Raw genomic sequence first — 230,686 nt, forward strand, 5'->3', positions numbered from 1 at the left:
GATCATCGCAATTTCATTCCGTGAGGGTAACTTTGCAACGGGTAATTTGATCCCTGACAATCCAACACTTGACCACTGGAAACTGGCGTTAGGTTTCTCGGTCACCAACCCTGATGGCACGGTGACACCACCGCCATTCCCAGTTATGACGTGGTTGTGGAACTCAGTAAAAGTGGGGGGTATTTCTGCAATCCTAATCGTGGCGCTATCAACCACATCGGCTTACGCGTTTGCTCGTATGAAGTTCAAAGGTAAGAACACCATTCTGAAAGCGATGATGATCTTCCAAATGTTCCCAGCGGTACTGGCACTGGTTGCACTTTACGCGTTGTTCGACAAGCTTGGTCAGTACATCCCATTCCTTGGTTTAAACACGCATGGTGGTTTGATCTTCGCTTACTTAGGTGGTATCGCACTGCACGTATGGACGATTAAAGGCTACTTCGAAAGTATTGACTCTTCGCTAGAAGAAGCGGCTGCACTGGATGGCGCGACACCTTGGCAAGCGTTCCGCTTGGTATTGCTTCCACTGTCTGTACCTATCTTAGCGGTGGTATTCATCTTGTCGTTTATCATGGTAATTGGTGAAGTTCCTGTAGCATCCTTACTACTTTCTGATGTAGACTCGTACACACTTGCAGTGGGGATGCAGCAATACCTGTATCCACAAAATTACTTGTGGGGTGACTTTGCCGCCGCTGCAGTACTTTCAGCAGTGCCAATCACTGCAGTATTCTTACTTGCGCAACGCTGGCTGGTTGGTGGTCTAACCGCTGGGGGTGTGAAAGGATAATCTCAAGTGGTCTTTGAGATTGACAAGAATAACTAGAAAAGGGCGACCATAGGGTCGCCCTTGTACTTAGCACTGATATTACACTTTTGGTTTGGCCGCCGATCAGTAATATCTTGCTTTTATTTGGCGTTACGCATAGCTGGCTGTTAGCTTAGTTCCTTACGATTTAACCACTAACAGTTTTTGTAACCATAACCTGAGTTTCGACTCAGGTTTTTTTATGCTTGCTAAAGAATAATGATTCAAAAGCAGGTTCAGACTAGCGGCTTTGCAATGGATTACACAAGGGCTGAATAATGCGCTGCGTAGCACTTCACATAAATAGGTCAAATGATATCAAAGAGAGATTGCTGCATCAGCGCGTCACTCTCGCGAAGCCGAGTATCTTTAAGTTATTAGGAGATAATCATAGTTAGGGGAGGAAGCAAAGAGGTTCACAGCTCTCGGTTGGAAGGGGCACATCCGACATATTGTAGTAAGGTATATAAACTCTCTTGCTGCAGGGCGACACGACGAAATAAATTGGCGAATGTTTCATCACCGCCGAAGCAAGCTTGAATATAATGGTTAATTTCTGTTTCGTTGTAACCTGCGACGTACATGGTTCTTACCCATTGGTACTCGACCGTTTTTAGATTGATCAACGTCTCTTCACTTAAGGTGGTTTCTTTTATTCTCAAGATCCTAACTCTTCTATTCAGTACCTAAGTAATAGGTGGATTTAAGCAAAGCAAGGTGAAGGATGCATGACAATAGAATTGAATTTGAAATAAATGTCATAATCACGACATTGCTTCATAGTTAAGGTTGAGAGCTGTGGCCGCTGAGTGTGCTGGTGCGGCCACTCCACAAGTTACTTAAGATACTTTACGTGAGCTTCCATTTCCTCGCCGATTTCTTTACGCATGTTCATTAGGCGAATGGCGGATTGCTCTAATGCTTTATCTTCTTCAGATTCAGGCGCCCATTTCGGGACATCGGTTGGTTTCCCGTTTTCGTCCACTGCCACCATAATCACAATGCAGTGCGTAGTTAGGCGGTTTTTCATTTCTTTGGGGTCACTGGCCTGAACATCAATCGCGATGTGCATTGAGCTGCGACCCGTGTAAATCACTTTTGCGCTGACTTCGACAAGGTTACCAACATGGATAGGGGCGACAAAGCGAATGCCACCCGCGTAGGCAGTAATACAGTATTTGCCACTCCAAGCTGCAGAACAGGCGTAAGCTGCTAAATCAATCCATTTCATTACGGCGCCGCCGTGAACTTTTCCGCCAAAATTGACGTCACTAGGTTCTGCTAAAAAGCGAAGAGTCATCTCTCTTTGCCCACTGCTCATCTGTCATTCCTTTCTGAGTTACTTTGAGCTCAATGTAGCAGTAAGAGCGAGTCACGGAAATAGCAAACGTAACAAAACGTTAACTTTTTAAAAAGTGACAATAAAAACAGCCACGATCATTTCCATGGCTTTCTATGTGGTGTGGGATTAACCTGCGCTAGAGGGGAGCTCGGGAGCGGCAATCAGTTTTTTGCGTCGCAATTTTATTTGCGATAGCGCCACACCTAAAATAACCAACAAGCCGCCGATGATGTGGTAGATATAGACTTGTTCGCCAATCAGAGTCGCCGCGAGCGCAACTGAAACGACGGGCATTAAGTTCATAAACATGGCGCTTGAGTCTGCGCCAATTAAATCGATGGCCTTAAGCCACATAAGCGGTGCAAAAATAGAAGCCGCAATGCCCGCATAAGCGATGAGTGGTAATGCCTCTGGATTAGGCAGCAGTTGCTGGCTCGACAACCACAAAGGGGTCAGCATAATGACAGAAAAGAACCCCTGCATATAAACCAGTGTTAGGCTACTAAAAGGCATTTTCCAGCGTTTTAACAGCACACAATACGCAGCATAAACGACGGCTGCAATCAGCATTAGCTTATCGCCTTGAGTGATATCTTGATGCAAAAAGTAGGTGATATCGCCATGTCCAAGCATAAAGGCTAAGCCACCGAGAGAAATTACCCCACCAGCAACACTTAACATAGAGATTGATTTACCGAGTAACGGCACACTTAAAAATACGCTGATGAGGGGAACTAAAGAGATGATCAGCGCCATATTTGATGCGGTTGTCGTTAAACCGGCGTAATAACCGAGCGATTGGTTAAGCACCATACCAAGCAAAGCCAGAAATGCAAGCTTAGTTAAATATGGACGAATAGCATGTCGTTGCTTTATGACGGCTGGTAAACAAAATGGGGTCAAGATTAATATCGCGACAAACCAGCGGTAAAAACTCATTGCACTTGGCTCAATTGCGCTCGCCGCCATTTTGTTCACGATAGAGTTACCACCCCAAATCATGACTGTAAAAAACGGAAGTAAATAAACCATAAAAACCCTAAAGCACAATAATGAATGGCGCTAGTCTGACAGGTCTTTATAATGAGAAGTATCTCTTAAACGACATCGTAAGCGATAGGAAGACAATTTTGAAAAAGAGTGCGAGAAATCTACATCCTTCGTTATCCATTGATCGGGCGCCATCAGATGTATTTATGAACTTCGAAGCGTTTCTTTCTAACACAGAAACGCGAATTCACAGCCATCCATGGGGGCAAGTGCAGTTGATCAGTGGTGGTATTCTGGAAATGGATGCAGAAGATACGCGCTTTCTGGCTCCGCCACATTTGGCGATTTGGGTGCCCGCAGAGATCCGCCATACCAGCTACAACCGCAAGCCGATCGAGTATTGCTCTTTGAATATTGCGCCTGAACTGACGGCTCACTTTCCCACTAAAACCAGCTTAATCAAAGTGACGCCAATTGTTTCAGCTATTATCGAGGATTTTCGTCAGCGTGATATTAACGTCGCGCAAAGCGTTGAAGATATGCGGTTGGTACAGGTTTTATTGGATCAATTGGCAAAACAAGAAGTAGAACACCACTTTCTTCCAACAACCAACAACAAGTATCTTGCACCGATCTTAAAAGCGGTAGAAGAGTCACCAACTGACGAAATTAGTTTAGCGGAGTGGGCTGCAAAAGTGCACACCACCGAACGTACGTTAGCGCGGTATTGTCAGAGTGAGTTGGGGATGAGTTTTACTGAGTGGCGTTTGCGAGTGCGTTATTTACATTCAATGAAGTTGCTGCGTAAAGGGCAAACGGTCAAGGAGGTGGCGTTGACCTTGGGTTATAACCAAGCCAGCCCTTTTATCGCTATGTTTAAAAAATACTCCGGAATGACACCGGAACAATATAAAAACCGCTTGTTATAGTGATATAACTGTCGCTGGTAGCATAAAGCGTCCAACAAAAACCAACAGAAATCTAACTACCTTATTGATTTTGGTAACCGATAGTCAGGTTCGTAATGGATACTTTCTCAAAAGTGTGAGTTGGTTCATCGCTACAGTGGTGGTATTGAGGATAACAACGTTATAGCCGTTGTTTATCAGCATTTATGTACTGAAAAAATGATAAAAAGGATTGCAAGCATGCAAGCATTGATAGAGGTAACAGAACTCTGCGCTTTATTAGACCAACCAAATATAAAACTTCTAGACGCGAGTATTGATTTTAACATTCCTTCTGAAAGGAAAAAGATCACTAATAAATGGATTCCAGGTTCGCTCCGGTTTGACTATGACAATGACTTTTGTCTACCTAATACCATCCTTCCCCATATGATGCCAACGGAAGAAGGATTCAATACCAGTGCCCAAAACCTTGGCCTTAATAACGAAGATCTGATCATTGTATATGACAACTCAGGAACATTAGCGTCTCCTCGAGCTTGGTGGATGTTTAAAGCCATGGGTCACGACAATGTCAAAGTGCTCAACGGCGGACTTCCCGCGTGGATAGACGCAGGCTTACCTATTGAAGAGACGCTATCAACCGCTAAACAACTTGGTAATTTCTCTGGCAAGTTTAACCAACACGCCTTTTTGGACGCCCAAACTGTATATAAACACTCTAAGAATCAAAGCGCGATTATTGTTGATGCTCGCTCAAAGGCGCGTTTCTATGGTGAAATACCTGAACCAAGAAAAGGGTTACGCAGTGGCCATATTCCACATTCCGCTTGTCTGCCGTTCCAAGCATTATTGGACAATGGTTTTATAAAACCAGACTCACAATTGAAACAGACATTTAGTGAAGTAACCCTGTATAATGATGAATTAATCATTTTTAGCTGTGGTTCAGGTATAACGGCCTGCATTTTATTGTTAGTTGCATACCAATTAGGTTTGCACAACCTATCAGTCTACGATGGCTCATGGACTGAGTGGGGCGCAGATCACGCATTACCAATCACATGCTAATCTAGGAGTTACCGAAGCATCATGGTCGGGGTAAAGAAGAATATTTGGACATTATATATAGCGCTGGTTACGGTCAGTGTCGTACTGTTCGTGTTATTCAGCCGCTATCATTATGAATCGACCATAGATAAATATAAAGATAAGCAGACTTTACAAGTGGAGTTGTTTGCTGCAACGGTAAAGTCACTTTTGAGTGGGCAGGAGTCATTGCTTGAGGTTGTAGGGCATCATTTAATTGAGCGAAATAGTCTGACGGCACAAATGCCTCCTATGTTGGATAAAATGCTTAGTGCTCATCCTGAAATCATAGGCTTGAGCTTAACTAATCCCGCTGGAGATTACATTGCAGTAAGCTCAAATTTGATCTTGGAAAAACTGCACAATTTGAAACAATATCCACTGACTCGTGATACATTTCTTGCCGCACTGAATTCCAATCGCATGGTTATTGGTCGAACATACTTCATGCCAGCACAAGAGGCTTTGGTGATTCCAATCCGAAAAGCGATTGTAAATAAAGATGGGCTCGTTCAAGCAGTGATAAATGCTAACTTCAATATGAACTCATCGTCTGTTTTTACTAACGATATCCACTTAAATGAAAACAATCGGGTTGTGCTCACTCGCAATGATGGCTACCTGACTTTTAGTTCGTCTGAAGATGTGACTTTAAACGACTATCTAAAACCTGTAGATGACTTAGATAGACAAGCTGTTATCGATCAAATTAATAAAGATTCAGGCTGGGATATAGCGCAACTGAAGAAGCTGACACGAGCGCTAAATGTTGTAGTAGACAATTCACGCATCAGTAAATTAATCACATTAAGATACCTTCCTGACTATCAACTTTGGGCATCGTCTTCGACAGACTTAAGTTATATTAAGCGCGGATTTTACGAGCAGCTTGCACTTTATTCTATCGCTTTTCTTATCCTTCAAGCCGCTTTTTACGTGTTAGTTCGTTCCATTGCGCATAATGAAGATAAAACAAAACAACGTTTACTGTATCAAGCGCATCATGATCATCTTACCGGTCTGCCAAACCGAGACTATCTGCGCGCAAATATTCAGCACTGGTTGCCCGGTATCGGTGGGCCCTTCTCTTTGATGTATATTGATGTCGACAATTTTAAGTCTGTCAATGATACGTATGGGCATGAATTTGGTGACGAAGTACTTAAACAAGTATCAGCGCGCTTAAGTGACTTTGCTTGCGAAGGAAGGTTAATCATCCGTAAGGCCAGTGATGAATTCATTTTTCTGACGGATCGAATTGACAAAGAGAGTGTTAAAACGCAGGCAAAACAACTGATAAAAGCATTATCAGAGCCGTATGAAGTGGGTGACGATCAGTTCCTACTCAGTTGTAGTATCGGTATCGCCTGTTATCCACAACATGGTGAAAGTTTAGATGAATTGCTTCTATCCGCAGATATTGCTATGCATCAAGCGAAACAGCAGCGTAATGTATACAGTCTATTCGATCGAGAAATGCAAGCGACACATGTGCGTAAAATGAGAGTGGAGCAGCGCTTAAGGCTAGCGCTAGAAGAGCAAACACTGTATATGGTTTACCAACCACAATTATGTGTTAATGGTGAGGTTTATGGTGTCGAAGCTCTGATTCGTTGGCAAGATGATGAGCTTGGTTTCGTTCCACCTAATGAGTTTATCCCCGTTGCCGAAAGCTCTGGTTTAATGGTGCGCATGGGGGAGAAGATCATTGATAATTGCCTAAGTGATGTGGCTAAATTAACCGCAAATATTGATAAACCGATCCAGTTGTCTATCAATATCTCAGTTAAACAGTTTATTCATGTTGAATTTATCACTAACTTTATGGCAGCGATTGAACAACATGGAATAGACAGTTCAAGAGTCACTCTGGAGATCACTGAAAATCTATTTATTGAAGACCTTGAAAAGTTCGCGCCGATCTGCGAACGCTTACACACTCTAGGCTTCAAAATCGCATTAGACGATTTCGGGACGGGTTACTCTTCACTCAGCATATTGAGGACTCTACCCATTGATGAAGTGAAAATCGATAAAAGCTTTGTCGATCATATTGAGCATGATAAAAAAGCACTGAATATGATCAAAAATATCATTTCTATTGGCAAAAACTTTGAAATGAAAGTGCTGGCAGAAGGGGTTGAAACGCATCAACAGCTCAAGGAACTAAAAGCCTGCGGCTGTGATTTAATTCAAGGTTATTTCTACTCACAGCCGTTATCGCTTGAGGATCTGATTGCCTTTACGAAGCAGAATCAAAGCAAAGAGACCACAGTAGAATAATGATGATTTCTTTGCTTGAGGTGTGTGATTCACAGAGAAGAGTTCAATTTTCTTAGTAAAAGTTCGGGCTTATCATTTTGTTTTGGCAACAACATAGTCTAGGCCACCCACAACCGCCGCAACTTGAGCGTTGTTGCATTCTTCGTCGGTCACTTTTGAGCTGTCTGGGTACACTTCTGTTGTGGTGCCGTAAGTGCAATGGGTTACGCCGCCACACAGACCTAGCTTCACCATCGGATAGTTAATCACGCCAAACTGTACAACAGGTGAGCCAATGATTTCGCCTTTTTCATCTGCTGGTGCAATGTGCGTCACTTTCGCTACTGACTCAATCACCGCTTTTTGAAAATCTGGTTGAGGGTTTTCACTATCTCCAACCGTGTAAAAGCCGTCTGGGATCAAGCCTTCGATGTACTCAATGCCATCACGAGCGGCTAACGCTGGACGGAATTCGGTTTCATCAGAATCGGTCGTCTCGTGCAAATCAAAGTGCATTAATACGTCGCCCAAATTCGCGACGAGTTTCATCAAATTGGACGATTCTTCCGCTGGACTGTCTGCGTAAAATGAGCGGTTTGGATCAATGGCGTTTGGGTTCCAGCGGTTGATGACTTCGTAGCCCCAAGGGCTAACACAAGGCGCCACCACAATATTAAAATGCTGTGCGTAACGCTCAGCTTCTGTTTCTACAAACTTGAGCGCGCCATGCACTCCACTGGTTTCGTAACCATGAACGCCGCCAGTCACTAAAACAATCGGTTTGGCTTCATCCCAGTTACGTGTCTTAATGCAAAATAGTGGGAAGCGAGCTTCGTCGTACGAGAGTGCGCCATATTGCTCAACATCAAAACGGTGGCGAAGTGTATCGATTTTGCTCACAACGTCTTCTTGATAGCTGCGCTTGACTTCGCGCTGTGCTAACCATGTTTTACGTTCTGCGTCACCCCAAGGTTGGTTAGGGGTACCGACGGGGTAGGTGTATCCGCTTTTCATCTATACTGTTCTTTTGTGTGCTGAAAGGTACGACAAGACTAGACTGGTCTTATTGTCAGGGCAATAGTAAACGCGACCAGTACCGGTATTCTTTGTAAAATCAGAACTTTGCCAAGTGCTTTGATGGTGTTACATTTTGTTACTTACCCAGCTTCATATAAGGGATAGAAAATGGCAGGAGCAAGCTTACTCACATTGTTGGATGACATTGCCACAGTGCTAGATGATGTTGCCTTAATGTCAAAGATGGCGGCGAAAAAAACCGCGGGTGTATTGGGTGATGACTTAGCGTTAAACGCTCAACAGGTATCTGGTATTGCATCAGAACGTGAAATTCCAGTGGTTTGGGCTGTGGCCAAAGGTTCGTTTAAAAATAAATTAATTTTGGTACCGTCGGCTCTCTTAATCAGTGCCATTGTGCCTTGGCTGATCATGCCGTTACTGTTAATTGGAGGCTTATTTCTTTGCTTTGAAGGTGCAGAGAAAGTACTTGAGAAACTCTTCCCGCATTCACACTCTCACGAAGAAGAGAAAGAAGAGGTTGTGCTCACAGGTGAACCGATAGAGGAGTATGAAAAACGTAAAATAACGGGGGCTATACGTACTGATTTCATTCTCTCTGCTGAAATCATCGTGATTGCGTTAGGCACAGTGGCGGGGACAAGCTTTGTCACTCAGGTCTTAGTGGTGAGTTTAATCGCTGTGGTTATGACGATCGGTGTTTATGGTTTAGTTGCTGGTATCGTTAAGTTAGATGATTTAGGCCTTTACCTTGAGATTCGCTCGAAAGGAAAAGGCTTAATGGCAAAAGTGGGGGGCGCGTTAGTCGCCTTTGCACCAAAGTTAATGAAAATGCTCACTGTGATAGGGACGGCAGCCATGTTCTTGGTTGGTGGCGGTATCGTTGTTCATAACGTGCCGACCATTCACCATTTCGTCGAACCTATTATCATGGATTTTAGCCATTATTCCGTTGCCACCGCCGTTCTCCCGATTTTTTTGAATGGCGTTATTGGGCTTATTGCAGGTTTGTTAGTCGTGGCTGTATGGGCAGGGGTAGAAAAGATTCGTGGGAACTGATCAAAGCCTATTTGCCTAGAGGGAGAAAGGGTCATGAGTAATATCATGACCCTTATTAATATTCAGAGAACCTGCAAAGCATCGACTATTTTATTTTCCACTCAATCTGTTGATTTGCACGGATAGGCATAACGATGTCATTCCCAAAAGGCATACTTTCAGGGACATCCCAAGCCGATTTTTCTAATGTTACCGTATCCGTATTACGTGCAATACCGTAAAAATCAGGGCCGTTGAAGCTTGCAAACGCTTCTAGGTTGTCAAGTTTGTCTGCTTTATCGAATACTTCCGCATACAGTTCCAGCGCGGCGTGTGCAGTGTAGGAGCCAGCACAGCCGCAAGCAGACTCTTTAGCGCCTTTAGCATGAGGGGCGGAGTCTGTGCCTAAGAAGAACTGCTTGCTACCGCTGGTTGCCGCTTCGATCAGCGCTTGCTGATGGGTGTTGCGCTTAAGAATAGGTAAGCAGTAGAAGTGAGGCTTAATACCGCCTACAAGCATGTGGTTACGATTAAAAAGAAGGTGGTGCGCGGTAATGGTCGCCGCAACGTTGTCTGAAGCGTTTTTCACGAAATTTACTGCGTCGGCGGTGGTGATGTGTTCTAGAACGATTTTTAAATTAGGGAAGTCATTAACGATAGGAGCAAGCACGGTATCAAGGAACGCTTTTTCTCGGTCGAAGATATCAACATCGTGATGCGTTACTTCGCCGTGAACTAAAAGCAACATACCTTCTTTTTCCATCGTTTCAAGAACGTGATAAATGTTCTTTGCATTCGTGACGCCAGAATCAGAGTTGGTCGTTGCACCAGCAGGGTAAAGCTTCGCTGCGACAATTTTTCCTGTGGCTTTGGCTTTACGGATTTCGTCGGCTGTGGTGTTGTCCGTTAGGTAAAGCGCCATTAAAGGTTCGAACTGCTCGCCGTGTCGTTCTTTTAAAATTCTATCGCGGTAAGCTAAGGCGAGTTCGGTATTGGTAACAGGTGGGACGGTGTTGGGCATGATCAGGGCGCGGCCATTGTAGCGGCTGATATCGCGGACGGTGTCTTTTAGAACTTCCCCGTCGCGTAAATGAACGTGCCAGTCGTCAGGACGAGTGATAGTCAGTGTTGTCATTAATTGCTCCCACCATTTAAAAAGTTGTCTGATTGGAGCCTAAGCACTGGGTTGGCTTTTGAGCAAACGCTTGCGCTTAGGCGACAGGATGATAGAGGAATTGCCCTCATATTTCATCCTATTTTTTATTTGTCTATATTGATGGCAGGGTTGTTGTCTATTTCATCGTTAACCAGAGTGCGTGAATCGTACCTGGAAGGAAGAAGAAAAACGTTAGAATTAAGTTGATCAAGAAGTCTTTATTCAGGCCTTTTTCCATGTACACCGCTACAGGTGGAAGAAAGATACATAGCAGAATTAGAATCAGTTTTCTTGTATCCATGGTTAAACTCCAAGTTAATGAGTGGGGGTCGTCAAACAATCGGGTTTATTATGCGTGTTGCTTCATTTTGTGATCAAATAATATTTGGTCATATCGGTGTTAAAAGCGTGAATGTTTAGAGTGAGTAAGACTTATAGTTATAGCTAAATAATCTCAACATACCAAGCTAAGCGAAAATGATTCGCTCTACTGACGAACGGCAATTTATGTGCCTGATGTTTTCAACTCCCCAACTCGTTCAGAGTACAGTAAGCCAATGACAAGGTTCTGGGTTCTCCATCTCGACGTCATTTGGGTATACAATAATGCAACAAATAAAAACACGTGTAGGAAGAAGGCCATGTCGCAACCCGTTTTATCCCAAATTAATGTTTTTCCGGTGAAATCTGTCGGAGGGGTATCACTCTCGTCTGCATGGGTAGAAAAGCAAGGATTGAGCTTTGACCGCCGCTTTATGATCGCCAAGGCTGATGGTTCCATGATTACGGCGAGGAAATATCCTCAAATGGTGACGATAAAGTCAGCATTGCTGGCGGATGGTGTGGTGTTTAGTAGCTTGGGCACTGAACCGCTTAAGATTCGCTACCAAGATTTAAAAATGCAGGAAACACCAGCCACGGTATGGAAAGATACCTTTGTCGCTTACACCACTACGGATGAAGCGGATGATTGGTTTAGCAAAGTATTAGGACAACGAGTCGAGTTACTATTTAGTGGCGAACAATCTAATCGTGTGCGTGAAAAGCTCGGCCATAATGTTAGCTTTGCCGATGGGTATCCGATTTTAGTGATCAGCCAAGCCTCTTTAGAGGAGTTGAATCAAAGAAGCTCTGAGCAGCACTCAATGGATCAGTTCCGCACCAATCTTGTGGTGTCAGACACCAGACCGTTTGAAGAGGACACGTGGAAACGCATTCGAATCGGTGAGGTAGAGTTTGAGTCTGTTAAGCCTTGTGAGCGTTGTATTCTCACGACCGTGAACACTCAAAGGGGCACGTTCCGTGAGAGCAAAGAGCCGCTAAGAACATTGCAGCAGTTCCGTGCTAATGAACGTGGTGGTGTGTTCTTCGGGCAAAACTTAGTGGCAAGAAATGAAGGTATTATCCGTCAAAGTGACCCAATAGAGGTTTTAGAGTACAAAGTCCCGGAGCTTTATCCAGATAACTCTCCGGTACGGATGATATTGACATGTGTTGAACGCGAAGAAATCGCTCGTGATTTTGTAACATTGTGGCTCGAGCCAAGTAAGGGGTCACTACCTAACTATTTGCCGGGGCAGCATTTACCAATTGAAGTGAATATCAATGGCAAGAAAGTAGGTCGACACTACACTTTGTCGTCCAGTCCCTCACGTCCGGGTCGTTATGCTATTTCCGTTAAGCGCATTGCGGGTGGTCGTGTATCCAATTCGTTACTTGATAACTTGCAAGTAGGGGATGTTTTAGAAGCGGAAAACCCAAACGGTGAATTCCATCTAAAAGCCCATCAAACCCAACCTTTGTTGTTGCTTTCGGCTGGCAGCGGCGTGACACCAATGTTGTCGATGGTACGCTATTTGGCGGATCATGATCAGTTGGAAAATGTGGTCTTCTATCATCAGTGTCGTACTGAGCACGATATTCCATGTCGTTCTGAACTAGAGCAACTTAAGCGAGACCATCCTGGTCTAGAGGTGAAAATTTGTCTGACTCAGCCCGCTGCGGATTGGTTCGGCCTAAAGGGGCGATTAAGTCTTGCTCATATTAAGCAAATCAAAGAGGCCGAATTGCGCCAAGTATTCGTGTGTGGGCCTGATGGGTTCATGCAGAAAGCGAAGAACTTACTGCTTAAAAAAGGCCTGCCTGAAGAGCATTATCATCAAGAAGCGTTTGGTGTCTCGCCTATCACCACCAAGCCAGAGAAAAGCATTGAAATCGAATTTAACGGTTTAAAAATTAAGGGCAACAATCAGAAAACGCTATTAGAGCAACTTGAGGACGCAGGAAAGCTAGTTGGCAATAGCTGTCGAGCTGGGTTATGCGGAGCATGTAAAGTGCAACTAAAATCTGGGCAAGTGCACCACCCAGACGTCCCTGCATTGACGGATGAAGAGCGTTCAATGGGAGCTGTCTTAGCTTGCTGCGCGGTTCCGGAGACGGACGTCACAGTAACGGACTAGCTCACGCATATTCAGGAAAAATAAAAAACGCTGCTTACTCAAGCAGCGTTTTTTTATTCAAAAGCGTATTGTAAATATCGCTTAGTCGTAAATCGTTGGGATTGGTTGGCGCTTGTGTTGCGTCGCTTTAAAAATGGTAACTAGACGATCGTGCACTTGTTGTGGAACAGGCTTACCTTCCAAAAAGTCGTCAATCTGATCATAAGTTAAGTTTAGCGCCTCTTCGTCTGCTTTTTGTGGCGCAAGCTCTTCCAGATCAGCGGTTGGCACTTTTTTCACTAATAGCTCTGGGGCCCCCAGTGTCGCAGCTAACTCACGAACTTGGCGTTTGTTTAAGCCAAATAGAGGAGCAAGGTCACATGCACCATCGCCAAACTTAGTGTAAAAGCCTGTGATGTTTTCTGCTGAGTGGTCAGTACCTAATACCAATCCGCCAATGTACCCAGCGATTTCGTATTGCGCAATCATACGAGCACGTGCTTTTACATTACCTTTCACAAAGTCGATTTTGTCTGCATCAGAAGGAAGCAGGCCTGTACCTTGTAAAGCTTCGTCAGTCGCTGCATGCATACCGTCCACACCTTTTTTAATGTTCACGGAGACAGAATGTGTCGGTTTGATAAAAGATAAAGCAAGCTGCGCTTCATCTTCATCTTTTTGCTCGCCATATGGTAGACGCACTGCGACAAACTGGTATTTATCGGTACGATATTCTTCATTCAGTTGTTCTACCGCAATCTGGGCCAGGCGACCTAACGTGGTTGAGTCAACACCGCCACTAATGCCCAGTATCAGTGACTTACAACCTGCTTCCTGTAGCTTACGCTTCATAAAAGCAATACGGCGTTCAATTTCAAAATGCGGTTCAATAGAAGGGAGTACACGCATTTCATCACGGATGGATTGTTCCATTTAGGGGTCCTTTTCCTGTAAATATATCAGTCACCAAAGAGCGCCTTTTTGGGTGAACATTACAAAATGGTGAGAAACCATGCGATTGAGGCTCACGGAAGCGACTTTAGTGTCAAAAGCTGTAAAGATTAGTAGTATCATACCGAAATCATCAGATTAGAAAACTCTCTTCAACGAGGTAATCACCGGATATGAAAAAAATTGCCATTTTTGGTAGCGCATTTAATCCACCCAGTTTAGGCCACAAAAGCGTAATTGAATCACTGAGCCACTTTGATCTTGTGCTACTAGAACCCAGCATTGCACACGCTTGGGGTAAGCAGATGTTGGATTACTTCATTCGGTGCAAACTGGTTGATGCATTTATCAAAGACTTGGAGAGTTCTAATGTTCAACGCTCTGATGTAGAGCAAGCTTTGTACCAACCCGGACAAAGTGTGACAACGTATGCGTTGTTAGAAAAAATTCAAGAAATCTATCCAACCGCCGATGTAACTTTTGTCATTGGTCCTGATAATTTTTTCAAATTTGCTAAATTTAGTAGAGCAAAAGAAATTACAGAACGCTGGGCTGTTATGGCGTGTCCTGAAAAAGTAAAAATCCGAAGCACGGATATACGCAACGCATTGGCTGCAGGTGAAGATATTTGTGCCTATACAACACCATCCGTCCGGGCATTATTGCTTAACGAAGGCTTATATAAAGAAACATTTTCTGGTAACTGAGAGGTCAGGTTTTCATGGTCAGAGTAGCCGTATTGAGTGCATGTGCACTGTTTGTGGTCACGCAAGCAAATTCTGCGTGTAACTACTTTTCTGATCGTTCCGTTGTGTTTAAGGATAATACCCTGCCTATCTGTGAAGAGGCTTTGGACTCCATCAGTGTGTTGAGTGCGAACACTTTGAATTGGTATAACGCGGAAGTGAAATCCGATGATCCGACAGAAAACTATTGGGAAGAGTGGGCTATTAAGCCAAAAGACACACCATTTCTGACCCAGAAACTAGAGAAAAATCACTTTGGTCTGGGAATATGGATGCCAGAAGAGTTCCAAGACGAAGAAAGTAAAATGGACACGGATGAGTGGTTGCGCAGCCATGGCCTGATGTTCAGTATTGGTTTTGGCGATAAATCCGATGGTCAGCCAAGAATGCGATTTGATTATCGTTGGCATGAATATTATGACGCTGACTGGATGATGCAGATTGAATTGCCATTCTAGTTTCTGCCATCAATGAATAAGAAAAGGGATGGACATTAATAATGCCCATCCCTTTTCTTCATTTTAAGTGTAAAAAGCAGTTGTGTGAGAATCAAGTCTTACAGCGCTTCGCCAAACACTAAGAAGCAAAGTTGCTCATATTCTTCAGTATTACCCGCAAATAGCGCATCAACAATCTGAGCGTCTTTTTTACCCGACAGCTTCATTTTTCGTGCTTCGCGCAGCGTTAATACCAAATAAAGCTCTTTAGAAAGGTTCATGTCACCCCCAGGTTTCCATTGATTGATCGCTTTCGTTAAAGGTGATTGAGTCAAGTTTGGGGAGATTGTAAGGACTTCATGCTTTACCACCGTGAGCAAATCTAACTGAAGCTCGGAACGGTCTTCTGTTGTGGCTAGTCGTTCAACCAAAGATTTCAGTAGTGCTGAAGGTTTAACGAACCCTGCTTGTTGAGAGAAATCATCATTCAAACGCACAGAAAAATCACAACGATGCACATGAGTATTAGGTAAAAAGGTGAGGGAGCTCAAACATCCTTGAGGAATCCAAAAATATTGGCCTGGTTCAATGGCACACTCCTGCTTACCCAATTTAATGACGGCTAACCCTTCTACAACGAATAGTAGACTGTGTTTCAGCGCTTTTTTACGCGAAGCGACATCAAGAAAGGGGTAAGTAGCGTCGTGAAATTCAATTGCGTAGTTCATTATGAGTACCAGTGTTTTTTGGCGCTAAGGTTAACGTTAAACCTATATGATTCCAACCGTGTGAAAGATTTTTAACACTATAAAGTGTAGCCTAAGTGGTATGACCATGATAAAAGTATGGGCTGAAATGCTGCGGGGCAGCAAAAGTGTGCGTAAAATGTGCCAGCTTTTTTTGATATGTAATGAATAATGACTGCTAATACTGATCCTTATATTGAAATTCGTCCTTACAATGACGAAGAAATTCCAGCAGCGCTGGATCGTCTAATCCAAGATGATGAATTTATCACTGCGATTCTCGACCATCGCTTTGCCAATAAAGCCGCGTGGTTCAAGGCTCTCATGAGCCCGATCCTTCGCATTTACCTGAAAGCGAAGTGGAGCAAGCTAGATTCGGTAGAAGCAATTCAGATTGAAGTGAAAAAGTATCTTAAAGATACGCTGAATAAGACAACGGATGGCGTCACTTTTTCCGGTTTAGATAAGCTGGATAAAAATACGTCCTACTTATTCGTGTCTAACCATCGTGACATTGCCATGGACCCTGCGCTGGTGAACTATGGTTTGTATCAAAGCGGTCATCGTACCGTTCGGATTGCGATTGGCGATAACTTGCTGAAGAAACCATGTGCAACCGAGTTGATGCGTTTGAACAAAAGTTTCATCGTTAAGCGTTCAGCAAAGGCGCCTAGAGAAATGATGAAAACATTGGCACAGTTGTCTAGCTATATTAAACACTCGCTAGATACAGGGAACTCTATCTGGATTGCACAAAAAGAGGGGCGTGCGAAAGACGGCAACGATTTTACTGATCCAGCGATTTTAAAGATGTTTTATGTTGAAGGTCGCAAGCAAAAAATCAGCTTTGGAGAATACACCCGTTCTTTGAAGATCGTTCCCGTATCAATTGCTTATGAAAACGATCCATGTGATATCGCGAAAGCAAGAGAGTTGTTTGAGAAAGCTGAAAACGGTCGTTATGAGAAAGGTGAATTTGAAGACATTGAGAGCATCATTCAAGGCATTATCGGCTATAAAGGTCGCGTGCACGTTGCGTTTGGGGACGTTATTGACCAAGAGTTCAAAACACCGGACGCTTTAGCGGAGGAAATTGACCGCCAAATTCACAATAACTATAAGTTGTATCCGATCAATTTGTTGGCCGCAGGCCGTGAAAACTCAAGTATCATTACAGAGGCGGTCAAACGTCAGCTTGTCGATAAATTAGAGAAACTGCCAGAAGGTGCAAGACCATATCTCGTGGCAAGCTATGCGAACCCTGTAAACAACCAAGAAAAAGAGTAACAACGTTAGCCATCATTCAAGAGAGTTGTAAAGCCTCGGTTGCCACCGAGGCTTTTACTTTCTCGCGCTCTAAGGTGCGACAGCGCCGCCGAGAGTCAAGTTATTTGGCCACTTGGTGATCGTATTGCCACCTAAGAAAATATTCCCTTTGACGGTCATGGTGTCAGGGAACGCTTTAAGAGCAGAGTCCCCGATATAGAGATTTCCCTCGACGACTAAGCCATTAGGCATCGCGGTGAGGGGAGTACGTATGACACTTAAATCCCCTTTAACGCGCAATTTCACTGGCAGTCTTTTTAGAGGCGTATCCGTGAGGTTCAAATAGCCGCCAAGCTTGATACCTCTCGGCCAGTTCTCGATTTGACTGCCAAGTAAATTCGCATAGCCTTTTATTTTTGTACCAGAACGAATCGTTTTTAGTGCGCTATTTTTCGCCTCTAAGCTGCCCCCGACCTCAAGGCCTTTAGGCAGCATTTTCATCGGCGTCTGTGAGATGTTTAAATTCCCTTTAACTACCAACCCAGATGGCAATTGAGTGTAAGGCTTGTCTCTGAGGTCAAGGTTGCCGTAATTATCGATATGGCCAAATTTAGAATAGTAATCCAGCTCATATGCGAAGGAAGGTGTGTTGAGCACCATCAAGCTGAGAACAAGAGAAACAAAACGCATAGCCAGTTACTTTATTGAATAAAAAACACGACGGGTATCTTATACCTAAATAACCTCGAGATGCTAGGTTCAGTAAGTATGACTTGGCTTGTAGATGGGACAGAGTTTGAAAGAAAGATCAGCAAAGGTGTCAGTATATGAGCCTCTGCCAAGAACTTAAAAAGTGTCCTTGCTAGTATTACAGAAGTACTAGGGAGAGCTTCATGAAGTTAAGAAACGTTTTTATTTTTACTGTTGGCGTCACTGTGGCGTTGTTATCTGGTTCCGCTTTTGCGAAATCGTACAGCACATCCGAAACCAAAGCACTGATCGTGGCGGATGGAAAGTTAGGACAGCGTATTTGTTACTATGACGATAAGGCTTATACCGTCGGCGCGGTCATTAAAGTTGATGACGTATTAATTATGTGTACGGATGAAAACGATTTTGAAACGAACGGCTCATTGAAGTGGTTTATGTTGCCTAAAAGCAAGTAACAAATTACAGAGCTTCAGAGTTGGAGCAATTTGGAGATGAGACGTAAAAAGCGAGCTTTAAGCTCGCTTTTTACATTAACGTGCCAGTGAACGAGTTTTTAATTCAAAAATCAGTTTTTCAGCACTGACTTCAAACTTGAATCGAACATTGATTTGTTTTGATTCTTCTGTGATTTCAGAGAAGTTGTATTCAACGTTAGCACACACTGATTTAGCGAGTTCAATATATTTGGTGACCGCCGACTCTAGCTCGGGTTTGGTCTCAGCGAAAATCGTTACGTCGGCAACCTCGTCACCTTCTTTTATGATGAAGCCAATTTCACCAGCGCAGCCGCAAGCTTCACAAACTTGGTTTTCTTCTAATTTGACACTCATAACGAATCCTCTTGTAAAAACTAGGGGTATTCTATCAGGTATTTGATCTGTATCCACAAAAATGAAGAGTTTTGAATGAAAAAAGAACAAAATAGTATCTTGTTAAGTAAGGTATAAAAATTGGGTTACTCAGTTATCAAGAAGATTAATGTGATATATATCAATATTTAAAATCAATTAACCTACAGTCTGCTTGTATTTTGTTCAGGTCAGTTGAACTTATGGTCAATTTATAAGATTATTTTTAATAATTATCATTCTTAGCGTTTACATTATTTAGATGGATTAACTCAATAATTTTTTGATAGTACTGATTTTTTTGCTTTATTTTAAATCGAATACATTGAAAAAAATCGCTGTAAGTTGCATGTTACACAGTGCCATTTCGATATGATTTAAGACCTAATTTTATGTTAGGAAATCACGCGAATAATGATTTTATTCTGGCCTCATATAATGGTGAGTTAGTTGGATTTACAAAGAGAAGAACTTAAATATGCCCAAGCGTAGTAAAGAAGATACCGAAGTCACTATCCAAAAGATTATGGATGCCGTTGTTGATCAGCTACTAAGACTTGGTTACGACAAAATGTCGTATACGACATTGAGTCAGCAGACAGGTATCTCGCGTACTGGTATTAGCCATCACTTCCCGAAGAAAACGGATTTCACTGCCGCCTTAGATGCCCGTATTTTTAAAATGTTTATTGAACACCTAGAGTTTGAGAAAGGGCTAAATGCTTTTTCACAAAGCTGGATTAAAGCGTTTGAAAACTCAGAGTTTTTAGCGATTTTACGACTTTTGTTCCATCATATTGTGATGGCTAAACATGCACAGGAATTCGCTACGAATTGTATTGACCGTTTGTACAAGGTAGTCGAAAATCAGTTTGGCTCTGGGGGCGACAGAGAGTTAGAATGGCTGTTGGGCCGCTCGTTGATTCATATGAGTAAGTAACCTGAACTTGAGATCATCAAAGCCAATATGAGCCTTGTTGTTTTGTTCTAAAGTCACGCTGCGCTTGATGTGAGCGTCGATATTCAAACCGTGAATTATAACTTATCTGACTTATCGCTAACATTTATCTCAAATAAGTATGAGAGGGTAGTGCCACTTTAATTAGCGGAGGCAGATATGGAATTTACAGAGCTGGATCGAAGCGCGCTCTACGACATTTGGATGTCACAAAAGGCCAAAATGCACATTACTCAAATGGAGATGGCGAAACGTCTTGGTTTGAAGGTGCACGAATTTTCTGGTTTATTACGTGGTAATTCGCCATTGACGCTGAGTTTTGTAAAACAACTCTGCGAACAGTTACATGTACGTCCTAGTCTGGTGATCCCGTCTTTGACAGAGCGTGATATCTCTGCATCTGGGTCGGTTTATTTACAAAACCGTGTGACCGTGGATGGCGACATCAGTAATGTCTTTATTGATGGCAACCAAGTGGTGATTGAGTACGTGCACCAAGTTAGCTAGGTTACCCGAATGGTAAGTTGAGCAGCACAAAAAACGAGCCACCGTTGGCTCGTTTTTTTGATTGTAGAACAGTGCGTTTGGCCAGCAATCTATGGCATTTTCACTAACGAATCACGTGAAAGCTCAGCGATAGATTTCGCTCCTGTTAGCGTCATTGCTACACGCATTTCTTTGTCGTACAGATCCAGTAGATTTTCAACGCCTGCGCCGCCTTGTGCTGCCAACGCGTACACAAATGAACGACCGAGCAGCGTACAGTCCGCACCTAGTGCCAGCATACGAACGACGTCAAGACCGGTACGAATACCCGAATCGACAAAGATCTTAAGATCGCCTTTCACCGCATCTGCAATACTTGGTAACGCTTTAGCACTTGAAAGCACGCCGTCTAACTGACGACCACCGTGATTCGAGACCACTATCCCATCCGCACCGAATCGTACCGCATCTTTCGCGTCTTCTTCGTCGAGGATACCTTTGATGACCATAGGACCATCCCAAAAATCACGAATCCATTCTAAATCTTTCCAAGAGATCGATGGGTCAAAGTTTGTACCTAACCAGCCGATGTAATCTTCCAGTTTAGTTGGTTCACCGCGATACGTTGAGATGTTACCCAGATCGTGTGGTTTACCTAGCAGACCCACATCTAATGCCCAACTCGGATGACGCATCGCTTGGAATACACGACGCATTGCAGCGTTAGGACCGCTCATACCAGAGTGCATGTCACGGTAACGCGCACCCGGAACAGGCATATCAACCGTAAATACCAGCGTTGTTACGCCCGCTGCTTTTGCACGCTCAAGCACGTTCTTCATAAAGCCACGGTCTTTCAGCACGTAGAGCTGGAACCACATTGGACGTTCAATCGCTGGGGCGACTTCTTCAATCGGACAAACCGAAACGGTCGACATAGTAAATGGAATGCCTTTCTTCTCGGCTGCTTTCGCCGCTTGTACTTCACCGCGACGAGCGTACATGCCGGTTAGCCCAACCGGAGCCAGTGCGATTGGCATCGCAAGTTTCTCACCAAAAATCTCGGTTTCTAGGCTAAGGTCGCTCATATCGCGCAGGATGCGTTGGCGCAGTGCCACATCGCCTAAATCGTCAGTATTACGCTTCAGCGTGCGTTCGTCGTAAGAGCCGCCATCAATATAATGAAATAGAAACGGAGGAAGCTTGGCTTTCGCGGCAGCGCGGTAGTCAGTAGAAGCTGAGATAATCATAATGGTGTCCTAGCGGTTATTCTAAGCAAAGTTGTGGAGCAATTTGCTCTTTTGTTGAGCTTTCATCGCAGCACGGTGAGAGCATCAAAATGAGTATAGTTACCTATAGTTCACTTACGTTCGAATTGGTGATGTGGTAACCCATTTACATAATTGATTGAACAATCTTGTTAAATTACTCATTCAGTTATGTAAACTGGAAAGGGTGACACAGCGGCCCGGGGGGATTGATGTAGCAAGCTCAATCAACATGTCGGGGTAGTCGTGCTGACAGCTGTGTCAAATTAGGCAGGGCCACAAACCCTGCGTTTCGCGTTACTTCATCAAGACATCCGTCATTTGGAGGCCGTAAATCAACACCAAACCAATAATGCCTGTCATGACAATGTAGTAGAACGTAGGGATAATCGTCTTACGCAATGTTGCGCCTTCACGACCAAGTAAACCTACGGTGGCTGATGCGGCAACAACGTTGTGAATCGCAATCATGTTACCTGCGGCAGCGCCAACGGCTTGAAGCGATACAACAATCACACTCGAAATAGACAGTGTTTGTGCCACTTCGAATTGGAACTGGCTGAACATCATGTTTGAAACCGTATTTGAGCCAGCGATGAACGCACCCAGCGCACCAACGGTGGCACTTAGTGCTGGGAACGCAGAACCGACAAGGTCAGAGGCAAAGTTCGCTGTCGTGACTGGCATACTTGCTAGGTCAGCGCCGTTAATCCCAGAGTTGATGAAGATACGCACCATTGGGATGGTAAATACCAATACAAAACCAGCACCAATCAATGTTTTGCTTGATTCACCAAATGCTTCACGCAATGGTTTTGCACTGCCGCTTTGCAACATGGCTGCAAGCAGAGCAACAAACACGAGGATGCCACCTGGCAGGTACAATGGCTGAATTGCGGCGCTAACGCCTGTCTCACCAAGAATATTGCTGAATGACAAGCTTACGCTTTGTACAAAGCCTTTAAGCTCAGGGCTTACACGGCTTGCGACGAGAATAACCGCTAACATTACATACGGTACCCAAGCTTTCACAATGCTCATTGGTTTGCCTGGGTTGTCGTTAAGATCGATTTTTAGAGAGCCCAGCCACTCAGTTGGCCATTTGTCTTCGCTTTCGAAATCCCATTGGGTCTTTGGCACTAAGAAGCCTTTTTTCGCCGCTGTGACAACAATAGAAAGACCAACCAGACCACCAATGAGTGATGGGAACTCTGCGCCCAAGAAAACGCCTGTTAACGCGTATGGTACCGTGAAAGAGACGCCTGCGAATAAAGCAAATGGCAGGATATCTAGGCCTTCAGTCCAGCTTCTGTTCTTGCCAAAGAAACGTGTTAGCATTACCGCCATCAACACAGGGATCATGGTGCCTACTACAGCATGAATCACGGCAACGTGCGCGGTGATGTCTTGCAGGTACATTTCCCATGTTGCGCCTTGTGCTGTCAAAGACTCACTGATGTTATGTGTGTCTAACCCTTTGTTGACGCCGACGATGATTGGCGTACCCACCGCACCAAATGATACAGGCGTTGATTGGATCATCATGCCCATTAGGACGGCCGCAAGCGCAGGGAAGCCGATAGCAACCAGCAGTGGCGCCGCAATTGCTGCTGGCGTACCAAAGCCGGATGCGCCTTCAATGAACGAACCAAAACACCAAGCAATGATGATGGCCTGCACGCGACGGTCAGCTGAAATATCGGTAAATCCATTACGGATCGTAGTGATCGCGCCAGTGTGCTTTAAAGTGTTGAGCAAGAAAATGGCGCCAAACACGATCCAAAGAACAGAGGCAGTAATTCCTAACCCTTGGAATACGGAAGCCAGTACGCGAGTAGCTGACATATCCCAGAACATTAGGGCGATAGCGACGGTCAGACCGAACGCAATAGGCATGGCTTTTTTAGCCGGCCAGTTGAGACCAACCAATAAAATGGCGGCAACAACAATTGGCGAAAATGCCACGAGGGCAAGTAGGGTTTCACTCATTTGTACATCCTTCGTACGCTGACTTCTCGAACGGCGTCAATCCGCTGTAGAGGTGACTTTTGTTGTAATGGGTTTGTTAATTTGGCGTGAATTTACTCCTTTATTTTTTGTTAATATAGGGAAATAATGAAAATAATTAATTCCAAAAGTGACATAATCGTATGCGAGCAGATGATTTAATCTTGTTTTCTCAGGTAATCGAGCTAGGCAGTTTTAGTAAGGTTGCGGAGTCAAATAACCTTACAAATTCAGTAGTTAGCAAAAGAATAGCGAGATTAGAAGAGGAGATAGGGGCACAACTATTATATAGAACAACGCGCAAACTGACGTTGAGTGAAGCGGGCAAAGTGTTGCTACACAGTGCTAAAAATGTGAAGCAGGCCACTCAGGAGGCTATGGATGCTGTTTCAGGCTTTGGAGAGAATGTCAGTGGTCATATCAAAATGTCTGTCCCTTGTATCTCAGGAGACCTCATTCTCGCAGATGCGGTTGCCGAGTTTTGTAACCTTCATCCGGGGTTGACTGTTGATATGTCGCTGGACAACCGCTTCGTCGATTTAGTCGCCGATAGCTACGATCTGGTCATCCGAACCGGATACCTTGCGGACTCCAGTTTAATTGCGCGACATATTCTCGACTCTCAATGGGTGGTATGCGCATCGCCTTCTTATATCGTAAAAAACGGCAAACCGATTGAGCCTATTGATCTCACCACTCATAACTGCCTGCAATACGCTTATCAAACGACGGGAGCTACGGATTGGGAGTTTAAAAGTGATGAGGGTAACTATATCGTCAAAGTGTCCGGTAGTTTTTCTACTGATAATGCCACCGCGTTACGTAAAGCAGCCTTAGGTGGCCATGGTATCGCTTATGTTCCACGTTGTTTGGTATATCACGATATTCGTAACGGTCAGCTGGTTGATGTTTTCCCGGATCTTGTCGGCAAAAAATTGGGCATCTACGCTGTATACCCCTTTACTCGTCAGCCTCCTAACAAAGTAAAATTACTTATCGAGCACATCCGCGAACGCTATTTAACTATCTCACACTATTTCTAGGTAGTTGATGGATTGAGAGTCTTTTGTGTTCATAAAACGCCCAATTAACCCGCAGTGGAAGGTAAATCACTTAAAATTAAACAAATAATCTCTACACTCAAATGACGAAAATAAGAAAAAGGAAGTGGATATGGCAATACTGAGGTTGGAAGCTAAGCAGCTATATTCTGTCGCGGATCTAGAGAATATGCCATATAAGTCGACCAAGGAGTTACCTCCAATTGATGAAATTGTGGGGCAAGAACGTGCTCAAAAAGCGGTCGAGTTTGCGATGTCCATCAAAGAGAAAGGATACAATATTTACGCTATTGGTCAGAATGGGTTAGGCAAAAGAACCATGATCCTGCGTTATCTTAATCGTCATAAACATGATGCTACCGCATTGTTTGACTGGTGTTATGTGGCGAACTTTGAAGATACCCGAACCCCGAAAGTATTAAAGCTTCCTTGCGGTATCGGTCATAAACTTCGAGTCGATATTGAGACATTAATGGCTAAGCTACTCAATGCGCTGCCACTGGCGTTTGATAATGAAATGTACTTTAGCCGCGCAGACCGATTAAAAAACCAACTGACGAGTAAACAACAAAATGAGTTGGATCGTATCAGTCGAGAAGCGAAAGAGCGCGGTATCAGCCTGACAATAACCACACAAGGTGATTATCAATTTGTTGCGATGAATGGCGATGAGTTGCACACCGAAGAGTCATTTGATGCGCTGAACAAAAAAGAGCAAGAGCAATTCAGTGATAGCATTGATGAGCTCGAAGTGAGATTGCGCTCAATGGTACGAGAGCTAACCGAGTGGGAAGAAACTTACAGTGATAAAATCAAAAAATTAAATGATGAAGTCACTTTGGATGTCATTACTCATTTTATAAAAAAGTTAAAAGTCGATTACGCTGATTATTCCGAAATCAAAGCGTACTTAACCGAGTTACAGAAAGACATTGTTGAGAATGCCGATATTTTCCTTGATCAAAGTGGGGAGCAAGGAGAAATCGCGACCGCATCCTTGGATAAGAAATTACCACGTCGCTATAAGGTGAATGTGTTGGTAAGTCGCAATAATAGTGATTTCCCAATCGTGGTTGAAGAGAACCCGAACTATCACTCGCTGTTTGGCGCGATTGAAACCGCAACGTTCAAAGGAACGGTATTTACCGACTTCTCGTTGATCCGAGCAGGCAGTTTGCACAAAGCCAATGGTGGCGTGTTGCTTATTGATGCACAGAAAGTTCTAGAGCAGCCGTACGTATGGGATGGTTTAAAGCGTGCCCTTCGTGCGCGTCAATTGAGCTTTACGTCTCTAGAAAAAGAAGTCACGTTAACCGGAGCTGTGTCGCTGGATCCTGAGCCGATCCCGCTTGATATTAAGATTATCTTGTTTGGTGATTACCGAACATACCAATTGCTACAACACTATGATCCAGAATTTAGCGAGTTATTCCGAGTTACTGCAGATTTTGAAGATGAGATGAAGCGTACGTCGGAATCAGAGCTGCATTACGCACGTTTTATTTCGAGCGTGGTGAACGATAACAACATGCTGCATTGTGACAGAAAATCCATGGCTCGAATTATCGAGTACAGTTCACGTTTATCCGGAGATCAAACCAAGTTATCGTTGCATTCTGCCAATATTGCCAACCTGCTCCGTGAGTCAAACTACGTCGCTCGTCAGGCCAACTCCAACATGATTCGTATCGGTCATGTTGAAGAGGCGATGAAGAACCAAGAAATGCGAGTAAGCCGATTGCGTGATAACGTGATGGAAACGTTCGTCAACGGCACAACATTAATCCGTACCCAAGGTTCTGCAATTGGGCAGGTCAATGCTCTATCCGTGCTCAGTACCAGTGATTATATGTTTGGTGCACCGAACCGTATTACCGCAACCACATGTTATGGCAATGGTGGTGTGATTGATATTGAACGCAGTGTTGATTTAGGCGGCAGCATTCACTCGAAAGGGGTGATGATTTTGTCGGCTTATTTATCTTCTGTATTTGGTAAAACCGCTAAAGTACCACTCACTACCACCATTACGTTTGAGCAATCCTATGGTGGGGTAGATGGCGACAGTGCCAGCATGGCGGAACTATGTGCGGTAGTATCGGCTTTTTCTAAACAACCAAATCGGCAGGACATCGCGATTACAGGATCAATGAATCAGTTCGGTGAAGCTCAGCCAATTGGTGGCGTAAATGAAAAAGTTGAAGGTTTTTATGACGTCTGTGTGATCAAAGGTCGGCATGAAGACCAAGGTGTTATTATTCCACGCTCTAATGTTCACAATCTGATGCTTCGCGCAGATATTGTTAAAGCCGTTGAAAAAGGTGAGTTTAATATTTGGGCTATTGACCATGTCACTGAAGCGATTGAACTGTTCACCGGGAAAGTCGCGGGTGAGCCAACAGATGAGGGGTCTTATCCTATTGATACGATTTTTGGCCTTGCTCAAGCTAAGCTCAATTCGTTGAGAAAGTAAGCAAAAATCAATGTAAATGTGAATGTTTCTCATCATAAACAATCATAATTAGTCATAACGCCAAAATCCCGACACTGTGGCGGGGTATTGGCGGTAACAGGCTGAAAATGTAGGCTTTTTGTACTGGACAAAAGTGTGATCCATCTCTAATATTCGCTGCTTGTTTATTCGTCTGGGAAATTTCCCGTCGCAAGGAAGCACATAGGCATCACGCATATAACTGAGGTCCAGCCATGCAGCTATCACTAAAAAATTTGTCGGTAAGAACGCAAATTTTGGTTCCGGTATTATTTACCGCTATTGTTTTGTTTATTTCTTTGTGGGTTACTAAAAACAATCTTCAGGCTGAGCAAGATGTTATTGCTTCAAACCAAGAGTCTTTGGTTTTTCATAAAGACACCTTGGCGCGTATTGATGACCAAATTTATCCACTACGTATTACGGCGGTATACGCCATTTACGATCCTTCTCGTCGAGAACGTTTCCTCCAAGAACTGAAAGCGGGCTTAAAACAAGTTGACGCTGATTTAAATGCAATTAAAGCGCGTAATTTATTTCGCGAGGACGCGATTAAAGTGCGCGAAATGATTGAAGCTTATGTCCGCTATTCAGAGAGATCTGTGGCTTTCTTTAACCAATATGATCAAGGTTTAAAGTCTAACAGTGAATATCGCGCATTTATTAAAGAGTATCGTGAGGTTGGCCGAGAAATGGTCGAGCAAATCAATACCTTGTCTAAGCATGTTAATGATCAAGCTGAACAATCCACAATAAAAAGTCAGCAAAACAATGATCGCGTGCAAACCAACGCAATGTTAACGGTTCTTACGGTATTCGCACTCTCATTAGTGGGCGCATGGTTCTTATCTGGCATGATCGTCTCACCGATTCAAAAACTTCAAGAAGTGATGCGTCAATTGGCGGCAGGGAATTTGTCTGTGCGCGCAGATGTAGAAGGTGATAACGAAATTGCGAAACTAAGCAAAGACGTAAACCAAACTGCAGAGCAACTGTATACCACGGTCGACCAGCTTACACGCATCAGTGAAGAAGTGGCGTCGGCATCGACTGAACTGGCGGCAGTAATGACGCAGGCAGAAGCGAACGCACAGCTAGAGCTAGCAGAAATCGAACAAGTAGCCTCTGCAGTTAATGAGCTTGCAAGCACCGCAAACAATGTGAGTGATAATGCAACGTTTGCGGATTCGACAGCACGTGAAGCTGGCGGCCTTGCACAATCTGGTTTGACTATCTTCCAAGAGAGTGCAGAAGCAAGTACACAGATGTCTCAAGCACTGAATGATGCGGCCCAAGTAGTGTTGCGCTTAAAAGAACAATCTGAGCAGATCAATAATGTGATTGAAGTGATTCGTGGTGTCTCAGAGCAAACTAATTTGCTTGCGTTGAACGCGGCGATTGAAGCGGCGCGCGCGGGTGAGTCTGGCCGTGGCTTTGCGGTGGTGGCGGATGAAGTTCGTATGCTGGCTGCTCGTACACAAGATTCAACACAAGAGATCCAAACGATTATCGAAGAGCTACAAGCACAGTCAGGGCTTGCGAATGACAGCATGCAAGTCAGTCTTGAGATGCTTAATCGTAATAACGAGTTGACTCAACAAGCGAATGAAGCACTGGTGGGTATTACAGAATCGGTCGCCAACATTAACGATTCAAACACGCAAGTGGCAACAGCGGCAGAAGAGCAGTCTCAAGTAACACAAGACATCAATCGTAACGTAGTTAATATGTCTGAGCTGGTGAACCAAAACGTAGCGGGTATCAGTCAAAGTGCAAGCGCAAGCACTGAGCTATCACTTCTTGCAGAGAAACAGAAAGAGCAATTGAGTTTCTTTAAGTTATAATCCGTTGTTAACAAAGTAAGATTTTCTAAATCCCTGAGTAACCGCTCAGGGATTTTTTATTTTTTGACGCGCGTACTTTTTCAGCTCAATGGATAACTGGGTATTGTGGCGATATGCATGTGACCTAACCTAGAATTGATACTATGCAGTGATATAGTTTGATTAAACAAATCAGTAGCAAAGTCAGAGAGAAAAATATGAATAAAGTGACTCATAAGACAGAAACGGGCACCTTTTGGGTTGATTTAGAGCAGGGCTATAAAGCAAAAGTGGTTTATCAAGTTGAGAATGATGTGATGAAGATAACGTCAACCGTTGTGCCTGAAGCGTTACGAGGTAAAGGGTACGGAGAAGTCGTGATGGGAGCGGTATTACCCGAGATCGAATCACTTGGTTATAAAATTAAACCAGTTTGCCCGTATGTCGTTTACTATATGGAGAAAAATCAAGCGTGGTCACACCTTCTCGCATAACAATGAACGATAATCATCCTCTTTATCAAAGTATTGGAGAGGCACTCAAGCTTGGCAAACTCGAGTCGATCGAGAATATACAATCGTTATGGGGCGGTTATGGCGAGCTGGTTCGAATCGTTTTCTCAACATGCTCGATCATCGTAAAACACGTTAAACTGCCCAAACCTTCAGAACATCCAAGAGGCTGGAACACTGACCGATCTCATCAAAGAAAGCTGCACTCTTATCAGGTTGAAGTGAGTTGGTATGAGCATTATACCCGTTCGGTTGATGTACGTTGCCGTGTCCCGCAAGGGTTAAAAACGTGTCAAGCAGACAATGAGTGGCTGATTGTAATGGAAGATCTTGCTCAAGCAGGTTTCCCCAACATCATCGCTGATGCAACTCAAAACCATTTGCGAGCTTGTTTAGCTTGGTTGGCGAATTTTCATGCTCGTTACATTGGCACTCAAACAGATCAACTTTGGCAAACCGGAACTTACTGGCATTTAGCGACGCGTCCCGATGAGCTGAAAGCATTAACCGACCACCGACTAAAACAGGCTGCTATTCGTATTGATGAGATCCTAAAGCAGGCTAACTATCCAACGTTAGTGCACGGTGATGCTAAACTCGCGAACTTCTGTTTTGACGCTAAGGGAACAAAAGCCGCCGCGGTTGACTTTCAATACGTTGGGCAGGGTTGTGCCATGAAAGATGTGGTGTTGTTTATGAGTAGTGCCGTGAAGCCTGAAGCATGTGCAGAGATGGAAAGTTGGGTTTTAGACACGTATTTTTCAGAGTTGCAGCGAGCGTTGCATTTTTACCAGCCACATCTAAACCCAAATGACGTCGAACAAGAGTGGCGCCCTCTGTTCGCGGTTGCTTGGGCGGATTTTCAACGTTTTGTGAAAGGCTGGAGCCCTGATCACTGGAAGGTTAACCCTTACACTGAAGGGCTGACTGCACGGGTGTTGGCACATTGGTAAAACTGAGTAAGTTTTTATGCTTTCCTCCTACGATTTTTACTATTAACGTTAATCTAACCACCTTTGTTCTTTTTTGGTTTTTCCCAGTGTTTATTAGTTAAATCTATTTAAATTAGCTAGTTACGAGGGACGTCTTTGAGAGTGATTCAAGTTAACTGCCAGCGGTACTTGCTGTCAGTTAACTTGAATCAAGAGAAGGTTGTGTTACTTCTTATGAGGTATAGGAAATCGCGCGGCTAGGCGAGCTCATTAAACCGTCGCCGAGATTGCTAACCAAGCCTTCTTGCTGAACTCAAATATTTTAGGTTCATTGGGTATATAAGTTAATGATCTAGATAGAGATAGTTTTGCCAACTCTTCATGCGAATAAGTACTTTACGCATAACCGATACGTGCGAGAAACTTTCCGAGTAAACCGCTACTTCTACTGCGGTGCCCATTGGTAGATGATATTCACTTAAATCGTCGGTAATTTTTAACGTTACGAATACCCGGCCGCTTGTGCGTAAAGCCTCGGTTCCCAGCAGTGAGCCACGAGCTTGGAATTGACTTTCGCCAATCGCTGGTAGTACTTCAATGACTTCCCCTTTAAATACTTTGCCTGGTAAAGCGCGAAACATGAACTCTGCTTCAAATCCCGGCTCCAAACGCTGCAGCGAGTTCTGACGGAATGCCGCTGTATAGAGTTTGTCTTCGGTATGAACGAAGGTCATCACCGGAGCAAGTGGTAGTGGTACTGACATGACACCTGGGCGCAGCGCAAGTTGGGTGACGTAACCGTCAGTAGGCGCAGTAATCACGGTTTGCTCTAGGTTGAACTCGGCTTTTCTTAATTCAGCTAATAGCGAGGCAACTTGAGTATTTTCACCGCCTACTTCAGACTCAAGTGCGATTTGCGCTTGCTCTTGTTTGGACTGGGCGACGTTTAGCGCCGCTTGGGCTGCTTTGAATGCTTGACGACGAGTGTCCAGTTGTTGCTCAGTGAAGGCACCGCGGTCGAAGCCTCTTTGATAACGATCGAATTCGCGTTGTGCTTTGTCTCGCTCTGCAAGTGCTTTAAGCACAGCAGCTTGTGATTCTTGAACGCTCGATTCTAGTCCAAGAGCACCTTGGCTTGCTTCTTTTACTTTTGCTCGTAGTCTGTCAACTTCGGCCTGAAACGGAAGCGGGTCAATACGGAAAAGCACATCCCCTTGAGATAATGGTTGGTTTGGCTTTACAGGCACGTCAATAACACGACCGCGAACGCCAGATACGACAGGTGTCGTCGAGAATACTTGGTTACCAAGTTGTGTAAACGGGTGGTTATAATTCATCAACAAGATCAATGTTCCCACCAATACAACACCGCCAAGAACGGCAGTTGGTACCGTCCATTTGTTCAAAGGGATATTAAAAATTTTAAAAATGGCGATACAAAGGGCTGCATAAGTCAGAATCAGTAATAAATCCATTATTCTTCCTCTTTACTCTGTTTAGCAGTTGTACTTTGTTGAACCTGCTGCTTTTTCAGTGTGGATATTTCTTCTTTTAACTCGGTCATTTCGTCAATCAGCGCTTCAAGGCGTTGATGAATGTCGTATGTTTCTTGTTCGAGTTTCTTGAAGCCCCAGCCGCGTTCTTTCCGCCATAACGTTGCCCATATCCATAAAAACGGCCACAGGGCGTGTAAAGTGAAAAGGCTGACCCAGCCAGCATAATGGATCGCGTCTTGATGTGGGTGTTCACGTTCTTTCGCGATTTCATATGGAATATCGTGGATGACGATAATTCCGTAAAAAATCACCAAAGCGACGAAAATGAGTAACCCAAGAGCAAAATAGTCTAGAAACATCTTACTTCCCTGTGTTTTTTGCAAATAGAAAAAAGGTACACAAATTAATCATTTGAGTATTTGCCTTAACTATCGTTGGATCAAGAAAATTTTATGTATCAATGGCGTTTATGCGATGTCGAACTCGTCGATATTTGACGAATATGTAATGGAGAGGGGGCCAACAAAAAGTGGTTATTGATAGAAGTGAGAGCGCCCCTGTTGGATTGTGAGGTGTTTAAAGCTCAGTACAGACTTGGTTTCGTCCATTGGCTTTGGCACGATACAGAGCTTTATCAGCGCGGTAGAAGGTTCGCTGAGTATTTTCTCCTTCGCGATGCAGCGTAATGCCAATCGATACGGTTAATCCGCGTTCGCCAAGGATGTTATCCCAACGATGTTGATAAATGTGTTCGCGATAATTTTCGGCGTGCATTTGTGCGCGTTCTAGGTTGCTGTTTTCCAGAATCACAAGAAATTCTTCACCACCAAAGCGAACACAAGATGCCCCTTCAAACTTGAAGTATCCGGCTAATTTTTGAGACACGCATTTGATGGCTTTATCTCCAACAAGGTGGCTGAGTTCATCGTTGATGGACTTAAAGTGGTCGATATCAATGACCATTAGCGCAAATGTAGTATCGTACAAAAGCAGATCTTTGAGCTTCACCTCAAGCCAGCGACGGTTATGTAAGGATGTCAGTGGGTCGGAAAAAACGTCCTGCTGTAGCTGAGCCACCGTATTCTTGTGTTGCTTGGTGGTTTCCTTCAGCTCTTTGTTTTCAATTTCTGACAAAATTAGCTTAAGTTGCAGTTCAAAACGAGAAATTCGACGCAATTGCGCAGAGCCTAATTCTCCGATTGGAATGTCTTTAACGAGATCGGACTCGATACGAAAAGCCCGTTTTTCACAACGCAATGCTTTCTGAAACAAATTTTGAGAGGCGTACACCTTACTCATTGTGTTATAAAAATGTCGAGCGATAACCGGAGAAGCGTGTTTTTGAATTCGTTTATCGATGAAGCCTAACAGTAAGTTGCACAACGAGGTATGACCCAAGCCATTAAGGCAATACGCCGTTTCTATTTTCACCATGGTAGATAACCAATAAGTGGTTGCGCTACCTGTTGTGTATTGAATGTTCGAGATAGAGAGCAAGGCGAGGGTATAGTCTTTTTGTAATCGGTGCAATTGGGCGCGGTAGAGGTGAATTTGCGCAGCAAGATTCTTATCGCTGACGAGAATGCTCAATTCTTCACACTCAGTTAGTAGCTCTTTGGCATTTTCCGTGTGATACAAATAAATATAGCAAGCAAGCTTATAGAGCTTATAGCGCAGGCGTAGTGAGCGACTGCTTATGGCGTGATCGATAGCATCAACCTTTCGGTAGTAGCGTAAAGCGCGATGGTGATCACCGTAGGCGTCACATAAGTTGCCCATTCCAATAATGGCTAAAACATACTCGTCAATATAGCCGTATTCCACGGCAATATTGGTAGAGGCCACATACTCTGTTAATGCGGCGTTGTAATCACCCACTTCAACCAAGCGGTCACTTAAACTTGCCTTAACCGATAAAATATCTTCGACGTCTTCAGGTAATGCAAGTAACTCAAGGGCTTTCCTGAGCTCGTCGATGCTGTCATTCAGTTGTTTTATTTCACATCGGTATTCCGCACTGATGATATAGCAATGCGCTTTTTCTTGATTGGTCGAGGCGATATGTAATCCAACATGCTCCCAAAGCGTGATCGCTTCTTCACCGGAGACCGCACAAGGATCGATGCCTGCCTCGGTCACTTTATTAAGCAGTTTGTCCATTGTTCATCACCTCAATATGACTTTCTTTTAATTGTTCTAAAGTGAATGGGAAGGTCAGGATATCTTGTAAATACAATGTCGGTTTGGGCCCGTTTAACCCACGTCGCTGCCATGGATAAATGCCCAACATGGTTTGAACGGTGCGATATAACTCTTCGGCTGCTCGGCCTTTTTCAGCAATCAACATGGCCAGTCTGTCACTAGAAATTCGTGAGATGAGATCACTGGAGGTCGTCAATGCATGAACTAGCTCAGTACAAACATCGAGAAATTCGGGGTTTGCATGTTGAATCATAATGATGGCGTGGTTGGAGCGTTTGAGTTCTGTTTTGAACAAAACTAATTGTTCCCACCAATAAGTCTCGGAGACAACATTGGAGAATTGTTTTTCCGGGTCGTATTCATGCTGGGAGCGGATACGGTTGATGAGCTTGCGCGCCCGTTGTTCTAGTTGACGTTTAGAGCCCCGAGCTTTATCCATGCTGACTCTATGCGTTTGTTCTTTCTGCATCTTCAATGCATGTTTACGGTACTTCTTAAACGCATTGAATGCCGACTCAAAATTGCCTTGCTCTTCGGCCACTCGTGATTGTTGGAAGCAAATTTGGCTAAGTAGTTCCCCATTGTCGAAATTAAGGGCAGACTCTTCAGCGGCGAGCAATAGCTCAGCGGCATTTTCCGTATTCTTTCGCAACAGTTCGAGCCGTGCACGGCTGATGAAAGAGTGGGCCTTCATCCAAGTAAGATCGTGTTCGACAGCCAAAAGGTGAGCTTTTTGAGTGGCTTTTTCTGCTGCATCGAGACGCTCTAAGCCGAGAAGAGCGAGTCCTCTAAAGTCCCAAATTTCTGCTTGCCAAGTACTGTCTTCGTGAGCAGCGAGCACTTCCGTTGCGCCATCCAGCACGGTAAGCATTTCAACAAACTTATTCAGTAAATAATAATCCCAAGCTAATAGAATTCGAGCTTTACCCTCTAGCGACACGATACGGACGTTATTTGCCACTTTGACTGCTAACTCATGCGTCGAAGCGGCAAGCTTATGCTCATTGGTGATGCGCCAAACATTACCAAGCCCAATTAAGGACTCAATTTGAATTTCAATATCATCAACAAGGGCGGATTGTTCGAGTGCGTTAATCCAGTATTGTTGGGCTGAGTAGTATTTTGCTTGTCCCCAGTACTGGAGAGCAAAGAGGTGAAGAATTTCAGGGAGGTGATCGTCGGTTTCGAGTTGGATCTGTTTGTTATAGGCTTCTTTGACTAACTTTAACCCTTGTCGGTAATCCATTAAGCACCAACAACAGTGGGCCATGATGAGTAATGCTCTGATCTCACCATCCACATAGAGAATCTGCTCCGCTCGGATACGGCATTGCTGAGAAATGCTGAAGGTGTATTCAGGGGCTGTTTTAATTTGCCTTGTGAGCTGCTTTAGCTCATCTTCTAGCTGAATTTGGTTTTTATCCAACGTGCACATCCATGACTATCGAACTGGAACTTACACCTAAATATGAAGTAATTAGATGTGTACTTCATTACGAGTGCTGCAGCATGAAAGCGACATCGTAAATGATCAGGTGCCGTAATGTATACCGTCACTGCCCCTAATTGCCACATCTAAATGATTTAAATAGTTACGATAGGAGCTGCTTAATCGTCAGAGGTGTATCAGTGACTTCTAGCCTTTGCGCGGCAGTAAGACCTTGTTTGTCCTGATAACATAAATTATGCCAAGCTCTGAATATATCTAAAAGCGGTAAAATGCCAGCAGGTCGCAATTTGCGACGAGGCTCGTTAATGAAACTCTCAAAAAGAATCTGAAAACGGTTCTGATAAAACTGTACGTGTTGAGTGGTTGCGGTATTAAACCATTTTTCAGGCTCGTTTTGGTCGCCAGCGAGATAACAAATGCCTTTATTGATGCGGCGTTGTTCTGAGCCATCACTTTGGCTTGAAATTGCCCAACGGTCTCGCCACCAACTCATGTAGGCAATATCCACCTTGCCAAAAGGAATGGTCATGTCCCAATGTGCATCTTCTTCAACATACATAAGATCGACGTTTCTCTCTTGAATGCGAGATAAACAAACACTTAACGCTGCAGAACGAAGTAATGGATCTTGTGGCATATAGATAGATACGCGCTTATTTGGGCTACACATATCAAGTACATGTAAGTAGTGTGCGTACGATGTGTAAGGTGGACGAATCAGTGCTCCTTTCGAGGGGTAGTGGAATACAGAAAGGTTACCTAGTGGGTCTTCAACATTGCCACGCGCTAATATTGTTTGATATTTCTGATCGATACGTTCACGAAGTTTCTTTGAAGATTCGACGGGAGGCTCACTTGCTTCTGCTGTGTAACCTTGAGACACAAAACGAGATACCTCGTCATATGGATTATGATCGAGCGTCGCAATTGGCTCTTCATGGGCAGAGTAATTCACATGTTGGCAGAGTATGTAGCCAGAATGGGCTTCACCAGAGGCTATCCAGTATACGCCGTTGTTGCTGTTCGGCTGCAGAGCGACATAGTTAGAAGCCAGTTCATAGTGCCCAGCGTGGTTTACCCATCGTGCATCAATCGTCGCGAGCTTACGACGGCAGCGACTCGCAATATGGTCAACATGATCGTAAAACGTTTTGGGGTTGATGCTGAGCTTACGGCAGATCTCGCGTACCGAGTAACCAGTGAACAACAAGCCCATTAAATTTTCTTGGAATTGCAGCTTTTTGTTTGCGCCGGACCATTTATCGACAAAAGTACTTTGGCAAGCTTTGCAGCGGTAACGTTGACGGTCGCCACTGTAACCAAAAGCGTGGTAGAGGTGTTTGTGTGTATGGACAGACAATCCGAAATTGTCGCAATCATCATTACGACAGGCAGGTAATCCATCACTATGGAAGAGTCTGAGACGATGCAGTTCGTTTACAACATCGCGATTATTAAGTAAGGGGGGGAAAGATCCGCATTCACGACAGACCATCGCCGGACGTTTAGGGTTAGCATGTTGCAGAACGTAACGCTTTGCATCACTCAATCCAAAGTTGTCACACGCCAATGTTTTACAAAAGTTGAGTTGTAACCCATCTGCGTCTTTTGGCAGTTTGCCGTTAGACACAATCGCCCCCTCGGGATAATTAGGCAGCCAGTCTAGAGCCAGCTGCAAATTATTACTTATTATTAGATGTTGATTGCCGTTTCTAGCGCAACTTTCATCATGTCGTTGAACGATTTTTGACGCTCTTCTGAGCTTAGTTTTTCGCCACGGATGATATGGTCAGAAACTGTTAGGATCGTCAGTGCTTTCGCGCCTAGATCTGCAGCAACGCCGTAGATACCCGCCGCTTCCATGTCTACACCTAAGATGCCTAATTTTTCCATTTTCTCGAAGAGGTCGGCTTCAGGTGTGTAGAATAGATCTGCAGAGAATACGTTACCTACTTTTACGGGTACTTGTTGAGCACGAGCTTGGTTTACGGCTTCTTCTAGAAGACCGTAGTCAGCGATTGCTGCGAAATCATGGTTGTTAAAACGGATACGGTTAACTTTAGAGTCTGTAGAAGCCCCCATACCGATAACCACGTCCATTAAGTTTACGTCGTCACGTACTGCGCCACAGCTACCTACGCGGATTACGTTCTTCACGCCGAATTCTGCGATCAGCTCGTGAACGTAGATACAGCAAGAAGGGATGCCCATGCCGTGACCCATAACAGACACTTTCTTACCCTTGTAAGTGCCAGTAAAGCCAAACATGTTACGAACGTCACAAACTTGCTTCACGTCTTCAAGAAACGTTTCTGCAATGTATTTAGCACGTAAAGGGTCGCCCGGCATAAGAACCGTTTCAGCGAAATCACCAGGTTGTGCGTTGATGTGTGGGGTTGCCATAAGTGCTCTCCAAAGTTTTTTTGATAAAACGCCTCTATTATAGAACGCTATTACCAATTCTGTTGAACTTGTCAGTTTTCATTGAGGCAATCATATCGGGACGTATAGAGAGTCCTTGAGAGATTAGTCACAAAAACCACGCTTTTAGAAATTATAACACCCATTGATAACCAAATCTGTTGAAAGCAAAAAGGCAATCGATTTGCTTTTGGGCGATTTGTTGACTATGCACACAAAAACGATATTAAAAAAATCAAAAAGTTTTAAGAAACCGGGGAGAAAAAGCGATTCTAAGAAAATAAAACGATTAAATTGTACAATTAATTTTCTTGTACAATCTCAATTGACTTGCTATAAGTTATACAACAAAACATTTTGTATAGGGGTGTCATCATGGAATCTTCAATCAAGGTAGGTATCAGTTCTTGCGTATTGGGAGAGCGTGTTCGTTTTGATTCGGGCCACAAAGTCAGCAACTTTGTGACCAAAGAGCTTAGTCCGTATTTTGACTTTGTTTCGGTATGCCCAGAAGTTGGCGTTGGAATGCCTGTACCGCGTCCAACGATTCGTTTGATTTCCAATGAAGAACGCGTGGCGTTAGTCGAGACTAAAAACCCCGATAATGACCATACTGACAATATGCTTGCCTACTCTGACAATAAAGTAGATGAGCTGCAAAGCGAGCAATTGTGCGGTTATATTGTTTGTGCCAAATCGCCAACCTGCGGCATGGAACGAGTCAAGGTTTACAGCAAGAATAGTGCAGCGAAAGAAGGTGTAGGACTGTACACCCAAACCCTAATGCAGAAAATGCCTTGGCTGCCCGTCGAAGAAGATGGCCGTCTTAACGACCCTGTATTGAAAGAGAATTTTATTAGTCGAGTATTTTGTCTTAATGATTTTTATAATTCGATGTCTGCAGAACCGACTCGAGGTAAGCTTATCGACTTCCATTCACGGTATAAATTGACGCTGATGGCTCATCACCCTGAGTCTTACCGCTCGCTTGGTAAATTGGTGGCAAATGTCGCCAATTATGAAATCGACGAATTTTATAGAGAATATCGCTTAGGGTTGATGAAAGCGTTAGCTAATCGCGCTAGCCGAAAAAACAACACGAATGTACTGATGCACCTGCAAGGGTACTTTAAACGTTCTTTAACCAAAGAAGAAAAAGAAGAGCTAGCCACGGTCATTCATGATTACCGTACTGGTACCTTACCGCTGTTAGCCCCTCTGACATTAATTAAACACTATTTAAATACTTACCCTGATGAGTATTTAGCAAAACAGAAATTTTTAGAACCGTATCCGCAGGAGATGAGATTACGTTATGGTTTGTAGTTCAGAAGAAAAACTATACGCGATCCGAGATGTCGCAGAAATCACGGGTGTTAAGCCCGTAACGTTGAGAGCATGGCAGAGAAGGTACAATCTGATTCAACCTCAGCGAACTGAAAAAGGACATCGACTCTACCGACAGCAAGATCTCGACACCATTTGTGAAGTCCAGAGTTGGCTCGCGAAAGGGATCGCGATTGGGAAAGTGAAAGGGTTGTTGGGTAAAAGCGCTGATGTTGAAATGAGTACAGAAACACGCACTCTTGAAGAAGTTGGAACAATGCTTTTCGCACTGTCGAAGTTGAATCGAGGAAAGACAGAGAGCTTACTCGCATCGGTGTTAAAAGAGTACCCACTAAAACTCGTGATTGAGCAGTTTATTAATCCTATCTTTGATGCTCTAGAGATGGTGAAAGGCTCATTGCGTTCTTTGGAGATGGGGTTATTTCAAACTTGTCTTATTACTCGACTCGCGCTGGTGGTGGAGTCGGAAAACAAAGCGGCGTCAAAGGGGAAGTGTTTACTGATCAGTTTTGAACAAAATAGAGAGGCGGAGAGCTGGATTCAAGCTGCCCAGTTATGCGAGCAGGGATATCACACAACATTGATAGATAAAGTCGACGATGTATCCGGATTGGTAGAGCATGAGGCTGTGAATGACTATCAATTGGTTTATTTACTTTCTAATAAAGCACTTCCTGCAAAACAAGTCGAATCAATAAAAGCGCTTCTCGCACGGTTAGCAGAGCGAGTTCAGTACTCTGAGGTGATTGAGAAACTTCACCTGACAGAATAAAGCAAAAGGAAGGAGACACCATGATTTTAGTCTGGTTTAGACGTGATTTACGAACGTTGGACCACACCGCACTGAAGGCTGCCCTAGATTCAGGACAGCCTGTTGTCGCTTGTTTTATCGCTACGCCAGAGCAATGGCGAGAGCATCATATGGCGCCGATGCAGGCCGACCTGATCGCTCGTCGACTCGCGTGCCTTAACCAAGAGTTGGCTAGTCTCAATATTCCTTTGTTGTACAAAGAAGTGCCTACATTCTCTGACTGCACAAAAGTGATTTGTGAATGGACAAAATCATTCGGCATCACGTCGGTCATGGCGAATATTCACTATGAAGTCAATGAACGAGCGCTCGATACGCAGGTGACGGAAGCGTTAAACAATCACAATGTTGGCTTTGAGCTGTTTCACGACAAATGTGTGCATGCACCCACGACGGTTCTTAATAAACAAGGTGAGTACTTCAAGGTGTTCACGCCTTTTAAGCGTGCATGGTTAAAGCAGTTTCAACGGCTTGCTGTTGCAAAACCTTACGCGCAAAAGGAATTAAATTCAAAAACCTTGGAGCAGTTAGAGCTGTATCGATTTAATTCAGAGTTCACATTCAGCTATCCCAGAGAATCCAGTGATCATTGGTTGGCTTCCACCAATGATATTTTAACGCAGTTAAGAACATTCGTTCGTGAGCGAAGTGATTCGTACCAAAGTGAGCGTGATTTTCCTGCTATCGAAGGAACCAGTCAGCTTTCTCCTTACCTTGCGATAGGGGCATTGTCTCCGAGGCAGTGTATAGCTAGGCTGTACGCCGAAAACCCACAGAATGACCTCACGGAAGGTAAATCAACGTGGTTGAGTGAAATCATTTGGCGTGAGTTCTATCAACATTTACTGGTGTTTGAGCCAAAGCTAGTAAAAGGAAAAGGCTTTATTGGTTGGGAAGAGCACATTCAATGGTCTTACGATGAAAAAGCTTTCGAACGGTGGAAAACAGGAAAAACAGGGTACCCTATAGTCGATGCAGCGATGCGTCAGTTAAACCAGACTGGTTGGATGCATAATCGCTTACGTATGGTGGTAGCGAGTTTTTTAACGAAAGATCTGCACATTGATTGGCGTTGGGGAGAAGCTTACTTCATGAGTAAGTTGGTCGATGGCGACTTTGCTGCAAACAATGGTGGCTGGCAGTGGTCGGCATCAACGGGTTGTGATGGGCAGCCTTATTTCCGTATTTTTAACCCGATAAGCCAAGGTGAGAAGTTTGATTCTGATGGTCGATTCGTACGTTATTGGGTCCCGGAAATCACAAGTGTTCCGAACAAATACATTCATAAGCCTTGGACTTGGGAAGGATTTTCTTTACTGGAATATCACAAGCCGATGGTTGATCACAAGACAGCAAGAGAGATAACCTTACGGCTGTTTAAAAGCGCCAAGGAATAGAGTGAAATGCTTAGCAAAAAGCGATCAATGAGCTTCGCGAAACGAAGCCTGTTATTTGTGTCGTTGTCTCTCGTGAGTGGGTCGTCATTTGCTAAAATGTACGAACTACCAGAGGACGGCAGTCGTTTAATTGGTCGTATTGAAAATCATGTAGTGCAAGAGGGCGAAACCATGGCCAATATCGCCAAGCGCTATGATGTGGGCATGCTAGGCTTAATGGCCGCTAATAAAGGTGTGGACCCATTCCTACCTCAAGAAGGGCATGTGCTTACTATCCCAACTCAACTCATTCTTCCTAATGTTCCTCACCAAGGCATTATCATTAATTTAGCCGAGTTACGATTGTATTACTTCCCGCCAGAAGAAAATATCGTACACGTATTTCCCGTCGGGATTGGGCGGATTGGGCGTGATACACCAGTCATGATGACGCGTGTAAGTCAAAAGCGGCCGAACCCGACATGGACGCCGCCATCCTCTATTCGTGCTGAATACAAAGCTAAAGGCATCGACCTTCCAACGGTGGTACCTGCTGGACCTGACAACCCTCTCGGTATGTTTGCTCTGCGTTTAGCTTACGGTCATGGTGAGTACCTTATTCACGGCACTAACAAAGACTTTGGTATCGGCATGCGAGTCAGCGCTGGCTGTATCCGTATGGAGCCTGGAGATATCGAATGGCTGTTCGAAAAAGTGCGTCACGGGGAAGAGGTAAATATCATCAACCAACCAGTGAAAGTGACACTGGAACCAGACAGAAGTGTATTTGTTGAAGCGCATGAGCCATTAACTCGCAGCAATGGTGAGAAAGATCACCTACAGGTACCTAAAGAGTTAAGGTGGTGGCTAGACGAGTTTGGAAGGAATAATGTGAAAGCGAAGGCGGCAATTGCTGCTCAGAATGGAGTACCAATCGAAATAACCGCGCCTTAACAAGTGTTAAGACGCGGTATTCAGTCTTACTTAGTATAAGACTGGGCGATATTGTCAATACGCTCGTTCGCACGCTCTGCTTCTTCTTGAGCTGCCATTGCTGCTGCACCTGATTTTTGAACGTCAGATTGAAGAGATTGTACATCTTGGCTTAGTTGGCTAACTTGGTTGCTTAGTTCGTCTAGTTTTGCTGCATTTGCTGTTACTGCTTCATCAGAAGAAGCACAACCTGCGAGTAGAAATACTGAAGTTGCTGCAGCTGCGATCAACGTTTTGTTCATATAAGAACTCCTTGCTTATAGTGAAAGTCCCACTACTAACGATTATTTATACAGTAGCGAGGTTGAATTATGGGTACATTTTATCAGTATATGGTGTAGCAAAAGTCAAAAAAATCCAAGAATTTCATGGAGTACCTGACGTTAACTTTTACCTGAGCATAACAAACGAAAGTGATTTGTCTTCCCTTTTGCCAACACAACAGCTTATAACAGGTGTTTTGCCACGTTCCTGATATCAATAATTTAGACGATATTGGCCCAAATGAAAGTTTCTAGCCTCAAATAGCTGTAAATCGCACAATTTTTAAGGTTTGATCGGCGTTTTGACGAGCATTACTTTATTGGTTGATGACTAAGCTAACAGTACTGAAGGGATTTGTTGTTTGTTACTGAGACGCAGGTTTTCTCTTATTTTCACTACGATGAATTAGTTTGTGTGATCTCTATCTATACTCCTACGATTTGCGGTATTATATCGCGCTTTTATTTTTTGCTGCGTTAGAGCGGAAACGACACTACAGAGCGCTCAGACGCTGACTGATTTATTGGAGAACACTTTGCAATTTAAAGATCTCGGCCTAGACAACCGATTGTTGAAGAACCTAAAACACTACGATTTTAAAAAAGCGACTGAAATTCAACAGCAGGCGATCCCTGTTTCGATCGCAGGCAAGGATCTATTGGCATCGTCGAAAACGGGTTCGGGCAAGACTTTGGCTTTTGTATTGCCAATGCTTCACAAGTCTCTAAAGAATAAATCGTTTTCTGCCAAAGACCCACGCGCAGTGATCCTTGCTCCAACTCGTGAACTTGCGAAGCAGGTGTATGGCGAGCTTCGTTCAATGCTGGCTGGACTGTCTTACGAGGCTGCGTTAATCGTGGGTGGTGAGAACTTTAACGACCAAGTGAAAGCGTTGCGTCGTTACCCTAAATTTATCGTGGCGACCCCTGGGCGTTTGGCGGATCATTTGGAGCATCGCTCGTTGTTTCTAGACGGTTTGGAAACGCTGATTCTTGATGAAGCCGATCGCATGTTGGATTTAGGGTTTGCGCCGGAGCTTCGTCGTATCCATAAAGCGGCTAAGCATCGTCGTCGTCAGACATTAATGTTCTCAGCAACGCTTGATCATGGGGACGTTAATGATATTGCATCTGAAATGCTGAATAACCCGAAACGCATTGCCATCGGGGTTTCTCACGAAGTACCAACAGATATCACGCAAAAGTTCTATCTTTGCGATCATTTGGATCACAAAGAAGCGATCTTAGAACGTGTTATTGAAGAAGCTGAATATCGTCAGATCATCATTTTTACGGCAACTCGTGACGATACCGAGCGTCTCACCACGAAGCTGAACGAGAAAAAACTCAAGGCGGTGGCGTTGAGTGGTAGTCTAAACCAGACGCAACGTAATACCATCATGAGCCAATTTGAGCGTGCGGTATTTAAAATTCTTGTCACTACGGACGTTGCGTCTCGTGGTTTGGATATCTCAAAAGTAACGCATGTTATCAACTTCGATATGCCTAAGCATACAGAAGAATATGTGCACCGTATTGGTCGTACGGGTCGTGCTGGCAATAAAGGTGATGCGGTTTCTCTTGTTGGTCCAAAAGACTGGGAGAGTTTTAAACGTGTGGAAGCATACTTACAACAAGATCTGACTTTCTCTGAATTTGAAGATCTGAAAGGTAAGTTTAAAGGCCTGAGACCACGTAAGCCTGATTTACGTAGCAAAAAGAACCCGACGAAAAAAGCACGTCCTCAAGAGAAAAAGGCAGCGAAGAAACCGGTTAAGCGCGATAAGAGCTTCTATAAAAACGTATCTGTGGGTGATGATGTTTTCATCCCAAAGAAGAAGCCGGCGGCACCAAACTCAGAAGATTAACCTCTCCTCTGTTTTAATAACCTGACGCTATTTGTTAAAAATCCGAGTATTCGTACTCGGGTTTATTTTATTGTTGGCATCACTCTGAAACGGTTGCTTAATTAGGTTCTAAAAATGAAGTCAATCACATGTCTATGACTTGCATTCGCTGCATTGGCTTTGGTGAGACTGTTTCCGTGGAATAACACATGACTTTTTCGTTGTGCAGCATACTTATTAGGAATATTATTAATGCGTTGAGTGAGTGATCTCAACTCGTTCAGGGTTAGTGAGTTCTTATGTCTCAGATTTGCTTGAAAAAATTGCTTTTTATGCTGCTTACGATGGTGTTGCTACCAGCGCATGTTTTTGCTGCGAAAATAGATCAGAAAGCGCATTTACCTTACTTTTCTAAGCTGCAACCATTTGTTACGAGTATTGCTTTTGCAAATACCTCAATCGATTTTTCTGAGGTCTCAGAAGAAACGACGCAGTCTCCGGTTTCTGAAAGTCATGCAAGACTCGATACGCTAGCCCTATTTAACACTCAACGTTGGGTTTCTCACTTACGTGAAGGCCTCGATGATGAGCATGTTGACGTTGTTGGCGATCTAAACACGCCTTTCTATGCTGACGCAGGTTATGCCTACAGCCTGATGGATATCAATAGGCGTCAAAACCAGTCCACTTTTTATCATTTCACAAGCGGTCATCGCATTTCTGGTTGGAAAGAGACCAACGCAATGTACGTTGCACTCAATAGTCAGTTTTCTGCCTAAACACCATCTATTTGCACCATTGTGCACTCTTAACACGACGATTGTATTCGACAGGGCGTATCCGTCCTGAGTATTTCATACCCTGAATTTATTCTGGGGGCATCTGTCGTGTGTTAAGCCTTGTTATTAAAAGCTTCACTTAGTAGTGAAGGGATGATGTTTACATGAAAAAAACACCAAAACAGCAAAAGAACAGAAAGCTGATGAATCACTACTCAGCTTGGAAATATGTCGTATTAATCACGACGGTCATTATCTTAACGTTAAGCGCGATTCCGACTTGGTTCGGTGAGCAACCATCAGTCCAGTTGACGTTTTCAAACCAAAACAGCAGTGAAATGTCGGTTGTTCAGTTAAACCAACTATTGAAAACCAATCACATCTCAGCAGACAAAATCATCGAAAAAGATGGCCAAACGACCATTGTATTCGATGATGAAAATGCGCAAAGCAAAGCTCGTGCGTTACTAAACAAAGAGCTAAATAAAGAAGACAGCATTACCTTCTCATATGTGTCTGTTGCTCCAGAATGGCTGAATGAGATGGGTTTTAGCCCAATCAAACTCGGCCTTGACCTTCGCGGTGGGGTACAGTTCCTCTTGAATGTCGACGTAAATAAAGCATTTGAGGAGCAACGTAATGCTTTGATCGATGAGATCAAAGCAAGCCTACGAGATCAGCGCGTGCGTGGTGTACAAATTCGCGCAGAAAGTGGTAACCGCATTGCGGTAAACAGTGAGAGTGATACCGCCCTAGCTGAAGTCAATCAATTCTTGCGTCAAAACTATCCAGGTTGGGTGGTGAAAAGCTCATCTCGCGGCTTTGTTCTTGAGCCAAGTGAGCAGAATATTCAAGAGTTCCAATCAACGACATTGCAACAAAACTTAAAAATTATGCGTGGTCGTATTGAAGAGCTAGGCATTACGGAAGCATTAGTTCAGCGTCAGGGTAAAGACAGCATTCGTATTGAGCTCCCAGGTGTACAAGACCCAGCACAAGCGAAAAACGTTATTGGTGCCACTGCGAGTTTGGCATTCTACGAAGTGAAAGAGGCAGGCCAAGCGCGAAGCGGCCAAGATCTTGTGCTGAAAGATAACGATGGCCGAACTGTTATTCTGGAGAAACGACCAGTCCTAACGGGTGAGCACATTGTTAACGCTCGTGCAGGCGTCGACAATATGGGGATGTCAGAAGTTAACATCTCGCTTGACCACGCGGGCGGTAAAAAGATGAGTGATTTCTCTGCCACGCATATTGGCAAGCCAATGGCGACGGTTTATCGCGAATACAAGACAAACGACCGTGGCGTAACAGAGCGCAGCGAGCGCGTTATTAGCGTTGCGACTATTCAATCTCAACTTGGTAGCCAATTCCGTATTACCGGCGCTGGCAGCATGGACGAAGCGCAGCAGTTAGCGCTATTACTTCGTGCGGGTTCGCTAACCGCGCCGGTTACCATCGTAGAAGAGCGCACTATTGGTGCTTCTTTGGGGGCTGAAAACATTGAAAATGGCTTTGCGGCACTTGCTTTAGGTATGGGGTTAACACTGACCTTTATGGCGCTTTGGTACCGCCGCTTAGGTTGGGTGGCGAACGTGGCGCTTTGTGCCAACATGCTTTGTTTGCTGGGCTTAATTGCCTTGTTACCAGGTGCGGTGCTAACGCTGCCAGGTATTGCCGGGTTGGTGTTAACCGTCGGTATGGCAGTGGACACCAACGTGATTATCTTCGAGCGTATTAAGGACAAAATGCGTGAAGGCCGCAGTTTCGCTCAAGCGATTGATCTGGGCTTTGATAGCGCGTTCTCGACCATCCTTGATGCCAACATTACTACCATGATCACCGCCGTGATTTTATACGCCATCGGTAACGGTCCCATCCAAGGCTTTGCCTTAACACTCGGATTAGGTTTGTTAACCAGTATGTTTACAGGCGTATTTGCCTCTCGAGCAATGATCAATTTAATTTGGGGCCGAGATGCCCGTCGTGATGTGAGGGTTTAATCATGGTCGAAATGCTAAAACAAAATATTCGTAAAATTCGCTATTTCACTACGCTAGTTTCCATCGTTTTGACGGTGATCGCACTGGTTGCTCTAGGCTTTAAAGGGTTGAACCTAGGCTTGGATTTCACTGGTGGTATGGTGACAGAAGTGAAAGTCGATAAGCCGTTAACCAACCACGATCTGCTTGATGCACTGCAACCAAAACTTGGTGAATCAACCTCTGTCACCCGCACAGGTGAAGATGGTCGTTGGCTTATTCGTTACTCCGCCCCAGAAGAAGGACAAACTCTGCCAAGTGTGGAAGAGGTATTAAAGCCAGTTTCACATCAAGTTGATGTCGTCAGCAGCAGTATTGTTGGTGCTCAAGTTGGTCAGGATTTGTTTGAGCAAGGCGGTTTAGCACTATTGATTTGTGTGCTGAGCATTCTTGGTTACTTGTGTTTCCGTTTTGAGTGGCGATTAGCGAGCGGTTCTATATTTGCTCTGGCTCATGACGTAATTGTCGTTCTTGGCTTCTTTGCTGTTACCCAGATGGAGTTCAACTTAACGGTTTTTGCTGCCGTGTTGGCAATTTTAGGCTACTCATTGAATGATTCGATCATCATTGCAGACCGAATCCGTGAGCTACTGATCGCGAAACAAAGTTGGGAAATGGAAGACATCAATGACCAAGCTGTCATCGCGACATTCTCTAGAACGATGGTGACTTCAGGCACAACACTGATTACTGTTGGTGCATTATGGATGATGGGCGGAGCACCGCTAGCGGGTTTCTCAACCGCGATGTTTATTGGTGTGCTATCCGGTACATGGTCGTCCATTTCCATTGGTACCGTATTGCCAGAGCGGTTCAAACTCGAACCGAAGCATTACTTGCCTGTTGAGATTGATACCGCGCCGTAATGCGAGGTGCTGAAGGTAAAAAAGTAAAACGCCACTCAGTTTGAGTGGCGTTTTACTTTGTGCTATTTCACACGCATCAAGCGGTGTTTGACGTGACCTAAATCGAACTCAATGATTTGAGAGCGCTTCATGGATTCAACCAGGCGCAGCATAGATGCGTGATAACCTTTCTTTTTCATCCATTGCAATGGCTCAGAAAAGCTGTCCTCGTTTACGATGTAAGATTCACCTTTGTGTTCTCCGGCATAAACGTTTACGACCCAAACCCGGGTCTGAAAGTCTAATGCTTCACTTATGTTTTGCGTGATTTTTCTTAGGATATTTTTCATCATTTTCATCATTTTCATCATTTTCATCATTTTCATCATTTTCATCATTTTCATCATTTTCAGCGTTGCTTTAGCTCAGTAATAGCCAAACACCAACTCCCATCATTAAAGTGCCCGCGATACGGTTCATCAGGCGTACATTCTTTGATTGACCCAACACGCGTTTCAACCCTTTACCACCCGTGGCGTAAAGAGACATACAAATGAACTCAAAAAGAAGAATGATGGAGACAAGCACGATCAGCTGTGGAGCAAGAGCCGCATTTTGGTCGATAAAAGGCGGCAGCAGAGAAATCATAAATGCCCAGCCTTTTGGGTTTGCGATAGCGGTAACGAAGCCTTGCATGATGAGCGCGACATTGCCACTTTTGGGTGTCTCCAAAGTATCGACATTTATTGCCAACTTACCTCGAGATCGCCACATTTCTACACCAAGGTAGAGTAAGTAGCCGCCACCAATAAACTTTAGTGCGATAAACATCCAAGGATAGTTGAGCATGATCGCTGCGATCCCTAGTACAGCCGAGACTGAAACCAGCGCGACACCGACCAGTTCACCAATCATCATCCATAATGTGCGGCGATAGCCGATACTCATGCCTAGCGTTAAAGCGAGCGTCATGCACATCCCAGGGGTGATGGAAACGAAAAAGAAAGTAGGGATGAACATACTAAGTAATGCAAAATTCATAGGTATTTTGGAATTAGTAATTAAAGATAGCTCACAAAGATAGTGCAAAGCGAAGAAGGATGCTACTACAAAGAGAGAGGATATTTCAGTTGAGTGCGGTATAAGTTTTGACGGCAGTTTTATGGATTGAAGAGCATCATCGTCAACCTTTTTCTTTACTGGCCCTTAATTGAAACACAACAAAAAGAACGCATGGTTTTATTTTCTTAATTGCTCTTTCTGCCAATGACCGTTCATTTGTCTACACTTATAGTTCGGCTTTTCGTAAACATATTGTGAAAACGCAGGTAAACGACCAGCATTTGGGTTGAAGCGATGATGGTACAATCAAACCATTTGATTGCTTATTAATCACAAAAGAGTGGAAATTAATAAAAGAGAAAAGATAGTGCTGGGTTAAGAATACAATTCAAACCACAAAAGGTGACGGTATGAACATGGAATCAACCATTATTGAATATACTGTGGCAATTATAGGCTTACTTATGACAGGCGTGACCCTCTGAGCAAAACAGCCCAGAGGGTAGAAAGCGTTATCGATTAATGTTGTAGCGAGCCGCTGCGGCTTCTTCTGACGAGATAACCGTTTTACCAATCGGCGCGAGAGAAATTACCGCAAGTTTCAAGTGTTGGAGCGCAAATGGAATACCGATTATCGTGACAAAACACGCTGCGGCGGAGAGCACATGACCGACAGCCAGCCAAATGCCTGCAAACACAAACCAAATTACGTTACCTATCACACCAAGAGGGCTAGTGCCAATGTCCATCTCGTTGGACAATTCATCACGCGAAATGGCTTCTTTGCCGAATGGGAAAAAAGAAAAGTTACCCATAACGATACAAGCGCGTCCCCATGGTATTCCGATGATGCTGATGAACGCTAGGATACCGAAAAACCACCATAGCAATCCCATAAACACGCCACCAAATACAAACCAGATGATGTTGCCGAGTGTTCTCATTCTATTTCCTACTTCTAATATGTGATGATGTATCATGCGAATGCCACTCCTAAATAGGAGCGAGCAGCAATTCTAACCTCAAATTTTGAGCAGCTTAATCGCTTTAAGCTTAACAGAATATGAATGTTTTCAATCAAAGTTTACAGTGAGATTGAGGTATCTAAAACCTTGCACTCCAAACTTGATACCTTCAGGTTCTTCATTTTTAACTCGTGGTTAGTATAGGAAAGGAACCCGTGTTTAGCGCCAATAAAATAAGCCGAATCCAGTCAAACTTTGATCGCTTTCTCGACATAGTGATAAATCCGCTGAGCAAGTTGGTGGCTGGCAATATTGCGGTGTACGACTTCACTGGCGAGTGTCCCGGATTGAATGATGTCAAACCAATCGAGCAACATCGAGTGGAAACCTTTGCCTGTGAGCATTGGCGTCCAGTCTTTCAAGTTAACTTTTTGCTCTTGGTTGTTTTGCCATCGCTTACCTTCAACAAAAGAATCAAACTCGACTGCTGTGTTGGAGTAACAAGCTTGAACGCGCTCTGTTGTCATACCGAAGTGGCGGTTCATTGAAGCATGTAGCAGGGTCTCGCCTTGTTGCCACTGAATATCCAAACGCGCTAATTGGTTGCCATCAAACTGATGCGTAATATATGCATCTTGCAAATCGGCTTTGGCGGTTACGTTCACGCTATCGAGCGGATGGATAAAGTCATCAAAAATAAAGGTACGAATATCCCCCGGCAGTTGGTGTCGATTTTTTTCCCAACGTAATGATTTCAAGCCAGAGATATTACCTTGCTGTACCCCCTGCATATGTTGGTTATACAGCGGGATATGACGGCGATTGAACCCGACGTACAGCGGTTGATTTACTCGCGCCGCGATATCGTAAAGCTTTTCTACGGCTTCTGCACTGTCAGCCAATGGCTTATCAACAAAGGTGGGAATGCCTTGGAGTAAAAAATATTCCGCGATTTGAAAGTGGACGCTTGTCGCAGCATGGATCATCACCGCATCCACACCGAAGCCAACGAGCTGTGGGTACTCTTGGCAGGTTTCAGTGATACGATATTGCTGCGCGAGTGTCTTAAGCGTGTCTGAATTGCGAGTGCATAATACCAGTTCAATATTGGGAAGTTGCGTGATAACAGGAAGGTACGCTTTCTGAGCAATGTCTCCCAAGCCAATGATGCCTATTTTCATCTTGGTCCTTATGTTTCGATGTGTGGATAGCAGATTGGTATTATAACGCTCCATGAAGTGATTAGTTTAAATGTCTGTGTATAAAAAAGCCTGACTCACATTTTGGTTCAGGCTTTTTGTTTTCGTTCAGAAAAAAGTTTAGGCAGATCGGCAGGTCTTAAATAGGTCAAGGTGCGCGTCATAGGCATTGGTGACGATATCCATAACCCCGAGTAAAGAGTGGAATACATTGTCGTGGGAATAGTTACCGCGATTCTTCGCTTCTTGACGTAAACAGTTGGTATCGAGATGTTTCGCGTGTTTAAAACCCGGCGACATCCACATTATCAGTGGGATACGCTTCTGAACATCCGGTGCAAGGGCATAAGGCATACCATGTAAGAACATGCCATTTTCGCCTAAGGATTCACCGTGATCTGAAACGTAAATCAAGGCGGTGTTGTATTTTTCTTCTAACGCTTTGAGCTTGTTGATGGTTTGTTCCAACACAAAATCGGTGTAACGAATCGTATTGTCGTAAGAATTTTCTATTTGCTCCCGACTGCAGTTTTCAATGTCAGCCCGAGGACAGTCGGGCTGGAAGAATGCTTTGTCTTTAGGGTAACGCTGAAAGTAAGTTGGACCGTGGCTACCAATTAGGTGCAGGGCAATGACGCGGTTGCCTTTCATATTCGCAAGTTCTTGGTCAAAGCCATCCAATAATGCCATGTCGTAACAGGTTTGCCCGTTACACAACCGATTCTGTTGTTTTCTGTCTATTTCAATTTTTTTGATCTGATGAGCGACAGCTTTGTCACCACCGTCATTTTCTTTCCAAATGAGATCAACCCCAGCTCGCTGCATGATATCGAGAGCATTGTCTTGGTTATCGGCTGTGGTTCGATCAAATTCGCTACGGGTGAGCTGAGAAAACATACAAGGAACCGATACCGAGGTTGCTGTGCCGCAAGATGCGACATCTTGAAAAGAAATGACATCCAGCTGGGTTGTGTAGGGATTGGTTTCACGCGGATAGCCATTTAATTGGTAGTTCTGCGTTCTAGCCGTTTCTCCCACCATAAAGACAAGTAAAGTCGGTTTATTTTGCGCTTGCTGTAACGCCGTGTCTGATTGCTTTGCGTTTAGTCCTATCTCACGGTAGGGCTCTGGTGTGGTGAAATATTTTTCCTTTATGTATCCAGTGGCGCTGTAAACGTACTGTGTAGGGATTATGAGCTTTTTGAGATAGCTGTTGTTGCGGCCAACGGACGCGTAATCCTGATAATACAAGCTGGCGATGACCGTAATTACCGCAAGAGAAGCCAACATAGAAACGAACTTAGTCAAAGAGAAGCGCAACAACTGTGTACGTTGTGATGTCAGTTTAACGTTGAAAGTGAGAAAGGCTGGGAGCACGCCCATCACCATTATCCATATTAGGGAGTCGGCACTGAGATAGGAACTGGCCTCGCTAGAGTCGGTTTCAGCAATGTTGGCAATCATTCCTGAGTCGAAAAGCGTGCCATAGTGGTAACTCGCATAACTGACGATACTTGAAGTGATGAGTAAGACAATAAAAAATGGCTTTCCGACCCATGGCCAGCTAAATAAACTAAAAATAAAGTTGAGCGCGGCGATAAAAAAAATTGGTATCGTCATGATAAATCCCACCTTGACGTTATCTAAGCGAGAGAAAATATCGACAAGATCTTTGTAAATAGGGATATTAACGACGAGTGCAAAATACAACGCCAATAGGAAAGTAAAGGTAACGTAAGAGAGACCTTTCTGCTGCAAATCATGTGTCTTCATAATTAGTATCTTGAATCAAAACGAGAGTAAAAACGAAGCCCAAATAAAAAGGGCGAGAAATAACGCAACAAAGACTGCTGAAGAGCCGATATCTTTGGCTCTTCCACTGAGCTCGTGCCAGTCATCACCGACACGGTCGACAACCGCTTCTATGGCTGAATTAATGAGCTCGACAATTAAGATTAGTAATAAACTGCTGATCATCAGCACTCTTTCTAACGCGGTAACAGGGAAGAAGAATGCGCAAACAGAAAGCACAAAGGTCAGTATCAACTCTTGTCTGAAAGCCGCTTCATGTCTCCACGCTGCTTTCAACCCCTGAAGAGAGTATCCGGTCGCAGCCATGACTCGGCGTATACCTGTTTTATCTGGCTTCAAAATAGAACCTTAATAATCAATATGAGAGTATTTCGTGGGTGAACCAAACGGCTATTGGAGATTAATTGGTACTGCGTGAAACATTTGTGAATAACAGATATGACGGTGAAACATGAAATAAGGGTTTCAAAATGAACGGGCAATCGACGTCATTCATATTGATAAGAGAGTGCACAGAGGGGAAAAGATAAACAATGTTATTTTTGCATGGTCGTTTGAGTTTATTTGGGTATCGTTATCCGGATAAGGCTCATCAGAAAAAAAAGGCGCATTATGTGCGCCTCAAGAAGGTATGAATGAGTACAAATAAGTAGCTACGGGTTTTATTCAGCCGTGGAAACGACACTGTTGTCGCTACCAAAAGTGTTAGGTACGTAAGCGTCAGCTTGTGGATCGTTGTCCCATTTTGCTTCGTTGAATAAGTAGCGGAACTCAATATGTTGTTCCTTGGGTAAACGTGTTTTAAATTTAAACTGACCACTTTTCTTTACGAGTTTCATTGGTTCCGGTTGCCAGTTATTAAAATCCCCCGCAATTTGAACTGATTCCCACTGTTTTTTGTCTAGCTCGAAAGTAACTTCAACTTCATCTTTCGTTTTAAAGAATCTCTTTTTCAGCATTGATCTTTCCTTGTTCGTGCAAAAATTGTTCTAACCATTGTTCGGGATTTATAATTACTCGGGTTTTAGAATGATTTCAAGTTTTATCGCATTAACGCTGGTATAGAATAAAGAAAACATTTTAATAATTAATGGCTTACTTATCTTTACGCTTGTATGGAAAAGGGTTGAGTATTATCGATCGTCGACGATTGCGACAATAATAGCCACAGGCATGGACAGATGAGGTCATACAAAAAGCGCCAAGCCATGCATTAGGAGCACACCCAAGGTCAACTTGCTTCTCATTCCCTGATAGCCTTTTGGCTCGGACTCATGCTCTACTTTTCTGGTCAGTTTTTCTGCGTACCAAACCGCAACGTACCCAGAGACTAGGAGTAGGATTGCCACTGCATCATGATTGTGTGCTTGTAATAATGATCCCCACGCGAGTAAAACAAATAAGTTACTCAGCACTAACACATTGCGACTGAGACGATGGTAATAATGATCGATGCCGTTGCCCCAAAGAATACCGGACAAAAAGCTCAAGATGACCGCACTGTAAGTGATAAAAAGCTGTTGACCACTTAAGTTGAACAATGTCTTGTCTGTAGCGATCAGCAACAAACTAAACACGAATGGTACTAAACCTAAATAGCCGAGTTGTAGCATGGTTGAGCGTGTTGTCATGGTCGATACTCTACATTTGTTGCTCTATCATATTGGTAAGCGTAGTACTAGTTGGTGATGTTGAGCTCGGAAAAGTCGCGATTACTTTGCCCTCAGGGTTGATAAGAAACTTGTAAAAATTCCACCTGGGAGTAATGCCCGCTTGAGTAGTGATCTCGGTAAACACAGGGTTTGCATCCGAACCTAAAACAGAAGAGCGAGCCATCATAGGGAAGGTGACGCCATAATCGAGGTAACAAACTTTTGCTGTATTGCCTTCACTCCCTTTATCTTGTTTAAAGTCATTACTCGGGAAACCAACGACGACAAAGTTTTGATGCTTGTATGTCTGATACAGCACTTCTAATTGCTCGAATTGTGGAGTAAAGCCACATTGACTGGCGGTGTTGACAACTAATAGTGTTTTGCCTTTGAAGCTTTCGCATAAGTCAATTTCTTCTATGGAATTAAGTAGCCTTTGCTTACCTTGAAGAATATCTGGACAAGTTGAAGCAAAGGTGAGGGGACCCACCCCGATTAATCCTACAGCAATGAAATGGGTGAATATTCCTTTCATGTTAGCGCTCCTTCGTTTTTACTCAGTATAACTACTCATCAATAGAATAATTCGATCAAAAAAGCCGCACAATATAGGTGCGGCTTCATTCAGTATGAATATTTGGTACTACGCGAGCTTTAATTCAACTTGGTTACGGTAAGTCACCATGTCTTCAATGGTTAAAACGGGCATGTTGTGACGTCGGCCAAACGCGATAATTTCAGGGGTTTTCGCCATCGTACCATCAGGGTTGGTGACCTCACACAGTACGCCAGCAGGTTGTAACCCTGCCATTTGCATCAAATCAATCGTGCCTTCTGTATGGCCGCGGCGAGTCATGACGCCACCAAGGCGAGCGCGGAGAGGAAATACGTGACCCGGACGAGCAAGGTCTTCTGGCTTTGCATTCGGGTTTGCTGCCGTTTTTATCGTGGTAACGCGATCAGCCGCAGAAACGCCTGTTGTCACACCAACTTTCGCTTCAATTGACACGGTAAATGCGGTTTGGTTTGCGCTGTTATTGTTTATCACCATCGGCGGTAGTTCCAGTTTATCTGCCTGAGCATCCGTAAGGCACAAACAAACGATACCACTGCATTCGCGGATCATCAGCGCCATTTGTTGGTCAGTAAGATGCTCGACGGAATAAATAATGTCGCCTTCATTCTCGCGATCTTCATCATCAAGAAGAAGTACACCGCGACCTTGTTGTAATGCAATGAGTGCGTTTTCAACGCGAGTGATAGGCTCGCCAAATTCGGCAAGTAGTGATGACTGATTCATGGTTAACTCCTAACTAATACCAGAATCAGGGCGGTATGAGAGATCGGCATAAATGCGATCCAAAAAGAAGCGCACCAGAGCGGCTCAACAATGTGAGTCAGTATTGGCGTATTCTTATTCTCTTTCATCCGGACTATAACCGTCGGCTCTGGCCTCTCACCAGATCTGCTGACCTCGACGAATCGAGCGCTCGCGGGCTGACTCAAAAAGAGTATACCGCCGGTGGGGAATTTCGCCCCGCCCTGAGAACAATTAATAAAATGCGCCACTTCACCTTTAGTCGGAGGGGAAGTGGCGTTGGGATAATACTGCTAACTGAATAACTTGGAAAGCGGATTTAAATAGTACAACGGAAAAGTGTGCTATCGACGGAAATAACCAGTGCGGATGAAGTGGTCTATCTGCTCAGGAACAAATGTATTGTAGATGAGGCTGGTATGGGTTTGTTTGACTTCAATATGGTCTTGCATACCCTCTAATCGAGTTTCTTCAACCGTGACGGTACCATCAGACATTGTATTATCATCACGAATTAACAACGGACGAGCGCCGATTGGAACCGTGCCAGCAATGCTACCAAGCTTTTGAGGGAACGCCCATTTGTCTTGATGTTTGTTTAAGCCGTGATTGGGAGAATTACCCAAAATAGCCCCTAGTCCAAGGTTTTGAATTCGATCAACAATTGATGCACCTTTTAGGGGAGAGCCAATCGCAATAACGTGAGAAATGAGCTTGGTGGTTGGCTTTCTACTGGCAAGATATCGTTTGATCATCAAGCCGCCCAAACTGTGCCCAACCAGAACATTGGTTGTCAGCGGGTTGAGTGCTTGATCAATAGAGTTGAACAATGCCGCTTCGTTAATTGATACCGTGTTGTAACTCAACACGTGAGTTTCATAGCCGAGTTTACGTAGCTTCTGACTAAGAGGCTGCATGACCAACCCATGCATATAAAGACCATGTAATATGATGACTTTCATAATGACCCTAGATGTATGATGTTCTCATAATCCTACTCCATATTGAACGTAACTACTTGTCTTTTATCCGTAACTGACGCATATCAATAACTGGAGCACCACTTTCTATTGAAACGAACAATAGGGGATCTGGTTGCCTGTTTACTACACGTTAATTGACCATCTTAAATTAAAAATTTGTGGGCGATATTTCGTGGCGTTGACGTATCGCGCGTTGTGCGTGACGCGGTCACATAAATTCCTGTGTAGCCTGTGTCTTTCTATTAAGCAGAGGATTAAGAATCAGGAAGCTGATAGTTGCGGCAAGGACCGAGTTGATAGGAACAATGCCCGGTAGGGAGAGTCCACTCCCTACCCCCACTACCACGGAGGTAATGCCAGCCCAGTTTACGGTTGGAAATTGAGTGGATTCAAAATTGGCGTAACGTTTACGGTTCATTAAGAAATCCGCAATGATCACGCCTCCAATCGGCGGAATAGCAAGCGAGAGAAACGTTAACCATTCTACAAAGTTGTTGTATAACCACAGCGCGCATAATGTGCTGACCAAGCCGCTGGCCATTGATATGTATTTGCTTGGAAACCTCGTGATGTTGGAGAAACCAAGACTCGATGCGTATAGCGCGTTATCGTTTGTTGTCCAGATATTTAATCCCAAGACAATGACCGCTGGAATGAATAAGCCCTGTGCTAGCATGACTTCCGATATGTCTGACTGACCAGTTACTGACGCACCAACAGCACCGAAGAGAAACATTAACGTGTTGCCAATAAAGAAGGCGATCATAGTGATCATTACTGCCCCCTTTGGTTTTTTAGCGAAACGAACAAAATCAGCGGTCAAAGTCCCTGCGCTAATGAATGACCCGACGACCATCGCAAGCGCAACAGAAAAGTCTAACGGTTCGGTTGGCTGAGCTTTTTGTAGTTCGGCAATGCCGCCAATGCTATTGACTGCCTCAACCATAGAGTAACCACCGAGTAGGGCAATAGTGGGAACGGCAATCGCAGACAAGATCATAAGAGCGGAGATCCCAAAGTAAACCGTTGAAGTCATCAGCATGCCAGAAACGATGATCAGCGTATCGGTGTTAATTCCGGTCGCTTTATGCACTGAAACTGAAAATATGGCAACGCCAACACCAAACCAACCCACTAGAGTCGCGCCAAGCAATGCGGAAGGAAGCCAAGAACCTTTAGAACCAAAAGAGAAACGAGCAAGAAGATGAGTGGAAAGACCAGTGGATGCGCCAATGTAACCGAGGAAAGAAGTGTAAATACCGAGGATTAGATTACCAATGAGAACCGCGAGGAAAAAGTCATTAAAAGAGAGTCCAGTGCCGAGTGAACCGCCCGTCCACATACTTGCAGAGAAAAAGGTGAGTCCTAACATCACCATAGTGAGTGAAGCCATGCCCTTTCTCGCTGAATTGGGAACTGGTTTAAGACTGTAGTTATTGTCTCCAGCCATTACTACCTCCGCAAAGCCAATAAAATATTCAATTATTGCGCCTGATTTCAAGTAAACGGCGCGTATTATGGTTATATAAATCAGTTAGTCAATAATAACTTTTATTTAAACGTTTGCTTGTTAGGTTTTTACTTTTTTATTTCTATAACAGATATTTACAATAATAAATTTTAATATTTAAAAAATTTTTACACGTGTTTTTGGGTCTTGTTTAGTATGGTTTTTATATAAAATAAGAGTTTCATGTCTTTTATGCGTTTTGTTGATTAAATTTATCTATAAACGAAATTTAGTCTGCCGAATCGGCGGAAGGTAGAAAATAAGAGCAGAAAGGTAAGAGTGCTAAGCAAAAAAAAGCCAACCGCAAAGAGTGCGATTGGCTTATATATATGTGAACAAATCGAGTTCACTAACAACGTCAGTTGGCTAGGTGACCCTCGGCTTAAGAAGGGTCATCATCATTTAAGCATTTACTGTGCCAACATTTTTAACGTCCGAAAAGCGTGGTTTCTCTGACATACGTTGCTTAAGTTTGATTGGCTTTTGCAATTTGCAATTGCGTTATGCAATTTATCTTTATTGTGCTAATGATTGATTGGTTAACAATATTAATATTTACATCATGACTAGGCTTGCCGTGCCCAAGAAGGCAAAAAATCCGACTACGTCAGTAACCGTTGTTAAAATGACGGAGCCAGCAAGTGCCGGATCCAATTTAAACTTATCCAAAATGATGGGGATTAACACCCCAAACAGTGCGGCTGTAATAATATTGACACTAATGGCTAATGCTATCGTTCCACCTAATAAGGACGATTGGAACCATAACCCAGCCAAGCCACCAATGATCAAAGCCCAAGCAATACCATTAAGAGACCCTATTCCTAATTCATTTTTTAACAGTTTGAAGCGGTTACCCGGCGTAATCTGGTTGAGTGCCATTGCACGCACCATCAGCGTCAGTGTTTGGCTACCAGCAATACCGCCCATTGAGGCGACGATTGGCATGAGAACTGCTAATGCGACGACTTGAGCAATCACCTCTTCAAACAGACCAATAGTGACAGAGGCTAAAATAGCGGTAAGCAGGTTAATACCAAGCCAAACGCCACGCTTTTGTGAGCTTTTGAGTACCGGAGCGAACAGGTCATCACCTTCATCCATACCAGTACCTGCCATTAAGCGTGCTTCGTAAATTTCTCGTTGGGTACTCAATGCAAATTGCCAATCCACTTCACCGATCAGTGTTTGGTCTGCATCAGTCACAGGAAGCGCAGGCAGGGCACTGTGCTCTAGCGCCTCGACGGCTTCTGGTAGTGCCATCTTACTGTCGAGTATGGTGACGGTCTCAATGGCGAGGTCGGTCAGCTTAATATTGGGTTCGCTTCTCAATATTTGGTAGTAATTTACGGCCCCTCGAAACTGCTTATTGCGGTTAATTAAATACACATGTTGAGGCGTATCGTAACTGTAGCGCTCTAGCAGCTGTTTGGCTGTGCCGACTGTAATATTGAAAGGAAGTGTGATGATTTTACGCTCAGCCCAGCGGCCCAGCTCTTCATCTTCGTATTCATTTGCTTGATCATAAAGTTCAAGCTCATCTTTCTCGATTAATGCCAAAGCTTCGTTAATGATTGACTCTGGCAGTGAATCTGCCCATTCGATGAGCGAGAGGTTATCGAGTTTTGCGAGTGTGAGCTTCAGCTCAATGTCTGACAGCGCATTAATGATCGAAAAGCGAACGTCAGCACGCATTTCTGTCAGAACGTCGATGTGCAGCTCTAGCGGTAATGCTCGCCACAACCGGATACGATCATCTATGGGAAAAGCTTCGAGGATCAAAGCAACCGCACTCGGCTCTAAGCCAGCTTCGATAGCATCATTGAGAGTGGTGATTTGGTCTGCTTCTTCGGCTTGGCCAATCTGTTGTATTAAAATGGAGAGGTCTTGAAACTTGCTCACCGAGCACCCCGATAGTTAATTGGTTTATTGAAGTATGGTATGGCATACAATTCCAGTACAACAGTATGCACCAAACTTTGATCAAGGTATTCGAAAGTTTCAGAAAAACAATAGGCTATTGAATATCGGTGTTGAGATAAGGCTGCACTAATTTCCGAATATTTACTTTTGCGCCGATGCGCGCAGCCAGTAAGTACATTCCTCCAATTTTCCGATGCAAAAATATCGCATCAGCAGGCGGTGTGTGCCAATAATCTTGTTCCATACTCAGAATGGTGCCTGCCTCGCGAAGTTTTAATGCCAAGTCACTGGCTTTAAAATCATAGGCTTCATCAATTAGCATTGGTTCGCATGCCATCTTAACTAAGTTTAAAACGGCGTTGCGTTGCTCAGGCATGATATTTTGACTGAAAAAACCGATTTGCTCTAAGGCGTCATTCAAGCCTTGTTCATCATCATTCACAACAGATGCAAAGACCTGACGATAACCAGTGCTAAATTGTTCACTGTATTCGCGTGTGGCACCAAAATCCAATAAACCAATCTGGCGTGTGTTCTCGACATACAAGTAGTTAGCAAAGTTAGGATCGGTTTGCACCATTTTGAGCTCGAACAATTCGCGGAAGAGCAGTTCCAGTAGACTGTGCATTACAAAATCACGAGTGCTCTGGTTGAAATGTGCCATTTTTTCAATAGAGTTGCCTTCGATGAATTCCATTGCCAGTACCGAATCAGAACAACTTTCGGTGTGGATTTTAGGCACGATGAAATGAGGGCTATCTTTCAGGGCGTCGTGATAGCGTATGGCAAATTGCGCTTCGCGTTTATAATCCGCTTCGTCGTGCAGCTGCTTTTTCGCTTCTTCAAGTAGTCCTTTGTAATCAACCGACTCAGGGATCAACCCGACCACTTTGAGCAGCGTACCAACATTGTCAACGTCACTATCGATACTTTTACGGATACCCGGATATTGTACTTTCACTGCTAGGCTGTCTCCTGCATCACTGTAGGCTTGGTGCACTTGGCCAATGGAAGCACTGGCAATCGGCTTAAAGTTGAAAGAGAGAAACTGTGTTTTCCAATCGACTCCCAGTGAATTTTCCATTACCCCATTAAGTTGTTTCGCTGGCATGGGATCGGCGTTAGAGCGAAGGCGAGAAAGGATGTCCGCGAGCTCAGGCTCCAGCACATCGCCAGCGTCCATCGATAACATTTGACCGAGCTTCATCGCTGCGCCGCGAAGGTGAGCAAGTTGATCGGTCAGTCTCGTAATGTTTTGTGGCGTTAAGATAAGGTCTTTGGCTTTCGGCCTATTGCCTTTGGCGATTTGCTTGGTGCCTTCTGCAATTACATTGCCTGCGACACGTGTTGCAAGCGAAGCAAACTTACTAAATCTTGAAATGCGATGGGTGGGTAGGTTTCTTTCCTTTGCCGACATGAATCCTCTCTCCATTTTTTCATTTGTTCATAATTTTTGTTATACGGTGAAAAGGTAAGCCTTGATACAAATAAAAGAAATCCGTCACTGTAACCAGCGGTGAACAGAACATCGGCGTGTGACTTTTAAGTCGTGCTCTTTATCGTTAAGGAGAGGGTCATTCGACCAAGCGTGTTTGACGTCTGTGTCGCCATTGCTTCCAAGGCAATGAAAGCAGAGCAAAAATACCCAGCGCGTAAAACATTGACCAGCCCAAGCAAATAAAAACCCCCGTACAAAGTAAAAGAGAAAGCCCCGCGAGTGCTTTGCCAAACCCTTGTAGCAATCTAAAAGCCGATAACATAGCGAGTAAATAAACCAATACAAATACGCTATTCGCAAGTTTGAGGAAAAACTCTAAATCGAGCGGTGAAAGTGTCCCCATAATGCAAGAAATTAACAATATACCGCCGACCAGTAAGGTGGCAGAAAAAGGTACACCACGGCGTGAAATTCTCGCTAAGGTACTCGTAGGACGGTGCTCGCGCGCTTGCGCCCAAACCATTCTAGCCAAACTTTGTGTGTACAAGTTAACGCTAGCGAAACAAGCCGAGAAACCGATAATACTGATGACCCACTTCGCTTCATGACCTAACAAATACGCACTAAGCCAAGGAATAGAGGCGTTATCAAATTGTGGGCTACCATACGCCCCAAACTTTAAAATGACCACGGAACAGGCCCAATACGTAGCGCCAGCAATAAAGCAACCGACAATAATAGCAATAGGAAAGTCTCTTTGTGGGTTTTTAAATTCCTCTCCCATGTGAGCAAAGGCCTCGATACCGACAAAACACCAAAACATCACCCCAAGAGCTGCGGTAATCGGCCAAATCGACGCTTTTGTGAGAACTGGCATCACGAGATCGGCGCTATTGATTTCACCTTTCCATATAAAGGCCACCATTAACGCGAAGACGCTCAGAGCAATGATGGTTTGTAAGTGGCCTGATGATTTAGTGCCCATTAAGTTAACGAACACAAGCAGTAAAACGGTAAGAACTTGAGCAAATAAATTATTGCTAATGGGGGCGGGCAGTATTTGCTGTAGGAAGCCTGCTGCTAAAGCAATAGCGGCAGGTATTCCCACGGGGATGACACTAACGAAGAGCCAAGCTACGCTACTTTCCAATTTAGCATTAAACGCTTTACGAACAAAAAATGCCGTTCCGCCAGCGTTTGGGTATCGCTTACCTAATTGAGCAAACGTAAGTGCAATTGGGCAGATGGCGATAAACAATAATATCCACGCCCAGAGTGAAAAATGACCTGCTATACCAGCGGCGATCGCGGGAATCATGAACAGGCCTGTTCCCATTAAAGTCGTGGACAATTGCGCTATGCCAGATATGAGTGAAATGTCTTTTTTGAGCTGTTCCATGCTTATTTCTAGAAATCCAATAATAAGAGCGCTGTTTTATTGCAGCGTTTCGTTGCTAATACATACACATAACTTCGCCTATTTGGGCAGGCTTTGAAACCGAGTTTGACATCAAAATACGAGTCATCGTTTTCACATTCAAAATGTTATTGTTCGGTTACATGAACTTGCCACATTGCTTTGGGGGTCAGTATGTCGAAGTCTTTCGCTGTAAGCATATCTAAGTTCTGAAAAACAAAATGATTTACTAAGCCGTCGATATGACGGTTGTTTTACATGTTTCCAACAAAATGTTGGCTTCTTATGCAGTTAGAATAGGTATAGAATGAAATAAAAGAAGGAAATGCGGTAAACTTATGGACAAGTTTGATCACAAGATCATTGATCTCCTCCGGCACAACGCTCGGCTATCGGTTACTGAAATCGCTGATAAAGTGAATTTATCGCGCTCTGCTGTGACTGCGCGTATTCGCAATCTAGAAAATGACAAAGTTATCTTAGGTTATCACGCGGAAATTGCGTCTACCGGTGGGGACTCCATTTGTGCCTATTTTGCGTTAAAGTTTGATAAATCGACGTCAACTTATTATTGCGAATCATATGCTGACGAATTATATAAAATTGATGGCGTAAAATGGTGTCATGCTATCAGTGGTGAGACCGATATGATGGTGTTTGTCGAGGTCCCAAACATGAATCGCTTAAATGAAATTAGAGATCAGATTCAACGGTATCCCGAGCTTCGACATCTGATGACTCATACCGTTTTGGCTGAATTCTTTAATACGACTGGAAACCAGTTCGTTAAGTGAGCGCAAGTGGTCAGTTTTTCATCCTGAACTTTCTAGAACGAGTATGCTAAATAACATTAACTTGAATCTGCTCAGGTCGTTACATGTCCTCTTGGATGAGTGCCATGTAAGTCGAACGGCTGAACGATTACACATCACTCAGTCTGCCGTCAGTCGTCAGCTCGCACAATTGCGAGAGCTCTGCGGTGACCCACTACTTATTCGTCAAGGTAACCAACTGATCCCAACACCGCGAGCGTTAATGCTAAAGAGTAAGTTGGATGCGTTATTAGCAGAGTTCGATCATTTGTTGAATGACAAGCCTTTTGACCCGCAAGATTGGCAAGGTGAGTTGGTTATTGCGTCCAGTGATTACGTGGCACAATATGTTTTGCCTGATATCGCATCTCATCTGAGTGAGCGGGCTCCCCAACTGGATTTGGCGTATCGGCTTTGGCAGTTAGAGTTTATTGATAAGCTGCATGACTTGGGGATACACCTTGCGTGTTCTATGTATCCAACCAAGCCAGAAGGGGTATCTAGCATTAACATTGGCTCTGATAAGTCCGTGTGTGTGATGAAAGCATCACACCCTCTTGCTGAGTATTCCTCTATCAGCGCAGAACAGCTTATTAGTTATTCTCATATCAAAGTGACGGGCGGAGGGGATAAAGATTCCAGCACTGATCTTGCTTTGAAAGATTTGGGCTTAGCGCGTCATATTACTTTTAAAGTGCCTTTTTTTTCTGCTGCGGTTAATCGCTTAGTATCAAGTGAACACCTTATGGTCGTTCCTGAGCATATTGCGTATAATTTAGCCAAGCACTGGCCTTTGGTTAACAAGCCTTTACCTCTCGATACATCAATCCATGAATATTGGCTGATGTGGCATCCTAAATACGATAATGATCCTGCCCATCGCTGGGTACGAGAGCAAATGCGTGCGGTGATGCAAGTTTCGGAATATTCTATCCACTAGGTTATGATTTTAACTCATAACGTTGATGAAGAACTTTGATTTCTAATTATATCCCTTTCCTTGATAGATTAAGCCCAAATGAAGCGAGGTTATTTATGACATTAACAGTTTGGTTATCCCTTTTTACCGTGTGTCTATTAGGGGCTATGTCTCCGGGGCCCAGCTTAGCGGTTGTGGCGAAACATGCTCTGGCTGGTGGACGTATTAACGGATTGGCAACGGCTTGGGCACATGCTTTTGGGATCGGCATTTATGCGTTTATTACTTTGATTGGTCTGGCGGTGGTTTTACAGCAAAGCCCGATATTGTTTAAGACGATCAGTTTGGCTGGTGCCGCGTATCTCGCATACTTGGGTTTTAATGCGCTCCGTTCAAAGGGGGGCGTAGCCGCGAAGTTGGGAGCTGCTGAAGAAACGACGGCGTTTCAATCTGCACGAGAAGGCTTTTTTATCTCTATCTTGAGTCCTAAAATCGCGCTCTTTTTTATTGCATTATTTAGTCAGTTTGTCGCCTTAGGTAACGACTTAAGCAACCAAATGATAATCGTTACCACGCCATTTTTGGTTGATGGTTTATGGTATACGTTTATCACCTTAGTATTATCGAGCTCTAAAGTGGTGGAGCGTATTCGATCTAAGGCGGTATTCATCGATCGTTTGTCTGGAATCGTGCTTATGCTCCTAGCATTACGAGTCGTGGTCACGATATAAGATAACGTTGTACCACTAATTCTACCAGTCGGTTAGGTTTGGCTCGATGGTGTCTTGAGCAATAAAAAGGAGTGAACTTAGGCGCTCACTCCTTACGTATGTCCCATTCTATATGGCTTGTCTGCCGTTATAGGTTCATACGGCTGCGTTGTCCTCGATGTTCACTTTGAACAATACCGCATAAAAGAGCGGTACCACCACTAAAGTTAGGATGGTCGCAAACAACAGACCAAACATAATGGTGACTGCCATACTCTTAAAGAACGGGTCTATAAGTAGCGGGGCGACACCTAAAATGGTGGTCAAAGCCCCGAGAAGGACAGGTTTTGCACGGCTTAACGAAGCTTCGATAATCGCAAAATAAGGTGTTGTCCCGTCTCGTATTTCAGCATCTGCTTGGTCTACTAACACAATGGCGTTTTTCACCATCATACCAATCAAGCTTAAGAAACCGAGAATTGCCATGAACTCAAACGGAGTTTGGAACACTATCAAGCCAATTGTGACACCAATTACCGCTAGCGGGGCTGTCATCCAGATGACCAGAGGTTGACGCAAAGCGTTGAACATAAACACAACCGCCAAGATCATCGCAGCAAAACCGTATGGCGCTGAAATGGCGAGGCCTTCATTTGCGTCTTTCGACGCTTTATATTCACCATACCAAATCAACTCATAGCCAGCGGGCAGTTCAATTTCTTCGATTTTATTGCGAACTTGATTAAAAGCATCTGCCGTCATGACTCCTGGCGCTGGGTCTGCCTGAACTAAGATTGTCGGCATACGATTGATGCGGCGTAACATCGCATCTTGGTAAACGACACCGACAGAATTGACGAGCTGACTGACAGGAATGAAACTCTCTGCTTGTGCGCTGTAAACTTCGGTGTTTTCAATCGCTCTTTCATGGTTGCGCTCACTTTCTGGTGCGCGTACCACAAGAGGGATTAAGTCGTTACCTTCACGGAATACCCCCACACTTCGACCAGACAACGTCTGCTCGATGGCGGCGTTGATCTCTTGTGTCGTCAAGCCGTAGCGCTGAGCTTCTTGCGCCGAGTAGATTGGCTTTAATACGGGGACTTGTTGGCGCCAGTCATCTTGAACCGCAATCAAGTTAGCGTCGTTAAGCATGATCGCTTTTGCTTGCTCTGCTAACTGACGCAGAACTTTGCTGTCTGGGCCTTTGAAACCGGCTTCAATTTTTTTACCGCCACCACGACCAAGCATAAATTTCCACACTTTGATCGATGCATCAGGGTACTTGGTATCGAGTTCAGACTGGAGCTCGCCAATGAGTGGGGCTATTTTGGTGTAATCATCGATATCGATCAGTAATTGGCCGTAGCTTGGGTTTCTTGCTTCTGGAGAGTAAGTCAACATAAAGCGCAGTCCGCCGCCACCAATAAAACTGGTGATGTTGGTGATGCCGTCTTTTTGTTTTACGTCTTGTTCAATATTCGCCACGAGCTTTTCAGTTCGACTGATATCTGAGCCCTGTGGTAGGTAGACATCGACAACAAACTGGGGACGTTGCGACTCAGGCATGAAGCCCGGTGGAATATACTGTGTTCCCCAAAGCGCCACAAACAGTGCGCCGATCACAACCATACAACTGACCAGCCGGTGATGCAGTACCCATTGTAATACCCTGCGGTAAGCTTCGACCATTTTGGAAGGACGAGGTGTGCCTTGTTCTGCTTTCACTTTTAAGAAGTCGTGGCAAAGCATTGGCGTGATCGTAACAGCAAATACCCAACTCAGCAGCATTGAATAAAGGATGACCCAAAATAGCGAGCCTGCGTATTCCCCCATGTCTGATGGTGACAAACCAATCGCACTGAAAGCAAAAATTCCCACGACAGTACCACCCAGTAGCGGCCATTTAGTGGAGTTGACAACGTCAGAAACAATTTGTTGTTTGTCGGCATTAGGTTCTTTTTTTAGGCGAACAAGCACGCCATCGGTCACCACAATCGCATTGTCTACCAACATGCCGAGCGCGATGATCAACGCACCGAGAGAAATACGTTGCATAGCAATGTTTTCTATCAACATTACGCAAAGAGTCCCCGCCACGGTGAGTAGCAAGACAAAGCCGATAATGACGCCAGAGCGCATCCCCATAAACAGCAGAAGCACCACAAAAACAATGGCGATGGCGGCAATTAAGTTGTCGATAAAGTTAGTAACGGAGTCTCGAACCGAATCTGATTGCATTGAGATGGAATGCAGCTCAATCCCGAGTGGGCGTTGATCTTCTAGCTCAGCAAGGCGAGCCTTGACTGCATCACCCATATCAACAACGTTACCGCCGGAGATATTGGAAATACCGAAGCCGATCGCATGTTGACCGTTGTAGCGCATTAACATGGACGGGGATGTTTGGTAGCCACGCGTAATTTCTGCCACGTCACCCAGAGCGACGACGGCGTTACCTTGTCCTACCGAAACTTGTAGGTTACGTAGATCGTCAAAGGTGGTCAGGGTTGAACGCGGAATGACAGGAATGTTCATGACGCCGTTCTCTAGATTACCAGCAACAGTGACAACACTTTGCTTTTTAAGTACTTGAAGAACGTTGTTGACTGAAACACCGAACTCCGTCAGGCGGGCACTAGAGATTTCAATAAAAATGGTCTCTTGCTGTTCTGCCAGCGTAGCGGCCTTTGCAACCCCAGGCACCAGCACAAGCTCTCTTCGCAACGAATCGACATAATCTTGTAACTGTTTATTGGTAAAGCCTTCACCTGTTACCGCAAAAAACAAAGCATACACATCAGAAAAGTCATCATTAACGAGCGATGGGCCTGCTCCTGGTGGCAACTGACGCTGTACATCAGTGACTTTGCGCCGCAGTTTGTCCCAAATTTGTTGCAGTTGAGCCTCTGTTTTGGAGAACTCGAGCTTAATCTCTACCGTGACTTCTGAACGACCTTGCAAAGAAACCGAGGTGACCTCTTCTAGCTCTTGCAAAGATTGAACGGCCCCTTCAATGACATCGGTGACTTCGTCCGCGACTTCTTGGGTTGTGGCACCCGCATAGGGAGTAATGATCACCGCTTTACGAATGACAAATTCTGGGTCTTCGAAACGTCCTAGTTTTAAGTAGCTGATATAGCCACCAATTAAGATCAGTGCGATCAGCACCCAAACGCTGGTGCGTTTGGCGATAGTGTAACGTGCAATATCCATCCTTACGCTCCATTTTCTTCAGAGTAAGGGCGCACTTCCATGCCTTCTTTGGCTGATAAAACGCCGGCAATAATAACTTTTTCGCCTTGTTCTAGGTTGTTTTTAATCACAATGCGATCTTTATAAACGGTGCCCACTTCCACGTATCGTTTTTCTACTTTGTTATCGCTGTTTACCACCCAGACAAACTGTTTACCTTGATTATCAGGCACGATTGCGGTGAGTGGGAGCGTAATCAAATTTTGGCTGGTATTGTGATCATCTTTCGCTGGGAACACTCGCACCGACATTCCGGGCAAAACTCGATAACCTTTTAAATCATCAAAACCAAGTACCACAGAATAAGTTTGAGAATCGGTATTCGCTTGCGTTGAATAGGTGCGCAGAGCGAGATCAAATTGTTGATCTTGAATGGCGGGTAACTCTGCAATTGCTTTGGTATTTCTCACGCCTGATAACATGACCTTGTCTGGAATATCAATCACAACTTCAAGATCGGTCACGTCTTGCAGCGTCAATAATGGTTGGTTCGCTTGGATCTGACCATAGTTTTCAATTTTTTTGTCGCCAATCACACCATCAAACGGCGCAAATAATTGCGTGTATTCAACCTTACGCTTCGCGTCTTCTACTCGGTTTTTCGCTAAATTGTAGCGGGTAGTCATAGCGTCAAGCTCAGACTTAGAGATCGCTTGGGTTTTATCAAAAATCGCTTTTGAACGTTGGTATTCTTGCTCCGTATTTTGTAATTCTAGCTGAGCAGAGGCGAGGGTATTTATGGCATCTCTGTCATCAAGCGTTGCAAGCAGTTGGCCTTTTTTGACGCTATCGCCTTCATCGACCTTAATTTCTGTCAATAGGCCGCCAATTCGGAATGCGAGATCAGCTCGTTGAGAGGCTCTCACCACACCATTAAATACGAGATCAGAAGCTCGTTGCGGTGAGACCACTTCAATTAAAGCGGGCTGGATAACCGGCGTGTCGGTCTGAGTATTCGTTTGTTCGCCACAACCAACAAGCAGAAAAGTTGAAGCTAACAGACCAGTAAGCACGATGCGCTTAATATGAGCTAGCTTTTCTAGGTGGAAAATCATCATTGAGTTCCTTGAATAGTTGGAGTGTAAAAATCAACATTCATAGCATTGACCTAACAATCATAACGCTTTGAAGCGATTAAGCTTTTATATGAAATGCAGCCTATGGTTAGGGATGAAGAGTTACGAATGTTTATCTGTCGTTACTTTGACCAGAGCATATTACTAGTAAATCCCAAAAAGTAAACTTCAAGTGTACTTTTTGTTGAGTGACGATATACTGCATTTTCTTAGGCAAAAGATGGTTGGGGTTAGTGCGATGAAACTTTCAGAGAAAAAGCGTTTAGCGTTAATTGAAGCTGCGCAACAAGAGTTTATTGAGTTTGGTTTTTCATCGGCAAACATGGATCGAATATGTGAACGAGCAGGAACATCAAAACGAACGTTGTATCGTCATTTCGAAAGCAAAGATTTGCTGTTTCTAGAGTCGATTAAAGTGGTATTACAACTGCAAAACGCTCGTTTAAAACTCGAGTATTCGCCAAATATTGAGGTGGCGACTCAGTTGCGTGACTATCTACACGTAAAATTGAACTCTATTTATGAAGATTTCGGGTTGCCTTTAGCCAGAATGGTGATCAGCGAATTTATTCGTATACCAGAACTCGCTGAAATGTATATGCATCAACTGCATAGCCAAGATGAATTACTTAAGGCGTGGTTTGAGAGAGCAATCGCGGATGGCAAGCTGAAGCCTTTTGATCCTTTGTTGATGAGCAATATGTTGATGCATTTATTGAAAGGCCAGTTTTTGTGGCCCCAACTCGTTGCCAACCAGAATGTGCCTAATTTTCAGCAAAGAGAAAAAATGATAGAAGAGATTCTTACCTTGTTTCTGGACGGATATAAAACCTAATCGTCGATGGAATGGAACGTGAAGATATTCTTGCGACACGCGGCCACCTCTGGTGCGCAAAGAAAAAGCGGAATAACGAAACGTAACAACGAATTTTTCACCCTAAACGTGATCCACATACCAACTCCGCCTTCTTAACCAATGGTTACTCAATCGAGTTGTTGAACCATTTTTCGCCAATGTATTTGAGTAAGGGCGTATACGATAATTTCTTTTTGAAAATAAATATTATTAATAAATCGATATAAAACAGATGGTTAATATTTTATTATGAATGACTTATCGTTCATTAAGCGTCGCTTAGTCAGGAAGGGAATGCCCTTCGTTTCCTTCATGGAGGAGAAGCTACGCCTTGATTTTCAGCCTTAAGTTAGGCGTAAAAAGGGGGAGGGCGTAATTCGAATAGCACTTATAATTTTGACTATTGAATCCACTTACAATCACGAACAACCAAATAACGAACAGTCAGTAAGTGGAAGCGAGTAGGAGAAAAATATGAGTGGCTTACAGGAAACACAATCAGCAGGAGCCAATGTTATCCTGCATGCATTTGATTGGAAGTATGCTGAGATTGCCCAACGTGCACAAGAGATTCACGAGTTAGGTTATGGGTCAGTGTTAGTCTCTCCGTCGATGAAAAGCGCCCAGGATGATCGCTGGTGGCAACGCTATCAACCCCAAGATTATCGTATTATCGAGAATGCGCTCGGTGACACTAACGATTTTATCCATATGGTTCGCGAACTAGAACGCGTTGGTGTTCTTGTGTATGTCGATGTTGTGTTTAACCACATGGCGAACGAAGCTCACCTTCGGCAAGATCTTAAATACCCACGCCAAGAAGTGCTGGAAGAATATCAACAAAATACAGCGAAATACCAATCACTGAAACTGTTTGGGGATTTGTCTGAACCGCTGTTTGAGCAAGAAGATTTTGTCAAAGCGTTTGGCATTAGAGATTGGAAAGACAAGTGGCAGGTTCAAAATGGCCGTATTACCGGGGGGCCAGCGGACCCGGGCTTACCGACCTTGCGGGTGTGTGAGCATGTGGTTGAGCAACAGCGCGCCTATTTGCTAGCGTTAAAAGCGATAGGCGTAAAAGGCTTTCGTATTGATGCGGCGAAACACATGACGCTAGAACACTTGAAACGAGTGTGGAGTGAAGATATCACTCAGGATGTCCATATATTCGGTGAAATCATTACCGATGGTGGGGCGACTAAAGAAGAGTACAGACTGTTTCTTGAGCCTTATTTACAGGAAACCCGTTTGGGCGCGTATGACTTCCCGTTGTTTTCGACCATTTTTAAAGCGTTCTCAAAAAAGGGCAGTTTTAAATCATTAATTGACCCTTATTGTTTCGGGCATGCTCTGTCTCCAGGCCGTGCGATAACGTTTGTGGTGACGCACGATATTCCGAACAACGACGTTTTCCTTGAATTGGTCATGGAGGAAGAGAATGAATGGCTAGCTTATGCGTACATTTTAGGGCGTGACGGTGGCGTACCTTTGATTTATACCGACCACGATACCAGTGGTATTAAGGGGAAAGATGGCAAGCCAAGATGGCAACAGGCTTGGAATGATCCCCGCATGGCTAAGATGATAGCGTTTCATAATTTAGTGCATGGTCAGCCAATGGTGATCTTAGAAGGTAATGACGACATGTTGGTGATCAAGCGTGGTGATAAAGGCATAGTCGTGCTGAATAAGTCTGTGCGTGAGCAATCTTTATCACTCAAGACGAATTCGGACTGGGCCGATATCGTGTCAGGCTTCGTCTTTCTTGCTGGTAAAGAACTTAACGTTCCCCCGAAATCTGCGATGTTGTTGGTCGCTAAATAGCAATAAAAACGAGCTCAGCGGAGCTCGTTTTATGTCTCAATAAACTTAACGGTCGCTTTTGATTGTGAACAAATACATGTCGGTATGCGAGCGTTACAAGCAGGCATCGACGCAGCATTCTGCCTTTAGAAAACCAATGACATCATCTAAACACTCGTACTCTGCAACACAGAAAAGTATTCGACCTTCGCGGCGTTGAGTGAGAAGCCCTGCAGAAGCCAAGCTTCTCTTGTACACCGCTTACCGCGATGCCTTTATAACCGGCTTTCACGACTTCTTTATAAATGCTTAAACGGGTAGGGTGACCCAGCTTTTTTAGTGCTTTAGCAACCGCTTCAAGCTCCATACAGACCTCTAAAAAATGACCGACAGTTATGTTGTTTCGATAATAGGGAAACTCTTGGTAAATGCCAACTCTTCTAGGTCATGAGCATTTTAATTCAGACGAGACGTCGTCGCACAAAATGGAGAAGTTATGGCTTCTAATGAGACAGATCAATCTTCATTATTATTTCATCCCACGTTCCAACTCACTCGTCTACACTCATTGGTGTAGTTGTCACTCGGCACACAAAGGAGGCAGCCATGATTGCAGTTCATAGAGACTATCGTTTATCGAACAGTTCAGGTTTACATGCCCACGTTGAAGTGAATCCAGTCGGGAAATTAGAGGTTGAGATTGTTGAGCTTCAAGAGCGTCACACAACAGAATTTGATAATTTATCTTTTGAAAGCTGTGGGTGTGAAACACGAATCTGTGGTCAAGACGAGACAACTCCGTGGCAGGTCAATCTTGCGGTTACAGATGCGTTAGAGCTTTCTCATTTAGTTGAAGAAGCGAACGAAGAGTATGAGATTTTAATGAATGATCTAATGTGATCTTGAGAGGGCGTTCAGAATTCTGTGTCAGCTAATTTTGGCTAAATATCTAAGACGTCATCCAAGCGACCTTCAAAATGAATCGCCAGTTGAGACAATGTCATATTCCAATTCTGTATTGGCATTGTCCATTTCTTAGAAGCATTCAATATCCCAGCATACAGTAGCTTAAGCAAGCTATTTTCATTTGGGAACCCACCCTTAGTTTTGGTCAGTTTACGGAATTGGCGATGTACGGCTTCAATAGCATTTGTCGTGTAAATAGCCTTTCGGACGTATTCTGGATATTTGAAGTAAACCGATAAATTTGCCCATTTGTTCCGCCAGGAACGAATCACTATTGGGTATTGCTGTCCCCATTTGGCTTCCAAACGATCCAACTCCATCTCGGCCGCTTCTTTGCTGACAGCCCGATAGACTGGCTTCAAGTCGGCCATAAACGCCTTCTGATGCTTAGAGGCAACATATTTCATAGAGTTACGGATTTGGTGAATGATGCATTGCTGAACTTCTGTATCAGGATAGATGGTTGCTATCGCTTCTGGGAAGCCTGTTAGCCCATCTACGCAGGCGATCAAGATATCTTCAACGCCGCGGTTATACAGATCTGTTAGCACGGAGAGCCAGTAATTAGCGCCTTCCGACTCTGACAGATAAAGACCGAGTAGCTCCTTTTTCCCCTCAACATCTAAGCCCAATATTGTGTATATCGCTTTGCTAACGTAGCGTCCGTCTTCTTTGATTTTATAGTGGATGGCATCAAGCCAGACAAAGGGATAAAGTGCATCGAGCGGACGTTGCTGCCACTCCTTCAGCTCAGGTATCAAACGGTCGGTAACACCTGTGATGGTGGCCTCAGAGACATCAATGCCATACATATCTTCTACGTGACCACGGATATCACGGTAGCTCATACCGAGCGAGAACATGGATAGGATCTTACGGTCGATCTCATCGGTCAATTTAGTCTGGTTCTTCTTAACTAACTGGGGTTCAAATGTTCCAGAGCGGTCGCGTGGGGTATCCAGTTCAAACGTGCCGACAGAAGACTTAATCGTTTTCTTGCTTGAGCCGTTCTTACGGTTAGGTTGCTCATCACCTTCAAGGTGCTGTTCGAGTTCTGCTTTCAAAGCAGCTTCTGTGATTTGTTTAATGAGCGGAGTTAAGAAGCCATCTTTACCTGTCAGGTCTTGGCCTGACTGAAGGGCTTTAATAGCTTGTTCTAGATCGAAGTCTTTGTTCATGTGTCATTCCTGTTTTGTATATCATACTGAAATGACACAGATTTCTAAACACTACCGATCTTGATAGAAGGTCACTCTTTATCCAACACGGCGTTTGGCTCCACACTGAAAAGAAACCTCTCTAAACAGAGAGGTTTTTTTTTGATTATTGAGCCGCTTTAATTAGGTAAGTTCTTCCCTTGTCGGTGTTAAGTCTTGCACGCTGTCACCGTCAAAGCTTTCAGCATAATCTTTTGGTGGCGGTGTCCAACCGCGTTCGGAACGCGACAGTTTATCGTGGCGATCCTTTTGCATTTCTTCTGCCATTTTTCCTTCTATTTGGATAAAAAGTTGGCGGAAATTATTGTCGTAGCGTTCGCTCCCGGAGTCCTCTTGCCAAGCTTTGTAGAGTAATTCAGACTTGCGAGCTTCGACGCGTTTGTATGTGGCCTTTTGTTGCTCGACAAAAAATGGATGAATACCCAGCGCTTTCATCGTATGTCCTCCCATTTCCAATGCAGAATGGTAGGTTTCTGACTCAATGATATCTGCGCCAGCTTGCCGCAACAGATAGCCGTGACCGCGGTCAAAAGCACGCGCAATGACAGTGACTTTCGGATAAGTATGTTTTACGTACTTGACCAGCTCAACGCTGGATTCTTGATTGTCAATCGCGACGACAAGTGCCGCTGCATGTTCAATGCCGGCCGTGTGTAGCATGTCTGGTCGAGTCGCATCGCCAAAATAAGCACGTGTGCCAATCTGACGCATGTTATCAACTTGGTTTGCTTGGTGATCAAGCACGACTGTAGTGACACCATTTGAAATCAATAGCCGATTAACTATCTGACCAAACCGGCCTATTCCAGCAATGATTACGGTGCCTTTTTCTTCAATTGAGTCACTTTCTCGCTCATTAGATTGATTTTCAAAGCGTGGCAATATCACTCTATCAAATACAATAAATAGCCCCGGAGTTAGGAACATGGAGATAGCCACGACAAGCGACAATGTTTGCGACAGTTCGAACGGAATAACGTGATTTTGAACAGAGAAGCTGAGCAATACAAAACCGAACTCACCCGCTTGAGCCAAGCTCAGTGTGAACAACCAACGGTTACTGCCTTTCACTCGGAAGATAAAGGCCAATGCAAACAGCACGAGAGCTTTTAATAGCATTACTCCAATGGTTAGCACCATAATGAGCCAGAACTCACCAAACAAGACCGAGAAGTTGATTCCGGCACCGACGGTGATAAAAAACAAACCAAGCAGCAAGCCTTTAAAGGGTTCGATGTTCGATTCTAACTCATGGCGAAACTCACTGTTCGCCAATACGACGCCAGCAAGGAATGTCCCAAGCGCTGGAGATAAGCCAACTAGACTCATCAATGCTGCGATACCGATCACCAGCATGAGCGCTGTCGCTGTAAAAATCTCACGCAAACCAGAGCTCGCCACATAGTTAAGTAAAGGTCGACTCAAGAAGTGGCCACCCACGACGACAATAGCAATCGATGCGGTAATGACGATTCCGTAAGCCCAACCGGGTAACTCTGTGACAAGGCTCAGATCCTCATGATGTGTAGCTGCCGTTTGCGCGGCCGATTGCGCTTGCTCGACTAATTCAGGCAGTGCTAATAGAGGGATGAACGCCAACATCGGTATGACAGCAATATCTTGGAAAAGCAAAACGGAGAACGCATTTTGTCCACCTTCCGTTCTTGTTAAGCCTTTTTCGCTAAAGGTTTGCAGGACAATTGCCGTTGAGGAGAGCGCAAAAATAAGACCGATGGCTAAGGCGATCGTCCAAGGTTGGTCGAAATATAATGCAATCCCCATGATCGCGGCAATTGTACCGCCGACTTGAAGACCGCCTAGACCCATTAGACGGTTTCGCATTGACCACAGCATTTTAGGCTCGAGCTCCAAGCCCACGAGAAACAGCATCATCACAACACCAAACTCAGCGAAGTGCTGAATGGTTGTTGTCTCTTCACCGACTAAACCGATGATTGGCCCAATTACCACCCCAGCGATAAGGTAGCCTAATACAGAACCAAGGCCAAAACGCTTGGCGAGCGGTACGGCAATAACGGCTGCCACTAGATAGACGAAGGCTTGTAAGAATATCCCAGTCATGAAGCCACCTTAATCAGTGTCGAAAGTGCGCTATTCAGTTTGATCAATGAGGCGGCGGCTTTAATATCCAATTTATCTTCAACTAAGGCGGTTAATAGGTTTTTGTAGCGCTCGACGTGACGCGGAATCCGTCCCTCTTCTTCAGCTGTTCGTGCGCCAAATATCGCGAGAGGAGCGATGTAGTGCATGCCAGTTAATGCTGACATCTGTTCAATCGGTGCTAAAAGTTCTCGAATCGTAAAGTGGTTATAGCCTTCAGCTTTGTAGGCTTCCTCTTTACCGCCTGCCGAAAGCACACAAAGTATCGTCTTACCTTGCAGCTCTGTACCATCAGGGCCATATGCAAAACCATATTCCAACACGAGATCTTGCCACTCTTTTAAAATTGCCGGAGTTGAATACCAATACAGTGGGAACTGAAAGACCACCACATCGTGTTCGCGCAAGCGTTGTTGTTCACGATCAATATTAATATCGAAACGCGGGTATTCACCATAGAGGTCAACACATGTCACGCCTTCAATTTTTTGAGCTTCTTTAAAAAGTGGCGCATTCACTTCTGAACGATGCTGGGAGGGATGAGCAAAGAGAATCAGTACTTTTTTGTTTGTCATAAGGAGCCTTGCTATCAGCATAACCATGTCTTGAGGGGCTGGCTGGGGGAGTAACAAAATGTAACTCATAAACCATCACCAAGCGAGCTTAGAAAAGAGCGAACACTATTTGAATAAAAACCACCAAGCAGTCTGGTGGTTTTTGGGAGTGTTCGATTTAATAGGATTTAATCGTAAATCGGCACGACGAGGATATCCACTGGTGACTTATTGATGAGGTGTCTTGAGTAGGAAATGATTTTGCTCCAGAAATCATGATGATGACCACAAATCAGTAGGTCGACTCCTTGCTCTTTGATCGTGACTTCGAGTTTGTCTGCCAAATCCCCCGTACCCACAAAGAAGTGCTTGATCGGGTAGTCCATGTAATCGATGAATGTGCGTAAGCACTCCATGGAGTGTTCATTTAGGGGCTTTTGATCTGGGTGCTCTTTTATATCAACGAGCTCACGATAGATTTCTCCATGAGTCCCATCAATATGGATGAATGAAATATCGGAGTCGAGATAGTTTGCCATGGCTACGGCTCTGTCGATAAGCACAGTACTCTCATCGGACAGCTCCAGTGCGACAAGGATATGTTTGTATTTCATTACCACGCCCTTATGTGGGTTATATTTATTCTAAGCATAGTATGAGTTGGGCAAATTTTGTGTTGATAAGATCGCGAAATTATTCAAAATTATAATAAAAAATGCTGCTTATTTTTTAATTAGCCAACCCGTTATACTCTTTGCATCATTTTTAGGGGATTACGCCAACATGTGTAACGAAGCCTATCATCGATTTTTGGATTTACAGGATGAGCAGGCATCGCTCATTTTCCGATATTTCGCCACAGGCTTATTATGACTGATGAATTTGAGCGCGATAGCATTGGCTCTTATCATCAAAAACAAACTCAAGCTCATTCTTAATACTATCCAAGCGATCTTCTTGGTAGTGAGAAACGTAAAGAAGCTGACTTAAGTTCTCGCGTGCGATGAGCTCCAATGTGTTTTTAACCAAGCGCCTTCCGAGTAAATCCAACCCTTGATATGGCTCGTCTAAAATCAATAATGTTGGTTGTTTCACAATGGCTCTTGCAATTAACAGTAATCGTTGTTGACCATATTCTAATTGCTTGAATGAGGTTTTCTGGTATTGGCGCATATACAGAATATCGAGCCACTCGTTTGCGACGCTTATTTCTTTGTGAGTGGGTTGGTTATATAACCCAATTGAGTCGTAAAAACCTGACAGAATCACTTCTAGCGCGCTGCAATTCACACGGTATTGGAGATGTAATGCCGAAGAGACCATGCCTATGTGTTGCTTAATTTCCCAGATAGTTTCACCAGAGCCGCGTTTTTTGCCAAAAATATTAATGTCGTTGCTGTAACACTGTGGATGTTCACCAAATATCAATCCGAGTAATGTACTTTTTCCGCAGCCGTTTGGCCCCTTTACTTGCCAGTGCTGACCTTGTTCAATTCGCCAATTTAAACCTGTAAAAATTGTCTTATCAGTATATTCAACCTTACCGTTTTTCAGTTCAAAAACGGGGTTATCAAAGTGAGTCGAATGCTGATGTTGGCGTATCAAATTCATCATTTCTTCACTTTGTTTTTTTGACTGGGCTTTAATTTGCTCAATAATCGGATGGCTGTCCCAGCTAGACTTGTTCATTGTACTGTCAAGTTTACCTGCACTAAAAAGAGCAATGCGATCGATCCATTCCGGCATGTCGGATTCACGAGAAAAGGCAATTAACATCTGCACTGATTGAGAGAGCGAGTGTAAATAGCGGGCTAGAGATGTCCGATGGGCGATGTCTAAACCAGTAAAAGGGTTATCAAGCAGGAGTAGATCTGGTTGAGTTGCTAAAGCTCGAGCAAGCATCACTCGCCTTGTTTCTCCGGTAGAGAGTACCCGAAAGCCAAGATGTTGAAGGTGATGAAGATCGAGCTCTTTAATGAGTCGCTCGGTGACCTTTGCGTTTTGGCAACGTTCAAAGATCAGCGCATAAACAGTGCTACCTTGGTCGATACGATCGAGAAAATCAGTGTCATCTTTTTCTAATTCTCGTTCCAATAATCGCTGTTGTTCGGATAGAGATACTTGAGCAACAGTTACGTCGCCAAGTGTCAAGTTACCTTCTGTCGGTGCAAGTTCGCCGCAGATCAGATCGCCAAGTAGAGAACCGATATCGCCATCTGCGCTGAATATTCCCCAAGCATGGCCTTGCTCGATACTCCAATCGTCAATATACAGGTAGGTCGTGTTTCCTTGAGCGACGAGCTGACTAAACTGAATAGTCATTGTGTTTCTCTTCCTTGTTTTTGTTGTCTCCAGACTATTTATAACAACGAAACAATACAGTTAGGAAGGGGATTACGCATTAATGTTAACTTACTCAAATCTCCAAGCTGCGTTAAGTCGCAGCATTGCAAACGATCTGATTACCTTCTTATTTGTACTTGCATCATCTCGTCACTCTCTCTAGCTAAAATGACAGTATTAAGCCGTTAGTATGAAGCGCCAGCAGCGGTCACTTTTTACTGGATGTTAGAACTTGTTCTGGATCATTAAAGTCGTCAAAATTGCAATCTTTGAATTTAAATATGTAAACTTTGATAAGGTTTAAGGAATTAAACCTTATTCGCTTATTTTGGGTGATCCTGTTCAAGTTTTGTTCGTTATTTAGCACTAAATTTTTATTATTATTGATGTTTTTAATGCACTTGACGGTTTACACAAGTTTACTGCATCTTGCTGAAGTTCTACCAAAGGAGTAGTTTCCAGTTATTGAGTTCAAAAATGTAAACCCAAATCATGAGTGTAAAACAAGTTCGCTTTACCGATGAAGACAGAGAGTGTTTAAGCAATTACTTCCGCTTAGCAGAGACCATTGCCGATTTGATAGGTCCTTACTGTGAAGTGGTCATCCATTCATTTGAAAGCTTAGAAAACTCAGTCGTGAAGATCGTCAATGGACATCACACTGGTCGTGAAATCGGTTCACCCATCACCGATTTAGGTTTACGCATGTGGAGTGCTTTCGAAAAAACAGGCGAAGTGTCTCCGAAGAGCTATTTCACCAACGCGGCAGACGGTTCTCTACTGAAGTCGACTACCTGTGTGTTGGCTGGTCCACAGCAAAAACCAATCGGAATGCTGTGTATTAACATGAATTTGTCATTTCCATTCCCAGAAATCGTCAAGACACTCATGCCTCAGTGCAATGTGCCTCAAACTATTGTGAGCGAGACATTCAGCAAGAATGCGAACGACGTGATTCAGCAAGCATTGAGTTCAGCGACGACTGAGGTTGATCAAGACGAGTCTATTTCTCCCAAAGGTCGCAATAAAGCCATTATTCGTTGTTTATTTGATAACGGAGTATTCGAGCTAAAAGAGACGACGACACAAGTATCAGAGCAACTTGGGATCAGCCGTCAGGCGGTTTACAAGTTTATCCGTGAATTTAAATCAGAATAAAACCAATAATTTAGGAGTTACATCGTGAAACAGATCATTGTCACAGAACAAGCACCTGCCGCTATCGGCCCTTACTCACAAGGTACGGCTTACGGCGAAATGATTTACACCTCAGGTCAGTTACCTCTCGTGCCTGAAACCATGCAATTTGTAGAAGGCGGTATCAAGGAGCAGGCACGTCAGTCTCTCGAAAATTTAAAAGCCGTGTTAGAAGCCAGCAATGCAGGACTAGACACGGTACTTAAGACGACGTGCTTTTTATCTGACATGGAAAACTTCGTCGCCTTTAACGAAGTGTATACCGAGGTGTTTGGTACCGAGAACGCACCTGCTCGCTCTTGTGTTGAAGCAGCACGACTACCAAAAGACGCACTGGTTGAAGTTGAAGCCATCGCATACAAAAAATAACCGATTTAGGTATTAATGGGTATCATAGGAGATTCTCATGAGCGTTTCATTTATTGGATTAAGCATACTGTTTTTTGGGTTCTACGCACTGCTGTCGAATTTCAAAAAACAAAAGAAAAGCTTTAACTTCCGCGTACTGAGTGCGCTTGCTGCTGGCTTATTGTTCGGTGGCGCAATTCAACTGGTTTTCGGGGTCGGTAACGTAGCAACTTCAGGTTTTGCTGAACTGATTTCTGTGTTCGGCAAAGGCTACATCAAACTTCTTCAAATGATCGTTATCCCGCTCGTGTTCGTGGCGATGATCTCTTCGATCATGAACGTTGAAGGCGGCGGCGCGCTATCTCGTATCGCACCAAAAATCATCGGTATTCTACTTTTCACTTGTGCAATCTCAGCAGCGGTTGGTATCGCAAGTATTTACCTCTTTGGTATTGATGCAAACGCACTAGTGAGCACAATCGGCACAAACAGTGCAATTGAAGCTCGTGGTGATTCACTGGTAGCAACACAAGGTGCTATGGCAAGTAGTGGCCTGTCTGGGATGGCTTTATCTATCATTCCAACTAACATTTTCGACATGCTCACAGGTTCTCAACGTACTTCTACGCTATCGACAGTACTGTTCGGGATGTTTCTGGGTTTCTGTATTCTGCAAGTGAAAAACCGTAAGCCTGAAAAAGTACAGAACTTCGTTGATTTTATCAATGCCGCGAAAGAAGTTGTACTTTCAATGGTACGTGAAATCCTGAAGCTAACGCCTTATGGTGTATTCGCGCTGATGACCACGTTCATGATGACGAACGATCTCTTTGCTCTAGCAGAAATGGGCCGTTTCTTACTCGCAAGCTACGTAGCAATCAGCGTTATGTTCGGCATCCACTTCGTCATGGTATCAATGTTCGGTCTTTCTCCTGCTAAATTCATGAAGAAAATCTGGCCAGTACTTGTGTTCGGTTTTGGTTCCCGCTCAAGCATGGCAGCTATCCCGCTCAACGTTGAAACGCAAACTCAACGCTTAGGTGTCGATGAAGAAACTGCAAACATGTCAGCGACATTTGGCACCAGTATTGGTCAAAACGGCTGTGCGGGTATCTACCCAGCGATGCTTGCTATCATGGCGGCACAAGTGATGGGGATGCCTGTTGATTTAGGCTTCATCCTACAACTGATTGCTGTTATCGCAATTGCTTCATTCGGTATTGCAGGTGTCGGCGGCGGTGCAACGTTTGCAGCCGTAGCAGTACTGACCATCATGGGGCTAGACATCACAGTGGTAGCGATTCTTGTGTCTATTGAAGCATTGATCGACATGGCACGTACGGCACTAAACATTTCAGGCTCTATGTTGTCAGGTGTTCTAACGGCTAAGAAGAATGGCTCACTGGATACTGAGCAATATAACGCAGACGCGAGTGCAACCACAGCAAAAGAAGCCGCTGTGTAATTTTAAACTTCACTAAGGGCACTCAATTATGGGTGCTCTTCCGTTTTTCTTGAGTCCAGGTTATCTAGGTAGTAAATATGAAAGTTGTTGTCGTAGGCGGTAGTGCCGCTGGTATGAGTTTCGCAGCAAAATACAAACGTAATCAGCCAACCGATGAAGTGATTGTACTGGATAAGCGAGATTACATCTCGTTTGGGGCGTGTGGTTTACCATACTTTGCCGGAGGTATGTTTGATGATACTGAGCGCATGATTTCTCGTACGCCGGAACAAGCCATCAAATCTGGTTTAGATGTGCGTGTAGAAACGGAAATGGTGTCGTTTGATCGCATTGAAAAGCAAATTATTGTGCGCCATCAAGGCGAAGAAAGCGTCATTGATTACGATATGTTAGTCATCGCGACAGGTGCACGTCCAATCGTACCATCATTCGGTGAATTCAACCCAGAACACGTATATACACTGACAAGTATGGAAGATGGCCTAGCAGTCAAAGAAGCGCTTAAAGATAATACCAAACAACGCGTGTGTGTGATTGGTGCAGGATTCATAGGGCTTGAAGTATTCGACGCGGCACATGGTCTAGATAAGCATGTGACTATTATCGAACGCGAACAGCACATCATGAGCCGTCAATTTAGCCCAGAGATCATTGAAGTGGTTGAAGGTGCGATTCGTGAATCAGGCGCAGAGCTCAAAACTGGTTGCGGCGTCTTGGCGATTCGCGATGCTGAGCAAGGCGGTTATATTGTAGAAACCGATAACGGTAATGTAGAAGCTGATATCGTGATCTTGTCACTCGGTTTCAGACCAAACACTGAAGCATTCGAATTACCAAAAGCAGCAAACGGCGCGTTGTTAGTGAATGAATTCGGTGCGACTGAAGACGCATATGTCCATGCGGTTGGTGATTGCGCAGTCGTCCACCATATAGCATTAGGTAAACCTGTTTATGTTCCATTAGCAACGACCGCGAACAAACAAGCTCGTATGATGGCAGATAAACTAGCGGGGAAAGACACCTACATGACCGGATTCCTTGGGTCATCTTGCCTGAAAGTTCTAGATTATGAACTGGCGTGTACAGGTGTGTCTGAATTACTCGCACAAGAACATGATTTACCAGTAAAAGTATCGACCATTTCGGATAAGAACCAAACTGATTACTACCCAGGCCAAGAAGACATCAAGGTGAAACTGGTTTATCACCCAGAAACGAACGTTTTATTAGGTGGTGAGATCGTAGGTAAGAAAGGAGCCGTTGGTCGTATTAACGCACTGGCTGTCGCTATCACTGCGAAGATGACCACTCAACAGTTGGGCTACATGGACTTCTGCTATGCCCCACCGTTTGCCCGTACATGGGATGCATTAAACGTGGCTGGTAATGTTGCGAAGTAAGCAAGCTCATTCGTAAGTGATATGCCATACACAGCAGGCATTCAAGGATAAACAAAACCATGCACACTATGTCTCTTAGTGTGTATGTTTTTTTATAACTCAATAGAACTGTTGGTTCTCACTTAACCCAATACCATTTCGCACTGTAATTCCGTTAAGGTTTAGCTGGGAGCGAGGTGGTTTTTGTACTTGTTTTAGGGGCATGTACGCGTGAACTGCACAATTCATGCTAGACACTAAACCCAGTGACTTTTTCATCTCTGAGTTAATTTAGGTAATGCTAATTTAGCCAATTGACTGACGATTTTGTTCAGCGCAGAGTTAGCAGATTAATACTGACTCGTGTCATTGAATGGAGGTTAGTGTTTATACCTAAAGGTATTATTATCATCAATAATTTCAACTTTGACGGGTACTGTTCCTTTCTTAACGTTGCCGATTTGTGCAAATGCCTTGTAAGAAAGGTCGATAACTCGGCCTTCTACATAGGGACCTTTATCGTTAATTTTCACATCGACAGACTTGTTATTGGCTGTATTTGTCACCCTCACGATAGTCCCAAATGGCAAGGTTTTATGAGCCGAAGTGTAGGCATTCATGTTATAGGTCTCACCACTTGCCGTAAGTTTTCCGTGAAACTGGCTGCCATACCAAGAGGCTTGACCAATCAGAATATGTGATTTGGCATAATCTTTGGTTTTTGAACCACCGGTTGCCGAAGTTGAGGTGCATCCAGCTAATATCATAACAACGAGAGCGGTAAAAATAATATTCACTTTTTGCCAGTGATTTGGGTAATTGATTCTCTTCATGTTCATCTGTTTTTGTAGTGGTTGACTCAGCAATATCGAGCTAAGCATAGTAACTGCTCAGTCAAGGCTATCATTTGATATGATCTCTCAATATTTCCATGAACGACGCTTTTTTCGGTCATATTCATGAAAGGTTTTATTATTGAACACGTCAAATTCAATGATGCTTTAAGCACGTTATGTCAGGTTGTTGATTTTGCGATCATTCGATGCAGATACGCCACTTACCCGAAACCAAAACTCGTTTGTGTCCTGTGGCAACGGCGAGAGTAGACACTGTCGGTATTATTGATTTACAAAAGAGGTTCAAAACAGCTAAAGAAAAGCACCGAGAAGCTATACAATACACAAGTTGCGAGATCGCAGCATGGAATACTCACTCACAGAAAACCTCAAAGTAACCTCATATGTCTAAAGATTTTGATTTCACCACAGAATACACTCTCGATAAGCGCTTTTTTGAAGAGTGTTATGATCAAACTAGTCGTCCTGTTAAATTTCCCAAGGCCTATTTCAAAGCAATATTTTTTCTCATTTTTGGTGTGATTGTCGTTAAATTTGATCTATTACCTAACAGTTATCTTGGTTGGTTTTTTATTACTTTGAGTATTATTGAAGTGCTCAGTGTTTATTTTAAGAGAACTTGGTGGGTGTGGCGACAAACGTACAGTGCAGGGCCTAACAGCAAAGTGGTATTTCAAGTTGATTCTAACGGAGTCAGTTATAAAAGCGGTAAAAATACCCGTAGCATCGCTTGGAGTGAAATTGACCAACTGCAACAAAGCGATTTAGGTTTTATTCTTCATATAGGTAAACAGCGCCAATATGTCAGTAAATCTTGCTTAAATGATGAGGCGATCGCGTTCATTGAAGAGCAGTATGCAGTATCAAAAATGAACTAACGCCAATATGTAAAAAATAGAGTCATAATACGAAGTTCGCATCAAGGTTTATGTTTAAAAGTTTGTTAATGGAACGATTCCGCCGCTTCTGAACATATTGGTTCAAAATACCCTCAAGCAATTGGTTTGAGGGTATCCTCTATGACTCATCTAAGTAGATGATTTTTCTTTTAACATCTTGCGCACCACATAATGCAGGATACCACCATGTTTGAAGTAGGTGGCTTCAGTGCTGGTGTCGATGCGCGATAACAGATTACAGCTCGTATGCGTACCATCTGGATGGTTTATAAGCATGGTGTATGTCTGTCCGGGGTGAATTTCTCCTGATAGACCTTCGATGTTTATGGTTTCTGAGCCAGAGAGCCCAAGGCTTAGGCGATCGGTACCTTGTGGAAACTGTAAAGGTATCACGCCCATACCGATCAGGTTGGAGCGGTGAATTCGCTCATAAGACTCGGCCACTACTGCCTTCACACCTAACAATCGGGTCCCCTTTGCTGCCCAGTCTCGGCTTGATCCTGTTCCATACTCTTTCCCGGCTATCACAACCAACGGGGTGTTATTTTCTTGATACTTCATGGCGGCATCGTAAATCGTTATTTGCTCACCAGTGGGAATATACGTGGTGTAGCCGCCTTCTACATTCTGCAGCATTTCATTTCGGATCCGCACGTTGGCAAATGTTCCTCGCATCATGACTTCGTGGTTTCCTCGCCGAGATCCATAAGAATTGAAGTCTTGAGGTTTCACACCATAAGATTGTAAATATATGCCTGCTGGAGTGTCTGACTTAAATGACCCCGCTGGAGAGATATGATCGGTCGTAACCGAGTCACTCAGTAGCGCTAATATATTCGCATTTTTAATGTCTTCAATCGCGTCAGGTTGCTCTTGCATGCCGACGAAAAATGGTGGCTGTTGAATATAGGTCGATTTATCGGACCAGGTGTAAACTTTACTGTTCGGGACTTTGAGTGCTTTCCAGTTGTCATCACCTTCAAACACTTCACCGTATTCTTTATGAAACATTTCGGTTTTTACTTGCACCATGGCTTCATCAATTTCTTGCTGAGTTGGCCATAGATCCTTGAGATAGACGTTATCTCCATTCGCATCAATACATAAGGGATCTTTGGTTAGGTCAAGCCGCACATTGCCTGCAAGTGCATACGCCACCACCAATGGTGGCGAGGCCAGCCAGTTCGTTTTCACTAGTGGATGAACACGACCTTCAAAATTACGGTTCCCCGAAAGCACTGAAGCAACGGTAAGATCGTTATCCACAATGGCTTTTTCTACGACAGGCGGTAAAGGACCGGAGTTACCAATGCAAGTGGTGCAGCCATAACCCACTAGGTTAAACCCTAGTCGGTCTAAGTGTTCCTGAAGTCCCGTGATTTTTAGGTAATCGGTGACGACCTTGGATCCCGGAGCAAGAGAGGTCTTAACCCAAGGCTTGGTGTGTAATCCTCTTTCTATTGCTTTTTGGGCCACGAGTCCAGCGGCGATCATGACACTAGGATTTGACGTATTGGTACAGGAGGTGATGGCCGCAATGACCACCGAACCGGGAATCAGATGCGTTGTCACACTGTTAATATCCAAATTGGGGTTGGCGATCTGCTGAGCGTTACTGTCAGAATTATTCTGATCTTGGTTTGGTGTGATTTTCTTATCTTGTTTCTGTGTTTTCACTTCAGCTGTTGTCATCACAAGATCGAATGCGGACTTAATATTCTTAAGCGAAACGCGGTCTTGGGGACGTTTAGGCCCAGCGACACTTGCTTCCACTTTATCCATATCAAGCTCGAGGTGATCCGTGTAAGTCGGTTCATGATTTGGCTCGCGCCACAACCCTTGAGCCTTGGAATAAGCCTCAACTAAGGCTATCTGAGAGGCTTCTCGGCCAGTCAGCTCCAGATATTTTAATGTTTGTTCATCGACCGGAAAGAAACCACACGTAGCACCATATTCAGGTGCCATATTGGCAATAGTCGCTCGGTCAGCGACGGGCATATCTTTCAATCCGTCCCCATAGAACTCGACAAACTTACCAACAACCCCTTTTTTGCGTAACATCTCGGTCACGGTGAGCACGAGATCGGTCGCATTAATCCCCTCACGTAATTTGCCGGTAATTTTGAAGCCGACAACCTCGGGGATCAGCATCGACACTGGCTGGCCTAGCATGGCGGCTTCGGCTTCGATGCCGCCAACCCCCCAGCCTAGAATACCCAAGCCATTAATCATCGTCGTATGCGAATCGGTACCCACAAGCGTATCAGGGTAGGCAAGAGTCTTGCCATCGTATTCTTGATACCAGACGGTCTTACCTAGATACTCGAGATTTACTTGGTGACAGATACCTGTTCCTGGGGGAACCACGCGGAAGTTATCAAAAGCTTGCTGCCCCCATCGTAAAAATTCATAACGCTCTTGGTTTCGTTGCATTTCAATGCTGACGTTATCTTTAAAGGCTGAAGTATCACCGAAATGGTCGACCATCACCGAGTGGTCAATCACTAAGTCTACGGGGGTTAAGGGGTTAATTAATGCTGGGTCTTTGCCTGATAAACTTACCGCTTCCCGCATCGCTGCCAGATCGACTACGCTTGGAACGCCAGTAAAATCCTGCATGAGAACTCGAGCCGGTCGAAATGGGATCTCGGTATCAGAGCGGCGCGCTTTTAGCCACTCAGCCATGGCATTTATATGTGTTTTAGTGACAGCAAAAGAGTCTTCATTACGCAAAAGATTTTCTAACAGAACTTTCAGGCAGAAGGGGAGTTGGCTTAGATCTCCTAATGCGTTTTCCGCTTCAATAAGGCTGTAATAGTAATAGTGCCGATCGTCCAAGGTGAGGACCGATAATGTATTCAGACTGTCTTTACTCCATTGTCCACTTGGCATGGAATGCCTCCTTTTGCTGTACGTGATACGACTCTTTGTGAAGCGTAGCCACCTTCGTTGATTGACCAACATATGTGCTAATCATTTAGTATGACAAACTTTAGGAAAAATGTCGGTCGCTCTATGTAAGAGCCGGAGCAACGCCGATGTTTCGTGGAAACGAAGTAGAGAGCATTGAACGAATCAAGCCGTTGACTATCGTAATCTTATGCCGAAGCCTTGTTACAAAACAACCAACGGTAAACAGCACAATAGAGGCCTACTCAGGCCTGCATTTTCAGGTTGAACTGGTATAGGTATAAAATTGTCACTTTTATCTAAGCTGCAAAATGAGCAAATATTTAACATTATCTAAACGTGAGAATGGCAAGTGGCTTACTGAGCAAGTTACAATGGGGTGGTTGAATCAAGAATGTTAAGGATTTCAGATGGTTTCGAAAGTGACAGGAGTGTCGGTGCTGAGTTTGTTAGCAGCACCGTTTGCAATGGGAGAGACCGCCAGTGCGTATGATTTATGCCTGCTAGAAGCAATCAAACAGGGCAATGGTGAAGAAACGATCGCCAGTATTCGTAATCAGTGTGAACTGGAAGCCGTAACGAGTACTGCGCAAGTCGGCTCTGTTAATAATCAGTCTGAAGCTCCTCAGGAAAGCTTAGTAGACAAACGGTTGGAATCAGAAAAGCAAACCGCATTCGAACCTTTTAGTTTGGTTGCACATCGTATCAACTATATCCTTCCGGTGACTTATAGTGACCGAGTAAATAAACGTGCTTACGCTGACACCAAGTACGGTGATGAACTGCGTAAGGAAGAGGCTGAGTTCCAAATTAGCTTTAAAGTACCGATGAACTACGATGATTTGTTATTTGATGGCGATGGTCTGTTCTTTGGTATGACACTCAAATCATTCTGGCAGGTGTACACGGGAGCAGCGTCGCGTCCGTTTCGAGAAACCAATTACCGGCCCGAGCTTTTTTATTATACCCCAACAGACTGGACTCCATTTAATGGTTCTACTTGGCTAGGCTTTGGCATTGAGCATGAATCTAATGGCCAGAGACAAGAGTTATCACGCAGTTGGAACCGTGTTTACGCCAACTTGACCTTTGCGAAAGACAATTTTGTGGCTTCCATTCAACCTTGGTGGCGTTTACCAGAGGATGAAAAAGCGTTTCCTAATGATCCCAAAGGAGACGACAACCCCGATATTGAAGATTATATGGGGCGCTTTGAGTTATCGAGTGCCTACAAATGGAATGGTTACGAAGTCACTTTTTTAGGTCGTGAGAACTTTAAAACGCATAAAGGCTACGCTGAGGTAGGCGTGCTGTTTCCGATTTGGGGAAAACTTCAAGGATATGCGCAATATTCTACTGGGTACGGGAAGAGCTTAATTGACTATAACCATAATCAGCAACGTATCGGCATTGGGATTGCTATTAATGGTGTACTGTAATGTGCTGTGACAGGATATTATTTTTTTGTCCTAAATCTGCAAAGTGGCGACAAACTGTAAGTTACAGAGAGAGTTACGCGTTATAATGCCAGATATATGTTTAGGATCAAAGTGTACGTAACGCATTGTAATCGAAAGTACCAGCGTGACTAAGAACGTTGAAATGAACCTTTTCTTTCCATCCGAAGGGTCTGTGCGACATTTTAATGCAACACCTCAAATTTATTGAGAAATCTACTTGCTCATTGACCAAATTGAGCTAAAAGTTAACTATAGTTTTTATTGCTCATGCTTAAGATCATCGGTGATTGCTTTTAATTCTTAACCAATTGGTATGATTTTGAACAATATAAAACTTTAAAGAAGGCAAATCTTGTCATGGTGATAGCAAGGTTAGCCGTTGATGATTCACCGAAAAAATGAAGATTGAGAATATGAGTACAGGCATAGTTAAGTGGTTCAATGGCGATAAAGGGTTTGGTTTCATCACTCCGGACGATGGTAGTAAAGATTTATTCGTTCATCATTCGGAAATTAAAATGAGTGGTTATAAATCACTTAATGAAGGTCAGAAAGTAGAATTTGAAGTAGGGCAAGGGCAAAAAGGTCCGTGTGCAGTTGATGTTAAGCCTATTTAAATCACGCACTGATACGTAATTTTATCATCAAGCAGTCCCATAAAGTGTCTCTTTGGGGCTGCTTGTTATTATCTCTTACCGTTACATAGCTTAATTTTGAAATTGCAGTAAGAAGTTACAAGCGCTTTTATCCCTCCTTTTTTGTATTAGAACCCATTCGAGTTAACGGTAAACGTCTATCTCTTTCTTACCTTTGATGACTTAGGGAGATGGAAAAGTCTGCTATTCACAGATCTTTCGTGATACTGCCGAGATTCCGCAGCCAATTTAGGAATAAACCGCTTCATACAGTACGCCAAGAAGCTTAAGCAGCCGAGTCTGATGCTCCTGAACACCCGTGATGAAGCTTTGACCGCCAAATTCGAGTGTGTCGATACCTTCGAATTTTAAGAATACCCAACGTGCCGTCGGTTTGGTTGTCGTCTTGTTCTTTACCATGCTAGGAAAGAATTCCTCGGTCTTAGTGAGACTATCTCGGATTTTGTGCTCTAAGCTTGCGTAAACGAGTAGGCTAAGCGTCATGATCATCAGCAATGCCTCGATTCGCTGAGGTTTCTTCAGGAAAATTGATGATGTTAGGAACTCAGGGCTCTTCAAGAAGCGAAATCCGCGCTCTACCTTTTGCTGAGACTTGTAATGCTCAAGTAGCGCAGCCATTGTTAGATCGGCGTAGTCAGTATCGTTGGTGGCGAGAATAAACATACCTACTTTAAGCTTGGCCATTTTCACTTTTTCTAGATCGGTATAAGGCGTAGCATCTATCAAATAGTGGTATCCCGTTGGCTCTGCGTCTTTCTTCGGCCGACCGCGACCTGAATAGATTGGCTCTTTAACGATGGTTGGTTGCGCAAAGCCAAGCAAATAACACTGGCTAGCGAAGTCGCTCATTGCTTGCTCGGCATCCACTGCGCAAGCAAACTTCTTTTTCATTAGTTGTCCCAGTGCTTTCAGCTCTTTGGTGATATTTTTGTCTAAGTTCTTATAGAGCGTTGCTTCTTCTCGCTTGGTTGCTTGTTCACTATGAACCAACAGCCACTTCTGAGATACCGAGCCATAGTCAGCATCAACCCAGCAACCCGAGTAGCCATTGCCGATACGGTTCAACTGCTCTGGCTCAAGGTTCATTAAGGCTTCTTTGGCTGACTTAATGGTCATTGGAACACGCGTAATAAACTTCTGTTGTTGCTCATCCAGTGAACGAATGCTTTCCTCGGTGTATAGAGCGGCATCAGCGATGAAGTAGCGACTGTTTTGAGCTGCCTTTAGGCAATGAATATGCCGTTTAGTGACCTCTGAAAATGCCTTAGCATCATTGGTGTTGCCACTGAGCGCTTGCATGTAAACAGGTAGGCCTGCTTGGTTTTCACAAATCAACTCAAGGACCACTTGATTTAGCTCTGGACGGTGGTCTCGGCTGTAGCCTTTTATCAGTTTGATGGCATTAAGATCTTCGTCTTGGGCGTATTCACCATCGACATGAAAACTCGTGATATCAAGGTGGACAGAGTCTGCTTTAAGCCCAAGCTTATCAACGATATGCTCTGCAATCGCTTGATAAAGTGCGGACACATCAGCTTCATATAAAGCATCTAACGTACGTCCGAGGTAATCGTTCACCAAGGTAACTTGACTCGATATTAACGGGGGGAACAGCCTATAGATCAAAGATGTTGGGGTACGGTCTCTTCGCCACAACAGCCGTGATGATCTCACTCAACACTGACATTGCCGACAAGCCACGTTTTTTGCAGGTTTCGATGAGGGTATGTATCCTACTGCGGAATTTATCGCCTGCATCCGAGGTCGTTCCGAAGCTGATTTTCCTTTGGATTACAAAACCTCTAATACATCGCTCAGCTTCATTATTGGTTAAGGGGATTGACACTATCTTGAGGAAAACCCACAAGCTCTCTCTATGTTTGAGCAGTAACTTGCATCGCCCCCGATATCGCTTGACCATGACATCAGTCCCTTTGCTCAACCAATGATCGAACGATTTCTGCAACCTACGCATTCTTCGTAAGTATAGCGCATAATTTAACTCATCTTGTTCATAACGATGCCGAGTATGGAAAATGGCGTTCGTCAGCAAACAAAGATGTCTGCCAATATAAGCGGTGTGGCCACCGCCACTATAATCCGCCATTTGCTGAAGGTTACGCTTCACATGTGCCCAACATAACTGATGACGGTCTGCGGCTATCCAGTTATAGCTAGGGCACTGGTCGCTGACCACAATGCCTGCATAGTCTTCATCAATGACCTTTTTCGCTGATGAGGTCGAGCGCGAATAAAGTATTTGCTCATAGACAAGGTCATCACTTGCCACTAACCAACACCAGCGAAGGCTTTGTTCATCATTTCTGTGATGAGAGGTCTCGTCAGCATGAATCAAAGGCGCTTTCTTTAATGCTTGTTTTATCGCTTGATGTAATGGCGTTAGCATTGAAGCGACTTTCGTTTGAGCTTCGCTGATCGCGCCAACTGAAAAGGTTGTGCCAAGCTGTTCTTTGAGAAGAGATTGGATTTTTCGAACACTGAGGTGATATTGCCCCGCAAGAACCCCAATGTAACTTAATAAGTTAGGCCCTATAATCCCTTGTGATGCATCGTCAGGCTTTTGAGCCTTGACGGCTTCTTTGCAGTGCCGACATTGACCTGAAAATAAACGGTATTCGGTGATATCGACAGTGGGCTTGGGAATATCAAAGACTTGGTGTCGGTAGTAAGGGCCGTCATGAACATCAATGTCAGACTGTTCGCAACAAGGACAACTATCAGGGAAGCAATCAATAATGATATCCGTGTCTTTTAACGGGGAAAGTTTTCGTTGATGCCCTGTGTGGCCTTTTTTAGCTCCTCTCGAATTGCGACCACCAGAGCTTTCATCTTTTTTCGCTCATGGCGATCTTTAGGACTGTCTGATGAGGGCGATTTTGAAGAGTTTTTGGAGCTAGTGGTAAGCTTATCTTCATAGTGCCTGAGCTGCTCCCACAGCTCATCAATAAGCACCTTAGCCTCATTCAGATCAGAGACTTTAGGTGGTGCGTCTTGGTATTTAGGAGCTTTTTTTCTAGTCATATAACTATGATGAAGCTCAAAAATGATCACTCAATACCTAAAGTGGGATCAAGTGCTAGAGGTCACAGTTTTTATGTCAATAGGGTTTGGTGAACACTTACCGTCCGAGTACATCGTCAGTTAAATGGTGCGCTTCAATGTCTTTAGCGAGCAACTTGGCAACAGGCTTCGTCTCGAAGAAGTCAGAGAACATATGCAGCGTTCTACTGTGAAAGCCAAGACCATTAAGAATCATTGCTAAGACTGCATCGCCGTGTGAGACGTTGTGATCCGAGTACTTGGGAATGATGCGATCAATAATGCCTGGTAAATCGACTTCATGACAGAAAGCAGCGATTAACCCTAAGTGGTCTAGGCGTTTAATGACAGGTTGAGCAGCAGACATAATAAGTGACCATTAAATAACAGTAATAGATCAAAACTGGGGATCGCGGTCAAGATGTCTGTCGCACTAACAGTTGTAAACGATCACTGGATCACATTATTTTAATTCTGAAATTGGCTGCGGAATGACGGATACTGAACTGGCTCATTTTACGTTAAATTACATATTCAAAGTTTAATTTACCAATAATCTAACGTGGGATGTTAGTGACTTATTAGGTGCGGTATTTGCTCAATGAGATAAAACGATAACGGTACGATTAAACTGAAAAGCGGAAGGCTGTACCTTCCGCTTTTTTAGGTTAATAATTGAGCTGTATAACCACTAACGCACTTGATGAAGAAAATATAAGTGTTTTTCGTACTGGTCTATAATGTCCGCTATTAATTGGTTTTTGCTGTAACCGCAGATATTATACTGTTGTGAACCTTCTTGAAGGTAAACCTCAATGTAGTATTGCGACTCAGTTTTTGTACCACTGCGCTCGCCAATAAAGGAAGGAGTCGACACTTCTCGGGCCCAGGCACCATAAAGGAAATCAATTTCATTTCCGTGTCCCACGACCAGCGCACAATGCGTATTATCGATCTCCACTTTGGTTTCTAGACCTTTATTACTAAACACTATCGCAACGTCTTTCATTGCTTCTGTAATGTCAGTGTGTAGAAAGTCCATGGCTTCTGTTTTTTGTGGCATTGCAATCAAGTTCTCGAGTTGTTGCTGCCAACCGACTTCTTGAATACGCGCTAGACTGCTCGGGGTGGCTTGGTTAAGGTGCTGCACACTGTCGCGCTTGAGCATTTCCAACCGCAGTGATTTAAACAAACCATAACCGACTAATAATAGTACGGGAGCAAATGGAAGTGCTGATGCCAAAGAGGCCGCTTGTAGCGCTGATAAAACATCTTGCCCACCCGCAATGATTAACGCGGCTGCTACTAAACCTTCCGATACTGACCAAAAAATACGCTGTTTGACAGGCGTTTCATCGCCATCTTTTGCTGTGAGCGTATCAATAACGAGTGAGCCAGAATCTGATGACGTCACAAAAAACGTAAAGATCAAGAGTGTAGCTAATACCGATGAGATGCTTGCGAACGGCATGGTATCTAAAAAGCGAAATAACGACGTTGGTGTATTCGCGAATACTTGGTCGACAAGTTCAGGCATCTCGCCTGATAAAATACCGTGCAAAGCCGTATTACCGAACACTGTCAGCCAAATTATCGTAACGCCGACGGGGACAAAGAGTACACCTAACACAAATTCTTTGATCGTGCGGCCACGAGAAATTCTCGCTACAAACATGCCAACAAAGGGTGACCACGCAATAAACCATGCCCAGTAGAAGAGTGTCCAACCACCAAGGAAAGACTGCGTATCTTCATTGCCTGTGTAAGCAAAGTTATTGAATGTCATGTCAACAATTGACGAAAGGTACGAACCAACATTTTGTGCTAACGACTGGAAGATAAATAAAGTTGGACCGACGACAGCAACAAATACCAAGAGCAACACAGCAAGGAGTAAGTTCCATTCTGATAAACGGCGAATCCCCTTATCTAAACCTAATATCACCGAGCAGGTTGCCATGCCCGTTACGACTGCTATTAAAATAAGTTGGGTCGTCGTGCCTATTGGAATATCAAAGAGGTAGTTTAATCCAGAGTTGATCTGTAAAACTCCGAGACCTAAAGAGGTCGCAATTCCGAACATAGTTCCGAACACGGCCAAAATATCGACCGCGTAGCCGATTGGGCCATAAATTCGATCCCCGATGAGAGGGTAAAGCGCAGAACTAATGCGCAAAGGTAAGTTGTGACGGAAACTAAAGTAAGCTAAAGCAAGTGCGACAATCGCATAAACGCCCCAGGCATGAACACCCCAATGGAAAAAGGTTTGTGTCATCGCTTCACGTGCTGCTTCTGCGGTACCACCAGCCCCTTGCGCAGGGGTAGCAAAGTGGAAAATAGGTTCGGCGACACCGTAAAATATTAGACCAATCCCCATGCCAGCAGAAAACAGCATCGCAAACCAAGAGAGATTACTGTATTCGGGCTTACTATGGTCAGGGCCGAGTTTAATTTGACCGTATCGGCTGAATGCGAGCACAAGCGTGATGATGAGATAGACGCCCATTGCTAATAAGTAGAACCAGCCAAATGTATCGATAATCCAAGACTGTAGAGAGCCAAACCAAGAGCCTGCGAGCTCTGGCATAGTGATCGTAAACAGGACAAAAAGGACGATTAAGCCTGCAGAAGGGAAAAAGACGGGTGGGTTAATTCCAGCCAACTTGGGGGAATTTACTTCAATAGTGTTACTCATAATCAGATGATTTGATTAACCTCTTAGTTATTTAAAGAACGCCAATCTTGGTTTAGTAGAGGGCATAACGTAATGATGTAATGAGGAAACGTTATGCAGGGCAACGCCAAGAGAGGTAATGTTTTGGAGCGGATAGCATTTTGAAACAAGAGCTAATATTATGAAAACGATAAATGATGATATGAGTATTACGAAACATGATAGTAGATAAGTCACAAGTACGACTCTTAGATTTGGTTGTACTCAATACTTTTATAAAAGTTGTTGATAATAAAGGTTTTACTTCTGCTGCTGACGAGTTGCACTTGGCTCAATCTACGGTGAGCGCGCATATTAAACGTTTGGAAGATACGGTAGAAGGTCGTGTTTTAGAAAAAGGCCAGCGAGTACCAACCCCTACATCAATCGGAACGAAAGTGCTGGCTCATGCGCGGCGACTGATCAACCAAAACACATTGGCTTGGCAGGATATTTCAGAGCAACGTATTGATGGCGTAGTTAGACTCGGGATTCCTGATGATTATTTGGTTTATATCCCGAAAGTGTTGGCTGAATTCGAAAGTCACTTCCCCGATGTTGAGTTACAGGTTTACTGTGGGTTGAGCGTTGAGTTACTAGATAAAATGCAATCAAAAATGTTGGATCTAGCGGTGACCACACGACAGCCCAATAGTCCAGGTGGCGAGGTGTTGTGCCGTGAAAAGACGGTGTGGGCTGGCGCACCCGGGTTCGACATGCATCAACGTTCTCCGTTACCACTTGCTGTTTCCACAGATGGTTTATGTATTTTTCGTCAGAGGGGAATAGAAGCTCTCAACAGTGCAAGCATTCCATGGCGAATTGCTTATACGAGTGCAAGTTTATCTGCGTTAACTGCGGCGGTTAAGGCGGGTTTAGCGGTGACAATATTAACCCCGTCAATGCTGGTTCCTGGGCTAGAAGTTTTGTCTGAAACGAAAGGGCTGCCAACTTTACCTATGACAGAGATCGCGTTACATCAACAAAATGACGTCGATTTAAATGAAGCGTCAAAAAAGTTAGCGGAAGAAATTAAGCGTCATATTCAAACGAGTGAGGCGTCTCGGGTTAAATTGCTCTAAAAGAGGGCTCTGTGACCTTTATGCAGTGAGCAAATAGATAAAACCAATAAGGCCTTTAAGCGCATTAAAACCGGCGCTCTTGTACATCGATTTGTGATTAATATAGCACCTTTAAACGAAGTGCTATGAAATATTAGGTAATCCATTTATGTGGATCACCTAATTGTGTTATTGCTTAAACTCAACGGACTTCGCTGCAGTAAACATTTAGATGTTGCTGGGTATATATTACTCTTAGACTTGAACTAAAATGGTAGCGAAGTAAGGAAACAAAGACGTTCAACAAAGTTGAGTAATATAAATAGCTTAATGAGAATTTATTTCATCAACGTCACAAGCCGTTACAAATATCCGTTAGGTATTATACTTTGTTGATGGTTAGTATTTAACCTAACAAGGAGGTTTGTATGAAACGATTTACGAACATACTTTTTGCTACACAAGGATTACCAGGCCATAGCGATGCGCTTGAACAATCCATTAGGATCGCGTCAAGTAATGGTGTACCTGTCACGGGGCTGATTGCCTGCCCCAACTTCCCTGCAGATATGTTCCAATATCAGCAAAGCTATGAGCAGTCGCTGCAAGACTCCCTTAAACAAAGTATTCACGATTATAGACAGCAGTACAATATTTCCGAAGATGACGTACCATTTCCTCTTACGGTGCGAAGCAGTGAAAAGCCGGCGGTTTGTATCATCCAAGAAGCATTAGCGCACAACAAAGATCTCATTATTAAAGAAGCTGAGCCACTTAGTGACGGCGCGGAAGGGTTCAAAGCCATCGATATGACTTTGCTACGAAAATGTCCTTGTCCGGTTTGGTTGCATCGACCAATTGATAAGCCAAAGGACAAACGCCGTGTGGCGGTAGCCATAGACCCAGTTACAAACAGTGATGAACAGCATTTATTGGCCCTGCGCTTACTCGAGTTATCGCGCTCGATAGCAGATACCTGTGATAGCCGTTTGCATGTGATCTCTTGCTGGGAGTATTACTTAGAAAATTATTTGCACGATAATGCCTGGATTCAAGTCGAAGAAGATCAATTAAAACAGGAGATAGATAAGGCGAAAGTAAATCATAAACAAGCGCTACAACAGCTATTAGAAGAGTCGGGGATTGCCGGTGAAATTGTTGTTCATCACCTACATGGAAAGCCAGATGAAAAAATTCCAGATTATGTTGAAAGTATTGAAGTTGATGTACTTGTCATGGGGACTCTCGCGAGAACAGGCATATCTGGGTACGTAATTGGTAATACGGCTGAAAATATTCTGCAATCTATTAACTGTAGTTTGGTTGCTCTTAAACCTGATGGTTTCGTATCGCCAATTCAGCAATGAGTTATTGATGTATAACAAACCGAGGTTAAGTCGTTGTTTTTAATTAAGGGAGGGACTGAGTTTTAGAACATGGAATTATCAGCTTATCAATAAGTTATAAGAGGAGAGTGACATGAAAAAACTATGCCCGAAATGCCATACAGAAATGATAGAGCGTTCGAATGTTTATATTTGTCCGAGAAATGACATCGGTGATTGTAGCTACGATGCGTTTGAATTTACCGATAACGATAATCCATACGTACTAAGCCAAGAACAGGTAAGTTGCGATTTACGTTCTTACACTATAGCGGATAGTAAGTAACCGTTTTTTGTCGTGGTGTCCTTGAAGTAGCATTCAGTGACGGCTGTTTGCTACTTATCGAACGCTTTTGTTATGGTGTTAGAGACACGAAGACTAAAGCAGCAAAGTTGGTAGTTGTATCGTCCTTATAGCATAAGGCATGTTTCTAATAACTAAGAATGGGCTACGATGTTGAATAGCATAACAGGTAAAAAAAACCTGCCGAAAAATAATGATGATCAGTTTGTACTGCTGATTTTCCCTGTGCTGCCAATTCTAATCTTCTTCTATCTTTTCTACATTTATACACCAGCAGGCATAAGTTGGAATACGGAGTGGATACCAGGGCTCGATATTAACTTAAGCTTCAGGCTTGATGGGCTTTCATTTCTTTTTGCTGGCTTAATCAGTGGGATTGGTGCGCTGGTTCAAATTTACGCTTTGGGTTATTTACGAGGGAGCGATAGTCGGTTTTCGTTCCATTTGTACCTCACCTTATTCATGCTTGCCATGTTGGGGATTGTAATAAGCGATAATATCCTATTGTTGTTTGTTTTTTGGGAACTCACAACCATCACCTCCTACTTACTGATTGGCTTTAATCACGAAAACAAAACTTCACGCAAAAACGCTTTACAGTCATTGATTGTAACTGGGGCTGGTGGTTTAGCGTTGCTAGCAGGCCTTATCTTGCTTGGAGCCATGGCAGGAAGCTATGAAATAAATACGATTATTAGTCAGGCAGAAGTTATGGCGCAGCATGAATGGTTTATGCCATCTTTAATGCTCATACTGCTTGGTGCATTTACTAAATCAGCTCAATTCCCCTTCCATTTTTGGCTGCCTAACGCCATGGCTGCGCCGACTCCGGTAAGTGCTTATTTACACTCCGCGACCATGGTCAAAGCTGGAGTTTACTTATTAGCGCGTTTATCACCGATTTATGCGCATAGTGATGTCTGGTTTTATGCCTTAGTGTTAACCGGAAGTATCACGGCCGTTTGGTGTACGTTTGTGGCGTTAAAGCAAACCGACTTAAAGCTGATGCTTGCTTACAGCACCAATGTTGCTTTGGGTAAATTAATCCTTTTGCTTGGTATAGGCACAGAGCTGGCCGTTAGTGCCGCATTAATGTTTATTCTGGCGCATTCTTTCTATAAAGCGGCGCTTTTTATGGTGGTGGGGAATATAGATAAGGCCACAGGGACCCGAGATATCAATCAGTTATACGGTCTGAAGTCGGTGCTAGTCATCAGCATGGTCGCAGGCGTTTTAGCGGCTCTATCCAAAGCCGGGTTCCCGCCCTTATTGGGTTTTTTGAGCAAAGAGTACATGTACAAAGCCGCTTTAGGGATCAATAGTTGGATTGCCATGGTGCTTTTAGTGGTGAACATATTGATGGTCGCATTAACCATCATGCTGATCGCGAGGCCGTTCTTTGTAAGTCGAAATGGTGTAGCGCTTGAGACCAAACCCGTCGAGACGAAAAGAAGCATGTGGGTTTCACCGTTACTCTTGGCATTTGGCAGTTTGGTATTTCCATTAGTGGGTTTGAGCTGGTTCGATCACAATGTCGTCTTCCCTGGTGCATCTGACATTTTGCCTTCTGCCGATATTAAAGCGACATCTTTGTGGCATGGTGTGAATGTCCCCTTAATTTTGAGTGTCATCACGCTATTACTTGGATACATTGTTTATCGTATTTATCCGAGCGTTTCTGCCTTTTTCCAACGGTTAAATGGGCTCGTACCAAAAGCGGAGAATGTATTTGAACACATGCTAGAGAGCATGATGGCGCTGGCAAAATGGCAAACCGCATTTTTACAACAAAGGCATTTAAGTCGTTATGTATTGTTATTTTTTATTGTTTTAGCCGCCGCTTTACTGAGTCAGGTAGCGCTTGTCCCTCGGTCTTTATTTGAGCAGCTTTCTAATGTGGCATTTTATGAGATTGGCATCGCTTTATTGCTTGTGGCGGCTGCATTAGTGTGCACGTTGTCCTATTCAAGGTTGTTGGCGATTTTAGCTCTTGGGATGATTGGTTTTATGACCACGTTGGTCTTTATGATTTACAGCGCGCCAGATGTTGCGAAAACTTTGCTGTTAGTGGAGACGCTAATGGTGGTCTTTTTAGCGCTATTAATGCGCCATATGCCGCGTTTAACGACCGTGCCCCAACATTCGATAAAACGTAAAGCCGTGCATGTCTTTATCGCCAGTACCATTGGTATTTCAGTCACGTTGCTATTGATGGGCGTCACGTCACAGCCGATGGACACGATAGTCGCTGATTTCTTTGCCCAAAATAGTGTTCCGGGTGGTCATGGACGTAATATCGTTAACGTTATTTTGGTTGATTTTCGAGCGTTTGATACATTGGGAGAGGTGGTGGTGGTGGTTATTGCAGGTATTGCGGCGGTGAGTTTATTAAAGACGCGAGCCCTAAAGCAAAACCGTATCCAATCGTTGGTTTTCGCGACTACCGCGCACATCGTAGCGGCATTGATGCTGGTGTTTTCTGTTTATTTATTGTTGCGAGGTCACAATGAGCCGGGAGGTGGTTTTATAGGTGCTTTGATCGCCGTTATCGGGTTGTCGCTTCTCATGTTTGCTGAATCACCTAAGTATGTTCGCTCTAGATTGTATTTTAAGCCATTTGTTATTGCGTTATTTGGTATCTCATTAAGCCTTTTCTCTGGAAGTTTGAGCTTTGCTTTTGATAAGCCGTTTTTAACAGGATTATGGTGGAAAGACGTTATACCGCTAGGCACACCGTTGGTATTTGACGTCGGTGTTTATCTTGCCGTTATCGGTGGGGTCATGGGCATGCTACTGCGTATCAATGAGGAGCTCGACTGATGGAAATTGTGTGGAGTATTGTGGTTGGCGTGTTTGTGGCCGCTGGTATTTATTTAATGTTGGAAAGACATATTTTGCGCCTGCTGTTTGGGGTCATGTTATTAAGCAGTGCGGTTAATCTCGCAATTTTTACTGCCGGAAGGTTAACACCGGGCGCACCGCCACTTATTGGCGATAACGCCACGTTACCGCAAGAAGGTGTTGCCAACCCCTTGCCTCAAGCGCTGATTTTAACCGCTATCGTCATAGGTTTTGGGTTACTGATATTTACCTTAATGCTGTTTTATCGAGCTTATAAGGAAACGGGCACTGCAGACGTAGATGAGATGCAACACTCAGAGGAGGAACAATGACGTTGATTTGGCTAACATTGCCCGTTGTTCTTTCATTGAGTACGGCGCTAGTGATCTTTTTTGTGCGTCGGTTTACGAAAGCTGTGGAATGGCTGAGTGGCGCCAGTGTCGTTCTGAGCCTAATCGTCGCCGGTTTGCTAACGGAAAGTGTGATAAAAAATGGGGTGCAAGCGGTCGCCTTTGGTCAGTGGAAAGCGCCGTTTGGTATTGTTTTTGTGGCTGATCTTTTTAGTGTAGCGATGGTAATGATTACGGCGGTGATCGGTGCGATCAGTATTTTTTACGCCATGGCCGATCTTCGTCAAAAGCGATCATACGGTACGTACCATGCGTTAATGCACGTCTTGCTCGCCGGAGTGTATGGGGCGTTTCTGACCGGTGATATTTTTAATCTGTATGTTTGGTTTGAAGTGATGCTCATCGCATCATTTGGTTTAATGGTGCTTGATGCCACCAAGGCTCAGGTTGATGGGGCAGTGAAGTATGTGATGCTGAACCTGATTTCGACGTTGGTTTTCTTACTCGCCATTGGCTTGCTTTACGGCGCGACCGGAACCTTGAACTTAGCCGATTTATACACCAAACTCGGACAGAGTGAGTCAAATACCAGCACTATGCTCGCTGCTCTGTTTTTATTCGCGTTTGCAATCAAAGCGGCACTGTTTCCGTTATTCGCTTGGTTGCCAGCGTCTTACCATACTTTGCCTAGTGGTGTCGTCGCGCTGTTTGCTGCACTTTTAACCAAAGTCGGGGTGTACGCGTTGATCCGCGTATTCACGTTAGTTTTTCCTCTTGCTGAGAGTGGTTGGCAACCGACGTTAATCTGGGTGGCTGGTTTAACGATGTTAACCGGGGTTTTGGGCGCGGCTAGCCAGTTCGATATTAAGAAAATCCTCTCTTTTCATATCATCAGCCAGATTGGTTACATGATCATGGGACTTGCGATCTATACGCCATTAGCCCTAGCAGGCGCCATTTTCTATATCGTTCATCATATTATTGTAAAAGCGAACTTGTTCTTAATTGGTGGTTTTATTGAGCGAAAATACGGCTCAAGTGATCTTGAACAACTCGGTGGCGTCTATAAAGCGATGCCCTGGTTAGCATTTTTGTTTCTGGTTCCGGCGTTTTCTCTGGCGGGTTTTCCCCCTCTATCTGGTTTTTGGGGGAAGTTTTTGGTGATTAAATCGAGTTTACAGGCGGAATATTATTGGTTAGCAGGCACGGCGTTGCTGGTTGGGCTACTTACGGTGTTCTCAATGACAAAGATTTGGAGTGAGGCATTTTGGAAAAAGCCCACCCACGTGAATACCGCAGAGGTGCTGCCGATGAAAGTGCATTGGATGTATTGCATTCCAATTGCCGTCTTAACCACCTTTACTTTGATCATTGGTTTAGTGGCAGATCCATTTTATCAATTCGCGGTAGAAGCCGCTGAGCAACTATTGAACCCAAGAGAATACATCCAAGCAGTATTAGGAGGAAGTGTATGATCTATCTATTCCTCAACTTTTTTTTAGCACTGGCGTGGATGATGCTCAATGGTAGCTACTCTAGTCTGAGTTTTATCGTCGGTTTCACGGTGGGTTTTTTTGCTCTGCGATTAAGTCAACCCTTTGGGCTCAAAACCAGCTACTTTCGACGCTTTACATCAACGCTCAAACTCCTTGTGTATTTCGGGTATGAAATGCTCATCTCTGTTGCGCGAGTCGTATGGGATGTCGTTACTCCTACGCACCTCAGCGAGCCAGATATCGTGTATGTGCCTTTGGATGTGGATTCTGACCTTGAAATCACGCTACTTGCGAATATGGTTTCTTTGACTCCAGGAACATTAAGTTTGGATGTCACAGCAGATAAGAAGCATCTTATCGTTCATGCAATGTTTGCCCCTGAACATGACGATGTAATTCGAGGAATTAAAGAGGGGTTGGAGCATCGAATTTTGGAGGTGACTCGTGGATAGCTGGTTACAAATAAGTATTACGTTTGCTTATGCAGGGTTACTAATCAGTTTTGTGATGACCTTTGTTCGCCTAATTTTGGGCCCGACCTTGGCAGACCGAGTGGTCGCGCTGGATCTGATTTCATTTATTACAATCGGGTTTATTACTGTTTACACCTTGGACAGTGGTGAAGATGCGTTGTTGGATATCGCGATCACGTTAGGATTAGTTGCATTTCTTGGCACGATCGCTTTCGCAAGGTTAATCGTTAAACGGAAAGGAAAAACGTAATGGAAGCTTTGATAGGGGGATTTTTATGCTTAGGGACACTGCTTATTCTAAGCGCGAGTTTAGGCGTACTTCGGATGCCAGACTTATATACTCGCATGCATGCTTCGACTAAAGCAGGAACGGTAGGGCTGAGTTGCTTACTTATTGCGGTTGCCATTTCAATACCGGAAGTCAGTGTGATTTCCCGAGTGATTGGTACTATGTTATTCATCGTACTCACTGCGCCAGTAGCCTCGCATTTACTTGGTCGAGCAATGCGAGAGGTTGGTTATAAAATCTGGCGCAATGATTAGGGGCAACATGGAGTGTTGTTAGCCTCGGGTTGAAATAAACTCAAAACTGTACTGATATAACCGGAAGTAATTCACTGTATATTCAAAGGCACGGCCATCATCTAAATAACCAGTAGATTCTACTTTTAGAATCGGGGATGCTTCTGACTCATTAAGGTTTGAAGCGATCTCTGCATCCAGTAGGTAGGGTTTAACAGACTGACTGCTCTTCGCAATTTTCAATCCTTTGTCTTTTTCAATGTATTCGTATTTAGAGCCATTCATAATAGCAATGCTCAAGTCAGGAAATAACCCCGCTGGCATATGAGTGATTTCATAAATTTCAGGCTCATCGTTGATACATCTGAGTCTATGTATTTCATAAGTATCATCGTTAGGGGTAAGGTTGAGTTTCTTAGCAATCTGTTCCGTGGGTTTTTTAAGCTCAAATTTTATGACTTGAGAGCTTGGTACTTTTCCTTGTCGGCTGACCTCTTCAATAAAGCCAAGCAAATGCAATGCATCGTGCTGTGCTTTTAGATCATTGATATAAGTGCCACTACCCCGAGTTCGACTTATTAAGCCTTTATCTACAAGAATTTGTAAGCTTTTTCTTATAGTTACACGACTGACAGAGAACGCTTCTTGCAGCGCACTTTCTTTTGGGATCATCGATTTGGGCTCGAGCTCCCCATCTTTGATCTTCCTTTCTAATAATTCGGCAATTTCTATGTATTTAGGTTTCATAACACCTCACTAAATCTTGTTTCATGATAGCAAGAATGTGATCTGAGATGTAGTTAATACTTTTACTTCCTCCCCTTATGTGATTGCTCTCTCTAATTTCTAATTGGGTTCTTTATATGTATCACAAAAGTATTAATACTTAAGTTATACGTTAAACGAAGATATACCTTTGAGGTGACAAAATGAAACGCCAAAAATTAACCATAGTTGGTGCAGGCAGCACGTACACGCTCGGCATGATGAACAGCTTGATTGCTGAAAAGGAAAATTTCCCCCTTAAAAAAGTGGTGTTTTACGATATTGATGAAAAGCGTCAGGAGTCGAACGCGTTAGCAACGGAGATTCTGTTACGAGAGCAGTATCCAGAAATTGAAGAGTTTGTTTATACAACCGATAAATCTATCGCCTTCGCCGATTCGGATTTCTTTTTTATTCAGATCCGTACTGGTGGTCTGGCCATGCGTGAACGTGATGAGCAAATTCCGTTATCCAACTCGTGTGTCGGGCAAGAAACCTGTGGTGCAGGTGGCATGGCATATGGACTGCGCTCTATCGGAGACATGATTACGTTGGTGAACGAGATTAGAACAACATGCCCAGAAGCATGGATTCTTAACTACACAAACCCAGCAGCGATTGTGGCTGAAGCTTTAAACCGCGAATTTCCGCATGATAAACGAATCCTTAATATTTGCGATATGCCAGCTGCAATCATGGTCAGCTACGCGAAATTGTTAGGTTGTGAGATCTGGGATTTTGTTCCGGAATATTTTGGACTCAACCATTATGGGTGGTTCACTAAAATCCGTAACAAACAAGGTGAAGACCTAACCGATAAAATCAAGAACATCATTTTAAAAGAGGGGATCAGCGCGGTTGATGCAGAAATTGCTGATGATCCGTCGTGGCAAGCAACCTTTAAAAACATGCAAACCATGCTAGAGGACAATCCCGAATACTTACCGAATACTTATCTTCAGTATTACTTATATCCTGAAAAAATGACGGCGAAAGAGGACATTAATAATACTCGAGCAAGACAAGTGATTAATGGTCGAGAAAAACGCGTTTTTGAACTGAATTCCAGAATCATCGAAGCGGGAACCACAAAAAACGAAACATTACATGCAGACATCCATGGGCGCTATATGGTGAGAGTAGCGGCCTCGTTGGCTTATAACTTGAGTGATGTTTATCTTGTTATTGTGCCGAACCATGGTGCTATTTCAAACTTACAAGAGGATGCGATGGTAGAGGTACCCGCCGCATTGACCAGTGATGGGCCTAAAGCATTCGCGGTTGGAAAAATACCAACATTCCAAAAAGCAATGATAGAGAGTCAACTGGGGTACGAAAAGCTCGTGGTGGATGCCTGGTACGAAGGCAGTCAACAAAAGCTGATTAATGCACTGACGCTAAACCGTACAGTGATTAATGTTCCGAAAGCGAAAGAAATAACAAAACAATTATTAGAAGAAAATAAAGCCTACCTTCCTCAATTTTTTCAATAACAAATGGATTTAGGAGCCTTTGAATGGGCTCCTTTGCTGAAACAAGAGGTTTATATGAAAGACATTATTCAAAGGTTTGGGGCGGCAATGTTTGTCCCGGTGTTACTGTTTCCTGCTGCTGGTATGCTACTTGGTCTCTCTGTTGTTCTTTTAAATCAGGACGTGTTCCCATGGGCACAAGAGGGCAGTGCTTGGGTTAAAGTTTCGACCATTATTTTACAAGCATCTTTAGCTGTATTTAAAAATATGGCGCTTATTTTTGCCGTCGGCCTGCCAATTGCGTTAGCGAAAAAGGCATCCGGAAGAGCCGTTCTTGCAACGCTGGTTTCTTATATCACGTTCAACTATGTTATTGGCGGAATTCTTCAGTTTTGGGGAGCTGACCTAGGAGTCAATTATACTACGGGAGAGCGTGGTTTAACGGAAGTCGGTGGTATTTTAACCCTCGACACAAACTTGTTAGGGGCTATTTTAATCGCCAGTCTCTCGGTTTGGGTCCATAACCGATTTTTTGATAAAAAACTGCCCGATTGGGCGGCGGTATTTGGTGGAACACCACTAGTGGTGATCGTTAGCTTTCCAATTATGATTGCCATGGCAATTCTGACTTGTTTGACTTGGCCTAATATTCAACATGGTATTTATAATCTACAAGAATTTTTGGTTTCCGCTGGATCGTTAGGGGTATGGTTATTTACGTTTTTAGAACGAATCATGATTCCGACTGGTTTGCATCATTTCGTATACGGCCCGGTTTTTTATGGTCCAGTGGCTGTTGACGGCGGAACCGTTGCATATTGGATTCAAAATATACAGACATTTGCTCAAAGCTCAGAGAGTCTAACCACTCAGTTCCCACAAGGTGGCCTGATGCTAACGGGCATGGGTAAAGTATTTGGCTGTACAGGCATCGCATTAGCCCTTTACTCCGTAGCAAAAAAAGAAAATAAAAAGATGGTCATGGGGCTCGTTCTTGGCGCCGCAATTACAGCGATTCTCACGGGGATAACCGAGCCAATTGAGTTCACCTTCTTGTTCATTGCGCCAGCTTTATTTGCCTTACATGCGCTGTTATCAGCAACAATGGCAACAATCGCTTTTATGTTTGGTGTCTCCGGTAACTTTCAGACGGGCTTGATAGACTTTATTTTCCAAAACTGGTTGCCGCTGGCAGGTAATCATGCAGGAACATACGTCATTCAGATCGTTATCGGTTTGGCATTCACTGGCATTTACTTTGTGACCTTCCGTGCTCTGATTTTGAAATACAATATTCTTACCCCAGGAAGAGAGGGAGCCGATACCAAGCTGTATTCAAAAGCAGACTACAAGGAAGCGAAGTCGACGGATCAAAATGGTGTTGAACCGTCTCAAGCCAATGCATTTATAGAAGGCTTGGGTGGTAAAGAAAATATCGCGCTACTGACGAATTGTGCGACTCGTTTACGGGTCAAAGTAAAAGACACATCGCTGGTAAGGGATAATGCTTTCTTTACTCAACATGGAGCGGTGAACGTGGTGAGGAACCAAGAGAGTTTACAAATTATCGTCGGCTTAACCGTCCCTCAAGTTCGTGAAGATATGAGTCAACTGATAAAAGCTTAACCCCCTATTTATGCTCCTTTCTGTGTGACTCTAAGGTGAGGCAATAATAATGTCTCACCTTTTTTATACCGAATATCCTCACTCACTAGATATTCGTGCTGTGGGTTTATTGACCACTGTTTCATGGAATCACCTTCGCTTCATGACGCAGCTTCTCCAGAAGTTCTGAGACAGACTCAACGTTGACTCCCCCTTTTCTCTGTGGTGGTGGCGTGACCTCTTGGATGGTTTGGCTAAATACGACGTCAACCCCTAAGCTGTCAGGCGTTATTGTATCTAACGGCTTGTGTTTGGCTTTCATGATATTGGGCAGTGAGGCGAAGCGAGGTTCATTTAAGCGTAAGTCAGTACTGATCACGGCTGGCAAACTCATCGCCACCGTCATCAAGCCGCCATCCACTTCTCTTACTACCTGAACGTTTTGAGCTTTGAGCTTCACGTCCGAGGCGAATGTCGCTTGCGGCCAGTCGAGCAGGGCTGCCAACATCTGAGCAACTTGGTTGTTGTCGGTATCAATAGACTGCTTACCGGTAATGACTAATTGCGCTTGTTCTTTCTCCACCAGTGCTTTGAGCAGTTTTGCTACCACGAGTGGCTCTATTTTATCGTCGGTATCGATATGAATTGCACGATCGGCACCTAATGCAAGAGCGGTACGTAACTGCTCCTGACACTGACTACCGCCAGCACTTACCACGAGGACTTCATCCGCCACTCCTTGCTCTTTTAAACGCACGGCTTCTTCAACGGCTATTTCGCAAAATGGGTTGATCGTCATTTTGACGTTATTCGTTTCAACACCGCTGTTGTCGGCTTTAACCCGAATTTTAATGTAAGGGTCAATAACCCTTTTAATTGGCACCAGTATTTTCACGTTAGATTCCTTTTATATTGAAGGCTATGTGACGATATCTTTAAGGTGACTTTGCTTTCCTCTGCTTCAACTTTAAATATATTGTTGTTCAACAAATGGGCGATGTAGAAAATAAAAAATGCCATGAGGCAAAGAAAATGCGTGGTGTTTGGTCTTCTGTTCACTGTAGCTGCACGACTGGCTGTTCGCTATTTTTGATCCAAACTTGTTTTTTCTCCATATGACTAACCGCACAATTGCTGAGTTTTCCATCATGGGTCTGCGAATAGAACTCTCTGATGACACCAATGTAAATAACTTGGGTAAGTCAGGAATTTGAGTATAATCCCGCGTAAGTAAGCCCAATTAGTATACAGTCTTAAGTGATTTTTGATGCGTGTAACCCAAGGTCGATTGTGTTCGTATCTAACGTCCCAAGTCTCAAAGTCATTTGGGAACATAAATAATAAGCCTCTGATTGATCGATAGATGAGTCAGTTAAGGAAAGTAATGTTTTTTAATAAGTCGCTTCAACAAGAAAATCAACGATTAAAGCAAGAGTTATATAGTCTCCAGCAAATACAACGTAGTCTCGATGAGGACATGCTAAGGCTGACGCTTGATCATAAAGGCAATATCACATCGGTAAACTCAAACTTTCAGCAACAACTTTCGCTGTTAGATACGGCCATTTTATCAAAGCACATTACTGAATTAGTACCGGCAAAAGCAAACAATACCGACCACTTTCATCGGATGAAGAAAGCGGTACATGAGCAAACATTTTGGAATGGCGCATTGCAAATAACCAAAGGTGATGGTGAGGAAGCGTGGTTAAGGACTGTTATCCAGCCCGTGTTGAATGTTCATGATCAGGTTGACAACTTTGTTGTGTTTGCCTCTGAGTTAACTCGTACTATTGCGACCTCGCGTGAACAGCAAGACATGCTCAATGCGCTGAGCCGCTCGATGGCGGTGATTGAATTCACCTTGAATGGCACAGTATTAAAAGCCAATGAAAACTTCCTCAGTACGATGGGATACACACATGAGCAAATTGTTGGTAAACACCATCGAATTTTTTGCGAGCAAGAAGAAGTCAACTCTCAAGCTTATGAAGAGTTTTGGCAAAGACTGGCAAAAGGACAGTTTGTATCAGAGCGATTTAAGCGAGTAGACCGTTATGGTGTAACGGTGTGGCTGGAGGCATCTTACAACCCCATTCACAATGATAGCGGAGAGCTTTACAAAGTGGCTAAGTTTGCCACTGATATCACGCAACAAGTGTTGCAAGAGCAGTCGATGGCACAAGCGGCCCAATTGGCCAATGAAGTGTCGAAAGAGACAGGGACGCAAACCCTGCAAGGACAGCAAGTCATCGGTTCCACGGTGGAGAAAATGCAAATGCTCTCAGAGCAGATGCAGCAAGCCAATACGGCAATCGATGAACTAAAAGTGCATTCATCAAGAATCAGTGAATTAGTAAACAGCATCAGTGGCATTGCTGACCAAACGAACTTGCTTGCGCTCAATGCCGCGATAGAAGCAGCGCGAGCCGGTGAGCACGGCAGAGGGTTTGCGGTGGTTGCTGATGAAGTACGACAACTTGCTACGAGAACCAACGCAACGACCGATGAAATCGTTTCTATGGTCGGCGAAAACTTACAGCGAACGAATAATGCCGTCGCGCTCATCTCCCAGTGCCAACAAGAAGCACTCGATACTCTCGAATTGTCAGAAAAAGCTGGCAATGTGATGAATGATATTCAGGATGGCGCAAGCCGTGTTGTTGAGGCGGTCGCGCAATTTAATCGTTCATTGTAATTGAGGCTATGCGTGCCGTAGCCAAGTTAAGCGGTTTGAGCAGGAGACTATTAAGCATCCGGTGCAGGTTTTAACTGGTGTGCTTAATAATTTAGAAATGCTCGAATAATTTAGTGTACGAAAACGCTTGCCTTGAGACTTTGCCTGCCTTTAATGTATCTCGCCTGCAGAGTGTCCCTCTGCATCACAACAATACAGGAGAAAATCGAGCGTCCACTTCTTGCTCGATAAGATCTCCGCTCAAATAAAGACAATGGCACAGCGAACTTCTCTCGCTGCGCCATTGTGTGTTCCATATTTTGTGAGTATTTATGTTTAACTCAGAACGCAAAGCGACGGTTATTCTGGTTGCGACGACGATGATAGCGGCACTCGGTTGGATCTTTTCCAAAGAAACAATACAAGGTTTGCCACCTTTTGGCTTTATTGGGGCGCGATTTACGATCGCATCACTGTGTTTGCTACCTTTGTGTTATCGAGCTTTGTGGGCCGCAAATTTTAAAGATGTGCTGTCAGCAAGCGGAGTTGGGCTGCTGTTAGGTAGTGCTGTCATGACGTGGATTTACGCTATCTCCATTAGCGATACGTTAGGTGAAGGTGCATTTATCATGAGCCTGTCTATGTTGTTTGTGCCCATTGTCGCTTGGGTGATGTTCCGTCAGCGGCCACAACGAATTTTTTGGATTGCATTACCCATCGCTGTGTTAGGGCTTGCTTGTCTCTCTTTAGTGGGTGGCTGGAAGCAATCGGCCAGTCAATTTTGGTTTCTTGGGGCGGCGCTGATCTTGGCGTTGCACTTTAATGTGAACCGTAAATACTCGCAAACATTGCCGGTGTTGTTGCTCACCTGCGTACAACTTTTTTCTGCAGGTTGTTTAGGTTTATTGGTTTCCTATTTTATGGAGTCCTTTCCTACCAAGGTCGACTCATCCATCTGGTGGTGGTTTGCGCTGAGCACTTTGCTGGCCACAAGTTTACGATACGTGATGCAAACGATGGGGCAAAAGTTCGTGCAGGCAGGTAATGCAGCGTTGATAATGATCCTAGAGCCAGTTTGGACGGTTATTCTTAGTGTGCTTTGGTACGGAGAGGTGTTAACCGCGAATAAGCTTGTCGGTTGTGTACTGATTTTGTTTTCGCTTATTATTTATCGAACTGGCGGAAGGCTTCGTCTGCCAACAAAAGCATAGGTGTGAGTCATGGCAAATACCGAGCATCAGGAACCACTAGATTTTTTAGATATTTTGAGTGTCTGTTTGTATCGTTTAGGCATTAGCGTCTTTGCCATCGGGCTTATCGGCGTGGCGCTCTCGGCTTTTGGTTTTATGGAAGACATGACCGCGTATTATCGAAGTATGTTGTTGATGATCGCTATTGCTGGTGCGCTTTCCGCTGCGAATATTCACGTCTACAGCAAAGCCGTACGAATGGTGATCAGCTGGTCGAGCTGGATTGGCGTGATACTCATGGTGAGCGATCCTAATTTAGGCCATGTATGGCTTTCGCTCGGTTTTGTTTTTGTCACGTTCTCTGGGATCGCGTTGAAAGAGTCGTTTTGCTTTAAAGTACCAGGCCTGAAAGCAGTGCCAATCCTACTTGCCTTTGCCACCTTTGCGTTTTGCTTTGAGCTGTTGTTCGCTACAGGTATCACGATGGTTGTGTCTGGCTTGATCATCGGTTACCTGTCAATTGCAAAGTGGCGAATGCCGCTGCATTTTGATATTGGGATCAAAGCGAACTATGAAATTTAGAGCCTTAAAGGCTTTCAAGATGACGATCACATGCGATGACGCAGTGCGAGTGATACTTTAGACGTTGGAACGCGATTAAGCTCTTCACTTATCATCCATCCGGCTTTTGCTAACAGCTCGAGATCAACGCCTGTTTCGACACCTAAACCTTGGCACAGATACAGCACATCCTCAGTGGCGACATTGCCTGAAGCGCCAAAAGCATAAGGGCAACCTCCCAAACCAGCAACACTGCTGTCTATCGTACTGATACCCATGCATAAAGCTTGATGGATATTAGCCAGCGCTTGCCCCCACGTATCATGAAAATGAACGGCGAGCTTTTGGCTTGGAATATCAGCTATGACATTTTCTAACATGTGACTAATACGATTTGGGGTTGCTGTCCCAATGGTGTCGCCTAGTGATACTTCGTAACACCCTAAGTCGATAAGCGCTTTGGTTACACTGGCCACCTGTCGAGGATTTGTCGGGCCATCGTAAGGACAATCGGCCACACAAGACAAATAGCCGCGTACAGGAATGCCATGCTTGGCGGCTTGTTGCATAACAGGTTCGAAGCGTGTCAGGCTTTCAGCGATGGAACAGTTAATGTTGTGCTGACAGAATCCTTCAGAAGATGAGGTAAAAATCGCCACTTGGTTTGCGCCAGCGTCTAACGCTTGTTCGAAGCCTTTTAGGTTTGGTGTCAGAGCCGAGTAAACGACCTTATTTCGTCTTGTTATGGCGTCCATCACTTCTTTAGAGTCTGCCATCTGCGGCATCCATTTCGGAGAGACAAAAGAGCCCACTTCAATATGCGTTAGCCCTGTATCTGAGAGCAAATTGATTAGTCTTATCTTTGTGTGGGTCGCCACAGGAGATTCATTTTGTAAACCATCCCGCGGGCCGACTTCAACGATATTTACTTTTAAAGGAAGCATTATTTATCCTGCGATTTCGTTATCCAATTCGGGGGGCGTTTCTCTAGAAACGCTTGTAAGCCATCTTGTCCTTGTGGCGATATCCGAATGTCTGCAATGAGTTGGCTAGTATAGTGAATGAGTTGCGGATCGATCGGGTTTTGATGACATTGGTGACACAGCGTTTTGGCTTTACGCATTGCATCCGGACTATTGAGAAGCAAAGTATTGATGACAGCGTCGACAGCGCTCTCAAGGTGCTTTGCATCTTGCACCTCGTGCACAATACCGAATCGTTCGGCGTCTTCAGCAGCAATGATTTCGCCAGTCAAAATGTATCGTCGAGCTTGCCGATTCCCCATGGCCCGCATGACATATGGCGCAATAGTGGCAGGGACTAAACCGAGTTTTACTTCACTTAAACAAAACTGGGCACATTGGCTTGCGATGGCGATATCACTGCAACAAATCAACCCAAGTGCGCCTCCAAATGCGGAACCTTGAACAACTGCGACGGTTGGCTGCGGGAAGGCGTCAAGTGTCTCCATTAGGCGCGCTAAGTTTTGGGCGTCACGGAAATTATCCTGACGAGTACTATTGGCCATCGATTTCATCCAATTAAGATCGGCACCGGAAGAAAAATTCTTACCATTACTTCGCAATACCAAGCACTTCACATCCGTTCGTAACGCAAGATAATCAAGGCGATGGATGAGCAAGTCGATCATGCAAGCATCAAAGGCATTATGCTTTGTTGTTCTATTGAGGGTGATCGTTGCTACGCCATTATCATCTACGTCCCAAAGGACATTGTCTTGTCTTTTAGCATTGGGAATGATGCTTGGTTGCATTTCCTGCATACTGCCTTCCTTTATGTTTCTTTGGATAATTTACATTCTGAAAATGCCAAACTCACTGTCAGGAATCGGCGTGTTCAGCGCTATCGTTAGGGCTTGCGCTAACACCTGACGCGTTCGTTTTGGGTCGATAATTCCGTCATCCCATAATCGCGCGCTGGCGAAATATGGGTGTCCTTGTGTTTCATATAAGTCTATGATCGATTCTCTAAAAATGTGTTCTTCTTGCTCTGACCATGTGTCTCCCTGACGTTTTTTCGCTTCTTTACGTACTTGCGTTAAGACGCCAGCAGCTTGCTCACCACCCATCACAGAAATACGCGCGTTCGGCCACATCCACATCATGGTGGGATCATAAGCTCGGCCGCACATGCCATAATTGCCGGCTCCATACGACCCGCCAATGATCACGGTAAATTTAGGGACGTCAGCACAAGCGACGGCCATTACTAATTTGGCGCCATGCTTAGCGATGCCTTCTTCTTCGACTTTTTTCCCGACCATAAAACCGGTGATATTTTGAAGAAAGAGGAGCGGGGTTTTACGTTTGGCGCACAGCTCAATAAAGTGCGCCCCTTTTTGGGCAGATTCACAAAACAAAATGCCATTATTTGCCACAATGCCGATCAGTTGACCGTGAATACGTGCAAAACCACACACTAACGTTTTGCCATACAGCGCTTTAAATTCATCAAAATCGGAGTCATCGACAACACGAGCAATAATTTCTCGAACGTCGAATGACAAGCGTAAGTTCGCATTGACGATGCCGTATATTTCTTCGGCATCATAGCGAGGGGGCAACACAGTGCTTTCCGGCTTGATAGGTTTTGCCTGATTTGCATTGGCAATGGCTTCTCGTGCAATCATCAGCGCGTGCTCATCATTCTCTGCATAATAATCGGCGACGCCAGATTTTCGGCAATGGACGTCGGCACCACCCAGCTCTTCACCGGTGACGACTTCTCCTGTGGCGGCTTTGACTAAAGGGGGGCCTGCTAAGAAGATAGTGCCTTGCTCTTTGACCATAATGGATACGTCTGCCATCGCAGGGACATAGGCACCGCCAGCGGTACAAAGTCCCATCACGACCGCGACTTGCGGAATGCCTTTGGCTGACATTCGTGCTTGATTAAAGAAAATACGGCCGAAGTGTGCTTTGTCTGGGAAGACTTCAGCTTGATGGGGAAGGTTTGCCCCGCCGGAGTCGACTAAGTACACACAAGGGAGCTGGCAGCGTTGGGCGATTTCTTGCGCTCTGAGATGTTTTTTGACCGTGAGTGGATAGTAGGTTCCGCCTTTTACCGAAGCGTCGTTGGCAATCACCATGCATTGAACGCCCTCAATGTGGCCAACGCCTGCAATGACGCCAGCGCAGGGAACGGACTCGTCATACACTTGCCAAGCGGCGAATTGACTGATTTCTAGAAAATCAGAACCTTCATCCAGCAAACGCGTGACACGCTCACGGGCAGGGAGTTTTCCTTTTTGACGCTGGTGCTGAATGGCTTCCTCACTGCCTCCTTGTTTGATGCATTCAATGTCGTGGTTTAGCTGATTGACTAACTTCTCCATCGCGATTTTATTGGAAAGAAACAACGCGTCAGTTGGCTTAGTTTTGCTTTTGATAATGGCCATAACGACTTCCTTGTCACGCACTGGTTTATGGTCGAGATTCTTCGAATAGCTCTCGGCCGATCAACATACGACGAATCTCGGACGTGCCTGCGCCGATTTCGTAGAGCTTCGCATCGCGTAGCAACCGTCCGGTTGGATATTCATTGATATAACCGTTCCCACCGAGCAGTTGTATGGCATCCAGTGCCATGTGTGTGGCCAATTCGGCGCTATACAAAATCACACCAGCCGCGTCTTTTCGTGTGCAATCGCCACGATCACAGGCTCCCGCGACGGTATACACATAGGCTTTAGCCGCGTTCATTCGTGAATACATGTCGGCGAGCTTGCCTTGAACTAACTGAAACTCACCAATAGATTGCCCAAACTGCTTTCGCTCATGCACGTACGGCAGCACAATATCCATGCAGGCTTGCATGATGCCGAGAGAGCCAGCGGCAAGGACAACGCGCTCATAGTCTAAGCCACTCATCAGCACCTTTATGCCTTGGTTCACGCCTCCGAGGATGTTTTCTTTCGGTACCACACAATGTTGAAAGACGAGCTCGCAAGTGTTGGAGCCTCGCATGCCCAGTTTGTCGAGTTTTTGGGCATGGCTGAATCCCGTAAAGCCACGCTCGATAATAAATGCAGTAATACCGCGTGAGCCTGCATTGCTGTCCGTTTTGGCATAAACCACAATCACGTCAGCATCAGGGCCGTTGGTGATCCACATTTTGTTGCCATTCAGCGCAAAGTGATCACCTTTGTCTTCGGCTTTGAGTTGCATGCTGAGCACATCAGAGCCTGAGTTCGGCTCGCTCATTGCTAAAGCCCCAACGTGCGTGCCATCAATGAGTTTAGGTAGGTATTTTTTGCGTTGGGAAGAGGTGCCGTTCCGAAAAATTTGATTGACGCAAAGGTTCGAGTGCGCGCCGTAGCTGAGTGCGACAGATGCTGATGCTCGGCTGATCTCTTCCATTGCTACAACGTGCGCCAGATAGCCCATACCTGCGCCACCAAATTCTTCGTCAACGGTCACGCCAAGTAATCCCATTTCTCCAAACAAAGGCCATAAATGATTCGGGAATTGGTTATTGCGGTCAATATCTGCCGCGATGGGAGCAATGTGTTCTGTGGCAAAGGCATTTACGTGGTCTCGGAGCATAGCAATGGTGTCACCAAGTCCAAAATTCAGTGGGGCGTAAGTGCTTTTCATAACGTCTCCCTGTGGCGAAGGCGGTCGCAGCAGTCAGTAGCAAGGTGTGATTACCTGATTTGGTCTGCTATTTTTCGTGGCTTTTGATGGTTTCAATGCATCGTTCTTTCGCGGTATTTAATTCATTCATGACCACACTAATGTCGTTTAATTGTTGCTGAAGAAACGCTTGCTTCTCTTCAATAATATTCAGCATTTTTAGCAACTGCTCATCGGTTTGCTGCATGTCGTAAAGTTCGAAAAGCTCACGAATTTCCGCGAGTGAAAAACCAAGCCGTTTGCCCCTTAAAATCAGTTTAAGGCGAGTTTTATCTCTGCGCTGATAAAGACGCATGTTGCCTTTTCGCTCTGGCTCAATCAGACCGATGTCCTCATAAAACCGGATGCTACGAGTCGTAATATCAAACTCCTTGGCGAGATCACTGATCTTGTATTTGTCCATAACATACTTGCCTCGAATAAAAATTCAGCGTCCCGAAATTGACCCTTGGTGTGTTTTTTTATCTCACTGTAAAGGCTAGTGCTATGCTTACGTAAACGTCAAGAAATCACAGTACGAAAGTTGGTTGATTGAAAAGGGCTAAAGGGTCAGTTCAGGGTTTCTTTTGGCTTTGTGTTAAAGCGGAAAAAGCGCATGACCAATCGATTAAGCTTCGTGATTTAGATATACCTCTAGGGACGGAAATCATGGGAAAAGACATCTGGATTGTCAGTGCGAAAAGAACACCGATCGGGCGCTTTCAAGGAAAATTGCAAAAATACTCTGCTCCCCAATTAGGCGTGATGGCGATCAAGGCCGCGATGAAAGAACGGAACACAACATCCGTTGATGAGGTGTTCATGGGGTGCGTGCTCGCGGCTGGTTGTGGGCAAGCGCCGGCAAGACAGGCAGCACTCGGGGCGGATCTCCCATTGAACACGGGGTGCACGACCATCAACAAAGTATGTGGTTCTGGCATGAAGAGCGTCATGCTAGCGCACGATTTGATTAAAGCGGGTACGATTCGAACGGCCATTGCTGGTGGCATGGAGAGCATGACCAATGCGCCGTATTTATTGAAAGAGGCGAGAAAGGGAATGCGCATGGGGCACCAATCGACGTATGACCACATGTTTCTTGATGGGTTACAGGACGCACGCGAAGGGCACTTAATGGGCGTCTACGCTCAACACATCGCAGACAGGCTTAAGTTTACCAGAGAACAAATGGACAAATGGGCAGTCATGTCCGTGAAACGCGCATTGGAAGCGCAAGAGCGAGGTTTATTCTCGGATGAGATTGCACCGATTGCGATACATACCAACTCAGAACAAACCACGCTTGATTACGATGAGCACCCGCGCTCGATTGATCTGGATAAGATATCTCAGCTTAAACCTGCCTTTGATAAAAACGGCACCGTGACTGCGGCAACCTCAAGCGCGATTGCCGATGGCGCTGCGGCGCTGGTTCTGATGGATAAAGAGACAGCGCTTCATCAAGGGCTTACGCCACTTGCCATTATCAAATCACACGCCACCCACGCGAGAAAACCCGCCGAATTTACCTTGGCGCCAGTCTATGCGATTGAGCAGCTATTGTCGCGATTAGACTGGTCGATTGATGAAGTGGATTTATGGGAAATCAATGAAGCGTTTGCTGTCGTTACTCAAATCGCAGTGGCTGAACTGGGGATTGAAGCCAATAAAGTTAATATCAAAGGCGGGGCATGTGCGCTAGGGCATCCCATAGGTGCAAGTGGCGCCCGAATTCTGGTGACGTTAATTCATAGCTTACGTCAGTTGCAAGCTTTAGGTACCAATGGCGACTTGGAAGCCAGAAAAGTGATGCGAGGCGTTGCGTCACTGTGTATCGGCGGTGGAGAAGCAACCGCGATTGGTATCGAGATACCGCTTTAAAACTGAGAAAGGAGTAAATGATGACTCGTTTGGTTCCCCTATTTATTGCTGGTGAGTTTCGTGAATCTCAAACGTCTGATTGGGTCGAAGTGACCAATCCTGCCACTAATGATGTCATTGCGTACGTTCCCTGCTCAACGGATCACGAGATGGAAGCCGCCATTGATAATGCGAAAGAGACATTCCAATCTTGGAAGGAAGTGGCAGTATCCGAGCGTGCCAGAGTCATGCTTCGTTATCAGCACCTTCTCAAAGAACATCATGATGAGCTCGCTACGTTGCTTTCTCATGAAACGGGTAAGATTTTCGCTGATGCCAAAGGCGATGTGTGGCGAGGCATCGAGGTGGTTGAGCAGGCTGCAAACATAGCCAGCAACATGATGGGCGAAACCGTCGAAAACGTCGCTACGGATATTGATAGTTACTCAATGATTCAACCCCTAGGTGTGTGTTGCGGCATCACGCCGTTTAACTTTCCTGCCATGATTCCGTTGTGGATGTTCCCAATCGCTATCGCGGCGGGCAATACGTTTGTGCTCAAACCTTCCGAACAAGTGCCGTTGACCTCTATTCGTCTAGCCGAACTCTTTGAGCAAGCTGGCGCGCCGAAAGGAGTGTTGCAAATCATTCATGGCCGCAAAGAACAAGTCGACTTTCTGCTGGCTCATCCTGACATCCGAGCGGTGTCATTTGTTGGCTCGGTTCCAATTGCCCGTTACATCTACACCACGGGAACGAAACACTTTAAACGCGTTCAAGCTTTTGCTGGCGCGAAAAATCACATGGTGATCATGCCCGATGCGAACAAAGAGCAAGTGGTGAATAATTTAATTGGTGCATCGGTTGGGACAGCGGGGCAACGTTGTATGGCGATTTCTGTTGCGGTATTTGTCGGCGATTCAAAACAATGGATTGCAGACCTCAAACAGGCAATGGTGAAAATACACCCTGGACCTTGGGACGATGAGCAGGCTGCTTATGGTCCACTCATCAGTGAACAGGCCAAACAACGCGTATTGGACCTAATTGAAGATGGTAAGCAGCAGGGCGCGGTGTGTGAATTAGATGGTAGCCAGTGTGACGTGGACGGTTTTCCCGATGGTAACTGGGTCGGGCCGACTTTGTTTAGTGGTGTGACGGCGAATATGTCGATTTACACCCAAGAGATATTTGGCCCTGTTTTGGTTTGTATGGAAGTGGATACGTTGCAAGAAGCCATTGAGTTAGTGAATCACAACCCATACGGGAACGGCACTTCCATTTTTACCGCTAATGGCGCTGCGGCGAGAAAATATCAGCATGACATTCAAGTCGGTCAGGTCGGGATCAATGTGCCTATTCCGGTCCCTTTGCCATTTTTCTCTTTTACAGGCTGGAGAGGCAGCTTCTATGGCGATTTACATGCGTATGGTAAACAAGCGGTACGCTTTTATACCGAGACTAAAACGGTGACGGCACGTTGGTTTGATGACGATATTCCAACAGGGCCTAATCTGACCATCCAACTGCGCTGAGTGAATAGAAGGAGCTTTTATGGACTTTGAACTTAATGAAGATCAACGTGCATTTGCCGATACCGCTCAGCAATTTGCCGATGAGCGTTTAACGCCGATGGCGGCGGAGTGGGATGAGCAACAGGTTTTCCCAGTCTCCGTATTGCGAGAGGCAGGAGAGTTAGGTTTTCTGAGCCTCTACACGCCAGAAGCGCATGGTGGCCTAGGGCTGAGTCGCTTAGATGCTTCAATTATCTTTGAGCAACTGGCTATGGGATGTACGTCCACCACGGCGTTTATGACGATTCACAACATGGTCAGTTGGATGATAGCCAGTTTTGCTACCGATGAAGCCAAAACGCAGTTCTGCTCGAAGTTAGTCACGGGAGAATGGTTAGGTTCGTATTGCTTAACCGAGCCCAACGCCGGATCGGATGCCGCCGCGTTGACCACGTCTGCCATTAAAAAGGGGGATCAGTATGTCCTCAACGGCGGTAAAACCTTTATCTCTGGTGCAGGTGAGACGCAAGTATTGGTTGTGATGGCGAGAACTGGTGGTTCAGGTGCTAAAGGTGTTTCGGCGTTTGTTGTCCCCGCCAATGCTGAAGGCATCACATACGGTCGCAAAGAGCCGAAGATGGGCTGGAATAGTCAACCAACAAGAGCCGTCACATTTGATAATGTGTCTATCCCAAAAAGTTATTTATTGGGCGAAGAAGGACAAGGCTTTATCTTTGCGATGAAAGGGCTTGATGGCGGGCGTATAAATATTGCTACCTGCTCCGTCGGTACGGCTCAACAGGCCCTTAATCAAGCGACACAGTATATTCAGGAGCGTAAGCAGTTCGGCAAACCGCTGGCACAGTTTCAAGCCTTACAATTCAAATTAGCAGACATGGCGACAGAGCTAGTGGCAGCACGGCAGTTGGTGCGCTATGCCGCCAGCAAACTCGACCGAAATGACCCGGATGCCACTGCTTATTGCGCGATGGCAAAACGGTTCGCAACCGATGTGGGCTTTCAGGTTTGCGACCAAGCGCTGCAGCTTTATGGCGGCTATGGTTACATCAAAGAGTATCCAATGGAACGTCATTTCAGAGATGTACGTGTGCATCAAATTCTGGAGGGGACCAACGAAATCATGCGTTTGATCATCGCGCGCCGTTTGTTCTCTGAGGAATCGACCTTGCTGTAGCGAAGTATTGGATTTGCTCATTGAGAAAGGATTCAGATATGCCATTAACCCAAGAAGCCATTCAACATACCATCACGAATCACGTCGCGGTGGTGACGATGAACAACCCGCCAGCCAACACGTGGACAGCAGAAAGCCTCAAGGCATTGAAGTCACTGATACTCACACTTAACAATGACAAGCAGGTCTACGCACTGGTTTTAACCGGCAGTGGAGAAAAGTTTTTCTCTGCTGGTGCTGATCTCAAGCTATTTTCTGACGGTGACAAAGCGGTTGCGTTAGACATGGCACGATGCTTCGGTGAGGCGTTTGAAACGCTCTCGGAATTTCGTGGTGTTTCCATTGCCGCCATTAATGGTTACGCCATGGGCGGAGGTTTAGAAGTGGCATTGGCTTGTGACATTCGAGTCGTCGAAGAACAAGCGGTATTGGCTTTACCAGAAGCCAAAGTCGGACTTTTACCTTGTGCTGGCGGTACCCAGAATCTCACGGCCTTAGTGGGGGAGGGTTGGGCCAAACGCATCATTTTATGCGGTGAACAAGTCAGCGCAGGCAAAGCAAAAGAACTAGGCTTAGTAGAAGAGTTTGTGCCTAAAGGAGAGGCTTTAAACAAAGCGATGGCGCTTGCAGAGTCGGTTGCCAACCAGTCACCATCTTCTGTCGCCGCATGTAAGGCGCTCATTCAAAATATGCGCTCAGCGCCACTGAAGCATGGCTTAGTTAAGGAGCGAGAGTTGTTTCTGAATCTTTTTGATACGGAAGATCAAGTTGAAGGTGTTCGCGCCTTTTTAGAGAAACGCCCACCGCAGTGGAAAAACCGATAGGAGGCCGCATGGTAGGGATGGTAACCATGAGTGAAATGGATTGCTCAGATGGCGTGCACCGAGTTGGTATCGCAACGTTAGACAACCCCTCTTCATTGAATGCATTGACGTACGACATGTTGGTTCAACTTAACGACCAGCTTATCAAGTGGCAAGACGATCCGCATGTGGCTTGCGTGGTACTTACTGGCGCTGGAGAAAAAGCATTCTGTGCTGGTGGTGATGTTCGAGCCATGTATCACGTCATGCATAACGAGAGCAAAGAAAAAGTGGCCGAGTTCTGCACCGACTATTTCTCGCTGGAGTATGAGTGTGACTATCTGATCCACACCTACAACAAACCTATCATCGGTTGGGGAGAAGGCATTGTCATGGGGGGTGGGATGGGGCTTTTTATGGGAACCAGCCACAAAGTGGTGACGCCAATCTCTCGCCTTGCCATGCCAGAAATCAATATTGGGCTGTATCCCGACGTCGGAGGTACGTGGTTTTTAAGTCAGATAGACCCGCAAGTGGGTTTATTCCTCGGATTGACAGGTTCAATGGTAAATTCAAGTGACGCTGTCACTATTGGTTTGGCCGAGTGGTTATTGCTCGAAGAGCAGTACTCAGCTTTGTTGGAGGCGCTAAAGGGGCTCCAATGGGACAAAGAAGATGCGAAAGAGTTGGTAAATACACTACTACACTCAATGGAACAACAGGTTATTGATAGCAAACCAACCACGCAAATTTGTCCATACTTAGAGCAGATAAAAGAAGTGTGCAAAGGTTATGACCTTAATGCCATCGCGCAGCGAATTATGGCTATCGAGGGAAACAGTCAATGGATAGAAAACGCGAAAAAAACGTTCGCAGCGGGCAGTCCGATTACCGCGCATATCTGTTTCAGGCAAGTGAAAGAATATTACGGCTTATCGCTTGCAGATTGTTTCCGCTTGGAACTGAGTTTATCGGTTCGCAGCGCCTTATTAGGTGAGTTTAAAGAAGGCGTTCGTGCACGGCTTATCGACCGTGATGGTGAGCCCAACTGGATGTTTAACAATGTCAGTGAAGTCGATGAAAATGTCATCGATACGTTGTTTACCTCACTTTGGCCGGATGACGAACATCCATTGGCTAATTTGGGTGAAGAAACACGAGGTCAATAAGGAGAATGATCATGAGTACCATCGCATTTATCGGTTTAGGCAGAATGGGGCATCCGATGGCGCAAAACTTGTTAGCGTCAGGATTTAATGTGCAAGTATTTGATGTCGATGACAAAGTGACAAAACAGCTTGCGCCTTTTGGTGCAGTGGTGGCGAGCTCTATCGAGGAAGTGGTGGATGGAGCAAGCACCGTCATCACGATGTTGCCTGCTGGTTCTCATGTTCGATCTGTGTATCTTGGTGACTTACACGGTGGCGTCGGTGTTTTGAATATTGTTGCGCCCAGTACCTTAATGATTGATTGTTCAACCATTGATCCGGACTCCGCACGATTAGTCGCGAATGAAGCAGCCAATAAGCGCGTGTTGTTTGTTGATGCGCCCGTTTCGGGTGGCGTGGCAGGAGCAAAAGCGGCGACATTAACCTTTATTGTCGGTGGCTCGGATGAGGCGTTTTCGAAAGCCAATGCCATTTTGCAGTACATGGGCAAAAACGTTTTCCATGCAGGGAAAGCGGGCGATGGACAAATGGCGAAAATCTGTAACAACCTCATGCTCGGCATTTTAATGTCTGGCACGTGCGAGGCGTTAAATCTAGGCATCGATCATGGCCTCGACCCCAAAGTGTTATCAAATATCATGTTGCAAAGCTCTGGCCGAAATTGGGCATTGGAGCTTTACAATCCTTGTCCGGGCGTGATGGACAGTGCGCCAGCCAGTCACGATTACCAACCGGGTTTTATGAGCAAACTCATGTTGAAAGATCTCGGTTTGGGATTAGATGCGGCGTTACAAACGCACTCTTCGGTTCCGATGGGCGCACTGGCGCGTAATTTATATTCTTTCCACAACGCGAGTGGCCACGGTGAGCTAGACTTCTCAAGCTTGTTTGAGTTTTACAAGAGTAAGAAAGGCTAGACCGAGTTTTGCTACAAACCGTCTGAAATGGTGAAGTAAAACGCATCATTTCTGACAATTTAGACAAATTTGAAATAGGGAACATTATTAGCAATGGAGGGCAGCAAATATGGACATAAAAAGTAGTGTCATTGCCATTACAGGAGCAGGGCAGGGACTCGGGCAAATGATGGCAATTACGCTCGCTCAAGCCGGAGCGGATTTAGCGTTATTAGATGTAAATGCCAGCGGCTTAATGGAAACACAAGAGCAGTGTCGAATGCTCAGTGCGAAAGCACAGACTTATCAAGTGGATGTAACGAACGAGATCGACGTTGAAACTACGTTTGATGCAATTATCCAAGATTTTGGCCAACTCAATGGGTTAGTCAATAATGCTGGCGTGTTAAGAGATGGATTACTTGTAAAAGCCAAAGACGGCGTGATAAGCAAAATGTCATTAGAGCAATTTAATTTGGTCATGAACGTCAACGTTACGGGGACATTTTTATGTGGACGTGAAGCAGCGGTTAAAATGATTGAGAGTGGCTCACAAGGCGTTATCATCAATATTTCTAGCGTCTCAAGGGCAGGGAACATTGGGCAAACCAACTATTCTGCCTCTAAAGCGGCGGTCGCAACCATGGCGACCACTTGGGCACGAGAGCTAGCAAGATACGGTATCCGCGCAGCAGCGATTGCGCCTGGGGTTGTTCATACCTCAATGGCAGAGCAAATGAAGCCGGAAGCGATTGAGCGTCTAGAAAAAATGATCCCAATTGGAAGAATGGGCGAAACAAGTGAAATCGCGCACGCGGTAAAATACATTCTTGAGAGTGATTACTTTACTGGCAGAGTATTAGAAGTGGACGGCGGTATCCGGATGTAAGCGCAATCAAAACTCTTCATTCTTGTTCGTTAGAGTGGTCGCTTAATCACGCTTTCAAAGAGCATCACTTGCTCCGAGGGTAGTCCTATTTTATTCATAGAGCGAGCTTTAGGCTCACACCATGAATAATGCTTTCTCATTCGATAATGAAAAGAAAATACCATTCAAATTCTAGGTGAAATCATTAGTTAGATATTGATGACAATTTTCTGCGGCGAATGTCGCTTCGCCATTGAAGCAAATGACGCACTGGTTAAGATAGAGGAACTTTTATTTTTGTCCTTTTGTTGGCCTTTCTATTTATGTGTTTACTCAAAGACCAGTTTTTCCAAAGGATAGTTAAAGTAAGTCGCGTTTAACGCACTAAACCTTAATCCAGATTAAAGTTTGTCACCCACGAGGCATTAAGGTGCGCCTGTAGATTGTAAGTCTCAAGGATTCAGAGAAGGAACAGCCATACATTGTGTATCGCTGTTCCTTTTTCGTTCTTGGTTACTTGCGAAAAGATAGCACCATAAAGACAAATTTAAGAGGACTGGTTTTGAGCATTTTGTTTTCCGAAGCCCGCATTGGCAACATGATCCTAAAGAACCGTTTTGTGCGTAGCGCAACGTGGGAAAACATGGCGACTGAAGATGGTCATATGACGGATAAGCTTTACGATATTTACGCAGAGTTGGCGAAAGGTGAAGTGGGTCTGATTGTTACCGGTTATGCCAATATCGTCGAAGAAGAGAAACCCAACGCGGGTATGATGGGGATCTATAACGACTCGTTCATTGAAGAATACAAAAAGCTAACAAAGCTAGTACATCAACACGATTCTAAAATCGTCATGCAAATTGCTTACGGTGGCACCAAAACCACCTACAACGTCGGCGAACGCGTGATCTTCGCTCCGAGTGATGTGGCCGAACGTGGCACGAATACGCAAGGCAAAGCGATGACTCAGGACGAGATCGACTACATCGTAAAAGCATTTGCATCGGCGAGTAAACGTGCTCAAGACGCTGGCTTTGATGGGGTCGAAATTCACGCCGCGCACACTTACTTAATTAACCAATTTTTAAGCCCATATTACAACCGTCGTGAAGACGAATATGGTGGCAGCTTAGAAAATCGCATGCGTTTTCTTATGGAAATTTATTCTGAAACCAGAAAATTAGTAGGGAGTGATTTCCCAATTCTTGTAAAGCTGACCGCAACAGAGTTCTTCGACGGTGGGTTAACCTTCAGTGAAACACGCACCGTGTGTAAAAAGCTCGAAGAAGTCGGCGTCGATGCCATCATTGTCTCTGGCAACATTCATGGTAAAGCCAGCGAACTTGTTGGCGAAACCTTTGACGGCTGCACACTGCAAGAAGAAGGATATTTCCACGAATATGGTCATGTGATCAGTCAAGATGTAAACGTACCGGTGATTACTGTCGGTGGGTTGAGCGACATTGATGCGATTGAGAAAATTGCGGAAAACACGGATATCCAATTTTTCGCGGTGTCACGCCCGTTGTTGGCAGAGCCTCAATTGGTCAAGCGTTGGAAAGAGGGTGATCGTGCCCCAGTCGATTGCGAACGTTGCTCTAAATGTCGTACCAAGCGTGGTAATTTCTGTGTGGTGTATAAAAACCGAAACCGTCGTAAGGAGCTAAAGGCTTCACTCAATGCATAAAAACCGCCACTTAAATAGCAGAGGTTTTTGAATGATGTCGATAAAGCAAGGAATGCTTTATGCTTTTTTATCTTGATAGTTCAGGTAGTGCACACACAAATCATGAAATGCCTTGGCTTGAGGCGAGATCGTGCGGTCGGTCAAGGTAAAGATACCAATTTGCCTTTCGAGCGGTGGATCGATAAGCGGGATCCAAACTAAACGAGTTTCATTATTTGGGAAAGCGAGTTTCGGCAATGTGGTTACGCCTATCCCCAGTTCTAATACAGAAAATAGTGATGTGATATTTTCCACGGAATAGAGCGCTTGCTCGCTCAATGCTCTGGCAGGGGTGGGGTCGAGTAGCGTGCAGGTCCCGTTGCGAATAAAAGGTTGTTCGAGCAGGGTTTGCCACTCGACCCCTTCAGGGTGTTTGGCGATGGGATTGTCTTGTAAACACACCACACCAATTGGATCGGATAGCAATGGCGTAAAGTCGATACCGCCTTCGTCTAAATGAGATGGGTTGCCGAGGGCTAAATCGACCTCTCCAGAGAGCAAGCGAGACTCGACGCCCGCGGCGTTATCATCGATTAAGCTCACTTCGACACTTGGATATTTTTCACAAAAGGCACCTAACACACTCGGGATGAGTTTTGCTGCCACAGAAGGAACGCTGGCAATTCTCACTCGTCCTTGTTGTCCTGCGGCCGCGGCTTTTAAGTCGTTATCTAACGCGTTGTAGATATTGAGAAACTGCACCACTTTAGGTAAACAGATCTCACCAAAAGGCGTCAACTTAGTTTTGTTTCCTGGCTCAAATAATGTTTGTCCAAGTATTTTTTCTAGTTCTTTGATTGACGTTGATAGCGCTGCTTGAGTGCGGTTTGCTCGGTGTGAAGCGGCTCGAAAACCCCCTTCTTCGACTACCATCACAAAATGGATTAATTGTTGAAGCTTGATACTCATCCTCGATGCCTCGTCATCCCTTTATTTACCTTATTCTCAATATTCTGATAAGTTTAATTTATCGAATGTAAAGAATTTATCGTTAGATTTATCGTCTGTCAATGTGCATCATTTAACCATATTGAAACAAAGCTGTTACAAAGGTTGAAAGGCACGTGAATACTCCTACTAAAAAATACCCAGTAAAAACCAGTCTGTTTGCTTCTAAAGCGCCGCTCGAATGGGCAATTGTTAACAACGGTACCCTGTATACGGCACAAATCCCTATCGATGATACCGGCGTTGTAGTTGAAGGCGGCATCGAAGCACAAACACGCCAAACCTTTAACAATCTTATTCATACCCTAGAGTGCGCGGGAGAATCTTTGGACTCGGTGTTGCAGGTCCTGATTTACGTGACCGACAGAGAATACTTAAAAACCGTTAACCAAGTGTACGCAGAATATTTTGACGCGCCGTATCCAAACCGCGCCGCCATGGTGGTTGCAGGGTTAGCACGAGAAGAAATGCTGGTGGAGTTCGTCGTCTACGCGTCGGCACGCCAATCAGAATAAACCATAACAAGAATTATTAGAGATCAGCGAATTGGTGGCTTGCCATCACAAATCGGAAGAACAAGGAAAGAACCATGACTTTTATTAACAATGTTCAAGCAGAAAAATCCCTCTACATTGCAGGTGAATGGCAATCGGGCATGGATACCATCGCCAATATTAACCCTTCTGATATCAGCGAAAACATTGGTGATTTCGCTCAAGCGAGTGTGTCGCAAGTAGAACAAGCGATCCAAGCGGCTAAATCGGCGCAACCAGAGTGGGAAAAAACACCCATAGAGCGTAAACAAGCGGTGCTGCAAGCGATTGGTGATGAGCTGATTGCACGCTGTGACGAATTGGGCACCTTGCTTTCACGTGAAGAAGGTAAGCCATTTGCTGAAGGCCGTGGTGAGATTTACCGTGCAGGCCAATTCTTCCAATACTTTGCTGCTGAAGTGCTGCGTCAAATTGGCGATAACGCTGCTTCTGTCCGTCCGGGTGTCTCCGTTGAAGTGACTCGCGAAGCCGTCGGCGTTATCGCCATTATCTCTCCTTGGAACTTCCCAACAGCTACCGCGGCTTGGAAAATTGCGCCAGCACTTGCATTTGGTAACAGCGTGGTGTGGAAGCCGGCAAATTTAACCCCAGCAAGCGCTGTGGCTCTCACTGAGATTATCCATCGCCAAGGCTTGCCTGCAGGCACGTTTAATCTGGTTTTGGGTAGCGGTTCTCAAGTGGGTAATACGCTGATTAACTCCAAAGAGATTAACGGTGTCAGCTTTACAGGCTCTGTTGATACTGGTCGTAAAGTGGCAGCAGCGACCTCGCCAAACTTTGTTCGTTGCCAGTTGGAAATGGGCAGCAAAAATGCATTGGTTGTCGCTGATGATGCAGATCTTCAAATTGCGGTTGAAGCGACAATTGCGGGATCGTTTTCTGGTGCGGGACAAAAATGTACCGCGTCGTCTCGCTTAGTCGTGATGGACGGCATTCACGATGCGTATGTCGAAGCGCTAATCAAACGCATGAGTGAGCTGAAAGTGGGTCACGCACTGAAAGAGGGCGTATTCATGGGGCCAGTGGTGGATGAAAACCAACTGAATGCCAATTTCGGCTGGATTGAAAATGCCCGTCAAGCGGGCGCAGAGTTGGCTTTCGGTGGCGAGCGTTTAAACCTTGAACATGACGGTTACTACATGTCGCCAACCCTGTTTTTGAACACACAAAATAGTTGGGAAGTGAACCAAGAAGAAGTCTTCGCACCCATGGCGAGTGTGATCCGCGTGTCTGATCTTGATGAAGCGATTACGGTTGCTAACGATACACGCTTTGGTCTGACCGGCGGCATTATCACTCAAAGCCTGCGTAACAGTGCGATCTTTAAGCAGCAAGTTCAGGCTGGATGCGTGATGGTGAATTTGCCAACGGCGGGGACGGATTACCATGTACCGTTCGGTGGCCGTAAAGAATCTAGTTTTGGTCCTCGTGAGCAAGGTCAGTACGCCAAAGAGTTTTACACCGTGGTGAAAACCGCTTATCAGCGCCCTTACTAAGAACAGTTGGGTAGTTGATGGCATCAGCTCCCCACACTGAAAGGCTAAGAAATTGTTTTTTAAGGAGTGGTTATGTACCAACAACGGATTGTGATTGACGGATTGCAGTACTGCAATTGGGATCGAGAGTACTTCCAAACGCTAAAGGCGAGTGGCATTACCGCCGTTCATGCCACCATGGTGTATCACGAGTGCGCACGTGAAACCTTAACCCGCTTTGCTGAGTGGAATTTACGCTTTGAGCAAAATGCGGATCTCATTATGCCTATCTATTCAATGGCAGACGTAGAAAAAGCCAAAGCCGAAGGCAAAGTTGGGATCTTCTTCGGCGCGCAGAATTGCTCTCCAATTGATGATGAAATTGGCTTGATTGAAGTGATGCGCCGCCAAGGTTTGCTGATCATGCAGCTGACCTATAACAACCAAAGCTTACTGGCGACCGGTTGTTATGAACAAAATGATTCCGGCGTAACTCGCTTCGGTAAGCAAGCGATTGAAGAGATGAACCGAGTTGGGATGATCATTGATATGTCCCATAGCGCCGAGCGTTCAACGTTGGAAGCTATCGATCTTTCTTCGCGTCCTATTTGTATCAGCCATGCCAACCCGACGTTTGCGTATGACGCACTGCGTAACAAATCCAATACGGTGATTAAAGCGTTAACCGAGCGTGGTGGCTTGATTGGATTCAGCTTATACCCGTTCCATTTGCCAAATGGCAGCCAGTGTACGCTGGATGACTTCTGCCAAATGGTTGCGAAAACCGCAGATATGTTTGGTGTCGACCATTTAGGCATCGGTAGCGACCTGTGCTTAAACCAGCCGCAACAAGTGTTGGAATGGATGCGCAACGGTCGTTGGTCAAAAGCGATGGACTATGGCGAAGGGTCAGCAAGTAACTCGGGCTGGCCAGATGCGCTGCCATGGTTCTGCGGCAGTGCAGGGATGGAGAACATCTACAACGGATTAATGCGTCACGGATTCAGTGAATCTGAGGCAGGAAAAATATTGGGTGAAAACTGGTTCAACTTCCTCAAAGAAGGATTAGAGCCTATTTCATAGCATTCCCCAAATTAGGAACCGCCTGCCAACATAACAACAATACGGCAGGCGTAAAACTCACATCTTGTAGCCAGTCTTTGGCAGCTGCAACAAACCTCTGGAGTCAGAGTATGTCTGATTTTACCAATAGCATGAAAGCTTCCGCGGTGAGCGTGTCATCAGGCGAGGCACAAACAACACGCAAAACATCAACGGTGACTAACACCACGGATAAATTAGGTCTAAATAACCCCGCTTTCTGGTATAGCGGCGGTTTTATCGGCCTATTCGTCGCCATCGCACTTTATGATGGCGAGCTGTTATCGACACTCGTTAATGCCGGATTTGGCTGGGCAGTTCAAGTGTTTGGGCCTTACTGGCAGTTATTGCTTCTTCTCACTTTTCTTATTGGTCTTGGATTAGCTGCAGGGCGAACAGGTAAGGTGATGTTGGGTGGGATCGCTAAGCCGGAAATGGACACCTTTCGTTGGATGGCGATTATTTTTTGTACCCTACTGGCTGGTGGCGGCGTTTTTTGGGCGGCGGCAGAGCCTATCGCACACTATGTGAATCCGCCACCTTTGTATGGCGCGCAAGATAACTCGCAGCAAGCGGCAGTGAATGCATTGTCTCAATCTTTTATGCACTGGGGCTTTCTGGCTTGGGCAATTGTTGGTAGCTTAACCTCTATCGTGGTCATGCATTTGCATTACGACAAAGGCTTACCGCTAAAACCCCGTATTTTGCTTTATCCAGTGTTGGGCGAACGAGCGCTTAAAGGCCAGCTCGGTGCATTGATTGACGCGTGCTGCATTATCGCGGTAGCCGCGGGCACTATCGGGCCAATTGGGTTTCTAGGCTTGCAGGTTAGCTACGCGTTAAATGCGCTTTTTGATATTCCTGATGGCTTTACGACTCAGCTTATCATCATTTTGTTTGCGATTGCGCTTTACACCTTGTCAGCACTCAGTGGATTAAGCCGAGGCATGCAACTGCTTAGTCGTTACAACGTGATTCTGGCAATGGCATTGATGGTTTACATCCTGTTTTTTGGCCCTACGAATTTTATCTTTAACGGATACATTCAAGGTGTAGGGAGCATGCTGGATAACTTTATCCCAATGGCGACCTATCGCGGTGACGAAGGTTGGCTAAGCTGGTGGACAGTATTTTTCTGGGGCTGGTTCCTTGGTTATGGTCCGATGATGGCAATCTTTATTGCGCGTATTTCCCGTGGTCGCACTATTCGCCAAGTTATTTCCACCATCAGTATTGTGGCTCCACTCACCACCTGTTTTTGGTTCACGATTGTAGGCGGCTCAGGCCTTGCGTTTGAAATTGCGGAACCGGGTAGTGTGAGTGCGGCGTTTGAAGGCTTTAACTTGCCAGGTGCTTTGCTTGCAGTGACTCAGCAGCTACCAATGCCGATGCTGACTTCGATTCTATTTCTGATTTTAACCACGATCTTCATCGTCACAACGGGCGACTCAATGACCTACACCATCAGTGTCGTGATCAGTGGTGAAACGGAGCCGAATGCGATCATCCGTACCTTCTGGGGCGTAATGATGGGAGTGACAGCACTGATCCTGATTTCGCTTGGCTCTGGTGGCATCTCTGCACTGCAATCTTTCATTGTGATTACCGCGGTTCCGGTTTCTCTGATTCTGTTGCCGTCACTTTGGAATGCACCGCAAATCGCAATCAAAATGGCGAAAGAGCAAGGGCTATAACAAGTATCTAATTCAAACAACGTGGAGCTTGTGCGGGTGTTTTCCTCCTGCATCCGCACAAACCCTAGTATTCTTACAATAACAAATAGGTGGTGAGCAAAATGGATGCACATCGTTCTACTTATACGGAAGCAACTATGCGCGACGCAGCGATTGTCATGGCAGCCGAAAGGCTTGGCGCAATGCACCAAAACCGAATCAGCTTTGTTCGTAGTCTGATTCGTAATATGGCAAGCCAAAATTGGCAGGTAACCAAGCATGAGTGGCAACTTTGTCCGCGTGGTTATGGTCACGTTATTTACAAATTGACCACGCTAGAGCACGTTTATCATTTGGTGGTGTTCTGTGATGAAATTGCTGATGACGAGCGTAATGATCGCGTCATTGCTGAAAAGTGGGACGTCACATTCGCACTGGTTCAAGGCGATGTTGATGTTACTTTGTTGGAAAGATTGCGAGCAAATGTACCGCTGCAAGAAGCGGGACGCAATCCGAATAACGTGCTTGTTCTGGCTCGCGCAAACAAAAGCGTGCGTGTGTTTGAACACATTGTTAGCGCACTTTCTCAAGGCAAGCAGCCCGAGCCAAAAGAGCTGGCGGAAGTGGGTTATATCTTGCGTACCACGGCCGTTTATGGCAACGGAAAGTTTGGCATCGCCGATTTCAAACTGTTAGAGAATAACCCAGATTTCAGCCAGTCTTTTAGTGCGCAAATGTGTGCCGTATATATGTTGCGTGAATTCAGCCTAGATTGGGTGCACTACCTGGCACTTCAGCAAGGAGGCGACAAAGCGGTGGCTTTGCATCGTGGCTTGCAGCGCTACCTTGGTGTCGGCAATGCTACTGGCTTAGGCATGGCTCCATACTTGATTAATCACCCGTGCATCGTTGACCAATGGATGACCTCCCGCGAACGTGCTATTGCGCGAGTCTTTGCCATGCCATGTGAAGAATCATTCCATACGCCATTGCAAGCTTTACTAAACAAAGCGCAACGTCACCTAGAGCAAGTTATCACCATTAATGAGCATCAAGACAGGCTCAATCACCAAGCGATAGCGGACATCAAACAACTATTGTCTGAACTCACAACGTTAATGGCATCACATCCGAACTGGGCGAGTTTGGTCGAGCATAAGAAAACAATGAGTGTGGAAGCCCAAGAAATCCTCACCTCTTGCTTGATTGAACTCTACCCATCTTTGGTGGACGAATTTGCTAGCCAAATGAATACGGATGAAACGCTATCGATTCCGGGCGGGAAAAAGATCCAAGATTTACTTGAGGTGTTGCAAAGCAAATACCGCTGGGTGATTGATGCGGATTACTCACTAGCCGAGAACAACTACTGGTTCTGGTATCGTTCACAAGACAAAGAAGAACCAAGGCTTGGTGTTCGTGGGGAGGAAGCAGGAGAAGAAAAAGAGCTGCCGCTTGATATCGGCAGACAAGTGAATCGCTTGTACCACGCTTTGCTTGGTTGTGATGAAGAAATGTCCGTAGCAGAGTTTCTGTTGCAAAATCCGACTTACCGTTCGATCACACGTCGCGTATGGACGTTAGGCAACCGAGCAATGGGTGATATTCAAATGAACGTGCTACGCCAAGATGCACTGCCAATGCACTTATTGCGCTGTAAGTTGGCTATCTTTGGTGCGACTAAGTTTGATCCACGCTCGGATCGTTGGGTTCGCGTGACCTTCTTCCAAGGTGCGCCGCTGGTGGATGAAATTCACGACCCGCAATTGGCAGATAACTGGATTTTCCCAAGCATGCCTGAGCGTGAAGAAATTACGCAAAGTGACAATCAAAAAATCAACGGAGGATTTGCAGTATGATCGTCTCTCATAACGAATTGGTGGCCGTGGTTAATAAGGCATTTCTTGGCATGCGCCGTCACTGTGGTGAGGCGGATGTCATCGCAAACATGGTGGCGGATTTGCAAATGGTCGGTTTGCACGGAGTACGCCACTTTAATAACGCCAGCCTGTTTCTTGAGTTAGATTCCGACTGCGCCGTATCGGTGACCAACAGCACGCCATCGAGCATCGAGATGGATTTGCACAATGGTAGTGTGGCGTGCCACTTACCTACCGTGTTGGACTTCGCACTTGAGAAAATGATCAACAGCAAATCCATTACCGTTACATTGAAGCAGTGTCATAATCGCTGGTTAGCATTCAGTGAACTACTGAAGTTATCGGCTAAAGGGATTGCTTGCCGCGCACAGTGGATTAATGGTTCCAGCCCAAGACGCACGCTTTATGTACTCAATCGAGGACGTATCGCACCCGAAGTATTTTTCTCGGATCAGGTTGATGAGCAGGAGACGGATCTTCATCGCATGATCATTGAGCTTTCAATCAACGATTTCGATCTTGAAAAGAGCTCACAAGATTATGCTATTCATATTGAAGGAGATGAGTTGCTCCGAGCTCAGCAAACATCATGGAAAAATGGCATCTTTGTTGAAGACCAAGAGTGGGAAACCCTTAAGCAAAGCGCAACGGCATTCTTAGTTGAAAGTAGCGAGCGCTCAATACAAGGTGCGGGTGGGGTGATTTAGAGCCAATACAAATAAGCCACATTAAGGCGGCGTACGCGGCCTTTTTCACCAGCAGAAACGATGAGCCGGCATACCATGTATGAGCATAGTTAGCCTCCTAAATCGTTATAGAAAGGAGGCGAAATAATTTGTTCGTTTTGGCATGCGATCGTTACAGTGCTTTTTCGATCTTCATTGCGACGTTTTTCGATACCCATGTTTTCCATAAATCAGGATAGGTATCAAAGAAGTAGAACATCGCCTCTTCACCGTCAGCGTAGTTATCTTCCATCCACGCGAGCAGTTCACTCATCTGCTGGTTAGTAAAGCCCCGCTTTTGTAAATAAGCGAACGCTGCGGACTCTCTATTCGCAAACGCTTCTGTTGTCACCGTACGAACGGGCGAGGGCGGGTACATCGTCACTTTTGGTGATACACAATCTGGCTGAGTTGTGCAATTACGATACTCGTCCAAATCGGTCCCGCTGCCAAAGTCCACTTTGACCATCTCATATTTACCCAATACTGGCGTTGGTGACCAATAGTAACCAAACCAAGGCTGCTTGCGATCATAAGCCTTGGCAATGGTGCCGGCTAAGGCGGCGCCGGAGCCAGGGTCGACCATCTCAAATCCATGTTTATCCAGCCCTAACGCGTTAAATAGGTGACCAGACGTAATTTGGCATGTCCAGCCCGCAGGACAACTATAGAAAGCGAACTTCTCTTCATATTCCGGGTGTTCAAACAACGCCGCATGCTTAATAACGCCTTCGATGGTTGCCAGTTCTGGATATTGCTTGACTAAATAAGCAGGGACCCAAAAACCTTCCTCACCCCCATTTACCAGCGACTCGCCGGCAATACGTAAGCGTTTATCGGCAATACCTTTATCGAGTGCTTCTTTAATGCCATTTGTCCACAACTCAGGTGCAACATCGGGCTCGCCTTTTTCAATCATTGACGTGCCCGTTGGAACGCTATCACCAGGGATTAATTCCGCATCACAGTGGTAGCCTTCATTAAGAATAAATTGGTCGATGTGCGCCATTAAACTGGCCGAATTCCAGTTCATATCTGCGATAGTAATTTTGCCGCATTCGCTGGCGTTTGTATGAGTTGAAAGTGCAGATAGCAGCAGAACGGAGAGTATTGAAGGTGTCGTTTTCATGTGACTGAATTCCCTTATCGTTATCCTTTACTTCATTATATACATAGACTTATGAAGGTTCAGAAAACAAGGTTTTTTCAGTGACGTTGAGCAGAAAAATAATGTTTGACGTCAAGCTTAGGGTAGGAGCCTTATGCGGTCGTTGCGCATGGACGGCCTATACGAAGGAGTAAGGCCGAACGTTTCGATAAGCCGTTATTCTAAATAAAAAAACGGTCACGAAGTTATCGAATATACACGGTTTGATTACACAAATAGTTTGGATAACATATCTCTTTCTTCAACAGACAGTAGCGGATTTTGCTTGTTATTTAACTTAATGCTGATTTCACCTTGCAGTGATTTCAACTGACTGGCAGTCAGGTTACTCAGCTTTTGCTTGAGCTCATTAAATTGTTGGGCCGTCATCTCAATTTCCTCGTTGTATTTAGGCTTATCCTTCGTTAGCCGTATTTCGTCGTCCTTGATAGGGACACAACATACTTATTCAATATAAGTAGATTATGATTTGATCGATTACCTTTTGTCCGAATATTGTCAAGCTGTGTTAAGTGATACGTCAGATTTTTCTATGTTAGGTTTTTCCACCTATTTAAGAGGGAGATCACAAGGGAAGCCAAGTGGGCTTCCCTTTGTTTATAGTCTGTTATTGATACATGAAGCTAGTTAACTCTCACCGCAAACTTACTCGCCAATGAATGTAGCTCTGGGAGCATGCGATAGATAAGGTAAAGCTGCTGCAACACCATCCGGGCGGAGCTGTCATCTTCGTCCCGCCATTCATTTAAACGTTGCTCAAGGCCGGCATCGTCGATGCCAGAAAGATCACACGTTTCACAATGTTGGTGGAGCTGTTGATGGAGTACATCCAAATGCTGATGAATGCAGCGGTGAGCATCTAAAACCAGCTTGTGAATAGATTCATCTTCGATACGCGTTCGGTGTGCGCCGAGCGCCGAAATATAGTTTAACATTGCATGATTAAGGGTTAAGAAGCGAAAGCTTTCATCAAGGGCGGCGCGATATTTACCCGGTTCAGCAAGCATCGTACTAATGGCAGAAGAGAGTGTTGCATCATTATTGTGTGCTTGGCGGCGGGCAATGCGGTAATTCAAACTGTCTTTTTTTCCTATCCGATACTGACCGATGATCTGATCGAGGTACTGCTTATTTGCGTCTATCGCATCCGACATTACCTTGTGCAGTCTTCTCGATTGCCAGTCAGGCAAGATAACCAAGACGGCCACAACTGCGAGTGCACAGCCTATAAGCGTATCCGCTAAACGAGGCAACACGACGGCGTAACCTTCTCCTAATTGATTAAACAAAAAGAGTACCAATAGCGTGATGAAGCCGGTCGCGTACCCATAATTGTTCATCCTGAATGCGAAAAACATGACGCCAGAGATAACAATAAACACCAACTGACTCTCTTGCGACGGGAAGAAGGTAAGCAGTGGAACACCAATTAATAACCCTGCCAGCGTACCAATCACTCGCGCTGTGAGTTTTTGACGTGTCGCGCTGTAGTTTGGCTGGCAAACAAACAGTGTCGTTAGCAGTATCCAATAGCCTCGATCGATGCTGAACACTTGGATGATCCCGTATCCGACGGTTAATGCAATCGACATACGCAATGCATGACGAAACAACATCGAATCTTTGTGTAGGTTGGCTGAAATACGTTGCCACATCGCTTTTAATGTATGCGGGTTGGTATCTGCCAACGTTTCTTCTTCTAAGCCTTCAACATCGGGGTTATTAATGTTGTTGAGCTGTTTTTCAACGGTCGCTAAGTTATTGAATAAATATGTTAACTGCATCAGCAAGCGCTTCCAGTGGCCTTGCTTTTGTTCTTCTAAATAAGCGAGAGAGTTTTGCAGCTCAGCTAAAGCCAAAATGGATTGATCGGTATGAGTGTATTCATTGCCAAGCTGGATGGCTTGAGCAATATCGCGGCAGGCTTGAGCTTGAGACTCTAGGAGATACTTAAAGCGGAATAATACATCGGAACGTTCAAACTCGGTTGCTAAATCTTGGTAACGATAATGGCTTGAGCTAACGCGTTCGTGAATGTCTTGTGCGATAAAGTAAATATTTAAAAATCGGTCGCTTGGCCCATCAATATGACCTCGTTTGGAGCGGTTTAGCAATGTCGCTTTACAAGCGTTTAATGCCATGACTGTCGCGGCATTAAGTTTAGCCGCTTCAATTCGCATTGGCTGAGGGGCAAGGTTGGTGACCGGATGAAACAGCTTTGCTTTTGCATCAAGGTAGTTCGCCAGTTGAACGAACACATTGGCCAAGCTTTGTTGCACGGGTTGAAGTGGCCAAAACATCTGCCAAATCATTGACATAAAGTAATACCACGCCGCCCCTGTTAGTAACAATAGTGGTTGAAACCAAATGTTGGTGCTCTCATGGGCGCCGAGCATGGTATAAATAGCGATCAGCAAAGAGCCAAATGCAATGCTGGCATACTTGGGGCCAATCGCACCAAGAATGATGAAGCAAAAGGTGGAAATAAATAACCCTGCCGCAAAGGCCCAAGGCGTATCAAATAAAATCTCTATCGAGAAAGCCGCTACAGCAAAACAGAGGAAGGTAAGGAGTAACGCCTTAATTCGCCCAGTGAAACTGTCATCCGTTTCAGCCAATGCAGCGGCGATAACACCTAGAGTAAGCGGCGTTATTAGCGTATTTTGTTCAAAGAGCCAAGTCGGGATCACGACCCCTAGCAAGGTGATTAAGATAAGAACGCTATAATTTATGGTTTTATTGGCCCAATAGAGTCGAAATTTAGAAGTTGCTTGCACAATGCGCCTTACGTTACCGATGAGATATGGGGGAAATATTAGCAACGCCACTATAACGTGTTTATGATTTACTTTAAAAAAATATCGTTGTTGTTTATGAAATCAACAGTGATGTCATTGACTTAAACTTGATTTCGTTCTCAATGACAATGAAATTTTACATGCTTATGATTATTCGCTCATTAAACCGACAGTAATGTGAATTTTATTAAAGAATAAAAAAAGATGCTTACTTAGAGGCTCGCCATTACTACAATTCGGTGCCTTAAAATGATATAAACCGACAACTTCTAACTTAAAAGGCGCACGTTTCATGCAGCTCACTGCCACTAGCAAAGCACAGTTTTTTATTCAAAATGAGTACCATCACGTCGAAATAAAAGAGAACAGTGTTTTATTAAGCTCAATAGGTAGTGAAGAGCATATCCCTTTTACGGTTTGGAATGGCAAAGTCAGGGTAAAGCGAGGTTTATTCTGGAGTTCTCTTCAATTTTTTGCCCATGAACAAGGCGATAAACAACAAAGCTGGCTTGTTCAGGGGTTACCTTGGCCCCAATGCCGAAAGTTCGCCCTAGAGTCGGTGCGTCAATATCAAGAGTGGCACAACGACCAGTGTCGAAAATTAGCGGAATACTTGCCTAAATGGGAAGAAGAGCTAGACAAGCTCAAGCATCTTCCTGCGTACTTATCGCATTCTCAAGTTCTGGGCTGGGTTGAGAATCTTAATCAAGAGTTGATTGAGATAAAAACCACTTTAGAAGAAGCCAAAATGCGGATGCCGAACCGGATGTCAGAAATTGAGCCTTGGCTTGTTGATACGTCGACTACGCTGGGTGAACGAAACCGAGACTGGCTTGAAAAAGAGCGCCCTAATTGGGAAGTGCTATTCAATCGTATTGAATCTTCGCCCCTGAACTTATCTCAGCAATATGCGGTGTTGCTTAATGATGATCACAACTTAGTCCTCGCCGGTGCTGGTTCAGGAAAAACCAGTGTTTTGACGGCGCGAGTCGCTTATTTACTGCAAAGTCATCAAGCGCAAGCGGAAGAATTGCTCATGTTGGCGTTTGGCCGGGATGCGGCGACAGAGATGAAAGAGCGACTCGTGGATAAAGTCGGTATGGCGGCAGAAGGCGTGCGTGTAAATACTTTTCATCAACTGGGTTTATACATTTTAAACCAAGTGGAGCAACAGCCTGTCGAAATTAGCTGCTTAGCGTTGGATGATAACCAGCGTACTGCTTGGTGTGTGGACTGGCTGAAAAAGCACTGGATGACGCCGACCAATTTTAAACGCTGGCAAAAGCACTTAGATAAATGGCCGATCGCTTACTTAAAAGGGGATGATGAGCTAGGCAGCCATTCAGAAAACCCGAAGCTGATCGCTTGGCTAGACGCACAACTGTCCCACTTAGCGGCCATCGGCCTGAGTAAAAAGCAAGTGCAAGAAAAGTTGGTGAATCATCAAGATTACACTCGATTAAACAGCGAACTGGCTTTGTGTTGGCCATGTTTTACTGCTTGGCAAAAAATGCTCAAAGAGAGTAACCAAGTGGATTTCCCAACCATGATCAGTCGAGCGACGGATTATGTACAGAAAGGAAAATTTGTTTCACCTTGGCGTTTTGTCATGGTTGACGAGTACCAAGATATCTCTCCAGACCGATTGGCACTGATAGAAGCGCTGTGCGAGTCAACACAGAAACAAGCGGGCGCTACTTTATTTACAGTGGGTGATGACTGGCAAGCTATTTATCAATTTGCAGGGGCTGATGTAAATCTCATTACTGGTTTTAAAGAGCGATTTGTGCATTCTACCGTTCATCACCTTAATACCACTTACCGTTTTAACAATCAGATTGGTGATGTTGCCAATACCTTTGTTCAACAAAATCCATCTCAGTTACCTAAGGCGCTAAACAGTCACAAACAACGTAAGCAAAAGAGCGTGCATACCGTGCCAAGTAACCAAGTTGAAAAGATCCTTGATCAATTAAATCAACAAGCAAAGCAAACCAAGTCAGTTTTGTTGCTCGGGCGTAATCATTATCATAAGCCAGATTTGTATGATGATTGGTTAAGGCGTTTCCCAAATCTCGATATTCGCTTTATGACTTGTCACGCGAGTAAGGGAAGGGAAGCAGATTTTGTCATCATTCTTTCTGTTGATGAGGGACAATTTCCGGCGAAGAAAAAGCAAATTCACATTGATGGTGCACTGACAGAGTCCAAAGACAAATTCCCTTATGCTGAAGAACGCAGATTGTTTTATGTCGCAATGACTAGAGCAAAAGAAAAAGTTTGGATTACCCATACAGGTGCTGGGTCAGCATTTGTTCAGGAGTTAGTGACGGGTGACTACCCCATTAAGTCCCCACGCTAAAATGTAGAGAGAGTAACCTCCAAAAACCACAAAGGCGATACTGAGTATCGCCTTTGTGTTATCGAGGAATATCAATGGCGTTTAGGTGCGCCCGGCGATGTAGGCATCGTAGTCAGGCACTTCAATATCCACTTCTTGCTCTAAGAGCGGTGAATCGAATAGGAACTTCGCCGTGGCACGGTTGGCCGCAACAGGGATATTCCAAACACTGGCGATACGAAGAAGCGCTTTTACATCTGGGTCGTGTGGTACTGCGTTCAGAGGGTCCCAGAAAAAGATTAATACATCGATCTTGCCTTCAGAAATAAGAGCGCCAAGTTGCTGGTCACCGCCCATTGGGCCACTGATCATGCTTTTAATCGCAAGGCCCGTTTCTTTGCTCAACATGTGGCCGGTGGTGCCCGTTGCGTATAGGAAGTGGCGCTGCAATTTTTCTTTATTTTCTGTTACCCAGCGAAGCAACTCAGGCTTGCAGTGATCGTGAGCAACCAACGCGACGTTTTTGTGTGCTGGCATGGTACGAATGGTTTTTTGCATCAAGTTATTACCGAATTTATGATTATTAATTGGACTCTTTCAATAGAACACTTTTTTAGTTGATCAATCAACAGGCTTTACGTGGAATGTTGGCCTATATTCTGACGGAGATAACGATTCTTCGATCGTATCGTCATGAAGTGTTTTTGGTGTCAGTGGTTCGATGACAGGTGACGCATGTCTTTCATACGCTTCACCTCTCAAATAGTGGGCGGCTTGTAAGATCGAAAGCCGACCTTGTTGCACCATTTTATCAGTAGGAGCGAATAGGACTTTATTGCGCAGCAAACCACGGTACACACCATGACTTAGATACACTGAGACCAAACCGATGTCTTCTGTTTTTCCTGCACTGCGCAGCTCACTGATCGCAACTTCAATCGCCACGGCGCTGCCTACGATGTAATCGATATTGCCCATGTCGATCACGCGTTGAGCTAGGTTGCGCTGCAATTCTTTATCGTTGTCTGCCCAGAAAGACTCAACGATATTAATGTCGCTACCTTGGATTGCTTCATAAAAGCCAGCCGTGACGGGTTTCGTCCCCCCGCTAGTACGAGGGCCCAATAGCAAGGCGATGTTGGTTTTTCCTGAGCCCTTGGGATGGTGTGTCGCGAGGTACTTACCCGCTTCGTAACCCATCCAATGCCAGTCAACCCCAACCGTCCCTTTCAGGAGTTTACTTTGCTCTGTATCCAGATCCAGTTGATTGACAGTCGCAAAGACAGGGATATTGCCGACCCAGCTTTTAAGGGAGTGCTTATAAGCATGAGGGGCCACCGTACCAAGGACAATCGCATCTGCCCCCCATTGACTACACAGAGTAAGCTGTTGTTCTTGACGGGTTTGGTTTGGATAGCCGCCGGCCTCCAGAACTCGTAACTCCACCCCTTGCTTTTTCGCTTCGGACACCATTCCATAGTTGACTGACAACCAGTAAGAATCTTTTAAGTGGGGGTAAATGGCACATATTTTCTCTGCCGCTGCCGTAGGCAAAGAAACGAAGAGTGATAACGCCAGTGTAAAATATCTGGGAGCTGTGCGAAATGCGAGTTGATTTTTGACCATGAAATGAAGTTCGTTGGCATAGATTAAGTAAACACTGCAAAATATACCGTAATATGTCGCTGAACACGAACATTAAGGTCATGAAAATATGTTGCTAGCAACCGCAAGCATCGGTCGTAAACTCTTGTTGTCTTTTATTGCGATGGCAATGCTAGTCATTTTGTCAGCGCTTATCGGCGTGTCAGGGTTTTCTTTGGTCGCCAAGACGGAAAGAAACGTGGTTGATTCTGCGATCCCGGCCATGATTGAAGCCAGACAAGTGTCAGAATTGAGCACTCGAATTATTTCATCGGTGCAAATGCTTTCAAATGCACGAAATGAGCAAGAGAGAAAAGAGTCGGGACGAGTGTTATTCGAACAGCTCGAATCGTTGCTTAAGCACATTAAAGAGTTGGGCGGTGAATCGTTTGACTCCAAGTTGCTAGAGACTTTGGAAAGCGATGTCCAGAGCGTGATTAATAACCTGGCTGACTTAGGTGTTTCGGTAGAGAGAAAGCTCTGGTTAGCAAAAGAGATCGACGCTCGCGTCGAAGAGATGCGTTTGCTCAGTGAAGAGCTCGAGCAGCTGACTCGGACACAAGTTCAAAACACCAGTACCATTGCGGTAGCGAACGTCACGCATATTTATGATCTATTAGAATCGAACAAAAAAGAGCAAGTATATCAGGCGTTAGATGCGCTAGTGGAAGTCGATTTAGACTTGGCTGAACGTCTGCATGAGTTGCACCTTCTCGCCTTTAAAATGCTTAACCAAATTGAAGAAGCTCGCACTTTAACCAATATTGAGCGAATTCAGCAGGTGCAAACGGATTTCGAAAGCAATCTTAAAATAATGAAGCGCCGCGTGCTTGCCGTAGAAGACCCAACACGCTCAAAGCAAATGAGTCAGTTACTTACAGAACTTGGCAAGCGGCAAGTCGTATTCACCATTTTGATGCAGCAGTATGAGAACAACGAGCAATCTCAACTACTGATGCAAAAAACATTAGAGCTGTTCTCGGGGCTCAATGGCACGGTCAACAAGTTGGTTGATAATTCAAATAAAACCACCACTTTCGCGGTTGATCAATTGACCAGTACGTTGAAGTTTGCACAGTGGTCTCTCACCGTCATTTCTATTGTGGGCTTGATTGTGGTTGTGTTGATTCTTTGGCGGGTCGTGTATGTTTCCGTGGTTAAAAGACTGGCTGAATATTCTGCTGCCTTATTGTCTGTAGCGCAGGGCAACTTGGCAGTCGAGTTGGAAGTAAAGGGGAAAGATGAACTTGCACATATGGGACAGGCCATCATTACCGCTCGTAATACCGCGCAGGCGTTAAAAGTGGTCGCAGAAGGGGAAGCTCAAGCTAAACGCGAATTAGAAAACCACAAAGAACACCTAGAAGAGTTGGTTGAGCAGCGAACCTCTCAGTTAAAACAAGCTAACCGCCGCTTGAATGAAGAAGTGCTTAACCATGCCAAAGCACGAAAACAAGCAGAGCAGGCCAGCCGCGCTAAATCCGCGTTTCTAGCGACGATGAGTCATGAGATAAGAACACCGATGAATGGTGTACTGGGTACAGCCCGTTTATTGATTGACTCTGGGCTGAATCCTATTCAAAAGCGATATGCAGAGATCATTAACCGCAGTGGTAAAACGCTACTCGCGATTCTAAATGATGTATTGGATTACTCTAAAATCGAAGCCGGACATTTGGATATTCGCAAGTTAGGCTTCGACGTGCATCAAATGGTTGAAGACACATTTCAATTGATGAATGGCCGCGCACAAGAGAAAAAGTTGCTTTTCTCTTATCATATAGAAAGTGATGTGAGCCGTTACTGGAAAGGCGATGTTACACGTATTGGCCAAGTGTTGAACAACCTCGTTGGCAACGCAATCAAATTTACCGATGAAGGCGAGATTGATATTTACGTGAGCCTGAATCCAGAAGATGAGTCGCAAGTGCTTTTCGAAGTGTCTGATACCGGAATAGGCATTGCAGAGAAAGAGCAGCGCACGTTGTTTGATGTCTTTACACAAGCGGAAGGTGGTATGAACCAAACGGGTGGGACCGGTCTTGGCTTGGCGATCAGTAAGCGCATTATAGAAGCCATGGGTGGTTGTTTAAATGTGGACTCGGAAGCGGGACATGGCAGTCGTTTCTGGTTCTCTATTCCACTAGAAGAGAGCGAACCTGTTGAAACTGGTGTGGTTGCGAGTGCGCGCTGTAAAGTGAAAGCAAAAGTCCTTTTAGTGGAAGACAACGAAGTAAACCGGGTTGTTGCTGAAGGCTTTTTAGAAAACATGGGTCACCAAGTGGTGATGGCAGAAGATGGTTCTCAAGCAGAATCGATTCTCGCGCAACAAGATTTTGATATTGCCTTGGTGGATATTAATCTCCCTGATTGCGATGGCACAGAGCTGATTCAACGTCTAAAACAAATTGAAGCCAATAAGCCTGCGGATAAAGCGCTGACACCGACCCCAATGATTGCCGTCTCTGCTCATGTGTTTGCCGAAGAGATTGAACGCTATTTGGCTGCAGGATTTGATGGCTATTTACCTAAGCCGATTGCTAAAGAAGCGTTGGCTGCATTGATTCAGGATATGTTGGATGGTAAGCAACTGCTGTTGCCCCAAACTGTCGAGGGCACGCCGTTTGGCGAGACATTATCAGAAGGGACAACGGAAAAAAATAAGCTCAGCGAAGACCAACAAATAGAGGAGCCAGAGGTGGCCATCATTAATTCCAGTGTGATTGAATCTGACATAAAAATCTTAGGCAGAGAAAAGATGCTGCATATTATCGACTTATTCAGAAACACCAGTGCAGACATTCTTAAACAGTTACAAGACTCAGCGGATAAAAGCGACAGCCAAGGTGTCAAAGATCTTGCTCACAAGTTAAAAGGCAGTGCGGGAAGCTTAGGCCTTACCGCATTGATGAACACTTGTCAGGGCATCGAGATAGCGGTGGAACCTTTGGATGCCTACATAGTTCACAAAAGTGCACTGGTTGATCAAGTCTCGTCATCAATTAAAGCGCTGGAAGAGTTGATGACCAAATCGAGCTGACTATTACCCCAAATACCCAAAAACAAAAACCTCCGGCGCTCGCTCACCGGAGGTTTTTTCTATTCGATCTTGTCATCTTCCCACTCGAGCCGCGTGTCTAGGGCATAAGGATCATCATCGAGCGGATGCTCCACTTTGCCACGCAAATATTCGAGTTGATGCTCAAGCATATTGACGGTGTCGTAGTCTCCCTCAGAACAAGCAACGTAGATTTGTTGTTCAAGAGCGGCAATGTTATCTCGGATACCCATGAGACCCCTCCTTAAATCTTCATCGATTCTCAACAGGATTATAGTCAAGTAATCGAAATTAGATCGCTTGTTTTGTAAGATATCAATAATGCCGACGATCACGAAAGGGCCAAAATGTTTCTGACCCTTGACGAATCACAAAAGTATCCAATGACTTAACCAAATCGCTGCGTTTTGAATAGCGCCAAACTGACCGATAAATTTTTTACTTGGTTTTATTCCATCGAGAAAAGCGACGAGACAACATCCACCCACGCCATAATGTTCACGGTATCTCTGCTAGAGGTGGCGGGTGTATGGACATTCTACAATGAGCTTTAAGGTATTGAAGCGTTAGCCTCAATCTCGCTTGAACCGAGCGTTATCCTTTATCCCACGAGACATCGCACTCGTCTTCAATTGCAGATTTAAGAAGTGCAATCAGAGGGAAAGCTCTACGATCAAAACTGACTGTTTGTTCCTCTTGCTCATCCTCCTCGTTGTCGGCGTCTTGTGCGTCTTGCAACAATTTCTTTGAGGCAATAGCCGCGGTTAATTTTGAGAGTGCTTCAGGGACCTCTTGAGCAGAAAGTGAACTTGGGACGGTACCGCGATGACCCATCATTTTGATCATCTCTAAGCCAATATCCCCAAACATAGTGACATTTGAATAGCTCCGACAACGAAAGGTAATAAGCATATAAATAACTCCTGTTTTCATGTGCTCATTTAAGTATAAAGCGAATATTTTTGAACGTAACCATGAAACTAAAATCGATGGTTTATTCACGATCTTGATTTTCATTACATCATTTAAGCTCAGGTGAATTGTTTGTAGATACCACCTCCTTCTTTGCACTTATCGATGTTATGCAACGGTAACAACTTTGTGTGATTAATTCTTGCGCACCTAAGTCTATGCGGGTTAAATGATTAGTGCACGATGTATTTTTTTTGAAGGAAAAATTCCGATTTGAAAAATTGCCCATGTTAGTAGTAAGGGTTTTAAGGTTTTGTTGTTTATAAATTCCTGATTAAATAGGGTATTTATAATCCTAGAGCAGAAGGGGCGATCTCTTCCTTTTCATTCCTAGCACGTGTTTTTTGCCCGCGCCCTCAACATTTTCATGCTTGTTAATGATGTTTTTCTATAAAAATAATTTGAGTTCGAACTAATTTTCAGGCATTTTATATTTAACTAACCGTTCAATTAAAAACAACAAGGATGCAAAATGCCGAAGGTGGGGATGCCTGAAATAAGGAAACCACAGCTGGTGAAAGCGACAATGTCAGTGATTGATAGGGTCGGTTTACATGCCGCGAGTATTTCGTTGATCAGCAAAGAAGCTGGAGTATCAACCGGGATCATTAATCACTATTTTGGTGGTAAGCACGGGCTGCTGGAAGAAACAATGCGTGAGATCTTGCGTCAGCTGTCATCCACGATCACGCAGAAACTGCGTGAGCTACCAAGCGATGCGCATCAACAAAGAATCAATGCCATTATCGACGGTAACTTTGTCGGTTATCAGGCAGAAAACCAAGTCGCTAAAACATGGCTGGCGTTTTGGTCGTACTCGATGCATGACGAACAGCTCAAGCGTCTACAACGTGTTAATGAACGACGTCTTTTGTCTCATTTAAGAAAAGAGCTCAAAGCATTATTAAATACAGAGCAAGCAGAACTGGTTGCTAATGGGATTGCGTCACTCATTGACGGTATTTGGCTACGCGGAACGCTCAACCCGCAAGGCATTGATGCAGGTAAAGCGAGAATCATCATCAACGATTATCTCGAAAAACAACTCACGTATTACTCACAAAAAAATTAAAAGTCACAGGTCTTCACAATGGAAATGAAAGCACACTATATCAATGGTGCGATGTATAACGGGTGTTCACAAGAACACTTCACCACTTACAATCCGGCGAATGCTGAACCACTGGCCAATGTTAAACAAGCTGATCAACGCGATCTTGAAGCAGCGATTGAATCAGCAAAGAAAGGCTTTGCTGCGTGGTCTGCAATGACGGCGCTAGAGCGTAGTCGTATCTTGCACAAAGCGGTTGCTATTTTGCGCGAGCGCAATGATGAGCTTGCTGCATTAGAAGTTGCAGATACGGGGAAACCGATTCAAGAAGCGGTGGCTGTTGATGTAATAACGGGTACAGATGTACTTGAGTACTACGCGAATCTTGCGCCAAGCCTCCAAGGTGAGCAGCAACCACTTAACCAAGACCAATTTTTCTACACACGTCGCGAACCACTAGGCATTTGTGCAGGGATTGGCGCGTGGAACTATCCAATTCAGATTGCAATGTGGAAATCGGCACCTGCATTGGCTGCGGGCAACGCGATGATCTTCAAACCATCGGAAGAAACACCATTAACCGCGCTGAAGCTAGCAGAAATTTATTCAGAAGCTGGCATGCCAGATGGCGTATTTAATGTCGTGCAAGGGGATTACCGCGTAGGGCAAATGCTGACAGCACATCCTGATATTGCGAAAGTGTCATTCACAGGCGAGTCTGGCACAGGCAAAGTGGTCATGGGTGATAGCGCTAAAACACTGAAACAAGTGACCATGGAGCTAGGCGGTAAATCACCCCTGATTATTTTTGATGACGCAAAGCTAAACGATGCGGTGTCTGCCGCCATGGTGGCGAACTTTTACACGCAAGGTGAAGTTTGTACTCATGGTACACGCGTGTTTGTGCATGAAGGTATTTACGATGACTTTATTGCGCAGCTTAAATCTCGTACTGAACTGTTGGTTGTGGGCGACCCGCTTGATGAGAACACGCAAATTGGCGCTCTGATCTCTAAAGATCATGAGGCTAAAGTGTTGGGAGCGATTGAAGCGGCAAAAGTGAGCGGCGCGACCTTACTTACTGGCGGTTACAAAGTAACAGAGAATGGTCTCGCAAGGGGTAACTTTGTTGCACCAACGGTATTTATCGACTGTGATGACAACATGAGCCATGTGCAGCAAGAAATCTTTGGCCCAGTAATGTCAGTGCTGAAATTCCGTGATGAGTCGGAAGTGATTGCGCGTGCAAATAACACAGATTACGGCTTAGCCGCGGGTGTCTTTACCCAAAACCTATCTCGCGCTCACCGCGTGATCCACCAAATTCAAGCGGGTATTTGTTGGGTGAACACCTGGGGTGACTCTCCAGCAGAAATGCCAGTTGGTGGATACAAACAATCTGGTGTTGGCCGCGAAAACGGCGTCGAAACACTGAAGCATTACACGCAAACTAAAAGCGTGCTGGTTCAGCTAAGCGACTTCGAAAGCCCTTACAAATGATACCCATCGTAGTAGATAACTGACCACTTTAGCTTGTTAAAATGCTCGATAACTGCGTTGTCAATTTTGATTGTAGGCTGACTACTTATCGAAAATTTCCGCCTTGTTCTCAAGCATTTTTCCTACGCTAATTTCGTTCACTTATCTACTGTGATTGGTATTAACTCCTAGGAGAATCAAAATGCAACAACACTACGATTACATCATCGTCGGTGCGGGTTCGGCCGGCTGTGTGTTAGCGGATCGCTTGAGTGAGAGTGGTCACCATTCGGTATTATTGCTTGAAGCGGGTGGGTCGGATAAAAGTATTTTTATCCAGATGCCGACGGCGCTTTCTTACCCGATGAACACCGAAAAATACGCGTGGCAATTCGAAACGGTAGAAGAACAAGGTTTAGATGGACGCCAACTGCATTGCCCTCGCGGCAAAGTCTTGGGGGGGAGTTCGTCAATTAACGGCATGGTTTACGTTCGTGGCCACGCTTGTGACTTCGACCAGTGGGAAGAAGAGGGCGCGAAAGGTTGGAACTATCAAGCGTGTTTACCTTACTTCCGCAAAGCGGAATCTTGGGTTGGCGGTGCAGATGAATACCGAGGCGATAATGGTCCAGTCGGCACATGTAACGGCAACGACATGCAGCGCAACCCACTGTATCAAGCTTTTATTGAGGCCGGTAAAGAAGCGGGTTATCCAGAAACAAAAGATTACAACGGTTATCAGCAAGAGGGCTTTGGCCCAATGCACATGACGGTTGATAAAGGCGTGCGCGCTTCAACCTCTAACGCATACTTAAGCCGTGCTAAAAAACGCAAAAATTTCACCCTAATGAAGCGAGTCACGGTTCATCGCGTTTTACTCGAAGAAACCGGCTCTGAAGGTAAGAAAGCAGTTGGCGTTGAATTTGAAAAGTCAGGTTCCATTCAACAATGTTTTGCAAATCGTGAAGTCATTTCGAGCGCGGGCTCGATTGGCTCTGTACAGCTATTGCAGCTTTCAGGCATTGGTCCTAAAGCGGTATTGGAAAAAGCGGGCATTGAGGTAAAACATCCGTTGGAAGGGGTAGGTAAAAACCTGCAAGATCACTTAGAAGTGTACTTCCAATATCACTGTAAACAACCTATCACGCTCAACAGCAAATTAGGTTTGGTGAGCAAGGGCTTGATTGGCACTGAGTGGATATTAACTCGCAAAGGTCTTGGGGCAACCAACCACTTTGAGTCGTGTGCATTCATCCGTTCTCGTGAAGGATTAAAATGGCCAAATCTTCAATACCATTTCTTGCCTGCCGCCATGCGTTATGACGGGCAAGCCGCCTTTGATGGGCATGGTTTTCAAGTTCATGTTGGCCCAAACAAGCCCGAGAGCCGTGGGACGGTAGCGGTAACGTCTGCGAACCCTAACGATAAGCCGAAGATTGAGTTTAACTACATCTCAACCGAGCAAGATAAGCAGGATTGGCGTGACTGTATTCGTCTAACCCGCGAAATTTTAAACCAACCAGTGATGGACGAGTTTCGAGGTGATGAGATCCAACCAAGTTTGAGCGTTACTACCGACGATCAAATTGATCAATGGGTAAAGCAGAATGTCGAGAGTGCTTACCATCCATCTTGTACCTGCAAAATGGGCGCGGATAACGACCCATTAGCGGTTTTGAATGAGCGATGCCAAGTACGCGGCATTCAAGGCTTGCGTGTGGTGGACTCTTCTATTTTCCCAACCATTCCGAACGGGAACTTAAACGCGCCAACCATCATGGTGGCTGAGCGTGCCGCAGATATGATTTTGGGCAACGCTTTAGAAACCTCTAACAACACACCAGTTTGGATTGCTCCGGACTGGCAAGAGATGCAACGAATGCATCCACCGAAAAGAGATCTTGATTCGATCTCATAACAATGAAAAAAGTCAGTAATCATTACAAGGAATTCAATATGTCTAAGACGACAAAAATCTTCTCAACCATCGCACTAAGTACGTTAGCAACAGGCGCTTATGCCAACCAATGTGAAACGGTACGATTCGCCGATGTAGGGTGGACCGACATTACCGCGACAACAGCAGTGACATCAGAGTTACTAAAAGGACTGGGTTACAAAACCAAGACTGATCTGCTGTCTGTGCCAGTGACTTACTCTTCAATGGCGAACGGCGATATCGATATTTTTCTCGGTAACTGGATGCCAACGATGGAAGGTGATATCGCGAAATACCGTGATGCAGGCACAGTAGAAACCGTCAGAGCGAACTTAGTCGGTGCAAAATACACACTCGCAGTACCGAAATACGTTTATGACGCAGGCGTGACGAACTTTGCTGACCTAATAAAACATGCCGACAAATTTAAAGACCGCATTTACGGCATTGAACCAGGTAACGATGGTAACCGCTTAATCCAATCAATGATTGATACTAACGCGTTTGGCTTGCAAGACTTCAACCTCGTTGAATCGAGCGAAGCTGGCATGGTGTCGCAAGTTTCACGTGCTGCACGTCGCAATCAGTGGATTGTTTACTTAGGTTGGGCACCACACCCAATGAACAGCAACGTTGAAATGGAGTACCTAGCGGGTGGTGACGACTTCTTTGGCCCAAATTACGGCGGCGCGAACGTCTACACAAACGTACGTAAAAACTACCTTTCTGAGTGTCCAAACGTAGGCCAACTGGTGAAAAACTTAGAGTTCAGCCTAGAAATGGAAAACGAACTGATGGAAGCGATTCTTAACCAGAAGCAAAAGCCAGCGAAAGCGGCCCAAGCGTGGTTAAACGCGAACCAAGACCAAATTGAAACGTGGTTAAAGGGCGTGAAGGCGGCAGATGGTCAAGATGCAACGACAGCTATTACAAGCTATTTAAAAACCAACGCTTAAGTATCTGTTCTGCTTTTTTAGAAAGTTTTTTGAGAAAAAGGTGGGCAGCCATGCCCGCCTCATTAACACAAAGGTTTTATTTTGAATTTTATTACGGACAACAAACTACCGTTGGGCCAATGGATGGAAACTGGCGTCGATTGGTTAACCATCAACGCATCGGGTTTCTTTGATGCTATCTCTATTACACTAGAAACGGTCATTCTTTTCGTGGTGGACATTTTTAAATGGATGCCACCTGCGGCGCCAATCATTATGACCGCGGCAATTGCGTGGTTCTTACATCGCAGTGTTCCGCTTGTGGTATTCATTGTGTTGGCCTTGCTTGCAATTCTCAACCTTGGTTACTGGCAAGAAATGCTGGAAACCTTTGTCCTTGTATTTGCAGCGACAACGATTTCCGTATTAATTGGCGTGCCGCTGGGCATCATGGCGGCACACCGTCCTTGGTTATACACGTTATTACGGCCGATTCTCGACTTGATGCAGACCGTGCCGACATTCGTTTACCTGATCCCAACTTTGGTTCTGTTTGGTCTCGGGATTGTACCTGGACTCATCTCGACCATCATTTTCGCTATCGCTGCGCCAATTCGTTTGACGTACCTCGGCATTATTAAAGTGCCAGAGGAACTACTTGAAGCAGGAAAAGCATTTGGTGCCAGCCGTATGAAGTTACTGTTTAAGGTGGAGTTACCTGCGGCGCTTCCGAGCATTATGGCTGGTGTCACACAGTGCATTATGTTGTCTCTTTCAATGGTGGTGATTGCTGCTTTGGTGGGGGCCGATGGACTCGGTAAGCCAGTCGTACGTGCCCTTAATACGGTAAATATCTCACAAGGTTTTGAGGCGGGCTTAGCCATTGTGCTTGTTGCCATCATCCTTGACCGCCTATGTAAAGCACCCAATCAGAAGGAGGCGTAATCATGGACGCAATTACTATTCAAAACCTTGATGTTGTCTTTGGTCAGCAACCGAAACAAGCGTTAGCACATTTGGATCAAGGTAAGTCGAGACAAGAAATCATCGACAAAACGGGTCAGGTTGTTGGCGTCGATAATGTTTCGCTGAATGTGAAGCAAGGTGAGATTTGTGTCCTGATGGGATTATCTGGTTCGGGAAAATCAAGCTTATTGCGCACGGTAAATGGATTGAATGAGATATCTCGTGGCTCTTTGAAAGTCAAAGATAGTGACGATATGGTTGAACTGTCAAACTGTGATGAACAGACGCTGCGTCACCTGCGTACTCATCGTGTATCGATGGTGTTTCAGAAGTTTGCATTGATGCCTTGGTTAACCGTATTGGACAACGTTGCGTTTGGTCTGGAAATGCAAGATATTGCGAAAGCGGAACGCCGTAAAAAGGCGCGAGAACAACTGGAAATGGTTGGTTTATCTGAGTGGGAAACCAAGTTTCCTCATGAACTTTCTGGTGGTATGCAGCAGCGTGTTGGCCTAGCTCGTGCCTTTGCCATGGATACCGATATCTTATTAATGGATGAGCCATTTTCAGCGCTTGATCCACTGATTCGAGCGCAGCTTCAAGATGAGCTAATGTTACTGCAAAAGAAACTGAACAAGACCATTTTGTTTGTCAGCCATGATTTGGATGAAGCGCTTAAAATTGGTAACAATATAGCCATTATGGAGTCGGGTAAGTTGATCCAGCATGGTAAACCAGAACAGATCATTCTCGCGCCAGAAAACGATTATGTGGCTGACTTTGTGGCTCATACTAATCCGCTGAATGTTTTAAAAGGCCGTTCGTTAATGCAGCCGAGTGACACTCTTCCGCGTGAAGAGCGACGTGTTCTAGTCTGTCCAGAGCAAAATATTTGGGTAACCCAAGAGTCTCAGGGGCTCACGTTGGCAAACTCAGATAAGTCATTGTTTAATTGGGTAAGCGATTCTTCTAATTTTGATGATGTGAATGAAAGTACGCTCGTACAAGCAAATCCAGATATTAGTATGCGTGAAGCGATAGAGCTTAAACAGCGCAGTAATCACCCCCTGTTGATGGTGGAGGATAATAAACTGGTGGGCGTATTAGGTAACAATGAACTTTATGATGCCTTACTGGGGAATTTCAAAGCCTACTGATTAATGATGCATTAAATCTAGAGGCTGGCGTCCATGTTACATTTTCTGTGAACCGAAATGACGCTGAATAGGTCGTCTTAGGGGGCACCCCAGATGATGTAGTGAGGGGGGGGGGCTGATAGTATGGCATCACAATGGTAGCCGCGCCTCGCCGATAGAGTCATAGGAAGCAACAATATATGTTGTTGCTTCCTTCTTATTTATCGTTCTTTATCTTTATCTTTATCTTGAGTTTGTGTCGCTTTGTTTTGTTTAACGGCATCGGCAATGTCGCTTACCGCTTCAACCAGGTTAATTGGCATAGGGAAAATGATCGTGGACGTTTTATCTGTGGTGATTTCTGTTAGCGTTTGCATATAGCGTAATTGCAGCGCGTTGGGTGCTTCGTTCAGCATTTGTGCTGCTTCTTTCAATTTATTCGATGCTTCTAGTTCACCCATCGCGTGGATGATTTTTGCTCGGCGATTACGTTCTGCTTCGGCTTGACGGGCAAGTGCACGAACCATGCTTTCGTTCAAATCGACGTGCTTAACTTCAACGGTTGCTATTTTAATCCCCCAATCGTCGGTTTGTTGATCGAGGATCGTTTGCAAGTCTTTATTCAAGCGATCTCGCTCAGATAACAATTCATCAAGTTCATGCTGACCTAATACCGAGCGTAACGTTGTTTGTGAAAGTTGACTGGTTGCATCGCTGTAGCTTTCAATATTGTTAATCGCCATTTGTGGGTCAACGACACGAAAGTACACTACGGCATTGACACGAACAGATACGTTGTCTTTGGTAATGAGATCTTGTGTTGGGACATCCAAAACGATGGTACGCAAATCCACACGAACCATTTGTTGGATAAAAGGGATCAGGATGATTAAGCCGGGACCTTTGACTTCTTGGAATCGACCCAAGAAGAATACAACGCCTCGCTCGTACTCTCTCAAAACCTTAAACACTTGTGTCGCAAGTGCAAACAGCAGCACCACGATCACCGAAACAGTATAAAGCATCATAAATGCCTCCTATTTTTTAGGGTGGTCTTTAGGCATCACGGATAAGGTCAGCCCTTTAACATTGACAATGGTGACTTGATCACCTTGTTTGAGTTCTTGATGGTCTTTGGTGGTTGCTTGCCAAAGTGCCCCGTCCATACGAACGCGTCCTTCACCGTCCACAAAATCATCGCTGACAACGGCAAGTTTACCGGGATAAGTTTCTAAACCTGTGGTTACACGCCGACGGCGTATGTTGAGTAACAGTCCGACGGTCAGCACAATCAATGCCACTGAGAATATAGAGATGCCAAAAATTAAAGGGAGAGCGATTTGAAACCCCGGTAAATCACTGTCCATAAGGAATATGGACCCTAAGACAAAGGCCACTACGCCACCAAGACCTAAAATGCCGAAACTTGGGCTAAAGGCTTCGGCGATCATTAATGCGATTCCTAGCAGCAACAGACCGAGCCCTGCGTAATTAACTGGCATCATCTGCAATGCGTACATCGCCAGCAATAAGCAAATCCCACCCAAGACACCGGGTAAACCAATGCCGGGGTTATAAAATTCAAGTAACAAACCATAAATACCAATGAGCATTAAAATATAGGCGACATTAGGGTTTGTGATAACGGCCAACATTTCTGCTCGCCAGTCAGGGGTTCTCTCAATCCAAACTGGGCTTTCTAGTGACAATGTCACTTCTTGGTTGTTGATTTTGACCGTTTTCCCATTAATGGCGGTCACTAAGTCTTCTGGCGAGTTTGCGATATAGTCAATAACGTTGAGCTCCAGCGCTTCGGTCGCATCTAAGCTGGCGGCTTCGCTCACTGCTTTTTCTGCCCATTCTGCGTTTCGACCATGAAGTTTTGCTAGCCCTTTAATGTAGGCTTTTGCATCGTTAATGACTTTTTTTTCCATCGCTGTTTTAGCTGGGACTTTTTCTGAACTGTCACTGGCGTCTTGTGGTTTCTCTTCTGCCTCTTGGTTTTGTCCATCGTCAGAAGAGGGGGCTTGTGGCGCCCCACCTAAAGCGACAGGAGTCGCTGCCCCGAGATTGGTGGCCTCGGCCATTGCGGCTATATGACTGGCAAGTAAGATATATGTGCCTGCGCTGGCGGCCCTAGAACCTGAAGGACCAACCCAAGTTGCGACGGGAGTTGTGGAAGTGGTGATAGCATGAATGATATCTCTCATTGCGCTGTCTAAGCCTCCTGGTGTGTCCATTTCCAAGATAACTAAACTAACGCCATTGAGCTGCGCTTGCTCTATTTCACGAGACAAGTAGTCACTGGTGGCGGGCCCAATGGCGCCTTTGACGGGGACAATCCAAACCGTATTTGCGAGTGCTTGGCTGGCAAGCATGAGTAGTGGTAAGGCCCATATCCATATTCGTTTCATCCAGTCCTCCTTGTGTGGTCACAGGGACTTATTAAAATCTATTTCAAGTATATACGCAGTAATACTAGCTCAAGTAAGTAATTGATCATTCTCGTTGGCTAAATTGTTAGCGTTATAGGTGATAGTGATGGAGAAAGGCATCCCAAGCTTCTCCAGTGACTTTTTCATTTAAGTAGAGTTATGGACGTATTTTGAAGGTTCAATCGATATCTAAATCTCGTTTGAAGTAGTAAACTGCGCAAAAAACTGTAGGTAATCGTGATGTTTATTGTTCAACGCTTGGTCAAGTTGGCCATTATCTGTTTGATTTTCTTCACTATCTTTGATCTTATCTCTTACGGTGAGATAACATGGGTTCAGCGGCTACTGGCGGCGATAAGTTAAATCAAACTGACTCTTTATTGTCAGTAGACCGATGAAGCGAGCAAAATATATTTCTGCTCGTTTTTTGCTTCCTCCCACCTTGAACGTTACAGCAAAGCGGCGTTGCTCTTACTTGCATCACTGCGCTCTCAAAATGGGAAAAAACCACAAGCGCGAAAGTACTCGAGGCAATCCTTTATACAAGGATTGATAGACTGATGCTTGAGTAAGCAGTTTCACGGTAAGAGAATGACGCCTGTCTAAGCTGGCATTGTTGTGCGGTCACTCAAATCTTTGTTGTTAATGAAGTGTTAATCTTGAAGGGTGTGAACTCGAAAAGATAAAAGCATGGACGTTCTTAACCCTCTAAACTCTTTTATTCGGCAGGATGGCATACCAACTTTTGGTCATCTTGATGGGATCCCCCAATCGTTGCAGCTTGAGAAGTTTACGTATTTCAATGAAATGGATAAACCAGCATCGAAGTGGAGGCACTACTTCGACTTCAAGCAGTTTCAGTTCGTTAATTTAGTGACACCCGACTACGTTATTGGGGTTGCGATTGCAGATATCCGTTATTTGGCGTCTGGCTTTTGTTATCTATTTGATATAAAGAATAACGAGTTGATTGAGCAACAATGGCTGCAACCTTTTAACATTGGCTATGAGACTCAACCTTCTAGTTGGTCAAGCAACGCTCATTTTGCTAGCAAGAGTATTCAATTTTCTATCCGGGAAGGGCGTTGGCATATCCATGTTGTGAGCAAGTCTGTCAATGCGGATCTTCACTTATGTCCATTACATGAGAGTGTGCCGTTGATGTTGTGCACCCCAACGGGTTATGCAGGCTGGACATATACGCAAAAACACAATGCATTAACCGTACACGGCAACCTGTATATTTTTGGGAAGGAGCAAGAGCTTTCCTCTGTCTCTGCGGGTTACGACTTCTCCGCGGGTTATATGAGAAGAGAAACCAGTTGGCGCTGGGCAAGTATTAATTGTCTGGATAGCTGCAAACGCTTTGGTTTGAACCTTGCTTCAGGTGTTAATGAAACGGGGTATTGCGAAAATGTGGTTTGGGTTAATGGTGAGCGTCATCTATTACCACCTGTGCAGTTTCACTTTTCTAGAACGAATGAGAGCGACGCGTGGCGTATTACCTCACAAGATCTTCGGGTTGATTTAACGTTCTTGCCTTTAAATCGACGCAGTGAAAAGAAAAACTTTTGGTTTTTGAAAAGTAATTTTCGTCAGTATATCGGTTATTTTTCTGGTCATGTAATGGATGACCATGGCATTAAGCACAAGCTAGATGGTGTCATTGGGCTTACTGAAGACCACTATGCTAAATGGTAGAAACACAATGGATTGGACGCAATTAATGGAACGCCCAGAATTACTCCTCATGATTTTGGCCCCCATTTTCATGCTGTGTATGGCCGCAGAATATTGGTTTGGACAGCGAAAAGGACGTTTACCGGAAAGCGCAAGGTATTCTATCCCGGAAGTTACCTGTAACTTTGTGTTAGCCGGTTTACATCAAGTGACCGATATTTTGGCAGGTTTACTGATCGCCCAGCTGTATTTGTGGTGGTTTGATTGGCGACTGTTTGATATCGAAATGGAGACTTCCGCTTTGGTATTGCTCGTTGTTCTTCAAGACTTTTTTTATTACTGGTTTCATCGCGCTAGTCACCGAATTCGTTGGATGTGGGCCGCACATGTGGTTCACCATAGCTCTGAAAGAATGAACTTCAGTACGGCATTTCGTCAAAGCCTGATGTATCCGTTAGCGGGAATGTGGTTATTCTGGTTGCCGCTGGTGATTATCGGTTTTGATCCCAAGTGGGTAGTTTTCGTTGTGCTGTTTAATCTCGGGTTACAGTTTTTTGTGCACACCCAATCTATTCGTTCACTGGGTCCTTTAGAATGGGTATTTAATACTCCTTCGCATCATCGCGTTCATCATGGTGTCAACCGTCAGTACATTGATAAAAACTATGCAGGCGTGTTGATTATCTGGGATCGGATTTTTGGGACATTTGAACCAGAGGTTGAAGCGGTTCGCTATGGTATCTCTAAGCCTGTAAATAGCTTTAATCCGATTAAGGTCACGTTTGCAGAATGGAAAGACATGTTTCATGAAGTCAGTCGACCAAACTTGACGTGGCAACAACGTTGGCGCTGCTTGTTTTCTCCGCCATCGGATCTTGTTGAGTAGTGACCGAGTGTCGAACTTGCTTGGATGGTTTGAATCATTCACAGACGACCGCAATTTTCTTACTAGCTGCGGTATTGGCTGGAACGGGATGATCGATCAGTCGGATAGGGGACTCATACAAAGTTGATAATGCTTGTTCATCAAGTAACTTGTCAGCATTACCTTCAAACGCGATTCGGCCTTTTTTCAGTGCGATAATTTGTGTGGCATAACGTAGTGCAAGGTTTAAGTCATGTAAAATGACGATCACCCCAATGTTTTCGTTTTTATTTAGCTCAGACAAGAGTCTCATTAGCTGGAATTGGTGATGAACATCCAGTGCAGAGGTGGGCTCATCAAGGATCAGCACTGGAGATTGTTGGGCGAGTAACATAGATACCCACGCTCGTTGACGTTCTCCACCGGATAAGTCATCAGCCAATGCATGTGAAAACTCAGCGACGCCGGTTCTTTTCATCGCTTGTTGAATTATCTCTTTATCTTGAACATTCCAGCGACCTAACGCGCCTCTCCAAGGAAAACGCCCTAGACGAACTAGTTCTTCCACCGTTAAACCTGCCGAAGCAGGAAGCTTTTGCGGTAAATAGGCAATCCTTTTCGCTAAGTCCTTACTTTTAAATGTAGAAAGGGGGGTTCCATCTAATTCAACGTTGCCGTGATCTGGTGACATTTGTCCCGACAGCAAGTTAACTAATGTGGACTTTCCAGAACCATTATGACCAAGCACGACCGTCAGCTCATCGGTCGGAATAGTAAGCTCTTCAATAGAGAGGATTGTACGATTATCTCGAACGATTTTTATGTTTGAAAGTTGAAACATGTCAGTCCTATACCTAGCTCCATAATGATGCTCAATGAAACAAATTTGTCGTATTGAGCTTTAAAAATATAGCGTTATGAAAGTTTTTTGTTGTTGGGATGCCTTGGGCAATCGTCGCAATACACCCTAGAGTCGCATTTATAGACTAAGCAACAGCTGACTCTAACGAGTTTAAGCATTCCTGAATGGCTATCGATTTTAAGACTCTCTAAATGACTATTTGAAAGTTGGCACGCGTCTAACCAAAGCTGTGCTTGTGCAGTGATATAGTCGTTGGTTAGGCTAGGCTCGTGCTGCTGTAGTTTTATCAAGCTGCTTAACAACAGATCAGCAAGTAAATGATTGGTAAACCCTGGGCGAATACGCGTCCATTGACTTATCTGACTGCGGTAAAATTCGGCCAATGCAACAATGGCTTCACCGGCGAGTGGAATCAGCTCCTCTGGTGAACCGTACTGATGATCAGCATTGAAGAAGCGGTATCCAGTGACAAACTCTTTGTCTCTAAACTGACCGATGTTTTTGATATCAGGCAGTGAGTGAAGACCATAGATAGAAATGAAGGTCACATAGATTGGTTGCCAACACACCAGATCCCACGTTCGGGTTAACCAATATGCTTTGCCTGCTTCAGGGTGATTCTGCGCAAGGCCATCGTAAACGCGCTTGATTTCTTTATGGCTATTATCATTCGTTACAGCAATGACCTTATTATGCAGTACGCCAAAGCTTCCGCTTAAATAAGGAGTCATTTGTTTTGAGTACGCGAAGATTTTTTGATGTAGAGACGGCGCTCTTCTACGAGTGATAATACGGTGCAATTGGGAAAGCATTTTAAACTATTAAATGAGAATCAGTAGCGTTATCATAACGAACATAATTAAGGATAACCATACAAAATGGAGCATCTACTCGGCGGTTTTGCCTTGTTGATGATCTATACATGATGTGTGGCCTCTGCGTTTTAAGTGATAGCAGCCGTTTTGAATGATAAAAGCATTGATGAGTTTAATAGGTCACTGCCCATGATAGAGAAGACTAAAGTTTGAATATGAACACTCCAGCATTTGTTCGTATTAGCCGCGTTCTGGCTTATATCCATGCGAACCTTAATTCTGCGTTATCGCTAGAAGATATTGCGAAACAAAGCTGTTGGTCTCGCTGGCAACTTCAACGAGTCTTTCAAGCAGAAACAGGCCTTACCGTTGCAAACTATGTGAGAGAGCTAAAGCTAAGCCAAGCGGCAGAGTATCTGCTTGATGGAGAAGAGCGCGTCATTGATATCGCGCTCGGGCTCGGGTTCAATTCAGAAATCAGCTTTAGTCGTTCGTTTAAGCAAATGTTTGGGGCTAGCCCCAGCCAATATAGAAAAGCAGGCAAAAGAATAGGGTTAAGAAAGCCCATACAAGTCTCTGAAACAGGGGGGGCTGCAGAGAAAGGTGCGCTCAGTTTTGTGGAGGTGCGTATTGATGAAAGAGTATCATTCCTTGTTAAAGGTATGATGTCAGAAATCAGTGGTTTGTTTTCACTTACTCAAGACTTCGCCCAGAAAGTACCTCAGCTTTGGTCTCGTTTGGAGCATGAAGTCACGGTCCCAAATGATAACGCGGTTCAGTTTGTTGGTGTTGTTGATCTTACTCAGTCTTGTTTCGATGGCACGAATATTCACTATTGGGCTGGCGTTGAACTTCATGAAAGCATTTCAATCCCACAATTACCGAGCATTATCTCTGAACGATTAGAGGTGCTCACTATCCCAAAGCAAACCTATGCCGTGGTGAAACACTGTGGGCCTATTGAGAACCTTCGATATACCTTGAGCTGGTTTGTGCTTAATTGGCTGCCAAACTCGGGTTATCGTGGCGTTGATGGTTATGAACTCGAAGTGTACCCGTTGGGTTATGAGGCCCATGCTGCTAATGCGGAAATGGAGTACTGGGTCCCTATCATTAAAGCGTAAGCATATCCCGATTATTTTTCCTTCTAGAAAGCCTTTTTATAATCTAGGGGAATTGTGTTTTTTTAACCAGCAATGGACTAAGTTCTTTGTAAATGAAGCCCAGTTCTTTTTGAATTTGCACCAAATTGTTAATTATTCTATCCCTAGATACATACAATGCAAATGATATTCGTTATTATTTGTATTAATTGTTGATGTCCGAGGGAACCATGACCACTCACACTTGTTTTAAGTATTCATCGATTGCAGTCGCGTTGCTGACTGTGTTCTCAGCGCCAGCTCTGGCAGCAGACCCTGTTACTTTGACTGACTCTAAAGTAGAAACTGTGACTATTATGGGTAAAGCTTATCGTAATACAGCAACGAAATCGGCACTTGCGCCAGAAGAAACACCCCAAGGTATTACGGTCATTGATGAAGAACAGTTAAAACACCGGGGGGTAAAGTCTCTCAACCAAGCGCTTAGGTATGCGCCGGGTGTTGTCACGGAGAAGAAAGGCGCATCGGTAACAATGTACGATACGTTTTCTATTCGTGGCTTTTCTAACAACCAAAGCTACTACGACGGCTTGGTGCTGCCTTTTTTGACCGGCTGGAATTTGCAGTCTCAGATTGATCCTATTGCGCTTCAACAAGTTGAAGTCTTTAAAGGCCCTACATCTGTATTGTATGGATCGATGCCTCCGGGTGGAATGGTCAACATGATTGCGAAGACACCACAAGGCGATGATTCTACAATAGTTGGTGTATCTACGGGGTCAAGAAACTTAATGGAGGCCTCAATTGATACTTCAGGCCAGTTAGGTGACAGTGATTTTTCATACCGTTTGATAGCGCTAGCTCGCCAACAAGACAGCCAAGTTGATAACGCCGAAGAAGAGCGTTACGTCATTGCTCCATCGTTAAATTGGCAGGTGTCTGATAGAACTTTGGTCAACTTTAACCTGTACTATCAGAATGACCCTTCAATGGGGATTAACTCTGCAATGCCACTCGAAGCATTAAAGGCAAGTGATCCATCAGTGTCTATGGGAGACAAAAATTGGAGCGCCTTTGAGCGCGAAGTGTTGATGTTAGGCTATAAGATTAACCACCAAATCAATGATAATTGGACCTTCCTGCAGAACGCTCGTTATTCCAATGCGTCGCTATATCAAGAAAACACATACCATCGCGGGACGAACTTTAACCCTTCGACTGGCCGTTTAATTCGAAACGTGTATAGCACGGATGAAGAGTCTCAAAGTTTTGTTATCGATAACCAAGTTTCAGGACTTGTCGAAGTTGCTGGCTTAGAGCACAACTTACTGTTTGGTGTCGATTACCTAAAACTGACAGGCGACTCTTTGTATCAAGAGTTCACCGCGAACACTGGTTTTAACGGGTTTAATGCATACAACCCGAGTAATGACCTGCTTGATAAGAGTCAGCTTCAGGAGAATTACCGCGAATCACATGACATAACGACCGAGCAATTGGGCTTGTACTTCCAAGACCAAGTTCGCTACGACGCCTTAGTGTTACTTGCTGGTGGACGTTACGACATGTTCAAGGCAAGTGATGATAAAACCAGTTCTTACCCAACAAGCGATGGCACAGAAGAAGCCGATCATAATCAGTTCTCGTACCGTGTAGGCGCCTTGTATGAACTAAAAAACGGCATCTCTCCATTTGTAAGTTATGCGACGAGCTTTGAGCCGGCTGCAGGTACTGACATTAATGGTAACGCCTTAAAACCTCAGTTGGGTGAACAGGTTGAGTTGGGGGTGAAATATCTTTCTGCTGATATGTCACAACAACTTACGGCGTCATACTTTAACATCACTAAGAAAGACTCAATTGCTGCCGATCCTTCTGATCCAACGTATCGCTCTAAGATTCAGTTAGGTGAAGTACGTTCTCAAGGCATGGAAGTTGAAGGTCGATGGTTTGTCACGGACAACTGGGATGTAAACGCCAGCTACACCTATATCGATATGGAAGTGACGGAAGATGTAAACCCAGATCTTGAAGGCACGACGCCAATTTATGTACCGACACATGCCGCTAACCTATGGAGTAATTATTATGTCTACGGTGGCCCCTTAGCCGGTACGCGTTGGAGTGCAGGTGCTCGCTATATGGACGAAATGGAAATGGATGCAGCTAATACCCAAGGCAAAGTGCCGTCTTACACGGTGGTTGATTTATCAGTGGGTTATGATTTAGGTGCGGCGAGCGATACGCTCTCTGGTGCAACAGCGAACCTACTCGTTAACAACCTGTTAAATGAAGAATACTACACCTGCTATGACCAATCTAACTGTTGGTTCGGTGCAGAGCAATCTGTTGAGCTTAGCGTTAATTATGAATTCTAATTAGGTTAGGGTTATCAATTTTAAAGCAGCCTTAACTAGGCTGCTTTTGTCGTTTGAAGAAATAGAGATTTTAGGTTTAATAGGCAAAAGTATGAATTCTAAACGAGTAGGTTCCCACTTTTCTAATGTAACGAGCGTAAATACAAAAGTCGTATTAACCGTGCTAATGGCTGCTTTATCGTTTCATGCGATGGCGGACTTTAAAGTTGAAGATAGTGAGGGTGTTAAAACTCTTGAAGCTCAACCAGTAAGAGTTGCCGCGCTGAGTTGGGATATCGCCGAACAAGTGATTGAATTAGGTGTTACGCCTGTGGCGGTGCCTGATATTGCAGGCTATAGCGATTGGGTTGTTCAACCGGCGATTCCTGAAGGCGTGACCGATATAGGTACCCGCACGGAGCCTAACTTTTCAGTACTTAAGAAAATAAATCCTGATGTGATTTTGATCGCTTCTCCTCAAAAAGACCTTCAGGCTCACCTTTCTGATATTGCACCAGTGCTTTACTACCAAACGTACAGTGAGCAGCATAGCAATGCAGCGGCCGCTATCGACAACTTCAAGATGATCGGTCAATTGCTGGGTAAGGAAGATGAAGCCAACAAGAAACTGGCTGTGATGGATGAACGTTTCGCCGCTCTTAAGGCTGAACTAGATAAAGCGTACCCGGGCGACAAGCCAGAAGTTACGTCCTTTCGTTTTGCGAGCACCACATCGGTGTATATTTACGGTGATAACTCGATTCCACAATACGCACTTGAAAAGCTAGGGTTTAAAAATGCGATGGATCTTCCCGCGAGTCAGTGGGGGATCAGCCAAAAGCGCATGACTGAACTTAAGAAGGTGAACGAGGGCATTGCGCTGTATTTTGAGCCTTTTCCGTATCAAGACAAGTTAAACCATTCGCCAATATGGAAGAGCATGCCTTTTGTTCGAAGTGGTCAATTTAGCCCAGTTGCAGCAAGTTGGAGCTATGGTGGCGCTATGTCGATTCTATATAACGCAGAAGCTATGGCGCAATCGCTCTTGAACTTAGCGGAGCAGTAATGAAATCCAGTGGTTTTATGATGGGGGCGGCCTTGTTTTTCGCTGCCCTTGTGCATTTATGGTTGGGGCAATCTGAGTTTGGTCCTGTTGGTGAGTTGTTCCAGGAAATCTCACAAGTTAGTGAAATGGCGTTGCTCAGTAGAATGGTCGATGAGTCATTCGAACTGATGGCATTCATCTATGTCAACTTACCGCGTTTGGTGATGGCTGTTTTAGTTGGTGGGACTCTTGGTACGATCGGCAGTTTATTTCAACAACTGACTCAGAATCGCATGATGTCGCCGCTGACATTAGGAACGTCATCAGGGGCATGGCTTGGTTTAGTCATATTGAATGTTGCCGCCCCGATGTTGGTGGCACAATATTCAGTCTGGTTTGCACTCATTGGTGCACTGCTTGCAATGGGGCTTATCGTTTCCATTGTTGGCATCAAAAACATGAGCGGCTTACCAATTGTACTCGCAGGTATGGCGGTCAACTTATTGCTCGGCGCATTCGCGACCGCGATTATTTTGCTCAATGACCAGTATGCACAGAACCTGTTTGTATGGGGGGCGGGCGACCTAGGACAAAATGGCTGGGAACAAGTGCTTTGGTTGATGCCTAAGTTGTTGCCGATCTTACCCATATTTTTATTGGCACCACGGATACTGACTCTGCTTTCGATAGGCATTGAAGGGGCGGCAGCACGTGGTCTCAATCTTGGCGCGACCTTCTTTGTTTTGATGACGGTCGGTGTTTGGTTGGTGTCAGTGTCGATTACCTCGGTGGGGGTGATAAGCTTTATTGGCTTGATCGCCCCTAATATTGCTAGATATTTGGGCTTTTTAAAGGCCAAATCCGAGCTCATCGCAAGTTGTATACTAGGCGCGGTATTACTTTGTACCACTGATAGTTTGGCGATCTTCTTGGCTCAGTGGTCTATGGATATGATCCCTACAGGGACGGCAACCGCAGTGATCGGGGCCCCTGCATTGATCATGATTGCTCGTAAGCAAATGTCTGCCCAAGACCAATTATTTTTCTCCATGCCGAAAGGGCCAAAGTCTATTTCAACTTTCGCTTACGTCTTGTTGTGTACAATAATTTTCGGGTTGTTGGTTCTTAGTGTGTTTTCACAGCCATCGTCTAATATGAGTTACTTTGTTGTCCCAGGTACTTTTGAATGGTCTATTCGCTGGCCGAGGATATTAACCGCAATATTTGCTGGTGGTGGTTTGGCCGTTGCTGGGGTGATTTTGCAAAGGTTAGTCTACAACCCACTGGCGAGCCCAGACATTCTCGGGGTGTCTGCTGGTGCTGTTTTAGCTTTGATCTTTAGTAGCTTATTTATGGGGTATTCGATTCACTCATTAAGCCCTTGGGTTGCGTTTTTAGGCAGTGCGATTGCACTTTGTTTGCTGCTTCTCCTTGGAAGAAAGCATCAGTTTGCTCCGTCGATTTTGATTCTGACTGGGATTTCGCTTACCGCAGTATTGGAAGCTTTGGTGCAATTCTCTTTGACGCGAGTAGGTGAAGGAAAATATACCTTGCTGGCTTGGTTGGCGGGCTCTACATATCGTGTCAAACCCGAGTCAGCAATGATAATGGCAATCGTTATAACCGTTTGTATTTTTGTTGCTCTATTATTAAGTCGTTGGGTGACGTTGATAGCCATTGGCCGTCAGTTTGCGAGTGCTAGGGGGCTGAATCTCACTATCGCTTACGTAATATTGCTTTGTCTTGTTGCCGTCTTATGTTCGGTAGTGACAACCACAATGGGACCTGTTGCTTTTGTCGGGTTATTGGCACCACATATTGCAGCTATGGTCGGTGCCCGTTTGGTTCGAGAGCAGCTTATCTTGTCGTTTTTGGTTGGGGCTGCACTCATGCTATTTGCGGATTGGTTGGGGCAAGTGATGGTATTTCCTGCACAATTAGCCGCAGGCACTTTAGTTTCTATTATTGGCGGTAGCTACTTTATCTTATTGTTGTTGAGGTCTGGCAGAGCATAGATCAAGCGTCCGATAACTCTGAGTCAGAGAATACTAATAAATGATGAACAAGATATGCGTTTCAAGAGTACAAAACATCATGACTGGTAATTTAGCCTACTTTTTCTAATCAATTTAGTGCCTAGTGAAATGGGGGGCTTATCAGGCATCGTTCGTTTCTCAGCTTACTTCTCCAAGACAATCAATGTGCGCGAGGCACTATTTTTCATTCATTAATCCATTCCACTTGTGACAAAGTTATCAGAATTATGCATTTACGGTAACGTTCCCGAAAATAAAGATCTATTATCCATCCAGAGATGAAAAGTGAAGTAATCAACACAACTGACTTTTATTTATTCTTTTATTTAGCGCTGGTGCATTAAAAGTATAGGCCAAGCTGTGCTTACGAATTATTTTGGGAACGTTTGCAGGTTGCCTTAAATTATTAACGTGAGAACATAAGAATGAAACGACACACTTTAGCAGTTGCTGTAACAATGGGGCTAATGACGACATCGGTATTAGCAAGTGAAGACGTTGCTGCATTAGAGCAACGTATTAATGAATTAGAACAAAGAGTTGCACAAACGGAGCAGATCTCTAGCGAAGCCAATGAAAAGGCTTCTTCGTTTGAGTTTCACGGTTATGCACGTTCTGGGTTATTGATCAACGATGACCTGAACGGTGCAACAGGTACTGGACCTTACATGACAGCGGCGGGGGCAATTGGTGCGCCAGTTGGACGACTTGGTGTTGAAGATGACCATTACGTTGAAGCGAACTTGATTCATAAGCGTTTTGCGGACGATGGCTCTAGTGCTTTGTTTCGTATCATGTTAGCCGACAGCACTGAGACAAATAACGAGTGGACTGCCAGCGAAAGCCAGTTGAATGTACGACAAGTTTATTCAGAACTGAGTCGCCTAAGCATGTTCTCTGAATCAGAAGCATTCTCTGAAGCAACGTTCTGGGCAGGTAAACGATTTGATCGCGACAATTTTGATATTCACTTTTTCGATTCGGATATCATCTTTTTATCAGGTACTGGCGCGGGCGTTTACGATGTTCAAATGAGCGACAGCTGGAAAGCGAACTTTTCGATTTATGGCCGAGACTTCGGTGAGATCGACAGCTCATCGACTGATGTAGAAAACTACATAGCAACCATGAATAACCGTATTGGCCAATGGCAAGTGATGTTGAGTGGCATGACCTCAGCAGACAACGATAGCCGTCTAAATGGCGCTGCTGAAAGCGGTGTACACGCAATGTTTGCATTCCATGGCGACAACTTCTATGGCTTGAGCGAAGGCTTTTCTAAAACCGGTATGTTGCTTGGTAGCGGATTAGGTGCGGAGCTAAAAGGCATCGGTTCCAATGGCGATCTACTGGATGATGCAAAAGCCGTTCGCCTGTTTAGCTACGGTGTGACTCGAATTGGCGATAACTGGCGTCTAGCACCTGCATTAATGGCAGAGCATAGCCAAGACCGTCTGAAGAAGAATGACGAATTCACATGGGCTTCTTTAAACGTTCGATTGGCTCAAGAGTTCACAGAGAACTTTGAGATGGTTTACGAAGGGTCATTGCAGTACATGGACTTGGATAACGCGACGGAGCAAGCGAGCGGCGGTTTCTATAAAGCCACAGTTGCGCCAACGCTAAAGCTTTCAACCAGTACCGGCTTTTTTGACCGACCAGAACTGCGTTTCGCTGTGAGTTATGTGGATTGGAGTGAAGATCTGAATGGTTACTCGGTGAGCACCGATGCGGATGCAGCAACAATGGGCGAGGGTGGCGAGGTTCTGTTTGCATTGCAGATGGAAACTTGGTTCTAATTGCCAGATATATCGTTTAGATAGAGAGTTTTGTTCATGATGCGATAGCCGCATCATCAAATGCCAACCTTATCGTTTTAACTCAAAGGTTGGCATTTTTGTATTGCTAGTTGACTAGTTAGCAAGACTCTCTTTCGATGATGCTAAAGGTCAGCACCACCTTACTCATTTCAAAGCCTTTCTTCTCAATGCGGTCGAGTAGCAACTTCGCTCCATTTTCTCCTGCTTTATCAAATGCATAGTTAAACGTGGAAAGCGTTGGAGTGCATACTGAAGCGAGTTCATCGTCACCGACCCCCAGCACCAATATATCCTTTCCAGGAACAAGCCCAGCTTCCTGAATGGCTCTAATCGCACCAATTGCGATACGGTCTGTCGCGCAGAACAAGCCGTCGAGCTTGGTGTGTTCTTTCAGGTATTGCTTAGCCAGCTTGTAGCCTGAATCTATGGTGAAGTCACCACGAGCGTGAAATTGCAATGTGAGGCCGTTGAATTGAAGCGATTGAGCGAACCCTTCTGATCTCATCTTATCAACCGCGATATCATCACCTTGTACGCCAATGAATCCCATATGCTTACAACCTTTCGAGATGAGTCGGTTGCCAGCTTCAAATCCTACACGGGCATCATCGTGAACAATACTTGGGATATTAAACATTGAACCGTCTTGACCAACCAACACCACGGGCACAGCAGAGTTTTGAACCGCTGTGACTAATTTGTTATCGAGGTGAGTGGCGTAGAGAATAATGCCTTCTACGCGTTTTTGGTTAAATATTTGAATATATTCAATTTCTTTATGGTGTGTCTGGTTGGTGCTCGCTAAAAGAACATGCTTGCCAGCTTGCTCTAGTACCGTCGTTAACCCGTCGACACCTTGAGAGGTCGCGTGCGAAGAAACCCGAGGAACAATTACGCCAACCAAGTTGGTTTTCTGAGATTTTAGGTCTTTCGCGACTTGGTTTGGGAGATAGCCACACTCTTCTACCGCTTTACGAACCTTAACCTTGGTTGCGTCTTTTACGCCATATTCATCATTGATTACTCTTGAGACTGTCGACTTGGAAACTCCAGCGAGACGAGCCACATCATGAAGACTAGCCATTATAAATTATCCAATTGTAATTTTAGTTTTGGGATTGTTTTCAAACAGGCCATTTAAATTCCTTGCCTGCTAGAAGATTTTAACCTTGTCACCTTATCCTAGGGAGATAATTTGAAGATCATTCTCACACTATTGAGTCGTTATCTTTGATCATTTGTTGTTTATAGGCAAAAATTTGCTTTGCAAACGTTCCCGAAAGTTCAAGAGCCCAAATGATAATCCAATGGGGTATGTAATGAATTATCCAAACATAGCAAAAGAGCTGCTCACTCTACTAGGTGGTAAAAGCAATATCACTGCACTCGCACATTGTGCGACTCGTCTGCGTCTTGCTGTCGCAGATCAAGACAAAATTGATGAACAGGCGATTGACAACCTAGAAGGGGTCAAGGGCCAGTTTAAAGTTGCGGGTCAATATCAGATTATCTTTGGTTCCGGAGTCGTTAACCAAGTTTATGCTGAATTGGCTAAGCAGACTGAAATGACGGAAATGTCGACCAATGATGTGGCGTCTGCAGGGGCTGATAACCAAAATATTGTGCAACGTGCGGTGAAAGGTCTGTCTGATATTTTTGTACCAATCATTCCTGCAATTGTGGCTGGTGGTCTGTTGATGGGTATCTACAACCTATTGACGGCTCAAGGTTTGTTCATTGATGGTAAATCTTTAATCGACGCAAATCCGGGCTTAACTGACTTAGCAAGCATGATTAACACATTTGCTAATGCCCCTTTTGTTTATTTACCTATTTTATTAGCATTCTCAGCGAGTAAAAAATTTGGTGGTAACCCATACCTTGGCGCGGCTTTAGGTATGTTGATGGTTCACCCAGATCTTCTTAATGGTTGGGGGTTCGGTGGCGCATCGGTATCTGGCAGTATTCCAGTGTGGAACATCATGGGTTTCGAGATTCAGAAAGTTGGTTATCAAGGTTCTGTACTGCCCGTTCTAGTGTCTGCGTTCATTCTTGCGAAAGTCGAGCTTGGCTTGCGTAAAGTGATCCCTTCAGTTTTGGATAACTTGCTAACGCCGCTATTGGCTATTTTTGTGACAGGCTTGTTGACATTCACGATTGTGGGCCCCTTCACTCGTGATATCGGTTTCCTGCTTGGTGATGGCCTAAATTGGCTATATAACAGTGCTGGCTTCATTGGTGGTACTGTGTTCGGTTTGATTTATGCGCCATTCGTTATCACAGGTATGCATCATAGCTTTATTGCGATTGAAACCCAGTTGCTAGCCGATATTGCAACGACGGGGGGTACGTTCATTTTCCCTATCGCAGCGATGTCGAATGTGTCACAAGGTGCAGCTGCATTGGCCGTCGGCTTTATGAGTCGTGATAAGAAAATGAAAGGTATCGCCATTCCTTCTGGTGTAACGGGTCTGCTTGGTATTACTGAACCAGCAATGTTTGGTGTGAACTTAAAGCTTCGCTACCCATTTATTGCTGCCGTTTGTGCTGCTGCTGTTTCAAGTGCATTTATCACTATGTTTAATGTGAAAGCGCAAGCGCTTGGTGCGGCGGGTATTCCAGGTATTATCTCAATATCTCCAGAAAAAGTTGGTTACTACGTGGTAGGTATGCTTATCGCGTTTGTTACTGCTTTCACATTGACCGTGGTTTTAGGTTTGCGTGAGCGTAGTAAGCAAAACATTAAAGCAACAGCTTAACGCTTCTCCCTAGAAGTGAAATTCCCCCAATTTCACTTCATTTCTTAAGCTTTGGGTGCTAGCTAGGTGATTTGGTTTAGCTAGCCTTTTATATTTATGCATGACAACGTGAACATTCACATGCATTCGGTTGTTATGATTTTGAGTTTTAAGGTAAGAAAGATGAATCAAGTTTGGGTCACTGGAGACGCCGTCGTCGACCTCATTCCGGAGACTGACGCGACATTATTGAAATGTCCGGGTGGCGCTCCTGCTAATGTCGCGGTAGCGATTTCTCGCCTTTTAGGCAAAAGCGCATTTTTCGGCCGAGTGGGTAACGACCCGTTTGGCACTTTTATGGCAATGACTCTGCAAAAGGAAGGTGTGAATACCGAGCGTTTGGTTAAGGACTCGGAACAACGCACGTCAACTGTGGTGGTTGATCTTGATGACCAAGGCGAACGCAGCTTTACATTTATGGTTAAACCAAGTGCCGACCAGTTTATGTCTGTTGAAGACATCCCCGAATTTAAGAAAAACGAGTGGCTACACGTCTGCTCAATCTCTTTGGCTAATGAACCAAGCCGAAGCAGCACATTTGAAGCAATACGACGAATGAAAGAAGTGGGGGGGTACATTAGCTTTGACCCTAATCTTCGAGATGAAGTGTGGCAAAACCCATCTGAAATTAAACCTGTTGTCATGAGGGCGGTTGAGTTGGCCGATGTGGTTAAATTCTCAGAAGAGGAGTTGAATTTCCTGACCGACGCTACTTCTATGGAACAAGGGTTGGCTCATATTGCGGAGCTTAACAATACGTTGGTTCTCATTACTCAGGGCGCAAAAGGCGTTTGGCGAGTATTTGAAAATCAAGGCGCGTTGATGACAGGTCGTTCAGTGACTCCTGTTGATACCACGGGTGCAGGCGATGCTTTTGTTGGCGGCTTGCTTGCAAAGCTTTCACTGCATGAAGAGTGGAACAATCAACAAGTCGTCGACGCTGCAATTTTGTGGGCGAATGGCTGTGGCGCATTGGCGACAACGAAAAAAGGGGCGATGACAGCACTTCCAACGCAAGAGGCTCTTACTCAGTTTATTTATCCAGATGTCTCAAGCGCGGCCAACCCCGAGGGGAATGTATGAGCTTGAATTCGAACTGGACGGTGGAGCAAAGGTATTGTCGTGTAGAGCAGATTTCTCAGGACAGTATTGACGCGATGGTCAAGCTTCGCAAACAAGACTCTGGATACCCTGACTACCACATAGCGCCTAAGTTTGGCCTGCTTAATGATCCTAATGGCCTATGTTTCTTTAATGGTGAACATCACCTGTTTTATCAATGGACGCCAGTTGGCCCTGTGCATGGTATGAAGTATTGGTACCACCTTTCGACCAAAGACTTCGTTCATTTCGAAGACCACGGCATTGGCTTATATCCAGACCAAGATTACGACTCTCACGGTGTTTATTCAGGTGGTGCGTTGGTTGAGAACGACAGTGCGTTACTGTTCTTTACCGGCAATAAACGTGATGACAATTGGCAACGAGTTCCCACCCAATGTTTTGCCAAGATGTCTTCCGACGGCAAGATTGAAAAGCACGGCGTGGTTATTAAAAACGAACACTACACCGAACATTTTCGCGACCCAAAAGTGTGGAAACAGGGTGACGATTATCTGATGGTTGTGGGTGCTCAAACTTTTGAAGAAACGGGGTCAATGGTTTTGTATCGCAGCCGTGACCTGATGAATTGGCAACACAAAGGGCCAATTAAAACCCGTTACAACAACCTTGGTTATATGTGGGAATGCCCTGATTTCTTTGAAATCGACAATCGTTCGGTGATGTTGTTTTCTCCACAAGGTGTGTCTAGCGATAACCCATACGATTTCAAAAACATCTATTCGGTGGCTTATATCGTCGGTGACCGTCTAAATCTAGATTCGGTGGAACTGGGAAACCACCAAGACATTGCGCAGCCAGATTACGGCTTTGATTTCTATGCCCCACAGACTTACTTAGATGATATAGGTCGCCGCATTCTGATTGCTTGGATTGGGCTTCCAGAAATTGACACGCCATCTGTCGAGTATCAGTGGGCGGGTATGTTGTCGTTACCGCGCGAGCTGAAAATCAAGGATGGTTATCTCGTTCAGTCTGCTTTACCTGAACTGAAAGCACTGCAAGGCGAAGCAGTTACGGTTAAGAATGCGTTAGAACTCGATACGACGAGCTTCGTGGTTCAGCTCGAAACGGATACGGACGAGTTTGAGTTAACGCTTGCTAATGCTTCGGGTGATAATATCGTGTTCGCTGCCACAAAGGCGGAATTCATTTTTGATCGCAGCAAGATGTCTCACTTGTACGCTGAAGAGTTCGGGTGTGTGAGGAAAGCGCCTAGGTTGAGCAAAAAGCAAACTATAGCGATTTATGTCGACAAGTCGGTTATCGAAATCTTCATCAATGGCGGTAAACATACAATGAGCAGTCGTTTTTTCATTGATGATTTAAGTTCGTTGTCCATCACTGGCGACGTGAATACTGTTTATCACCCGATGAGCCCCATTAAAGGGTTAGATGACTAAATTACTTGAATAAAAGAGGCCGTATTATATACGGTTTCTTTTTATTGAGGGTATGTCAGATTGCGGTAGATGAGCGTTTGTAATTACGGAACTAGAAAATTCTCATACATGAAATAATCGACGAGCTATGGAATGTTCGGATGAAACCTATTTATTGGAGCTCTTTAATTGTTCGCGAATCACACGTGAGCCGTACTTAATGCACCCACTAAATTGTCACTTATGTACAAACTAAGTTTGGTCTCCGCTATTCCATTGCTGGAATGAACAAGTGGCTACATCATCACGGTTTCTTATATGAGAAGTAGAAAGCGGTACTGCTCAAGTTTAATTCAGAGAGGTAATAAGCATTTATCGAACACTAGGACAAGACGCTAAGAAATAGCGAAGACCCTGTGTTGTTCATGATGCCGTTCATCCCACGAAATCAACATAACTCAGTTATGGCGGGATACATAAAGGCCAAGACAAAGACAAAGACAAAGTTATTGAGCCCACAGGCAGTCGAACTCATCTTAATATTATCAGTGCGTTACCACTTTAAAAACTTGGCGAAATGGTGTCAGAAATCTATGATGCCATAAGCAGTAAGGGCATCGTTCAGGCCTGTTGAAGATGCGTCAAAAGTGCTCAATGTCGAGCTTCATTACTTACCTCCTCACTGTCCAAATTTAAATCCCAATAGAACCGCTTTAGAAAGTGATGAATGAGCATATGAGGAATAGTATTTACTTGTGCCCAATTCACCCATCAAAGAGTTTTTCGATGTAAAGTAACCAGAGGGTGCAGGAGAAATCTCACCCAGAATTACGGATAATTTTCAGATTTTGAAACCTGATTCTTCAAGTTGAAAGGGTATAATTATATTAATTCTTATTTTTCGATACACTTAAGAGAGTGATACGCAGTATATTGATCAAAATAGACATGTCCTGTAATACTTTGTATAAAATTAGTATGGTTAAGAATATCCATGACAGGCCCTTTAATTTCAGAAAAATGCACTGTAATACCTCGTTCTTGCAAATCTGACATTATTTTTTTAAGACTGTCTAAGGCACTCAAATCAACATCATTGACTCCTGAAAACATCAAGATTAAATGCCTAGTGAGTGGTTTGTGAGTGATGAATGAAGGGATTTTTTCTTCTAAATATTGTGAGTTCGCGAAATACAGGCTTTCATCAATTCGAATTGTAACAACCGAAGGCGTTGTCTCTACCTCATATCTGTCGACGTTGCGAAAGTAGTGAGTACCATGTACAAGACCGACAACTGCGATATGTGGGCGACTGGTGCGCCAGAGAAATAATACGAGAGATGCGACCAGTCCTGCAAACAAACCAATCTCAACGTTAAAGGCCAGTACACCGATAATGGTAAGAAACATGGCAATAGCATCACTTTTTGCACTTTTCCAAGTATGGATGATGGCTTTTACATCAATTAGTGCCGATACCGCAACGATAATGGTTGCCGCTAATACCGTATGTGGCAAATAGGTAAACAGTGGAGTGAAATAAAGCACCGTAATACCGATTCCGATTGCGGTAAATGTGCCCGCTAATGGTGTTTCGGCGCCGGCATCATAATTGACTACTGAGCGCGATAGACCACCGGTAACCGGAAATCCCCCGTTAATAGCCGAAGCGATGTTGGCACCACTTAAGGCAATCAGTTCCTGATTTGGCTCAATTCTCTGGCGACGTTTCGCCGCGAGTGTCTGGCCAACCGAAGCCGATTCGACAAAACCGATAATACTCAGCAAAATCGCGGCCGGAAGCAGTTCTCCAATTAGTGCGAGATCGAGTGATGGCAGTGAAAAGCTCGGCAAACCGCTTGGGATCTGGCCGACCACGCTCACGCCCTTTTTGTCCAGATCAAACAGGGCTACCAGTACAATACTCAATATCATCACTATCACTGGAGCTAGTTTGGTTACATGACCTGCCAGTTCTGATGAAAGTCCCAGCTTGATTAAATTGGGTCTAAGGCTCTTGCGTGCATAGATCAGGGCAATCAAGCAGGATACGCCAATCAGCAAGGAATAGAAATTGGTTTGGGGCAATGCAAGAATCAAATTGGTCAGGCGTTCAATCACATTTTCTCCGTGCAGTGGCACGCCAAGAATATGTTTAAACTGTCCGATAGAGATAAGAATACCAGAGGCGGTCATAAAACCGGAAAGCACTGGATGGCTTAAAAAAGTGGTCAGAAATCCCAGTCTAAGTACCGACATTAGCAACAGCACGATACCGGAAAGAAATGCTAATGTTGCAGCAGCCGTGATATAGCCTTGGCTACCCGTTTCAAACAGCGGAGCAACGGCTTCTGCGGTCATTAGCGAGATAACTGCAACCGGACCGACAGCCAGTGTTTTACTGGTACCAAGCAGAGTATAAGCGATCAGCGGCAGGATACTGGCGTACAGACCAACAACGGGTGGTAGGCCAGCGACCATCGCGTATGCAAGGCTTTGAGGAATTAGCATCAAAGTCACGATGATAGCAGCTAAGCCATCTTTCGTTGCATCATGACGCGAATAGTCGGGCAACCAAGACGATATCGGCAGCCATTTCAACCAGGAATTTTTCATGCCTTGGTTATCCTAAGTAATGTGTGTGAACTCGGTTAATCGGGTTGCTTAACCCAACTCAGGTCAAAACCCATTTCGGCGGCTTGAGCAATGCGTTGATCAAATAAACCCAATTCGTTGCTGCTCATCGACCAGAGTGCGCTGCAACGTGTTCCAGTGCGACAGAAAGCAAAAATTGGTTTAGGAGCCTGTGCAAAGAACTGACCAAACTGTTTCCCCTGCTCTTGAGTAATATTTCCGGAGATCACTGGGAGGTGAAAATAGGCTAAGCCCTGCTCTTTAGCCAGTTGTTCAATTTCTCTATTCAGAGGTTGATCATTTTCTTCCCCGTCCGGGCGGTTGTTGATGATCGACTTAAACCCCATGGACGCCAGACGTGCTACGTCGCTGGGCTGAATTTGTGGTGAAACGGTAATTGAATCGGTTAAATAGATTGGTATCAGCATAACAGCAACTCCGTTTCAGACTTTATTCAATGGTATTTTCAGATAACGCACACCGTTATCTTCTTCCGGTGGTAATTTTCCGGCACGCATATTGACCTGAACCGAAGGCAAAATCAGGGTCGGCATATTCAGTGTGGCATCACGTCTTTCACGCATTTCAACAAATTGCTGTTCCGAAATATCCTGTTTGACGTGAATATTGTGTAAGCGCTCATCACCGATCGTAGTTTCAAACTGGTACTTTTCTCGGTTTGGTGCTTTGTAGTCATGACACATAAAGACGCGTGTTTTATCAGGCAGAGCGAACAATTTCTGAATTGAGTGATAGAGGGTCGCTGCATCTCCTCCGGGGAAATCGCAACGGGCGGTGCCGTAATCGGGCATGAATAAGGTGTCGCCAACAAATACACAGTTATCAATAACATAAGCCATACAGGCAGGAGTGTGTCCCGGAGTATGGATTGCCTGTGCTTGAATCCCCCCAAGAGTAAAAGTTTCCTGATCAGCAAACAGGTGATCAAACTGGCTGCCGTCCATCGCAAAATCATTACCGGCATTAAACAGCTTACCAAACGTATCCTGTACCACCGTGATTTTGTCACCAATACCGAGTTTGCCACCGAGTTTCTGTTTGATATAGGGGGCCGCGCTTAGGTGATCGGCATGAACATGGGTTTCAAGAATCCACTCAACCTTTAAGCCGTTTTCCACAACAAACTCAATTAGTTTATCGGCCGTTTCGTATGAAGTTCTGCCTGATGCCGGATCATAGTCGAGCACTGAATCAATAACAGCACATTGTTGACTGGTTGAATCAACGACGACATAACTATAGGTGAAAGTTTTCAGATCAAAAAATTCGTAAACGTTGGGAGTCATATTACGTCCTTAGTTCGGTAAAGGATGAGTGATATGTGACCAAGATAACGAGTGCTGGTGAGCACCCGTTTACATAGCTACTCAGTTTATGGTCAGCAAAGTTTGCCGATTACAGCGTTTTTTTGCTGAAGTACCAGTCAACGTAGTTGTAACCTTGATTTTTACGCACTTCCGCTTCCTGAGTGGTTGTTGGTGGTGGAACAATTACTTCATCGCCAGGAGTCCAGCTTTCCGGAGTCGCACATGCGTTTGCATCGGTAGTTTGTAGTGCTTTAACCAGACGTAGTATTTCTGCAACTGAACGGCCGTTGCTCATTGGGTAGTAAAGCATCGCACGTAGTACGCCTTCAGGGTCGATAACGAAAGTGGCACGAACCGCAGAAGTATCACTTGCACCAGGTTGGACCATGCCGTAAGCGCCAGCGACTTTCATATTCAGGTCAGCGATAATCGGGAAGTTAATTTCAATACCAAAGTTATCTTTAATGCTACGAGCCCATGCGATGTGCGCATGAACACCATCAATAGACAGACCCATCAATTCGCAATTTAGCGCTTTAAAGTCATCACTTGCCTTCGCAAAAGCCATAAACTCTGTTGTACACACAGGCGTAAAGTCAGCAGGGTGAGAAAATAGCACAAGCCATTTGCCTTTGTAGTCCTCTAGCTTAAGCATTCCGTGTGTTGTCTTAGCATTGAATCGTGGTGCCGGTTTGTTTAATTGTGGCATTGCAACAACTTGGTTTTCATGTTCGCACATAGGTAACCCTTCTATTATGTTTCGGTCAATTAATTATCATTAGTTCAGTAATAACTAACTAGTTAAAAAGATATGGTTTAGTCTAATATCAAATAATCGCGTAAGTTATAAAATGGATTTACTCAATTCACCTTTTAACATTGAACAATCGACCAACCATATTTAGAGTATATATTTCTGAATGACAAAAAAGTCACTAAAAATGCCAACAAGTTATCCTAATGCGACAATTCTCAAACCAAGCACCAAGGCATACATCCTTGATAGTACGAAGCCCGTGTTGATGGAAAAAAGACAGCTAGAAGCGGGCACGGGTGTTCCTGAACACCAGCATCCTAGAGGGCAATTTATTTGGGCTGAGTCAGGTACTTTCAGTATCCTTAGTAATAACAAGGTATGGATAGTACCGACATCATGCGGGATATGGATTCCGAGTAATGCCTTTCATGAGCTCTCCAGCGACACAAAAACAGTATTGTTGAGTTTATATGTCGATCCTTTTTATGAAGTTCTTTCAGAAAACGAGCACGCCGTCGTAATGAAACTAAGTAGTTTATTGAAAGACGTTATGAAAAGACTTGTTAGTGAAAATACCAATCAAAACTACAGTCGGTTGTTGGGGCTCGTTGTATTAGAGGAATTATCTTGTTTAGAACAAACGACTTATTGGATGCCATCTGGGACAGATCCTCGTCTAAAAAAATTACTAAGCTTATTGATTAATGAGTTTTCTTCTGACCACCAACTGCGCGCACTTGCACCTAAGGTTGGTGCGAGCCCGCGTACGATCGAACGGTTATTTATCAAAGAGATAGGACTCACGTTTAGAGCATGGAAAAGTCGATATAAGTTGATTCTGGCTAGGGACCTTATAGAACAAGGACTGACAACTAAATCTGTAGCACATGAAATTGGGTACAAGAGTATCCCAAGTTTCACTAGAGAATTTAGCAAATTTTTCGGAGTTCCTCCTCAGCAATGTGGAAAGTCCAAGTGCAATGATAACTAAATTGGTGTATACCCGTGTAACATCATGTCATATATCGGGCGGAGAAGTGTTTCCTCCATTCTCCAAGCTAACTTACTTTTTTCAAGTGGGTCAACGACTTGAAAAGGCAGCGCTGTGACTGGTTGTAATGAATAGTCAAACTCCCACAACATCGCATGGCCCACATCGAGAATCATTGGACATGAAGTATAACCGTCCCACTTGTGATGAGGTGTTTTACCTGTAAGCAGCGCACATATATTATTAGTAACAACTGGTATCTGTGACTTCACCGAAGCTGCGGTCTTACCAATGGGCGTTCCAACACAATCTCCAAGGCCGAATACATTCGAATAATGTATGTGCTGCATTGTATACTGATCAACGTTTAGATAACCTCTATACGTGTCGTTATTCGCCAAGTCAGACTCAATAACAACCTGTGGAGGAAGCATTGGCGGTACAACATGTATGAAATCCCAATCAAGTATTTTTGTAGAGCCGTCTTTTAATATAAAGGTTACAGTTTTTTTGTCAGAATCTATGGAGCTTAAAATGTGCTCATAATTCGGTGTGATTTGTCGTTTATTCCAAATGTTTTTGATTCTTGTGTCAAAGTTTTTAACTGAGAAAAGCAACGATTCTGATGTGAAATATTGAAAATTAAGGCCATTGCGATTATCAGATTTCTGTGCAAAGCTTTCTACTAAATTCGTCGCTTTCATTGGTGCGCCTGCACATTTTATAGCACCCTGTGGTCGAGTAAATATTGCATTTCCTCCGCCCGGATTATCCAAAAATTGTTGAGCTTGTTGGTAACTTTTAATACCTGCTTCCGGGCTATGGTAAATGCTGGAGATTCCACTTTTTCCAATAAGGTTTGTATCTAGGCCGTCTATCAAGTCGTAGCGTAAGCTTAGTCCTGTCGAAACAACTAAATAATCGTACTGTATCGACTCTCCATCTGACGTTATTACCGTGTTCTTATCGGGTATGAACTCTCTCGCTGAGCTTCGTTTCCAGGTGACGTTGTTATTTATGTAGTCTCCAATTGGTCGTATGACATCACAGGTTTTGGAGTATGATCCCGCAAGAAACAGAGTTTGACCGGGTTGGTACCAATGAAAGTCTCTTGGTTCGATAATTGTTATCTGAGCGCCATCTAAATGGCGTAAAAGCATATTGGATAACCCAATACCTGCGGCACCACCACCAACAATCAATATTTTTGCATTGGTACTCACTTTCTGGCTTTCTTTATATGTAAGTCCAACTGCACCTAAAACACCCATGCCTATGCCAGACTTTATTAATGTTCTTCTGGAAATCTCCATTTCTAACTTCCTTAAACAATGAACGACTAAGCTTTTCATTTCACATAACGTTATGTGTCAAAAAATTAAGCGAGTGAATTGCCAGTTAATAAATCTTTATACGTCCTACTTGTCGCTCTAAGTAGGACGGGTATATTTAATTATTGGCTAAACTCGTCCACAGCAGCCAGAGCTTGTGTTCCATAAATTACAGCAGGGCCTCCACCCATTAAAATAGCTACATTAATGGTCTCAACCAACTCTTCTCTGGAAGCTCCTGCTTTTACAGCCGCTTCAACATGGGAGCCAATACAGCCATCACAACGGACATTGATGGCAATCGCAACAGCGATAAGCTCTTTATATTTGGTTTCCATAGCGCCCGGAGAAAAAGCTGCTTTGTGAAGACTTAAAAAAGCGTTAAGAGTCTCAGGGCTCTCTTTTCGAAAAGCGGAACCTAACTTGCGTTGTTGCTGATTAATGTCTGTATAGTTTTTGCTCATAATTTACCTCAGTTGTATATTCAAATTTATTTACTCTGGCTTGCATATTTCACCGGCTTTTATGGCTTTGAATGTATTAAGTGAAAGCCACAGAATTAGAAGGGTCAGGCATCCTAATAGCGCTATCCCCATGTAGAAGTATGCAGGTGACTGAGTTAGCTCAGCATATCTAAACAGAGCGACGTTAAAAGCCGCTACCGGAAATGAAAAAGCCCAGGATGAAAGATAAAATCCACCTTTTCGAAATTGATTGATATTAAGCACCAGCAAAATAGCGGTGAATAGTGCAACAGAGGCAAGTATTCTAGAAAAGTCAGTCAGTTCTGGTACTAGCGAGCTATAGGAAACAAAACTAATGGAGGGCGGAGCTAACAAGATAAACAGCATAGGCTTAAAACGTGCTGGTAAAGCTTCATGAAAAATCAGCCGGTTAATAATGATGGTTAATAGTACCAGCCAGAAAATAATACCAACGCCGAAAAAGAACCAGCTTACTTCGATATAACCCAGTTTAGCACCGGTGATTGGAGCTATGATGTTACCGACAACCGGGATAAACCAACTCGGGTTAGCGTGCTCGAGTCGATAGTGCTCATGATGTATCCAGCTATGCATAACCATTAAAGTTAACGAAAGCTGAACGAGAGCGCCAATACCCCACAAACAATAGGAAAGCGATTCAAACCTATGCCAAACGACGGAAAGAAGTAATAGGCTGATTGAGAAGGCTGCAAAGAAATTAATCTTAATTGGGTGTTTTGTTTCTGCAATCACTGCATTTGGATAGCGAAAGAGCTTTAGCAAATAAAGGCTACTAACCAGCAGCATAACGATGCTTGCTAAAACACTGGTGAATGCTGTCACCACAGGTAAAGACATCCCCAGAGCTTTTTGCCATGCGATTGAAAATCCGCTCAAACCCATAACGATAGAGAACATTGAAATAGGGAAATGTATTAATCGGCTTTCTACCTTTGCAGAGGATAGGTGGTTTATCGATAAATCGTTCATATCAAGCCTTTTCAGTTGGTAGCTGTGACCATTAGTTGAATCTAATATACTCTTATCTGGCTGACGTTTTTAGTCGAAAGCATGACAAGGAATATTCCTAATGCGACAAAAGGTTTTTTAACAAAATGAACTGTTATAGAGTGGTGTTATCGCCTTTTATGAAAAAGTAGATCTGAAAAGCATATCCTCGATAGAGTTTTCTATACTTATTTGCTAAATGTTTTCAATCAAGGAGTCACTATGGATACTATCAATATAGGAATTAACGAAGCTGACCGCATAGCTATTGCTGAAGGCTTGAAGCGATTGTTGGCAGACTCTTACACGCTTTATCTGCAAACTCACAATTTTCACTGGAACGTAACTGGGCGACAGTTCCGCGATCTTCATTTGATGTTTGAAGAGCATTATACAGAGCTTGCAACAGCAGTTGATGATGTCGCTGAACGTATTCGTTCATTGAATATTGTCGCTCCAGGTACTTATAAATCGTTAGCAGCATTAAGTTCTATTGAAGAAGTGGAAGATATCCCGCCAGCAATGGAGATGGTGAAAATCCTTACGCAAAGTCACGAACAGGTGATCAGAACCTGTCGTGAGATATTAAAAACGGCTCAGGACGCAGATGATGAATCTTCCGCAGCACTGATTTCAGATCGAATGCGCGTTCATGAAAAAACGGCATGGATGTTAAGAGTCATGTTGGCCGCATAAATATAATTCATTACTTATTGGGGTGAACTGACAGTAAACCCCATTTTTTAGCATCAAATATTAAGTGAACGGTTATGAACAAAGTAAATAAGGCATTTATTCGGCAATGGATAAACTGACTTTTTTGCTATCTCAGAATGTCGACTTGTTGATATGTGGTACGATTTCCCGTTCCTTGCAGCTAGCCATTGAAGAACATGGCATTAACGCCTATCTGTTCTGTTCCGGAGAAGTTTCGGAGCTTATTGAATGCTGGCAGAAAGACCAGCTTGATCAGGTACCTTTTGCTATGCCTGGTTGTGATAAAAGGTGGCGTATGGGGCTGAGGTCACAAGGAAATGGACCACGTACAGGTCGAAGTATGGGGTTAAGTCGTGGGGAAGAGCAAACTCGTATGAATGATGATGAATCATGTAAACGCATCAGACGACGTCAACGAATGAGAAATGTCGGTGAAGAAGGACCAAATTGTAATAGAAGAGGTAATGCCGAGGCTGGAAATGGTCGAGGAGCCGGACAAGGCGTGCAGAGTTCTCAGGCGGGCGGCATCTGGTAACAGGTGTGTACTTCGCAGTTGAATTCGGGAGTGACAGAGTTAACTGTAAGTATCGTTTATTGGTTCGGCGAGCATGCTTAAAACTCGATAGTTCAGCTTATGAAAGGTATCAAAATCTGACATGGACAACGTTATAACCACGATTTAGCCACCGTATCCATTTTAATAATTTTAGAATGGTTGTTTTGAAGTAGCAGATACACAAAAAAACACGCTTTAAAACGTTCACTTTAAAGGGTTGGGATTGTTAAAGCAGAAGATAAACTTGGAGCGGGCAGCGGGAATCGAACCCGCATCATCAGCTTGGAAGGCTTTTACCCGCATGAATACTAGACCTTTGCACATGACCTGATTTCAACTTAGTTTATTAAAATCAATGATTTAAATGACAATCTTTTATTGGTTATTAAGCCCATTTAATTACGTTTTATAACGGTAGCTTTATTTATGGTCACCGTGCTTAGATCACAATTTTATGTTTTTTATGAAAAAAAATGGTGTTTCTAGAGAAAATTGCCCCTAAGAGTTCGTTAACTATTAATAAGGAAAACGAATAGATGGGATAAGACATGCATTCCGAGAATACACCATGTATACAAGAGTTTATTGAACAGCTTTTTCAATATGAGAAAGAAGCAAATTCTGCGATCGCTAAAAAAGTTTTGTTCTTTTTGCACGAGTTTTGTCAAGAGTACCCTAGAACAAGAACACTAATTACACCATTAATACTCGAATGTACAAAGCAGGTTAAACCAGGAAATTATGACCTGAATTTTGTTTATCGGTTATTAAAAGGTCGCCAAATATTAGGTGAGAATTATTTTTCAGCAATGATAGTTTGTCCAATGAATCCATACCTAATATCTGACAGTGACAAGCAAAAAATAGAGCGATATGAAGTATTATGTTTAGTTGCATTAATCGCATCTTTTTCGGTAGAAAATTGCATTACTTTCCGTCAAAAAATTCCTCACATAATAAGAATGATCAAGTTGGGGAAAAGGACTGAATTATTACAGATTTTACCCGATCTTCATGGTAAGAATTATCGTGAAATTGTGACTGTTCTGCGCCGATTTGTCCTAGAAGGCAAGCGCAAAAACTTCGCACAATCACGTATTGATGAGTCGGAATTGCTTGTCAGAGCAGCTGAAATTATTTCCAATCATCTTCCTGTTTTGACAACGAGAAAGGTTTCTAAATTTCCCAAAACGCCTTATTTTGACTCGACAATAGAAAGACCTTTTTATGGCGACGCTTCGTTTGGACATCTCGAGGTGACTCAACTTTATCACTTTGACGCTTCCACTGACGATGAGGTTGCGGCTGATGAACAATATGAGAGCGATAATCTTTGTATTGAAGAAGATCAATTCGCTATTTCAACAAGTAAGTCATCTTCAATAGTTTATAATCCACACGCAATCCATAACGATTATTCGGTTGAATCTGCACGTGCGGCTCTCGTAAATAGTTCAATGTTACGCAATGCACAGTTACATAACTCCAGTATTGCGACGGCGACTTCTCATGAAGTTCGTCGATTTATAACGCATTATTTTATGGATGATATGAAGTCCGATGCGTCAGACCGACTCATGCTCAGTTTATTGACCGGACGATCTATTGGTGCACTGATGGGGGAGGATTGGGTAATAAATGAAGAGGGATACATCACGGGTTTTATGCGTCACCATCAGTTACCTTCAACAAAGTACGCGTTAAATTCAATCACTGTTACTCACGCAGATAGAACGATAGAGACTTTTGAATTGTCGATACCTCCGATAGTTCGGTATCGCTCAAGTCTTTTTCATTCGGCGAAGGAAGAAAATGAAGAGGTGTTATACCTCAATGCATTGAACAAAGAGACAAATAGTCGGCTTACACCGAACAAGGTAAGTCGATTTTTTTGCCAATACGGAAAAAGTGTTGCCGTTGATCCAGTGATTGAGGGAGTGATACGAGGAGTGTCCCTGAGCACACTTCCTGCGAGCTATTATACAAAGTTTAAATTGCGTACAGTGCAACAACACTATCATCATTATTTCCAGTTTCTCTCTATTATTTCGGAAATAACGTTATTAATGGCTGAAAGCAGTGTCAGTGACGAATGCTATCTGGGAACGATGGTTCCCTATGATAAAACGCAGCTTAAATTCGAAATAAAGCTGTTATCTAAAACATTAATACAATGCATTTCTCTAGAAACCAATGAGTCACTTCACGAAATGATTCATAATCTATTGGTTTTATTTCTAATTAAAGTATTGAGCATTGCATCCGGTTACCGACCTGTTCATGGATGGTTTGGCTCACTGACGGATCTTAATTTGAGTTCAGGGTACTGTTGTATATCAGATAAAGAGCGTCTAGAAACAGATTCAAGCCGGGTGATTAAACTTCCGTCTACCGCACTTAATCTTATCAATGACTATTTAAGGTTCTGTGAGCAATCATTAAGGAATCGTTTTACACCAGAGATACCCGCTACTCGATACGAGCAAACACTGAATGGAAAAAACCACCTTTTTTTCTTCATAAATGGAAACAAAACGTTAGAGCCTAGTCCTAAAAATTGGTACAGAGTTTCCTTAAGCATGCCAATTCCTATACCAGCTCAGGCAAATTGGGGACGACATCAAACGCGTTCATTCCTTATCGAGCGAGGGATACACCCTGATATTATTGCTGCGTGGATGGGGCATCATCAAGGTGGCAACATGGCTTTTGAACATTACTCTTCTTTAAGTTTGGCCGATCTTACTACGGTGGCCGACACGCTCGATCAATTACTCATTTCTCTAGGAGTGGTTAGATTATATGATTAAAGCAAGCGATAAGCGTCAGCAAGTACGAGATGGGAGAATAACGGATGCTAAACGGATAGGAAATAATCTCGCTAAGGCTTATTTTTCGAAAAGTAATCCACCCGTTTCGAGCGATCTATTTAATGAACAATGGATAGACTTAGTTGAGTCATTAAAAAAAATGATGGAGAGTACCGAAGAATTTCGACTCGCCCATAATTCGGCAGTAAAGGTGATCCTGGATTACCAAAAGTCCGCTAATTGGCGATATTCGCCACCGACTTACATATCAAGCCAAAAACCTAAGACGCAACTTTTTACGCCCAAATGGCTGCGAGCATCATGGGTAACGGAATCGCTCTATAAAGAGTGGATGATGCAATTGGGCCAGTCAAATAGCATCGGTGAGGAACGTAGACATGTCCAAAACGTATTGATGTCACTGATCTTTCACTCTGGGCAGTGTCAAAAAGAGGTCTTGATGGCTTTTGTGTCTCAATGCAGACATACTCCGTTGTCGATAAAGTGTTGGTCTGGTATCCCCTTTATAACGTTGACGTTCAAATCTAATAAGTACGATACCAATGTGACCGAGAACGATGAGAAAAAAGTGGAGTACCTGTGTTACTTTCATCCTTTCACATTGGCATTGTTGAGAAATTGGAATGAACACCACGCGAATATTTGCCGGCAAATCAATGATGAACCGTCTGTTTTTCAACTTCTAACCGAAAGCCTGTCTGAAAAAAAGAAGTTAAACCGTTGTACTTTGAGTCACCTTTGCTACACGGCGCCGTTTGCTGTTGTGAATATGGATCGAGGCGATTTGTCCCATGCGCTACTGTGTGTACTAAGTGGTGAAACGGTCACTTCCTCCTTACCCGAAAATAACCTAGTGAGACTGGTTTCCCCCGTAACGCAAACTATTGAGAGTCCTTGTTATAGTGAGTTAATAGCAAACCCCATCACCTCGAATCATTCAACAAACCGAAAACCTGGCAGGACACATACACATTTTTATCGTGCGCTAAAAGCATGTTTTTCGTGTTCTGGTTTAAGTAAGTTGACGAAAGAGGCGGCCAAAAAACAACTTGAAGCATTTCGGGCTTCTAATGAATTTTCTTTGTATCAACTGGCGTTACTTGATTGGTTTATTCATAAAGCGCAGTCATGCTCCGTCTCGACGTTGAATACCTACTTTTCATCACTTGCCCGAAAGTGGCTTTATATCAATCAAGATGTTTCTATTTTTGAGACAGCTAGGGACGGGATTGAAGAAGCGTACACACAAATTATTGAGTTAACGACAAAGAACAAGGGGTATTTTTTAGGTCGGCTTCAGGATTTGCACCGATTTCTCGTTCGGCACTATCAATTGCCAGAGCTCAACCCAGAGTTATTTCAAATAGAGCACCAACGAACACATGTTCGTTCTGGTTTTATTGATGAAGGGCTATTTAAGCAACTATTAAGTCATATCGGTCAGTTTAGCGATCTCAACCGGATGGATATCAAAGCATTACAATGTATCTGTATTGTGTGTTACCGAACTGGACTTAGGCCCAGTGAAGTACAAAAAGCAACGTTTGAGCACCTTGAGTCGTCAGAGATAGGCTGGCTACAAATTCGAGAAAATAGGTTTGGAGACAATAAAACCCCACATGCGTTCAGAAAGGTTCCTCTATTCAGGATGTTAATGCCCGACGAGTTAAAGTTAATGAAAATCTACCTCCGGCAACGGAAAAACATTGCTGACTCCACTCAAAAGCTATTGTTTCCATTTCTAAATAGTGAACAAGGATTTCATCGTCATTCAGTGTCGACGGTTGTCGGACGGTTACTGAAAAAACTCTCTGGGCTGGAATACCTTACCATGTATCATTTACGCCACTCATGCTTATCAAAGTTACTGTTGTTATTAGAAATGCCTGCGGAGGACTTGATCCGTTATCCTAATATTTGTGCCTACGATGAGGCTCAGATACATAAGGTTTATGACACTATTTTTGGTAAGAACTCAGCAGGAAGTAAATATCACGCATTAGCGACCTTTGCCGGGCATCACTCACCAGAGCAAAGCTTTCGTAATTATTTACATTTTTCCGATTGGGTCATCGCAACCAAATTAAGGAAAAGAAAGATCTCCGTAACGCTCAAGCAAGCCATGCAGTGTGGTATCGCCTCTCGGCGAGTGTATAAAGACGCTCAAAGTAAAGAACTGAACGACTTCACCGATTACATTGATAAGAAAGCCAAAATTCCCAAGCTACGATCAAGGCTAAAGCCAGACTCAACGCCGCTACCCTTGATTACCACGGAAGAAAAGAAAATCGATTTTGAGCAATGTCGACGGATAATCGAGTTGTATATGACGGGTAGAGACATAGAATTATTAGCTCAACATTTTTTTATTGATGAGAAGAACATACTGAAATGGATAAGTAACGCTCAGTATTTAGCCTCCTTAAAAACTAAGAGCTTGACAGGCAATGCTCGGCTTATTAGCCAAAAACGCAAAGGGTCCCTTGTACCTGCTCCCTTAAAGACACACAGTGAACAGAAGTTAAGTCAGCAGTTTTTGATGGCTTTCCGTCGACAGAAATTAACTAAACAACATGAAATACTGCGAAATCTAATAGGCATTATTACTAAGATTTCAACCAGTCGCTCTGGTATCTATTTTAATGATCCACAGAATCTAGCGACCTTTATACAAACGCTAACGCCATGCATAAAGCGTTCACAATGGCGCGCATCCTCGCATCATTTAGGCAAAAAGGAAGTTAAGAGTGAGTGGAATAGGGTGTTAAAAGGTATTGATGTAATCACGGCAGCTCCCTCGTCATCCAAAGGCAGAACAGGCAGAGGCGCAATTACCTTAGAGTTAAAACACCCAGATGAAAAACAGATACTGAGTGAAAGACAGGAGATAGAAAAATATTCATCCAATACTATTGTTTATATTGCACACATGGTGGCTATTATGATGAGAAAGCCACCAGATGCTGAATCCTAAATATTCGATAAGAGAAAGTTTGTGATTCAGAGAGATGGTTTCAATTTTCTTAGCCAAAGATTGAGCCTGTAATTGTGCTCTTGAACCCTTATTTCATAACCGCTAGTACGGTGATAATTGTTCAGACAAGGTGTTTGGCAGACTTCAGTGTAATGATACAATTATTCTAAAACGTATGTACTCTATTGTATGTTTGAGGAAAGGCCTTATCTTACCGTTAGTAACTCGATATGCTACAAATTATCTAATTTTGGCTAGATATCTAAGATGTCATCCAAGCGTACAACAGTTTTAGCAAGCTATTTTCATTCTAGAACCCACCCTTAGTTTGGGTCAGTTTACGGAACTGACGGTGTACCGACTCAATGATATTTGTCGTGTAAATGGCCTTTCGAACGTACTCTGGATACTTAAAGTAAACCGATAGATTGGCCTATTTGTTACGCCAAGAACGAAGCACGATCGGGTAATGTTGTCCCACTTGGACTCTAAGCTTTGTCCAGAAGTGACTCATCAACACTTAATTACCGGCACATCCCGCCATTTTGTAGTGTATTGCGGAGTGAGCATATCTCTTCGCATATGCCATTTCTGTTCAATTCCTTGTGCACCGAGAAACAGTGTATCGGTACCATATTTGTCATTCAGAGCATCGAATACCTGCATCAGCTTATCGTTTCCCGAGTTTGAATTTAGAAGGTCTAACTGTTCGTGCCGGCCATCCACTAACTCAATCAAACCCACTCCGATTTTGTAATAGCGGACATCGGGCTTAAAAAGCTGACTGGTTGCCTCTGACGCTATTTTTACTAGCTGCGTGGAATCAGAAGTAGGGTAGGGAAAATAATGAACACTACGAAAACTAGCGGGCTGATCATCAAACGGAGAGTTAGACGCAAAGCACAGCATTACACGGCAAAGAGAGTGTTGCTTACACGCTTTATTTGCGGCGATGCCGGCGTGTTTACTTAATGCCTGCTGCAAGGATGCGATATCAGTGATGCGTTCGCCGACACTGCGGGTTGAATATATCTGTTTCTTATCAGTACGAGCCGCATCCCATCCTTTGCAAGATATACCGTTTAGTTCTCGCACCGTTCTCTCAACTTCAACTGAAAAATCCCAACGAGCCTGCTGAGGAGAGTATTGTGCCAAACTATAAGCGCTGTTGATCCCCATATGCTTAAGACGTGCTGAAATATGCCGACCAATACCCCAGACATCAGCCGCATCGAGCTGCTTCAGAACGTCAATGCGTTCCGGTTCGTTATCGATGACACAAACCCCTTGATACCCGGGAATCTTTTTCGCTGCATGATTGGCTATTTTAGCTAGAGTCAGGGTCTCTCCCATACCGACACAAACCGGAATCCGACATTCTTTCCAAACAGTACGCCTGAGTAAGGCGCCATGTTCGCGCATGTCAACAATGGCCGGAAAGCAATGATGAAAGGAGAGGAAAGACTCATCAATTGAATAGATGTGCTGTTCTGGTGCGAAACGCCCAATCACTTCCATCATTTTTGTCGACAAATCGGCATACAGCTCATAATTCGACGACAGGGCAGTCACGCCTTTCAACTCGCACAGTCCTTTCACCTGAAAGTATGGTTTGAACTTTGGTCAATGCCATGTGGAGTTGTTACTGCAAGTGACATAATGGAAAATGAGTAAAATGTGTTATAATTGTTATTGGCAGCTTATATCACACAGGCCTGATAACATGATTAGGAAAATAACATGTCCTCTAGAGATTGGACATAACGCGAACTTCACTGGTGAACTGAATGAAAAGTATTCCAATTTAAGAGAAGCTGAATACTTAAAGCCACTGCTTGTTATGAAGTTCCCATTACTTACATCAACAATAGAATCAGAACTTGATCAGTGCCTCATCATCAATCTCTTTCTTCAGCAGAAGTTCACTGGATACGTAAATTATATCAATGTGAATGATAATAAGCGCAATGAAGATAGCGATGAATGTGATATCAAAACGATTGAAGGAGCTTGCCTAGCACTTAAACAATATCTTGAGTTCTGTGTTAAAAGTAATTTAGATATTATGGATGGTTTATTGAATACCTTTTCCGTTGAACAAACTCAGTGGCTTCCTCCATTCCGCTACAAATCGCACCTCATCAGCAGGCTTAAAGATAACGACCTCACTCTCAGAACTGCGAATCAATATCTTGCTTACGTTAGACAGTTCTATGAATGGGCACATAAAACAGGTCGCATTGATAGAATTATTTTTAAGTATGAAAACAAAAGAATCAAAACAGGTGGTGATGATAATAAATACGATGAGTTGGATTTGTTATTTTCCTCCGAGGCAGTACAGAGTCTATCAAAGAATAAAAGCCTCAATGTTCAAACATCTAACTTAACTATCCCTGCGAAATTCAGAAATGCCGCCGAACAACGAAAAGAAGTCGAGCCTTGGTCACAGCACGATATAGATAGCTTTTTTGCTACTGATTACATGCAATCCAAAACACGAAGATTATGGGCTAACCTTGGTTTTCAGGTTGGACTGAGAGCCGAGGAAATTGTTGATTTAAGGGAGGATGTTATGATCTGCTCCAGTTAGACTGGACACCGCATTAAGCGACATATTGTTTTTCAAAGTTAACTGGACTTAGATACCCAAGAGCACTGTGCCTTCTTGTTCGATTATAATCAACTTCGATGAGGGCGTTCAGAATTCTGTGTCAGCTAATTTTGGCTAAATATCTAAGACGTCATCCAAGCGACCTTCAAAATGAATCGCCAGTTGAGACAATGTCATATTCCAATTCTGTATTGGCATTGTCCATTTCTTAGAAGCATTCAATATCCCAGCATACAGTAGCTTAAGCAAGCTATTTTCATTTGGGAACCCACCCTTAGTTTTGGTCAGTTTACGGAATTGGCGATGTACGGCTTCAATAGCATTTGTCGTGTAAATAGCCTTTCGGACGTATTCTGGATATTTGAAGTAAACCGATAAATTTGCCCATTTGTTCCGCCAGGAACGAATCACTATTGGGTATTGCTGTCCCCATTTGGCTTCCAAACGATCCAACTCCATCTCGGCCGCTTCTTTGCTGACAGCCCGATAGACTGGCTTCAAGTCGGCCATAAACGCCTTCTGATGCTTAGAGGCAACATATTTCATAGAGTTACGGATTTGGTGAATGATGCATTGCTGAACTTCTGTATCAGGATAGATGGTTGCTATCGCTTCTGGGAAGCCTGTTAGCCCATCTACGCAGGCGATCAAGATATCTTCAACGCCGCGGTTATACAGATCTGTTAGCACGGAGAGCCAGTAATTAGCGCCTTCCGACTCTGACAGATAAAGACCGAGTAGCTCCTTTTTCCCCTCAACATCTAAGCCCAATATTGTGTATATCGCTTTGCTAACGTAGCGTCCGTCTTCTTTGATTTTATAGTGGATGGCATCAAGCCAGACAAAGGGATAAAGTGCATCGAGCGGACGTTGCTGCCACTCCTTCAGCTCAGGTATCAAACGGTCGGTAACACCTGTGATGGTGGCCTCAGAGACATCAATGCCATACATATCTTCTACGTGACCACGGATATCACGGTAGCTCATACCGAGCGAGAACATGGATAGGATCTTACGGTCGATCTCATCGGTCAATTTAGTCTGGTTCTTCTTAACTAACTGGGGTTCAAATGTTCCAGAGCGGTCGCGTGGGGTATCCAGTTCAAACGTGCCGACAGAAGACTTAATCGTTTTCTTGCTTGAGCCGTTCTTACGGTTAGGTTGCTCATCACCTTCAAGGTGCTGTTCGAGTTCTGCTTTCAAAGCAGCTTCTGTGATTTGTTTAATGAGCGGAGTTAAGAAGCCATCTTTACCTGTCAGGTCTTGGCCTGACTGAAGGGCTTTAATAGCTTGTTCTAGATCGAAGTCTTTGTTCATGTGTCATTCCTGTTTTGTATATCATACTGAAATGACACAGATTTCTAAACACTACCACTTCGATATATTCAAAAAGTGCTTGGCGCATCTCTTCTCGCGTCATTATCGGCTCGTATTGGACGGCTTCTACTTTCATTGAGTGGAAAAAGCTTTCAACACAGGCGTTATCCCAGCAATTTCCCTTCCTACTCATACTTTGTTTTAGATTATGGGCTGAGATTAAGTCTCTGTAGTCTTTTGAACAATATTGGCTACCTCTATCACTATGGATAATTTCCCCTTCGGGCATGCCTCTACGGAACAATGCCATTGATAGCGCATCACAGACCAGAGTCGCGGTCATTCTGGTGCTCATTGACCAACCAACTACTTGCCGTGAGTACAAGTCGATAACAACCGCTAAATACATCCAACCTTCGCTTGTCGCTAGATAGGTAATATCTCCAGCCCATTTTTGGTTCGGTGCTGTCGCATTAAAATCTTGCTCAAGCAAGTTCGGGGCAACAGGAAGCCTATGCTTGCTGTCTGTCGTACATTTAAACTTACGGGCTGCCTTCGCGACTAAGCTCTGGCGCTTCATGCTCGCGGCAATGGTTTTTACATCGTGCTTATTACCATTTGCCTCAAGCTCTTTTTGAATACGCCTTGCACCGTCGCGTTCCTTTTTATCATCAAAGACTTCTCGAACTTTGCTATCAAGCTGCTTTCGGTGCTCGTTGCGTTGAGTGACTTTATGGCGATTATCAATCCAATAATAAAACCCACTTCGAGAAACCCCAAACACCTTAGCCATACGGACAATCCTATATTGCATCAGGTGTTCGAGCATAAACTCATAGCAATCTACTTTAGATTTTTCGCGAAGTAGGTGGCGGCCTTTTTTACGATGTCTAGCTCTTCAGCTTGCTCAGCCAATAACCGTTTGAGTTTGGCATTTTCAGTGGCGAGCTCCCTTTCTCTATCGCTGATTTTCGCATCTTTTTTGACGGCTTTACGCCACCCATAAATTTGAGATTCATACAACGATAGCTGTCGTGCGGCAGCAGCGACACCGACTTTCTCTGCTAACTTAAGTGCTTCGGCTTTAAATTCAGGAGCATGTTTGATTCGTGTTTTCTTAGTTGTCATTGTTCACCTCGTTAGTGATTGTACTCACTTAACTCAGTGTCCAAAACTTCTGGTGCAGATCACTCTGGTGATGAGTCTATTAACATTCAGGCAGGGAGAGATGTTCATATTAACTCTCAGTTTCAATTTTCTCTTGAGGAACTGAAGGCATTTTTGAACGAGTCACAGACCTCTCTTCCAGAACTGTCTATCAAATATCTGGTATCACAGACCTTTGATGATCTAATTGCTATAGCAAACAGGAACTTAGAGGTTATCCCTGTGATGAATCCGTTGCTTGTTGAAAACAATGTATTCACTTCCCTTCAAGAGCTAACAAGGAGTGAGGGCGGAAGATATCGAGATTTGGGTAAATATGGGAATAACTTTAATAGTGTTGAAGATTACTTAAAAGAATACCCTGAAGCTGAGATTGTTGAAGGGAGACAAGGTAGGTTTCCTTACTTTGATACTATTAGATCACCTGAGTTTGAGGAGCTTGAAAAGCTCTCAGAAGATGACCCTCTGACAAGAGCAATGCTTGATCATAAGGTTCACGAGAAGTTTCCGGCAGCACTCATCGGAACCTATGAGCATGGCTGTTGGGGGGTGCCTTTGATCGAAGAATATATATTAAGAGGTGTTTGGGGGGTATTCCTCACCATTACAAATAACTCTGATACCAACATTATTTTTGAGCAATTAGAAAGTGAAACACACCTGAGTCAAACATTCGAGAGCACTTCTAAGGCTGCTCTCAAATCTCTAGCTTATACTTTACCTAGAGTGCCTATAAAGCCGAATGAAACGGTTGTTATCCCTGTAAGCATATTGATTACTCCAATCGGAGGCATAACAACAAATGAAATCTCTAGAATCCCGAAATTTGCCGATGGAGAATGGTTTAGAGAACTAAGCCATCAATCAGGGTCGCCTGACGACTTAGAAGAAATGTTGAGTGTTAATTTGCACTTAAATCTGATCCACCATTTGCACTGAAAAGTGATCCACCTAAGTAAGTCTATTCTAGACTACATTTTTACGTTAGTTTCTATTTGGTTTTCTCCTTCGACTTCTTTTTTGATTCCTTAAAACGATAGCTGTCGTTACCCGTTTCAATGATGTGACAATGATGAGTCAGCCTATCCAGCAATGCCGTTGTCATCTTTGCATCACCAAACACTTTCGACCATTCCGTGAAGTTGAGATTGGTGGTAATGACGATACTCGTACGCTCGTAGAGTTTACTGAGTAAATGGAACAGCAATGTCCCACCCGCTTGGCTAAAAGGGACATACCCAAGTTCATCTAGTATGACTAAGTCGCAGCTCACTAATCGATTAGCGAGGCGGCCCACATGACCCGCTTGCTTCTCCTGCTCTAGCGTATTGACGAGTTCTATGGTCGATAGGAACCTGACCCGCATTTGATGGTGTTGTATGGCTTGTACGCCCAACGCCGTCGCTAAGTGCGTTTTCCCTGTGCCTGGACCACCAACAAGCACGATGTTTTGGCTGTCTTTGATAAACTCACAGCGATGCAGACCTCGTATTAGATACTCATCGACTGTACTCTCGCTAAAGTCAAAACCGTATAGGTCTCGATAGACTGGGAACTTTGCCGCTTTCATTTGGTAAGCGATACTGCGCACTTCACGGTCTGCTATCTCTGCTTTTAACAAGGTTTCAAGGATGGGTTGAGCTTGTTGATAAGCAGGAGAGTTTTGAGAGGCAAGTTCAACAATACTGCTAACCATGCCGTGAAGCTTGAGTGCCTTTAATGTGCTTAATAACGCTTCATTGTGCATGACGTTTTCCTCTTAATTCGTCATATCGCGACGTATCACTGGTTGGCTCGGTAACCAGTCGCAACCCTTGAGAGACGGGGACGGGTACAACTGGAGAAGGATTGAGTAAGCGGCTTAAACAGTTTATGACGTGTTGTTTTGATGGTGTGCCTGCTTCCAGTGCCATATTAATGGCTTGCTCTACCAGCTTTTCATCGTGATGAATAACCAATGACAAGATTTCGACCATTTCCTTATCGCCGCCAAGACGCTGTAATAATATTGATTGCAGGTGCTTAAAGCTCTCAGGGAGCAAGTGAAACGGTGCGCCATTACGCAGAGAGCCTGGTTTACGTTGCGCAACCAACAGGTAATGTCGCCAGTTATAAACAATGTGTGGCGGCTCATGTTTAGGATTAAAGACTCTTTGGTGCTCTGCTATGGGCTGACCTTCTGCCACCAAAACAATACTATCGGGGTAGGCGTGCAGACTCACTCGTCGGTTTGCGTAACTTGCAGGCACGGAGTATTTATTTCTGTCGAAGTTCACCAAACAGGTAGAGGAGACTCGCTTGCTTTGCTCGATAAAACCATCAAACGGCGCTGTGACTTTCATTAATTGGGAGCGCTCACTTAGCCACGTTTGCTCTATGGTCATATCACGATATTGAGGGTGTCTACGTGACTGCCAGTCCCGTAAACATTGGGCTTCAAGCCATTGATTAAGCTCTTCTAAGGTTTTCACCTTAGGAGCGCGCTGCCAGATGATAGAACGCACATCCCGCACGTTCTTCTCGATCTGCCCCTTTTCCCAACCTGCGGCTGGGTTGCAGAAGTCGGCTTCAAACAAGTAGTGACTAACCATTGTTAAAAAGCGACGATTCACTACTCGATCTTTGCCATTTTTGACCGCATCAACCGCAGTTTTCATATTATCGTAGATCCCCCGTTCTGGAACGCCTTGGAACACGCGAAAGGCATGGTTATGGGCATCAAATAACATTTCATGACTTTGAGAATAATAGGCTCGAAGGAGGAATGCGCGGCTATGACTGAGTTTGAAGTGAGCGACCTGTAGCTTGGTTTTATGGCCATTGATATAGGCCCAATTTTCGCCCCAATCAAACTGAAAGGCTTCACCAGGGGCAAACTCTAGCGGCATATACGTTCGTTTAGACGCATCGAGTTTTTGTTCTTCGCGCCATTTACGTGCAAATGAAGCGACTCTGTCATACGAGCCGCTATAGCCTAGCGGAACGAGGTCTTGAAAAAGGTTTTTGACCGTTTTGCGCTGCTTTCTCGGTCGCTTCATTTCTCGTTTTAGCCAAGAAGTCAGTAATTCTTTAAACTCGTCTAGTTTACTCAATGAATGCCGCTTTGGATAAACAGGTTCGATAGTTTGATCTTTCAAATAACGTTTAACGGTATTTCGGGATAGTCCAGTACGTCTGGCTATTTCTCTTTGCGACATTCCTTCGCGGAAATGCCAACGACGAATAACACTTAATAATGACACGTCAATCACTCCATATTCTCCTGCTAAGACTCAGCAGGATTTAGGTTAGATGATGTGGATCAGTTTTCGGTGCAAATCAGGGGGTGAAGTGGATCAGTTCTGGATGCAATTTAACATAGGGCGTCACACTTTAGGAGCCAATTCAATTGGATACTCTAAAGTGGAACAATTAGCCCAAAGTATTTCAGTTCGCTGGCCAAGCTGCAATGCAACAGGTGTTAAATTAACTATTCATGAATGGTTAAAGGCGAACAGCATCAAAGATGTTGATATTATTTTAGATCTAACTGGTGAACCTGAGGTTCGAAGTATTGTTGATCAGAAAAGGAATAAGTATCCCACTGGTTTTCTGATTGCATGGATGGAACCCTACGTAGCTGCAGCTCATGTGTGCCTATTAACTCCAGGGACTCCATGGCTTGCTCATGGTGTTGATAAACTGGATAGATTTAACACTGTAGATTGGCCATTGGAGGTTATAGCTAGCGAGCCCTCCTGTAGCAGTAACTTTCAAAGTTACACATCCGCAGCGGCACTCCATGCGGTAGCTTTGACTACTGAAGCTGCGCTAGAGCTGATAGATAATAAAGTTTCAAATTCAAGTGTTCGGCATTGGATTCGAGGCCAACAATATTTGGACAAATGTTTTTTCGGTCTAAAACTAAGAGATTGGGCAAGCTTTGCAAGTGATGCTGATGGTGTAATTCGAGAGTTCAGTTTTGATTGACAGATATTTTTCCTTACCTAATAGTGCTGGGACGCTGCAATTTTCGGGGTCTGTTCTTGAGCATATCTATAGTTATGCTCAGATAAAAAGAAATGACAAAGAAGCCGGTGGTCAGCTTTTCAGTATGACGCCTCATAAAAAATTAGTTGTGATTTCGCTCGCTACTGGGCCTAACTCCAATGATACCCGGTCTATGACCCACTTTAATCCATGTTTGCGTCAATTAAATAAAGATAGAGAGCGACTATTTAACGATGGATTTCATGCTGTTGGATTGTGGCACACTCATCCCGAATCAACCCCAAACCCATCAAATGAAGATCGAATTACCACTTTGAAATATCTAGAAGCATTCAATGGAGATATGTCTGGGTTCATTCAGGTAATAATTGGTAATAATTGCTCTCTCGAAAGTTTATGTGTTTGGCTAGCGAGTACAGATAAAAACAATAGGTGGGTAAAACTTAAAGAAGTTAAGATATAAAATAACTAATCATCGCAAGTTGTCGAACAGCACAAAGTTATAGCTTTCCCTACTGCTACTAATCCTAATTTTACTAAATTGCTTGAATGTTCAAAGGAGATTTTGTTCATCACCAAGCAGAATGTTCTGATCTGACTCGTCTATGCCCCAAGACGTGTTTAGGACGTATGAAGCCATCATGATGGTTTATTTTGAAAACAAGCTATCGGACTCAATTGTGCAAGAGGTTCTTGCACAATTGCTAAACAACCTGTTTAGTTGTGTGACGCATAGCTATTTTTGGTTTGGCTCTGCTAAAATCCATCTCACATGAACGCCTGTTGACGAGTCTTTTCTTTTGATCAACTTTTTGTCTCTTAGTCGCCCAAATTGATAAGTGACTTTTTCAGAATTATCTATTCCTAATAAATCTCTAGTTTGCCTATTACTAATCTCGCCATGCTTTTCCAGAAACTGGAGTATAAGTTTTTCAGGTTCTTGATTAAGACTATGTCTGAGGATAATTTTTACGTAATTTCCGTCTTCAATTATCTCAGGCTCTTTCAATCCTAATTCCTTCATTCTCTGGAATGCAGTATTGATGCCTTCGCCCAAATCTTTATTTGGGGAGTCCTTATATTTCGATAATATTCGAACTAGTTTGGAGTTTCTAGAAAAGCGGTTCTCTAGTATGTTATCAGCAGTGACAAAGCCTGCGAATCGCCCTGGGCTTTTAAATTCGATACGGTTATTAAAGATACTCACATGTACGTGATCTGAAATGGAGTAATTGAATCGCCACTGATTTCCTAGACGCCTTTTAGTTAGATAAACTAGCTAAAAAAGAGGTGTCCATGAGCCATAAACGTTACCCTGAACAATTCAAAATCGAAGCAGTGAAACAAGTCACTGTTGCCGGCCATTCTGTTGCTGATGTTGCTCAGCGTTTAGGTACCACCACACACAGTCTTTACGCCTGGATTAAGCGCTATGGTCCTGACTCTGAGGAACACCTTCAGCAGTCTGCTGAGTCCGCAGAAATTCGACGATTACAAAAAGAGCTTAGGCGTGTTACTGAAGAACGTGACCTGTTAAAAAAAGCCGCGGCGTACTTCGCAAGCCACCCCGAGTAAGATACGCCTTTATCCAAGAACATCATCACAGCCACTCTGTGCGACATCTGTGTCAGTTGTTTGATGTTCATCCGAGCGGGTATTACGCGTGGAGGAGCTGCACAAAGTCGAAGAGACAACGTGACAATGAACGACTTACAGGCCAACTCAAACAATGTTGGCTTGAGTCTGGTGGCGTCTATGGATACCGCAAACTCCATCGAGATCTGCGTGATCTTGGCGAGCAATGCGGTATTAATCGTGTGCATCGCCTGATGCAGCGAGCAGGACTGCGAGCGCAAGTTGGCTATCGAAAACCGAGAGCTCCTAGTGGTGAGCAACACGTTGTTACGCCAAATCGTTTAGAACGACAATTCGATCCATTAGCGCCCAACACGGCTTGGGTAACGGATATTACGTACATCAAAACGCATGAAGGCTGGCTCTATCTTGGCGCTGTAATGGACTTGTTCTCACGACGAATAATTGGTTGGTCAATGGGCAGTCGTATCACCAAAGAGCTTGCGTTAGATGCTTTATTAATGGCGGTATGGCGTCGTAAACCTGCTGGCAAAGTGCTGGTTCATTCAGATCAAGGAAGCCAATACACGAGCCATGATTGGAGTGAGTTTCTAAGCGCTCATGGTTTGGAGGGTAGCATGAGCCGTCGAGGCAACTGCCATGATAACGCAGTAGCAGAGAGTTTCTTTCAACTGCTGAAACGAGAACGAATTAAGCGAAAAATCTATGCGACTAGAGACGACGCAAAGATGGATGTGTTTAATTATATAGAGATGTTTTACAACCCGAAACGACAACATAGTTCCAATGATGGGCTATCACCGTTAGAGTATGAACGTCAGTATTTTAATGAGGCTAAAAGTCGTCTACTGAAGTAGTGGCGATTCAAATCTCTGTGTAAGACAGTGTTGACGAGGATCTCCCATATTGTTTCTTTAGGGTATTTTGTCTCCACTAATCCTTCAATTTTCCATACTTTATTTTTAGTTAAAAACTCGCTAATCACATCATATGCATCATTGATCTGTTGGTATAACGCTCCTTCAATAGAAGCATTGTCGTCCGTAAGGGCATCTCTATCTATATCGTCATCCGCAGTATCGTAGCGTACGACTTTAATAGCACATTGTTTAGGAAGGGCAACTGATGGGTTTTCATGGAATAACAGTATTGAAGCCACAGTAGGAACCCATTCAGGCGTGATTAGTTTTTCTTTAGAGAGAAAACTGATAGGTTCCGGAGCTCGTAGTGGTAGATCAGATAAAAATCTTTGAAGCTCATTACTTTCATCTAGTTCTTCTATTCTACATTCATGTATGAGGGAGTCTTCTTCTGATTTGATCCCCTTTGCATGTGTTAACTCAAGAATTTTAACAGGGGCAGTTACTGGTTGAGATTGAGCTCCGACTCTAACATATATCTTCTTATCAGCAGTTTCATGAACAGCTAAACCTTTATTTATCTTTAAACGTAATACATAGTTTCTAGATTCATTGACTCGCGTTAAAAAATCAAATCTAAAGTCTACAGAAGGAATAAGCTCGCTGAGAGCTTGTATTAAAGAATTGAATTCTTCCGTCGTTTCTCTACCTTGCCATCGCTTTTCAGGTGTTGGTTCATGCTTTTCATCGGCAATACCAATAACAACCTCTCCACCATCGGCGTTAGCAAATGCAACTGCTATTTTTTGGAGTTTGTTTCCTTTCAAACCAAATGCCTTGCGGTCAAAGAAATGATCTTCATCTTTCGTACAATAATAAAGTGCTTCATCCCCTTGTAGTTCTACGATTTTCAATTCCTTTGCCCCTTTAACTATAAAAACAAAAAGTAAACTGAATCCTATTGTTCAGCATATTTATCAGTCAATAGTTTCATACTTAAAGTGTTAAATGGCACATGTGGAGGTAGGAACAATCTTAAAATCAAACACATATATTAACGTTATGATCTTGATAATCATGCTTAAAATTACCAAAATTTCCACCCTATCAATCACCCCCTTATTTATTGAACTAGAAAGAAGACTATTATCGATAAAGAATGGTAAAAATCACTGTAATTCAATAAGATAAATTTATATCGAGACTTATTGCGTTTAGAGGTTTCTTCCTATCTTTCCGCCCAAGGTTAACCCCATAATCTTGTCGGCTCCGCTGTGCTCATTGCCCCATCAACTCGTCGTCGACACCAGAGAATTCTTACGAATTATCAATTTATGTGATTTCGCTGGTAGATTTTGGAGTGATTCGGGGGAGGGCTACTATTTTGATTCCAGGGCTGAAGCTTTGCTCATTATCGATTGGTTCCAAGTTTAAATCTGGGGGGAGTCACCAAATTGAGTCACTAAGTATGAATAATGAACAAACTGAACCTTTCGACTTCACTTGTCTTACTTCGGTAATGCAAATAGTCAGAGTGCTCTATGCTTCGTAGCTCGGAAATTTCCATCTTCAAGCTAGCTAATGTGGCGAACTCAGATTTGCCTCAAATCAGTTATCATCTGTTAATAAGTGCTAGCTGAATACTTCAATTCGGCTTACTTTTCGTATTGCAGTTATTGGGCTGTGCTCTATAGCCTCGAAAGTTATACAGATAAAAGTATTGAGTAAGGGCGGTCTATACTAGAAAGTCAACTCTAGCTGCCTGCGGATGGATAAGCAAAAAGTCCATTACCCGTATAGCGAACGACTCTTTATTGGTCGTTTTGTGAAGAAAATCCTTAATGACGTCATTAGCCATTTGAATCATTGTGAAAAAAAGTCCAGCTCGATTACAATAACCGCAAATAATAAACGTCAGAATGCACAATGGAATCAGAACTATTAAATCTTGTTATTACGTCTATTAAACGTGGTAATGATAATCAAGCAGTAGCCAATACTAGAGCACATGAGAACGATGTTTCGATGTTGTCAGGTGCGATAAAGGAAAAGCTAACCTCAATTTTTCAAACTACAGGTCTTCGTTTGGGTCGCTTTAACACAGAGCCGCGTCGCCCGAATTTTGCGAGTACGCTCGATGAGTACTTTAGCGCTGAGGGTTATAGTTTTTCTAACTTTCAGAGATTTGCTTCAACTTTGGGAGCAGATTTAGCCGCAGAGTTGAACAGAGGCCAAGCTCAAAATGCAAAAGACGGCTTTCTTCTTACTTACTATTACTCGATGACTCAGCTTGATGATGACACCGAAGAAGAGTTCACTGATTATTTCTTGGGAGTAATCTTCTTACATCGATTAGATGGTGTGGATATTGATCCTGTTCGCCTTGACTTAGAGGATATTGAGCAAATTAACCTTGATTCACTAAATCTAGGTGCTCGTATTGACATAGAGCAGTACTTGAATGAGCAATTGGATACAGCTCTCAAACCGATCGCGTTTAAAATTGGTCGAGGTTCTGACGTAAGAGTTTATTTCCAAGAATTTGTTGGTTGTAGTGAACCTAGTAACTCTAAGTTAGATAGTCAGAATTTACTCGAAGCAATTGAAATGGCGTGTAGTCGTTTGGGGTACGATGAGGATCAGAAACGAACTGCATCTGAGTATGCAGAGAACTATAGCTTGATGATACTGAGTGGTGGACAGAATTCGATGAGCTTGGAACACTTCGCACAACATGTATTTCAGGAAGAAGGTGAGGCTGAGCAGTTTATCGCAATTGCAAATGAGAGTTTTAACTTAGGTGAGACTGTTGGTTTAGATAAAGCCGAAGTCAAAAAATTTGGTACAATTACGATAAGAAATGAAGCTTTTAACATCAAATTCAGTAAAGCATCTCTTAGCCGTAATGATAACTCTGTAGTTTGGGATGAAGGCGCTAGCTGTCTGAAACTGTATGGTTTAAGCGATGAAGATATACGGCGCTTAAACTTAAACACTTGATGTGGATAATACCTTTTGAACTTTTATGAGCTTCGTGATTTATTGGTTGAACTTGACCCGACTTGGACTGAGTCTGGGGATTTGGTCGCGTCTTTCGAACTTGACGAGAGTACTCATAGCCTGCTCTCGGAACAGTACGACATCACAATCGATAAGTTAAAAATACAAGGTGGTCGACGCTCAAATATGGCACGAGAACCATCTTCAATCACTCCAGCGATGTATGGAAAGGTTGTCGAATGTTACTTCAAGACTAAAAACAATGCGCTTGGAGGAGTCTACCAAACTATAGAGGAACTCGCGAAAGATCATCCAGTATCACCACCTGATAAATTCATTCTTTTCAAGAACAGTGGTGAGCATAGCTACTATGATTGTGAAGACAAAAACCTTGCCTTAGAGGGGAAGGTTAAGCACTACATTGAAATCTCTCTGTTGTGGTCACGTTTGCAGGAAAATGCAGAAGATCATTCAGATACGTCTCTAACATTTCTATACCGTAAAAAACTGAAGTTGCGTGCAAAGTATGATGTAAGTTTGCTTAGGCAAGAATACGGCTCACTTAATCGATTTCAACGGATTCTTGATGTGCTAGCAGAGGATGCTCATAAAGATGCGAAACCACATATTCTTCAAAATACATTAGTTCATGTTTTATATCATGTGGCTGAAGAAGAGCGGTTCGGCTATCTTTTGAAGCATTTCGAGCAGTTTACAACTAAGTTCGATGATGGATATCATGCATATGTAGTTGGATTTTCTTTTGATGACCTTAGAAAAGAGTATGAAGAGCGCTACCGTGAATACATGGTGAAGATCAGTGACCTAATTTCTTCGTCACTTACAAAGGCTCTTATGATACCGGGAGTTCTGTATCTGACAGCAACAAGAACTCAAGCGATCCAGACATCAAAAGGCCTATCTGCTGGATTGGAGGCGTTGATTGTAAACATGGGAATAGGAATAGCAGCTATAACTGTGTTTATGATTTATTGGTGTATCTTGTGCAATGAGAGGAAATCATTGGCATCAATCGAAGATGAGTTTGAGAGCTTGATGGGCCGCCTTGAAGAAAAATCTCCACATGCAGTCCCCCAAATAGCAAAGTTTAAAAGCCATATTACGGAGCGATTGCGAAATGGTAGAACTTATATTTGGATTCTTATTCGTTGTAACTTGATCGCATTGTTATTTGCTTGTGCTTGGATTGGAGTAAGGACCCTACCTATTTAAAGCTTCGCTTCCAGTTGACATCTGGGTGTGTAGTGACTTGGGAAGTTGGGCCTGTTACATGTTGGCTAGTAGCATGGTTTGTAATACAAGAAGTAACCTGAAAAGACAGAGTGTATCCGCCCCATGAACCCACGGGGCGACTTGTCAGTGTTTGAAGTTCCAAGGCAGGAGTGCGTCGATATCAGGCTCAGCTTTCGCCAGCTCTTTCATGCACTTGACCATGTAGTCGTAGAGGATAAGACCGTTGGCTTTCGCGGTCTCGATGATGCTGTAAAGCATCGCGCTCGCATCAGCACCGTTTGGTGTGTTAGAGAACAGCCAGATGGTATGACCTTATATACTAAGACTCACCTATGGTGCGTTTTTGGAGGTCTTCAGTATGAAATCCGTCAACTATTCTGCATATATTGGGCTTGATGTTCACAAGGACACAATTGCCGTAGCTATAGCTAGCCCAGAGCGGCAAGGTGAAGTTCGCTTTTATGGGAATATCTCTTCATCAAAAGATTCTGTTATTCGACTGATGAAAAAGCTCATTAAGCTCCACAATACGATTCTAGTTTGCTATGAAGCGGGGCCAACAGGTTATGGTCTATATCGGTTATTGCTAAGCATGAACATAGATTGTACCGTCGTGGCCCCATCTAGAATACCTAAGATTTCGACCAACAAAATAAAGAATGATCATCGGGATGCCGTCGCCCTGGCAAGACTATTGAGAGCGGGTGAGCTGGTTGATGTCTGGGTTCCCGATATTACCCATGAAGCAATGCGGGATCTTGTCAGAGCGAGAAGCTGTGCAAAGAAAGACACCAAAGTTGCTAAGCAAAGAATTCAAAGTATTCTGCTGAGAACGGGGAAAAGGTACGAGAAGAAAATGTGGACTGTTCGACACCGAGTATGGCTTGCAAACCAATCTTTCCCCCTCGCTTCTCAGCAAATCGCTTACGAACATTATCGCCAAAGCTTAGAGCAAATAGAAAACAGAATTGAACAACTAGACCAAGAAATCGATAGGCTGCTCCCCAATTGGTCGTTATACAACCTCGTCAATCAACTACAAGCTTTGAAAGGTGTAGGACGTACCATTGCAATATCGGTGGTTGCTGAGCTGGGTGACTTTTCCCGATTTAACAATCCGAAGCAAATAATGGCGTTCCTTGGACTGATACCTGGTGAATACTCGAGTGGTAACGTAACCCGTAAAAAAGGGATTACCAAAGCTGGAAATGTCGAGTTAAGACGACTTCTGTATGAGGCAGCATGGGCATATCGAAACAATGCTAAGGTTGGCAACTGGCTAGTCACCTATCGCCCTGATAGTGTTTGCCAAGAAGCTAAAGACATCTCTTGGAAAGCTCAACAGCGTTTATGTTTTCGTTACCGAAGCTTAGTGGCAAAGGGGAAGAAGTCACAAATTGCCATCACCGCTGTCGCGAGAGAATTACTTGGATTTATGTGGGATATTGCTGTGACCACTCAGAATCAGAGAGTTTAAAATTTGTCTGAAAGTGAAGAAGCTCAAGGTGAGTAATCCTCGTCAAGAATTTAAGTCAACCACTTGGTTAGATACTAGCAGCCAGAAAGAGGTAAGCTCATTACGAAAACCATATTGGGGCTAAAGATCCCCGAATAAGAGTATGTATAACCCAAGCAATTGCCGATTCACTTTCAGGCAATACCTACTCTGAAAATATGCCTCGTCTCACAGAGGAGAGAGAGGTTTCGTCGAAAAACTTGAAAAAGGTCATAAGAGTTCTTCCTGCCAATGACCAGTGGTTTAATTACGCGTTCAGCGCGATTATTATCAATAGATAAGTGACCATCGTCGATATAACGAATAAGCTTTGACCACTGCCCAAGCGTATATTTTATCGCTTTCCCTAGTGGGCTAGAGCCAATCACCTTCTGGGTCGTCATCCATTGGTAAAGCTCATCCAGTATCGGCTTGGCAAGCGCTTGACGCTCTGCTTTTCGCTCTTGGGCAGGCGCACCTTTTAAGCGTGATTCTATCCCGTAGAGTTTTTGGATTTTAGCCAGCGCCTTATCAGCCTTGCCTGATTTACCTTTCCCTTGAAGCTTCTTCGCATCCATGAACTTGCGACGAGCATGCGCTAAGCACCCTACATTGGTGACGTGATGCAGACCATCATAAGCCGCGTAGCCATCGGTTTGTAGATAACCGTTGTAGTCACCTAAAAAGTCCACGGGACACGCCCTCGCGCGACTGTTTTGATAGTCGTACAAGGCAATATTTTTCACATTCGGCAGTGCCGATTCGGGTGAGTCAGCGCCTGAGCAGTAGAGCCACATATAACACTTCTTCTCTTCTTTGAGCACATTGAGCGGCGTTTCATCCGCCTGAACCACCACTTGTTGAAGCAGGTTCTCCTTCAAGGCCGCATACAGCGGGGCGAACTTCTCACTGACTTGGATAACCCACCTTGCCATGGTGGTGCGTGATAGCTCGATACCCGACTGGGTAAACAGCGATTCTTGGCGATAAAGTGGCATCGCGTATTGGTATTTGCCAAGAATGATGTTGGTCAGCAAGCTTTCTGTGGCGAAGCTTTTAGGGATGAGACTCTGAGGGGATGGCTTCTGAACGATACGGCTGCTGTCACCTGTTTTCTCGCACTGGCGGCAAGCGTACTTAGGACGAACATATTCCAACACTTTGAGTACCGCTGGCGTGAACTCTAGCTTCTCGCTGCGGTCTTCACCGATTTTATGCAGGCTATGATTGCAGCAAACGCACTGCTTTTCATGGTCGTCTACATCAAGTTCGATAACCTCACGAGGCAAGGTCTTAGGCAGAGGTTTACGTTTACCGCGCTTTTTCGTTGTGGTCGTGGTTGTCACCTCAACCTCGTCTTCTTTAACGGCTTCACACTCCGCTTCGTTGAAGAGGTCACTTTGTGATTCATCGTAAGGCTTTAATGCCTCCGAGCGTTTCGCGAACTGACGGTCGAAGGCGAGTTTGAGTTGTTCAAGCAGCGATTGGCGCTCTTGTTTCCACTCATTTTTCTCCGACATCAGAGCAGCTACCATCGCTTGTAGCTCGGCAACATCTTGGCTTTCTGGGTTGATATTTGGCGTCTTTTTCATAGCATTGATTATACTAAAATCGTGCCGTTAACGCTTGGAGAATAAGGCTTTATTCTCGATTAACTCATTGTAAAATCGTTTATTTTGATGGGTTCGTGGCCGATAATTGTGAAGCCTGAAAGCAGTCTATCAAGCTCAAATTGAGTGAGGGTAAACACCTGATTTTTCTCTTTTGAAGGCCACTTATACTTGGCTTTTTCAAGGCGTTTATACCAGAGGGCAAAGCCTGTTTTATCCCAGTACAACACTTTAATCTTATCGCGCTGTTTATTGGTAAACAGGAACAGCGCACCGCTGCCAAGAGGCAAGTCAGTATCATTTTCGATAATCGCTGCAAGGCCGTTGATGGACTTTCTAAAATCGACGCTTTCACGATAAAGGTAAATGTCTGGAGCGCTGAGCATACCTTTCATGACAACGCTCCAATGAGTTCAGCAAGATAGGTGGCTGGCGTGCCTTGAGGAATGCTCAGCTCCACATCATTGATGAGAAGTGTCATGTTCGCCGTAGCTATCTGGGCCTGATACTTGGTTGTCTTTTCAACGATTTCGGCTCTAACAAATCCGACAGATTCCGATTGGTTTGCTGTTTGGAGTTGACGCCGTTTGGCGAAGAACGTGGATAAACTCAGTCCATGCTCTTCACAAAAAGCGCGTTGGGTAACACTGCTACTTTCATATTGTTCAAACAGTGATTGCCATTCTAGGTTGGTGCGTCGTTTTGCCATTTCAACTCTCCTTTGGGTTGGAGAGATGATCTTATTCTTCGTGCTGAAAGATTAGAATGCGGTGTTCATGACACGCTTACGACAGAGTGCTTTATGGGTCGTAACTCACAATTGTCCAAAAGTGAGTTTCGAACTTTATTGTTACTTTTTTCTTTGAGTTGGCGTATTGGGTGAAATTGAGTTTTGATCTTTATTGTCACTTTTTTGCTATAGCGTCACGTAGTAATCAGCCCTGGGTAAAAGAAAAGTTTCAATCTTTGTTGTTCACCGACAGAAGCATGGTTGTGTAAAAATATTCAGCGGAAAGCACTCTGGTAAAGCTGATACAAACAAGGCAGCACTGGATGAGCCACTAAGCTACGTAACGATACTCAATATCGAGAAGTCAGGCGTTCTTAAATAACAAAAAGATTTAAAATTATGAGAGGAAGTAATAAGAAAGTTGGTATTTATAACAGTTTTTTTGTTATATTTCTTGAAAGCATTGGTATTACTAGAAAGTAACAATATTTAACTTAACCCAATATGCCATTGATGACACTGCCTGAGGGCCTACCTTTTGAACTTGCTGCGGCACTGCCTTGTCCGATGCTGACTGCATGGCAGGCATTTGAAAAAATTCCATTAACCCGACAAAGAGAAGTGCTTGTCGTTGGTTTTGGAGCGGTGAATAATCTACTATCCCAGTTCCTTGTCAATGCTGGCTATACCGTTGATGTTGTTTCAGTTAGTCTTAGTGAAGAAAGTGCAAAATCACTAGGTATTCGTCGAGTTTATCGAGAACAATCTCTAATAGACATGAAATACTTCGCCATTTTTGATGCGGTGAGTGGGGTAAATGCCGCCCATTTAGTGCCTCTTTTAAGAGCAAATGGACACATTATCTGTATTCAAGACCGTATACCTAAACCCATTGACCCTCCATTTACTCGCACTATTTCTTACCACGAAATCGCCTTGGGCGCGTTACATGATTTTGGTGATAAAGAAGATTGGTATGCATTGATGCATAATGGTGAAGCGTTACTTGAACGTGTTGCGAATGGTAGCGTTGAAGTTAGTATTCCAGTCACTTTTGCGTTCGAGAATATGCTTGATGCATTGGAGCATAGTGAATTCAAAAAATTAAAAACGGTCATTAGATTGAGTTAAAACGCACGATTTATCCTTTTCGGGGAGTCACATAACTGTCTCCTTAAACGCTGCTTGTAGTGGATTAGAGAACTTTGCCGGCCTGTAGTGGCATAGTGAATTTGACCACTACAGCTACACTTCTGGTTGCAGCTGGAGACAACGCAAATCGATTAAGGAAGGAGTCATCGTTTGCTGCATTATGTGGAGTTAATCCGATTCCTGCATCTTCGGGTAAAACAACTCGTCATAGATTGAATCGAGGAGGCTGTCGGAGTGCAAATAACGCTCTCTGGACGGTAGCGATGGTAAGAATGCGTAGTGATCCCAGAACGAAAGACTATGTTATACGGAGAACGGCTGAAGGATTATCAACCAAAGAAATAACTCGCAACTTAAAGCGCTATATAGCGAGAGAGCTATTTCCGCTAATCCTAAAAGATTTAGCTAAACTGGCTTGACATAGGAGCGTCAATGCTTGTGTTGAGAGCTTCTTCCATTCAATGAAAGTTGAAGCGATCCAGTACGAGCCGGACATGACGCGAGACGAGATGCGCCAAAGGATCTTTGAATACATAGAGGTTAATTATAATAGGGCAGAAGGCACAGTGCTCTTGGGTATCTAAGCCCAGTTAACTTTGAAAATCAAAATGTCGCTTAATGAAGTGTCAGTCTGGCTGGAGCAGATCATATTCATACACAAAAAGATCACTCAAGTTGAATGTGGGATCAAGTTAACTAGGTCACATAACTTTAGTGTCAAGGCCTCGCGGGTGAAGAGGGCTTTGTTGCTTAATTCGATGAGAAGACATGGTAGCCCCATGTTGTTCAGTTCTTAAACAACATACTGAGTTTCAGGCATACCTAGCCCTGTAAGCTTGTTCAGCGCTTTGATCATAGCGTAAGTCTCACCAACTTGAGCGTTGTAGTCCCTCAGGCTTAATTTCCCACCTAACAACTGTTTTACCCGATACATTGCTGTCTCTGAGAGCGAGCGCTTATGATAACCATACCGCTTTTTCCATTTCTTGTTAGAGCCGTAGAGCTTCTGGCAACCCACTGCTAAGTTGCGAGGATGTCCTCGTTCCCAGAAGGCTGCCCCTTCTCGTGGCGGAATGAGCGGAACAGCTCGCTTGAGCCGTATGGCATCATGACAATTCCTTGTGTCATAAGCACCATCGCCTGATATCTCAATGATTTTACGACGTGTCTGCTTAAGCAAGTTGGGAAGTACTTCGGCATCGGTTACGTTAGATAAGCTCAGCTCTGCTGCGACTATTTCGTGGGTGCTAGTATCTACTGCGATATGCAGCTTACGCCAAACCCTACGCTTCCCGTCAGTACCATGCTTCTTGACCTTCCATTCGCCTTCGCCATAAACCTTGAGGCCAGTGGCATCAATGGCTAGGTGTTGTATCGCACCTCTGGTTTTAGTTTTAAATGAAACCTCAACTTCCTTAGCTCGACGGCTTATACAGGTGTAGTGGGGACAAACTAGCGGGATGTTAGCCAGCTTAAATACCGAGTCTAGAAATCCTTGCAGTGCTCTCAACGGCATAGAGAATATGCGTTTCACCATCAGTGCAGTAGTAATGGCTAAGTCGCTGAATTGGCGAGGTCTGCCGCGCTTGCCTTGTTTGTTTTGCTTCCACTCGGCTATCGCTTCCTCATCAATCCAAAAGGTCAGAGAACCACGGTTTATTAAGGCTTTGTTGTACTGCGTCCAGTTAGTTGTTTTGTAACGAGGTTTAGGCATGAGGCTACGACGATTAATGGGTGTAGCCGATCAGATCGTAGCTTCTTGATTTAGTTCCATCGATTTAAGCAACAAAGCCGGTGAAGAGTTACGTCATGGTATATAATGTTTAGTATAAGTTATTTAAAAATACCTTATCAAGTCATTTCTTCCAGATATTTTTAGTTTCTTATATATGCTATATGCATGCGATTTAACGGTATTTATTGATATACTTAAGAATGTACAAACATCAGAGTATGAGTATCCTCTTCTTAATAAGTCAAGAACTTCTAATTCTTTTTTAGTTAATTTTGAAAAATCGATACTTGTTAGGTCATTTGACATATGATTATTTATTGTTTTATTTAATCCGACAAAAAAAATGGGTAGTGTTGTGAATGAATCATTATGATTTATGTAATTTCTAATTGATTCTTGATAAAAGTTCGTGACAAAACTTTCTTGAATAAGAATAGGAACTTTTAGGTTTTTACTTCTTAGATTAGCGAGTTCGTAAACAGAAGAAAAATCAGGAATGTTCCATGACTCGCTAACTTGATTGTGTTGGTAAACGTAAATAAGTTTTCTTTCAAGTTTAATAAATTTTCTTACGGAAAAAACTTCTTTATTAGCTTCTAATAACATTTTACTATATATCGTATATACTTTCTGAAAGATATTATCATTATTATCAACATTGAAATTTTCTACTCTTCGTACAACTTCGCGATCTATCCTATCTTGAGCACAGCACCAAATAGAAACAACAACAATAGCCACATCAAGTATATGCTGCATGTTTTTTGTTGTATAAGATAACATTGAGTAGAGTCTATATCTTCCATAAGCCGACTCAAAGCGATTTTTCATGCCTAAGCAAAGAATTTCCAAAAAATACCCATAATACAACGAGACCCAACACCTTTTCCTTTGGCATATAGAGACTAAATCTTTAACCACATGTAAGCAATCATCAAATTGACTAACAAGAAACAGTTCATGTGCCAAACCCATAATCAAGTCAGTTGAACCATCTTTCGAGAAGTCAATTTTTTGTTCCATGTATAAAGGATAAACATTCTCTATACTAAGAGTAATGTTTTTTTCCAACCTTTTTATTGCATTGTGTACAAATATTTCACCATAAGAACTGTTGTAATTAATACCTTTCTCTCCGATGGATATATTATAACAAATTTTAGCATGTTCAAATTTACCCATAACAAGGAATATCTTAATCAAAACAATTGTTGTTGATGTGTTAATTTTCGGTAGTCTTTTTACTAGGTCCTCTAAAATTGGTAAGGGAACATAACCTCCGTTAATGTCTAACGATAGTTGCAGTAATTTCTCAAGATGATGGCGCAGATTAATGCTGTTGACCAATGATTTATATAGTTCTTCAAAGCCGCTAGAGTTCAGAGTTGAGATAATGTGTTCTAGAACAGAAAACCTATTAATAAACAAAGAGTCTATTGCAGATGAGTATTTTTCAATAGGAAGAACATTTGAAAGTGTTAAAAAACCTCCAGACTTAACGAATTTAGAGCAACGGTCTGTAAACAAATTTACGTCAACAGGAAAAGTATTATATTGTGCAACGAAGTGCGTTAGCTCACCATAAGAAATACTGCCATTAAGTCTAACAAACAGTACTAAATCATCTTCAAAAATATTAATAGACAAAGAAGTAACCTTAAAAATCCAATAGTTATAGGTGAAAAAATCATTATGCCTGCCAAGTTACAGTGCATATGAATTGTTAACTTCACTGCTTGCATTGTTTTATGCGTGTGACAGTAGTTTAAGCCTTCAATTTGCTACCAAAGTGCATTTGATCCAAAGTTTGTGAAACTTACCTTATCTAACAAACCTTACAATGGTACTTTGGTACTAAGTTAGGATGTTTATCTCCGTTCCAAGTCTATATTATTGCTCATTTTAGCCTTAAAGCGTTCATAATCCGTGATATTTCTGGCCAATAGATTAGTTTCCGGCGTTTACTAATGCTGGCTAGATTGTGTTTAGTACTTTTTAGTTTGACGCGATTGCGTATACCAGTGAGCGGGAGGAGTGATTCTGGTTTCATTCATAGAGGAGTACCTTCTACAACCACACTGGATGAGGAAATAATTTTAACATAACTGATCCCGCGGAGCTAATTTGGCTTAAGTTTTTCGCTTCGATTCCCCTTTCAGTTTTGTTCAACAAGCATCGAACATTAACCTGTCGAGGAGCGCATCTGCTAGGAGAGGGGCTCCAATTGATAGGTACCGGGGTAGATGGCTGATAAATACCGTGGTCTCGGTAGGAATAGCGGTTTCCCGCTGCCCCCGCACAGATCCGTACGTGCGCTACTAATGCATACGGTTCCTACCTTAGGCCGAACGTCAAAGCGCTGCTCGGGATAAGGATGCATAAATTTGAATTTTAGGGAGCCAATAATTTATCAAACGTGGAACTTCTGCCACGTCATTGTGTGCCTTTGACTTCGCTTAGAAGTTGTTTAGCCACGCATTGGTGGTTTCTTTAACGAATATATTGAGATCTTGCGTTCGTTGATACACCATAATAATTTATGTGACCTTGGATGATTTTCCTTAGCTATAGACCAATTTCACGTGGCTTATGGTGGAGCGTCTTACGCAGCTCTAACCTATTTTAATTTGCTTAGTAATCTTTTCTTTATAGTTTTCCGTTTTAGAATAATGATTTACGATTTCTAATAGGTAACCGTTCACCAGCATGGTATTTACACATAAAAAACGTGACCATTAGCATTGGATCTCACTTTGCCTATTGAGTGAACAATTACGCCATTATGAAGATAAGCTAAAAAACCAGCAGCACTAACTCTTCCAAATCTCCCTCTTCTGATGGACCCAAAGAGCGGGCTGAATGAAAAAAGCTCAAAGACCTACTGGTCGCAATCTGAGAAGAGTTAAACAAGGTCACGAAGGGCATAAGCGACAACTATCAAAACTAAAAGAATCTGATACGTTATTGATTGTTAACCTGAAAACCCTTGCCCTGCTTCGGGGATAACCACCTTGAAATGAGTGATAAACCGTTTTATCGCCACTAGGTTCATGAAATACTACCACCACGCATAGACATTACAGAGTATCGCCTCTACTGTGATAAATGTTCGCAATGTGGAGAGACAGAAATGCACAAAAGTCAAGCGATATTCCTCAAGGAGTTATGGGGCCGAATATAATAAGTCACATCACGATACTGGCTGGTCAATATCACCCCAACGTGGCGTTGTTGATCAAATCAGCTAGAAGACCAACGACGCCATATATAACTAACCGTTAGCTTCTGACGGGCATACCTAGTCCTATGACTTTGTTTATGGCTTTGACATTCGCCATGATTTCACCAACTTGAGCATCGTAACATCTCAAGCTCAATTTGCCGCTTGTTAGTCCTTTATATCGGGACATTGCGGTCTCAGATATTGAGCGATAGTGATAACCAGACTCGGCTTTCCACTTTGCTATTGTGCCATTTTTCAGAGCTACCACCGCTTCGTTTCTGGGATGACCGTCCTCCCAAAGTGCTGCATTCTTTCGAGGCGGGATCAACGGAGTACAACCTTTCTTTTTCAGAGTCTCATGGCAATTTTTGGTGTCATATGCTCCATCGGCAGATACGGCAGTGACCTTTCTGCGTAGTGGATTGAGCAGCGTCGGTAGCACTTCACTATCGCCAATATTTACAAGGCTGACTTCCGCACTAACAGCTTCGTGCGTATCCACATCTACAGCTAAGTGCAGTTTACGCCATGTTCTGCGCTTTTCTGCGCCATGCTTTTTCACTTTCCACTCACCCTCGCCAAAGACTTTGAGGCCAGTTGAGTCAATAGCTATATGGCGAATAGCTCCTCTAGATTTATTGCGATACTTAACCTGAACCGTCTTCGAACGTTTACTGATACAGGTGTAGTCAGGGGACGTCAGCGGAACATCCAATAGCTTGAAGACCGAGTCAATAAAACCTTGAAGTGCTCGCAATGGCAGAGAAAAGATACCCTTGATCATCAAGGCCGTTTCAATCGCTGTGTCTGAATACTGGAAGCCTCTACCACGCTTACCATGATGGATTTTACATTGCCATGCATCTATGGCGGAGTCATCTATCCAGAATGTAACCGAACCACGCTTGCACAGCGCTTTATTATAATCCGCCCAGTTAGTTATCTTCTTTTTTGCTTTACCCATGTCACCACCGTTCTAGCCATCATAAAGGATCAGATCGCAGGACTTGGAAAAGGTTCAATGGATTTAGGCAACAACGCCCCCCAACGTTAGAAAATACGCTCATTACTGCAAGAGTAGTTTGGTACAATTTTCTCTGTTGGAGCCACAAGCGAAGCTCAAAGCTGCATTGCTTCTATGTTTACGCCACGGCACCAAGCTATCAAAACCAGCATACAATCTGCGCCACTAGTGCACGTAGATCAAACGTCGCATTCTAGAAATGATGAGGAGTGCCTGCGCTGGTGTTGGTTAGTTACAAGCGATGATTTAGTGTATGAGAAATCCTTTACTCTCGTTCAACTTACTCAGCAAAAACGGTACTTGACTCTGATTAGAGTGGCATCGTGGTTAGCGACCAATATAGCGGTTACAACTGGCTTTCTCCAAACAAGCATCAACTATGTAGGTCGCATGTCATTCGCAATCTACAACAAATTGCCGATTACTCAGGCAAAGGCCACACAGCCAAATAGGTCTGCACTTTGTGTTGCTGAGCAAGTTAGTCTTTCGAACTCAGCACCGTTGGGAGTTTGGTGATATTGATGACGTTCTCTACCTCGATTATATACAATGTCGTTTTACTCATTGGCTGGAAAAAGGCGCAACACAAATCCCAATTAAACGTTGTTAGGGACGATGTCGGAAACTCAAAGAGCGTAGCCAGAGTTTATGGCTGTTCTTAACTAACCCCAAAACACCTCTCACCAATAACGAAGGTTGCGTGGCTTCGTTATTTAAAGAAAAATCAGCTACGGTACTACCTTAGATGCAGGCGATAAGTTCCGAGATAGGCTGCACTCGCTGATAGAAACATGCAAAAAGAGGAAGATATCTTCGCTGGAAGAGCTTACTCCATTGTGACTGCCATGACCACACAGCAACCATACCCCAATGTGTTCGATCTCAAAAACGTCTAGTCAAGAAACTGCTGGTGAACGGTTACGAAATATCTACACTTGATTAAAAAAAGGATCTATTCTCAAGCTTTATGTTGATAAAAATAAATCTCACAATGGTACAATTGTACTATTCCACTTTTAAAGGAGGAACGTATGATCGGGCTACGTTAAAGAACTAAAATAATTTATGAAGGTGATATGAGAGTTATATTAACATTACTTTTCAGTTTAGTGTGTAATCCAGTCTTAGCTGATCACGGAGTTTCATTTGAGGCTAAAGTGGGGAATGCGAACGATACTAATAAAAATTTAAGTCGAGGCTTTCAAGTACAATACGAAAATACTCTTTATAAAGCATTTAGGTACTATATAGGTTGGGGGTATTCTATATTTAATTATGAACACCAAAATTCAAATGATAGCTATGATATTGAGCAGACAGGATATTTATTTGGTATTAAGTCAATGCAAAATTTCTTATCGATCGACACATCTTTGTATGCAGGTATTACCTATAAACATTACGAACATGAGTTAAATACTATTGAATTAATAGAAGATAGTGGACATGATTTAGGTTATGAACTAGGGTTGGAAGCGGCTATTCCTGTTAATCAATCTTGGGATGTTTATGGTAAACTCGGCTATGAGTACTCATCCAACGAACTAAGTATTGCGTCGTGTTGTAATATTGAATTTGGAAGTGAAGTGATTACATCTATAGGGACAAGATTTAATTTTTAAATTGCAAACAAAAACTGTATTTCTCAATCTAATAGAAGACACTGTTAACGCCAGTTTAAATTTGATTCATTCATCGAGACATCGAGGTGGACGCCTCAGCTTTTACAACACTTTTGAATGATTGGTTCACTACCATATATTCGGCGTCGTTACAGGCTCTTTCGCCTGCGCCTTGATGTAAATCCGAAACCTATTGCCTAATCACTACATCGGCATTTAATGCCTTGGTCAACTCAGGTTACAATAGGTACGGTTAACCGTTTATTCATCAGTGTATGTAAACTTTCTTGAGGTTATTATGCAAAGGCTTTGTTTACGTCAAAGTCATGGCTTTCTGTTAATATTTTCCATGCTACACGAGCTAGTTTATTCGCAAGTGCGACCACAGCTTTATGTTTGCCTTGTCTGACAGCTAAAGCGTTGAACCATTGCCCAAGTTTATCTTGCCGTTTGTTGGCAAAACGCCCTACAGCTCTCGCGCCATGAATAAGTAACACACGCAGATCGGCGCTGCCATTTTTTGTGATGCTCCCTAAGCGGATTTTACTACCAGAACTAGATTGAGTTGGTACCAATCCGCACCATGCAGATAACTGCCTGCCATTTTTGAATTGTAGACCTGAACCTATCTCACTAATAAAACTCGCTGTTACTAATGGCCCAAATCCAGGAATTGAAAGCACTGCTTCGTAGCGAGGTTGATTTTGACAAAGAGCTTTAATATCACGCTCGATTTGCTCTATTCGATAATTTAAAGCGCATAAATCATCATATAGAGATTTAAGAAGGCTACGGAGAGTATACGAAAGATCGTTGCTTCCATCTTCTAAAGCATCTATCAGGGACGCTTGCAGTTTTATTCTTCCGATACTAAAAATAACGCCAGATTCACCTGCTAAACTGCGAATTTGGTTTACTGTCGCCGTTCTGTTTTGGACTAAGCGGGCCCGAACACAGCGTAATGATTTAATATCTTGTTGATCTACCGTTTTTATAGGCACTTTATGGATATTAGGTCGAAAAGCTGCTTCACATATAGCAAGAGCATCATTCGCATCGTTCTTTTGGCTTGAGACAAATGGCTTAACATGTTGGGCTGGAATTAGCTGAACATCGAAGCCTAACTCTTTGAACTTCCTACCCCAATAGTGAGAGGTCCCACATGCTTCCATTGCAATTAAAGTTCCTTGAGGAAATTGCCTTACTTTATCGAGTAGCTTATTGCGTCTAACTTTTTGATTACTCTTAATTGAATGATCTACAAGATGTAGTGGCATAGTGAATTTGGTCACTTAGTTAGAGGTGATATCATCACCTCATAAGTTAATAGGTGACATTATGACAAAACGTACAAGACGACTGTTTAGTGCCGAATTCAAACTGGAAGCGGCACAGTTAGTGCTCGATCAAAACTACTCCGTAGCTGAAGCTGCTCAAGCCATGAATGTAGGTAAATCTACGATGGATAAATGGGTTCGCCAGCTTAGAGAAGAACGCCAAGGGAAAGCACCGAAAGCTTCACCTATGACTCCTGAGCAAATAGAAATTCGGGAATTAAAAAAGAAGCTGGCTCGCCTTGAAGAGCATAATGAAATATTAAAAAAAGCCACGGCTCTGTTGATGTCGGACTCACTGAACAATTCTTGATAATCAAGAAACTCAAGCAGAGCTACAGCGTAAAAACATTATGCGAAGTCTTCAATGTTCATCGAAGTAGTTATCACTATTGGCTTAAACGCCCAACGGTAATTAATGCTGAAACAGTAAAATTGCGCAGCTTGGTCAGTGAGGCTCACGCTGCAAGTAATGGCTCTGCGGGAGCGAGAACCATTGCAGATATAGTCACAAATCAGGGTGTAAAGCTGAGCCGATACCGAGTAACAAAGCTTATGAGAACGCTTGGTTTAGTGAGTTGCCAAGTGCCAAGACATCGTTACCGAAAAGCTTCACAAGAACATATTGAAGTTCCAAATCACTTAGGTCGTCAGTTTGCGGTTACCGCCCCAAACGAGGTCTGGGCTGGTGATGTGACGTATATTTGGACAGGTAATCGGTGGATGTATTTAGCCGTTGTTATCGATCTTTTTGCCCGAAAAGTGATTGGTTGGTCGATGTCCATATCACCTGATTCTAAGCTAACAGGCAAAGCGCTTTCGATGGCTTATGAGTCACGTGGTAAGCCTAAAGGTGTCATGTTCCACAGCGATCAAGGTAGTCACTATACCAGTCGTAAATACCGCCAATTACTGTGGCGCTTTCAAATAAAGCAGAGTTTATCTCGTCGAGGAAACTGCTGGGATAATGCGCCGATGGAGCGCTTCTTTAGAAGTCTGAAAACGGAATGGGTGCCAACGGTGGGTTATCGTAGCTTTGCTGAGGCTCAACAAGAGATCACTCGCTACATCATTGGATATTACTGCCAACTCAGGCCACATCAGTATAACGGAGGTCTAACTCCCAATGAATCAGAACGATTATATTGGGAAAACTCTAAAACCGTGGCCAATTTTAGTTGACCACTACAAGACAAACACAGACCTGAAATACATTTTTGGCTAAATCAATTCCAACAACTTTTATATCCATAATGGCAGCTCTTTAGGTTTACTATCAGCATCAAGTTTGGCAGATACCGCGAAACTTGAGTGCTGAGGCGTCCATCACATCACTCTGTATACACTACACTACGCCAGTTTGGGACTTGCTCAGGGAGCAGACCTTTTTCGGCGATATTGGTTAAATTTAATAGTGGCAACAATCCTACTAGGGACGGGGATAACCGTGATTGGAGTTTCCCGTTATGGTACCTAAGTACTATTTTATAGTTGAAAATGTGTCGTATCATTGACCCTCATTTCAGTTGATTGATTATTTGCTTATGAATGTCGGATTTAAACAAAGCCTAATTGTTGGCGTCCTTGTGTTGACTTCTCTTGCTTTGGGGGTTGTGAGTTTCATCACTTACAATAATGTGTCCTCCGCTTTTAGAGAAGATAAAATCAAAACTGTACAGGAGTATGTAGAGGCGAAAGGAGAAACCGTTTACAACTATTTCTTCGAGAAAACTTCTTCTCTAGAGGGTGTGGCTGAGTTTTATAGTCAGAACCCGGTACCTAAAGATAAAGTGAGTTTTGTAAAACAGTTGGCGACGACTGCCAATGTGGGTAGCGTTGTGTTTACAGAGCATAGTGGTATGGCTTATTGGAATCAAAATGGGCCGGGTTGGACAAACCACGTTTATAATGAAGATGCAACCAAAAGAGAGTGGTATCAAATTGCTCAAAAAACAAAAGGTCTTGCAGCTACTAAGCCATATAGTGGTGCCGGAGCAATGTGGGTGTCAGTTTCTATTTTAAAACGTGACGGGGTTATTTCTTTTGACTTCGAGTTATCAAAGCTCAACGAAATTGTTAATAGTTTTAAATCTATGGATGGGGCTGTCGGTATTATCATGGATAGTGAGTCGACGGTTTTAGCGACGTCATCCCCCGCGATTAATAATGGCGAGCAAGCGCTTAAGCTTAAAGGGTTTTCTGATGTTGCCAGAAAAGCATTAGATTCCAAAGCAGCGTTGCTTCAAGAGTATACTTTTGGTGGTGACGACAAAATGTTCTACTCCATCCCTATAGAAGTGGCGGACACTGTCTGGTACTTGGGCGTCGCTCTTAAAGATGACAGAACTTTTGCTCCAATTTACAACACGCGTACTAGTTCAGTGATTATGGTGGTCGGTGGTATCATAATTACTTTGATTCTCTTCTATCTACTTATCACAAAACTTTACCAACCGATCACATCACTTCGTGAGCTAGCGCTGGACTTATCAAAAGGCGAAGCAGACCTAACCAAGCGTTTAGAGCTTGGTCGACGTGATGATTTGGGGCAGATAGCTGATGGCATTGACTCGTTTATCGATAAAGTCCACTTGGCAGTTAAAGAAATAGTTGGTATCTCCGGTAACCTCTCAAGCAATGTCGCTAAGCTTCAATCCTTGACGGTGGAAAATGCGGAGAGCATTAGCCAGCACTCCATAGAAACTGAGCAAGTCGCGACCGCGATTGATGAAATGAACAGTACGGCACAATCGGTTGCTCAAAGCGCGGTGAAAGCCTCTGAGATTACAGTGCAAGCATCGGAGCTTGGTGTTGAGTCGGAGCAAGTAGTGAAGCGTGCTCAATCTTTGACAGAAGACTTACTGCAAGATATGGAGAGCTCGGTTTTGTTGGTTGAGCAGATGGACCAAAACAGCCGAAATATCAGCGATGCTCTTAAGGTAATTGGTGAGATAGCAGAACAAACCAACTTACTGGCTTTAAATGCAGCGATAGAGGCGGCTCGTGCTGGGGAGCAGGGACGGGGGTTTGCTGTCGTAGCGGATGAGGTCCGAACTTTAGCAAGCCGCACTATGGATAGTACAGGAGAAATAGACAAGGTACTGAGCGCCTTGCTTGAGAGTAATCATAAAATGTCAGAGGCTATCTCTCGTACCAAACAGATGTGTTTAGATACAGCGGCAGGACAAGAGCAGGTCGGTGGGAGCTTGAGAACATTAGCTGATTATGCACAACAAACAGACGACGCTAGCACCCAAATTTCTACAGCAGCGGAAGAGCAGTCAGCAGTGGCGGCAGACATTAGTCAGAACATGAATCAAATTAAAGATATCGTAGTGTCATTGAGCACAGGTAGTGAAACATTGGCTGATGAAGCTGAGAAAATTCAAAAATTGAATGTTGGATTGAGTGAAACCATTCGTCAGTTCAAGGTTTAAACGAGCTCTAGTAGGCGAAAATTATTAACTCATAATCAAACCGAGAAGAAAATGAAGTGATGAGAAAATTTACTTGTAAGTTATGTACAATTGAATTGATGGTTGAGGAGCAAAGTGTCACACCGTTTCATGTTGAACATAGCGTCTGTGAAATATGTATGGGTGATATCTATACCTTTCTACAATCATCGCACCTGCTCAGAAATGAGGAACTCAATCTTAAGTTAAACCTACGAAAACTAAGACACTCTTTACAGCGACTTAGCTGCCAGAGAGAAGTTGATCAGACTCTTGAGCGTGTACGCACTGAGGTGTGTACCATAGAGCGCCAATTGGAAGACTCCATTCAGGATTATCCATCAGTCTCGGAAGTACTTTCAGAATACCACAGCCTTATTCGTTTATATCATTAGGTGCAATAGGAAGCGTCAATTTTGGTCGAAGTGACATTTAAGCATTATGGTTATGCAGGCGCGTTAACGGTCAACGAGCCTTCGAATGTAAGCAAAATACAAGAATACATTACGCTGGCAAATCGGGAGGCGTTATTGATGTTGATTTTGTCCTTTCTAGTTAACCTTGAAGAGCATCGAGCCTTTGAGCGCAACGCCGTAATGACGGTAATACAGATGACAGAGTTATATAAAGTTAGTGAAGTTGTTGTTTGTTTAAAGAGTGGCGAGCGTTTTAGGGTTGTTTAAATCTATTGTTGTCACCAGTGACGGAGAAGTATCCCAGCAATCCATTCGTTAAAGCTAAAGGAGTTTATATGTGTGGGTTAAAGCGTTAAAGCTAGGAAGGCAGATCGCCAGAATTTGGCTTGAAGATTCACAGGAAGAGAAATGAAAAGAATTGATTTAATAGTAAATCTTGCCTGATGGCAGTCGTCCTTTTCTCATATGTTTAACAAAGACAGTGATGCTATTTCGTATGCTTTTGATATGTCAAATGTTAAACATATGGCGTTTACTTGTGTCCCGAATTGGAATTGAATGATCATGGGTGGTTCGTTTGAATCCGGGTTAGGCAAATAGAGCCAGTCGTTTTTAACGTCTTTGGCGTGGCAATTTTCAGTTGGTGGTGCAATTTTGTTTGTTGTGCTGACTTGGTATATCAACAAGACTTTTAAACCGCCATCAACGATCACTTCCACCTTGATTGACTTAGGTATAGGTTACTTGACGAAGAGTTTTAATAACGATGCTGTGGCAGAGAGTAACGAATTTCGCTTGCTCTCTCAGGCGGCTGAAGCGATGACTGAGTCCATTAGGTAAATGGTGATGCCTGCTCAAATGACTGCACAGCAAGGTGTTAAAAGTGCGAATGATATGGATGTTATGCCCAACGACGTGAAGGGCCAGATGTCAAGTCTGAGTTGTCTCAAATGGTCAGTGCCGTAGAGCAGCTGTCAACATCATCATAGGAAATTGCTACTCAAATCGAACACCTATCAGACAGTATTGTTGAAGTAGACGGCTTAACCCAAGCTGGGATTGGTCATTTAAGTTAAGGTATCGAAACGGTTCATCGTGTGGTGAACGAGCAGCAGAAGCTGAATGCCAAAGCTCAAGGTCTTAATCAACAGGCAGACCATATTCGCTCAGTGATCAATATAATCATGTGGCCTCATAATCTACCCGTCATGCTCACATTTTAGTTTAGGATATCAACAAGTTAACACAAGAATTGTCGATATTTAGAACGTAAACGCCCTAAGTATAAAGGAATACACATATGCCCCAGTTTTCAGAGCAGTCTCAAGGCGTCCTAATGTTTCGTCTGCACACAAAAGCCACCCTATTTGCGTTAGGGACAATGAAAATCAAGGGAATCGTACCTTATCAAGCACCAACGGTCCTTCCTGCTTGCCACGCTTACGTCATAGGATCGGTGACCATTCGTGATGCCAGTCTGCCTGTGATTGATTTGTCGTTGGCCATGGGCGGGCGCGGTGTTCCTTTGTCGGAGCGAGGGACGCAAACCTTGATTGTGGCCGATTGCATGCGCATGCAAGTGGCGTTAATGGTGGATAAGGTTGAACACATTGTCTCGTGTGACTGGAAATCGGTCACGCCTTTACCCAAGGCGGCTGGCCAGGACACGTTTGTGTTGGGGAGTACGCATTACAATGACCAATTGGTTCAACTACTGGATGTTGAAAGGGTATTGACAGAGATTTTTCCGGCTGACATTGAAGACGCGGGCGTCCAGTTGTCACAAGAAGAAATTGCTTTACTGCAAAAACTCAACGTTTTGGTGGTGGATGACTCGATCATTGCCCGTCGGTTAATGTCGGAGATATTGGACCGCTTTGGCCTGAAGTTTCAATTATGTCATAGCGGTGATGAGGCGCTCGCACTGCTGCTTGATACAGGCGGGGCTGGTGTGAAATTTGACATGGTGATTAGTGACATTGAAATGCCAGGGCTCGATGGTTATGAGTTAATTTTTGCGCTGAACGACAACCCTCGAACTCGAGCGATGTATAAGATTTTGCATACTTCATTGTCGAGTGAAATGAGCCAAGATAGGGCGCGGCAAGTGGGGGCTAATGATGCCCTGTCGAAGTTCAACGCACAGGCGTTGATGGTGGCAATGTCGCGGGGCGCAGAGGTGGCTTTGACAGGTACAGCTGATGAGTGTCATGACCGCTAATCGGGCAAAAGGCGTCAAGCGAAGTCGTGTGAGCCAGTGCCATTGCAAAGCAATATGCACAAAGCAATATGCACAAAGCGATTATCACTCAACGTCGTTATAGCGAAGAAGCGAATGCGATTGCCGACAAAATCTCGACTATAACACGCACTCGGCATGCTAAATGGCTCGTGAGCAGGCAGGACCAGATAACGTTGACAGCTCGCTCAACGAGCAGGCGCGGTATTGCGATTGTGTGATTGTGAGCGAAGGGGAGCATATTACCCGCAATCAAAGGTTGTTACTGGAATGCGAAAGTGTACGGGTGAAAGATAAGAGGCAAAAACAGGCGCAGCGTCAGCGTATTCATGCTGCGGTGGTGCGAGAAGTGTTAGCATTAACTAGGACCTCGATGGAGGAGCAATTGATTACCATGACACCAGTCCAATTGTTTGGACGCTTCCCTGATTTTTCTTATTTTGCTGATACCGCTTACTCTTCCTCTTTGGGGATCAGCAAGCTGTCGGTTCTTACGACAAACGACGCGATGCTTAAGTCTGAAGTGTTATCAATTGTGGGTAATGCTCAGTTTTTGGAGCGTCTTCATCGAGAGCCCAAGCGTGTGTGTGTCTCGGACCCAAACGTAGCTATAGGGACGTTGGGTATTGATAACTGCGAACGCCTTTTCTCGATATTGATAAGCAAAGCTCTAGTGAAATGGCAAGAGCCAGCGATTAAAAATATTGTACCTAAGTTGTGGCAATACATGATGGTCATTGCCAACGCCAACGCCAACGCCAACGCCACCTGTCAGCGTCTAGACGTCGCGGGGTGGCGTTACCCTCAGCAAGGTCTTTTATTGGAGGGGCTCCATGCATTAGGCATGTTTGCTGTTGTCAATCAGTACCCTCGTTTTTTTGAAGAGGCACTGATTAACAAGATGCAAGCGTACCGTGAGCAACAAAGACGCGACGAGTATTACGCTTGCGCTGAAGTGTCATTGGATATGAGCCTCTTGCCTGAGCTTTTAATGTCGCTGTCAAAGCCATTGACGCAGAATATTATTGAGGCTTTGTCATGGTCAGCGAGTAGTCAGCCGTTGCGGCTCGCCTTGGAAGAAGACATTAATCAAGTGCCTGTTTTAGAGCGTAGCCTGTTTGGTGTGGCCTTGGCTCAAGGCAGCGCGTTTTCGACTTATGACGCACTTGAGCGAAGCTAGGTGTTCGTCGATAAACACAAGCCATTTTGGTTTGCGAATGTGCAGTTAGCTGCCAAGGATTTAGGTGTGCTGAGTCAATCTCAAATGGGTCGACTTCAGTTATCAAGCTCGTAATAGAACGAGCAACAAGGATTGATTTGTGGTGCTATGATGAAACACGTTCTTCCGACTTCGGTATTGCAATTGCTTAATACCACCAGCGAAGGCCTTTGGTTTATGACTCGCGATAATGTGGTGGCGTTTTTTAATACCCCGTTTTACGAGCAATTTGATATGCCGCTCGAAGACTCGACCTTAGAGGATTGGTTGGCCCTAGTGCATCCAGAAGACCGGCAGGGCCTGCAAAATAAGGTGAGCGAGCACCAGCAAGAAGTGCCTTTAGTACGCGTAAAAACCCGTTATCGAGTCAAAAACCGATTGGGACACTATTTATGGATTGAGGCAACCGGGACTTTGGTTGAGCAAGAAGGCAACATGGTGATGGTTGGTACACATAGAAATGTGTCGGAAGAAGTCTTCATTAATCAATACCTTTCACACATTGCCAACCACGATAGTGAAACTGGGCTTTATAACCGACATCAATTTGTCAAAAATATGGTGAAGATTGATGATAATGATTGGTTGTTTGTTTGCTGTTTTAATCAACTGCATGAAGCACAGCGACGGGGAGGGCAGGAAGCAACATCTCGTTTAATTTCTTCGCTTGTTGCGGTATTGGATGAAATCCTGTCGTTGCGCTATGGTTTATATCGCATCAGTGCGGATACCCTAGTGTTCACGGTTGAGCAGTCGATGACCTCCAAGCAAGCAATGGCGTTAATGAAGAAAGTGGAAGCGCGTTTTCTCCATCAGGGGCGTAACCGTGAAGTGACACTGATCACGCAGCTAGGGCTAGGTGCATTGCTTCGCTCGGATATGGAGTCGGCGCAGTTACTAACGCAAGTATTTAATTTGTCTGAGTATGCTCGGCTAGTTGAATCACCGGTCACTTATGCGGGTTCTTCACGAAAGAAAATTGACCGTTATTTTCAAATAGAGGATGCGTTAGATGTTGCGATAACCCATCGTCAGATAGATATTGCGTTGCAGCCGATTGTTTCTGCTGCAACGGGGGATTTGGTGAGTTACGAAGCTTTGGCTCGTTGGACTCACCCTGTTTTAGGCGCGGTGTTACCGGGGGAGTTTATCCCCATGGCAGAAAAGTTAGGTTACATACACACACTAGGAATGGTCGTTCTGGAAAAGGCGTGTAAGTTTTTAAGTGCGTTTGACAAGGTACATCAATCGAGACCTAACATTAATGTCAATGTGTCTGCGCAGCAACTGCTTAAATCTACCTTTATCATAGATGTGATGAAGGTGGTTACAGAAAGTCAACTATCACCGTTGCGGGTGGTGCTTGAAATCACCGAGTCGTATTTGCTTGAACACACGGACGCTTTGATGAAAATTCTTAATGAGTTGCATTGTCTCGGCTTTAAGCTTT

At 44.1% G+C, this 230,686-nt stretch carries 190 protein-coding genes, 14 pseudogenes and 1 riboswitch (2 of these 205 running past the window's edge); of the genes and pseudogenes, 112 read left to right on the top strand and 92 right to left on the bottom strand.

The annotated features are described in order from the left end of the window. On the top strand, positions 1–793 hold the 3' portion of the coding sequence (gene malG, locus ATG66_RS01740; protein WP_098413692.1) for a maltose ABC transporter permease MalG. It extends 98 nt beyond the left edge of the window; only the last 793 of its 891 coding nucleotides appear in the window; its start codon lies off the left edge, out of view; the stop codon is at positions 791–793. A 434-nt stretch (positions 794–1,227) separates the two neighbouring features. Here the strand turns inward: malG and ATG66_RS01745 are convergent, their stop codons facing one another. From ATG66_RS01745 to ATG66_RS01755, 3 genes are all read right to left on the bottom strand, one after another. Next, positions 1,228–1,473: a hypothetical protein gene (locus ATG66_RS01745; protein ID WP_098413693.1), complete on the bottom strand. Its 246-nt coding sequence runs from the start codon at positions 1,471–1,473 to the stop codon at positions 1,228–1,230. A 173-nt stretch (positions 1,474–1,646) separates the two neighbouring features. Then, positions 1,647–2,132 (bottom strand): acyl-CoA thioesterase, encoded by a 486-nt coding sequence (locus ATG66_RS01750; protein ID WP_098413694.1) that lies wholly within the window; start codon positions 2,130–2,132, stop codon positions 1,647–1,649. Between the two features lie 147 nt (positions 2,133–2,279). Further along, the gene (locus ATG66_RS01755; RefSeq protein WP_098413695.1) at positions 2,280–3,185 is read right to left on the bottom strand and encodes a DMT family transporter; all 906 of its coding nucleotides are present in this window, start codon (positions 3,183–3,185) and stop codon (positions 2,280–2,282) included. Positions 3,186–3,283: 98 nt separating this feature from the next. Between ATG66_RS01755 and ATG66_RS01760 the strand changes: the two genes are divergently transcribed. From ATG66_RS01760 to ATG66_RS01770, 3 genes are all read left to right on the top strand, one after another. Beyond that, positions 3,284–4,072, top strand: a complete 789-nt coding sequence (locus ATG66_RS01760) for an AraC family transcriptional regulator (protein ID WP_098413696.1) — start codon at positions 3,284–3,286, stop codon at positions 4,070–4,072. Between the two features lie 219 nt (positions 4,073–4,291). After that, a complete protein-coding gene (locus ATG66_RS01765) occupies positions 4,292–5,122 on the top strand; it encodes a sulfurtransferase (protein WP_098413697.1) in 831 nt (276 codons plus the stop codon). A 21-nt stretch (positions 5,123–5,143) separates the two neighbouring features. Beyond that, entirely contained in the window at positions 5,144–7,423 is a 2,280-nt protein-coding gene (locus tag ATG66_RS01770; protein WP_098413698.1) for a bifunctional diguanylate cyclase/phosphodiesterase, read from the top strand. A 72-nt stretch (positions 7,424–7,495) separates the two neighbouring features. On the opposite strand, the gene ATG66_RS01775 is transcribed toward ATG66_RS01770, so the two are convergent. Then, positions 7,496–8,416: a M14 family metallopeptidase gene (locus ATG66_RS01775; RefSeq protein ID WP_098413699.1), complete on the bottom strand. Its 921-nt coding sequence runs from the start codon at positions 8,414–8,416 to the stop codon at positions 7,496–7,498. A 171-nt stretch (positions 8,417–8,587) separates the two neighbouring features. On the opposite strand from ATG66_RS01775, the gene ATG66_RS01780 reads away from it, so the two are divergent. Continuing rightward, positions 8,588–9,496, top strand: a complete 909-nt coding sequence (locus ATG66_RS01780; protein ID WP_098413700.1) for a DUF808 domain-containing protein — start codon at positions 8,588–8,590, stop codon at positions 9,494–9,496. 85 nt (positions 9,497–9,581) lie between these two features. Here ATG66_RS01780 and pyrC read toward each other — a convergent pair whose 3' ends face one another. Together pyrC and ATG66_RS01790 are read right to left on the bottom strand one after the other, a co-directional pair. Beyond that, complete coding sequence (gene pyrC, locus ATG66_RS01785; protein WP_098413701.1) at positions 9,582–10,610, bottom strand: dihydroorotase; 1,029 nt, start codon at positions 10,608–10,610, stop codon at positions 9,582–9,584. Between the two features lie 157 nt (positions 10,611–10,767). Continuing rightward, positions 10,768–10,932, bottom strand: coding sequence for a YqaE/Pmp3 family membrane protein (locus ATG66_RS01790; RefSeq protein ID WP_098413702.1), 165 nt, complete (start codon positions 10,930–10,932; stop codon positions 10,768–10,770). A 340-nt stretch (positions 10,933–11,272) separates the two neighbouring features. Here ATG66_RS01790 and ATG66_RS01795 point away from each other — a divergent pair, with 340 nt between their 5' ends. Then, positions 11,273–13,090: a hybrid-cluster NAD(P)-dependent oxidoreductase gene (locus ATG66_RS01795; protein WP_098413703.1), complete on the top strand. Its 1,818-nt coding sequence runs from the start codon at positions 11,273–11,275 to the stop codon at positions 13,088–13,090. A gap of 81 nt (positions 13,091–13,171) precedes the next feature. Here the strand turns inward: ATG66_RS01795 and nadE are convergent, their stop codons facing one another. Further along, entirely contained in the window at positions 13,172–14,002 is an 831-nt protein-coding gene (gene nadE / locus ATG66_RS01800; protein WP_098413704.1) for an ammonia-dependent NAD(+) synthetase, read from the bottom strand. Between the two features lie 191 nt (positions 14,003–14,193). Here nadE and ATG66_RS01805 point away from each other — a divergent pair, with 191 nt between their 5' ends. Both ATG66_RS01805 and ATG66_RS01810 read left to right on the top strand, forming a co-directional pair. After that, complete coding sequence (locus ATG66_RS01805) at positions 14,194–14,727, top strand: nicotinate-nicotinamide nucleotide adenylyltransferase (protein WP_098413705.1); 534 nt, start codon at positions 14,194–14,196, stop codon at positions 14,725–14,727. A gap of 14 nt (positions 14,728–14,741) precedes the next feature. Beyond that, entirely contained in the window at positions 14,742–15,224 is a 483-nt protein-coding gene (locus ATG66_RS01810; RefSeq protein WP_098413706.1) for a hypothetical protein, read from the top strand. Between the two features lie 98 nt (positions 15,225–15,322). On the opposite strand, the gene ATG66_RS01815 is transcribed toward ATG66_RS01810, so the two are convergent. Then, a complete protein-coding gene (locus ATG66_RS01815) occupies positions 15,323–15,931 on the bottom strand; it encodes an AraC family transcriptional regulator (protein ID WP_098413707.1) in 609 nt (202 codons plus the stop codon). 189 nt (positions 15,932–16,120) lie between these two features. On the opposite strand from ATG66_RS01815, the gene ATG66_RS01820 reads away from it, so the two are divergent. Beyond that, positions 16,121–17,236 carry a 1-acyl-sn-glycerol-3-phosphate acyltransferase gene (locus ATG66_RS01820; RefSeq protein WP_098413708.1) on the top strand — a complete coding sequence of 372 codons (1,116 nt, stop codon included), beginning with the start codon at positions 16,121–16,123 and terminating at the stop codon, positions 17,234–17,236. 69 nt (positions 17,237–17,305) lie between these two features. Here the strand turns inward: ATG66_RS01820 and ATG66_RS01825 are convergent, their stop codons facing one another. Then, positions 17,306–17,905 carry a hypothetical protein gene (locus ATG66_RS01825; protein ID WP_098413709.1) on the bottom strand — a complete coding sequence of 200 codons (600 nt, stop codon included), beginning with the start codon at positions 17,903–17,905 and terminating at the stop codon, positions 17,306–17,308. A gap of 203 nt (positions 17,906–18,108) precedes the next feature. Here ATG66_RS01825 and ATG66_RS01830 point away from each other — a divergent pair, with 203 nt between their 5' ends. Next, the gene (locus ATG66_RS01830; protein WP_098413710.1) at positions 18,109–18,381 is read left to right on the top strand and encodes a YnjH family protein; all 273 of its coding nucleotides are present in this window, start codon (positions 18,109–18,111) and stop codon (positions 18,379–18,381) included. A 75-nt stretch (positions 18,382–18,456) separates the two neighbouring features. Here the strand turns inward: ATG66_RS01830 and ATG66_RS01835 are convergent, their stop codons facing one another. Beyond that, complete coding sequence (locus ATG66_RS01835) at positions 18,457–18,756, bottom strand: YfcZ/YiiS family protein (RefSeq protein WP_098413711.1); 300 nt, start codon at positions 18,754–18,756, stop codon at positions 18,457–18,459. A 496-nt stretch (positions 18,757–19,252) separates the two neighbouring features. On the opposite strand from ATG66_RS01835, the gene ATG66_RS01840 reads away from it, so the two are divergent. Continuing rightward, entirely contained in the window at positions 19,253–19,714 is a 462-nt protein-coding gene (locus ATG66_RS01840) for a TetR/AcrR family transcriptional regulator (RefSeq protein ID WP_098413712.1), read from the top strand. Positions 19,715–19,891: 177 nt separating this feature from the next. Continuing rightward, positions 19,892–20,239 carry a helix-turn-helix domain-containing protein gene (locus ATG66_RS01845; protein WP_098413713.1) on the top strand — a complete coding sequence of 116 codons (348 nt, stop codon included), beginning with the start codon at positions 19,892–19,894 and terminating at the stop codon, positions 20,237–20,239. An 89-nt stretch (positions 20,240–20,328) separates the two neighbouring features. On the opposite strand, the gene lldD is transcribed toward ATG66_RS01845, so the two are convergent. Together lldD and ATG66_RS01855 are read right to left on the bottom strand one after the other, a co-directional pair. Continuing rightward, positions 20,329–21,468 carry an FMN-dependent L-lactate dehydrogenase LldD gene (gene lldD, locus ATG66_RS01850; RefSeq protein ID WP_098413714.1) on the bottom strand — a complete coding sequence of 380 codons (1,140 nt, stop codon included), beginning with the start codon at positions 21,466–21,468 and terminating at the stop codon, positions 20,329–20,331. A 315-nt stretch (positions 21,469–21,783) separates the two neighbouring features. Further along, the gene (locus tag ATG66_RS01855) at positions 21,784–23,475 is read right to left on the bottom strand and encodes an L-lactate permease (protein ID WP_098413715.1); all 1,692 of its coding nucleotides are present in this window, start codon (positions 23,473–23,475) and stop codon (positions 21,784–21,786) included. A 161-nt stretch (positions 23,476–23,636) separates the two neighbouring features. Between ATG66_RS01855 and ATG66_RS01860 the strand changes: the two genes are divergently transcribed. From ATG66_RS01860 to ATG66_RS01880, 5 genes are all read left to right on the top strand, one after another. Beyond that, positions 23,637–24,536, top strand: a complete 900-nt coding sequence (locus ATG66_RS01860; RefSeq protein WP_098413716.1) for a LysR family transcriptional regulator — start codon at positions 23,637–23,639, stop codon at positions 24,534–24,536. 130 nt (positions 24,537–24,666) lie between these two features. Further along, positions 24,667–27,027 (top strand): Lon protease family protein, encoded by a 2,361-nt coding sequence (locus ATG66_RS01865; protein ID WP_098413717.1) that lies wholly within the window; start codon positions 24,667–24,669, stop codon positions 27,025–27,027. Between the two features lie 233 nt (positions 27,028–27,260). Continuing rightward, positions 27,261–28,889: a methyl-accepting chemotaxis protein gene (locus ATG66_RS01870; protein ID WP_098413718.1), complete on the top strand. Its 1,629-nt coding sequence runs from the start codon at positions 27,261–27,263 to the stop codon at positions 28,887–28,889. Positions 28,890–29,086: 197 nt separating this feature from the next. After that, positions 29,087–29,362: a GNAT family N-acetyltransferase gene (locus tag ATG66_RS01875; protein WP_098413719.1), complete on the top strand. Its 276-nt coding sequence runs from the start codon at positions 29,087–29,089 to the stop codon at positions 29,360–29,362. 2 nt (positions 29,363–29,364) lie between these two features. Beyond that, positions 29,365–30,333, top strand: coding sequence for a phosphotransferase (locus ATG66_RS01880; RefSeq protein WP_098413720.1), 969 nt, complete (start codon positions 29,365–29,367; stop codon positions 30,331–30,333). A gap of 323 nt (positions 30,334–30,656) precedes the next feature. On the opposite strand, the gene ATG66_RS01885 is transcribed toward ATG66_RS01880, so the two are convergent. The 6 genes from ATG66_RS01885 to deoD form a co-directional block, all read right to left on the bottom strand. Then, positions 30,657–31,787, bottom strand: coding sequence for an HlyD family secretion protein (locus ATG66_RS01885; RefSeq protein ID WP_098413721.1), 1,131 nt, complete (start codon positions 31,785–31,787; stop codon positions 30,657–30,659). Further along, positions 31,787–32,167, bottom strand: coding sequence for a DUF3302 domain-containing protein (locus ATG66_RS01890; protein WP_098413722.1), 381 nt, complete (start codon positions 32,165–32,167; stop codon positions 31,787–31,789). Before ATG66_RS01890 ends, ATG66_RS01885 begins: the two co-directional genes overlap by 1 nt. Positions 32,168–32,384: 217 nt before the next feature. After that, positions 32,385–33,968, bottom strand: a complete 1,584-nt coding sequence (locus ATG66_RS01895) for a GGDEF domain-containing protein (RefSeq protein ID WP_098413723.1) — start codon at positions 33,966–33,968, stop codon at positions 32,385–32,387. Continuing rightward, entirely contained in the window at positions 33,952–35,436 is a 1,485-nt protein-coding gene (locus ATG66_RS01900; protein WP_098413724.1) for a hypothetical protein, read from the bottom strand. The genes ATG66_RS01895 and ATG66_RS01900 overlap by 17 nt, the downstream gene beginning before the upstream one ends. A gap of 166 nt (positions 35,437–35,602) precedes the next feature. Continuing rightward, entirely contained in the window at positions 35,603–37,090 is a 1,488-nt protein-coding gene (locus ATG66_RS01905) for a lactate dehydrogenase (RefSeq protein WP_098414490.1), read from the bottom strand. A 62-nt stretch (positions 37,091–37,152) separates the two neighbouring features. Then, positions 37,153–37,863, bottom strand: coding sequence for a purine-nucleoside phosphorylase (gene deoD / locus ATG66_RS01910; RefSeq protein WP_098413725.1), 711 nt, complete (start codon positions 37,861–37,863; stop codon positions 37,153–37,155). A 393-nt stretch (positions 37,864–38,256) separates the two neighbouring features. Between deoD and ATG66_RS01915 the strand changes: the two genes are divergently transcribed. Genes ATG66_RS01915 through ATG66_RS01930 form a run of 4 tightly spaced genes read left to right on the top strand, consistent with a single transcriptional unit; the run spans position 38,257 to position 42,369 of the window. Then, positions 38,257–39,207 carry a YbgA family protein gene (locus ATG66_RS01915; RefSeq protein WP_098413726.1) on the top strand — a complete coding sequence of 317 codons (951 nt, stop codon included), beginning with the start codon at positions 38,257–38,259 and terminating at the stop codon, positions 39,205–39,207. Then, complete coding sequence (locus tag ATG66_RS01920) at positions 39,197–40,000, top strand: MerR family transcriptional regulator (protein WP_098413727.1); 804 nt, start codon at positions 39,197–39,199, stop codon at positions 39,998–40,000. Before ATG66_RS01915 ends, ATG66_RS01920 begins: the two co-directional genes overlap by 11 nt. 20 nt (positions 40,001–40,020) lie before the next feature. Next, positions 40,021–41,436, top strand: coding sequence for a deoxyribodipyrimidine photo-lyase (phrB, locus tag ATG66_RS01925; protein WP_098413728.1), 1,416 nt, complete (start codon positions 40,021–40,023; stop codon positions 41,434–41,436). Between the two features lie 6 nt (positions 41,437–41,442). Next, entirely contained in the window at positions 41,443–42,369 is a 927-nt protein-coding gene (locus ATG66_RS01930) for a L,D-transpeptidase family protein (RefSeq protein WP_098413729.1), read from the top strand. Positions 42,370–42,395: 26 nt separating this feature from the next. Here the strand turns inward: ATG66_RS01930 and ATG66_RS01935 are convergent, their stop codons facing one another. Next, entirely contained in the window at positions 42,396–42,650 is a 255-nt protein-coding gene (locus ATG66_RS01935; protein ID WP_098413730.1) for an Lpp/OprI family alanine-zipper lipoprotein, read from the bottom strand. A gap of 545 nt (positions 42,651–43,195) precedes the next feature. On the opposite strand from ATG66_RS01935, the gene ATG66_RS01940 reads away from it, so the two are divergent. From ATG66_RS01940 to secF, 4 genes are all read left to right on the top strand, one after another. After that, positions 43,196–44,539: a DEAD/DEAH box helicase gene (locus ATG66_RS01940; RefSeq protein WP_098413731.1), complete on the top strand. Its 1,344-nt coding sequence runs from the start codon at positions 43,196–43,198 to the stop codon at positions 44,537–44,539. A gap of 278 nt (positions 44,540–44,817) precedes the next feature. After that, entirely contained in the window at positions 44,818–45,297 is a 480-nt protein-coding gene (locus ATG66_RS01945) for a hypothetical protein (RefSeq protein ID WP_098413732.1), read from the top strand. Between the two features lie 164 nt (positions 45,298–45,461). Then, positions 45,462–47,300, top strand: coding sequence for a protein translocase subunit SecD (gene secD / locus ATG66_RS01950; protein WP_098413733.1), 1,839 nt, complete (start codon positions 45,462–45,464; stop codon positions 47,298–47,300). Positions 47,301–47,302: 2 nt separating this feature from the next. Then, positions 47,303–48,205, top strand: a complete 903-nt coding sequence (gene secF, locus ATG66_RS01955; protein ID WP_098413734.1) for a protein translocase subunit SecF — start codon at positions 47,303–47,305, stop codon at positions 48,203–48,205. A 62-nt stretch (positions 48,206–48,267) separates the two neighbouring features. Here secF and ATG66_RS01960 read toward each other — a convergent pair whose 3' ends face one another. The 15 genes from ATG66_RS01960 to yjeH form a co-directional block, all read right to left on the bottom strand. Beyond that, positions 48,268–48,534 carry a hypothetical protein gene (locus tag ATG66_RS01960; RefSeq protein WP_098414491.1) on the bottom strand — a complete coding sequence of 89 codons (267 nt, stop codon included), beginning with the start codon at positions 48,532–48,534 and terminating at the stop codon, positions 48,268–48,270. A gap of 70 nt (positions 48,535–48,604) precedes the next feature. After that, complete coding sequence (locus tag ATG66_RS01965) at positions 48,605–49,225, bottom strand: LysE family translocator (protein WP_098413735.1); 621 nt, start codon at positions 49,223–49,225, stop codon at positions 48,605–48,607. Between the two features lie 533 nt (positions 49,226–49,758). Then, on the bottom strand, positions 49,759–50,190 hold the full coding sequence (locus tag ATG66_RS01970) for a YccF domain-containing protein (protein WP_098413736.1): 432 nt from the start codon (positions 50,188–50,190) through the stop codon (positions 49,759–49,761). Positions 50,191–50,459: 269 nt separating this feature from the next. Continuing rightward, a complete protein-coding gene (locus tag ATG66_RS01975) occupies positions 50,460–51,392 on the bottom strand; it encodes a Gfo/Idh/MocA family protein (RefSeq protein ID WP_098413737.1) in 933 nt (310 codons plus the stop codon). A gap of 138 nt (positions 51,393–51,530) precedes the next feature. Beyond that, entirely contained in the window at positions 51,531–53,183 is a 1,653-nt protein-coding gene (locus ATG66_RS01980) for a phosphoethanolamine transferase (protein WP_098413738.1), read from the bottom strand. Between the two features lie 15 nt (positions 53,184–53,198). After that, positions 53,199–53,561, bottom strand: a complete 363-nt coding sequence (locus tag ATG66_RS01985) for a diacylglycerol kinase (protein ID WP_098413739.1) — start codon at positions 53,559–53,561, stop codon at positions 53,199–53,201. 323 nt (positions 53,562–53,884) lie between these two features. Beyond that, positions 53,885–54,181 carry an isoamylase early set domain-containing protein gene (locus ATG66_RS01990; protein ID WP_098413740.1) on the bottom strand — a complete coding sequence of 99 codons (297 nt, stop codon included), beginning with the start codon at positions 54,179–54,181 and terminating at the stop codon, positions 53,885–53,887. 228 nt (positions 54,182–54,409) lie between these two features. Continuing rightward, positions 54,410–54,853 carry a DUF3429 domain-containing protein gene (locus ATG66_RS01995; RefSeq protein ID WP_098413741.1) on the bottom strand — a complete coding sequence of 148 codons (444 nt, stop codon included), beginning with the start codon at positions 54,851–54,853 and terminating at the stop codon, positions 54,410–54,412. 10 nt (positions 54,854–54,863) lie between these two features. Beyond that, positions 54,864–55,409 (bottom strand): glutathione peroxidase, encoded by a 546-nt coding sequence (locus tag ATG66_RS02000; protein WP_098413742.1) that lies wholly within the window; start codon positions 55,407–55,409, stop codon positions 54,864–54,866. 108 nt (positions 55,410–55,517) lie between these two features. Continuing rightward, positions 55,518–56,174 carry a 3,4-dihydroxy-2-butanone-4-phosphate synthase gene (gene ribB / locus ATG66_RS02005; RefSeq protein ID WP_098413743.1) on the bottom strand — a complete coding sequence of 219 codons (657 nt, stop codon included), beginning with the start codon at positions 56,172–56,174 and terminating at the stop codon, positions 55,518–55,520. A 112-nt stretch (positions 56,175–56,286) separates the two neighbouring features. Beyond that, positions 56,287–56,428: riboswitch (FMN riboswitch) on the bottom strand. Between the two features lie 108 nt (positions 56,429–56,536). Then, positions 56,537–57,154 carry a PGAP1-like alpha/beta domain-containing protein gene (locus tag ATG66_RS02010; protein ID WP_098413744.1) on the bottom strand — a complete coding sequence of 206 codons (618 nt, stop codon included), beginning with the start codon at positions 57,152–57,154 and terminating at the stop codon, positions 56,537–56,539. Positions 57,155–57,383: 229 nt separating this feature from the next. Then, entirely contained in the window at positions 57,384–58,625 is a 1,242-nt protein-coding gene (gene codB / locus ATG66_RS02015; protein WP_098413745.1) for a cytosine permease, read from the bottom strand. A gap of 615 nt (positions 58,626–59,240) precedes the next feature. Then, a complete protein-coding gene (locus ATG66_RS02020; RefSeq protein ID WP_098413746.1) occupies positions 59,241–60,587 on the bottom strand; it encodes a magnesium transporter in 1,347 nt (448 codons plus the stop codon). A 115-nt stretch (positions 60,588–60,702) separates the two neighbouring features. Continuing rightward, positions 60,703–62,025 carry an ABC1 kinase family protein gene (locus ATG66_RS02025; RefSeq protein WP_098413747.1) on the bottom strand — a complete coding sequence of 441 codons (1,323 nt, stop codon included), beginning with the start codon at positions 62,023–62,025 and terminating at the stop codon, positions 60,703–60,705. 157 nt (positions 62,026–62,182) lie between these two features. Next, positions 62,183–63,445, bottom strand: a complete 1,263-nt coding sequence (gene yjeH, locus ATG66_RS02030) for an L-methionine/branched-chain amino acid transporter (RefSeq protein WP_098413748.1) — start codon at positions 63,443–63,445, stop codon at positions 62,183–62,185. A gap of 356 nt (positions 63,446–63,801) precedes the next feature. On the opposite strand from yjeH, the gene ATG66_RS02035 reads away from it, so the two are divergent. The 3 genes from ATG66_RS02035 (at position 63,802) to ATG66_RS02045 (ending at position 65,925) form a co-directional block, all read left to right on the top strand. Beyond that, complete coding sequence (locus ATG66_RS02035; RefSeq protein WP_098413749.1) at positions 63,802–64,257, top strand: Lrp/AsnC family transcriptional regulator; 456 nt, start codon at positions 63,802–63,804, stop codon at positions 64,255–64,257. 43 nt (positions 64,258–64,300) lie between these two features. Continuing rightward, positions 64,301–65,215, top strand: a complete 915-nt coding sequence (locus tag ATG66_RS02040) for a LysR family transcriptional regulator (protein ID WP_098413750.1) — start codon at positions 64,301–64,303, stop codon at positions 65,213–65,215. A 95-nt stretch (positions 65,216–65,310) separates the two neighbouring features. After that, entirely contained in the window at positions 65,311–65,925 is a 615-nt protein-coding gene (locus ATG66_RS02045) for a LysE family translocator (protein WP_098413751.1), read from the top strand. Positions 65,926–66,060: 135 nt separating this feature from the next. Here the strand turns inward: ATG66_RS02045 and ATG66_RS02050 are convergent, their stop codons facing one another. After that, positions 66,061–69,120 (bottom strand): efflux RND transporter permease subunit, encoded by a 3,060-nt coding sequence (locus ATG66_RS02050; protein ID WP_098413752.1) that lies wholly within the window; start codon positions 69,118–69,120, stop codon positions 66,061–66,063. 2 nt (positions 69,121–69,122) lie between these two features. Beyond that, complete coding sequence (locus ATG66_RS02055; protein WP_098413753.1) at positions 69,123–70,214, bottom strand: efflux RND transporter periplasmic adaptor subunit; 1,092 nt, start codon at positions 70,212–70,214, stop codon at positions 69,123–69,125. 259 nt (positions 70,215–70,473) lie between these two features. Between ATG66_RS02055 and ATG66_RS02060 the strand changes: the two genes are divergently transcribed. Both ATG66_RS02060 and ATG66_RS02065 read left to right on the top strand, forming a co-directional pair. Next, positions 70,474–71,070, top strand: coding sequence for a TetR/AcrR family transcriptional regulator (locus ATG66_RS02060; RefSeq protein WP_098414492.1), 597 nt, complete (start codon positions 70,474–70,476; stop codon positions 71,068–71,070). A gap of 495 nt (positions 71,071–71,565) precedes the next feature. Then, positions 71,566–72,915 (top strand): alpha-amylase family protein, encoded by a 1,350-nt coding sequence (locus ATG66_RS02065; RefSeq protein WP_098413754.1) that lies wholly within the window; start codon positions 71,566–71,568, stop codon positions 72,913–72,915. A 93-nt stretch (positions 72,916–73,008) separates the two neighbouring features. Here the strand turns inward: ATG66_RS02065 and ATG66_RS02070 are convergent. Further along, positions 73,009–73,261: pseudogene (locus ATG66_RS02070) on the bottom strand (ArsR/SmtB family transcription factor). Positions 73,262–73,500: 239 nt separating this feature from the next. Between ATG66_RS02070 and ATG66_RS02075 the strand changes: the two are divergent. Beyond that, positions 73,501–73,794: a hypothetical protein gene (locus ATG66_RS02075; RefSeq protein ID WP_098413755.1), complete on the top strand. Its 294-nt coding sequence runs from the start codon at positions 73,501–73,503 to the stop codon at positions 73,792–73,794. A gap of 41 nt (positions 73,795–73,835) precedes the next feature. Here ATG66_RS02075 and ATG66_RS02080 read toward each other — a convergent pair whose 3' ends face one another. The 5 genes from ATG66_RS02080 to modF form a co-directional block, all read right to left on the bottom strand. Then, positions 73,836–75,038, bottom strand: a complete 1,203-nt coding sequence (locus ATG66_RS02080) for an IS256 family transposase (protein WP_095661319.1) — start codon at positions 75,036–75,038, stop codon at positions 73,836–73,838. A 162-nt stretch (positions 75,039–75,200) separates the two neighbouring features. Further along, positions 75,201–77,159, bottom strand: a complete 1,959-nt coding sequence (locus tag ATG66_RS02085; protein ID WP_098413756.1) for a monovalent cation:proton antiporter-2 (CPA2) family protein — start codon at positions 77,157–77,159, stop codon at positions 75,201–75,203. Continuing rightward, the gene (locus ATG66_RS02090) at positions 77,156–77,773 is read right to left on the bottom strand and encodes an NAD(P)H-dependent oxidoreductase (RefSeq protein WP_179885607.1); all 618 of its coding nucleotides are present in this window, start codon (positions 77,771–77,773) and stop codon (positions 77,156–77,158) included. Before ATG66_RS02090 ends, ATG66_RS02085 begins: the two co-directional genes overlap by 4 nt. 167 nt (positions 77,774–77,940) lie before the next feature. Further along, positions 77,941–78,366 (bottom strand): universal stress protein, encoded by a 426-nt coding sequence (locus tag ATG66_RS02095; protein ID WP_098413757.1) that lies wholly within the window; start codon positions 78,364–78,366, stop codon positions 77,941–77,943. A gap of 253 nt (positions 78,367–78,619) precedes the next feature. Then, positions 78,620–80,074 (bottom strand): molybdate ABC transporter ATP-binding protein ModF, encoded by a 1,455-nt coding sequence (gene modF / locus ATG66_RS02100; protein WP_098413758.1) that lies wholly within the window; start codon positions 80,072–80,074, stop codon positions 78,620–78,622. A gap of 513 nt (positions 80,075–80,587) precedes the next feature. Here modF and ATG66_RS02105 point away from each other — a divergent pair. From ATG66_RS02105 to ATG66_RS02120, 4 genes are all read left to right on the top strand, one after another. Continuing rightward, complete coding sequence (locus ATG66_RS02105) at positions 80,588–81,253, top strand: helix-turn-helix transcriptional regulator (RefSeq protein WP_179885569.1); 666 nt, start codon at positions 80,588–80,590, stop codon at positions 81,251–81,253. Between the two features lie 24 nt (positions 81,254–81,277). Further along, positions 81,278–81,661 (top strand): RidA family protein, encoded by a 384-nt coding sequence (locus tag ATG66_RS02110; RefSeq protein WP_098413760.1) that lies wholly within the window; start codon positions 81,278–81,280, stop codon positions 81,659–81,661. 37 nt (positions 81,662–81,698) lie between these two features. Then, on the top strand, positions 81,699–83,105 hold the full coding sequence (locus tag ATG66_RS02115; RefSeq protein ID WP_098413761.1) for a cation:dicarboxylate symporter family transporter: 1,407 nt from the start codon (positions 81,699–81,701) through the stop codon (positions 83,103–83,105). Positions 83,106–83,182: 77 nt separating this feature from the next. After that, entirely contained in the window at positions 83,183–84,505 is a 1,323-nt protein-coding gene (locus ATG66_RS02120) for a CoA-disulfide reductase (protein WP_098413762.1), read from the top strand. Positions 84,506–84,864: 359 nt separating this feature from the next. Here the strand turns inward: ATG66_RS02120 and ATG66_RS02125 are convergent, their stop codons facing one another. Next, positions 84,865–85,317, bottom strand: coding sequence for a septal ring lytic transglycosylase RlpA family protein (locus ATG66_RS02125; RefSeq protein WP_098414494.1), 453 nt, complete (start codon positions 85,315–85,317; stop codon positions 84,865–84,867). 407 nt (positions 85,318–85,724) lie between these two features. On the opposite strand from ATG66_RS02125, the gene ATG66_RS02130 reads away from it, so the two are divergent. Beyond that, a complete protein-coding gene (locus tag ATG66_RS02130) occupies positions 85,725–86,219 on the top strand; it encodes a YcxB family protein (protein ID WP_098413763.1) in 495 nt (164 codons plus the stop codon). A gap of 150 nt (positions 86,220–86,369) precedes the next feature. Here ATG66_RS02130 and acnA read toward each other — a convergent pair whose 3' ends face one another. Continuing rightward, positions 86,370–89,132, bottom strand: coding sequence for an aconitate hydratase AcnA (gene acnA, locus ATG66_RS02135; protein WP_098413764.1), 2,763 nt, complete (start codon positions 89,130–89,132; stop codon positions 86,370–86,372). 428 nt (positions 89,133–89,560) lie between these two features. Here acnA and ATG66_RS02140 point away from each other — a divergent pair, with 428 nt between their 5' ends. Both ATG66_RS02140 and ATG66_RS02145 read left to right on the top strand, forming a co-directional pair. Further along, positions 89,561–90,589, top strand: a complete 1,029-nt coding sequence (locus ATG66_RS02140; RefSeq protein WP_179885570.1) for a phospholipase A — start codon at positions 89,561–89,563, stop codon at positions 90,587–90,589. A gap of 434 nt (positions 90,590–91,023) precedes the next feature. Next, the gene (locus ATG66_RS02145) at positions 91,024–91,227 is read left to right on the top strand and encodes a cold-shock protein (RefSeq protein WP_098414496.1); all 204 of its coding nucleotides are present in this window, start codon (positions 91,024–91,026) and stop codon (positions 91,225–91,227) included. Positions 91,228–91,494: 267 nt separating this feature from the next. Here the strand turns inward: ATG66_RS02145 and ATG66_RS02150 are convergent. From ATG66_RS02150 to ATG66_RS02165, 4 genes and pseudogenes are all read right to left on the bottom strand, one after another. Beyond that, a pseudogene (locus ATG66_RS02150) lies at positions 91,495–92,847 on the bottom strand (IS1634 family transposase); the annotation flags it as partial. A 34-nt stretch (positions 92,848–92,881) separates the two neighbouring features. Then, positions 92,882–94,308, bottom strand: a protein-coding gene (gene tnpC / locus ATG66_RS02155; protein ID WP_098414497.1) for an IS66 family transposase whose coding sequence is annotated in 2 segments (ribosomal slippage) — positions 92,882–94,116 and positions 94,116–94,308 — 1,428 coding nt in all. Because the reading frame shifts where the segments join, the coding sequence is not laid out codon by codon here. 100 nt (positions 94,309–94,408) lie between these two features. Continuing rightward, a pseudogene (locus ATG66_RS02160) lies at positions 94,409–94,693 on the bottom strand (DUF4277 domain-containing protein); the annotation flags it as partial. A gap of 324 nt (positions 94,694–95,017) precedes the next feature. Beyond that, positions 95,018–97,021, bottom strand: coding sequence for a BCCT family transporter (locus ATG66_RS02165; protein ID WP_098413766.1), 2,004 nt, complete (start codon positions 97,019–97,021; stop codon positions 95,018–95,020). Positions 97,022–97,218: 197 nt separating this feature from the next. Between ATG66_RS02165 and ATG66_RS02170 the strand changes: the two genes are divergently transcribed. From ATG66_RS02170 to mnhG, 9 genes are all read left to right on the top strand, one after another. Then, the gene (locus tag ATG66_RS02170; RefSeq protein ID WP_098413767.1) at positions 97,219–98,121 is read left to right on the top strand and encodes a LysR substrate-binding domain-containing protein; all 903 of its coding nucleotides are present in this window, start codon (positions 97,219–97,221) and stop codon (positions 98,119–98,121) included. A 407-nt stretch (positions 98,122–98,528) separates the two neighbouring features. Next, a complete protein-coding gene (locus ATG66_RS02175; RefSeq protein ID WP_098413768.1) occupies positions 98,529–99,467 on the top strand; it encodes a universal stress protein in 939 nt (312 codons plus the stop codon). A gap of 112 nt (positions 99,468–99,579) precedes the next feature. Beyond that, positions 99,580–99,771: a hypothetical protein gene (locus tag ATG66_RS02180; RefSeq protein ID WP_098413769.1), complete on the top strand. Its 192-nt coding sequence runs from the start codon at positions 99,580–99,582 to the stop codon at positions 99,769–99,771. Positions 99,772–99,939: 168 nt separating this feature from the next. Then, positions 99,940–102,609 (top strand): hydrogen gas-evolving membrane-bound hydrogenase subunit E, encoded by a 2,670-nt coding sequence (gene mbhE, locus ATG66_RS02185; RefSeq protein ID WP_098413770.1) that lies wholly within the window; start codon positions 99,940–99,942, stop codon positions 102,607–102,609. Next, positions 102,609–102,962, top strand: a complete 354-nt coding sequence (locus ATG66_RS02190) for a Na+/H+ antiporter subunit C (protein WP_098413771.1) — start codon at positions 102,609–102,611, stop codon at positions 102,960–102,962. Before mbhE ends, ATG66_RS02190 begins: the two co-directional genes overlap by 1 nt. Continuing rightward, positions 102,959–104,455: a proton-conducting transporter transmembrane domain-containing protein gene (locus ATG66_RS02195; protein WP_098413772.1), complete on the top strand. Its 1,497-nt coding sequence runs from the start codon at positions 102,959–102,961 to the stop codon at positions 104,453–104,455. The genes ATG66_RS02190 and ATG66_RS02195 overlap by 4 nt, the downstream gene beginning before the upstream one ends. After that, positions 104,452–104,928, top strand: a complete 477-nt coding sequence (locus ATG66_RS02200) for a Na+/H+ antiporter subunit E (protein WP_098413773.1) — start codon at positions 104,452–104,454, stop codon at positions 104,926–104,928. The genes ATG66_RS02195 and ATG66_RS02200 overlap by 4 nt, the downstream gene beginning before the upstream one ends. Beyond that, on the top strand, positions 104,921–105,199 hold the full coding sequence (locus tag ATG66_RS02205; RefSeq protein ID WP_098413774.1) for a cation:proton antiporter: 279 nt from the start codon (positions 104,921–104,923) through the stop codon (positions 105,197–105,199). The genes ATG66_RS02200 and ATG66_RS02205 overlap by 8 nt, the downstream gene beginning before the upstream one ends. Continuing rightward, positions 105,199–105,492 carry a monovalent cation/H(+) antiporter subunit G gene (mnhG, locus tag ATG66_RS02210; RefSeq protein WP_098413775.1) on the top strand — a complete coding sequence of 98 codons (294 nt, stop codon included), beginning with the start codon at positions 105,199–105,201 and terminating at the stop codon, positions 105,490–105,492. The genes ATG66_RS02205 and mnhG overlap by 1 nt, the downstream gene beginning before the upstream one ends. A gap of 18 nt (positions 105,493–105,510) precedes the next feature. On the opposite strand, the gene ATG66_RS02215 is transcribed toward mnhG, so the two are convergent. Beyond that, complete coding sequence (locus ATG66_RS02215) at positions 105,511–106,218, bottom strand: GntR family transcriptional regulator (protein ID WP_098413776.1); 708 nt, start codon at positions 106,216–106,218, stop codon at positions 105,511–105,513. A 182-nt stretch (positions 106,219–106,400) separates the two neighbouring features. On the opposite strand from ATG66_RS02215, the gene ATG66_RS02220 reads away from it, so the two are divergent. Further along, the gene (locus tag ATG66_RS02220; RefSeq protein WP_098413777.1) at positions 106,401–107,729 is read left to right on the top strand and encodes a 6-phospho-alpha-glucosidase; all 1,329 of its coding nucleotides are present in this window, start codon (positions 106,401–106,403) and stop codon (positions 107,727–107,729) included. A gap of 54 nt (positions 107,730–107,783) precedes the next feature. Further along, positions 107,784–109,334 carry an alpha-glucoside-specific PTS transporter subunit IIBC gene (locus ATG66_RS02225; RefSeq protein WP_098413778.1) on the top strand — a complete coding sequence of 517 codons (1,551 nt, stop codon included), beginning with the start codon at positions 107,784–107,786 and terminating at the stop codon, positions 109,332–109,334. Between the two features lie 121 nt (positions 109,335–109,455). Here ATG66_RS02225 and ATG66_RS02230 read toward each other — a convergent pair whose 3' ends face one another. Further along, a complete protein-coding gene (locus ATG66_RS02230) occupies positions 109,456–110,208 on the bottom strand; it encodes an electron transfer flavoprotein subunit beta/FixA family protein (protein WP_098413779.1) in 753 nt (250 codons plus the stop codon). A 582-nt stretch (positions 110,209–110,790) separates the two neighbouring features. Between ATG66_RS02230 and ATG66_RS21155 the strand changes: the two are divergent. The 4 genes and pseudogenes from ATG66_RS21155 to ATG66_RS02245 form a co-directional block, all read left to right on the top strand. Beyond that, positions 110,791–111,474 (top strand): annotated as a pseudogene (locus ATG66_RS21155) (PAS domain-containing protein); the annotation flags it as partial. A gap of 102 nt (positions 111,475–111,576) precedes the next feature. Beyond that, a pseudogene (locus ATG66_RS21160) lies at positions 111,577–112,011 on the top strand (methyl-accepting chemotaxis protein); the annotation flags it as partial. A gap of 311 nt (positions 112,012–112,322) precedes the next feature. Next, positions 112,323–113,201 (top strand): DMT family transporter, encoded by an 879-nt coding sequence (locus ATG66_RS02240; protein WP_098413781.1) that lies wholly within the window; start codon positions 112,323–112,325, stop codon positions 113,199–113,201. A 9-nt stretch (positions 113,202–113,210) separates the two neighbouring features. Then, on the top strand, positions 113,211–113,762 hold the full coding sequence (locus ATG66_RS02245) for a hypothetical protein (RefSeq protein ID WP_098413782.1): 552 nt from the start codon (positions 113,211–113,213) through the stop codon (positions 113,760–113,762). Between the two features lie 26 nt (positions 113,763–113,788). Here ATG66_RS02245 and ATG66_RS02250 read toward each other — a convergent pair whose 3' ends face one another. From ATG66_RS02250 to ATG66_RS02270, 5 genes are all read right to left on the bottom strand, one after another. Next, positions 113,789–114,688 carry a hydroxymethylglutaryl-CoA lyase gene (locus ATG66_RS02250; RefSeq protein WP_098413783.1) on the bottom strand — a complete coding sequence of 300 codons (900 nt, stop codon included), beginning with the start codon at positions 114,686–114,688 and terminating at the stop codon, positions 113,789–113,791. Next, positions 114,685–115,524 carry an enoyl-CoA hydratase-related protein gene (locus tag ATG66_RS02255; RefSeq protein WP_098413784.1) on the bottom strand — a complete coding sequence of 280 codons (840 nt, stop codon included), beginning with the start codon at positions 115,522–115,524 and terminating at the stop codon, positions 114,685–114,687. Before ATG66_RS02255 ends, ATG66_RS02250 begins: the two co-directional genes overlap by 4 nt. A 30-nt stretch (positions 115,525–115,554) precedes the next feature. Beyond that, complete coding sequence (locus ATG66_RS02260; protein WP_098413785.1) at positions 115,555–117,159, bottom strand: carboxyl transferase domain-containing protein; 1,605 nt, start codon at positions 117,157–117,159, stop codon at positions 115,555–115,557. A gap of 25 nt (positions 117,160–117,184) precedes the next feature. Next, positions 117,185–118,357 carry an isovaleryl-CoA dehydrogenase gene (locus ATG66_RS02265; protein ID WP_098413786.1) on the bottom strand — a complete coding sequence of 391 codons (1,173 nt, stop codon included), beginning with the start codon at positions 118,355–118,357 and terminating at the stop codon, positions 117,185–117,187. A 67-nt stretch (positions 118,358–118,424) separates the two neighbouring features. Further along, on the bottom strand, positions 118,425–118,799 hold the full coding sequence (locus tag ATG66_RS02270; RefSeq protein ID WP_098413787.1) for a MerR family transcriptional regulator: 375 nt from the start codon (positions 118,797–118,799) through the stop codon (positions 118,425–118,427). A 245-nt stretch (positions 118,800–119,044) separates the two neighbouring features. Here ATG66_RS02270 and ATG66_RS02275 point away from each other — a divergent pair, with 245 nt between their 5' ends. The 8 genes from ATG66_RS02275 (at position 119,045) to ATG66_RS02310 (ending at position 128,370) form a co-directional block, all read left to right on the top strand. Continuing rightward, positions 119,045–120,256 (top strand): thiolase family protein, encoded by a 1,212-nt coding sequence (locus tag ATG66_RS02275; RefSeq protein WP_098414498.1) that lies wholly within the window; start codon positions 119,045–119,047, stop codon positions 120,254–120,256. 20 nt (positions 120,257–120,276) lie between these two features. Then, positions 120,277–121,770, top strand: a complete 1,494-nt coding sequence (locus tag ATG66_RS02280; protein WP_098413788.1) for a CoA-acylating methylmalonate-semialdehyde dehydrogenase — start codon at positions 120,277–120,279, stop codon at positions 121,768–121,770. 19 nt (positions 121,771–121,789) lie between these two features. Beyond that, complete coding sequence (locus tag ATG66_RS02285) at positions 121,790–122,944, top strand: acyl-CoA dehydrogenase family protein (RefSeq protein WP_098413789.1); 1,155 nt, start codon at positions 121,790–121,792, stop codon at positions 122,942–122,944. A 38-nt stretch (positions 122,945–122,982) separates the two neighbouring features. Then, positions 122,983–123,768 carry an enoyl-CoA hydratase gene (locus tag ATG66_RS02290; RefSeq protein ID WP_098413790.1) on the top strand — a complete coding sequence of 262 codons (786 nt, stop codon included), beginning with the start codon at positions 122,983–122,985 and terminating at the stop codon, positions 123,766–123,768. Between the two features lie 8 nt (positions 123,769–123,776). Further along, positions 123,777–124,916 (top strand): enoyl-CoA hydratase/isomerase family protein, encoded by a 1,140-nt coding sequence (locus tag ATG66_RS02295; RefSeq protein ID WP_098413791.1) that lies wholly within the window; start codon positions 123,777–123,779, stop codon positions 124,914–124,916. 11 nt (positions 124,917–124,927) lie between these two features. Next, the gene (gene mmsB, locus ATG66_RS02300) at positions 124,928–125,833 is read left to right on the top strand and encodes a 3-hydroxyisobutyrate dehydrogenase (RefSeq protein WP_098413792.1); all 906 of its coding nucleotides are present in this window, start codon (positions 124,928–124,930) and stop codon (positions 125,831–125,833) included. Between the two features lie 109 nt (positions 125,834–125,942). Continuing rightward, positions 125,943–126,701 (top strand): SDR family oxidoreductase, encoded by a 759-nt coding sequence (locus tag ATG66_RS02305; RefSeq protein WP_098413793.1) that lies wholly within the window; start codon positions 125,943–125,945, stop codon positions 126,699–126,701. 541 nt (positions 126,702–127,242) lie between these two features. Further along, positions 127,243–128,370: an NADH:flavin oxidoreductase gene (locus ATG66_RS02310; protein WP_098413794.1), complete on the top strand. Its 1,128-nt coding sequence runs from the start codon at positions 127,243–127,245 to the stop codon at positions 128,368–128,370. Between the two features lie 57 nt (positions 128,371–128,427). On the opposite strand, the gene ATG66_RS02315 is transcribed toward ATG66_RS02310, so the two are convergent. Further along, positions 128,428–129,318 (bottom strand): LysR family transcriptional regulator, encoded by an 891-nt coding sequence (locus ATG66_RS02315; protein WP_098413795.1) that lies wholly within the window; start codon positions 129,316–129,318, stop codon positions 128,428–128,430. Positions 129,319–129,473: 155 nt separating this feature from the next. On the opposite strand from ATG66_RS02315, the gene ATG66_RS02320 reads away from it, so the two are divergent. The 6 genes from ATG66_RS02320 (at position 129,474) to ATG66_RS02345 (ending at position 136,747) form a co-directional block, all read left to right on the top strand. Further along, positions 129,474–129,872: a RidA family protein gene (locus tag ATG66_RS02320; protein ID WP_098413796.1), complete on the top strand. Its 399-nt coding sequence runs from the start codon at positions 129,474–129,476 to the stop codon at positions 129,870–129,872. Between the two features lie 74 nt (positions 129,873–129,946). Beyond that, positions 129,947–131,407, top strand: coding sequence for an aldehyde dehydrogenase family protein (locus ATG66_RS02325; protein ID WP_098413797.1), 1,461 nt, complete (start codon positions 129,947–129,949; stop codon positions 131,405–131,407). A gap of 72 nt (positions 131,408–131,479) precedes the next feature. Beyond that, positions 131,480–132,469 (top strand): membrane dipeptidase, encoded by a 990-nt coding sequence (locus ATG66_RS02330; RefSeq protein ID WP_098413798.1) that lies wholly within the window; start codon positions 131,480–131,482, stop codon positions 132,467–132,469. Positions 132,470–132,579: 110 nt separating this feature from the next. Then, entirely contained in the window at positions 132,580–134,181 is a 1,602-nt protein-coding gene (locus tag ATG66_RS02335; RefSeq protein WP_098413799.1) for a BCCT family transporter, read from the top strand. Positions 134,182–134,282: 101 nt separating this feature from the next. Beyond that, positions 134,283–136,019 carry a hypothetical protein gene (locus ATG66_RS02340; protein ID WP_098413800.1) on the top strand — a complete coding sequence of 579 codons (1,737 nt, stop codon included), beginning with the start codon at positions 134,283–134,285 and terminating at the stop codon, positions 136,017–136,019. Further along, positions 136,016–136,747 carry a DUF3726 domain-containing protein gene (locus ATG66_RS02345; protein ID WP_098413801.1) on the top strand — a complete coding sequence of 244 codons (732 nt, stop codon included), beginning with the start codon at positions 136,016–136,018 and terminating at the stop codon, positions 136,745–136,747. The genes ATG66_RS02340 and ATG66_RS02345 overlap by 4 nt, the downstream gene beginning before the upstream one ends. Positions 136,748–136,898: 151 nt before the next feature. Here ATG66_RS02345 and ATG66_RS02350 read toward each other — a convergent pair whose 3' ends face one another. The 3 genes from ATG66_RS02350 to yccS form a co-directional block, all read right to left on the bottom strand. Next, positions 136,899–137,894: an ABC transporter substrate-binding protein gene (locus ATG66_RS02350; RefSeq protein ID WP_098413802.1), complete on the bottom strand. Its 996-nt coding sequence runs from the start codon at positions 137,892–137,894 to the stop codon at positions 136,899–136,901. A 246-nt stretch (positions 137,895–138,140) separates the two neighbouring features. After that, positions 138,141–138,302 carry a hypothetical protein gene (locus ATG66_RS20780; RefSeq protein WP_179885571.1) on the bottom strand — a complete coding sequence of 54 codons (162 nt, stop codon included), beginning with the start codon at positions 138,300–138,302 and terminating at the stop codon, positions 138,141–138,143. A gap of 254 nt (positions 138,303–138,556) precedes the next feature. After that, positions 138,557–140,710: a YccS family putative transporter gene (yccS, locus tag ATG66_RS02355; RefSeq protein ID WP_098413803.1), complete on the bottom strand. Its 2,154-nt coding sequence runs from the start codon at positions 140,708–140,710 to the stop codon at positions 138,557–138,559. A 313-nt stretch (positions 140,711–141,023) separates the two neighbouring features. Between yccS and helD the strand changes: the two genes are divergently transcribed. Continuing rightward, complete coding sequence (gene helD / locus ATG66_RS02360) at positions 141,024–143,093, top strand: DNA helicase IV (RefSeq protein ID WP_098413804.1); 2,070 nt, start codon at positions 141,024–141,026, stop codon at positions 143,091–143,093. A gap of 81 nt (positions 143,094–143,174) precedes the next feature. Here the strand turns inward: helD and ATG66_RS02365 are convergent, their stop codons facing one another. Further along, positions 143,175–143,630: a methylglyoxal synthase gene (locus ATG66_RS02365; protein ID WP_098413805.1), complete on the bottom strand. Its 456-nt coding sequence runs from the start codon at positions 143,628–143,630 to the stop codon at positions 143,175–143,177. A 63-nt stretch (positions 143,631–143,693) separates the two neighbouring features. Further along, complete coding sequence (torT, locus tag ATG66_RS02370) at positions 143,694–144,698, bottom strand: TMAO reductase system periplasmic protein TorT (protein ID WP_098413806.1); 1,005 nt, start codon at positions 144,696–144,698, stop codon at positions 143,694–143,696. Positions 144,699–144,786: 88 nt separating this feature from the next. Here torT and torS point away from each other — a divergent pair, with 88 nt between their 5' ends. Further along, positions 144,787–147,756 carry a TMAO reductase system sensor histidine kinase/response regulator TorS gene (torS, locus tag ATG66_RS02375; RefSeq protein ID WP_098413807.1) on the top strand — a complete coding sequence of 990 codons (2,970 nt, stop codon included), beginning with the start codon at positions 144,787–144,789 and terminating at the stop codon, positions 147,754–147,756. 59 nt (positions 147,757–147,815) lie between these two features. On the opposite strand, the gene ATG66_RS02380 is transcribed toward torS, so the two are convergent. Continuing rightward, positions 147,816–148,007 carry a hypothetical protein gene (locus ATG66_RS02380; RefSeq protein WP_098413808.1) on the bottom strand — a complete coding sequence of 64 codons (192 nt, stop codon included), beginning with the start codon at positions 148,005–148,007 and terminating at the stop codon, positions 147,816–147,818. Between the two features lie 361 nt (positions 148,008–148,368). Then, a complete protein-coding gene (locus tag ATG66_RS02385) occupies positions 148,369–148,686 on the bottom strand; it encodes a DUF1840 domain-containing protein (protein WP_098414499.1) in 318 nt (105 codons plus the stop codon). 532 nt (positions 148,687–149,218) lie between these two features. Here ATG66_RS02385 and betI point away from each other — a divergent pair. The 6 genes from betI (at position 149,219) to choV (ending at position 156,273) form a co-directional block, all read left to right on the top strand. Then, positions 149,219–149,818 carry a transcriptional regulator BetI gene (gene betI / locus ATG66_RS02390; RefSeq protein WP_098413809.1) on the top strand — a complete coding sequence of 200 codons (600 nt, stop codon included), beginning with the start codon at positions 149,219–149,221 and terminating at the stop codon, positions 149,816–149,818. A gap of 18 nt (positions 149,819–149,836) precedes the next feature. Next, positions 149,837–151,297 carry a betaine-aldehyde dehydrogenase gene (gene betB, locus ATG66_RS02395; RefSeq protein WP_098413810.1) on the top strand — a complete coding sequence of 487 codons (1,461 nt, stop codon included), beginning with the start codon at positions 149,837–149,839 and terminating at the stop codon, positions 151,295–151,297. Between the two features lie 181 nt (positions 151,298–151,478). Further along, the gene (betA, locus tag ATG66_RS02400; RefSeq protein ID WP_098413811.1) at positions 151,479–153,194 is read left to right on the top strand and encodes a choline dehydrogenase; all 1,716 of its coding nucleotides are present in this window, start codon (positions 151,479–151,481) and stop codon (positions 153,192–153,194) included. A gap of 38 nt (positions 153,195–153,232) precedes the next feature. Further along, positions 153,233–154,171 (top strand): choline ABC transporter substrate-binding protein, encoded by a 939-nt coding sequence (locus ATG66_RS02405; RefSeq protein WP_098413812.1) that lies wholly within the window; start codon positions 153,233–153,235, stop codon positions 154,169–154,171. Between the two features lie 81 nt (positions 154,172–154,252). Beyond that, the gene (gene choW / locus ATG66_RS02410) at positions 154,253–155,095 is read left to right on the top strand and encodes a choline ABC transporter permease subunit (RefSeq protein WP_098413813.1); all 843 of its coding nucleotides are present in this window, start codon (positions 154,253–154,255) and stop codon (positions 155,093–155,095) included. A gap of 2 nt (positions 155,096–155,097) precedes the next feature. Continuing rightward, on the top strand, positions 155,098–156,273 hold the full coding sequence (gene choV / locus ATG66_RS02415) for a choline ABC transporter ATP-binding protein (protein ID WP_098413814.1): 1,176 nt from the start codon (positions 155,098–155,100) through the stop codon (positions 156,271–156,273). Positions 156,274–156,473: 200 nt separating this feature from the next. On the opposite strand, the gene ATG66_RS02420 is transcribed toward choV, so the two are convergent. Next, positions 156,474–157,280, bottom strand: a complete 807-nt coding sequence (locus ATG66_RS02420) for a slipin family protein (protein ID WP_098413815.1) — start codon at positions 157,278–157,280, stop codon at positions 156,474–156,476. Between the two features lie 9 nt (positions 157,281–157,289). Further along, the gene (locus ATG66_RS02425) at positions 157,290–158,666 is read right to left on the bottom strand and encodes an NfeD family protein (RefSeq protein WP_098413816.1); all 1,377 of its coding nucleotides are present in this window, start codon (positions 158,664–158,666) and stop codon (positions 157,290–157,292) included. 261 nt (positions 158,667–158,927) lie between these two features. Here ATG66_RS02425 and ATG66_RS20975 point away from each other — a divergent pair, with 261 nt between their 5' ends. From ATG66_RS20975 to ATG66_RS02435, 3 genes are all read left to right on the top strand, one after another. Continuing rightward, complete coding sequence (locus ATG66_RS20975) at positions 158,928–159,050, top strand: hypothetical protein (protein WP_257145702.1); 123 nt, start codon at positions 158,928–158,930, stop codon at positions 159,048–159,050. Between the two features lie 327 nt (positions 159,051–159,377). Next, the gene (locus ATG66_RS02430) at positions 159,378–160,388 is read left to right on the top strand and encodes a DUF2804 domain-containing protein (protein WP_098413817.1); all 1,011 of its coding nucleotides are present in this window, start codon (positions 159,378–159,380) and stop codon (positions 160,386–160,388) included. 7 nt (positions 160,389–160,395) lie between these two features. After that, positions 160,396–161,253: a sterol desaturase family protein gene (locus tag ATG66_RS02435; RefSeq protein ID WP_179885572.1), complete on the top strand. Its 858-nt coding sequence runs from the start codon at positions 160,396–160,398 to the stop codon at positions 161,251–161,253. 34 nt (positions 161,254–161,287) lie between these two features. Here ATG66_RS02435 and ATG66_RS02440 read toward each other — a convergent pair whose 3' ends face one another. Both ATG66_RS02440 and ATG66_RS02445 read right to left on the bottom strand, forming a co-directional pair. Next, complete coding sequence (locus ATG66_RS02440) at positions 161,288–162,073, bottom strand: ABC transporter ATP-binding protein (protein ID WP_098413819.1); 786 nt, start codon at positions 162,071–162,073, stop codon at positions 161,288–161,290. Between the two features lie 74 nt (positions 162,074–162,147). After that, the gene (locus ATG66_RS02445) at positions 162,148–162,906 is read right to left on the bottom strand and encodes a siderophore ferric iron reductase (RefSeq protein ID WP_098413820.1); all 759 of its coding nucleotides are present in this window, start codon (positions 162,904–162,906) and stop codon (positions 162,148–162,150) included. A 218-nt stretch (positions 162,907–163,124) separates the two neighbouring features. Between ATG66_RS02445 and ATG66_RS02450 the strand changes: the two genes are divergently transcribed. The 5 genes from ATG66_RS02450 to ATG66_RS02470 all read left to right on the top strand — a co-directional run bounded on the left by ATG66_RS02450 (position 163,125) and on the right by ATG66_RS02470 (position 171,249). Continuing rightward, entirely contained in the window at positions 163,125–164,033 is a 909-nt protein-coding gene (locus ATG66_RS02450; RefSeq protein ID WP_098413821.1) for an AraC family transcriptional regulator, read from the top strand. Positions 164,034–164,242: 209 nt separating this feature from the next. Beyond that, a complete protein-coding gene (locus tag ATG66_RS02455; protein ID WP_098413822.1) occupies positions 164,243–166,390 on the top strand; it encodes a TonB-dependent siderophore receptor in 2,148 nt (715 codons plus the stop codon). A 166-nt stretch (positions 166,391–166,556) separates the two neighbouring features. Then, on the top strand, positions 166,557–167,435 hold the full coding sequence (locus ATG66_RS02460; protein WP_373560821.1) for an iron-siderophore ABC transporter substrate-binding protein: 879 nt from the start codon (positions 166,557–166,559) through the stop codon (positions 167,433–167,435). After that, on the top strand, positions 167,435–169,429 hold the full coding sequence (gene fhuB, locus ATG66_RS02465; RefSeq protein WP_098413824.1) for a Fe(3+)-hydroxamate ABC transporter permease FhuB: 1,995 nt from the start codon (positions 167,435–167,437) through the stop codon (positions 169,427–169,429). Before ATG66_RS02460 ends, fhuB begins: the two co-directional genes overlap by 1 nt. Before the next feature lie 446 nt (positions 169,430–169,875). Beyond that, on the top strand, positions 169,876–171,249 hold the full coding sequence (locus tag ATG66_RS02470) for a carbohydrate porin (RefSeq protein ID WP_098413825.1): 1,374 nt from the start codon (positions 169,876–169,878) through the stop codon (positions 171,247–171,249). A 118-nt stretch (positions 171,250–171,367) separates the two neighbouring features. On the opposite strand, the gene ATG66_RS02475 is transcribed toward ATG66_RS02470, so the two are convergent. Then, positions 171,368–172,354 carry a LacI family DNA-binding transcriptional regulator gene (locus ATG66_RS02475; protein WP_098413826.1) on the bottom strand — a complete coding sequence of 329 codons (987 nt, stop codon included), beginning with the start codon at positions 172,352–172,354 and terminating at the stop codon, positions 171,368–171,370. A 235-nt stretch (positions 172,355–172,589) separates the two neighbouring features. On the opposite strand from ATG66_RS02475, the gene ATG66_RS02480 reads away from it, so the two are divergent. From ATG66_RS02480 to ATG66_RS02495, 4 genes are all read left to right on the top strand, one after another. Next, on the top strand, positions 172,590–174,029 hold the full coding sequence (locus tag ATG66_RS02480) for a sucrose-specific PTS transporter subunit IIBC (protein WP_098413827.1): 1,440 nt from the start codon (positions 172,590–172,592) through the stop codon (positions 174,027–174,029). Between the two features lie 162 nt (positions 174,030–174,191). Beyond that, positions 174,192–175,151, top strand: coding sequence for an aminoimidazole riboside kinase (locus ATG66_RS02485; RefSeq protein WP_098413828.1), 960 nt, complete (start codon positions 174,192–174,194; stop codon positions 175,149–175,151). Next, positions 175,148–176,593, top strand: coding sequence for a sucrose-6-phosphate hydrolase (locus ATG66_RS02490; RefSeq protein WP_098413829.1), 1,446 nt, complete (start codon positions 175,148–175,150; stop codon positions 176,591–176,593). Before ATG66_RS02485 ends, ATG66_RS02490 begins: the two co-directional genes overlap by 4 nt. A 212-nt stretch (positions 176,594–176,805) precedes the next feature. Continuing rightward, positions 176,806–176,901, top strand: coding sequence for a winged helix-turn-helix domain-containing protein (locus tag ATG66_RS02495; protein WP_098414500.1), 96 nt, complete (start codon positions 176,806–176,808; stop codon positions 176,899–176,901). 565 nt (positions 176,902–177,466) lie between these two features. Here the strand turns inward: ATG66_RS02495 and ATG66_RS02500 are convergent. The 4 genes from ATG66_RS02500 to ATG66_RS02515 all read right to left on the bottom strand — a co-directional run bounded on the left by ATG66_RS02500 (position 177,467) and on the right by ATG66_RS02515 (position 181,273). Continuing rightward, a complete protein-coding gene (locus tag ATG66_RS02500) occupies positions 177,467–179,188 on the bottom strand; it encodes a SulP family inorganic anion transporter (protein WP_098413830.1) in 1,722 nt (573 codons plus the stop codon). A 35-nt stretch (positions 179,189–179,223) separates the two neighbouring features. Continuing rightward, a complete protein-coding gene (locus ATG66_RS02505) occupies positions 179,224–179,634 on the bottom strand; it encodes a TIGR01244 family sulfur transferase (protein ID WP_098413831.1) in 411 nt (136 codons plus the stop codon). 15 nt (positions 179,635–179,649) lie between these two features. Beyond that, positions 179,650–180,513, bottom strand: coding sequence for an MBL fold metallo-hydrolase (locus tag ATG66_RS02510; RefSeq protein WP_098413832.1), 864 nt, complete (start codon positions 180,511–180,513; stop codon positions 179,650–179,652). A 109-nt stretch (positions 180,514–180,622) separates the two neighbouring features. Beyond that, the gene (locus ATG66_RS02515; protein WP_098413833.1) at positions 180,623–181,273 is read right to left on the bottom strand and encodes a peroxiredoxin; all 651 of its coding nucleotides are present in this window, start codon (positions 181,271–181,273) and stop codon (positions 180,623–180,625) included. 181 nt (positions 181,274–181,454) lie between these two features. Here ATG66_RS02515 and ATG66_RS02520 point away from each other — a divergent pair, with 181 nt between their 5' ends. Further along, a complete protein-coding gene (locus tag ATG66_RS02520; protein WP_098413834.1) occupies positions 181,455–182,282 on the top strand; it encodes an AraC family transcriptional regulator in 828 nt (275 codons plus the stop codon). On the opposite strand, the gene ATG66_RS02525 is transcribed toward ATG66_RS02520, so the two are convergent. From ATG66_RS02525 to ATG66_RS02535, 3 genes are all read right to left on the bottom strand, one after another. Beyond that, positions 182,279–183,595 (bottom strand): NAD(P)/FAD-dependent oxidoreductase, encoded by a 1,317-nt coding sequence (locus tag ATG66_RS02525; RefSeq protein ID WP_179885573.1) that lies wholly within the window; start codon positions 183,593–183,595, stop codon positions 182,279–182,281. The genes ATG66_RS02520 and ATG66_RS02525 overlap by 4 nt on opposite strands. Before the next feature lie 140 nt (positions 183,596–183,735). After that, positions 183,736–184,077 carry a carboxymuconolactone decarboxylase family protein gene (locus tag ATG66_RS02530; RefSeq protein ID WP_098413836.1) on the bottom strand — a complete coding sequence of 114 codons (342 nt, stop codon included), beginning with the start codon at positions 184,075–184,077 and terminating at the stop codon, positions 183,736–183,738. 30 nt (positions 184,078–184,107) lie between these two features. Then, the gene (locus ATG66_RS02535) at positions 184,108–185,088 is read right to left on the bottom strand and encodes an SLAC1 anion channel family protein (protein WP_098413837.1); all 981 of its coding nucleotides are present in this window, start codon (positions 185,086–185,088) and stop codon (positions 184,108–184,110) included. A 240-nt stretch (positions 185,089–185,328) separates the two neighbouring features. On the opposite strand from ATG66_RS02535, the gene ATG66_RS02540 reads away from it, so the two are divergent. From ATG66_RS02540 to ATG66_RS02555, 4 genes are all read left to right on the top strand, one after another. Beyond that, a complete protein-coding gene (locus ATG66_RS02540; RefSeq protein ID WP_098413838.1) occupies positions 185,329–185,802 on the top strand; it encodes a Dps family protein in 474 nt (157 codons plus the stop codon). Between the two features lie 106 nt (positions 185,803–185,908). Continuing rightward, on the top strand, positions 185,909–186,358 hold the full coding sequence (locus tag ATG66_RS02545) for a NifB/NifX family molybdenum-iron cluster-binding protein (RefSeq protein WP_098413839.1): 450 nt from the start codon (positions 185,909–185,911) through the stop codon (positions 186,356–186,358). 569 nt (positions 186,359–186,927) lie between these two features. Continuing rightward, complete coding sequence (locus tag ATG66_RS02550; RefSeq protein ID WP_098413840.1) at positions 186,928–189,189, top strand: hypothetical protein; 2,262 nt, start codon at positions 186,928–186,930, stop codon at positions 189,187–189,189. Continuing rightward, positions 189,182–192,184 (top strand): hypothetical protein, encoded by a 3,003-nt coding sequence (locus ATG66_RS02555; protein ID WP_098413841.1) that lies wholly within the window; start codon positions 189,182–189,184, stop codon positions 192,182–192,184. The genes ATG66_RS02550 and ATG66_RS02555 overlap by 8 nt, the downstream gene beginning before the upstream one ends. A 313-nt stretch (positions 192,185–192,497) precedes the next feature. Here the strand turns inward: ATG66_RS02555 and ATG66_RS02560 are convergent. After that, a pseudogene (locus ATG66_RS02560) lies at positions 192,498–192,662 on the bottom strand (transposase); the annotation flags it as partial. A 35-nt stretch (positions 192,663–192,697) separates the two neighbouring features. Then, positions 192,698–193,804 (bottom strand): annotated as a pseudogene (locus ATG66_RS02565) (Y-family DNA polymerase); the annotation flags it as partial. A gap of 103 nt (positions 193,805–193,907) precedes the next feature. On the opposite strand from ATG66_RS02565, the gene ATG66_RS02570 reads away from it, so the two are divergent. Continuing rightward, complete coding sequence (locus tag ATG66_RS02570) at positions 193,908–194,777, top strand: hypothetical protein (protein WP_143699665.1); 870 nt, start codon at positions 193,908–193,910, stop codon at positions 194,775–194,777. Positions 194,778–194,790: 13 nt separating this feature from the next. Here the strand turns inward: ATG66_RS02570 and ATG66_RS21165 are convergent. From ATG66_RS21165 to ATG66_RS02580, 3 genes and pseudogenes are all read right to left on the bottom strand, one after another. Further along, a pseudogene (locus ATG66_RS21165) lies at positions 194,791–194,877 on the bottom strand (IS3 family transposase); the annotation flags it as partial. Positions 194,878–194,912: 35 nt separating this feature from the next. Continuing rightward, a complete protein-coding gene (locus ATG66_RS02575) occupies positions 194,913–196,115 on the bottom strand; it encodes an IS256 family transposase (protein WP_095661319.1) in 1,203 nt (400 codons plus the stop codon). Next, positions 196,081–197,243 (bottom strand): IS3 family transposase gene (locus ATG66_RS02580; protein ID WP_098413844.1). Its coding sequence is split into 2 segments (ribosomal slippage): positions 196,081–197,000 and positions 197,000–197,243, totalling 1,164 coding nucleotides; the frame shifts between segments, so codons are not numbered across the junction. Before ATG66_RS02580 ends, ATG66_RS02575 begins: the two co-directional genes overlap by 35 nt. Positions 197,244–197,279: 36 nt before the next feature. On the opposite strand from ATG66_RS02580, the gene ATG66_RS02585 reads away from it, so the two are divergent. Then, on the top strand, positions 197,280–198,221 hold the full coding sequence (locus tag ATG66_RS02585; protein ID WP_098413845.1) for a hypothetical protein: 942 nt from the start codon (positions 197,280–197,282) through the stop codon (positions 198,219–198,221). A 52-nt stretch (positions 198,222–198,273) separates the two neighbouring features. Here the strand turns inward: ATG66_RS02585 and istB are convergent, their stop codons facing one another. Both istB and istA read right to left on the bottom strand, forming a co-directional pair. Beyond that, complete coding sequence (istB, locus tag ATG66_RS02590) at positions 198,274–199,029, bottom strand: IS21-like element helper ATPase IstB (RefSeq protein WP_098413846.1); 756 nt, start codon at positions 199,027–199,029, stop codon at positions 198,274–198,276. Further along, the gene (gene istA, locus ATG66_RS02595; protein ID WP_143699666.1) at positions 199,019–200,533 is read right to left on the bottom strand and encodes an IS21 family transposase; all 1,515 of its coding nucleotides are present in this window, start codon (positions 200,531–200,533) and stop codon (positions 199,019–199,021) included. The genes istB and istA overlap by 11 nt, the downstream gene beginning before the upstream one ends. Before the next feature lie 79 nt (positions 200,534–200,612). On the opposite strand from istA, the gene ATG66_RS20915 reads away from it, so the two are divergent. Together ATG66_RS20915 and ATG66_RS02605 are read left to right on the top strand one after the other, a co-directional pair. After that, a complete protein-coding gene (locus ATG66_RS20915; protein ID WP_218925166.1) occupies positions 200,613–201,251 on the top strand; it encodes a ThiF family adenylyltransferase in 639 nt (212 codons plus the stop codon). Then, a complete protein-coding gene (locus ATG66_RS02605; protein WP_098413847.1) occupies positions 201,244–201,735 on the top strand; it encodes a Mov34/MPN/PAD-1 family protein in 492 nt (163 codons plus the stop codon). The genes ATG66_RS20915 and ATG66_RS02605 overlap by 8 nt, the downstream gene beginning before the upstream one ends. 273 nt (positions 201,736–202,008) lie before the next feature. Here ATG66_RS02605 and ATG66_RS02610 read toward each other — a convergent pair whose 3' ends face one another. Further along, entirely contained in the window at positions 202,009–202,479 is a 471-nt protein-coding gene (locus ATG66_RS02610; protein ID WP_257145703.1) for an ATP-binding protein, read from the bottom strand. 89 nt (positions 202,480–202,568) lie between these two features. Here ATG66_RS02610 and ATG66_RS02615 point away from each other — a divergent pair. After that, a protein-coding gene (locus ATG66_RS02615) for an IS3 family transposase (protein WP_098413849.1) occupies positions 202,569–203,725 on the top strand; the annotation gives its coding sequence in 2 pieces (ribosomal slippage) (positions 202,569–202,806 and positions 202,806–203,725; 1,158 coding nt in all). On the opposite strand, the gene ATG66_RS02620 is transcribed toward ATG66_RS02615, so the two are convergent. After that, complete coding sequence (locus ATG66_RS02620) at positions 203,686–204,642, bottom strand: ATP-binding protein (RefSeq protein ID WP_098413850.1); 957 nt, start codon at positions 204,640–204,642, stop codon at positions 203,686–203,688. The genes ATG66_RS02615 and ATG66_RS02620 overlap by 40 nt on opposite strands. Positions 204,643–205,654: 1,012 nt before the next feature. Here ATG66_RS02620 and ATG66_RS02625 point away from each other — a divergent pair. After that, a complete protein-coding gene (locus ATG66_RS02625) occupies positions 205,655–206,728 on the top strand; it encodes a nucleoid-associated protein (RefSeq protein WP_098413851.1) in 1,074 nt (357 codons plus the stop codon). 15 nt (positions 206,729–206,743) lie between these two features. Then, entirely contained in the window at positions 206,744–207,961 is a 1,218-nt protein-coding gene (locus ATG66_RS02630; RefSeq protein WP_098413852.1) for a hypothetical protein, read from the top strand. Between the two features lie 144 nt (positions 207,962–208,105). Here ATG66_RS02630 and ATG66_RS02635 read toward each other — a convergent pair. Continuing rightward, positions 208,106–208,294 (bottom strand): annotated as a pseudogene (locus tag ATG66_RS02635) (transposase domain-containing protein); the annotation flags it as partial. A 46-nt stretch (positions 208,295–208,340) separates the two neighbouring features. Here ATG66_RS02635 and ATG66_RS02640 point away from each other — a divergent pair. Further along, positions 208,341–209,459 carry an IS110 family transposase gene (locus ATG66_RS02640; protein ID WP_098413853.1) on the top strand — a complete coding sequence of 373 codons (1,119 nt, stop codon included), beginning with the start codon at positions 208,341–208,343 and terminating at the stop codon, positions 209,457–209,459. Between the two features lie 257 nt (positions 209,460–209,716). On the opposite strand, the pseudogene tnpC (ATG66_RS02645) reads toward ATG66_RS02640, so the two are convergent. The 3 genes and pseudogenes from tnpC (ATG66_RS02645) to tnpA form a co-directional block, all read right to left on the bottom strand. After that, positions 209,717–211,069, bottom strand: a pseudogene (gene tnpC / locus ATG66_RS02645) (IS66 family transposase); the annotation flags it as partial. 59 nt (positions 211,070–211,128) lie between these two features. Continuing rightward, a complete protein-coding gene (gene tnpB / locus ATG66_RS02650; RefSeq protein ID WP_017037716.1) occupies positions 211,129–211,482 on the bottom strand; it encodes an IS66 family insertion sequence element accessory protein TnpB in 354 nt (117 codons plus the stop codon). Beyond that, positions 211,479–211,796 (bottom strand): IS66 family insertion sequence element accessory protein TnpA, encoded by a 318-nt coding sequence (gene tnpA / locus ATG66_RS02655; protein ID WP_017037717.1) that lies wholly within the window; start codon positions 211,794–211,796, stop codon positions 211,479–211,481. Before tnpA ends, tnpB begins: the two co-directional genes overlap by 4 nt. Before the next feature lie 534 nt (positions 211,797–212,330). Between tnpA and ATG66_RS02660 the strand changes: the two genes are divergently transcribed. The 3 genes and pseudogenes from ATG66_RS02660 to ATG66_RS02670 form a co-directional block, all read left to right on the top strand. Beyond that, positions 212,331–212,948 (top strand): hypothetical protein, encoded by a 618-nt coding sequence (locus ATG66_RS02660; protein WP_257145704.1) that lies wholly within the window; start codon positions 212,331–212,333, stop codon positions 212,946–212,948. Positions 212,949–213,061: 113 nt separating this feature from the next. Beyond that, positions 213,062–213,388: pseudogene (locus ATG66_RS02665) on the top strand (transposase); the annotation flags it as partial. A gap of 12 nt (positions 213,389–213,400) precedes the next feature. After that, a pseudogene (locus ATG66_RS02670) lies at positions 213,401–213,588 on the top strand (IS3 family transposase); the annotation flags it as partial. A gap of 174 nt (positions 213,589–213,762) precedes the next feature. Here ATG66_RS02670 and ATG66_RS02675 read toward each other — a convergent pair. Next, the gene (locus tag ATG66_RS02675; RefSeq protein WP_012196880.1) at positions 213,763–214,683 is read right to left on the bottom strand and encodes an IS5 family transposase; all 921 of its coding nucleotides are present in this window, start codon (positions 214,681–214,683) and stop codon (positions 213,763–213,765) included. 123 nt (positions 214,684–214,806) lie between these two features. Further along, positions 214,807–216,351 carry a LuxR C-terminal-related transcriptional regulator gene (locus ATG66_RS02680; RefSeq protein ID WP_098413854.1) on the bottom strand — a complete coding sequence of 515 codons (1,545 nt, stop codon included), beginning with the start codon at positions 216,349–216,351 and terminating at the stop codon, positions 214,807–214,809. Between the two features lie 1,113 nt (positions 216,352–217,464). Between ATG66_RS02680 and ATG66_RS02685 the strand changes: the two are divergent. Beyond that, a pseudogene (locus ATG66_RS02685) lies at positions 217,465–217,929 on the top strand (DUF6444 domain-containing protein); the annotation flags it as partial. Between the two features lie 53 nt (positions 217,930–217,982). Here the strand turns inward: ATG66_RS02685 and ATG66_RS02690 are convergent. After that, positions 217,983–218,891: an IS5 family transposase gene (locus ATG66_RS02690; protein ID WP_098413855.1), complete on the bottom strand. Its 909-nt coding sequence runs from the start codon at positions 218,889–218,891 to the stop codon at positions 217,983–217,985. 90 nt (positions 218,892–218,981) lie between these two features. Between ATG66_RS02690 and tnpC (ATG66_RS02695) the strand changes: the two are divergent. Then, a pseudogene (gene tnpC, locus ATG66_RS02695) lies at positions 218,982–219,847 on the top strand (IS66 family transposase); the annotation flags it as partial. A 180-nt stretch (positions 219,848–220,027) separates the two neighbouring features. After that, positions 220,028–220,573 carry a hypothetical protein gene (locus ATG66_RS02700; RefSeq protein ID WP_098413856.1) on the top strand — a complete coding sequence of 182 codons (546 nt, stop codon included), beginning with the start codon at positions 220,028–220,030 and terminating at the stop codon, positions 220,571–220,573. A 296-nt stretch (positions 220,574–220,869) separates the two neighbouring features. On the opposite strand, the gene ATG66_RS02705 is transcribed toward ATG66_RS02700, so the two are convergent. Continuing rightward, positions 220,870–221,850, bottom strand: coding sequence for an IS110 family transposase (locus ATG66_RS02705; protein WP_098413857.1), 981 nt, complete (start codon positions 221,848–221,850; stop codon positions 220,870–220,872). Between the two features lie 61 nt (positions 221,851–221,911). On the opposite strand from ATG66_RS02705, the gene ATG66_RS02710 reads away from it, so the two are divergent. The 6 genes from ATG66_RS02710 to ATG66_RS02740 all read left to right on the top strand — a co-directional run. Beyond that, a protein-coding gene (locus ATG66_RS02710; RefSeq protein WP_098413858.1) for an IS3 family transposase occupies positions 221,912–223,089 on the top strand; the annotation gives its coding sequence in 2 pieces (ribosomal slippage) (positions 221,912–222,170 and positions 222,170–223,089; 1,179 coding nt in all). A gap of 362 nt (positions 223,090–223,451) precedes the next feature. Next, on the top strand, positions 223,452–225,344 hold the full coding sequence (locus ATG66_RS02715; protein ID WP_098413859.1) for a methyl-accepting chemotaxis protein: 1,893 nt from the start codon (positions 223,452–223,454) through the stop codon (positions 225,342–225,344). Positions 225,345–225,778: 434 nt separating this feature from the next. Then, entirely contained in the window at positions 225,779–226,045 is a 267-nt protein-coding gene (locus ATG66_RS02720; RefSeq protein ID WP_098413860.1) for a hypothetical protein, read from the top strand. A 1,033-nt stretch (positions 226,046–227,078) separates the two neighbouring features. After that, entirely contained in the window at positions 227,079–227,999 is a 921-nt protein-coding gene (locus tag ATG66_RS02730; protein WP_098413862.1) for a chemotaxis protein, read from the top strand. Positions 228,000–228,162: 163 nt separating this feature from the next. Continuing rightward, entirely contained in the window at positions 228,163–229,197 is a 1,035-nt protein-coding gene (locus ATG66_RS02735) for a hypothetical protein (protein ID WP_257145705.1), read from the top strand. A 147-nt stretch (positions 229,198–229,344) separates the two neighbouring features. Further along, positions 229,345–230,686: the 5' portion of an EAL domain-containing protein gene (locus ATG66_RS02740; RefSeq protein WP_098413863.1), read on the top strand. Its footprint extends 311 nt past the window's final position; only the first 1,342 of its 1,653 coding nucleotides appear in the window; the start codon lies at positions 229,345–229,347; the stop codon falls past the right edge of the window.

Origin of the sequence: Vibrio sp. ES.051, assembly GCF_002563795.1 — a bacterium.
Taxonomy (GTDB): domain Bacteria; phylum Pseudomonadota; class Gammaproteobacteria; order Enterobacterales; family Vibrionaceae; genus Vibrio.

Excerpts from the sequence above, each read along its gene's own strand:
- ATG66_RS01750 (WP_098413694.1), bottom strand. The coding sequence starts at position 2,132 with ATGAGCAGTGGGCAAAGAGAGATGACTCTTCGCTTTTTAGCAGAACCT.
- ATG66_RS01755 (WP_098413695.1), bottom strand. The coding sequence starts at position 3,185 with ATGGTTTATTTACTTCCGTTTTTTACAGTCATGATTTGGGGTGGTAAC.
- ATG66_RS01765 (WP_098413697.1), top strand. The coding sequence starts at position 4,292 with ATGCAAGCATTGATAGAGGTAACAGAACTCTGCGCTTTATTAGACCAA.
- ATG66_RS01770 (WP_098413698.1), top strand. The coding sequence starts at position 5,144 with ATGGTCGGGGTAAAGAAGAATATTTGGACATTATATATAGCGCTGGTT.
- ATG66_RS01775 (WP_098413699.1), bottom strand. The coding sequence starts at position 8,416 with ATGAAAAGCGGATACACCTACCCCGTCGGTACCCCTAACCAACCTTGG.
- ATG66_RS01780 (WP_098413700.1), top strand. The coding sequence starts at position 8,588 with ATGGCAGGAGCAAGCTTACTCACATTGTTGGATGACATTGCCACAGTG.
- pyrC (WP_098413701.1), bottom strand. The coding sequence starts at position 10,610 with ATGACAACACTGACTATCACTCGTCCTGACGACTGGCACGTTCATTTA.
- ATG66_RS01790 (WP_098413702.1), bottom strand. The coding sequence starts at position 10,932 with ATGGATACAAGAAAACTGATTCTAATTCTGCTATGTATCTTTCTTCCA.
- ATG66_RS01795 (WP_098413703.1), top strand. The coding sequence starts at position 11,273 with ATGTCGCAACCCGTTTTATCCCAAATTAATGTTTTTCCGGTGAAATCT.
- nadE (WP_098413704.1), bottom strand. The coding sequence starts at position 14,002 with ATGGAACAATCCATCCGTGATGAAATGCGTGTACTCCCTTCTATTGAA.
- ATG66_RS01805 (WP_098413705.1), top strand. The coding sequence starts at position 14,194 with ATGAAAAAAATTGCCATTTTTGGTAGCGCATTTAATCCACCCAGTTTA.
- ATG66_RS01810 (WP_098413706.1), top strand. The coding sequence starts at position 14,742 with ATGGTCAGAGTAGCCGTATTGAGTGCATGTGCACTGTTTGTGGTCACG.
- ATG66_RS01815 (WP_098413707.1), bottom strand. The coding sequence starts at position 15,931 with ATGAACTACGCAATTGAATTTCACGACGCTACTTACCCCTTTCTTGAT.
- ATG66_RS01820 (WP_098413708.1), top strand. The coding sequence starts at position 16,121 with ATGACTGCTAATACTGATCCTTATATTGAAATTCGTCCTTACAATGAC.
- ATG66_RS01825 (WP_098413709.1), bottom strand. The coding sequence starts at position 17,905 with ATGCGTTTTGTTTCTCTTGTTCTCAGCTTGATGGTGCTCAACACACCT.
- ATG66_RS01830 (WP_098413710.1), top strand. The coding sequence starts at position 18,109 with ATGAAGTTAAGAAACGTTTTTATTTTTACTGTTGGCGTCACTGTGGCG.
- ATG66_RS01835 (WP_098413711.1), bottom strand. The coding sequence starts at position 18,756 with ATGAGTGTCAAATTAGAAGAAAACCAAGTTTGTGAAGCTTGCGGCTGC.
- ATG66_RS01840 (WP_098413712.1), top strand. The coding sequence starts at position 19,253 with ATGCCCAAGCGTAGTAAAGAAGATACCGAAGTCACTATCCAAAAGATT.
- ATG66_RS01845 (WP_098413713.1), top strand. The coding sequence starts at position 19,892 with ATGGAATTTACAGAGCTGGATCGAAGCGCGCTCTACGACATTTGGATG.
- lldD (WP_098413714.1), bottom strand. The coding sequence starts at position 21,468 with ATGATTATCTCAGCTTCTACTGACTACCGCGCTGCCGCGAAAGCCAAG.
- ATG66_RS01855 (WP_098413715.1), bottom strand. The coding sequence starts at position 23,475 with ATGAGTGAAACCCTACTTGCCCTCGTGGCATTTTCGCCAATTGTTGTT.
- ATG66_RS01860 (WP_098413716.1), top strand. The coding sequence starts at position 23,637 with ATGCGAGCAGATGATTTAATCTTGTTTTCTCAGGTAATCGAGCTAGGC.
- ATG66_RS01865 (WP_098413717.1), top strand. The coding sequence starts at position 24,667 with ATGGCAATACTGAGGTTGGAAGCTAAGCAGCTATATTCTGTCGCGGAT.
- ATG66_RS01870 (WP_098413718.1), top strand. The coding sequence starts at position 27,261 with ATGCAGCTATCACTAAAAAATTTGTCGGTAAGAACGCAAATTTTGGTT.
- ATG66_RS01875 (WP_098413719.1), top strand. The coding sequence starts at position 29,087 with ATGAATAAAGTGACTCATAAGACAGAAACGGGCACCTTTTGGGTTGAT.
- ATG66_RS01880 (WP_098413720.1), top strand. The coding sequence starts at position 29,365 with ATGAACGATAATCATCCTCTTTATCAAAGTATTGGAGAGGCACTCAAG.
- ATG66_RS01885 (WP_098413721.1), bottom strand. The coding sequence starts at position 31,787 with ATGGATTTATTACTGATTCTGACTTATGCAGCCCTTTGTATCGCCATT.
- ATG66_RS01890 (WP_098413722.1), bottom strand. The coding sequence starts at position 32,167 with ATGTTTCTAGACTATTTTGCTCTTGGGTTACTCATTTTCGTCGCTTTG.
- ATG66_RS01895 (WP_098413723.1), bottom strand. The coding sequence starts at position 33,968 with ATGGACAAACTGCTTAATAAAGTGACCGAGGCAGGCATCGATCCTTGT.
- deoD (WP_098413725.1), bottom strand. The coding sequence starts at position 37,863 with ATGGCAACCCCACACATCAACGCACAACCTGGTGATTTCGCTGAAACG.
- ATG66_RS01915 (WP_098413726.1), top strand. The coding sequence starts at position 38,257 with ATGGAATCTTCAATCAAGGTAGGTATCAGTTCTTGCGTATTGGGAGAG.
- ATG66_RS01920 (WP_098413727.1), top strand. The coding sequence starts at position 39,197 with ATGGTTTGTAGTTCAGAAGAAAAACTATACGCGATCCGAGATGTCGCA.
- phrB (WP_098413728.1), top strand. The coding sequence starts at position 40,021 with ATGATTTTAGTCTGGTTTAGACGTGATTTACGAACGTTGGACCACACC.
- ATG66_RS01930 (WP_098413729.1), top strand. The coding sequence starts at position 41,443 with ATGCTTAGCAAAAAGCGATCAATGAGCTTCGCGAAACGAAGCCTGTTA.
- ATG66_RS01935 (WP_098413730.1), bottom strand. The coding sequence starts at position 42,650 with ATGAACAAAACGTTGATCGCAGCTGCAGCAACTTCAGTATTTCTACTC.
- ATG66_RS01945 (WP_098413732.1), top strand. The coding sequence starts at position 44,818 with ATGTCTCAGATTTGCTTGAAAAAATTGCTTTTTATGCTGCTTACGATG.
- secD (WP_098413733.1), top strand. The coding sequence starts at position 45,462 with ATGAAAAAAACACCAAAACAGCAAAAGAACAGAAAGCTGATGAATCAC.
- secF (WP_098413734.1), top strand. The coding sequence starts at position 47,303 with ATGGTCGAAATGCTAAAACAAAATATTCGTAAAATTCGCTATTTCACT.
- ATG66_RS01960 (WP_098414491.1), bottom strand. The coding sequence starts at position 48,534 with ATGAAAAATATCCTAAGAAAAATCACGCAAAACATAAGTGAAGCATTA.
- ATG66_RS01965 (WP_098413735.1), bottom strand. The coding sequence starts at position 49,225 with ATGAATTTTGCATTACTTAGTATGTTCATCCCTACTTTCTTTTTCGTT.
- ATG66_RS01970 (WP_098413736.1), bottom strand. The coding sequence starts at position 50,190 with ATGAGAACACTCGGCAACATCATCTGGTTTGTATTTGGTGGCGTGTTT.
- ATG66_RS01975 (WP_098413737.1), bottom strand. The coding sequence starts at position 51,392 with ATGAAAATAGGCATCATTGGCTTGGGAGACATTGCTCAGAAAGCGTAC.
- ATG66_RS01980 (WP_098413738.1), bottom strand. The coding sequence starts at position 53,183 with ATGAAGACACATGATTTGCAGCAGAAAGGTCTCTCTTACGTTACCTTT.
- ATG66_RS01990 (WP_098413740.1), bottom strand. The coding sequence starts at position 54,181 with ATGCTGAAAAAGAGATTCTTTAAAACGAAAGATGAAGTTGAAGTTACT.
- ATG66_RS01995 (WP_098413741.1), bottom strand. The coding sequence starts at position 54,853 with ATGACAACACGCTCAACCATGCTACAACTCGGCTATTTAGGTTTAGTA.
- ATG66_RS02000 (WP_098413742.1), bottom strand. The coding sequence starts at position 55,409 with ATGAAAGGAATATTCACCCATTTCATTGCTGTAGGATTAATCGGGGTG.
- ribB (WP_098413743.1), bottom strand. The coding sequence starts at position 56,174 with ATGAATCAGTCATCACTACTTGCCGAATTTGGCGAGCCTATCACTCGC.
- ATG66_RS02010 (WP_098413744.1), bottom strand. The coding sequence starts at position 57,154 with ATGAAAGTCATCATATTACATGGTCTTTATATGCATGGGTTGGTCATG.
- codB (WP_098413745.1), bottom strand. The coding sequence starts at position 58,625 with ATGGCTGGAGACAATAACTACAGTCTTAAACCAGTTCCCAATTCAGCG.
- ATG66_RS02025 (WP_098413747.1), bottom strand. The coding sequence starts at position 62,025 with ATGTCGGCAAAGGAAAGAAACCTACCCACCCATCGCATTTCAAGATTT.
- yjeH (WP_098413748.1), bottom strand. The coding sequence starts at position 63,445 with ATGGAACAGCTCAAAAAAGACATTTCACTCATATCTGGCATAGCGCAA.
- ATG66_RS02035 (WP_098413749.1), top strand. The coding sequence starts at position 63,802 with ATGGACAAGTTTGATCACAAGATCATTGATCTCCTCCGGCACAACGCT.
- ATG66_RS02040 (WP_098413750.1), top strand. The coding sequence starts at position 64,301 with ATGCTAAATAACATTAACTTGAATCTGCTCAGGTCGTTACATGTCCTC.
- ATG66_RS02045 (WP_098413751.1), top strand. The coding sequence starts at position 65,311 with ATGACATTAACAGTTTGGTTATCCCTTTTTACCGTGTGTCTATTAGGG.
- ATG66_RS02050 (WP_098413752.1), bottom strand. The coding sequence starts at position 69,120 with ATGGATATTGCACGTTACACTATCGCCAAACGCACCAGCGTTTGGGTG.
- ATG66_RS02055 (WP_098413753.1), bottom strand. The coding sequence starts at position 70,214 with ATGATTTTCCACCTAGAAAAGCTAGCTCATATTAAGCGCATCGTGCTT.
- ATG66_RS02060 (WP_098414492.1), top strand. The coding sequence starts at position 70,474 with ATGAAACTTTCAGAGAAAAAGCGTTTAGCGTTAATTGAAGCTGCGCAA.
- ATG66_RS02065 (WP_098413754.1), top strand. The coding sequence starts at position 71,566 with ATGAGTGGCTTACAGGAAACACAATCAGCAGGAGCCAATGTTATCCTG.
- ATG66_RS02075 (WP_098413755.1), top strand. The coding sequence starts at position 73,501 with ATGATTGCAGTTCATAGAGACTATCGTTTATCGAACAGTTCAGGTTTA.
- ATG66_RS02080 (WP_095661319.1), bottom strand. The coding sequence starts at position 75,038 with ATGAACAAAGACTTCGATCTAGAACAAGCTATTAAAGCCCTTCAGTCA.
- ATG66_RS02085 (WP_098413756.1), bottom strand. The coding sequence starts at position 77,159 with ATGACTGGGATATTCTTACAAGCCTTCGTCTATCTAGTGGCAGCCGTT.
- ATG66_RS02090 (WP_179885607.1), bottom strand. The coding sequence starts at position 77,773 with ATGACAAACAAAAAAGTACTGATTCTCTTTGCTCATCCCTCCCAGCAT.
- ATG66_RS02095 (WP_098413757.1), bottom strand. The coding sequence starts at position 78,366 with ATGAAATACAAACATATCCTTGTCGCACTGGAGCTGTCCGATGAGAGT.
- modF (WP_098413758.1), bottom strand. The coding sequence starts at position 80,074 with ATGACTATTCAGTTTAGTCAGCTCGTCGCTCAAGGAAACACGACCTAC.
- ATG66_RS02105 (WP_179885569.1), top strand. The coding sequence starts at position 80,588 with ATGAGTGTAAAACAAGTTCGCTTTACCGATGAAGACAGAGAGTGTTTA.
- ATG66_RS02115 (WP_098413761.1), top strand. The coding sequence starts at position 81,699 with ATGAGCGTTTCATTTATTGGATTAAGCATACTGTTTTTTGGGTTCTAC.
- ATG66_RS02120 (WP_098413762.1), top strand. The coding sequence starts at position 83,183 with ATGAAAGTTGTTGTCGTAGGCGGTAGTGCCGCTGGTATGAGTTTCGCA.
- ATG66_RS02125 (WP_098414494.1), bottom strand. The coding sequence starts at position 85,317 with ATGAAGAGAATCAATTACCCAAATCACTGGCAAAAAGTGAATATTATT.
- ATG66_RS02130 (WP_098413763.1), top strand. The coding sequence starts at position 85,725 with ATGTCTAAAGATTTTGATTTCACCACAGAATACACTCTCGATAAGCGC.
- acnA (WP_098413764.1), bottom strand. The coding sequence starts at position 89,132 with ATGCCAAGTGGACAATGGAGTAAAGACAGTCTGAATACATTATCGGTC.
- ATG66_RS02140 (WP_179885570.1), top strand. The coding sequence starts at position 89,561 with ATGGTTTCGAAAGTGACAGGAGTGTCGGTGCTGAGTTTGTTAGCAGCA.
- ATG66_RS02145 (WP_098414496.1), top strand. The coding sequence starts at position 91,024 with ATGAGTACAGGCATAGTTAAGTGGTTCAATGGCGATAAAGGGTTTGGT.
- ATG66_RS02165 (WP_098413766.1), bottom strand. The coding sequence starts at position 97,021 with ATGAGTAACACTATTGAAGTAAATTCCCCCAAGTTGGCTGGAATTAAC.
- ATG66_RS02170 (WP_098413767.1), top strand. The coding sequence starts at position 97,219 with ATGATAGTAGATAAGTCACAAGTACGACTCTTAGATTTGGTTGTACTC.
- ATG66_RS02175 (WP_098413768.1), top strand. The coding sequence starts at position 98,529 with ATGAAACGATTTACGAACATACTTTTTGCTACACAAGGATTACCAGGC.
- ATG66_RS02180 (WP_098413769.1), top strand. The coding sequence starts at position 99,580 with ATGAAAAAACTATGCCCGAAATGCCATACAGAAATGATAGAGCGTTCG.
- mbhE (WP_098413770.1), top strand. The coding sequence starts at position 99,940 with ATGTTGAATAGCATAACAGGTAAAAAAAACCTGCCGAAAAATAATGAT.
- ATG66_RS02190 (WP_098413771.1), top strand. The coding sequence starts at position 102,609 with ATGGAAATTGTGTGGAGTATTGTGGTTGGCGTGTTTGTGGCCGCTGGT.
- ATG66_RS02195 (WP_098413772.1), top strand. The coding sequence starts at position 102,959 with ATGACGTTGATTTGGCTAACATTGCCCGTTGTTCTTTCATTGAGTACG.
- ATG66_RS02200 (WP_098413773.1), top strand. The coding sequence starts at position 104,452 with ATGATCTATCTATTCCTCAACTTTTTTTTAGCACTGGCGTGGATGATG.
- mnhG (WP_098413775.1), top strand. The coding sequence starts at position 105,199 with ATGGAAGCTTTGATAGGGGGATTTTTATGCTTAGGGACACTGCTTATT.
- ATG66_RS02215 (WP_098413776.1), bottom strand. The coding sequence starts at position 106,218 with ATGAAACCTAAATACATAGAAATTGCCGAATTATTAGAAAGGAAGATC.
- ATG66_RS02220 (WP_098413777.1), top strand. The coding sequence starts at position 106,401 with ATGAAACGCCAAAAATTAACCATAGTTGGTGCAGGCAGCACGTACACG.
- ATG66_RS02225 (WP_098413778.1), top strand. The coding sequence starts at position 107,784 with ATGAAAGACATTATTCAAAGGTTTGGGGCGGCAATGTTTGTCCCGGTG.
- ATG66_RS02240 (WP_098413781.1), top strand. The coding sequence starts at position 112,323 with ATGTTTAACTCAGAACGCAAAGCGACGGTTATTCTGGTTGCGACGACG.
- ATG66_RS02245 (WP_098413782.1), top strand. The coding sequence starts at position 113,211 with ATGGCAAATACCGAGCATCAGGAACCACTAGATTTTTTAGATATTTTG.
- ATG66_RS02255 (WP_098413784.1), bottom strand. The coding sequence starts at position 115,524 with ATGCAGGAAATGCAACCAAGCATCATTCCCAATGCTAAAAGACAAGAC.
- ATG66_RS02260 (WP_098413785.1), bottom strand. The coding sequence starts at position 117,159 with ATGGCCATTATCAAAAGCAAAACTAAGCCAACTGACGCGTTGTTTCTT.
- ATG66_RS02265 (WP_098413786.1), bottom strand. The coding sequence starts at position 118,357 with ATGAAAAGCACTTACGCCCCACTGAATTTTGGACTTGGTGACACCATT.
- ATG66_RS02270 (WP_098413787.1), bottom strand. The coding sequence starts at position 118,799 with ATGGACAAATACAAGATCAGTGATCTCGCCAAGGAGTTTGATATTACG.
- ATG66_RS02275 (WP_098414498.1), top strand. The coding sequence starts at position 119,045 with ATGGGAAAAGACATCTGGATTGTCAGTGCGAAAAGAACACCGATCGGG.
- ATG66_RS02280 (WP_098413788.1), top strand. The coding sequence starts at position 120,277 with ATGACTCGTTTGGTTCCCCTATTTATTGCTGGTGAGTTTCGTGAATCT.
- ATG66_RS02285 (WP_098413789.1), top strand. The coding sequence starts at position 121,790 with ATGGACTTTGAACTTAATGAAGATCAACGTGCATTTGCCGATACCGCT.
- ATG66_RS02290 (WP_098413790.1), top strand. The coding sequence starts at position 122,983 with ATGCCATTAACCCAAGAAGCCATTCAACATACCATCACGAATCACGTC.
- ATG66_RS02295 (WP_098413791.1), top strand. The coding sequence starts at position 123,777 with ATGGTAGGGATGGTAACCATGAGTGAAATGGATTGCTCAGATGGCGTG.
- mmsB (WP_098413792.1), top strand. The coding sequence starts at position 124,928 with ATGAGTACCATCGCATTTATCGGTTTAGGCAGAATGGGGCATCCGATG.
- ATG66_RS02305 (WP_098413793.1), top strand. The coding sequence starts at position 125,943 with ATGGACATAAAAAGTAGTGTCATTGCCATTACAGGAGCAGGGCAGGGA.
- ATG66_RS02315 (WP_098413795.1), bottom strand. The coding sequence starts at position 129,318 with ATGAGTATCAAGCTTCAACAATTAATCCATTTTGTGATGGTAGTCGAA.
- ATG66_RS02325 (WP_098413797.1), top strand. The coding sequence starts at position 129,947 with ATGACTTTTATTAACAATGTTCAAGCAGAAAAATCCCTCTACATTGCA.
- ATG66_RS02330 (WP_098413798.1), top strand. The coding sequence starts at position 131,480 with ATGTACCAACAACGGATTGTGATTGACGGATTGCAGTACTGCAATTGG.
- ATG66_RS02335 (WP_098413799.1), top strand. The coding sequence starts at position 132,580 with ATGTCTGATTTTACCAATAGCATGAAAGCTTCCGCGGTGAGCGTGTCA.
- ATG66_RS02340 (WP_098413800.1), top strand. The coding sequence starts at position 134,283 with ATGGATGCACATCGTTCTACTTATACGGAAGCAACTATGCGCGACGCA.
- ATG66_RS02345 (WP_098413801.1), top strand. The coding sequence starts at position 136,016 with ATGATCGTCTCTCATAACGAATTGGTGGCCGTGGTTAATAAGGCATTT.
- ATG66_RS02350 (WP_098413802.1), bottom strand. The coding sequence starts at position 137,894 with ATGAAAACGACACCTTCAATACTCTCCGTTCTGCTGCTATCTGCACTT.
- ATG66_RS20780 (WP_179885571.1), bottom strand. The coding sequence starts at position 138,302 with ATGACGGCCCAACAATTTAATGAGCTCAAGCAAAAGCTGAGTAACCTG.
- helD (WP_098413804.1), top strand. The coding sequence starts at position 141,024 with ATGCAGCTCACTGCCACTAGCAAAGCACAGTTTTTTATTCAAAATGAG.
- ATG66_RS02365 (WP_098413805.1), bottom strand. The coding sequence starts at position 143,630 with ATGCAAAAAACCATTCGTACCATGCCAGCACACAAAAACGTCGCGTTG.
- torT (WP_098413806.1), bottom strand. The coding sequence starts at position 144,698 with ATGGTCAAAAATCAACTCGCATTTCGCACAGCTCCCAGATATTTTACA.
- torS (WP_098413807.1), top strand. The coding sequence starts at position 144,787 with ATGTTGCTAGCAACCGCAAGCATCGGTCGTAAACTCTTGTTGTCTTTT.
- ATG66_RS02380 (WP_098413808.1), bottom strand. The coding sequence starts at position 148,007 with ATGGGTATCCGAGATAACATTGCCGCTCTTGAACAACAAATCTACGTT.
- ATG66_RS02385 (WP_098414499.1), bottom strand. The coding sequence starts at position 148,686 with ATGCTTATTACCTTTCGTTGTCGGAGCTATTCAAATGTCACTATGTTT.
- betI (WP_098413809.1), top strand. The coding sequence starts at position 149,219 with ATGCCGAAGGTGGGGATGCCTGAAATAAGGAAACCACAGCTGGTGAAA.
- betB (WP_098413810.1), top strand. The coding sequence starts at position 149,837 with ATGGAAATGAAAGCACACTATATCAATGGTGCGATGTATAACGGGTGT.
- betA (WP_098413811.1), top strand. The coding sequence starts at position 151,479 with ATGCAACAACACTACGATTACATCATCGTCGGTGCGGGTTCGGCCGGC.
- ATG66_RS02405 (WP_098413812.1), top strand. The coding sequence starts at position 153,233 with ATGTCTAAGACGACAAAAATCTTCTCAACCATCGCACTAAGTACGTTA.
- choV (WP_098413814.1), top strand. The coding sequence starts at position 155,098 with ATGGACGCAATTACTATTCAAAACCTTGATGTTGTCTTTGGTCAGCAA.
- ATG66_RS02420 (WP_098413815.1), bottom strand. The coding sequence starts at position 157,280 with ATGATGCTTTATACTGTTTCGGTGATCGTGGTGCTGCTGTTTGCACTT.
- ATG66_RS02425 (WP_098413816.1), bottom strand. The coding sequence starts at position 158,666 with ATGAAACGAATATGGATATGGGCCTTACCACTACTCATGCTTGCCAGC.
- ATG66_RS20975 (WP_257145702.1), top strand. The coding sequence starts at position 158,928 with ATGTTTATTGTTCAACGCTTGGTCAAGTTGGCCATTATCTGTTTGATT.
- ATG66_RS02430 (WP_098413817.1), top strand. The coding sequence starts at position 159,378 with ATGGACGTTCTTAACCCTCTAAACTCTTTTATTCGGCAGGATGGCATA.
- ATG66_RS02435 (WP_179885572.1), top strand. The coding sequence starts at position 160,396 with ATGGATTGGACGCAATTAATGGAACGCCCAGAATTACTCCTCATGATT.
- ATG66_RS02440 (WP_098413819.1), bottom strand. The coding sequence starts at position 162,073 with ATGTTTCAACTTTCAAACATAAAAATCGTTCGAGATAATCGTACAATC.
- ATG66_RS02445 (WP_098413820.1), bottom strand. The coding sequence starts at position 162,906 with ATGCTTTCCCAATTGCACCGTATTATCACTCGTAGAAGAGCGCCGTCT.
- ATG66_RS02450 (WP_098413821.1), top strand. The coding sequence starts at position 163,125 with ATGAACACTCCAGCATTTGTTCGTATTAGCCGCGTTCTGGCTTATATC.
- ATG66_RS02455 (WP_098413822.1), top strand. The coding sequence starts at position 164,243 with ATGACCACTCACACTTGTTTTAAGTATTCATCGATTGCAGTCGCGTTG.
- ATG66_RS02460 (WP_373560821.1), top strand. The coding sequence starts at position 166,557 with ATGGCTGCTTTATCGTTTCATGCGATGGCGGACTTTAAAGTTGAAGAT.
- fhuB (WP_098413824.1), top strand. The coding sequence starts at position 167,435 with ATGAAATCCAGTGGTTTTATGATGGGGGCGGCCTTGTTTTTCGCTGCC.
- ATG66_RS02470 (WP_098413825.1), top strand. The coding sequence starts at position 169,876 with ATGAAACGACACACTTTAGCAGTTGCTGTAACAATGGGGCTAATGACG.
- ATG66_RS02475 (WP_098413826.1), bottom strand. The coding sequence starts at position 172,354 with ATGGCTAGTCTTCATGATGTGGCTCGTCTCGCTGGAGTTTCCAAGTCG.
- ATG66_RS02480 (WP_098413827.1), top strand. The coding sequence starts at position 172,590 with ATGAATTATCCAAACATAGCAAAAGAGCTGCTCACTCTACTAGGTGGT.
- ATG66_RS02485 (WP_098413828.1), top strand. The coding sequence starts at position 174,192 with ATGAATCAAGTTTGGGTCACTGGAGACGCCGTCGTCGACCTCATTCCG.
- ATG66_RS02490 (WP_098413829.1), top strand. The coding sequence starts at position 175,148 with ATGAGCTTGAATTCGAACTGGACGGTGGAGCAAAGGTATTGTCGTGTA.
- ATG66_RS02500 (WP_098413830.1), bottom strand. The coding sequence starts at position 179,188 with ATGAAAAATTCCTGGTTGAAATGGCTGCCGATATCGTCTTGGTTGCCC.
- ATG66_RS02505 (WP_098413831.1), bottom strand. The coding sequence starts at position 179,634 with ATGCTGATACCAATCTATTTAACCGATTCAATTACCGTTTCACCACAA.
- ATG66_RS02510 (WP_098413832.1), bottom strand. The coding sequence starts at position 180,513 with ATGACTCCCAACGTTTACGAATTTTTTGATCTGAAAACTTTCACCTAT.
- ATG66_RS02515 (WP_098413833.1), bottom strand. The coding sequence starts at position 181,273 with ATGTGCGAACATGAAAACCAAGTTGTTGCAATGCCACAATTAAACAAA.
- ATG66_RS02520 (WP_098413834.1), top strand. The coding sequence starts at position 181,455 with ATGACAAAAAAGTCACTAAAAATGCCAACAAGTTATCCTAATGCGACA.
- ATG66_RS02525 (WP_179885573.1), bottom strand. The coding sequence starts at position 183,595 with ATGGAGATTTCCAGAAGAACATTAATAAAGTCTGGCATAGGCATGGGT.
- ATG66_RS02530 (WP_098413836.1), bottom strand. The coding sequence starts at position 184,077 with ATGAGCAAAAACTATACAGACATTAATCAGCAACAACGCAAGTTAGGT.
- ATG66_RS02535 (WP_098413837.1), bottom strand. The coding sequence starts at position 185,088 with ATGAACGATTTATCGATAAACCACCTATCCTCTGCAAAGGTAGAAAGC.
- ATG66_RS02540 (WP_098413838.1), top strand. The coding sequence starts at position 185,329 with ATGGATACTATCAATATAGGAATTAACGAAGCTGACCGCATAGCTATT.
- ATG66_RS02545 (WP_098413839.1), top strand. The coding sequence starts at position 185,909 with ATGGATAAACTGACTTTTTTGCTATCTCAGAATGTCGACTTGTTGATA.
- ATG66_RS02550 (WP_098413840.1), top strand. The coding sequence starts at position 186,928 with ATGCATTCCGAGAATACACCATGTATACAAGAGTTTATTGAACAGCTT.
- ATG66_RS02555 (WP_098413841.1), top strand. The coding sequence starts at position 189,182 with ATGATTAAAGCAAGCGATAAGCGTCAGCAAGTACGAGATGGGAGAATA.
- ATG66_RS02570 (WP_143699665.1), top strand. The coding sequence starts at position 193,908 with ATGATTAGGAAAATAACATGTCCTCTAGAGATTGGACATAACGCGAAC.
- ATG66_RS02575 (WP_095661319.1), bottom strand. The coding sequence starts at position 196,115 with ATGAACAAAGACTTCGATCTAGAACAAGCTATTAAAGCCCTTCAGTCA.
- istB (WP_098413846.1), bottom strand. The coding sequence starts at position 199,029 with ATGCACAATGAAGCGTTATTAAGCACATTAAAGGCACTCAAGCTTCAC.
- ATG66_RS02625 (WP_098413851.1), top strand. The coding sequence starts at position 205,655 with ATGGAATCAGAACTATTAAATCTTGTTATTACGTCTATTAAACGTGGT.
- ATG66_RS02640 (WP_098413853.1), top strand. The coding sequence starts at position 208,341 with ATGAAATCCGTCAACTATTCTGCATATATTGGGCTTGATGTTCACAAG.
- tnpB (WP_017037716.1), bottom strand. The coding sequence starts at position 211,482 with ATGAAAGGTATGCTCAGCGCTCCAGACATTTACCTTTATCGTGAAAGC.
- tnpA (WP_017037717.1), bottom strand. The coding sequence starts at position 211,796 with ATGGCAAAACGACGCACCAACCTAGAATGGCAATCACTGTTTGAACAA.
- ATG66_RS02660 (WP_257145704.1), top strand. The coding sequence starts at position 212,331 with ATGACACTGCCTGAGGGCCTACCTTTTGAACTTGCTGCGGCACTGCCT.
- ATG66_RS02675 (WP_012196880.1), bottom strand. The coding sequence starts at position 214,683 with ATGCCTAAACCTCGTTACAAAACAACTAACTGGACGCAGTACAACAAA.
- ATG66_RS02690 (WP_098413855.1), bottom strand. The coding sequence starts at position 218,891 with ATGGGTAAAGCAAAAAAGAAGATAACTAACTGGGCGGATTATAATAAA.
- ATG66_RS02700 (WP_098413856.1), top strand. The coding sequence starts at position 220,028 with ATGAGAGTTATATTAACATTACTTTTCAGTTTAGTGTGTAATCCAGTC.
- ATG66_RS02705 (WP_098413857.1), bottom strand. The coding sequence starts at position 221,850 with ATGCCACTACATCTTGTAGATCATTCAATTAAGAGTAATCAAAAAGTT.
- ATG66_RS02715 (WP_098413859.1), top strand. The coding sequence starts at position 223,452 with ATGAATGTCGGATTTAAACAAAGCCTAATTGTTGGCGTCCTTGTGTTG.
- ATG66_RS02730 (WP_098413862.1), top strand. The coding sequence starts at position 227,079 with ATGCCCCAGTTTTCAGAGCAGTCTCAAGGCGTCCTAATGTTTCGTCTG.
- ATG66_RS02735 (WP_257145705.1), top strand. The coding sequence starts at position 228,163 with ATGGCTCGTGAGCAGGCAGGACCAGATAACGTTGACAGCTCGCTCAAC.